This window comes from Lysinibacillus sp. HST-98 (assembly GCF_016757845.1).
In the GTDB taxonomy this organism is placed as follows: domain Bacteria; phylum Bacillota; class Bacilli; order Bacillales_A; family Planococcaceae; genus Lysinibacillus; species Lysinibacillus capsici.
In genome coordinates this window covers 690,988-921,673 of record NZ_JAENHX010000001.1, presented here as the reverse complement: position 1 = coordinate 921,673, position 230,686 = coordinate 690,988, and the positions used below count along the sequence as shown (strand labels likewise).

Below are 230,686 nucleotides of genomic sequence, written 5' to 3'. Positions count from 1 at the left end.
CGAATTAGCAGAAAAAGAATTTGCTGATCAAACTTTCACTTGGAACCAATACGATGCAATCAAAGAAGAGCAAGGTGAAGAAGCAGCAAACAAAGCTCAATCTGATGCTTTAGCAGCTGGCAAAATCTTAGTGAAAGATTCTATCGCTGATATCTTCTTACAACAAATCTTAACTCGTCCAACTGAGTTCGATGTAGTAGCTACAATGAACTTAAATGGTGACTATATTTCTGATGCTTTAGCTGCACAAGTTGGTGGTATCGGTATCGCTCCAGGAGCTAACATTAACTATGTTACTGGCCATGCGATCTTCGAAGCTACTCACGGTACAGCTCCAAAATATGCTGGTTTAGATAAAGTAAACCCATCTTCAGTATTACTTTCAGGTGTATTAATGCTTGAGCACTTAGGATGGCAAGAAGCTGCTGACATGATCACTCAATCTGTTGAGAAAACAATTTCTTCTAAAGTTGTTACTTATGACTTCGCACGTTTAATGGACGGCGCTACAGAAGTGAAATGTTCAGAATTCGCTAATGAGTTAATCAAAAACCTATAATTTTCTATTCTACAATAGAATTTATCGCTAAAGCGGATGCTTTTTTCTGCCGATATAATTAGGGTGACAGTAAATTTTAATTGAATATTTACGATAAACTTGTTTAATTGAGGGAGTGAGATGGATGTCTCCTCCCTCTTTTAAAATATATAACCTAATTTTAAAGGAGCGTATTCAAATGTCTCTGAAACGAAAAAAAATCTCAGTTATCGGTGGCGGTTTTACAGGCGCTACTGCAGCATTTTTAGCAGCTCAGAAAGAACTTGGTGACGTCGTATTAGTGGATATTCCACAAGCAGAAAACCCGACAAAGGGTAAGGCGCTAGATATGTGGGAGGCAGCACCAATACAAGGGTTTGACTCTTATGTGCAAGGTACTTCCAATTATGCAGATACGGCGAATTCTGACGTAGTGATCATTACCGCTGGTGTTGCACGTAAACCAGGTATGAGCCGTGATGACCTTGTTCAAATCAATCAGAGTGTTATGAAAACTGTTTCAAAAGAGATTGCTACGCATTCACCAAATGCTACAATCCTTGTACTGACAAACCCAGTTGATGCCATGACATACACAGTATACAAAGAAACTGGCTTCCCTAAAAACCGTGTTATTGGTCAATCGGGTGTTCTTGATACGGCCCGTTTCTGTGCATTTGTGGCAGAAGAACTTAAGATTTCAGTGAAAGATATTACTGGTTTTGTATTAGGTGGTCATGGTGACACAATGGTACCGTTAACACGTTATTCATTTGCTGGTGGTATTCCGTTAGAAACACTTATTTCTGCTGAACGTTTAGAAGAAATTGTTGACCGAACGCGTAATGGTGGAGCAGAAATTGTCAACTTACTTGGTAACGGCTCTGCCTATTATGCGCCTGCTGCGGCACTAATAGAGATGGCTGAAGCTATTGTAAAAGATCAAAAACGTATTTTACCATCTATTGCTTATTTAGAAGGCGAGTACGGCTATCATGATTTATACTTAGGTGTTCCAACATTACTTGGCGAAAACGGTATTGAAAAAATCTTTGAGCTAGAATTAACTGACAAAGAAAAAGCAGCTTTAGATCAATCGGCAGAAGCAGTTCGTAATGTGATGAAAATTTTAGTGTAAAATATCAGTCTAAATCTTAAAACGAGTAGGGAATGTTCCTGCTCGTTTTTTTATGTTTCCAGGGCCGAGAAAGGTAAGAATCTTCTGCTTTTTATTGTACTTTTAGCATAAAATTGATACTATGAAGGTAGTATGATAGAAAAGGGGTTGGCGTATCTTTGCTTCAAAAAAATAGTAAACTTGGTCTCACAATCGATGAAATTACAGTTGGCGAAAAAATCCATATCACTGAAAAAATTGAAGATAGGGATTTATTGCTTTATTTAGGGCTGACAAACGATAGTAATCCGCTTTATATTCAACATGATTATGCGGCTATTACACCTTTTCAAAAGCCAATTGTGCCGACAATTATGTTAAATGGTATTATTACATCAGCTGTGTCAAAGTATATTCCGGGACCAGGTGCACGAATTATTGAGCAACATTTAAAATATTTAGGACCTCTCTATCATTATGAATTGTTCGATACGCTATTAGAGGTTACAGCAATCAATAAATATGACAATACCATCACTGTATCTGTCCACTCATATAATGAGCAGAAGCAGCTTGTAATTGAAGGTTTATTGCTTGTGACTCCACCACTTGCGCTATAGACGTCTTGAGATTTGAAATGGGGGTTTCAAATCACGAACGGAGGCATTAGACATGACAAAAACGATTTTAGTAATTGAAGATGAATTTTCGATTGCAACATTATTGAAATATAATTTAGAACAGGCAGGCTATGTAGTGGAAACTGCTGCTGATGGTCAGGAAGGGCTTGAAAAAGCAATCGACTTACAGCCAAATTTAATTCTTTTAGATTTGATGCTTCCAAAACTAGATGGCATGGAGGTCTGTAAACAAATACGACAGCAACGTATGAATACGCCAATTATTATGCTAACTGCTAAGGATGACGAATTTGATAAAGTTCTTGGTCTTGAGTTGGGAGCAGATGACTACATGACAAAGCCTTTTAGTCCTCGTGAAGTTTTAGCGCGTGTCAAGGCTGTATTAAGACGTTTCACGCAAAACGTTGTGGCAGATGATAAGGATGTTGCGCAGGAAAAAATGTATGAGTTTGGACAACTGCGCGTGTACCCAGAGCGATTTGAAGTATTTTTACAGGATGAGGCACTGGAATTTACACCAAAAGAGTTTGAGCTACTCATCTATTTACTTGAAAATAAAAATCGTGTATTAACACGTGATCAGCTATTAAGTGCTGTATGGAAATATGATTTTGCTGGCGATACTCGAATTGTGGATGTACACATTAGCCACCTTCGCGATAAAATTGAAGAAAATAGCCGTAAGCCGATGTTTATTAAAACAATTAGAGGCCTTGGTTATAAATTTGAGGAGCCGAAAACGACATGAAATCGATGAGCAACCGCTTATTCTTGACATTCATGCTTTTACTTGGAACGATACTAGCTGTCCTAATGATTGTTATAGGTCAGCTTTTTCCTGTTTATATCAAGCAATATAACGAGCAAGCAACCACTGAGATAAGGACATCAATGGACCAAGTAATCGATGAACGCAAAATGGATTTAACGAAGGAAGATCAGGAAGCCTTGTACGCAGCTCAGGCTATGGAACGAGACGAATCCTTATTGAACTATGTGCGTGCTCGCCTTTATGGAGTACTGGCTATTCTCTTTACCATCACGTTGATATTAATAGGAATTATAAGTCGTTATATGATACGTAACTTTACTGCACCGATTGATAATGTGACAGACACTGCCCTTGAGCTTGCAAAGGGTAACTATCGTGCGCGTGCTCAAGAAAATGAACATGAACGGATGATCCCACTGAGTCATTCTATAAACATATTGGCACGGAATTTGCAAGATATTACAACGATACGTGAAGTAGAGGAAGAAAGACTGAAAACCTTAATTGAAAATATGGGGAGCTCCCTTATGATGATTGGTCGTGAGGGAAATATTTCGATTGTAAATCGAGTATTTCTAGAGCGCTTTGGAATGCAGCTTGATGATGTCCAAGGAAAGGTTTTTCGTACAATAGGCTTACCTAAATCATTAGAACAATTTATCGATCATGTCTTTCTGACAGAAATGCCTTATCGACAACAAATTAAAATGGAAGTACAGCAAGAGCTTTATAACAAAGAAGTTTATGGGGCACCGGTCATCGGAGATCATGGACGATGGCTAGGCGTTGTTATCGTTATGCATGATATCACGGAACTAGTTCGATTAGAACAAATTCGGAAAGACTTTGTTGCGAATGTATCACATGAATTACGCACACCTATTACATCTATTAAAGGCTTTTCAGAAACTTTATTGGATGGGGCCTATAAAGACGAAAAAATGCTGATTTCCTTTTTGGAGATTATATATAAAGAAAGTAATCGACTTCAAATGCTGATTCAAGATTTACTAGAGCTCTCAAAGATTGAGCAGCATGGTTTTACTGTCAATATTATGCCGATGGGCTTACAGGATGTTCTAATTCGCGGAGCAGAATTGACAGCTCCACGATTGGATGAAAAAAATATGAGCTTCCAGGTGGATATCGAACGAGATGTCCAGGTTATGGGGGATGCCAATCGTATCATTCAGATCGTGACGAATTTAATTACCAATGCGATTACATATTCTCCTGAAAACACGACTGTTTCTATTCGATTAAAGGAAAATGAAACACATGGCATTATCGAAATAGAGGATCAAGGGATTGGCATTGAAAAACATGAAATCGCCCGCGTTTTTGAAAGATTTTATCGAGTGGATCGAGCGAGAAGTCGTAATTCTGGTGGAACAGGTTTAGGGTTAGCGATTGTTAAGCATTTAGTAGAGGCGCATCATGGCCGAATCCAAGTAGAGAGTGAAGTCGGCATAGGAACTAAAATGATTGTCATGATTCCGAAAAATTAACAAATCCTTTACATGAACAACACGTTACATTCATATTTGGGCACTATACTTATCACTAGAAACCCCCAATATGATTGTTAAGACGATGACTATAAAAATCTAATAGAAGATTTTTAACTGCTTTATATTCGCCCAGAAAGAATTTAGTGTTTTTAAACACTAGGTTCTTTTTCTGTTTTACAGGGAACGTAAATAGGTGTAAAGTATAGTAGCATAAAGTTTAACAACCATCTTATCCGCGATTGTCTGTTAGACGAACGCTTTGACAGTCAGTGAATCAACCTTCTTATCATTCGAATCGTGTTTTCCTGACTGTTGAGGCAGAGAAAAAAATGAGAGAAGGATGACCATGAAAATCGTCAAAAGTATCGTGCAAATCGGCTATCTTTATATCCTATTATTAATCGGAAATACTATTGCACGCCTACTTCATTTGCCGATTCCAGGGAGTATAATAGGACTTGTCCTATTATTTTTGCTGTTACAGTTTCATATAATCAAGCTTAAATGGATTGAATTAGGAGCAGCCGTACTATTAAGTGAACTCTTATTATTCTTTATTCCATCTGCCATCGGTGTTATTGATTATCATGCCTTATTCGGTGTGCAAGGAATGAAGGTTGTGCTGGTCATTGTTGCGAGTGCTATTGTGGTAATGTTTGTAACGGGATATACAGCACAATGGCTTGAGCAGCGAAAGAAGGGTGATGCGGTATGACTTTATTAATCGCCATTGTCAGTTTACTAGGGACAGTTGCTATTTTTTATATTTGTAAAATGTTTTATAAGAAATATAAAAAAGAATGGCTGACACCTATGCTGATTACACCTTTAGTCATTATAGGTATTTTACTATTGACAGGAATTTCTTATAAATCCTACAATTCTGGAGCTAGTGTCTTAACAAATTTGCTAGGACCAGCAACCGTTGCGTTTGCCGTTCCTATATATAAAAATGTCAACCTATTAAAAAAACACGCATTTGAAATTTTCATCAGCATTGCTGTTGGTTCTGCGGTTGCTATTGTGTCATCCTTTATGATGGCTCTATTGGTGGGCTTAAATGATGAGTTGGTGCATAGTTTAGTGCCACGTTCTGTAACAACTCCTATTGCGATGGATATTTCTAATATGATTGGTGGTTCTCCTACCCTTACAGCTGTTTTCGTTATGACGACTGGTATTTTAGGGAGCTTGTTAGCGCCAATCGTTATCAAAGTATGTCGTTTTCACAGACCTTCATCTAGAGGATTAATGCTTGGTATGGGTGCTCATGGAACGGGTACATCAAAAGCATTTGAATTTGGAGAGTTAGAAGGCACATTTGCTAGTCTAGCGATGATCGTTGCTGCATTAATTAGTATTGTATTATCCACAACCATTTTCCCAGTATTTGAACATCTGGTTATCAATATCCTGTTACCATAAAAGGTAACAGGATTTTTTTTGCAATAATAAGCTTTTGTTAAGCATGAGATACAGAGGATTCTCTCCTTTACAAGCATTATATGAAAATATTTTGAAACTTTTTATAAAGGTTCACCGTAAACAATAGTACTAAGCAAAAGGAGGAACATACATGAGTGTGAAAAGGACACTAATGATTGTTGGACTTGGAATATTTGGAATTATTGCACTTATTACAGTTTTTACTTCATGGTACACGGTAGATGAATCAGAGCAAGCTGTGGTTATTACATTTGGTCGTGCCGATGATACAGTAACAAATCCAGGTCTTCATTTTAAATTACCTTGGCCCGTCCAATCCGTAGAAATTTTGTCAAAAGAAACATTTAGTCTGCAATTTGGTTATAAGCAAAATAAAGCAGGTGAGTTAGAGGCATACGACGCCGAAACAAAAATGATTACAGGGGATGAAAATATTGTCTTAACAGACCTTGTTGTTCAATGGAAAATTACAGAGCCTAATAAGTTTTTATTTAATTCGCAAGATCCAGAAAGAATATTACATAGCGCGACATCGAGTGCCATTCGTTCTATCATCGGAAGCTCTTCTATTGATGCAGCGTTAACGGAAGGTAAAGCTGACATCGAAGCAAATACTCGCCAATTATTAGTTTCTCTTATTGAAAAATACGATATTGGAATAAGCGTTTTAGGTGTGAAATTGCAAGATGTAGAATTGCCAAATAAAGATGTGCGTGCAGCATTCACTGCTGTAACAGATGCACGTGAAATGAAAAATACAAAAATAAATGAAGCTGAAAAATATGAAAACCAACGCATTAATGAGGCTCAGGGTGAACGCGATGCTATTATGTCCAAAGCTAAAGGTACTAAAACAGCCCGTATCGAGCAAGCTCAAGGAGATGTAGCCGTCTTTAATAAAATGTATGAACAATACAAGGGAAATCAGCAAATTACAAGAGAGCGATTAATATTAGAGACGCTTGAAAATGTCTTACCAAAAGCCCAAATTTACATTATGAATGATGATGGTAGTACGATGAAGTATTTACCACTTCAGCAACTACAGCCTCAACAGACACAAACAGAGAAAAAAGAGGGGAGTGGTAACTAATGGACCAAAAAAATAAGGATCTAGAAAAATTCCTCAATTTCTTATCTGGCAAAAGTAAAAAAGCTGCTCCTTCAGAAGGTGATTCGGGAGACAATGTAGTGAAAATGTCGAAGAAAGGACCGAAGAATCCTAAAAAATATATCTCTCTAGCTGTAACCTTAACGGTCATATTCGCTCTAGTGATTACTTTATTAGCGAATATTTATATAGTTAAAGAATCAGAGTATGCAGTTGTTCGGCAGTTTGGAGAGGTTGTTAAGTTTGAGCGTGAACCAGGTTTAAATATGAAAATTCCTTTTATTCAAAGTGTCACGAAGTTACCAAAAAACCAAATGACATATGAGATTTCGGAAGAAGAGATTAATACAAAGGATAAAAAACGAATTATTATTGATAATTATGCTGTATGGCGTATTACAGACCCTAAGTTATTAATTTCGAATGCTGGTACGATAGAAAAAGTTGAATCACGTATGGAAGAGTTTATTTATTCTGTTATTCGCTCTGAACTTGGCCGAATTAACTATACTGAGATTATAAATGATGAGGATTCTTCGCGAGGCAGCATCAACGATCAAGTAACTGAACGTGTTAATGAACTTCTTTCCAACGATAACTATGGTATTGAAGTAGTAGATGTACGTATTCGTCGCATTGATTTACCAACTGAAAATGAACAATCCGTTTTTACGAATATGATTTCAGATCGTGAATCAATTGCACAAAAGTATCTTTCAGAGGGAGATGCACAGAAACGTCGTATTGAGGCACAAACGGATCAACAAGTACAAGAAATGCTTGCTAAAGCAAGTAAAGAAGCTGCTTTAATTCAAGCTGAAGGAGAAGCAGAGGCTGCAAAGATTTACAATAAATCTTTCTCACAAGATCCTGAATTTTATTCTTTATACCGCACACTAGAATCCTATAAGAAAACGGTTGGTGAAGATACGGTTATTATCTTGCCAGCTACTTCACCATATGCCAACATCTTGTCTGGTTATATAAAATAAACGCAGTTTAAAGTCGTCTCTGTCTTGAAGGAGACGACTTTTTTGTTGTACTAGAATTATAACTATCCGTGAAATCTAATTATTATAGTATGAAAATAATAGAAATTTATAAGTTTGTATTCCCCAATCAACAATAATCTGATAGAATGATAATGTTTAAAAAAGAATAGTTGGGGGTAAGGGCTTTGAAATTACAAATTAGCAAATGGCTCCAAAATTTAGGAATTGCTTGTAGTATAGCTTCGATATTAACACTTATCTTCCGTCTATCCGATTTTTCTTGGGTGACGAAGAGTGTTTATCATATACCAGTATTTTTTGTGTTTATCTTTTTAGTCAGTATCATTATTGCAGATGATGTAAGAAACCTTTTTAAGAAGTTATTTTGGTATGAAAAAAGAAAGGTCAAGCGTCCTATTTGGCAGGTTGGAATTGGCTTAATCTTCTTTTTAGCACAAATTAGTACAGTAATGGTATTTAATCAAGAGCTAACACATCTACAATTAGGCGGCATGCCGTTATTCCTTGTGATTGCTTTTATGAATGCATTTATACTAACTGTCATCTATGAAGAAGTTTTTTATCGTACTTCAAATCAATAACAACTATTAGGAACTTTCATTCGCAGGAGACTTGTCCTTGAATGAAAGTTTTTGCTTTTTATGCCTTGTTAACACGTAAATTATTAACATTTGTCAGTATTGCCCTTATTTAATCGGTAGGGCAGTCAAAATATTGGAAATAGTCAATGACTAAACTTGATAGGCGGATACATACATACCATATTGAAAATTATTTTTTTAACCTAGTTTTAACCTTTAGTATGTATGATAAGCAAAGATTCATTTCAATAGGAGGAGGTTCAAGATGAAGAAGGTATTGTTTGGAAGTGCTTTAGCAGTGGGATTATTATTTAGTGGGGCAGGGCAATCCTCTGCTAATAGCCAAATTCAACCAATTGATATTCAAGGCATGGATCTAGAATCGGCATTACAGGCAGTTCAATCGCAGCGAGCACAGCTGTTAGAAAATCAGATTAAGGATCAACTAGAAGGTGTTCAACAACGAAATCAGCAGCTAGCTGATTTGAATGCACAGCAAGGTCAAATGGATGCTTTAAGTAATTCTCAGCAAATGGATATGCTCCGTTTACAAAGCATGAATAGTAAACGGAATGAGGCTTTTGATTTAATGACTAATTTTGTGAAAAAAATGCAGGATAGTCGTTCGTCTATTATAGGTAATATGCGTTAAGGATGTTAAAATATTTTAAGCAAGTCAACCGCTGTGCGCGCGGTTGGCTTTTTTGAATGAAATAGGAATGCTAAAGTAGCGGATAGAGCCTTAAAAGTGGTCGATAAACCATTAAAAATAATGGATAACCTTGAGGATGGACGCCTGCTTTTTTTACTTGAAATGTATTGTTATGATAAAGTAGAAGTAGAAGACAACGCAGGAGGATAAAATCATGACCAAGGAAAAATTACTATTATTGGACGGTAATAGTTTAGCGTATCGCGCGTTTTTTGCGTTGCCATTGCTAACAAATGATAGTGGCATTCATACTAATGCTGTATACGGCTTTACAACAATGCTACAAAGAATATTAGAGGAAGAACAGCCAACGAAAATATTGGTTGCTTTTGATGCGGGGAAAACAACATTCCGCCATGAAACCTTTACAGAATATAAAGGAGGACGTCAAAAGACACCACCAGAATTATCAGAGCAATTTCCATATTTACGAAAGCTCATTGATGCGTATGGCATTAAGCGATATGAGCAGGAATTATATGAAGCAGATGATATTATCGGAACGCTTGCAAAAGAGGCTTCATCGCAGGATATGGATGTTATCATCGTTTCTGGAGACCGTGATTTAACACAGCTGGCGACAGAGCAAGTAACCGTTTATATAACGAAAAAGGGTATTACGGAAATAGAGAAAAATACACCAGCTTTTATTGCGGAAAAGTACGGGTTAACGCCGCTCCAAATTATTGATATGAAAGGCTTGATGGGGGATTCCTCCGATAATATTCCTGGTGTACCAGGCGTCGGGGAAAAAACGGCTGTAAAATTATTAAAAGAGCATGGCTCCGTTGAAGCACTTTATGAAGCAATGGATACGTTGAAAGCTTCTAAAATGAAGGAAAAGCTTGTAGCTAATGAAGAGCAGGCTATCATGAGTAAGAAGCTGGCAACGATTTATACGGATGCTCCAATCACCATTTCACTGGCTGATCTTGCCTATAATGGGCCAAAAGAAGATGAATTAATCAATGTGTGGCGTGAGCTTGGCTTTAAATCGCTGCTTGATAAAAGTGACTTTACAGTGCAGGAAAAAGAGCAAGCTCCTTTCGATTATGACCTTGTTCAGGAAGTTCGACCTGAGGATTTACAAGATGTGATGGCTGTGCATGTAGAGCTTGAAAACGAGCACTATCATACTTGTCAGCAGCTAGGAATTGCATTATCAGATGGCATAAAGACGCAATATATTCCATTTGATAATGCAGCAAAATCAGATACTCTCCGTCGTTGGCTAGAAGATGCCACAAAAATAAAATATATGTCCGATTCTAAGGCAGCTCAAGCATCATTAAAGCGAGCTGGGATTCAATTAGCTGGTGTTGACTTTGATTTGCTACTTGCCTCTTATATTAATAATCCAGCATTAAGTGGCGATGATATCGCAACACTTGCAAGGGAATTAGGCTACTATGATGTCCAAGCAGATGAAGCGGTTTATGGAAAAGGTGCTAAGCGTGCAATTCCTGATTTGGATCAACTTGCACAGCATGTTAGCCGTAAAGCTTTTGCAGTATGGTCATTACAGCCGAAACTGGAAGCCTTATTAAAGGACAATGAACAATTCGATCTTTATAAAAACCTAGAGCTACCATTAGCAGGGATTTTAGGTGAAATGGAAAGCGAAGGGATTACGGTTAACCGTGCTACGTTAGAGAAAATGGGGCAAGAGCTTAATGATAAGCTTGTGGTAATTGAGCAAGAAATTTATGCAGAAGCTGGAGAAACCTTTAATATTAATTCGCCAAAACAATTAGGTGTGATTCTATTCGATAAGCTAGGGCTACCTGTGATTAAAAAGACGAAGACAGGCTATTCAACTGCTGCAGATGTTCTAGAAAAATTACAGTCAGAGCATGCTATCATCGAACATATTCTGTTGTATCGCCAACTTGGAAAATTACAATCCACATATATTGAAGGCTTACTAAAGGAGATTCATGAATCAGATAGTAAAGTGCATACACGCTTCCAGCAAGCTTTAACTGCAACAGGGCGTTTAAGCTCAACAGACCCGAATTTACAAAACATCCCAATTCGTTTGGAGGAGGGCCGCAAAATTCGTCAAGCCTTTGTACCTTCAAAAGAGGATTGGATATTATTTTCTGCTGACTATTCGCAAATTGAATTACGCGTTCTTGCGCATATGTCAGAAGATCAAAACCTTGTTGAGGCTTTCCGTGAAGGAATGGACGTTCATACACGTACAGCTATGGATGTATTTCATGTGTCAGAAGATGAGGTTGATAGTAATATGCGTCGCGCAGCGAAAGCTGTTAACTTTGGCATAGTCTACGGTATTAGTGATTATGGTCTATCACAAAACTTAGATATTACGCGTAAGGAAGCGGCTAATTTTATTGAAAAGTATTTCGCGAGTTTCCCTGGTGTAAAACAGTACATGGATGACATTGTACAAAATGCGAAATTTAATGGTTATGTTACAACAATATTAAATAGACGCCGTTATTTACCGGACATTACAAGCTCAAATTTTAATTTAAGAAGCTTTGCTGAGCGTACGGCGATGAATACGCCAATTCAAGGTAGTGCAGCTGATATCATTAAAAAGGCAATGATTGATATGGATGCTCGATTGAAAAAAGAAAAGATGCAGGCAAAACTGCTGCTTCAAGTGCATGATGAGCTGATCTTTGAGGCACCAAAGGAAGAGATTGCCTTACTAGAAAAAATTGTACCAGAAGTCATGGAAAACGCTATTGAGCTTGCTGTACCGCTTAAAGTAGATTTTAATCATGGCTCAACATGGTACGAGGCAAAATAAGGAGGGATTCAAATGCCTGAATTACCAGAGGTAGAGGGTGTCGTCCAGGCATTGAAGCCAACAGTTGAAGGACGTACCATTCAACAGGTTAAGCTTTCTGAACGAGTGCATTTCTCTTTTAGTGAGGGTAAACAATGTATTGTCAAACAAGCAGAGCCTGATGCTTTTGAAAGTACTTTGTCCCAGATGACCATTACCAGAATTGAACGAAGAGCCAAATATATTTTCTTTCATTTGCTGAAGGATGATGTTCCATACGTACTTGTTAGTCACTTAGGTATGACAGGTGCTTGGTTTGTTGTGAATTCACCCGAAGAAATCAATGAGGCGAAATTTCAAAAGCATATCCATGCGACATTTGAAATGGCAGATGGGGGATACTTGATTTATTCAGATATTCGCCGCTTCGGTGAACTACGTTTTCTGACAACAATTGAAGATCATGCGCCATTGACAAAAATGGCACCAGAGCCATTTGATGAGCATGCATGTGATTTTTTTATAACAAAATCTAAGCTACCGAAATATGAAAATAAAGCCGTAAAAGAAGTAATTATGGATGGGCAAGTCATTTCGGGTTGTGGCAATATTTATGCAACAGAGGCATTGTTTGCTCAGAAAATTCACCCTGCACGCAAAATGAGCCGCCTTAGTGAAAAGCGGAAGCGAGCATTATTTGAGGAGATTGTTACTGTCCTACGTCAAAGCATTGAAGCGGGTGGTTCAACTATTTCTGATTATCGGAATATTAATGGGGAAGCCGGGAGTATGCAGAATCGATTAAAAATGTATGGTAAAAAGGTATGTCCAGCATGTGAAACGGCTACAAGTCAAATGACAATTGGAGGGCGTACCTCTGTCTATTGCCCAAATTGTCAACATTAAAGGGGATTTAGCAATGATTATCGGACTTACAGGAAGTATTGCAAGTGGAAAAAGTACAGTAGCTAAAATGATGAGCGAACTGGGTTTACCGATTGTTGATGCAGATGTTGTAGCACGAGATGTCGTAGAACCTGGAACAGAGACATTAGCATTGATTGCTGAAAGCTTCGGACAAGTTATCTTGCTTGAGGACGGCAATTTAAATCGAACTATGCTGGGAGATATCATATTCCATGAGCCTGCAAAACGCAAAACGTTAAATGATATCATGCATCCAGCAATCAGAAAAGAAATGTTACGTCAGCGTGATGCCTATTTAGAAGCAGGACATGAACATGTTGTGATGGACATTCCTTTGTTATTTGAGAGTAAGCTTCAACATTTTGTGGAACGTATCATTGTGGTATCGGTCAGTGAAGAAGTTCAGCTTCGACGTCTAATGGAACGAAATAATTTATCTAAAGAAGATGCCTTGGCACGTATGCACTCTCAACTGCCGATGTCTGTCAAAGAAAAGGGTGCACATGCGGTCATTTATAATAATGAAAATATAGAAAGTACTGAAGAACAATTAAAAAAAATCCTGCATTATTGGGATGTTATTTAATGCGTTCTTTTATGATGCGTAGCAAGGCACCTTGCTACGCATTTTTTTATGGGGAAACGCCATAATAAAGAATAAATTTTTCAGAAAATAAGAACTTTTATATTCTCAATATATAATGTTCATCTTTTTTAAAATTGTGTTATACTAATCACCATAAAGTATATAATTAATTAATCTGAGTATGTACTCACAGGAGGATATTATAAATGACAGTATCAATTGCTATTAATGGTTTCGGGCGTATCGGACGTATGGTTTTCCGCCAGGCTATCGTACAACAAGATTTAAACATCGTTGCGATTAACGCAAGCTATCCTGCAGAAACGTTAGCACATTTGATTAAGTATGACACAAATCACGGAACTTTTGAAGGTACGGTAGAACCAGCAGGCGATGCTTTAGTTGTAAATGGTAAACGTGTTCAAATTATTAGTGAACGTGATCCATTAAAATTACCTTGGTCTACAATGGGTGTAGATATCGTGATTGAAGCTACAGGAAAATTTAATGAACGTGATAAAGCAGCCATGCACTTAGCAGCTGGCGCGAAAAAAGTAATCTTAACAGCACCAGGTAAAAACGAGGATGTAACAATTGTTTTAGGTGTAAATGATGACAAATTGGATATTGCTAAACATGATGTTATTTCAAATGCTTCTTGTACAACAAACTGCTTAGCGCCAGTAGCAAAAGTATTGAATGACACATTTGGTATTGAGAATGGTTTAATGACAACAGTTCATGCTTATACAAATGACCAAAAGAACTTAGACAATCCGCATAAAGATTTACGTCGGGCACGTGGATGCGCCCAATCCATTATCCCGACATCTACAGGTGCAGCGAAAGCATTAAAATTAGTTTTACCTGAATTAGAAGGTAAAATTCATGGTATGGCACTTCGTGTTCCTACACCAAACGTATCTTTAGTTGACCTTGTAGTAGATTTAAATACGGATGTAACAGTTGATGCAGTCAATGCAGCATTTGTAAAAGCGGCAACAGAAGGTCCAATGAAGGGGATCCTTAATTTCTCTGTTGAGCCATTAGTATCTTCTGATTACAATACAACAACTTATTCTTCAACAGTTGATGGGCTTTCTACAATGGTGTTAGGCAACCGCAAAGTAAAAGTACTTGCTTGGTATGATAACGAGTGGGGCTACTCTGCACGCGTTGTTGACCTTGTGAAAAAAGTGGCAAATGCTTTAGAAACGGTAAACGCGTAATAATTTCTATAGAGAGCACATTGAAATCGATAAGGTTTCAATGTGCTCTTTTTTTACAGAAACTGATCTTGTACTTCAGGTGCTTTAGATTTATCATGAGACCACAAACGTGAATGCACTTTTCTTACATGTAGGAAATTTGTTATAATAGATATATTAAATTGTTGTAAACCAGGAGAGTAATTATATGAGATGTCCATCTTGCCAATTTAACGGAACGCGTGTTGTGGATTCGAGGCCAGTAGATGATAATAAAGAAATACGTAGACGTCGTGAATGTGAGTCATGTGGCTTCCGTTTTACAACGTTTGAAAAAATTGAAGAGACGCCATTAGTCGTTGTGAAAAAGGAAGGTTCACGAGAAGAGTTTAGCCGTGAGAAGGTACTTCGTGGGCTTATTCGTGCTTGTGAAAAACGTCCAGTGGCACTTGATGTGCTGGAGGAACTTGTTCTGTCCATTGAAAAAGATCTTCGTCGTATTGGGAATTCGGAAGTACGCTCAGAAGATGTTGGCGAAATGGTCATGGACCGCTTAGCCAAAATTGATGAGGTTGCCTATGTGCGTTTTGCGTCGGTCTACCGTCAGTTTAAAGATATCAATGTCTTTATTGAGGAAATAAAGGACATTATTCAACGTCAAACGGAGAAGAAATCATAGCAAACAGAGAGGATGAATGACGTTGATTCATTTATATAAGGAATTGCAGCCTGGCGATCCTTTCGACATTTGTCTACCTCATGCATTTTCTACACAAGAGCGTCAATTAGTTACATTATTTTATCAACCATTAACGGGATCAGAGCCAGTTAGCCTCTATTTAACATTGTGGGCAGAAGCAGAGCAAATGCCAAAGCAGCAAATGACACATTATTATTTAATGAATGTGCTAGGGCTACCAATAGGTAAAGTGTTTGAGGCTCGTATTGCATTAGAAGCTATTGGTTTGCTGCGTACATGGAAAAAAGAAAATGCTGGTGAGCGTAGTTTTTTATATGAGCTACAGCGCCCATTAGATGCTGATAGCTTTATGAAAGACCCGCTGCTTTCGATGTTTTTGTTTAGTAAGATTGGAGAGCAGGCTTATCGCAACTTACGTCAGCGCTTTATGTCACCTGTAAAGGACTCGGCGTTTAAGGATGTATCTCGTGCTTTTATTGATGTCTATAAGCCTGTTCATGCCAATATTCCATCAGATTTACAAGTGGATACGAGTCATAAGGATAAACAGCAAAAAGTATATCCTTTTTATTTGGAGCAATTCGATTTTGATTTATTGCAAGCGGGTTTGTCTGAGCAATTGGTACCTTCCAATTTATTGACATTTGAAGTGCGTGAAGCTATAGCCAAGTTGGCATTTTTATATCATTTAACAGCTCTTGATATGCAAAAAGTAGTCATACTTGCTTTAGATGACGATTTAGGAATTTCTCAAGAACGTTTACGAAAGGCTGCTGCTGATTTTTATAAATTAACCGTATCCAAGGAGCCGCCAAAACTTGCGCGTGTCACCGAGCCTTTACCAGTAGCAGAAGCGGGACAAAAAACCAAGGATCAGGAGCTTCAACACTATTTAGAAACAACGGCACCTGTCCAAGTATTAAGAGATATAAATAATGGTAAAGAACCATTACAAACCTCTGTCCAGCTTGCAGAAAATTTAATCGTTCAACATGGCATGCCAATTGGAGTGGTCAATGCATTGTTAGAATACGTTATGCTAACAACAGATATGAAGCTCCCTAAAAAATATGTGGAAACGATTGCCGATCATTGGGTACGAAAAAATGTCCAAACAGCTAAGGAAGCAATGGAACTTGCACGCCAAGAGCATGATAAATATACAGCCTGGAAAAACAAGCCGCAAACTTCCAATAAAACGAGTCAACAGACTAAGGGACGTTCAAGATATCAACGTGAAGAAAAAGTGCCTGAATGGTTCTATAAACGAAATGAAAATCAAGAGGAATCTACCTCTAGTACTATAGATTTTGAAAAAGAGCGACAAAAAATATTAGAGATGCTAGGAAAAAGCGAATAGTAAAGAAGGTGAGCAGTAATCGAACCTATAAATGGACCACTAAAGCGAGCAATTAATGTACCCTCGTTTCAAGAACGCTATGAAGCCATGCGACGTGAAATTTTAGAGCATCCGCATGTGCAGGAATTTTTAGCACAGCATGCAGATGAATTAAGCTATGACAATGTTGAGCGAAATTTACCTAAACTGCATGAGTTTATTAGTCAATCTACTGAGTGCTGTGGGTGTGATAATACAGAACATTGTACAAACTATTTAAAAGGATTCCTCCCTACATTAAGAGTTGTTCGTAATTCTATTGAAATGGATTATGTGCGCTGTGAGCAAAAGATTAGGGAAGAAGAACGTCGAGATGTTGCGAATATGATTGCAAGTATGCATATGCCAAAAGATGTGCTACAAGCAACAATTCATGATTTAAGTATTGATGATGAATCACGTGTAGCGATTGCACAAAAAGCAGCTCAATTTGTTAAAATAACAAAAGAAACGGGTCAATTACCTGCAAAAGGATTTTACCTATATGGTAAGTTTGGTGTAGGGAAATCCTTTGTACTTGGTGCATTGGCCAATGAATTAGCATCTATTAAAATCCGCTCTGTGGTAGTTTTCGTTCCAGAGTTTTTACGAGAAATGAAAAATGCCATTGGTGATAATACATTGAATGAGAAAATTGATTATATTAAAAAGGCTCCTGTTTTAATGCTAGATGATTTAGGTGCGGAGACGATGACTGCTTGGACACGTGATGAAATTTTGGGGACTATTTTCCATTATCGGATGGCAGAGCAACTGCCAACTTTTATTACGTCTAATTTTAACTATGAAGAATTAGAGCATCACTTAGCACAGTCACAAAAAGGTGATATTGAGGTTGTCAAAGCAGGAAGAATTATGGAGCGTATTAAAGCCCTAACAGTGCCGATCGAAATGCGAGGCAAAAATCGTCGGATGTAACATTGATAGTTGCATTTTTCGACAATCGAGCGTATACTGACTCATATACTTAATATCAATATGCATTGATGAGGACATGAATTTTGTGTATCAGCTTTTAGAGAGGGAAGTCATTGGCTGAAAACTTCCTAGTATGGGCACATTATTTACTACCTACTGAGCAGCGAAAGGGATAATCTTTCGCCGGTCCCTAGCCCGTTAGCTAGCCTTGAGCTTCGTCTGACTTTATGTAAGTCGGAAGGAAGAAGGGTGGAACCACGAGCATACGCTTCGTCCCTTTTGTGAGGGATGGAGCTTTTTTTATTTTTCTCAGATTTCATTGAAATAGTGGTGGCTCCGCTCATATAGGGAGATAAGTCGCTCGCAAAAGTGGTAAATTCGCTCATAGAGAGTAAGAAACCGCTCAGAAACATGAAGATGCCGCTCTGATTGCACTGAGAAATGCTCAAAAAAGCAATGACTCCGCTCAAACCAAGCCGTAGAGTACACAAACATTGCTCCAGCCAATCATCAAGCATTATGTATTTATCAAAAACAAAGGAGTGCAAAGAATATGTCAGAAATGATTAAATTAACTTTCCCAGATGGCGCTGTAAAGGAATTTGCAAAAGGCACATCAACTGATGACGTAGCATTATCTATTAGCCCTGGCTTACGTAAAAAAGCGTATGCAGGTAAAATTAACGGTGTGTTAGTGGATTTAAAAACACCAATTGAAGAGGATGCAACAATTGCAATCATTACACAAGATGATGAGGAAGCACTTGAAATTTTACGTCATTCAACTGCCCATTTAACAGCGCAAGCTATTAAACGTCTATTCCCAGATGCAAAGCTTGGTATTGGTCCGGTAATTGAAGGTGGTTTCTACTATGATATCGACTCACCAACACCAATCACAGCTGAAGATCTACCAGCCATTGAAAAAGAAATGAAGAAAATTATTGCTGAAAACCTTGAGGTAGAACGCAAAAATGTAAGCCGTGCAGAAGCACAAGCCCTTTATGAAGAAATTGGTGATGAGTATAAATTAGAGTTACTTGAAGCCATTCCTGCAGATGAGCAAGTATCTATTTATTATCAAGGCGAGTTTTTTGATCTTTGCCGTGGTATCCACGTACCATCTACTGGTAAACTTCGTGAATTCAAGCTTTTATCATTAGCGGGTGCTTACTGGAGAGGGAACTCTGATAACAAAATGTTACAACGTATTTATGGTACAGCGTTCTTCAAAAAAGAGGAATTAAAACACCACCTCCAAATGCTAGAAGAAGCAAAAGAACGTGATCACCGTAAAATCGGAAAAGAGTTAGAACTGTTCACAACTTCTCAAAAAGTTGGCCAAGGTTTACCACTTTGGTTACCAAATGGTGCAACAATTCGTCGTGTTATTGAACGTTATATTGTCGATAAAGAATTATCACTTGGCTATAAGCACGTTTATACACCAGTATTAGGTTCTAAAGAGCTTTATCAAACTTCTGGTCACTGGGATCATTATCAAGATTCAATTTTTCCACCAATGGAAATGGATAATGAAACATTAATTATGCGTCCAATGAACTGTCCTCACCATATGATGGTGTACAAAAACAGCATGCATTCTTATCGTAACCTACCATTGCGTATTGCAGAACTTGGCACAATGCACCGTTACGAAATGTCAGGGGCTGTTTCAGGCTTACAACGTGTTCGTGGGATGACATTAAATGATGCCCATATTTTTGTTCGCCCAGATCAAATTAAAGCGGAATTCCAAAAAGTAGTACAGTTAATTTTAGAGGTTTATAAAGATTTCGATCTTAATGATTATTCATTCCGTTTATCTTATCGCGACCCAGCAGATACTGAGAAATACTTCGATGATGATGCAATGTGGGAAAAAGCACAAAGCATGCTAAAAGAAGCAATGGATGAACTTGGCTTAGACTACTTTGAAGCGGAAGGTGAGGCTGCATTCTATGGTCCTAAACTTGACGTTCAAGTAAAAACAGCAATTGGTAAAGAAGAGACTTTATCTACAGTTCAATTAGACTTCTTATTACCAGAACGCTTCGACCTAACTTATGTTGGGGAAGATGGTAAGCCTCATCGTCCAGTTGTTATCCACCGTGGTGTTGTATCAACAATGGAACGTTTTGTTGCCTTCTTAATTGAAGAATACAAAGGCGCATTCCCAACTTGGTTAGCACCAGTACAAGTTGAAGTTATTCCAGTATCGAATGAAGCTCACTTCGACTATGCAAAGCAAATTGAAGAGCAACTTACAGCGGCTGGTCTACGTGTGGAAATGGATGATCGTGAAGAGAAATTAGGCTATAAAATCCGTGAGGCACAAATGAAAAAGATTCCTTATATGCTTGTTATCGGGGATAAAGAGGTTGAGGCTAATGGCGTAAATGTTCGACGTTATGGCTCGAAAGATTCCGAAACAATTAGCTTTGAGGATTTCCTATCAACTATTAAAACAGAAATTACAAAATAAGCTTTAACTAGAAACCCTTGCTTGCCAAAGTGAGGGTTTCTGTATAAAATAAATCTTGCATTTGTATAGAATAGTTTCATTTTGGTTATGTTAGCACTGATAAGAAAATAAATATTTGACAGCTTATCATATACATGCTAATATAATTAAGGTTAATGAATACAAAGTTTGTGGTTGAAGTAGAGGCTGCCCGCTTCTCACCTGATACAACGCTTTAAAGGCTGTGAACAGGTATGACACGTTGAATTGTTTTGCGTAGACTTGCGCATGCACATATAGCGGGCGGACATCTTCAAAAATGTCCGTCCTTTTTTTATGGACATGACAAGAGGATGTACCGTTCAACCGGGCAAGGCTTTGCCCAAACCATGTATTCGCGACAACTACTTGGAGGTGGATTACTATTAGCAAAGACATGTATGTAAACGAAGGCATTCGCGCACGTGAACTTCGATTAATCGATCACAATGGTGACCAGCTTGGTGTAAAGACACGTAATGAAGCGCTAGAAATCGCCACTCGTGTAAACTTGGATCTTGTCCTTGTGGCCCCTCAAGCCAAGCCGCCAGTCGCTCGTATCATGGACTATGGTAAATTTAAGTTTGAACAGCAAAAGAAAGACCGTGAAATTCGTAAAAATCAAAAGGTCATCGTAATGAAAGAGGTTCGTTTGAGCCCAACAATCGATGAGCATGATTTCCAAACGAAGTTACGTAATGCGATTAAATTCCTTGAAAAAGGCGATAAAGTAAAATGTAGCCTACGTTTCAAAGGTCGTGCTATCACACATAAAGAGATTGGTCAACGTGTGTTAGATCGTTTTGCTGAAGCTTGTGCTGAAGTATCAACGGTAGAACAAAAACCGAAGATGGAAGGCCGAAGCATGTTCTTAGTTCTTCAACCAAAGAACGAGAAATAATATTAGACGAACAGTTTAGGAGGAATTCGACATGCCAAAAATGAAAACTCACCGTGGAGCTGCGAAACGTTTCAAAAAAACGGGTTCAGGTAAATTAAAATACGACCGTGCTTATGGAAGCCACTTATTCGCAAACAAATCTACGAAACAAAAACGTCACCTACGTAAAGCGAACATCGTATCATCTGGTGACTTCAAACGCATCAAATCTTTACTTGTATACATGAAATAATTGACTACAAAAAAATACTAACATTCATTTTTTAATGAAAAGCAGGAGGTAATTCATATGCCACGCGTAAAAGGCGGAACAGTGACGCGCAAACGTCGTAAAAAAGTATTGAAATTAGCTAAAGGTTACTATGGTTCAAAACATACATTATACAAAGTTGCTAACCAAGCAGTAATGAAATCAGGTCAATATGCATACCGTGACCGTCGTCAGAAAAAACGTGATTTCCGTAAATTATGGATCACGCGTATCAACGCAGCTGCTCGTATGAACGGTCTTTCTTATAGCCGTTTAATGCACGGTTTAAAAGTTGCAGGTATCGAAGTTAACCGTAAAATGTTAGCTGACCTTGCAGTAACTGATGCTGCAGCATTCACTCAATTAGCAGACGCTGCTAAAAAAGCAGTAGCTAAATAATAGCTGACAACATTAACTTATTTCTGCACCGAAAGCGCAGCGACAGGTGCAAAATGACACAAGTGCGATAAAAAGACTGATGGGTTTATCCATCAGTCTTTTTTGTGTTAGATTAATAGTATCACGGTTTTAAAGGAGTAAGAAATGGGACAAGCATTATTAGCTTATATGAGCATTGTATCAATTGTATTGCTCATTTTAATGGGGATGGATAAATCGCGCGCAAAGAATCATGAATGGCGTATAGCAGAGCGTACATTATTTACACTAGCCATAGCAGGAGGGGCAGTTGGGGGTGTATTGGGTATGTATTTATTCCGCCACAAAACACGTCATAACCGCTTTGCATTTGGTTTTCCCCTACTTGCAGCCATACAAATTTTTATCATTGTGCAGCTGTGGACATAAATGAGAATAATTAAAACACATCCTCATGATGGGGATGTGTTTCGCATAAGCTGTTCAATGGGTTGCTTCCAATTGATTTTGGCGCTTGGATAGTTCAATAATATTTCTTGCTGCAAATATTCAAAGTCGCTTTTGCTGAAGCCTTGTAATGTTGCAGCATCACGCGCACCGACGAAAATGGTTACAACCTCAAATGCATCCTCTGTTGTGCCTAGGTATTTTTCACCTTCAAATAGAGCACCCTTATAGGAAATAAAGAAATTTTTTCGGACATTTTTAACGTCATCATAGAAATAATACTGGCCTTTTTCATAGGCTTCATCAAGTTTGCGTTTAGGATCGGTTATATAACGAATCGCTTTGTAAAATACATAAATAATAAGCGCTATTACAGCAAGTCGAATTAGTAACGGCAACATGTTTAAATTTCCCCCTTGAAGAAAGGTTATTCTTTCCTATACGATTAGAAGGGTCAAATAGTTTCACTTTTTATAAAAAATCTTTTAGAAATTTAGGAGAAAAAAATGAATTTACAACAATTGTTTACCATGCAAAAAGAGCTTGACGATTTTATCGAGCAAACACAAAATATTCAGCAAGATGTGTTTCAGGAAAAGGGCTTAGCCTTATTAGTGGAGCTAGCTGAGCTTGCTAATGAAACACGTTGCTTTAAATTTTGGAGCACAAAGGGACCATCAGCACGTGAAGTCATTTTAGAAGAATATGTAGATTCGATTCATTTTATCTTATCTCTTGGCTTATTAAAGGGCTATACATCGATTGAAATGTGGCCTTTCGTAGAAGAGAACAAAGATTTAACTGCTACTTTTTTAGAAACACAAAGTGTGATTTTAGCATTTATTCATCAACCTACAGAGGAGCGTTATTTAGCTATTTGGCAATACTATGGGTTACTAGCGTATAATCTCGGTTTTACATTTGAGGATGTGGTTAGTGCTTATCTTGAAAAAAATCAAGAAAATTATCATCGGCAGCGCTCAGGTTATTAAATTAAGAAATACACCAATTTTCAGACGATTAAGCTAGGAATATTTCGGTAAACGAAGTATAATAAAATAGATACAAGAAGTAGGAGGCAAAAGGATGACACAACTAGATCCAACATTACAAATGTTTAAAGATTTAACAGATGCGAATGGTATCGCAGGTAATGAACGTGCACCGCGTGAAGTCATGAAAAAATACATTGCACCATATGCAGATACTGTAGAAACAGATAACTTAGGTAGTGTCATTGCTAAAAAAATTGGCGATGAAAACGGTCCTAAAATTGTTGTAGCAGGACATTTAGATGAAGTAGGCTTCATGGTTACACAAATTGATGACAAAGGCTTTATCAAATTCCAAACAGTAGGTGGCTGGTGGAGCCAAGTTATGCTTGCACAGCGTGTAACGATTACTACACGTAAGGGCGATGAAGTGATTGGGGTTATTGGTTCAAAGCCACCTCATATTTTACCTGCTGATGTACGTAATAAAGTAGTAGACATTAAAGATATGTTTATCGACATTGGTGCAGCTTCTAAAGATGAAGTTCTTGAGTGGGGCGTTCGTCCTGGCGATATGGTAACACCGTACTTTGAGTTTAATGTAATGAAAAATGATAAGTATCTATTAGCTAAAGCTTGGGATAACCGTATCGGCTGTGCAATTGCGATTGATGTTATGAAAGCGTTACAAAATGAAAAGCACCCTAATATTCTCTATTCTGTAGGGAATGTACAAGAAGAAGTTGGACTTCGCGGTGCTAAAACTGCTACACATAAAATCCAACCAGATATTGGATTTGCAGTAGACGTAGGTGTAGCAGGAGATACTCCAGGAGTTACAGCAAAAGAATCAACGAGTAAGATGGGTGCAGGCCCTCAAATCGTTGTGTATGATGCATCTATGGTTTCACATCGTGGCTTACGTGAATTCGTATTAGATGTAGCAGATGAGCACAATATTCCATATCAATTTGAAGCGATGGCTGGCGGTGGTACAGATGCTGGCTCCATCCACGTAACAGCAAATGGTGTACCAGCACTATCAATCGGTATTGCGACACGCTATATCCATTCACATGCAGGTATCCTACATCGTGATGATTATGAGAATGCCGTTAAATTAATGGTAGAAGTCATTAAAAAATTAGATCGTGATGCAGTCAATAAAATTACTTTTGACTAATTAGAAGAAATGGACTTGCCCTCTAACAAATATTGTTAGGGGGCTTTTCATTATTTTTAGTATTGAATTTTACCCCTCTTCTACCAATAGATGATAAAGCTCCAAACTATTTTTACACACTGTCCCTTTGATACATTTTAGTACCTTATCCATAAATAACTGATAATCTAAATAGGTTATATATGCATAAATATTCGTTTTGACGAATTTTTGTCACATTTAATAACAAATGAATAATAATAAAAAATAATTATAAAAATTCAGTTGATTTTATATTTATGCATGTTATACTAATTTCAACAGCAACGATATAAGGAGCGAAGGCTATGAAATTACTCGAAGAAGTACAGTTAAAGTTAGTGTCTAGTTTAAAAGGAAAAGATCTACTAACTTTGCTAGACTATACAAGTCAAGAGGTTCAAGATCTTATTGAATTAGCAACACAACTTAAAATGATTACAAAAGAGGGGAAATGTCCAAGATTACTAGAAGGTAAAACGCTTGGTATGATTTTTGAGAAACATTCAACTCGTACACGTATTTCGTTTGAAGTTGGTATGAATCAATTAGGCGGAAAAAGTATGTTTATGCATGCACGTGATTTGCAAATTGGTCGTGGCGAATCGATTTATGATACAGCCCATGTATTATCGGGCTATTTAGATGGTATTATGATTCGTGCAAACTCTCACGCAATGGTCAAAGAGCTGGCGGAGCATGCAGTAATCCCAGTTATTAATGGATTAACGGATATTTATCATCCTTGCCAGGCATTAGCTGATTTAGAGACGATTGCAGAAAATAAAGGCATGTTAAAAGGACTTAAAATTGCCTATGTAGGAGATGGCAACAATGTAGCACACTCACTTGTAGTAGCTTCAGCACATGTTGGCATGAATGTAGCTGTTGCGACTCCTGTAGGGTATGAATGTGATGGGGAAGTCATCGCTAAAGCACAGGCGATTGCGGCAGCAAATGGCAGTACGATTATGATCACGAATGATCCTGTTGAAGCAGTATTAAATGCAGATGTCGTCTATGCAGATGTTTGGACATCTATGGGTCAAGAGGAAGAAGCAGCAAAACGTTTACAAGACTTTGCTGGCTATCAAATTAATGATGAGCTAGTAGCCTATGCAAAACCAAATTATATGTTCTTGCATTGCTTACCAGCACATCGTGAGGAAGAGGTTGCAACCTCAGTCATTGATGGACCTAATTCTTACATCTTTGAGCAAGCAGAAAATAGATTGCATGCACAAAAAGCTGTATTAGCATCGATTTTAGCTTAAATTTAGACATATGCTTTCTCGAGTTGAGAAGTACGATAGATAGAGTTTACATGGCCAACAGAGGGTGTTCATGTGAATAACATAAAAGTGGTAGGCAGACAGAGGGATGTTCACCACGTGCGATGTTTGTTGTCAAGATGGATGGCTACATCGCTACATAGTAAAGTAACCTGGGAGACGCTGGGTTACTTTTTTTCTTTGTCAAAAAATATAAAACATAGTTTTCTTATAAGTTATAGAGAATATAAAGGATTATTTATATAATAGGTTAAATAATTAATGAAGGGGTGAACTTCTCGTGAATATAGACCATATCGAGGCATTTTTATATGTTGTCCATTACAAAAGTATCCATAAAGCAGCCAATGCATTATTTCTTTCACAGCCGACTGTAACTGCACGTATTAAGTCATTAGAACGAGAGCTAGGTGTGGAGTTATTTTACCGAGATGGAAGAAGTGTGAGCGTATCAGAGAAAGGGAAAGATTTTTTACCATTTGCCACGCAAATTGTGCAAACATTTCAGCAAGGAAAGAAGCAATTAGAAGAAACGCAGGAGACCGATGAGGTATGTATTGGTGCAAACGGTGTAACAGCTCAGTATTTTTTAGCCTATGCATTGCCTAAATGGAAAGAGCAATTCCCTTATTTGCGTTTTCAATTATTTACAGGTTCCACAGCAAACATTTTAGAAAAGCTACAAAGCCACCAAATTCATCTAGGCTTTATTCAATATGTACATGGGAATGACATTGAGAACGAGCTTTTATTGAACAATACAGTGAAACTTGTCAAACACCGTGATCATTCATTACAACTAGATGAACTCATTCAAGCAAAAGAATTAGCTCAACAGAAAATGGTATTTTTTGAATGTGGCGCGTTTGATTGGAATTATGTGCATAAAATGTTTGAGGTAGAGGGAGTAGCAGCCAATATTGAGGTACGAACAGATCATTTAGAAGTTGCCAAAGAATTTATTAGGACAAAAGAATATCTAAGCTTTTTACCACATCTTTGTATCAAAAAGGAGCTGGAAAACGGTGAATTTGTGGAGATAGACGTTAAGCATTTGCTGGATATGGACCAACATATATTTTTAACCTATAAAGAGAAGGAGACATTGCCATCAGCCTTTTGGCAGACAATTTGTGAAACAGCTAAGCATTTTGAAAGCATAGGAGACACGTATTGATAAAAAATTTTATCACCACATAAAATTTTTTCTATTACTATACCTATTGCATATCGTCTAAAGGAACGGTAATATCATTCTCAATCCAATAAAACATACTTAACCACTATGTTTAGTAAATTAAAAATTGAGGAGGAATTGACATGGCTAGACAGGATAAAATTCGATTTGGAGCAATTATTCATGGGGTAGGAGGAAATATTTCTGGTTGGCGTCATCCAAAGGTGGTGAGCAATCAAAGTGTAAGCTTACCTTTCTATATTCAACAGGCTCAGAAAGCAGAGCAGGGAAAATTTGATGTAGCATTTATTGCGGATGGTTTATATATTAACGAAAAATCCATTCCTCATTTTTTAAATCGATTTGAACCTCTTACAATTTTATCGGCTTTAGCAGTAGCGACGAAAAACATTGGGTTAGTTGGAACAGTCTCAACTTCCTATAGCGAACCGTTTACAGTAGCACGACAATTCGCTTCATTAGATCATATTAGTGCTGGGCGTGCTGGATGGAATGTTGTAACGACTCCATTAGAAAGTACTGCTTTGAACTATAACAAAACAATCGACCAACATCCTAGCCATGCAGAACGCTACCAAATTGCAGAAGAATACTTAGAGGTTGTCCAAGGCTTATGGGACTCGTGGGATGATGATGCGTTTATTGCAGATGTCAACAAAGATCAATTTTTTGATCCAGAAAAATTACACACATTACATCATAAAGGGCGATATTTTTCAGTCCAAGGACCACTCAATATTGGTCGAACAAAGCAAGGCCAGCCCGTTATTTTCCAGGCTGGGTCGTCTGATGCAGGCATTCGATTAGCTGCAAAAGATGCAGATGCCATTTTTACACATGGGGCATCTATTGAAGAGGCACGGAAGTTTTACTCGAGAGTAAAAAAAGAGGTGGCAACATTTGGACGAAATCCCGAAGAAGTAAAGATTTTTCCAGGTATATCACCAATTATTGGCGATACGGTGGAGGAAGCAGAGACGAAATATCAAGAAATTGTTGAGTTAGTTTCCATAGACCGCGCTCTTGCTTATCTTGGGCGTTACTTCGACCATCATGATTTTACCCAATACGATGTGGATGCACCGTTTCCTGATCTAGGGGATATTGGAGCGAATAGCTTTAGAAGCACAACCGATTATATTAAACGTTATGCTAAGCAGGAGGGTCTGACATTACGTCAAGTCGCTTTACGCGAGGCGACACCAAAAACAGCCTTTTTTGGGACAGCTGAGCAAGTAGCAGATCTTGTACAAGAATGGTTTGAAAAGGAAGCAGCAGATGGTTTTATTATTGGCGTGACAGTCCCTGGTGCTCTTGAAGATTTTGTTGATAAAGTAGTGCCAATTTTACAAGCAAGAGGGATATATCGTAAAGATTATGAGGCAGATACTTTGCGTGGGAATTTAGGTTTACCCTTCAAAGAAAGTCGCTATATCAAACAATCTGTCTAAAAACCAAGTAATTATATTTGAATAAAAGAAATTGGGAGGTATTGTATGAGTTATACATTAGGCATATTAGATCAAAGCCCTATCATTGAAGGAGCAACCAATGAACAAGCATTACAAAAAACGGTGGCTTTAGCAAAACGAGCTGAGCAGTTAGGCTATTCACGTTTTTGGGTATCGGAGCATCATCATACAGAGTCATTAGCAGGCTCTTCTCCAGAAATATTAGTTTCTTATTTACTTGCCAAAACCAAATCCATTCAAATTGGGTCAGGAGGGGTTATGCTACAGCATTATAGCCCCTATAAAGTAGCGGAAAATTTCCATGTTCTAGCATCATTGGAGCCAGGACGAGTAGATTTAGGCATCGGTAAAGCCCCTGGTGGCTTGCCACTTTCCACGAAGGCTTTACAATATGGCACACTCAATCAAGGGGAAGATTTTGAAGAGAGACTAATATTTTTACAGCAATTAATTGAGCAATCCATACCAAAAGAGCACGAATTATATGGTATACAAGCAACGCCAATTCCAAAGACAAAGCCAACATTATTTTTACTTGGCGCTAGCCCTGAAAGTGCTGCTCTTGCAGGAAAACTCGGCATTGCATTTGTCTTTGCTCGATTTATTAATAGTGATAATGATGTGTTGGTGCAAGCGGCTTCAACCTATCGCAGTCATCATCCAAACGGTACTTTTGCGCTTTCCATTGCTGCACTTGCTGCTCCAAGTAAAGAGGAAGCGAAAGAACTAATAGGAGATCAAAAAATTACAAAGGTGCATTTAGCAAGTGGCAGAAGCCTGACGCTACAATCAGTAGAGCTAGCTGAGAAATTTGGTCAGGAATCTAGAGAGGAATATACAGTGGAACAGTATGAGGCCGATATTTTATACGGTACAGCAGAGGAAATTAAAGCCATTTTAGATAACTACCATGTACGATTCCAAATTGATGAATTTATTTTGCATACGCCCATCTTAAAGGAATTTGAACGTCAACGTTCGTTTGAGCTTTTAAGTCCTGTCCATTTGCAGTTACAGCAAAAGGTGAAGGTAATCTAAGGGAGGTCATGATATGACAAAAAGTTTAGATATAATCATTTGGTCGAAGCAAGGTTGTAGTTATTGCGAGGAAATAAAAGCTTATCTACAAGAACGACATATTTCCTACAAAACAGTTGATGTCACGTCTAATGATAATTTTAGAGACATCCTTGATATAAAGTATGGTGTTCGACATGTACCCGTTGTAGAAATTGGTTCAAGTGAAACAGGTATCTATAGAGCCGTAACAGCAATTGGTTTAGAGCATCTACAGAAGGCACTTGCCGTGAATCTACCCTCATATGCATAACAGAAGGAGAGAGGAATCTTATGAAAAAAATATCATTTTATTTGCTACTTGTGCTAGCAGCACTATTAACTGCGTGTGCAAACTCAGAAAAAACAGTTGGTGACGCCAGTGCTCAAAAAACAGCACAGCGTGGCAAGGATGTTCAAAAAATTATAGTTGGTACGGGAACTCAGTTTCCAAACATCTGTTTTTTAGATGACAAGGGAAATTTAACTGGTTATGATGTAGAGCTTGTTCGTGCAATTGATGAGAAGCTACCCGAGTATGAGTTTGAATTTAAAACAATGGAATTCTCCAATTTATTACTAAGTTTAGAAACAAGAAAAATAGATTTTATTGCCCATCAAATGGAAGTTAATAGTGAGCGCGAGGAGAAGTTTTTATTTAATAAAGAACCGTATAATGTTTTCCCATTAAAGGTGACAGTCAACGAGAAAAATAATGCAATTCAATCCATTGAGGATTTAAAAGGGAAAAATGTGAGTGTCTCACCAACAAGTAACTCAGCTGTCTTTATTGAAAAATATAATAAAGAGCACAATTTAGGAGCAAATATCGTTTATTCTTCTGGCTCAGTTGATGTTAATAATCAACTTGCAACGGGACGAATTGATGCCATTATTACCACACCGTTTGCTGTTCGATACTATAACGAAAGCAATGAGGCACAGCAAAAGGTTGTAGGTGATGCATTATTAAATTCAAAGGTCTACTTTTTACTCAATAAAGATGAAGTGAAGTTACAGGAGCGCTTAGATGAAGCAATCGTTGAATTAAAGAATGAGGGGGTAGTGAGTGAGCTTAGTAAAAAGTGGTTGGGTGATGATTATACAGTAGACTTCTAATGAATAGGAAAGGAAGATGGCAGTATGGAAAATAACTTTGATGTCGTGCTAATTGCGGAAGTACTTCCAACATTGCTTAAGTATTTACCCATAACTTTCGAGATTCTAGTATTCTCCATACTTTTTGGTATGATGCTTGGGATTGTGCTAGCCATACCAAAGCTACTTCACATACCAATATTGAAGCAAATTATTACAATCTATATATCCTTTATTCGTGGTACACCCATTTTAGTGCAGTTGTTCTTAGTATTTTACGGTATACCCGCATTGTTAAAGCTCATTCATATTGATGTGACACGAATGGATGCAATGTATTTTGTTATTATTACGTACACATTCAGCAATGCGGCAGCCTTTGCCGAAATATTTCGTGCAGCAATTTTAACCGTTGATCGGGGTCAAATGGAGGCGGCCTATTCAGTAGGCTTAAGTGGATCACAGGCTTTTATGCGAATTGTTTTTCCACAGGCAATACGTGTTGCTTTTCCAAATATAGCAAATACAATGATTAGTTCATTAAAAGATACATCGTTAGCATTCTCCATCGGTGTAATGGATATGGTGGGGAGGGGAGAAACCTTGATTGCTTCTACGACACGAGCGTTTGAAATCTATGTAGCTTTGTCAATTGTTTACTATGTCATCGTGATAATCCTTGAAAAAGTATTTAAATTTAATGAACGCTATTTTAATCGCTATATGCCAAAGGTGCTTGCTTCACAATAGGGGGAATATGCTATGACCATTGATATCGCTTTTATAGTAGAAGCATTACGAGAAATTAGTAAAGTAATACCGTTAACCTTATTCATGACTATTACACCTGTTTTATTAGGAATCGTTATTGGCATAATTGTAGCTTTCGTGCGCATTCAACAGATAAAAATAGTCTCATCTGTACTTAATTTTTATGTTTCATTTTTCAGAGGAACACCTATCATTATGCATATCATGCTCGTTTATTTTGGCTTGCCAATGCTAGTTGATAGTGTGGCTAATTTGCTTCATTTAAAGATACAATCAAATTCTATTCCTATTTTATTTTTTGTCATACTAGCCTTAACACTTAGTGCAGGGGCTTATGCCTCAGAAATTATTCGTTCAGGGATATTAGCTGTACCTAAAGGACAATTAGAAGCAGCATATGCGATTGGATTAACATTTCCTCAAGCGATGCGACGTTATATTTTACCACAAGCATTTGGGCAATCTATTCCCAACTTGACGAATGTTTTTATTGGTTTTTTACATGCTACATCATTAGCATTTTTCCTATCCATTAAAGAATTGACCGGTGTGGCAAATATTATTGCGTCCATGAACTTAAAGTTTTTAGAGTCATTTATTGCTGTTGGTCTTATTTATTGGGGAATTTCAATCATCGTAGAATGGGTGTCACACCGAATTGAAAAAAGAGTAACAGCCTATAGTAAAGGCGGTTTTTCATCATAGAAAGGGGAAATTAGAATGACAGTAGCGAACATTGTGATTGAACATTTACAAGAGGAAGATTATGCAAGCTATCTTGAAGTTTTAGTTGAGAGCTATGCGCAATATGAAAAGGACTATGAAGACCCAGAGCGCTGGCAATCATATTTAAGTGATATCCGTGCTTCGGTTGGTAATCCGAATGCAGAAACAATTCTAATTGCAAAACGCGGAGATGACATATTAGGTGGATTACAACTATTTACGGATGCAGGGAAAGCGTATGGCTTGCCAGAGCTAAATATTCAATCGACGATTGTGCGCTTATTAGGTGTGCATCCAAAAGGCAGAGGGCAAGGGGTTGCTAAGAAATTATTAAATGAAAGTTTTGCCTTTGCTAGAAAGAGACAGGATCAGGCACTTTATTTACACTCAGGTGATATGATGCAGGCTGCCATAAATCTTTACTTATCATTAGGTTTTGTGCGAGATGAGTCGAAGGAATTTTACAAGGGAGATATATTAGTCAAGAGCTTCCGTTATGATTTATAATGATAAACCCGCTGATGCTCTAGTCAATCAGCGGGTTTAATGTTAATTATAGTGTGAAAATCTTTCCTGGATTCATAATGTTAAGTGGATCAAGCGCTGCTTTTATGCTTTTCATGACGACTAAAGAGGTACCATGCTCCGTGGCTTGGTATTTCATTTTGCCAATGCCAACACCATGCTCACCCGTACATGTGCCACCACGAAGTAATGCATATTGCACGATTTGTTCATTGAAGCGATCCGCTTTTGCCTGCTCCTCGGCGTCATTTGGATTTAACATTAAAAGTGCATGGAAATTTCCATCGCCCACGTGGCCCACAAGCCCACCTGCGAGTCCAACATGATCAAGCTGTTCTCGTGCATATAAAATGGTTTCGGCAAGCACAGAGATTGGTACACAGACATCCGTTGACATGAGCTTCTTACCAGGATAAGCATGAATATATGCATAGGCTAAAGAATGTCGTGCTTCCCAAAGCTTATTACGAGCAGCATTATCTTGTTCGAATTCGACGGATAGACAGCTGTAGTCCTCGAAAATTTCTGTAGCAAATGCGATATCCGCATGCATACCCGCTTCGTTTCCGTGGAATTCTAAAAACAATGTTGGTTTTTCGCTAAAGGATGTATCGTTATAGACATTGGCTTGCTTCATAGAGGATTCATCGACCAATTCCACTCGACCAATTGAACTACCAGCCTGTAATAAGGCGGCAACAGCACTCACAGCATCTCCAACTGTGTCAAAAACAGCTCGCCCCGCTGTCACAAATTCAGGTATACCATACACTTTTAACGTTAACTCCGTAAAGCAGCCAAGTGTTCCTTCTGAGCCGACAAATAGACCATTTAAATGATAACCAGAAGAGGATTTAGCGGCTAAATTACCTGTATGGATGACAGAGCCATCTGCAAGGACAACCTCTAAATCACGAACCTGATCACGCATAACACCGTAACGCACAGCAGTTGTACCACTAGCATTCGTCGCAGCCATGCCACCTAGTGTTGCATCTGCACCTGGATCCACTGTGAATTGTAGACCGTGTTTTTTTAACTCCTTATTCAGCTGAGAGCGTGTGACGCCAGGCTGAACTTTTACAAGAAGGTCGTCAGGTCGAACTTCTAAAATCGTATTCATTTCAGAGAAATCAATAGAAATACCATGTGCAATAGGAATCGCGTTTCCTTCTAAGCTGGAGCCAACACCGAATGGTACAACTGGTACACGTTGTGCATGTGCAATTTTTAAGATGGCACTGACATCAGCTGTGGAACGGGGAAAGACAACGATATCAGGTAATCTCATCATATGATGAGATTCATCCTTTCCATGTAGCTGTCGTACCGTTTCGTTTGTTGACACTTGTTCTTCTAATAAAACCTGTTTGAGTTGATTGACAAGTAATTCTACTGCAACAGTCATTCCAATCCCTCCAAATTTTCTGATAAGTAAAACTTTATCACGCATTTATTGGAAATGGAATGCACAGTTCATTAAAAATCAGTTAGCAAATACTTTTTCTAATTTTTGAACAAATTCATCTTGTTCTGATGGACTGGATTGCTTCCACCATTTTTCAAAAAACACCCCAAGCCCTGGTAGTAAATGCTCTTCTCCACGATTAATAGCATCTTCCACAATGTCTTTGAATTCTGCGGCAGATTGACCATGTACATTCGCTGTAATTGCATCTCTTATTTGAAAATTCATCTATATCGCCTCCTTAGTAGTAATTTGTCCAACTAACGTTTAAATATGTATGAAATACCAAAGAAAATAGATAATTTTTGCAATAACTTTGGGGAATTATGACTAAATATGCCAGGCATTTTATTCTTTCTGTGCGCTGAAATGTTGAAAATGGGCATTAGCTCTCAAGCAACATGACGGTCTAAGATTGTGCTACCTAGGAAAATTGAACTGTGCACAGTTGATAGGAAGTAGAATGTCTATTCGAAACGATCACAAGCTTTCATTAACACAATCTTTTGAAGAAATTTTAGAGGCAGTGCAACCAATGATTACAGCCATTTTCACGCAGCTCCATATTTACAAGGATTTTGATTACTATCGTCATATTGCTTCTATTGCTGTATGGAGGGCATGGCTAAAAGCAGATCCAGCAAAGGGACAATTTTCTGCTTATCTTTATTCTTCGATAAAAGGTGAGATTCTAAATGAATTATCAAAGGAAAAAAACTATTCAGAGCGAATAACGGTTGTTGATGGTGAAACACTCAATTTTATTCTTAATGACTTGGAGGGATGGGACAATCAAAAAAATCCTAGCTTACTTGAGATTAAGTTGTCTCAGCTTAAGCAGATAGAAAGAGAAATATTACTACTTTATTATGTAGAAGATTACAGTGATCCAGAAATAGCCAATACACTAGGTCTATCTGTTGCTGCTATCAAAAAAAGAAGGGTTAGAATCGTCCAGAGGCTGAAATCTCAACTTTTCAGAGTGGAATAATGCACTAAAAATATCAAAAGTATGCTAATATTGAAATAAAATGAATATTAGCATACTTCACATAGGTGCATACAAATTCCGATAAAAGTGTTATGATTTGTAAGAAGTCAAAGAAATATACAATTCAAATTTAAATAATCGATATAGATAGATAAAATTTCCTAGTGAATGTTTAGATAGTAGTATGGAGGGTTTGGAGTGGAGAGATGGTTTAATCCGATAGAGAAAAAAGAGATTTGGTACATGGTATTACCCTTATTACTTGTCATACCATTACTGAGCTTTAGCAATCAAATATATGGTGTTTTCCAAGGTAACATGTATCAAGATATAAAATTGGTGATACAAGTATTAATCATCGTTTTTACAATGGCAATTGCGATCCAATCCTATTTAGTATTTTCACACTTATTATCCAATCAAACTTTATACATAGGAAACATGTTTTTCATTATTGCCTTATTAGAATTAATTAGCTTGTTTTTTAGCCAATCTAGAGAATGGAACTTTATGAACGAGCCTCTACATATATTAATGCGTTTGTACTTAGCCATTGGATTTATACTTATTATTTTAAACCCTAAAAAGCGATTAACCATGAATCATCGGATACTGACATATGGTTGTTCGATGCTTTTCGTTCTAGGAAGCGTTTTTCTGGCTTATAATTCGCCCAAAATATTGCCTGAAAATTGGTTAGATACGATTGATAATATGGTACACCTAATTGCTATTATTCTTCAAATTTTAACCATTGCTATTGTTAGTACATATGTAAAAAAATTACCGAAGCGTTCCATGTGGCTCATTAGCGCAGCTATTTCTCTCATTGTGAGTGATATCTTCTTTATTGTTTGTCAAGATCAAAATGCAATATGGGATTTCTCAGCACTGATCTATCAGTTTTTAGCATTCTATTTTTTCCTAAAGGCGATTTATTATACATCTGTGGAAAAACCATTTCAGCAGCTATTGAAAATTAAAAAGGATCTTGAACAATCTCAACAGGAACTTCGATTCCAAGCTTATCATGATGATATTACATTGTTGCCAAATGAACATCTACTATTAAAGACGTTAAAAGAAAATTTACATCAACATAAAGCGCAAAAGGCTATTATTGCCATAGAAATTGATCGCTTTGCGGCAATTCGTTCGTCCATTGGTATAAGTAACTCTAATACAATGATGAAACTTGTTGCAGAACGAATTCAATCGATTGTACCTCCACATTATTTTGCAACTAAACTGCGTGAGGGACAATTTGTTATTTATATTGACCATGTAAAGACGATTGAGGAACTACTGCAATTTTGCTTAAATCTTAAAAGTGCCATGACAGATCCTTTACAGGTCCAATTATTTTCATTGAATGGCAGTCTAAATATTGGGATTGCTCTCTATGAGGAGCAATGGACTGGTGAAGAGCTATTAATGCATGCACAGTTAGCGATGCGAGAGGCTAGACAAATACCTCAAAGATTTCTTTTTTATAAACCGTATATGTCTAAAGGTATTGCAGATCGAATATTGTTAGAGCAAGACTTACATAATGCGTTAGCAAATAATGAATTTTACTTAGACTATCAACCACAGGTTAACTTAAAGACAGGCACCATCGAATCGGTCGAAGCTTTAGTACGCTGGCGTCATCCAACGCGTGGCTTTGTTCCACCTGATGTCTTTATTCCTATTGCTGAAGAATGTGGCCTTATTATCCCGCTAGGTAAATGGATTTTAGAAACCGCATGCACACAAGCGAAAGCATGGGAGAAACAAGGCTTACCTCCAATGAAAGTGGCAGTAAATTTATCACTTGGCCAGTTATTTCAACAGGATTTAGTAGAAATGGTACAAGATATTTTACAACGTACCAATTTAGATCCGTCATTTTTACAATTAGAAATTACAGAAAGTATGACCATGAATATTGATCAAATGACACAGCTATTACATGAGTTAAAGGCATTAGGTATCCAAATTGCTGTAGATGATTTTGGAACAGGTTATTCCTCTCTATCTTATTTAAAGGAATTCCCAATTGATTGTTTAAAAATTGACCGAACATTTGTGAGAAACGTGCCACATAATCCAAATGATGAAGCACTTGTTTCCATGATTATTTCGATGGCTAAACATTTACGTTTGAAGGTTGTGGCAGAGGGCATTGAAGAAGTGGAGCAATTATCTTTTCTAATAGATGGTGGCTGTGATTATATTCAGGGCTATCTATTCAGTAAGCCAATATCCCCTCAGCAAATGACCGAAACCTATAAAGATTTACATCATCGTGTGGAGGAAGTATTAACACAACTTCAATATATTGAAGATTATATTATTTAAAAAAGAACCTGCTTATTACTATTGAGTAAGCAGGTTCTTGCTGTTTAGTGAACGAGATATTCTTCTTTTAATTCGGATATAGCTACTTCAGATCGCTCTTCTAAAGAACGGCGTAGGTGAACTGTCGCTGTTTTTTCATCATCGTGGAGCTGATCGATCCAGATGGAAACGCCATTATAGCTCACTTCAAATTCTAAAGGTGAGGCGACAATTTCTTGTGCACGCTGAAAATCCAACTGAAGCCCCCCTTATTTTTTCTGCTTATTCTTATTTTGTGTGACTGTATTAATTAGCTCCATAAACTCTTGAGAAAATTCCTCACTCACCTTATTTGGTGCAATCTTTTGGTTTTTTGGCGTTTGAGGTAATGAGCCTTTATTATTGCTTTGACCTTGTTTATTGTCTCTTCCCATGTGAGTTGCTCCTTTCCTGTTGATATAAATTAATATGGCTTTGAAATGAACTTTTTATCCCGTCAGCACAGATCGCACTTCACAAGGAAAAATTCGCATAGCTCTTTGTTTATTGCGAACAATAATGAGTATTAAGATTTTTTAACAGAAAAATTATCGTTTAATAAAACCCAATTTTGAGGAAACGGGAATCCTAATGCCCAATAGCTAATGCCACGTAAGTTGTAATGTTTAGTCATGTCGAATTTGGCTTGTGCACTTCTTGCATCTTCAAACCATACCTCGTGCTGCCTTCCTTGCTCATCAACATATCGATAAAAAGGAGATTGTGCCGTTGGATCATACTGAATTGTTGCCCCGTACTTGATGGCCCTATTGAGCGCTTCCTGCGGGCTAAATGTTTCGGCTTCTTGGCCTTTGACATGAGGTAAGAGCCAATCACGCGCATACAACTCAAAACCCAATAAGATTTTATCAGCTGGTATTTCGGTTAAAGCATACTCCACGACTCTTCGCATTTCATTAATGGGGGAAATGGCTTGTGGAGGGCCAAGACGATAGCCCCATTCATATGTCATTAATACAACAAAATCTGCTATTCTCCCATGTGCTTCGTAATCATGCGCTTCATATAATGTCCCAGTTTGTGAAGCACTTGTTTTAGGTGCGAGCGCTGTTGAAACTAAATAGCCTTTTGGGTGAAGGGTATCCACAGCCAATTGAATAAAGGCATTGAAATTTTCTCGATCGGCAGGTAAAACATTTTCAAAATCAATATTTAATACTTGATAACCTTTATCTTGCATCACCTGTAACACATTATTCATGACCTTTTTACGTAATTCTGCATTGGACAAGACGACATGTGCTAAATTAGAGCCTTCTTCTGTAGAAGTAAAATTAGTGAGCGTTAACATAGGGATAATATGTTTAGCCTTTGCTGCCGCTATCATATTTTCATCAGTAATGGGCTGTAATGTCCCATCTTCCTTCATCTTATAAGCAAAAGGACTAAAATAAGTTAGTAGATGACCAATAGCATTAATGGAGTCTACAGCTTCATCTGAAGGTTGGTAGGAATAAGCATTGACTTCAATCGTTGGTAATTTTCTTAGAATCATCAATTGTGAACCAACATAAAGCATATTGGGATTGTTTAGTTTATTTTCTATAGCAATGGCTTGAACGGTCGTACCATAGCGCTGTGCTATTTGCCATAAAGTTTCTCCTGGCTGCACGATATGAACAATGGGTGGAATAATTAATTTCGTTCCTGGTGTTAATTGATCGGGATTCGTTAGATGATTTTCTAATATGATAGATTGCAAGGGAACGCTAAATTTCTGTGCGATTGACCATAACGTATCTCCTTTTTGAACGGTATAAATTGTATAAGGAGAAGGGATAACCAGTGATTGTCCGATGGCTAATTGATCAGGAGTAGCTAATGCATTTAATTGGCTAATAGATTGAACAGGTACGGCATAACGATTAGCGATTTGCCACAGTGTTTCGCCAGCACTTACCACATGGATAAGCATAGAACACCTCCAACACGTTGTTGTTATTAGTGCATCATATGTTTCAAGTGTGGAAAAGAGTATTTTAGTGTGATTCTAGAAAAAAGCTGAAATTTCAAATTCTTTCTCAATAAGTTGCATAGGATAAGTATCATTGTGAGAAAGGGGCTTGATGTTGAAAAAGGCGAAGCTCACAGGAAGAATCGTCACGCCTGAAGATTCGGATTATGAACAAGCGAGAACGAATAATAATTTAAATAATCCCAAATATCCGAGTGTCATTGTGTTTTGTCAAAAAACGAAAGATGTGGTTAATGCATTAAAATGGGCTAGAGAAAACAATGAGCCTTTCAGAATTCGAAGCGGTCGTCATAGCTATGAAAATTTTTCTTTAGTAAATAAAGGGCTTGTCATTGATGTAAGTGATATGAATGATATTTCGGTAAATCTCTCAGAAATGACGGCTAGGATTGATGCTGGAGCTAATATGGGAAACGTATACCGTACATTATGGGAGCATGGTGTTACCATTCCTGCTGGTACAGAAAGTAGTGTTGGGGTGGTCGGTTTGACCCTTGGTGGTGGGATTGGGATGCTATCACGACCATTTGGATTAACTTGTGACAATCTTATTGAAATCGAAACGGTGGTAGCTAGTGAACATGAGGGTGCTCAGGTAATTAGAGCGAATAAGCAACAACATCATGATTTGTTTTGGGCAAGTCGTGGTGGAGGAGGAGGCAATTTTGGTATAGTCACTTCTTTGACATTCAAGCTTCATGCGATTAATGAGGTATCACTGTTCTCTATTACATGGGGATGGGATGACTTTGAAGTGGCCTTTGATGCATGGCAAAAATGGGCTCCCTATACAGATAAGCGTCTAACCTCACAGATTGAGCTAAAAACAAAGGAAGTAGGTGAGATAGTCGCACAAGGTGAGTTTATAGGAACAGCAGCTGAATTAAAGAAATTGCTTCGCCCTCTTAGAAAAACAGGCTTGCCAACAAGTATTTGGATAAAGGAAGTGCCATATAGCAAGGCAATAGAATTTTTTGATTTACCAAGCGGTAATCAGCCTGCGTATCGAAAAAGATCAGGGTCATTTTTGGAGAGACCGTTTCCATATAAGGCGATTCAGAGGATGAAAGAATTTTTAGCCCATGCACCTAATTCAAATACAACAATATGGCAACAGTCTTTAAGAGGAGCAGTAGGTGAAATTGCTCCCCAGCATACAGCCTATTACTATCGCAATGCGATAATAGCTCAAGAATATAATACTTCCTGGAAAAAACCGAAAGAGGAAGAACAAAATATTAAGTGGGTAGAAAATTTACGTCAAGCTTTATCACCTTATACGTCTGGTGATTATGTGAATTTTCCAGATCGATATATTAAGGACTGGCATACAGCCTATTACGGACGTAATTTTAGAAGGCTTCGTGAAGTGAAAACAAAATATGATCCGTATAATGTATTTCAATTTCAGCAGAGTATCCCACCTATTAGGAAGTGGTTGTAGCTGGAGAATGGAGCAGGTGAAGCGGCACTCCTGCTCCTTTTTGATTTTCACGTTTTAGCTTGATAAATACTGTTTAAGGGGTCACAATAAAACTATTACATATATTTCTAAAAGGATTGATTGGAATGGAAAATATTGTTGTTCGTAATAATGTAACAATACTCGGACAAGGGGACCAACCGCTTATTTTTGCACATGGATTTGGCTGTGATCAAAATATGTGGCGTTTCATTACGCCTGCATTTATGGACAAATATAAGATTATATTATTCGATTATGTAGGCTCAGGTAACTCAGATATAAATGCCTATTCATCAGAGAAATATCAATCGTTACAGGGCTATGTACAAGATTTATTGGACATTATTGAAACGCTATCATTACAAAATAGTATTTTTGTCGGGCATTCCATTAGTGCCATGATAGGACTGCTCGCATCTATCCAGCACCCTGACTATTTTAAGAAATTGATTATGATTGGTCCTTCTCCCTGTTATTTAAATGATGATGGTTATCGAGGGGGTTTTGAGCGAAGTGATATAGCGGAGTTATTAGACATGATGGAAATGAACTTTACAGGTTGGGCTAGCTATATGGCACCAATTGCAATGAGTAATCCTGAACAGCCAGCATTAACACAGGAACTGAAGAAAACCTTTATAGCAGCAGACCCTATCATTGCAAAAGAATTTGCTGAGGTCACATTTTTATCTGATCATCGTTGTGAATTATCAAAGGTCTCCGTTCCTTCGTTAATTATCCAATGCTCGGAAGATAGTATTGTGCCAATTGGTGTTGGAGATTATTTGCATCAGCATCTCAAAAATAGTACGTTACAATTAATGGAAGCAAAAGGTCACTATCCACATATTAGTCACCCAAATGAAACGATACAATGTATTGCAGATTTTTTGTAGGGAAAAATGAAAGGATTATCAACAATGGAAAAACGACTCAACAATGCTCCATGTGGATTTCTTTCCATCACACATGAAGGGCTTATTTCAGAAATCAATCAAACCCTGCTAGATTGGATCGGCTATGAGCAAGAGGAATTATTGCATATGCATCTAGAAATTCTTCTATCTACGCCCAATAAGATGATTTTTCACTCTTATTTTTATCCTATGATTAATCTAGAGGGACAAGTAGAGGAATTATTCATTCATCTCAAACAGAAGGACGGGATGTCGGTTCCGTTTTTAATGAATGCTAAATTGTACAAAGAGGATTTGGTAGAGCGAATTGATTGCATTTTAGTAAAGATGAAAAAGCGCATAGATTATGAACAAGAATTACGATCAGCCAAAAAACTACTTGAGGCTGCCTATCAAGAAAAGGATCGTGCATTAGCTAATTTGGAGCAAATTCATGTAGAAATAGAACATCAGCAGGCGAAATTATTGGACATGAATGCTGCTTTAGTAGAATTATCAATGACTGATAAATTGACTGGCTTGAAAAACAGGAGATTTTTCCAGGAACAACTCGAACAACATTTTAATCGTTTTTATGAGACAGCAGAACCTTTTTCGTTATGCATTTTAGATATCGATCATTTCAAAAAGGTCAATGATACATATGGTCATCAAGTTGGAGATGATGTCCTCGTTCAATTGGCACAACTATTACAAATACAAGTACGTCTAGAAGATATCGTCGCTCGTTATGGTGGGGAGGAGTTTATGATCATCTTACCAGAGACCGAGATACCTGTGGCAAAAGAAATCGGTGAAAAAATTAGACACACTGTGGAGCAGGATGGTTGGCCAACAGGCAGTCTTACGATCAGTATGGGAATTGCCACAGTAACTTCAGAAGATACAGAGACGACATTGATAAAAAAAGCAGATAAAGCATTGTATGAATCGAAAGAGCATGGACGAAACAAAGTCACTCATTTTCATGAGATAAAGTGAATAGCCTTTACAATTCGGCCATTAATTTTTGAATAGAAGGAAGATCTGCTGGAGCAAATGGAAGGTCAAGCAATTGGTTGCGGGGAACCCATCTTGCTTCAGCATGTTCTAGAATTTGGGGTGTGCCTTTAATAACTGAAGCTTTGTATGTTTCTAAATGAACGAAAAATTGTTCGTATTCATGGAGTGTTACAGCCACTTGTTTCCCTACTTGAATCGTACAGTTAAATTCCTCAAGAATTTCTCGAGAAAGTGCCTGTTTTGGTGTTTCACCTTGCTCTATTTTACCGCCAGGGAATTCCCAATAATTTGCTAATATCATTTGGGGATTCCTTAAAGCACAGAAAATTTCTTGTTGCTCATTTTCAATTATAGCCCCTACTACATGTATTGTTTTTTTCATTTATATACCTCACTTTGTGTCTTCGTTAGATATGTATGATTATAGCATGTTTAAGTTGTACGCCACTTGCCACCACAGGAAAATAACAGTTTTCTTACTTAGCTATGAAATTTGCTATTTCGTAGGGTATAATAGTGGTCAATATATAGGAAAAAGGCGGTAAGAGGTAGCGATGAAGAGAATTGAATCTACGCAAAATGCGTTAGTGAAATATTGGAAAAAGTTAGCGACAACAAGAAAAGAGCGTGAACGTTCGGGTGAATTCCTAGTAGAGGGCTTTCATCTTGTTGAAGAAGCATTAAAAAATAAAAACCAAGTATTACAAATTATAGTGCGTGAAGGTATCGATTTGCCAATGTTATGGCCAATCGATGATATAGCTATTGTAGAGGTATCGACTGCGGTAGCGAAGGAATTTGCGGAGACAGAAACTTCCCAAGGTGTTTTTGCTGTATGTAAACAGCCCGTCTTAGTGGATAATGTGATGACTACTTGGCGAAAAGTGTTATTAATTGATGCTGTCCAAGATCCTGGTAACATTGGAACAATGATTCGTACAGCAGATGCTGCAGGTTTAGATGCTGTAATTTTAGGAAAAGGCTGTGCCGATCTTTATAATCCTAAAACACTACGTGCTGCTCAAGGTTCCCATTTCCATATTCCGGTAGTGCGTGGAGATTTAGCAGAATGGATAGATATATTACAGGATCAAGGTGTACCGGTATTTGGTACTGCATTAGATGAGGAAGCGGTGCCGTATAGTGATATTCAGCATACGGGTGCATTTGCGATTATTATGGGGAATGAAGGAAGTGGCATTCAGCCTCAGTTATTAGCGATGACAGATCAAAATATGATCATTCCTCTTTTTGGACAGGCTGAATCATTAAACGTCGCAGTAGCAACAGGTATTGTTTTATATGGCTTTGCCAAGTAATTAATTGCTCATTGTGGGATTGAGGCAGTTGTCTCTTGATTTGCTACAGTCCATTATTGTATAATTTATTCTAAAATGTAGGTTTAAATAATAAATGCTTTGACCGGGAAGTAGTAAAGATTGTGAATGGACGACAGGGAGCGTAGGCCAGAGATTGAGAGCCAACGCCGTTTCAATGCGGTTTTGAATTCAGCCTGCGAGCAGCTACCGGGACCAGTGTCATGCTGTAAAGGTAAGCCGGCTTTATCAAGTCGTTATGTCAATGAAGTGATTGTAAGGCTTTGCTTTGCAATAACTAGGGTGGTACCGCGAAAATGTCCTCGTCCCTTTTTAGGGGCGAGTTTTTTTATGTCTAAAAAGCAGGCATTTATTTTCTGAGGAGGGTTTAACATGGAAGAGCAATTAAAACAATTAGAGCAAGAAGCACTTGCTAAAATTGAAGCAGCTGCAAATTTAAAAGAATTGAATGAAGTACGTGTTGCGTATTTAGGGAAAAAAGGACCTATTACTGATTTACTAAAAGGGATGGGGAAATTATCAGCTGAAGAACGTCCGAAAATGGGTGCTTTAGTGAATAATGTCCGTGAAAATGTAACGGCAGTATTAGAAACAAAGATTACCGTGTTGGAAGAGGCAGCCATTGCTGAAAAATTAGCGAGTGAGTCGATTGATGTCACTTTACCAGGTCGTGAAATTAAAGTGGGGAACCGTCACCCTTTAACACGTGTCATTGAAGAAATTGAAGACTTATTTATAGGAATGGGCTATGAAATTGCTGAAGGTCCAGAAGTGGAGAAGGATTACTATAACTTTGAAGCACTAAATTTACCAAAAGGACATCCAGCTCGTGATATGCAAGATTCGTTCTATATTTCCGAGGAAATATTATTACGTACCCATACTTCACCAGTACAGGCTCGTACGATGGAAGCCAAAAAAGGTGAATCGATTCGCATAATTTGTCCTGGTAAAGTATTCCGACGTGATAATGATGATGCAACACATTCACATCAGTTTATGCAAATTGAAGGTTTAGTCATTGGCGAAAATATTCGCATGAGTGACCTAAAAGGAACATTAGATACGTTAGCGAAAAAAATGTTTGGTGCTGACCGCGAAATTCGACTACGTCCGAGCTTCTTCCCATTTACTGAGCCATCAGTAGAGATGGATATCTCTTGTTTCAAATGTGGTGGAGCAGGCTGTAACGTATGTAAGGGCACTGGCTGGATTGAGATTCTAGGAGCTGGTATGGTGCATCCAAACGTATTAGAAATGGCTGGCTATGATCCAAAGAAAGTTTCAGGATTTGCATTTGGTATTGGTGCAGAACGTATTGCAATGTTGAAATATGGTGTTGACGATATTCGTCATTTCTATACAAGTGACACTCGCTTCTTATCACAATTTGAGCGAACAGAAGCGTAAGGGGGATAAAACATGTTAGTATCATTAGAATGGTTAAAAAATTATATCAATACGCAGGACTTAGCACCTGAGCTATTAGCAGAAAAAATTACACGCTCTGGGATCGAAGTAGATGCAGTAATTGATCGTGCTAATGCTATGGATAAAGTTGTAGTTGGTTATGTAGTTTCTAAGGAGAAACATCCAGAGGCTGATAAGTTAAATATTTGCCAAGTTGACGTTGGCGAAGCAGAGCCTCAACAAATAATTTGTGGTGCTCCGAATGTTGATGCTGGTCAAAAAGTCATTGTTGCTCGTCCAGGTGCACATTTACCAGGTGGCATTAAAATCAAAAAAGCAAAACTTCGCGGTCATGAATCGAACGGAATGATTTGTTCCTTACAAGAGCTTGGAATCGAAGGAAAGCTTGTTCCTAAGGCGTATTCAGAAGGTATCTTTGTCCTACCAGCAGATGCAGAAGTAGGCACAGATGCACTGGCTATATTGGGCCTACGTGATACAGTGTTGGAACTAGGACTAACACCAAACCGCTCAGATGCCCTTTCAATGCTAGGTGTAGCGTATGAAGTAGGTGCCATTCTTTCAGAGGAAATTAAATATCCAGAAATTTCCTATCAAACTGCTAGTGAAAAAGCACAGGATTACCTGAAGCTTCATGTAGAAGATTTACAAGCAAATCCTATGTATGTAGCAAAAGTTGTGAAAAACGTAAAAATCGGTGAATCACCAATGTGGCTACAAAATCGTCTAATGGCTGCGGGAGTACGTCCTCACAATAATGTCGTAGATGTAACGAACTATGTATTAATGGAATATGGTCAACCTCTACATGCTTTTGACTATGATAGTCTAGCAACGGGTGAAATCGTTGTTCGTAAAGCAATAGAAGGTGAAAAAATTACAACATTAGATGACCAAGAACGTACATTAAAAGCTTCAGATTTAGTCATTACAAATGGCAAAGAGCCAGTAGCCATTGCTGGTGTAATGGGTGGTGCTAATTCAGAGGTAACAGATTCAACTACGACTGTTGTCATTGAGTCAGCCTATTTTGATGGTTTAACAGTGCGTCAAACGTCTCGTCATCTTGGCCTACGTTCAGATGCATCGGCTCGTTTCGAAAAAGGGGTAGATCCAAATCGTGTCTTACCAGCTGCTGAACGTGCTGCCGCTCTACTTGCTGAATTAGCAGGAGGCGAAGTATTAGAAGGTACATGTTTAGTAGATGAGTTGGATAAAACACCAGCGCGAGTAGTCGTTTCCCCAGATTTTATTAATGAACGTTTAGGTATGAAGATTGCATTAGAAGATATGCTTTCTATTTTAGAGCGTTTAAAATTTGGTGTAGAGGCAGCAAATGGTTTATTAATTATTGATGCACCCACACGTCGCCAAGATATTAAAATTGAAGAGGATATCGTGGAGGAAATTGCTCGTCTTTATGGTTATGATGAAATCCCAATGACATTACCAGAGGGTGCAACACAAGTAGGTAATTTATCACCTTATCAAGCAAATCGTCGTGTTGTTCGTCATTACATGGAAGGGGCTGGCCTATATCAAGCGGTAACTTATTCGTTAACGTCGGATGCATTGTCGCAACGTTTTGCTTTGAAAGCTGAGCCGGTAACTCGCTTGCTTATGCCAATGAGTGAGGAGCGTTCTACATTACGTCAAAGCCTTATTCCACATTTAATCGAAGCAGCTGCATATAATGTTGCACGTCAAGCTGACGGCGTGGCTTTATATGAAATTGGTTCCGTGTTCCTTGGTCAATCAGATGAGGGGCAACCTTATGAGGAAGAGCATGTGGCAGCAGTACTAACTGGCAAATGGCTAGACCATGCTTGGCAAGGTGAGAAAAAAGCTGTAGATTTCTTTGTGCTAAAAGGTATCGTCGAAGGTGTCATTGGCAAACTTGGCTTAGCAAATCGCATGACATTTGTGAAATCACAAGTGGATGGCTTACATCCAGGTCGTACGGCTAGCATTTTATTAGATGGCAAGCAAGTCGGCATTATCGGTGGACTTCACCCAGCAGAGCAAAAAGCATGGGGTGTAAAAGACACGTATGTAATGGAGATGAATTTAGTGGCGCTATTAAATGCAACAGCACAAGAAGCACCACTTGCCTACACACCAGTGCCTCGTTTCCCAGCTATGTCTCGTGATATCGCTCTTATTATGGACCGTACAACAACAGCGGGCGAAGTAATGGAAGCTATTGATGCAGCGGGTGTGAAACTATTAAAAGATATCCGCGTATTCGATGTTTACGAAGGGGAGAAAATGGAACCAGGTAAAAAATCGGTTGCCTTCTCTCTCACATACTTTGATCCAGAACGTACTTTAACAGACGAAGAGGTAGTGGCCGCACATAACAAAGTGTTAAAAGCGATTGCTACGATTGCAGGCACAGAAGTACGTTAATATATGAAAAAAAGACTGTCTTACGAGGCAGTCTTTTTTGTTTGAGAAGGGTGAAAATGATGATCTAAAAGGTGAAGAATCGGCTCAAAAGAAAGTGTGGAGTGATCCAAAAAGTGAGGCAAGCGCTCAAAAAGGTGCCTGAAGCGCTACCCCCAGGGAGGAAACCGCTCCAAAAAGATTCCTAATGCGCCTCACGCTCCTCAGAAACCCCAAAAAAGCATTTTTAAGCAACCAATAGTGCGATTTACTTCATCTTCCGTGCTTTATCAGTATTGGCGAAATGCCATTTTGTGATGGAGCGTAGAAATTCTTCGCCTTGATTACGCCAGATTCGGGCTGCTTGCACATCTACTTTGTTAGAGGCACCCTTCAGTAATGTAAGCCCTGTAATGTCACTCAAACGGTCCATTTCCTTTAAAAAGGCAGCACGAGCTAAAATAGATGCTGTAGCCACAGCTACATGTAATTGTTCTGCTTTAGTAGAAAAGTAGACATTTTCTTGTACAAGTTCACGTTCATTTTTTAAATAATTGTAATAGACACCACGTTCAGCAAATTGGTCGATTAAAATAAATTCAGGTTTTTCAGGTGCCATTTTTGATAGCGTGTTTTGTAGTGCCTTGTTATGCATCATGGCTTTCATTTTACCTTGGGAATAGCCTTTTCCTTGTAAGTTGTTATATTTCTCGTTACGTAAGACGAGAACACTATGGACACAGGCTGCACGCAAATCAGGTGCAATTTTCCTCATATAGTCATCTGTTAGCATTTTTGAATCTTTTACACCAAGCTCATTCATGAGTTCGATTTTGGAAGTAGGCACATACACTGCTGCTACTGTGATTGGACCAAAATAATCACCTGTGCCTGTTTCGTCTGAGCCTAAGACAGACATGGTTGCGAAATTGTTAGGCAGTACATCCCCTTTTGCCCCAATAGTGGAGACTGGAGTAGCAGTTTTTTCAACAGTTCCCCAACGTGCTGCCTCGCGTTCAGCACCGCCCCCCTGGAACATTAATTTTCCTGATTTATACATAGTTATGGCTGTATCTGGTAGTTTTGCAGCAAATATGACACCAGGAGCCTTTCGTTCTATAAAGTGCGTTGCATAGTAAGCCATCACCTCTTTTTGAATATTTGTTGAAATGGAAAGCACAATATTTGCCATTTAATCGTTCCTTTCTGTCCTCGTTGTTCACAATTTTATACCTTTCATGGTATGATAATAAATAGCTTTTTTGTGTGATGGTGCTCACAAGCCTCTAAAATCGTGTGTGCATCGAATTTATAGGAGGGTGCGACTATGGAAAAACAAGAAAAGAATAAAATTTCTGTTGAAATATATGGTCATGCATATAAAATGGTCGGCTCTGAATCCATTGGCCATATGCGACTTGTTGCTTCGATTGTTGATGACCGTATGCGCGAGATGAACGTACATAATCCCTCACTTGATAGCACAAAACTTGCTGTTCTGACAGCAGTAAATACAGTTCATGATTATTTACTATTAAAAGAACGAATGGAGCAATTAGAAGAAGAATTGAAAAAGTTAAAGGGTTGAAGAGAATGTTAGATTTAATCATATTAGTGGTACTGTTAGCTGGTATAGGCGTCGGTGCAAAACGAGGTTTTATTGTACAGATGATGCATATTGTCAGCTTTGTAGTAGCCCTAATTGTTGCGTATATTTATTATAAGCCATTAGCACAAAAATTTGTATTTTGGGTTCCGTATCCAGGTGTCACTGACACAGGTAGCCTTGGCGTTGTCATTGATAGTCTAGATTTAGACCGCACCTTTTATCGGGTAATTGCCTTTGCTGTTATTTTCTTTGCAGTAAAAATAACGTTGCAAATCGTGGCATCGATATTTGACTTTATCGCGTATTTGCCTGTGCTAAATACAGTGAATCGTTGGCTTGGGGCGTTACTTGGCATGATTGAAAACTATTTAATTATGTTTATTTTGCTATATGTGTGCGCTTTATTACCAGTAGATGCCATACAAAATTTAATGTCGAAGTCATTGTTAAGTGGTCTTATGTTGGAGCATACACCAATTATTACAAAGATGTTCCAAAACTGGTGGTATATTTATATGCAATAGTAACTGTGCACTTCTCTCTGTCTTGAGGGAAGTGTTTTTACGATAGGAGGAATTACCAATGAATAAAAAAACAATTATTCGCACACTCGAAAAAATTGCTTTATATATGGAACTACAGGGAGAAAATCCATTCAAGGTATCAGCCTTTCGAAAGGCTGCGGCAGCACTAGAGGGGGACGAACGTTCATTAAGCGAAATGGATGATGTAACAAAACTCAAAGGTATTGGCAAGGGTACTGCGGCTGTAATAGAGGACTTAATGTTAACAGGTGAATCGAGTTTGTTAAAGGAGTTAGAAGAGGTTGTACCTAAAGGGTTACTGCCATTGCTAAAATTACCTGGCTTGGGAGGAAAAAAAATTGCGAAACTTCACCAAGAGCTGGGTATTGACTCTGCCGAAAGCTTAAAGGCAGCTTGTGAAGCTGGGAAAGTACGTGAATTAGCTGGATTTGCTGTGAAATCTGAGGAGAAAATTTTAAAGGAGCTAGCCAATTTAGCAAATCGTTCAGAACGACTACCAATTTGGCAGCTTGAGCCTGTGGTTTTACAAATTGAGGCGCTTCTAGGTAGTATGAAGGAAGTAGACCGGTTTTCAGTTGCTGGCAGTTTCCGTCGAGCGTTAGAAACTAGCAAAGATATTGATTTTATTGTTGTGACAGAAGCAGTTGAGGAAGTACGTGAAAACTTGTTAAATAGCTTGGCCATTCAAGAAGTCGTGGCGGCAGGGGATACAAAAATTTCGGTGATTTTAGACTTAGATGAACCAGTTAGCGTTGATTTCCGTTTAGTGAAAGATAATGAATATGCGACTGCGTTGCATCATTTCACAGGTTCAAAAGATCATAATGTTCGTATGCGGCAAATTGCCAAAGCCCGTGGTGAAAAAATAAGTGAATATGGAGTGGAACAGGAAGATGGTACCGTTTTAACGTTCCAAGACGAGGCAGCATTCTTCGCTCATTTTGATCTACCTTGGATTCCACCGAGCTTACGGACAGGAACAGCAGAATTTGACAAAACAAACCTAATTCAAAACTTAGTTCGACTAGAGGATATTAAAGCTGATTTGCATATGCATACAACATGGTCAGATGGTGCATACTCTGTTGCAGAAATGGGCGAGGCGTTACTAGCACGGGGCTATCAATATAGCGTTATTACAGACCATTCGCAATTCCTAAAAGTAGCAAATGGATTAACACCGGAGCGTTTAGAAAAGCAGCGTGGAGAAATTGAGGCGTTTAATACAGCACATCCAGATTTTCATTTTTTTAAAGGGACGGAGATGGATATTTTACCAGACGGCTCCCTTGATTTCGAAGATCAGGTGTTAAAAGAGCTCGATTTTGTTATTGCTTCCATTCATTCTAGTTTTACACAATCACAAGATAAAATTATGGCACGTTTACTAACAGCTATGCAAAATCCCTATGTTCATATGATTGCCCATCCGACTGGTCGAATTATTGAAGATCGCGATGGTTATAATCCTGATATGAAACAGTTAATTGCCTGGGCAAAGGAATATGGTAAAATTTTAGAGTTAAATGCAAATCCGTATCGTCTCGATTTATGTGTAGAACATTTAGAAATGGCATGCGCTGCAGGTGTACCAGTAGCCATCAATACAGATGCGCATGATATTGCACATTTACGTTTTATGGATATTGGGGTTCGCTATGCAAATAGAGCATGGTTACCGAAAGATATGATTGTGAATACATGGACGCGTGAACAGTTTGAAGCGTTCATACAACGAAATAAATAGGCTGAGGAGGTGTTCTCAGTGATTGCTGAACGCGCATTGAAAACACTAGAATACGATAAAGTTAGGCAACAAGTGGCTTCCTATTGTACTTCCTCCATTGGTAAATCTGCCATTGAGGAGCTTGTGCCACAAACTGATTTTGCTAAAGTAGTACAATTATTAGAAGAAATGGATGAGGGACTATCCATTTTGCGTGTGAAGGGCAATGTACCTATGGGAGGAATTTTCGATGTCCGTCCCTCTGCCAGACGTGCTCAAATAGGAGGCATGTTAGCAGCAGTAGAACTAATGGAAATTTCGAGCACGATTCGAGCAAGCCGAATTTTACGCAATTTTATTGAAGATTTAGAAGCCGATGAAGTGATTGATATTCCCCATTTCATCTCCAAAAAGGAAGCAATGCCTGTCTTAACAGGATTGCAGCATGAGATCAATAACTGTATTGACGACAATGGTGCTGTCTTAGATTCTGCTAGTCAAACATTGCGCTCTATTCGCCAATCTTTGCGTGCTGAAGAAGGGAAAGTCCGCTCTAAGCTGGAAAGTTTAATTCGGGGAAGTAATGCGGCGAAAATGCTTTCTGATACACTTGTGACAATTCGTAATGATCGATTTGTTATTCCCGTAAAGCAAGAATATCGTCACCATTATGGTGGGATTGTTCATGATCAATCTTCTTCTGGTCAAACCTTATTTATTGAGCCAGATTCTGTTGTCCAAGCAAACAATGAAATTCATCGCTTGAAAATGAAAGAGCAGGCAGAAATTGAACGTATTTTACTAGCATTAAGTGCAATGGTGCAAGAAGTAGCATCAGATTTATTTAATTTAGTGAAGGTATTAGGCGATATCGATGTCATTTTAGCAAAGGGCAAATATGGCCAAGCCAATAAATGTACAATGCCGAAAATGAATCAGGATGGCTATATCCGACTAATACGTGCGCGTCATCCACTGCTACCAATAGATTCAGCTATTCCTAATGATATTGAATTTGGTAAAGACATTACAGCTATTGTCATTACAGGTCCAAATACAGGTGGTAAAACGGTGACATTAAAAACGGTTGGTCTGTGTACATTAATGGCGCAAGCGGGATTACCAGTACCAGCATTAGATGGCTCAGAACTTGCTGTATTTGAGCAATTATTTGCCGATATTGGTGATGAGCAATCAATTGAGCAATCACTTTCTACGTTCTCGTCCCATATGGTCAATATTGTAGACATCCTACAAAAATTTGATCACGAATCACTTGTTCTTTTTGATGAGTTAGGGGCAGGTACTGACCCACAGGAAGGGGCGGCTTTAGCCATCTCAATCTTAGACGAAGTACATGGACGCGGTGCTCGTGTAATGGCTACAACTCACTATCCTGAACTAAAAGCTTATGGCTATAATCGACCAGGTGTAGCCAATGCCAGTGTAGAGTTTGATATTGAAACTTTGAGCCCGACCTACCGTCTACTTATCGGTGTACCTGGACGATCAAATGCATTTGAAATCTCCAGTCGTCTTGGTTTACCTGAATCCATTATTGATCGTGCTAAAGGCTTTACTGGAACCGATCGACATGAGGTTGAATCGATGATTGCCTCATTGGAAGAAACACGTCGCCAATCCGAAGATGATGCAGAGCGTTCGCATGCATTACTATTAGAATCAGAGACATTACGTAAAGAGCTTCAAGATAAATTGCAAGCCTATGAGGAGCGCAAAGAAGCGCTTGATAAGAAGGCAAAGGAAAAGGCGCGCAAAATTGTTGATGAAGCGAAACGTGAAGCAGAAGCGATTATTGCAGAGCTGCGAGAAATGCGTAAAAATGCTGATCAAGTTGTCAAGGAGCATGAATTGATTGAAGCACGTAAACGCTTGGAAGAAGCAACACCACTTGAAGACAATAAAGTACTAAAAAAGGCGGCACAAGTAAAAGCTCGTGCACAAAACTTAGTTGTCGGAGACGAGGTAAAGGTGTTAAGCTATGGTCAACGAGGTACTTTGTTAGAAAAGGTGTCGAATACCGAATGGGTTGTCCAAATGGGGATTTTAAAAATGAAAATCTCAGATAGTGATTTGGAGTATATTAAACCTGAAAAAGAGCCTGTATTACGAACAGCTGGTGTGAAAAATCGAAATAGTCATGTGAAATTAGAATTAGATTTACGTGGTGAACGCTATGAGGATGCAATCTTAAGAACAGAGAAATATATTGATGATGCATTACTCTCTAATTATGGTCGTGTGTCCATTATTCATGGAGTTGGTACAGGGGCTTTACGTCAAGGTATTCAAAGCTATTTGAAAAAGCATAAGCGCGTAAAATCCTTCCGTTTTGGTGAAGCCGGTGAGGGGGGCTTAGGCGTCACAGTTGTTGAATTGAAATAAGCTATAAAGGGGACGGAGAAAAATGCTGAATTCTGGCTTTTGGCGATATCCAATTATCGAAACGGCAGGATATTTTAGTGTTGTAGTATTATGTTTAGTCGTCTCGATGGCATTGTTCGAAGTCGTTACGAAATATAAAAATTGGGAAGAAATTAAAAAAGGTAATGTCGCTGTGGCTCTTGCAACAGGTGGGAAAATACTAGGGATTTGTAATATCTTCCGCTTTTCCATTGCACGTCATAGCACGTTAAGTGAAATGATCGGTTGGGGCCTTTTTGGCTTTACATTATTGATTGTAGCGTATTTTTTATTTGAATTTATGACACCTCGTTTTAACGTTGATCAAGAGATTGCCAATGATAATCGCTCAGTTGGTTTCATTTCCTTTACCATTTCAGTCGGTCTTTCGTTTGTAATTGGGGCAAGTATTGCATAGGAGTGTCATGACATGGAAAAATTAGCAAAAGTACTAATCGTTGTCTGTATTGCATTTTTGGCAGTAGGTGTCTACTATATGTTAACGATTTAAATAAAAAACGCACTCTCTTTGTGAGGGTGCGTTTTTTGTTAATTGTACATAGCATAAATTTCTACTACAACCTATTAATTTTCTTTCATATAACTCTATTAAAGGGTAGAAAAATTATTTTTATAATATAGGAATATGCTGATTATTTTTTTATGGAGTAACTCGAGAATGAACGAGCATTCATAAGGTGTGTTGAAATAAATCCCGATAAATACCAATCATATTAATGTTGTTAATTGCATAATAATTAATCGAAAATGCATTTATTTTCTATTTTCTGTTTGAAACTGTATTTCTTTTTCATTATAATAAATATAAGAATTGACAAAGTTTGGGACAAAGGGGAGAGGACGTATGACAGCAAAACCATGGCTAGCAAATTATCCTGAAGAAGTACCATCGTCTTTAACGTTTGAGGAAATTCCAGTGCAAGAGTTTTTGACACGTGCCTATAAAAAGAATCCATCCAAAGTAGCGATTCATTTTATGGGAAAGGATTTGACGTACACCGAGCTATATGAGTCAGCTTTAAGGTTCGCAAACTATTTACAAACACTAGGTGTGGAAAAAGGAGATCGAGTAGCGATTATGCTGCCTAACACGCCACAAAGTGTAATCGCTTACTATGGTGCCATGTATGCAGGTGCTGTTGTAGTACAAACAAATCCACTTTATACTGAACGAGAGCTTCAATACCAAATGGCTGATTCAGGAGCAAAGGTTATTCTCGTAATGGATATTTTATATCCAAGAGTCATGAAAATTATGAAAGAGACGTCACTTGAAAATGTCATTGTAACAGCTATTAAGGACTATTTACCATTCCCAAAAAATTTAGTCTATCCATTTATTCAAAAGAAGCAGTATGGCTTTAGTGTCAAGGTTGAACATAGCGGTCAAAATCACCTATTTTCAGAAATAATGCGTTCTGCACCGATTAAGGTGATTGACAATATTCCATTTGATTTTGAAGAGGACCTAGCATTGCTTCAATATACGGGTGGGACAACAGGCTTCCCAAAAGGTGTAATGTTGACCCATAAAAATTTGATTGCCAATACGACAATGTGTGATGCTTGGATGTATAAATGTGTGCATGGTGAAGAAACCATTATGGGCATTCTACCATTCTTCCACGTCTATGGCATGACAACTGTTATGCTCTTATCTGTATTTACTCAAAATAGAATGGTGCTTTTACCGAAGTTTGATGCAGAAACGGCATTAAAAACGATTGATAAACAAAAACCAACCCTGTTCCCCGGCGCACCAACCTTATACATTGGCCTTTTAAATCACCCAGACATTTCGAATTATGATTTATCATCCATTAAGGCATGCCTAAGTGGCTCAGCTTCATTGCCAATTGAAGTGCAAGAGAAGTTTGAAGCCGTTACTGGTGGAAAGCTAGTAGAAGGATATGGGTTAACTGAAACCTCACCTGTAACACATGCTACGCCAATTTGGGGTAAGCGAGTGATTGGCTCAATTGGTTTACCTTGGCCAAATACAGAAGCGGTTATTTTACGTACAGGTGATACAGAAGAGCTACCTATCGGTGAAGTTGGTGAAATTGCTGTTAAAGGACCACAAGTAATGAAGGGCTACTGGAACCGTCCCGAGGATACAGCTGCGACATTTGCTGACGGTTGGTTTTTAACAGGTGATCTTGGTTATATGGATGAGCAAGGCTTCTTCTATGTGGTAGATCGTAAAAAAGATTTAATAATAGCAGGCGGCTTTAATATTTATCCACGTGAAGTAGAAGAAGTGTTATATGAACGCGAAGAGATCCAAGAGTGCGTAGTGGCAGGAATACCTGATCCGTATCGTGGTGAAACAGTTAAAGCTTATATTGTGTTAAAAGAAGGATATTCGATTACTGAGGACGAATTAAATAAATATTGCCGTCAGCATCTAGCGGCTTTTAAAGTTCCGCGTTATTATGAATTTAGAGAAGAGCTGCCAAAAACAGCTGTAGGAAAAATTTTACGCCGTACGTTAGTTGAAGAAGAAAAAACAAAATTAGCGAATAAAGAAGCGAAATAAATACGTGTGAAAGTATTGACAAGCAATGCTGTAAAATATAATATGAAAATATGAATGAATGACCATTCATATTTTCATATTTTTTTTAGGTTTACACGTCCTATCGACGTGTGCATGTTTTTTAGGTGGTGATATAAAAGTGAAACGAGATAAGCCAAAATATAAACAAATTATTGATGCAGCTGTCATCGTTATTGCGGAAAATGGGTATCACCAAGCGCAAGTATCGAAAATCGCCAAACAGGCAGGGGTGGCCGATGGAACAATCTATTTATATTTTAAAAATAAAGAAGATATATTAATTTCTGTCTTTAATGAAAAAATGGCTGTTTTTGTAGAGTCATTACAAGATATAATAGAAAATGGGAGTACGTCTAAAGACAAACTTTCACGAATGATTGAAAATCATTTTAATGTTCTAACGACAGATCGATACCTAGCAACTGTCACACAATTAGAGCTTCGCCAGTCAAACAAAGACTTACGATTAAAAATTAATTCAGTATTGCGCGAGTATTTACAGCTACTTGATCAAATTTTAATCGAGGGTATGCTTACAGGTGAGTTCAATCAGACGATGGATGTACGCTTGGCTCGACAAATGGTTTTTGGAACAATTGATGAAACTATTACGTCGTGGGTTATGAATGACTATCGATATGATTTGATGGAACAGGTTCCAAAGGTTCAGGCGTTAATCCTGAACGGCATTAAAGCTTAAAAGGATGTGGAGAAATGGAATTTCTAAGTTGGAAAGTAGAAGATGGAGTAGCGATTATTACAATTGCACGTCCACCAGCAAATGCATTATCTCGTGGTATTATTGCAGAAGTTAACGCTGTGCTAGATGCTGTAGAACACGATGATGCTGTAAGAGTCCTTGTACTTCATGGTGAAGGCCGTTTCTTCTCTGCAGGGGCAGACATTAAAGAATTTATTGGGGTAGAATCTGGTGAGGAATTTACAAAGCTAGCTAGCAACGGGCAGCAGGTTTTTGAGCGTGTTGAGTCGTTTTCTAAGCCTGTAATTGCAGCCATCCATGGTGCGGCATTAGGCGGAGGGCTTGAGTTAGCAATGAGCTGTCATATGCGATTTGTCACTGAATCAGCAAAATTAGGTTTACCTGAATTACAATTAGGGCTTATTCCTGGTTTTGGTGGTACACAGCGATTACCACGCTATGTTGGAGTAGCAAAGGCGGCTGAAATGATGTTTACAAGTGAACCAATCTCTGGTAACGAAGCTGTTCAGTGGGGCTTAGCAAATCGTTCATTCTCAGACGAAGCATTGCTAGAAGAGACGTTAAAGATTGCTAAGAGCATTGCTAAGAAAAGCCCAATTGCTTTAAAAGCAGCTATTCAAACATTGCAATATGCAAAGCATGCATCCTTCTATGAAGGCATTGAAGCAGAGGCTAAATCCTTTGGGACAGTGTTTGTCACAGAAGATGCCAAAGAAGGAATTCAAGCATTCATTGAAAAGCGTGAGCCTGTGTTTACTGGCAAATAATTTTCCAAATGTCGATAGCAACGTTCAGTATGTTATCGGCGTTATCGAAACTGAAAATATATAATATTTATAAGTTTACTTAGAATTATAAAACGTTCCAGGAGGTATGGATATATGAACATTTTTGCATTAATTAAACGTACGTTTGATACAGAAGAAAAAATCGTTGTGTCGGGTGGTAAAATCCAAGAGGACGGCGCAGAATTCATTATCAACCCTTATGATGAATATGCCATTGAAGAGGCAATCCAAGTTCGCGATGCTGCTGGTGGTAAAGTAACAGTGGTGACAATTGGTGGCGAGGATGCAGAGAAGCAATTACGTACAGCACTTGCTATGGGAGCAGACGAAGCAGTGCTTATTAATACAGAAGATGATCTAGATGAGCTGGACCAACATGCAGCAGCTTATCTACTAGCAGAATACTTAAAAGATAAAGATGCAGATTTAATTTTAACAGGAAATGTTGCGATTGATGGTGGTTCAGGGCAAGTTGGTCCACGTGTTGCTGATTTATTGGATATGAATTATGTAACTACGATTACAAAACTTGAAATTGACGGAACATCTGCGAAAATTGTTCGCGATATCGAAGGGGATTCAGAGGTAATTGAAACTTCTTTACCGTTATTAGTAACTGCTCAGCAAGGTTTAAATGAGCCTCGTTACCCATCTCTACCAGGTATTATGAAAGCGAAAAAGAAACCGCTTGCAGAGCTTGAGTTAGATGATTTAGATATCGATGAAGATGATGTAGAAGTGAAGATTGAAACAGTAGACATCTTCTTACCAGCTCAAAAAGCAGCAGGCCGTATTTTAGAAGGCGACCTTTCTGCACAAGCAAAAGAACTGGTAAATCTACTTCACACGGAAGCAAAAGTTGTTTAATTATTTGATGTCAATCGAATCTTAAAGGGTAACGGAGGGAATATGCTATGTCAAAAAAAGTATTAGTATTAAGTGAAGTTCGTGAAGGAAGCTTACGTAATGTTTCTTTCGAAGCAATTGCAGCTGCAAAACAAATCGCTGATGGTGGCGAAGTTGTTGGGGTACTTTTAGGGGATGCTGTAGCAGGTTTAACAGGTCCATTATTTGAATATGGTGCTGATCGGGTAGTAACAGTGGAACACCCACATTTAAAACAATATACATCTGATGGCTATAGTCAAGCGCTATTAGCTGTTATCGAGCAAGAACAACCAGCAGGTATTGTCTTTGGTCATACAGCAAATGGGAAGGATTTATCGCCAAAAATTGCAAGCAAATTACAAGCAGGTCTAGTATCTGATGTCACTGCTATTGAAGGTGCAGGCGATGATGTGGTATTCATCCGACCAATTTACTCTGGTAAAGCCTTTGAAAAAGTAAAAGTTAAAGAAGGCGTTGTCTTAGCTTCTATTCGTCCAAATAACATTACACCTTTAGAAAAAACAGAAGGTAAAACAGGTGATGTGTCTGCAATCTCTGTAGAAATTACAAATCTGCGCACAATTATTAAAGAAGTTGTTCGTAAATCTTCAGAAGGTGTAGATCTTTCAGAAGCGAAAGTAGTTGTTGCTGGTGGTCGTGGCGTGAAGTCAGAAGAAGGCTTCGAGCCATTAAAAGAGCTAGCTGATTTACTAGGCGGTGCAGTAGGTGCTTCACGTGGTGCATGTGACGCTGAATACTGTGATTACTCGCTTCAAATCGGACAAACAGGTAAGGTTGTCACACCAGATCTTTATATTGCAGCAGGTATTTCAGGCGCAATTCAGCATTTAGCTGGAATGTCCAATTCAAAAGTCATTGTTGCTATCAATAAAGATCCTGAAGCAAATATTTTCAAAGTAGCGGATTATGGTATCGTAGGAGATTTATTTGAAGTTATTCCGCTTCTAATTGAAGAATTTAAAGCATTAAAAGTGAACGCGTAATACAGATGCAGGAAGGGATAACCCTTCCTGCTTTTTTATATTGTTTTCCATTTCAAAAAATACTATTTGAAAATTATTGCAAAATAAAATATTGACATAATTAACGATAGACATTATAGTGATGGATACATTAATGATTTGAAACGCAAAGATTAGGAGTAGTAAAAGCTCGTTATTCGGTGAAGAGAGCTGCGGGTTGGTGCAACGCAGACCAATAAGACTTTGAACTTGCCTAGGAGTGGTAACACAAATAGAATTATTGGATTATTCTATTTGTTTGACGGTTAACCTTCGTTACAAGGTTTTTTAAGCTGGGTTCTCAAGAGCCAATTAGAGTGGTACCGCGGTTTGCTGATAGCATGTCGTCTCTTCTTTCATTTGATGATGAAGGAATAGACGATATGCTTTTTGATTTTTTAGGAGGTAAGAAAGTGGAAAAAAACAAGCAACAATTAACAAGAACAATGACCTCGCGTCATATTACGATGATGGCATTAGGTGGAGCCATTGGAGCGGGATTATTTAAAGGAAGTAGTGCAGCCATTGATATGGCAGGACCATCAGTGCTGATTGCGTATTTAATCGGCGGCATTATTTTATTATTTGTTATGCAAGGCTTAGCAGAAATGGCCGTGCGTAATAAAGAAGCAAGAACCTTTAGAGATTTAGTGCAGTCCGTGTTAGGCAAATATCCTGCTTATTTCCTAGATTGGATCTACTGGAAAATGTGGGTTTTAAATATTGCAGCAGAGTCTGTCGTGGCTGCTATCTTTATTCAATATTGGCTACCAGAATATCCAATTTGGATACTGGCACTATCTGTTTCTGTGTTAGTAACAGCGATTAATTTATTATCCGTAAAAATCTTTGCAGAAACAGAATATTGGCTAGCATTAATCAAAATTACTGTTATTATTGTCTTTATCATTGCAGGACTTATTTTATTGCTTGTGACGTTTGGAAATCATAGTGCTGTTGGTTTTGCTAACTTAACGGAGCATGGTGGGTTCTTCCCAAATGGTTCAACCGGATTAATTGCTGCCATGCTTGTAGTGATCTACTCTTATGGTGGGACAGAAATCATTGGGATTACATTAGCTGAAACGAAAAATCCTGAAAAAGTAGTACCAAAAGCTGTTCGCAGTACATTAGTGCGTATTGTTACTTTTTATTTACTGCCGTTCTTTATTATCGTAAGCTTAATTCCTTGGAATGAAGTAAATGGGGTTCCTGAAAGCCCATTTGTCATGGTTTTTAAAATGGTTGGTATTCCAGGGGCAGACCATATTATGAACGCTGTTGTGTTACTTGCCATTATTTCATCAATGAATTCAGGACTGTATGGTTCATCACGCGTACTATATAACCAGGCTGTAGATGGACGTGTGCCTAAAATCTTTGCTTATTTATCGAAACGAAAAGTACCAGTATATGCTATTTTAATGTGTACTTTAGCGATGTATTTAGGGGTCATTTTATCTTTATATGCGGGAAGCAAAACATTTGATTTTCTAATGGGATCACTTGGTTATACTGTGTTATTTATTTGGTTAATTATTGCGATTGCACATTTAAAATCACGTAAAAAACAAGCAGAACACACAAGTGCCTATGAAGTTAAATGGTTCCCTTATACTACTTGGGTAGCTATACTGGCGTTAAGTGCGATTCTAATCGGGATTATTTTTACCACATCTATAATCGTGACAGGCATTACGTTAGCTATTTACCTTTTTATTACGTTAACCTATGTATTGAAAGGTCGTTATCAAGCCAACTAATGACTGTGTATTGATTGTTCGACAGAGATTTGCATAAAAAATACATTGTAGGCAGATTGTTCGCTCAAGTGAATTTATCCATGCTATACTACAATCATAGTAAGCTTAAGGAGGATTTCAAATGGCAATTGTACATGCAACAGATGCTACGTTCCAGGATGATATTAAAGAAGGGTTAGTACTAGTAGACTTTTGGGCTGCTTGGTGCGGACCATGTAAAATGATTGGGCCAGTTCTTGAAGAAATGGACGCAGCAGGTAGTGCGGCTAAAATTGTAAAAGTTGACGTTGACAATAATCAAGGTACTGCAGCTCAGTATCAAATTATGTCAATCCCATCTTTACTATTATTTAAAGATGGAGAATTAGTTGACAAAACAGTAGGCTTCCAACCAAAAGAAGCTTTAGAAGCATTTATCGCAAAACATGCGTAATGAATGAAGTTCACAAAGCCGAACCATCAATTGATGTGTTCGGCTTTTTTTCGTTATATAATAAAGAAAATAACTAACATTATTCTAATGAGGGGAATTTTTACTTAGGGGGGCAGGTAGGTAATGAACGATTTAATAAAGCGGAAACTGGATATTTTACCAGATCAACCTGGCTGCTATTTGATGAAGGATCGACAAGGGACTATCATTTATGTCGGTAAAGCAAAAGTTCTGAAAAACCGTGTACGATCATATTTTACTGGAACACATGAAGGGAAAACGCAAAGGCTTGTAGGTGAAATAGAAGATTTTGAGTATATTGTGACGTCATCAAATATTGAAGCACTTATTTTAGAGCTGAATCTCATCAAATTACATGATCCAAAATATAATGTCATGTTAACGGATGATAAGACCTATCCATATTTAAAAATTACGAATGAAAAACATCCTCGTCTGATTACGACAAGGAAGGTAAAAAAGGATAAGGCTAAATATTTTGGCCCTTATCCGAATGCCTATGCAGCAAGTGAAACGAAAAAGCTATTGGATCGATTGTATCCGCTGCGCAAATGTGTTCAATTACCTTCCAAGGCTTGCTTGTACTATCACATGGGTCAATGCTTAGCACCTTGTGTGAAGGAAATTGATGGTCAGGTTTATCAAGAAATGATTGAGGATATGACGAAGTTTTTAAATGGTGGTGTGGAGACAGTCAAAAAAGAGCTTGAAGTTAAAATGCTAGCAGCTGCAGAAAACCTAGAATTTGAACGAGCGAAGGAATTCCGAGACCAAATTGCCCATATTGATACGGTTATGCAGAAACAAAAAATAGTTTCAAGTGATACAACAAATCGAGATGTTTTTGGCTATGCTGTTGAAAAAGGATGGATGTGTGTTCAGGTTTTCTTTGTGCGCCAAGGAAAGCTGATTGAGCGTGATGTCTCAATTTTCCCGATCTATCAAGATGCAGAGGAAGAATTTTTAACATTTGTTGGGCGCTTTTATGAAAAGCCAGAGCATATTAAGCCAAAAGAAATTTTTATTCCACAAGCCATTGATGCAGCTATCTTAACAGAATTATTAGAAATTAAAGTGCTCACACCGAAAAGAGGTCAAAAGAAGGAATTGGTTGAATTAGCTACCAAAAATGCTGAAATTGCTGTGGCAGCTAAATTCCAGCTAATAGAGCGTCAGGAAGAACGTACGATTGGTGCTTGTGAGGCACTTGGTGAAGCAATGGGTATTAGTGCACCTTTACGAATTGAAGCTTTTGATAATAGTCATATGCATGGAACGGATGCAGTGTCTGCTATGGTTGTTTTCATTGATGGGAAGCCTGCGAAAAAGGAGTACCGAAAATATAAAACGCGTACAGCAGCCAAACATGATGATTACGGTGCAATGCAGGAGGTTATACGTCGTCGCTATATTCGTGTTTTAAAGGAAGGTCTACCATTACCAGATTTAGTCTTAATTGATGGTGGTAAGGGACAAATGGAAGTAGCCCGTGAAGTACTAGAAGATGAGCTTGGTCTTGTTATACCGATTGCTGGTTTAGCCAAAGATGATAAGCATAATACATCTCAGCTATTGTTTGGTGATCCACCAGAAGTGATTAGCTTAAAACGTACAAGTGATGGCTTTTATTTATTACAACGAATTCAAGACGAAGTCCATCGCTTTGCTATTACCTTCTTGCGTCAACAGCATGAGAAACATGCCATTCAATCTGTATTAGATCAAATTGAAGGGGTAGGACCAAAACGAAAGCAACAGCTGCTTAAACATTTCGGTTCAGTCAAAAAAATTCGAGAGGCGAGCGAGCTAGCATTACAGGAGGCTGGGATGCCCGCTAATTTAGCAAGCCAAATTTTTAGCTATTTTCAGCAACAATCATTGTCAAAGGAATAGGCATGTGCTATGGTTATAAATAACATTGTTTTCAATGTTATGGAGAGCCAACTGTGTGACTAGTTTGTTTACGCTAAGGCTTAATGAATTGAATACATTCACTTTAAAGTGATGATAGAGGTGCAAGATTCAAGAGTAACACGATGGAGGATGGACAAGTCCAGAGATATTGTGTGAAAGGGGAGCTTGCCGAAGTACAGTATTGTTGTTCCTATGTTGTACTGGTTTTGCATTTAAGAAATGTAAGACTGTCGATTCTAAACGTTTCGGAGAGCTATCACACATGCGCAAGTTACGATTATTGTACATGTTATAGGCAGCTTTCACGTTATGTGGAGGCTGCCTTTTAGTTTTCTAGAAACGGTTTTACCCCCCTGTAATTTGGTAAAATACATGAAATGGAAGGGAGAACGAAAGAAATGGCTAAAATCGTGATGAAGTTTGGGGGAGCTGCATTAGCTTCTACTGAACAAATCCAAGAGGCTGCTAGGAAAGCGATTGCTGAAAAGGACAAAGGATTGGATGTAGTAGTGGTCGTTGCAGCAATGGGACACACTGCGAAAGAGATGAAATTGATGGTACACCAACTAACTGACGATGTGTCGAAAAGAGAATTAGATGCAGTGTTGTCAACTGGCTCTCAATTATCAAGTGCTTTATTTGCCATCGCCTTGCAGGAAGCAGGCTATGAGGCGGTGTCTCTAACTGGATGGCAAGCTGGTATACATACGGATGGTATGTATCGGCATGCTCGTATCGACTATATAGATATTAATCGAATGGAAGAACACTTTGCACAGGGACAAATTGTGGTTATTGCTGGAGAACAAGGGATTGACGAAGAGCACAATATCACCATGCTTGGGAAAGGTGGAGCTGAAACAGCTGCTGTTGCACTTGCCATAGCATTGGAAGCGGAGAGAGTAGATATGTATACAAATGTGGATGGTGTTTATACAGCAGATCCACGGTATGTTACAAATGCCCAAAAGCTACAGGAAATTTCCTATGATGAAATGTTGGAGTTATCGAATTTAGGGTCTCATATCATACATCCTCGTGCGGTGGAGTTAGCGAAAAAATTTCAAATGCCTGTTATTATACGCTCCAGTTTAATAGAATCAGTAGGCACTTTATTGAAGGAGGAAGTGGAAATGGAAAAAAATTTAGTCGTTCGTGGTGTTGCATTTGAATCAGATATTATTCGTTTAACAGTAGGGTATGATGCTTTTTCGAATGCTTCATTAGCAGATATATTTACGGTGCTTGCAGAGAACCGTATTAATGTTGATATTATTGTCCAAGCCATTATTGATGGGTTGAAGCCAACTGTATCGTTTTCCATTTTAAAAGAGGAATTTGCGGAAGCATTACGTGTTTTAGAGGATAGTAAATTATCACTCGGATTTAGTTTTGCCGACTTCGAAATTGGACTAGCAAAAGTTTCTATTATTGGTTCAGGCATGGCTTCCAATCCAGGCGTTGCCGCTCGTATGTTTGATCGGTTACGTCGTGAAAATATCCCTGTAAAAATGGTTAGTACTTCTGAAATAAAACTGTCCGTTGTTGTACCACAGGATGATATGATCCAAGCAGCTAATGCTCTCCATGATGAATTTAATTTAGAGCAAGCACTTTACATATAATAATAGAAGAAACAGCATTTTATGTAATTGACCGAAATAAAAGGAAGAAAAAAGAAGGATTGTCATCCCATTCTTTAATGGGAGACAATCCTTTTTAATTATTCTGAGGGAATGGTATTCATAATACGTTCTTTAACGTCCCATTTGACTGTAAACATGACGTATTGTTGCTTTTCCCGTTTTTCACTATAGCATTCTGTCAGGTAGCCTTTAGCTAGTTGAATTTGCTCTGCTATAAATCCTGCTTCAAGTTTAAAGCTACGCTGCTTTATTTGCAGAATTTCAGGGTCATTTGTCAACTGGAAAATACGTCCATCTTTTGATTCCTTTATGAGTTCTAATGTACCCCAGCAGGCATCTGCGAAAAATGCGATAAGTTCATCTTGACTTTTACATGGGAACTTGCGAGCAAGCTCTTTACCTGCCCAATAAAGGACATCATCTTCATGTTTACCGAGTATAGAAGATAGAATATGATCACGAATGATCTCATAGCCAAATGATGAGATTGTAGGAGATGGAGTGTTTAACATTGTTATCCTTCTTTCTTAGAATTTTCTTAAAATTTAACGGTAATAAAGTAATGATAGATTTTTCGAGAAAAAACGACGCATCATGTACTAGATTAGTTCTTTAATAAGCTCTATGAAAAACTCCGAGTTGCCTTGACGCTCGTAGCTCTTGAGAGTACAATAAACATGTCATAATATTGTACCATGATGAAATACACAGTCAATGAAGTATCATTTACAAAATGATGACTTCTTTTGTTGTGCTATTTTAAGTACTAAGGGGGGTAACAGTCTTGTCGAAAGATCGAGAGTTTTTATGGCGTCGCTTACATTCTCTACTTGGGATCATTCCAGTAGGTCTGTTTTTAACGATGCACCTGTTCATTAACTTTACAGCAACAGGCGGGGCAGAAAGTTACAATGATGCTACCGCAGTAATGGAAAAGATTCCATTCCTTATCCTAGTTGAATGGATTGTCATCTATATTCCATTAATGTTCCACGCATTCTATGGTGTCTACATTGCATTCACTGCTACACCAAACACAGGACGTTTCAGCACATACCGTAACTGGATGTTCTCTTTACAACGTTTTACGGGTGTATTCTTAGTGATATTCATTGCATGGCATATTTTCCAAACTCGTATTCAAAAAGCACTTGGCACACACGTTGATTACGACATGATGGCGAATATTGTTGCTAATCCATTCATGCTTGGATTCTACATTGTTGGTATTTTATCAGCAACTTTCCACTTATCTAACGGTTTATGGGCATTCCTAGTAAGCTGGGGTATTACACAATCTCCTCAGTCTCAAAAGATCGCTACTTACGTAACAAACATTCTTTTCGTAATTCTAAGTGTAGTTGGTGTGGCTGCTATTTTAGCTTTTGTATAATTCCATAGAAGCTACGATAGAGCACATGCAATCATTGCAATTTTTTAAGAGGAGTGAGAAATAATCATGGCGAAAAGCAAAATAATTGTTGTCGGCGGTGGTCTTGCCGGTCTGATGGCAACGATTAAAGCAGCTGAAGTTGGTACTGAAGTTGATTTATTCTCATTAGTTCCTGTAAAACGCTCACACTCTGTTTGTGCGCAAGGCGGAATTAATGGTGCGGTAAATACTAAAGGTGAAGGGGATTCTCCATGGATCCACTTTGATGATACAGTATATGGTGGGGACTTCCTAGCGAACCAACCACCAGTTAAAGGTATGTGTGATGCAGCACCTGGCATTATCCACTTAATGGACCGTATGGGTGTTATGTTCAACCGTACACCAGAAGGGCTTTTAGATTTCCGTCGTTTTGGTGGTACTTTAATGCACCGTACAGCTTTCTCTGGTGCAACAACTGGTCAACAATTACTATATGCGCTAGATGAGCAAGTTCGTTCTCATGAAGTAGCTGGTTTAGTAAATAAATATGAACACTGGGAATTCCTTGGTGTTATTATCGATGAAGACGGCGTTTGTCGTGGTATCGTAGCGCAAGATATGCGTACAGAAGAAATTAAATCATTCCGTGCAGACGCTGTTATTATGGCGACTGGTGGCCCTGGTATTATCTTCGGTAAAACAACAAACTCTGTTATTAACACAGGTTCTGCTGCTTCTATCGTTTATCAACAAGGTGCTTCATATGCGAATGGTGAATTCATTCAAATTCACCCAACAGCGATTCCTGGAGATGACAAAAACCGTCTAATGTCAGAATCAGCTCGTGGTGAAGGTGGTCGTATTTGGACTTATAAAGACGGTAAACCTTGGTACTTCTTAGAAGAGAAATACCCAGCTTATGGTAACTTAGTACCACGTGATATTGCGACACGTGAAATTTTCGACGTTTGTGTAAACCAAAAACTTGGTATCAATGGCGAAAACATGGTATACCTAGATCTTTCACATAAAGATCCACATGAATTGGACGTTAAACTTGGTGGTATCATCGAAATCTACGAAAAATTCGTAGGGGATGACCCACGTAAATTACCAATGAAAATTTTCCCAGCAGTTCACTATTCAATGGGTGGATTATGGGTTGACTACAATCAAATGACTGAAATTCCTGGTCTATTTGCAGCAGGTGAATGTGATTACTCTCAACATGGTGCAAACCGTCTTGGTGCAAACTCATTATTATCTGCTATCTACGGTGGTATGGTTGCAGGACCAAACGCAGTAGACTATGTAAAACACCTTAAAAAGCATGCTGAAGATCTTCCACAAGAGATTTACGATGCTCGTGTAAAAGAGGAACAAGCGAAATGGGATGCTATCATGAAAATGGAAGGCACAGAAAACGCTTACTTACTGCATAAAGAGCTTGGTGAAATGATGACTGCTACAATGACTGTAGTACGTTACAATGATCAGCTTGAAGATACATTGAAAAAACTTGATGAGCTTACTGAGCGTTGGAACAACATCAACATCAATGATACGCAAAAATGGAGCAATCAAGGCGCACACTTTACACGTCAGCTTAAAAATATGTTAGTGCTTGCAAAAGTAATGACAAAAGGTGCACTATTACGTAATGAATCTCGTGGTGCACACTATAAACCTGATTTCCCTAACCGTGATGATGAGAACTTCTTAAAAACAACAATGGCGAAGTTTGACCCAGCTACTGGTAATCCAATCATCACGTACCAAGAAGTCGACGTTTCATTAATCCCACCACGTAAACGCGACTACTCTGCGAAAGGAGACTAAAAGTTATGCAAATCGCAGCTAATACTGGAAGAATGGTCAAAGTGGAAATCTTACGTCAAGATACACAAGGCGGCAATAGCTACTGGCAAAAATTCCAAGTGCCTTACCGTCATGGTATGAACGTAATTTCAATTTTAATGGAAATTCAAAAAAATCCTGTTACTGAAGATGGTGTAAACACATCACCAGTATCATGGGATATGAACTGTTTAGAAGAAGTTTGTGGTGCATGTTCAATGGTGATCAATGGCCGTCCACGTCAATCATGTTCTACACTAGTAGACCAATTGACAGAGCCGATAAAATTGGAGCCAATGAAAACATTCCCTGTTATTCGTGACTTACAAGTTGACCGTGAACGTATGTTCAACGCTCTTAAAAAAGTTAAAGCATGGGTACCAATCGATGGTACGTATGATTTAGGTGAAGGTCCACGTATGCCAGAAGGTAAACGTCAATGGGCTTATGAACTATCTAAATGTATGACTTGTGGTGTATGTATGGAAGCATGTCCAAACGTGTCTGAAAAGGCTTCATTCATTGGACCAGCTCCATTATCACAAGTACGTCTTTTCAACACTCACCCAACTGGTGCTATGATTAAAGATGAACGTTTAAATGCGATTATGGGTGACGGTGGCCTTGCGAACTGTGGTAACTCTCAAAACTGTGTTGCTGCATGTCCAAAAGGTATTCCTTTAACAACTTCCATCGCTTCATTAAACCGTGCAACTACAGTGCAAATGTTCCGTAACTTCTTCGGTTCTGACCACTACGTAGACTAATATCGGACAAGCGGAACTCCCTTACACTTCGTGTGAGGGAGTTTTTTATAGTTATAGAAATGAAATTTATCAAGTTGTTTATTTACGTTTTTTCTATGATAATATAGCATTTTCTTTTATAATGAATATGTATTCATTTTGTTTGCCGTTGATTGATAAAAGACGGGCAATTACATGACAGGGGATGGTATATCATGAAGGCAAATTATATCGATAATTTTCAAGAGTGGGAAAAGGGTTTTTCATTTTTTAGTGAGGTACGAGTTCGATTTTCAGAAACAGACATGTATGGTCATATGAACAATACGATAAGCTTTACATATTTTGAGCAAGCAAGAATTGATTACTTCCGATATTTAGGAATTTCAATGCCCTCAGTTGGAGAAGAGAATGTGAAATCTATACCAATTGTAGCCGATTTACAATGTGATTATGTAAAGCAGGTTTTCTTTGATGACGTACTACGAATCTATACAAAAATTGCGCAAGTTGGGAATTCTTCGATGGACATTCACTATCTAGCAAAAAATCAAAAGGACGAAATCTGTTTCACTGGTCGTGGAACGATTGTGCAAATGGATCCTCGTACAGGTAAAAGTGTGCCGATTTCAGAGGAAGAAAAAACGAAATTCATTCAGTTGGCCATTCTGCCTCACTAGTTCAACATATAAGTATATGTAAATTCATTGAAATAGTAGGTTTTACTTTTTACGTAAAATTTATGAATGTAACAATGTAATTTTCGAAATTTTTAAGGAAACATGGAATAATCATGCAAATAGCCGTCACCGCTTCCTGCCCCTTAACATAAGTTACAATACGTGCGGGGGAGGAGGGTGTAACTGAATGAATGGCTCTCATCATCGTTCTCTTTTAACAAACCGAGAACGTGAAATATTTGCGCTTTTATTAGCTGAAAAAACAACGAGAGATATTGCAGAGCAGCTTGGTATTAGTGAAAAAACAGTGCGAAATCACATTTCCAATACAATTCAAAAGCTAGGTGTAACGAATCGATCTCAGGCGTTAATTGAGCTGTTACGCTTGGAAGAATTTAAATTAGACTAATGGACACTTGCTATTTCGTGAAAAAAACGACAAAATAGAACTATTCAACGTATTTTTAGGAGTGAAATAGTTATATGTCGGATGAAGTAACAAAGCACTCACCTGAAACCGTTGCAACGGTTGAAAAGGAATTACGCTATATAGCGGCCATCGTGAAGCAAAAGGGAAGAGAAATTGTTTCCGATTATGCGATTACGCCGCCACAATTTGTTGCATTACAGTGGTTAGAAGAGCTTGGTGATATTACAATTGGCGAATTATCAAACCGTTTATATTTAGCTTTTAGCACGACAACAGATTTAGTGGACCGAATGGAGAAAAATGAATTAGTCAAGCGTGTGCGTGATGAAAATGATCGCCGTGTCGTTGTCGTTCATCTTCTCGAAAAGGGCGAACGTATCATTCAAGAAGTTATTGAAAAAAGACAGCAATATTTGCAAGAGATGCTTGTTGGTTTTAATGATCAAGAAGTCGCGCAATTATCGAGCTACTTAGAAAAACTACATGTACACATGAAACAGGATTGAGGCGGAAAGTATGAATGCCCCGATAGGCGTTATTGACTCAGGAGTAGGCGGTTTAACCGTAGCAAAAGAAATCATGAAGCGATTGCCAAACGAAACGATTTATTATATTGGCGATACAGCAAGGTGTCCGTATGGTCCAAGAAGTCGTCAGGAAGTACGGAATTTTACTTGGCAAATGGCAAAAGCACTCGAAAAAATGAATGTTAAGATGCTCGTTATAGCTTGTAATACAGCGACTGCAGTAGCACTCGAAAGTTTACAAAGAAATATGCCTTTTCCAGTACTAGGTGTTATCAATGCTGGCGCACGTGCAGCTGTAAAAAAAACGAAGCGACATGAAGTCGTTGTGCTTGCAACAGAAGGAACAATTAAAAGTGGGGCGTATGAAGAAGCCTTATTGTCACTCAATACGTCAACACATATTATTCCACTAGCTTGTCCCACATTCGTACCACTTGTAGAAAGTGGCGAATATAAAGGTGACTTTGCAAATAATTTAATAGCAGAAGGCTTAAAGCCGTTGAAAAATCGACAATTTGATACGGTTATTTTAGGGTGTACACATTATCCTATTTTACAAAAACAAATTGAAGCTGTTGTCGGAGAAGATGTGAATGTTTTATCTTCTGCGGAGGAAACGGCAAAGGATGTACAGGAAATGTTAGCGTATAATGGCACTTTAGCAAATGCAAATGCGGTGCCTGCTCATAGATTTTTTGCAACTGGTTCTGTTCCAATTTTCCGTTCGATTGCTGAGAATTGGTTAGAGCAAGGTACTCTCGACATAAAACGTATCACATTAAAATAAAAAATCAGCTTAGCAACAGGCTAGGCTGATTTTTGCCGTTTTCAGCATTGTACATAAGCCACCGAGTACTTTTTTGATGGCACAAATTATGATAAGATGAGGGCGCGAAAGTTTTTAGGAGGAGCGAAATATATGACAAGATTTGATGGTAGAAATGCAGATGGGCTACGACCTGTGAAAATAGATAGTGAGTATCTATTACACCCTGAAGGCTCCGTATTAATTCAAGTAGGTAATACAAAAGTAATTTGCACCGCAACGATTGAAGACAAGGTACCTGGTTTTTTACGTGGGCAAGGGAAAGGGTGGATCACTGCCGAGTATTCCATGTTGCCCCGTGCAACCGCTCAACGTACACCACGTGAATCCTCTCGTGGGAAAGTCAATGGTCGTACAATGGAGATTCAGCGCTTGATTGGGCGTGCATTGCGTGCTGTAGTCGATTTAGAGGCGCTAGGCGAACGTACTGTATGGATTGACTGTGATGTCATTCAAGCGGATGGCGGTACTCGTACAGCTTCCATTACGGGAGCATTTGTTGCCATGACACAGGCCATTGCTAAATTTGCTGAAGAAAAGCCATTTGAAAAATTCCCGGTAACAGACTTTTTGGCAGCAACAAGTGTTGGGATCGTCGAAGAACAAGGTGCTATTCTTGATTTAAATTATGTAGAAGATGTGGCTGCAGCTGTTGATATGAACATTGTGATGACAGGCGCAGGACGATTTGTTGAATTACAAGGTACTGGTGAGGAAGCTACTTTTTCTCGTGAAGAACTAAATGAATTGTTAGCATTAGGTGAAAAAGGCATACAACAATTAGTTGAGCTTCAAAAAATAACGCTTGGTGAACTGGCACACAAAGTTGGAGGGAATCAATAATATGAAACAAGTAGTCATCGCCACAAAAAATAAAGGAAAAGCAAAAGATTTTGAAGCATTATTTGGACCACTTGGTTATGAAGTCGTAACAATGTTTGAAGTGGCACCAGATATGGAAATAGAAGAAACAGGAACAACATTCGAAGAAAATGCCATCTTAAAAGCAGAAGCATTGGCGAAGGAGCTTAATACCATTGTTATTGCAGATGACAGTGGTTTAGCAGTAGATGCATTAAATGGTGAGCCAGGTGTGTACTCCGCTCGCTATGCTGGTGACCATGACGATGAAGCAAACATGATTAAACTGTTAGAAAATTTACAAGGTGTCGAAGATGACAAACGTACAGCACGTTTTTGCTGCTGTATTGCAATTGCAGGACCTGAATTCGCAACAACAACGGTATTTGGTACATGTGAAGGCGTCATTGCCCATGAAAAGCGTGGAACGAACGGCTTTGGCTATGATCCAATCTTTTTCGTGCCAAGCTTAGATCGAATGATGGCTGAGCTTTCACCAGAGGAAAAGGGTTCTATTTCTCACCGAGGCAATGCAATTCGCAAGTTAAAGGAGCAATTACCGAATCTTATCAAATAAGAGGTGATATCCATGAAAATGCTTGTTATGAGTGATACACATGGCGATAGCCATGTCATCGAAAAGGTTAAAGGTTTTTATCCTGAAATAGATATTGTGGTTCATTGTGGAGATAGTGAACTCCCCTATTCACATGAGGCATTAGAAGGATTGAAAAAAGTACGTGGAAACTGTGATCGTGAGAAAGCTTTCCCTGAAGAAGAAATTTTCACTGTCCATGATGTAAAGGTTTTTGTGACACACGGTCATTTATTCAATGTGAAAAATTCCATCTTATCATTATCCTATCGGGCTAAAGAAGTAGGTGCACAGATCGTTTGCTTTGGTCATTCACATATTCTTGGTGCCGAAATGATGGATGATATCCTATTTTTAAATCCAGGCAGCTTATTAAAACCACGTGGTCGTAAAGAGAAAAGCTTTGCTGTTGTGGAAATCAATGCGACATCTTTTAAAGTTGATTGCATGACAGATGATAATCAATGTATGGCTACATATACATTTGACCGACAATAATAGAGAAAATCCGCATAACTAGTAAAGTATGCGGATTTTTAGTTGGGCTACTGATAATGGTAAAATTGCCTATGAATGATTCATGCTGAAATAGCAAAAATAAATCGTAAAGGCAATAAAGGAGAGAACATGAAAAAAACAATTGGCTGGCATTTTGATAATAGTTACGTTCAACTACCAAGTATTTTTTATTCCGACATATCGTTAAATCCTGTTTGTTCACCAAAATTGATCTTATTAAATGAGTCAGTTGCAGCCTCACTTGGGTTAGACATTCAGGCTTTAAAGAGTGAGGAAGCATTAGCCGTTTTAGCTGGTAATACAATCCCAGAAGGAGGCGAACCGATTGCACAGGCTTACGCAGGGCATCAATTTGGTCATTTTAATATGCTAGGTGATGGTAGAGCTCTATTATATGGGGAGCAAATTACACCTCAAAATGATCGGTATGATATTGCTCTAAAAGGATCAGGTAGAACACCTTATTCTCGGGGTGGAGATGGGAGAGCTGCATTCGGTCCAATGCTAAGGGAATATATTATTAGTGAAGCGATGTTTGCACTAGGGATCCCCACCTCACGTAGTCTAGCAGTAGTCACTACAGGTGAAATGATTATTCGAGAAACGGAACTACCAGGCGCTATTGTCACAAGAGTTGCAAGTAGTCATTTGCGGGTAGGGACATTTCAATATGCTGCGCAATGGGGGACAGAGGAGGAGCTACAGCTCTTAGCTGATTATGCAATAGAAAGACATTACTCAGCTAATATGGGCAATCAAAATCGTTATCTTTATTTGTTAAATGAAGTCATAAAGAAACAAGCTTCCCTTATAGCAAAGTGGCAGTTAGTGGGCTTTATTCATGGCGTCATGAACACTGATAATATGACCATTAGCGGTGAAACCATTGATTATGGTCCTTGTGCATTCATGGACATCTATGATCCAGCGACTGTGTTTAGCTCGATTGATCGCCAAGGACGTTATGCTTATGGAAATCAGCCTAATATCGGTGGCTGGAATCTAACGCGCTTAGCAGAGTCTTTACTACCTTTAATTGATGATGATCAAGAAAAAGCCATTCAACTGGCACAAGAAACGCTACAACAGTATCCGAAATTATATATAGAAAATTGGTTGGAAGGAATGCGTGCAAAGCTAGGCATTTTTAATGAGGAGCAAGAAGACATCCAGCTTGTTGAAGAGCTTCTTCAGCTTATGCAGCAATATCAAGCTGATTATACGAATACATTTATCACCTTAACGTTTGAGCAATTGGAGGATTCCCCATTATTTAATGCATCAGCTTTTAAAGACTGGCATCACAAATGGCAAGCTCGATTAGCGAGACAGCAGCAAACAAAAGACATGTCACAACAATTAATGCGCCAACATAATCCAGCTGTTATTCCGCGTAACCACAGGGTAGAAGAAGCTTTGGAAGCGGCTGTAGAAAGAGGCGATTATAGTGTGATGAACAACTTACTAAAAGTCCTAGCTCAGCCTTATGCTCATACGAAAGAGCAACAAGAATACGCTTCATTACCGGAACCGACTAATCAACCTTATCGTACGTTTTGTGGCACATAAGTAAAAACGAGAGCTATTTATTCTCTCGTTTTTTATTTGTATAAAGGCACTCTACCGTATTCAAACGCATATTCTATGTATGAATAAAAATAAAGGAGAATAGGGTCGGTGCATAAGTATTCAAAGGGTTGGTTTGTCAAAGTATTACGTGCTCATGGCATAATGGTTCATCCTCAATTTAAAAGTCATTTAGGCTTATATAAAGAATCTGAATTACGAAACTTATATTATCGTTATGTCGAAATAGAGTCTGCTGAGCAAGATCAATAGACCGTTTGTTTGAAGAACTCCTTTCTAGGAAAAACTAGTGATTAGAAAGGAGTTTTACTATGTGGATGATGACTCAAACATGGCAAGATGTTCTATTTTTACATTGGCCAATAGCCCCTCAAGAACTCGAAAAACATGTACCTAAAGAACTGAAGCTCGATCTCTTTGAACAAAATGCTTGGCTTAGTGCTGTCCTTTTTAAAGTTTATCGACATCGGCTACGTTTTCTACCACCTCTTCCTGGGATGACTACCTATTTACAATTGAATGTCCGAACATATGTGGAGTATAACGGCATGAAAGGCATCTATTTTTTTCATTTAGATGTGACGAATTATTTCCTATCAAAAATCACGGCAATAGGTAGCTTGCCATATCGCCATTCCAACATCCTAGTAAAACAAAGAGGGAATCACTATTCATACACAAGCCATTACAAAGCATGCGACGAAAGATTGAGGGTTATTTATACAATAGGAGACAAGACCAATACTAGTTTTGACCGATGGATTGTAGAGCGCTACCATTCATGGGCGAAATGGAAGGATACACTTTTTCGCATTGATATTCACCACTCCCCATGGGAATTAAAAAGAGCCAACGTAACGATTCAAAGCAATACATTAGCCTCTTTTATGAAGGGGAAACTTCAGGGCATGCAGCCTCGTGCTCATTATGCCAAAAACAAAACGGCGAGAGTTTTTCCTCCAGCAGTTGAGCATAAAATGATCATAAATCCATCAAGATTTTTGCATTAAAAGAGGTAACAAAATTGCATAACGATGGCGCTGGCAATCATATCTGACATCGCAAGTGCCTCTGCTTCAATTTCATCAAATACCTCTACATCAGCCTGATAATCTTTTTGTATCATCGTGACAGCCTCATTTTTCGTTAAAGCTAAATGCGTATAAAACATTTTTTGTACGGCCTCTCGACTTAGGTATGGATTGATTGTATGCAAAAAGAAAGCAATATCATCTGCATTACGATACCATTCCCTCTCTTTAGCTTCCGCTGTGGTAGCGTCACCTTTCGCGGCAGCTGTCACTAATTGAGCCGCAATTACCAGATGCTCTTTAATTAAAGCTGCATAACGATTCGCCACGGAGTCACCATAAAAGGGGCGTAAACAATTCCCTAAATCGGTTGCATTGCGTAGTAAACGCTGCTGCACAAAGGGTAAATCAGGCAAATTAAACACAATGCTTATAATAGTCATCCGTGTCCAATTCACATGCTCCATCCAAAGTAAGCGGTTCATAGCCATAAAGTCTGCTTCGCCTTTACTAATACAGCGTCGGTAATCATTTGACTGTAAAAAGTGACGAATTGGAGCCGTATACTGCGTAAAGGGGGCATGATACAGCTGGCTTAATGAAAAACCATTTGAATAGGGGTACAAGGCTTCACTCCTTCTTGTTCTTTCTCCTACAGTAGCATACTCCAAGGAATCTCGGAGTATGAAGAACCAGAAAGAAAAGAAGAGACGACAAAATTACGCCTCATACATCATTTTCTTCGTCATGCCACCATCAACTGTAAGATTAATACCTGTCACAAAGTTATTCATAGGGTTTGTTAAATAGAGACAAGCCTGTGCAATATCTTCAGGCAGACCAACCCTTCCTGACAAATGCTGCGCATGATCGATTGGCCGCAGTGCCTCGTAATCACCTGTTTCAATCCACCCAGGTGAAATACAATTCACCGTAATTTGATCTGGCCCTAAAGATCGCGCTAAAGCATGTGTTAATGCGATGATCCCTCCCTTTGTAGCCGCATAAGCTTCTGTATGAGGCTCTGACATTTCAGCTCGCGTGGAGGCCAGCGAAACAATGGAACCACCCTTTGCATTATGCCGCATCACTTTTGCAGCCTCTCTGGCACAGAAAAAGGAACCCGTTAAATTCGTCTGCAACAAATCCTGCCACTCATCAAACGTCACCTCGTAAGGAGATTGATGCTGGAACTTTCCAGCATTATTAATTAAAATATGAATGGTCCCATATTGCTCAACAGCTCGCTGCATTAAATTGATGATATCCTGTTCCTTTGTCACATCCGTTGGAACAAATAATGCAGAGTAGCCTTGAGCAAGCATATCCTGTTCTAACTGTTGACCTAAGCCTGCATTCAAATCAGCAATCACCACTTTTGCACCTTGTTGTGCATATGCAAGCGTAATACCCTTACCAATCCCTTGTGCACCACCTGTGACCATAACGACTAAATCTTTAAACATCCGCAAACCTCCTACTTTTTTATCGCCAATAGTGTAGCAAATATTTTGCTATCCGTCCTGTTAAGAGGGTGAAGAAATGGTATAATGGATGCTGTAGCAACATATGATATAAAATATGAGGCAAACCTTGCCTACATAGTAAAATTAATGTTGACATTATGCTATAAAGTACATATAATAAATATTGTCCTTCCTATGGTATACATAAGAAACGACATCATGTCTCAGTAGCTCAGCTGGATAGAGCAACGGCCTTCTAAGCCGTCGGTCGGGGGTTCGAATCCCTCCTGGGACGTCAATAGCAAATTAAAGGTTAATTTTTAACCAAATTGAAAAGCGCTTGAAACCTTACGAATACTGGGTTTTGAGCGTTTTTTGTTTATATTGATTTCTTTAAGAATCGCATAGAATAACATAGAAAATTTAAATTAGGTAAACAAAATGTAAACATGATAAACAAAGAAATTAAGATGAATAAACATTAATCGCTATTTCTTCATCACGTTCTTCCATTTCTTTTAATACATGCGAATAGTGATCAAGTGTTGTTTGAATATCTGAATGTCCTAATCGTTTAGAAACAGAATGAATATTAGCTCCTTTATAGATTAAGACGCTTGTATGTGTATGACGTAAACCATGAATGGAAATATGTTCGATTTCTAATACATCTAGTGTTTTTCGTAATAATTTATTAGCACCTTCATTTGTTACTGTTTTAATGGACGATTGTCTATAAAAAACCAGGTTGTTTTCATTTTCAGGAACTGCTAAAATTAGCTTCTTAAATTCATTCATAACTTTCTTATCAATAGATATTTTTCTCTCCGATTGTTCATTTTTTATTGGTCCGAATCAGTTCCTCTTTTATAGTCCAATGCTCAATCAACTTTTATTTGATTTAGCTTAAAGACGATCTGGAGTTAGTCCAGTTAACTCGCCAAACCTTAATCCTCATACAAACCCAATAAAATTAAATGGTATGTGCTTGTGGAAGGCGATTAAATAATTCTTTGTATAATTTGACACTATCATTGTAGTTCAAATGTTGATCTTCACTCTTAGCATTATTAGAAGCGTTTAATTCCACTTTGCGAGTGAAGTCTATTGTTAATATATCCTTCCTCAATTGCGTCCTTTACACAGGCTCTTATATGTGTATTAAGCTTTCTAACAGTCTCTCTTGATTTACTTTCCCATACGCATTTAAAAATATTTGGTAATCGGCACGAGTAATTTTTTGTTGGTTTGTCTTTAAAATGTTTCTTGCCCCGTCCAACAGAATTTGAATACCTGTTAGTTATACGTATTAATGTGTTTGTTGGATAATCGGTTCAAAGATTGGGGTGATATGGACAAACTTGTAAAGTATATTGTAGAAGATGTACATAGATCAGATCAAGATAATGTGGTAAAATATGGTTTTAACTCAATAAAAACGTAACGGAAAAGGAGATAAAAAATTAGAAATTCGTTTCTTTATAGAGGATGGAAAATTATTAAGTTTCAATGCTTTTCCTGATCATTCAAATAAAGAAGCAGGTAATGTGATTTGGTTAATTCCACAATAATAATCTAAATTAGAGGTGTTATTATGGAAGAAATTAAGATAAATGATTATGCTGTAAAAGTAGATAAAGAGAAAACTTTAGAATTATACAAAACACTTCCGAAGGTTTCTGAAAAAGCTCATTGTGGTTGTGAAGATTGTCAACTTTTCGCGAAACAAATTCAGCTCACTAGTCCAGAAATTTTAAATTTCTTTAAACAATTTGGAGTAGATCCTACAAAAGAAGCCGAAGTTTGGAGAGCAATCCCCAATAAGGATGGATATGATACTTATAGTGCAGATTATCATTTTATAGGTTTTATAGAGGGTACGGATGATATAGATTGGATTCATATAGGAGAAGCATCTTTTGGACTTGCCAATCATGATGGAGATTTACCAAGTCCCATGATTCCAAGTACATTCTCAAAACCAATAGTAGAATTAGCTGTAAGGATAACAATGCCTAATTTGGAGATTTAATGTGAAAAAAATTTGTTTATAAATTAATCCATGAAAGCCCAAGTACTCAATTTTTATTTTGAGCCTGGGCATTTTTTAAAAGTAACAAATTTAAGCATGCGTTACTTTATTATGGAATTCAGATTGAAAAATGCACATACGAAGAGCATCTCTATAAGAACCACCGGTAAAAAACTCCTCCCGAAGTTCTCCTTCTATATTAAATCCTGCTTTTTTATAAATATGAATAGCTTTTTCGTTTTGTTTATCGACTAATAAATATAATTTGTGCAGATTTAAATTATTAAAAGCATATTTCATAGCGAGTGTAGTAACAATGTAGGCATAACCTTTTCCTTGACAGTTAGGATCAATAATAATCTGGAATTCTGCGTTACGATGAATTAGGTCAATTTCTACTAGTTCAACTAGTCCGATAATTATCTTTTCATCTTCCACAATAAAGCGTCTTTCACTTTGCTTATGAATATGTTTATCAAATAAATCTTGCAGCTCTACAAAAGATTCATACGGTTCTTCAAACCAATATGACATTATCATGGAATCATTGTTTAATTTATGAACGTATTTTAAATCTTCTCTTTCTAAGGGCCTTAACTTAATATTATCTAGCATTCTAAATATCTCCTAAAATAGATTTCATAAGAATTTTAAGCTGTATAGCAACTATATAGTCAAGTGATTATAAATAGTAATTATTTTCATAAAAAAAGCCACTCCAACGAGTGACTAGATTGATCTGACCCAAAAAAGTTAGACATATTTAGTTAAGCAACTGCTAAGACCTGAGTTCTGTACTCCACCCGGCTTAGGTCTTTTAATTTTTCTTTCATTCGTTTGTGATTGTAGTAGTGAATATAGTCTTTGAGTTCCTGTTCAAAATGTGCCATGTGAGCCTGGGCTTTTTTGTTTCAAGGTTAGTCATTGAGCCAATATTCCTTTTTCCTTTGCTTCTTGTAGCCAAGAAGGGAACTCATCTAATAGGTTTTCGTATAGCTGTTCATCGGATACTGTTTCGATGTCCTCGAAGTGGAAGAAGTTTGCGTTGTCGATGTAGCGTCCTTCCATAGTATCTAACTTACGTAATACATCAAAATTAGAATCGCCGATGCCCACAAATTGCCAGAATATTGGTTTCGTTGAGGATTCCACAATGAATTTTTTAATGCCAGCTTTACAACCGCCATCATTGATGAAAATTAGGAAGACAGGTACATCACTAGGTTCTTCAACGGTATACTTTTTGATTACATCAGCCATAACTTGAGGCTCATCGTTTCGACCGAATTTATGGACCTCATCATTATTAAGGATGTTTTTTTCAACATAGCCTAGTAAGTTGTACTCAGTTACTTCAGGTAGACGAGAGAATTCATTATCATAGACCCAGATATCTAAAGCGCCATCGTCATCAAATTGGGAAGCTACTGCTGCGATTCGCTCTACTGCTTCTTGAACCTCGCCAATTTTGTACAAGTGTCTCATTGAGCCTGAGATATCCAATACAAGACCAACTTTAGCACGAACCCCGGTTAATTTTTTCTTTGTGAGTACGATTTTTACTTTATCTTTTCTAAGTGAAATAGTAGACATTTTGCTCCTCCTATGTATTGTAATAAAAACCACTTTTATTTATATATACCATAACATAACTATATGAATTTTAACTATAATCGATTGACGATAAATATAGTAAATGATAAATGTCGACATTTTGAGTTACGAGATAAGTTTGAGAAATCTTATAGATTCGCGCTTTAGAGGGGGTTTTTAATGGTTGGGAAAATATAATAAAACACCAAAAATCGTTAGAATTAGGAGACAACTAAAGCAGCAATACGTGATTACGTTAGACATGCTGTAGATAAAGACAAGATTGAGAAATCGTGGCTTTGTAAATTTGATTCAGGGATCATGACAAGTGGGTTTGAAAAATCAGGAGTTTATTATTGGTTAACATTTATTGCCCCTCTATCATACAGAGCATCGAGATAAAAAGAGGTGCTAGATTAAAATATAAAGAATTGCATAATTAAGAATTTAAATGAATAAACAGGTGTGTAGTACTGAGGAGCACTTTCACACCTGTTTTATCTTTAGAGAAGCAATCTAATAAATAACTACTTTTTTTCTTAGAAAATAGGCATTGCTGAGGTGATACTTTATGATACATAGCGTAGACTGTCCAGAGACAGTCCTGCTAAGAATGTTTTTAAAATAAACTAGAAAAGAAATTTTTCGTAGTATTAACAATTGAATTAAAAGTAGTGGAAATGAAATTAATAGCAGCACTTATCGCATTTTTTACAGTTTCCACAACAGTAACAAAAACATTTAAAACTTTATCCATAATATCTTGTATAAAGGCACCGACTTTATCAGCAATAGTAAGGATTAGTGTTTGGGCTGAAGGATGCTCTTCACCAAAATCTATCAATGAATCGTAGTATTTATTGATCATGTCTTCCGATTTTTTTAAAGCTTCCTCTTTTTTCTTCCGCATATTTTCAAAGAAAGCTGTTTGATTTTTATCATTCTCTAACTGCTTAACATTCTCTTTTAAGTCTAATTCTTCTTGCACATAAAAATGATTAACGTTCTCCTGATATTCTTGTGTTAGTTTTTGTAATTCATCAGGTGCATCTGTTAATGAAGGGGCTTGAAGTCCAATGAACGCTGCTAAAGAAAATTCTTTTGTTTGCTCGCCCGTATAAGCATCTCTCATTTGATTCATAATACTACTAAAATTTTTTACTGCTACTGTCATAATTATTCCTCCTAGTAATTTAATTGTTGAAACAACTATAGATTATCAATAAAAGGTTAAAATTAGGTTAAAAAACATAAATTTACTTTTTTCTTTAAAATGAGATGATTTAATTAAAATAATCTGCATTTAATAAGAGTAGAAAGACCACTCCATGATGGGTGGTCTCAATCTTTATATAGGGTTACATGATGCGGAGAAAATTAAAAAAGACCACCTCTAATAGAGTGGTCAATATAGATAAAACGCTAATTTGTCTTACATTATAATGAAGTTGACTTACCTTTTTTCTCATCCATAATAAGGTCTTCTTCACGTTGTGGGAGTGGGGCTTCCGTATATTCTTTCCGTCCATTAGGTTTTTTTGTGTCTGCTCCACTAGCAAATGATTGTTTTGTTTGCTCGTCAGTTGCAAATTCTGTATTTTTTTTGTCTCGTTTCATGTCAACACCTCCTCAAGATATTATTTAACTTACCCTATAAAATATCCCTTGTTTATTTCTATTTCATATTTAAATATTTCAGATCACCCCAAGACTATGTAAGGTAAATTTGGTAGGAACTTTCTGATGTTTGATTTTTGCATAAAATAATTGATTTTTTAGAAATAATGAATTTTTATGTTAAAATAAACCAAAGACATTTTAGAAAAGTATCGGAGCTCTAATTGGAGGTTGAACAGATGGATGAGAAGAAGAAGGGGAAATTACAAATCCTCGTAATAATTTTAATGATATTCCTTTTGGTTGCAACGTTTGTTTTATTTTTCATAGGTAAATATATGGTGGCATTTATTTTATTTGGAATTTTTATGCTAATACTAAATTTTATTAGTAGCTGGAAAAACTTAGATAACGCAGATTACGTTTATAGAAAAATTCATAAGAGTAACCAGAAGTGGTGATTACTAGACTTTGACCTTAGAAATGTTGCTATACTTATGTTACTTTTAGTGCTTATTTGGATATGTGAAAAGAGCAGAGAAGGAATCCTCACTTTATATGAAGAAATTGTGAGTTATAATATTCAACAACTACGGAGGTGCTTTTTTGCAAACATTTTTTAAATATAATTGGCTAGTTAGGGAAGACTGGTTTCATTGGTGTGAAGAGTTGACTGATGAAGAACTTTTGCAAAACCGAACTGGTGGAATGGGCAGTATACTACACACACTTTTCCATATCATTGATGTTGAATGGAGTTGGATTCGTCTATTACAAGGGAAAACTGATTTTCAGGAGTGCTTTGATGAATATAGTAGCTTGGAAAAGGTTCGTAAATTGGAAGCTGCATTTTATTTAGAAGTAGAAAGCTTTGTAAACCAATGGGATGACAGTATGGAAGGGCGTATACTTCATATTTCATTAGACGATGGTAGTATGGAGTCACATACATGGGGGGAAATCATTCGTCATACCATTGCACATGAAATTCACCATATAGGACAATTATCAATTTGGGCAAGGGAGATGGGGAAAGCGCCTGTTTCTGCAAATTTAATCAGACGAGGTCTTTCTTCATCATTGAAAGATTCAGTAAGTGCTCAAATAAATATTAAAGCGTCTAAATAGAAAGAAAGATTCTATAGAAATGTATAAATGCTAGAAAACGATGTCATAGAATCTTGTTTTTTAGTCTAAATAGTGTTCCAGAAAATCTTCCAATTCATTTGAATGGGAGATTTTTTGATGCCCAAATGAGAAAAATTGCGAGGCAGATTTCATAAAGGTTAATTATGGCTTAAAGTACCCAGTAAAAGTTAGTTAAAAACTTATGCTTACTGGGTATTTTTTGAACAATATTTAGGTTAATTAGAAATATTTATATGAAGAATTGCTAACAACTTGACAGAAGTTTAAATGGGGAGTACTATACATTGGTCGCGAAAAAAGCTATTGTAACGTAACATTTTATAAAGTGCAATACAGTACTTATCAGTATATATATCTAGATTTTAATTTAATCAGTAAAAGGTAGGTGCAAAAATGAAAAATCTAGTAAATAAAAAAGATAACCTATTACAAAACTTTTTAGGAATTTATATAGTAGCAGTATTAATGTTATGGATTAAAACATACATCTCTCAACTATCACAATTTGACTTAGGTGTTGAAGGAATCATTCAACAATTCCTTTTACTAATAAATCCACTAGGCTCAGCAATGCTATTTCTAGGATTTTCATTTATATTTAAAGGAAAAAGAAAATACACATCACTCGTTGTAGTTTACACATTGATGTCTATTGTCTTATATGCCAACATTGTTTATTACCGATTCTTTAGTGATTTCATTACATTACCTACACTTTCCCAAACGCAGAACTTCGGGGATTTAGGCGGCAGTGTTCTTTCTTTGCTAAAACCTTATGATATCTTATTCTTTGTGGATGTTTTTGTTATGTTTTATCTACTATTCTCTAAAAAAATCCCAAAAGATTCGAAGCGTTTTGGCTATAAAAAGGGAATGGCAATCATTGCCTTTGCATTAGCGGTATCAGTCCTTAATTTAGGACTAGCTGAATCTAATCGTCCTCAACTTTTAACACGTGGTTTTGATAGAAACTATATTGTGAAATATCTAGGGATGTATAACTATACGATTTATGACTCAGTTGAAACGATGAAAGCATCTTCTCAGAGAGCTTTGGCTGATAGTAGTGATATTACAGAAGTAATTAACTATACAAAATCAAACTATGCCAAACCGAAAGCACAATATTTTGGTGCAGCTAAGGGAATGAATGTTATTTATTTACATTTAGAATCATTCCAAAACTTTTTAATCGACTATAAATTAAACGGTGAAGAAGTAACACCATTTTTAAATTCATTAGCAAAAGATAAGAATACATTGTATTTTGATAATTTCTTCCATCAAACAGGTCAAGGGAAAACGTCTGATGCAGAATTTATGCTTGAAAACTCTTTATTTGGGTTACCTCAAGGATCAGCTTATATTACAAAAGCACAAAATACGTATCAGGCAGCTCCAAGTATTTTAAAAGATTATGGTTATACATCAGCTGTATTCCATGGTAATAACGGAAGCTTTTGGAATAGAAATGTGATTTATAAATCATTTGGATTCGACAAATTCTTTGATGCTAGTTACTATAACACAGGTACTTCCGAGGACATGGCTGAATATGGTTTGTTAGATAAACCATTCTTTGAACAATCTCAAAATCTTTTAAGCTCCTTACCACAACCTTTTTATACAAAATTAATTACGGTAGGGAATCACTATCCATATAAAATGAATCAAGATTTAGTGACAATTGATAAAGCCAATACGGGAGATGCAAGCGTTGATAATTATTTCCAAACAGCGCGTTATGCAGACGAAGCAATTCAACAGGTATTCCAGCAATTAAAAGAATCAGGTTTATATGATCATTCAATGATTGTGCTTTATGGTGACCATTACGGTATTTCCGATAATCATAATAAAGCGATGGAACAAGTCATTGGAAAAGAGATTACACCATATGAAAGTGCTAATTTACAACGTGTACCATTATTTATACATGTTCCAGGCATACAAGGTGGTACCAACCATAGCTATGGTGGCCAAACAGACCTACTGCCAACGTTATTGCATTTACTAGGAATTGATTCACAACAATTTGTTCAATTTGGTTCAGACTTATTATCAGAAGAGCATGATGAAATTGTACCATTTAGAAATGGCGATTTTGTCAGCCCTACGATTTATTCAATTAATGAAAAATATTATGATAATAAAACAGGCTTACCATTAGACGACAGTCAATTGGAGGAAGCAAAGAAGATTAAAAATGAAGTAGATCATAAATTGGCGTTATCTGATAGAGTCGTAAATGGTGACTTATTGAGATTCTATACGCCAACAGGTTATACGCCAGTTGATCCTTCTCAATATAATTACTCTCCTGATGAAAATGTAGAGTCTAAATAATTTAAGGCAATTCAAGGGATTGTGTACGATATCAAAGTCTATAGGATATCATACCATGACCTTGAATTGCTTTTTTTATAGGTCCTTTTGTAATACTAGGATTTTATATTCTCTTTAAGATTCAAATTGAAAAGATGGACTAACTGAAAAAGCGATTCAAATCCTTTAATGGTAAGGGTTTGAATCGTTTTATTATTAGGAAAGGAAAGGACAAACATGATGGCGCTCATATCCTTACGTATTTCTTTTTAAAGAATAATTTAGATGAAAAAAGGAAAGAAATAGGTGTAAATTTGAGGAGTTGATCGGGATGGAGTTTTATAAAGACATAATCATTTACTGTTATAGTTGTCGTAAAAAGACTGTGTTTACATGTAAAGATACACATGAAAAAAAGGGTGTCGATAGTCACTGCAGTGAATGTACAGGTATTTGGTTTGAATGGCAAAACCGAGCTGTCGAGAGAGAAATGGAGAAGTGGATTGCATATAATAAAGATTTAGTAAATAATATGCACCACTGATCTATATTTTTACACAAGAGTTAAGTTGAGTACACCTAAAAAGCGTATTATCAAGTAAGTACGATGAGGCGTTGGAAGTGCCATTTTCTTTTAAGAGAGTGGTTCTTTTTCTTTTGTTTAGACAAAAGCTCTGAATGAACAAAATTACTATTCCTTTATCTCATTTGATTCAGAGACGTGAATAATAGAATTAATGAATCCAAACCATGATTTGCCCGTATACATATTATTATGATAATCAGGGGGCATCATGGACGTTTATAAAAAGATTGCAATTATTGGGGGAACAGGTAAAGCGGGGCGTTACATGGCTTCTAAAGCATTAGGGAAAGGATATCACGTACGTATGCTTGTTAGAAACCCAGAAAAGTTAGTTTTCAGAGACAGTAGGATTGAGGTAATAGAAGGAAATGTACAAAATATCGAAGATCTTCAAAAGCTATTAAAAGATTGTCAAATCGTTATCAATACTTTTGGTCAACCAATGAAAGAAAAACCAATTTATAGTAAAGTAACGGAAAATATATTGGGAGTCATGTCTGATTTACATGTGGATCGTTATATTGGGGTAACGGGTGGATCTCTAACCATTGCTGGAGATACAAAGAGTATGATAAATAGAATAGGTGCAAAGATATTTAAAATTATTTATTCAAAAATGATGATGGATAAGAAAAAAGAATGGCATCTACTTAGCCATAATCAAGTAATCAAATGGACCCTAATTAGACTTCCATTTATAGTAGAGGGAAAAGAAGTAGGGTTCATAAAGGAAAATCTTAGAGATATGCCAGGGACAAAGATAACAAATAGGGATATAGCTACATTCACCATTAACCAAATAGAAAATCAAAAATATGTACAAAAAGCACCGTTTATATCCAATTAATCCAATTTAAAGGGGGATGCCACTTGGAAAGGGATAGGGTCAGCGCATCAACTAAATGACGTTATCCCTTTTGAATGCTCCACAAAATTTTCCCTTGCCTCAATCGTATTGGTTCAAAAACTCAAATGATTTCCTTTAGAATAGCTTTTAATTAAAACCTTCTCCAATAAACCTTCCAACCCCTCTTAACAACCAATAAATGATTCTAAATGGGAGGAAAAGCAATTCTGGTATCCAAACAAGTACGTCAAGAAATAAGTCAATTAAAGAATATTGATCATTACGTCTCTTCTCTCTTCTCCTTGTGTTTTTCCTTTCTTGCAACCATTTCTTCACATTACTCGACCCCTTTTACAAAAAAGTGCTGGCTTTCTTAAATAAGTTTACGATTCATGGCTTTAGATGGTTTCATTTTTAAAAAACTTTATGATGTAAAAGTAGATATTGGGGATGAATGGGTGTAAAAATGGGGCTTATTATATTTCTTTAGCGATGTGTATTACCGAAAATGTGGGAAATGGAAAATATAAAATTGAATAAGGCAAAGGGTATACAGATTTAAAAAGGGCCACTAGACGGGGAGTGACCCTTTTTGCTATGATGTATCGACATTATTATTGGCTCCCAATAATGAAGATCATCCCTTTTTCATGTTTTATCAATAAATATTAATATTCTTTTTGGACGAAAGCTGCTCCAACTATAATGAGAAGAATGAATAGCACAACGATTAAAACGAATGTTGAACTATTATTTTTACCGCCATAGTCCATACCACAACTCATGTTATAACCCCCGCTATAGTCATTACCATAGCCTCCATAACAACAATTGAAATTACCCATATTTCCAAAGTATCCCATCAAGATCTCTCCTTTCTTTCAGTTTATTGTATGAATGCCGTTGAAAGAGAAAAGGGTATTCGTCTAATGAATCGTATTTACGTAATTTTAAAAGGGATCTTAGGTAAAGGATGCGTATCACTAAACATTTGATATGAATGAAACTAAAGATTAGTTGTCAATCCACTCCATCATTATTGTCAATTTTTTGATGAATGATGGTGGAACAGGTTTGAAACAGTAAGTCTATGTTAATCCGTTTCTATTTTTCTTCAATCTGTTGTGGAAAGGAATCATTTATTTTTTTATTAAATATTGTGAGAGTTTTTTTTCATTCGCTCGTTATTACTTGTAGAGAAGAAAGGAGGTTTTCTAACATCGTGTATTCATTAATTAATCAGCTACAAAAAAAGGAAGAACAAGCTTTAAGAGAAGTGATTAACAAATATGGAGGTTATGTGAAAGCCATAGTAGTGAAAGTGTTACAGCCCAATCAAACAGCTATTGAAGAATGTATCAACGATGTATTTCTAACCATTTGGCAAAAGAGTATTCAATTTTCTGGCGATGAGATTGATTTTAAAAAATGGATTGGTGTTATCGCAAAATATAAAGCGATTGATACATATAGAAGTCTTCAAAATAAGCCTAAAACAGTCGAGTTACTTTCATCAATTACAAATAGCAAGGATCTTCCAGAAAGAATTGTTGAACAAAGAGTACAAAAAGAGCAACTGTTTATCAGTATTTTAAATTTAAGTAAAAACGATCAGGAAATTTTTCTATTGAAATACTACTTAGGATATTCCAACGGAGAAATCGCAGAGATATTTGCTCTATCTAAATCAGCTGTTGAAAATCGTTTATATCGAGGTAAGTTAAAGTTAACAGAAGAGCTGGGAGGTATCTAAATGAACGAAAAAGACTTTATCGGAATAGATGTTGAAGAGATTGAACCAGTTGAATTATCTGATTGGGAAAAGTTTAATATTGAAAAAAGTGTTTTACGGTCATCTTCAACCAAGAAGTATGTTTTTAAAAAATGGAAATGGGTTAGTATAGTCGCCATGCTCACATTCATTTTTACTAGTAGTAGCATTTGGCTACCTGTAGTGGCTAATCGAGTACCAATTGTACAGCAACTATTAAATAGCAATGATAGTCCCCAATTACAAGTATTTAGTGATCATGCATCAATCATCAATCAAAAAGACGAAAGTAACGGAACCTCCATTGAATTAGCTGAGGCTTTTTTCGATGGAACTGTTGTATCGGTTAGTTATGAAATGAAACATGAAGAATCGATAGATGATCCCCCTCTATTTTGGAAGGGTGATTTAGAAGTCAACGGAAACAAGTTAGACGTACTTAGTCATCAAATCATTAAAAAGAATGATGTTACTTGGATTGGTATGTTTACGGCGAGAGTTTCAGACAAAGTAATAGATGAAACGATAAATGTACATTGGCGTCCTAAAGATTTTATAGGTATGAAAAATACAACTCTTGTAGAAGGAGCTTGGGACTTTCAATTAGAACTTACACCAACCCGAGCGTATTCAAGAAAAGTAAATATACCATTTGGTAATGATCAATACCAGCTATTATATAATCAAATAACAGAGGGAAAATATATAACCACTCTTTATTTTGAGGGAAATCTTGACTGGGAGACAGAATTTTTAATGGTAGACATAGAAGATAATCTTGGAAATGTATATGAAAAGGTAGGAGCAACAACTATTAAAAGCGGTTCTGGGCGAGTAAATGGTTATGTTGAGGTTTTTATACCTGATTCTGATATTCGAACGCTAATCATTACGCCAACTATAAGAATTGTTGACGAAAAAACATTAGAGCGGAAAGAGCTTGTTCCGCTCCCAAGTATTAATATTTCTCTAAAATGATATGGTCTGTTCCTACAACTTCTTTCCAAAGGCTGAAGAAAATCAAATCATTGAAGTTGTTTCAATGAATTATACAGGTTAGTATCTTTACCATTAGCTCATCAAGCTATTAAATTTTTAATTCTTCCTTTTAGTACCAATAATCATAAAGCCTAATAATAAATATAGAAAACTGGCCGAAATGGAGCTATACAACAGGAATGTAATTGAAGTTGGTGCCCACACTTTAATAAATGTCCAATTTAAGCCGCCAAGTACTGTGTTAGGTGTGATAAATATTGCTGTCAGCATTGTCGCCACAAGTATAGTATGGGTAAATAAGAACAATATTTTTTTGTAATTTAGCTTTGCCATACTACATTGTTTTTTATAAAGGCTGCGAATATTCTTAACGAATAGATAACAGAAAATAATGCTGATTGCGATGATGATAGCACAGATGATTGTCACAATTTTATCTAGCTTTTGATAGCTGCTGATATGTTGCATGTCAATCGTTTTGCCCTCCCATATATCCATAACACCTTGTCCAATCGCTGTGGTAGAGCTTGTATTCATATTGGCTAAAATAGCAACCCCGAATTGTTCGTCAGGTTGCATAATGAAATACGAGGAAAAGGTTGGATTCTCACCAGCATGGTAGATATATGACTTTGTGTCCTTTTTCACAACGGCCCAACCGTTTGCATAGTAAGTATTCGTATCAAAAGGCTCCACTGTTAGATCTGGAGTATGGGATTCTTGAATTAAATTGTTACTGATTGAATAGATATCACTGTTTCCTAACTGTAATTTTAACCATCTGGCTATATCATTAGCGTTACTGATGATATAACCAGCAGGGATATTGCCACGATAGATAGGTGGTATGAATGGCTGCTCTCTCATTAGACCTATTTTATAGCCAGAAGCCATATGTGTGGACTGTACTTGGTGAATCCCTACAAAAGATTGATGCATACCAACAGGTTGTAAAATTTTCTGTTGAATATACTGATCGAATGGCTGTTTTGCCACTTGTTCAATGACGAGTCCTAAGACATCATAGTTGATGGTTGCATATTCAAAAGAACTACCTGGTTGACGATTTGGAGATTGATACAGTAGTGTTTTAACTGTTAATTCAAGGGCATTATCCGCTGTGCTTTCTGGCATTCGAGTAATGGAATTTGAGGGAATTCCGCTAGTATGAGACAATAGCTGCTGTATTGTCACAGCCTGATCCTCGCCTTTATAGGTTAATGATAACCAAGGGATATACTTTCTGACATCATCGGATCGTTTTAACAAACCTTGCTTTTCTAATTGAAAAATAGCAAGACCTGTAAATGCTTTAGACGTGGAGCCTAGCTCAAAAAGAGTATCAGAGGTAACAGGCGTTTTTGTTTTCGTATCTGCAAAGCCAAAGCCCCGTTGATAGACGGTTTTCCCTTTATCAACAATAATTACTGAAATTCCTGGGATTTTACTAATGGTTTGCTGCTCCTTAATAAACTGATCAATTTTACTAATTGCATCATTTGATGCTGCGTGTCCAAATCCGGGTGTGAACGAAAAGAACAGTAACATTACTGTCATCATCACCGATTTCTTCATGAATAATGTCATGTTGTTTTTCTCCTTAGAACGTAATGTGCTTGTGACAACATGGTTTACTGTAACAAGAAAAATAAGGGTAAACCATCGATTAACATGACTATTTCCGGGATAACATGACAAAATTGTCACTCCAAAAAGGGCCACTCCTAAAACCAATAGGAGGGCCCTTGAAATTTTATTTAATTTGTTTCTGGCTCTGGCGTAAAATCTTGACCGTTAAATGTTAATTTAGATGGTGAGATAAGAATTTCTCTGTTCGCTTCGTAGTAAGGGTCTAAAACTTTATAAAAGGCTTCCCATTGCTCACCAGCTTTTTCATCTTCACCCTTTTGTTCAAGGGCAACTGCTTCTTCATAGTGTTGTTTTAATTTTGCGTAATCCGCATTACTAATGCTGAATTCGATATCTGCCATATATTCCTCGAAGGGAACTGGTTTAAAGTGTGGGCGAAGTATTTCATAGAATTCATCCCATTTCTTCATGGCCAATTCTTCGTCTTTATCTTTTTCAGCTTTTTGTGCCTCTTCATAGAGCGTTTTAAGTTTTGCAAGTTCCTCTTTTGTTAAATCGACGTTCATATCCGCCATATACTCTTCAAAAGTTAAAGGTGGATATAATTCTTGGTAATAAGGTTCAAGAATAGTGAAAATTTTATCAATGTTTTCTGATGCCTCATCCGCTTTATTTTCTTTTACATACTTAATCCAGTTACTATAAAGTGTTTTTAGCTGTTCTTTATCTTGAGCTTTGATAACAATATTTTTTTCAGCGAATGCAGCTTCATTAATAAATTCTTCAAAAGGCTCAGGTTGCCAAATTGCTAATTCGTAAGGTCTTGTGATGTTATCCATCGCCTCATAGATTCGTTCCATTTCCTCATAATTCTCTTCTTTTTCAGCCTTTTTCATGTCAGAAAAGAGTTTCTCTAGTTGGACTAATTCTTCTTTTGTTACTTCTTTAGGTAAGCTTTTTTTATAGACGGCAAAGGTAAAGAAATCTGAGTAATCTTTCACAATACTACCCTCAACTAAAATTTCTTGCCCCTCTGCTAGCTTTAACTGCTCAATTTGTTTATCTGAGAAATTGTGTAAACCGATGTAGTAGTTTTTTCCATCTGTTCCTTTAAGGGTAATGCTGCCACCATCAAAATATTTAATGGTACCTGTTATTTTTTGTTCTATTTGAATCGTTACATTATTTGTTGTATCAACAGCTGTTGCACCGGCTTGAAGCGGTGTTAATACAGCCATCCCGAGTGTTAATGCTGAAGCTAATAGCCATGTTTTTTTAGCAGGTTTTTTCATATTTATCAATTCTCCTTTAGGTTAACTTCTGTTACCAATTATTAGACGTTTTACCAACTGAAAAAGTTTTAGCTTTTTGAAAAAAATTTCAAAAAATTAAAGAGTGGAGGATTCATGATAAGGACCACTGTTTTAGTATCTGAAGTCTTTGGAAAATAGCTATTATTTACAGTTCACACCATGTAAAGGGTTAATTATCGAAGCAAAGATTTACAAGGATTACAGTGCTTCTAGAGAAATTTCATGGGCACGAACTAAGGCGTTATTGCAGCTTATACTATTTTAAGCTCTTTACTCCTAATTGAAGATTTTAGGAGAGACGCTGTCATTCTAATGATTAATCTTATAAGATAATTTGCAGACACTTCCGTTTAATCCAAGCTCTTCTACTGCTCATCCTGAAAATAGATTTTATAGAATTTGCGATTTGTTGCCTCATCATAGCCAACTTCAATTAATTCATCTATTTGGTCGATATGTTGAATATTTACTTGGATTTCAATATTGGAATCCAGTTTGATTTTACGTTTGTATTTCTTTTCAGCCTTTTCTAGCGCACTATCAGAAATGACAGTCTCATAGGGTTTGACCGAATTAATGATGATATCTTTTTGAGTAGTGTCCGCTTGCTCAAAAACAGTTTCAATATAATGATTTACCTGAAACTCCTCTTCATTTCTAAAGTAATCCAGTGTTTTATTCAAGAGCCCAAGTTTTTCTGTGCTAGTATAATTTTCTTCCTTTAAAATGAATTTTTTGCATTCTGTTAATGCTAAATTGGTTTTATAATAATGCTCATCCGCTGCCTTAATTTTTAAAAATCGTTCTTGCCAATAAACAATATCTTCTTTACGTTTTGTTTTAATATAAACAGCAGGAGATTGATCCTGTCCCATATCAACAATAATAGCCATATTATTAATTTTCTTAACGTTAATGCCATCCACGCCGTTCACGATCATTTGATTGTGTTCATTTTTCACATCTAAAAACATTTCTTTTTCATCGATTTTGACAATAGCGAGAATCTTTTTTGCCTCATCTAATAGTAAACAATTTTCAAAAAGGCCAATAAACAGTTCTCCGCTTTTAATATTAGGATGCTGTGACACACTATGTAAGTGCTTGGCAATATTTTGTGAATGTTCTTGGAAGTTACTTTCCTGTTCGAAAATGGCGCTCGAATACGTAAAAACTTCATTGAGTGCAATAGAGCTTTCATGGAAAAATGCATATTGCTGTTCCAAATCAATTTTACTAAAAGCGAGCTGTGTAAAGGCTGCTTCTAACATGACCTCAGGTTGTGTAAAAACTTCTTCTCCTAAAATAAGCGTCTCACTCAAAAAATGCAGACTATATTGTGCTAATTTACTTTCACTGACTTCTAGCATAAATTTCACCTTCTAATTTTTCATAGTAGCTAGTATACCATAAGCTAAAGATTGCTTTTATAAGTACCAGTACTCATTTGAGGCTGGTTTTTTTATGGTCACCGAATGTTAGTGTCTTGTTATGAAAGAATGTTGAGGATTGGAAGTTTAAAATACTGCTGCTTAGATAAAGATAAAAACATGTAGAGATACTCTGTACAAGAGTACTAAAGAGGGTGATCAATATGTGGGAAAAGGTGATTTCCTACATGCCACATTGGCAAGTTTTTTTACAAGGTTTTTTAGCTTTTTTTATTCCATATTTAATTTATAAATTGTTTCATGTTTTTTTATTTGTTAATAAGAGCAATGGCAAAATTGAGATGAAAGAAAAAAGTGAACAAGGTGAGAGTGTACACATCCCTGTTCAAAAAACGTTAGAACAATTTACAGGGGATTATAATAAAGATCTTTTACAAATGAGGAAAGAACTTGGCCATAATTGGGATATTCATTTTAGAGAATTTCAAATAGGAAATACGGATAATCGTGCAGCAATCGTTTTTCTAAAAGGATTATGCGATAAAGAATTAATTGACAAACATATTTTGAAATCATTAATGAATGGACATACAGAAAAGTCGTCTGTTTTAAGAGGTCATGAACTACAACATTCAATTAGAAATGAAATCCTACCAGTGAGTGATCTGCTAGAGGAATCGAAAGTCATGAAAGCTGTTGGCAAAGTATTAACTGGTTCCACTGTATTAATTGTGGATGGCATACAGAATGTATTTATCATTGGCACGGCACATGGCAAAACTCGAAATCTTGAGGAGCCTGTTTCTGAAGCAATGGTACGTGGACCAAGAGTGGGCTTCACAGAAAAATTAAGTGTGAATACCTCTTTATTAAGGCAGCATGGTGAGAATCGAAATTTGTCGATTATTGAGATGGAAGTAGGCGAACGTACGAAAAAAGAGTTGGTTTTAGCCTATATAGATGAAATTGTACAGCCTAATCTCGTCAAAGAGGTGAAGGAACGAATTGAAACAATCCATTTGGATGATGTTGCTGAATCGGGATATATTGAGCAATTGATGGAGGATAATTACCTCAGTCCATTTTCGCAAGTGCAGAGTACCGAACGTCCTGATCGGGTTATTGCTGCTTTATTAGAGGGACGAGTCGCAATTCTTTTAGATGGAACTCCCTTTGTATTAATTGTGCCAGTCACGTTTAATATGCTACTGCAATCACCAGAAGATTACTATGAACGTTGGTTGTCGAGCTCTCTTATTCGCTTGCTTCGCTATTTTGCTGCAGGCATCTCTTTATTTGGCCCATCCCTGTATATTGCTTTTGTATCTTTTCATCAAGGTTTAATCCCCACTAAACTAGCGCTGTCCATGATGGCAACAAGGCAGGGAGTACCGTTCCCAGCATTGATTGAAGCCCTCATTATGGAAGTCGCTATTGAGATATTACGAGAAGCAGGACTTCGTCTACCGAAGCCGATTGGTCCGACAATGGGGATCGTTGGGGGACTTGTTATTGGAGAAGCCGCCGTACAGGCAGGAATTGTTAGTCCAATCATGGTCATTGTGGTGGCATTAACAGCAATTTCCTCTTTTGCTATCCCTCAATATAATGCTGGTATCACGCTAAGAATGCTACGTTTTGTCGCGATGTTTTCCGCAGCTTTATTTGGACTATATGGCATCATTCTATTTTTCTTATTCCTTTGCAGTCATTTAGTAAAGCTAAAGAGCTTCGGTGTATCATATTTGAGCCCAACTATTCCGTATCGAGCAGGTGATTGGAAAGATTTTATGGTACGAATGCCGTTAAAGATGATGAAGCATCGTCCTAAATTGTTAAAGCCACAAGATTCGGTCCGCAAAGGGGAATAAGAGAAAGGGAGCAAAACAGCCATGAACAGCAGTATGAAAGATAAAATAACGACATCACAAGCAGTTGTTATTATTATTAACTATATTCTTGCCACTGGGATTCTTACTTTACCTCGTGCATCTGTTGAAAAGGTAAAAACGCCAGATGTTTGGATTAGTGTATTTTTAGGTGGTGTCGTTGCAATGATTGCAGGTGTAATCATTGTGAAGCTAAGCCAACAATACCCTGACAAAACATTTTATCAATATAATCAAGATATCATAGGAAAGTGGTTAGGGTGGTTTATAAGTGCGTGTGTAATTGCCTACTTTTTTACCATTTCTGCCTTTGAAGTTCGCATCATGGCTGAAGTAACCTCTCTCTTCTTATTAGAAGGGACCCCCACTTGGGCGATTATTTTGCCCTTTTTATGGGTTGGGCTTTACTTAATAAGCGGTGGCATCAATACAATTGCTCGCTTATTTGAAATCATTTTTCCTATTACCTTTGTTATTTTTTTACTTGTGGCTTTTTTAAGCTTAGGGATTTTTGAAATCGATAATTTGAGACCAGTACTCGGTCTGGGCGTTGTTCCGATGTTAAAGGGAATAAAAACAGCGACCCTGGCATTTTTAGGGCCTGAAATTATGCTACTACTTGTGGCATTTATGTACCCATCAGATAAATCAAAAGCCGTAAAGGTTGTACTGGCGGGTATTGCCATACCTTTGCTCTTTTATGTCATCACGGTTGTGATGGTCATTGGTGCTCTATCTATTGAAGGTGTTATGACAAGGACTTGGCCAACGATTGAATTAATGCGAAGTTTTGAAATCCCTGGTTTAATTTTTGAACGCTTTGAGTCATTTCTTCTTGTAATTTGGATTATGCAAATCTTTGCTACCTTTACGATTACTTATTATGCGGCCACTTTAGGTTTAGCCCAACTGTTTAAGAAAAATATGCATCCTTTCTTATATGGATTACTGCCAATTATCTACATTATTGCGATGACACCTAAAAATATTAATGATCTTTTTACATTTGGCGATAAGATTGGTCATGCTGCATTAATTTTATTTGGTTTAGTACCGATAACCTTACTCCTTATTTCGAAATTGAAAGGAAAGAAAGCATGAAGCGAATACAATGCTGTGTACGTTTACTTCTAGTTGCGACGGTAACCTTACTTCTTACTGGATGTTGGAGTAGTAAAGAGATAGAGGATTTAGGCCTTATTGTAGGTACATCATTGGATTTAGAGACGGGTGATGTTTCCTCTGAAGAGCAACAAGATGCTAGGTATGCAAACAGACAGTTGCTAACAATTACCAATCAATTTGTTACGTCAGAGACAACGGTTTCTGGAACAAAAGAGGGAGCATTGCCAGGAAAAGCGTATAAAAATGTTTCTGAGACAGGTGATGCGGTGTTACCAACTTTACGAAATATGCTGTTAAAGGTGGATAAACGTTCCTTTGCTGAACATTCCAAAGTAATTATTATTGGTGAGGAATTGGCTAGTACTATCAATCTCCAGCAAACGTTGGATTTTTTTCTAAGAGAATTAGAAATACGGCCAAGTGGACTGCTCTTTATTGCTCGGGATCAGGCAAGTCAGGCACTGGAAACAAATGAACCAACTAAAATTCCTGCCTTTCAATTAGTAGAAATGATGGAGGGACATGAAAGGACGACTAAAATTTTGCCTCCGATGACCGTAGCCAAACTAGAGGGGAAGCTGTATTCAGACTCTAGCTTTTTATTGCAAAATGTGAGTACGGAAAATGGAGAAGTAAAATTTGCAGGCGCTGCTATCATTGAAGGAAAAACCAAAAAGCTACGAGGATTTTTAAATGAGAGTGACCTAGAAGGAATTGCATGGATGTCTGGTGATGCGAAAGGTGGTCTTGTCAAAGGCTTTGATGAGGAGTCAGGAGCACCCATTGTGTATGAAATTATTTCAGCTAAAAGTAAAATTATTCCACATGTAAAAGGCGATCAAATCTCCTTTACGATAAAAATTCAATCAGAGGGAAGAATTGCTGAACATTGGGTTCTCTCCGATAAAGCATTTGACAATCAATTTTTGAAAAAAGCAGAGAAATTATTTGAAAAAGAGATAGAACAATTAGTGAGGAAAGCACTAGATAAAACGCAACATGAATTTCAAACAGATGTTTCTGGATTTGACAATAAACTAAGAATCGATTACCCGAAAGTATGGCAAAAAAGAAAAAAAGAATGGGATCAAACGTTTAGTGAGGTTCCTATTACATGTGAAGTGAATGTTTCCATTAAGGATTATGGCACGTCAGGTGATTAACATCGTTAATCATCTTTTTTTCTGTCCAGTTAGTCTATTCTGGAATGAAAGGACATATAGTAGATATTCGAAAAGATGGGGGATAAAAGACATGCAATATACTATTCAATCAATCGCTACCGTTCGTAACAATCGGCAAATGATAAAAGATGATCATTGGGGAGAGATTATTTCAACTATTGAACTTGCTGATCATATCCAAGAGGCGTCCTTAAAAGGAATAGAAGATTTTTCTCATCTAGAAGTTATTTTTTATTTTGATAAGGTTACAGACGATCAGATTCAATATGAGGCAAGACATCCGAGAAATAATGATGATTATCCTGAGGTCGGCATTTTTGCACAAAGAGGTAAGAATAGACCTAATAAATTAGGAAGTACAATTGTTGCCTTGTTAGAGGTCAAATCAAGAGGATTAATCGTTCAAGGGCTAGACGCTATAGATGGCACACCTATACTAGATATAAAGCCTGTAATGAAAGAATTTTTGCCTAAAGAGGATGTTAAACAGCCAGCGTGGTCAATAGATTTAATGAAGGCCTACTGGGGGTAAGGAAGTTGTTAAAGCGCAGACAATTGTGGGTTACTAAAAAAGGGGAGTAGCGTGCTCCCCTGATTTTTTAAAGAATGATTCCTTTTTGATAAAGAATGCTAATGGCATGAGAGCGATTTTTGGCACGCAATTTTTAGATAGCAGATTTTACATATTGTGTAATGGTTAATTCACTTAATTTCATAACATCTACTATTTCCTTTGTACTATCTCCCTGCGCTACCTGTCTCATTACCTCTAATTCACGCTTGCTCAGAAAGCCCTCTTTTTTGCTATTTCTAGCTTGCATGATAAGCAGTCCAATCATATTTCCAAAGGTGGTCATGTCATCTAACAGCTTATCATTTATATCGATTTCCTCTTCTAGAGGTTGCTAATGCAACACTCTACGTCAAAGGTGATTCCTGGTATACGGGGGCCAACCTCGAAGTTTTTTAATGTATCTAGGAGGATTTGATTATTACACAAAACATTGAAATGAGGTAGCTCAAAACAACAATTATGAAGGCTTTAAGTTAATGAAATTAAAATACTATCATAGTTTGTAAGAGGGGAGCATATATCAATATGGGGCAACAAGTAGTCATTATTACAGGTGCTGGAAGTGGTATTGGACAAGAGACTGCAAAATTGCTTGCCACTAAGGGAAGCTGCTAAATATGTGTTACATCGAAATATTTCAGTGCCTTTATAAAAAATTTAAGAAAATCCCGAAACCATAATTTACTCAGGTTTCGGGATTTTTTTTAAGCAAAATGATCTTTTTGCTAGTTTGTAATATCGTCTTTTAGGTTAAACTTTTATCGAGTGAAAGGAGGAGAATGTAAAATGTTACAATTTGAATCAAAAATTGTTGGAAAAGAGATAGGGTTTGGCTATTTACGAGATAAAATTGCCGATCGGGGTTTCACGATCGGCGGGAATTGGGAGTACTATAAAGGTAGCTTTGACTCGGTATTATGGAAAGAGGCAGGAGAAACTATTTATTTACGTGTCCCTTTTATCGTCACATCAGGAGAGCTTGATAATGAAGATGCTCAAATTCGTTTTCAAAAGCCATTTGTCATTAAGCATGTTGAGAATATTGGTCTAGATTATGATGAGGGCTCCTTACTAGATGCAACTGGTGTTAGCCAATTTCAAACCCCGCTTGATAAAGATGGATACATTCATGATAAAAGTAGATGGATTCAAGCAGGTGAACAAGCTGTGGAAGAAAAAGTACTTCCATTTTTCATTCATTAGCTAGATAAATTTAAATAGCTGCTACAAGAAATTATATGTCTTTTCTCCTTGTTGTTTTGGGAACATGTAATCAAAAATACAAATAGAATTGTCGTAAAAATTTTCCAACATTATAATGGTATTAGCATGTACTACTATATGAGGTGAGTTTATGGATAAAATAGCTATAGATGATTTTCAGCATTCCTATCAGAAATTGCACCAAGAACGACTCATCCATCGTAAAGAAGCCTTTCTAGAGGTGTTAGAAAAAACAAGAACATTTGGTGAAATAATCCTGCTTGAAAGTATAAAAAGTAAGAGAGGCGTCTAGGTGGCGTCTCTTTCTATTTTTCACAAATGAGAGGATGAATAATCATGGGACGTTACATGCCTTTATTACTGCTAACAATGATTCTATGTGTTGCTTGTACGTCAACGAAGGATAATACCAATAAAAGGTTAGAGAGTGAGGGAAATCACGCGATAGATGCTATGACTTCCTCTGTTGAAATAATAGCAGATCAATTGCAGACACCATGGTCGATTCAAAAAAGTGGAGATGTCTTTTATATAGCAGAAAGGCCAGGCAATATTGTAAAAATTGCGGAAGGGAGCGTTGATAGGCAGCAGATTATCCTGAAAAAGGAGCTATCAACTGCGCCAGAAGCGGGTATGTTGGGATTTGTATTAGCGCCTAATTTTCCTACCAGTCAAGTTGCCTATGCGTATTATACGTATGTCGAGGGAGAGGAACAATTTAATCGAATTGTTACGTTAACGTTTAGCGATAATAAATGGGTCGAACAGGATCTTATTATGGATCGAATAAAGAGTGGTACATATCATCATGGTGGACGATTGAAAATAGGTCCTGACGGAAAGCTGTATGCAACGGTAGGAGATGCAACACAACCTTCTTTAGCACAGGACGTGGAAGCTTTAGAAGGAAAAATTTTGCGCATCAATTTGGATGGCTCCATACCGAATGATAATCCTTTTCCTCAATCCTATATCTACAGCTATGGACACCGAAATCCACAAGGCTTAACATGGTCTACTGATGGGACGATGTATGCCAGTGAACATGGCAATGCAGCAAATGATGAAATTAATATCATTGAGAAGGGGAAGAATTATGGCTGGCCTCTTATTGAAGGAATGGAGAAAGAGCAGGGGATGATAACACCTCTTTTTACATCCGGTGCTTCTACCACATGGGCTCCATCAGGCATTGCTATTGTAAATGATCAATTATATGTCGCTGCCCTAAGAGGTACAGCAGTCCTAGCTTTTGATATAAATAAGAACAAACACAATGAATTACTATCAGAATTTGGTAGAATTCGTGATGTCTTTGTGGATGAAAAGTTTCTTTATTTTATTAGCAATAATACAGATGGTCGTGGAAATCCACAACCTCAGGATGATAAACTATATCGAACGCCATTGTGATATAATATTTGAGAAAACATGGAATGGTAGGAAGAATGGGGAGGACAAACATGGCAAACTATCTTAAGATTGCAGTAGCAATTGATTTCTCAGAACAATCATTAAAAGCATTGGATAGAGCGAGTCAATTAGCAAAGGAATACAATGCTATTTTACAATTGGTGAATGTCATTGATACAAAATCGTTTGGAGCAGTTTCAGCATATGACTTAAAATATGCCGAGGAATTGAAGAAGGAAAACATTCTTAAAATGGAAAAGCTAGAAAAAGAGGCGTTACAGACAGGAGTCAAAGAGGTCGAATCCATTGTAGAAACAGGTTCACCAAAAGGTATTTTAACACAATTACCTCAGGTTGATTTAATTGTTTGTGGTGCAACTGGGTTAAATCGTATGGAGAAAATGATGTTAGGCTCTGTGGCAGAGAAAGTCGTACGTCATGCGCTTTGTGATGTGTTGATTGTTCGTTAGTGGTTAAATAGTTTAGAGTTAAAGAACCTGCTTGTGCTAGTCGACAAGCAGGTTTTTTTATTATTGGATTGTTTGAGCGTTATCAATAATGCTTTGAGGTATATCAATTGTTTTTAGATGATTAAATTCCGTATACGTAACGACTGATTTTGTATTCATTAACAATTCGTCACCTTCTACGGCCATTTTTAAGTCAAAATTCATATCCATTTTGTTCGTATCGAAAGTCTCTTTATCGATGTGTAGCACGTAGTTAATTTTTTCAATTGATAGTTGATCCATTGGGTTTTCTTCTAGACCCATTTCTTGGATAGACTTATTAATCTCAGAATCGATTAGCTCTTTGAATTTATCGCCTTTTGCATTTAATGTAAGGACATATTCATCATCCGTTTGTTCAAATGTAAAGTCCTTAATGAATTTTTTCAATTGTTCTAGCTGTTCTTTCGCATCAGCAGAAGCCGCCGTTTGATCTAATATAGCATCAAAGTTTTCATTAGGAAGCTTTAACCAGCTGTCTGTTGTCGAATCCTTCATAAATAAGCCTGCATCTTTTTTCATATACATTTCAATTGGCATGTCCATTGTTTCTTCACCTTCATTCATCATATCAGGCATTGTCATAGATCCTGATAAATGCATTGCAAGTGGATCAACGATGATATCCATCTCCATTTTGGAGTCGATTGAAAACTCCATTGCTTCTTCACCAGACCCAACCTTTGTCACCTGTGTCATATCCATTTTAGCACTTGCACTTTGAATATCAGCCTGGCGTTCTACTGCCTTGTCATACACTTGTTCTAAAGTGAGCTTGCTTTTATTAGTTGTGTCTTTCGTAGGCGTAGCGCTTGAATTACAAGCGGCAAGTGTCAACGCTAGTGTTCCGACTGCTAATACTTTAAAAATTTTCTTCATTACTTTCATCTCCTATTCTTGGTAAAAAACACTATCTACTACTATACGCACTAGAAAAGGAAAAGTTTCATAAATTGTTAGAAAAGAACTACTTTTTTATTAAAAAAATAACATTATTCCTACTTTTGTAAGTGGTAAACGTGATAATTACCAAATGAATAGGGATAAAACAAAAAAGCTGTCACGAACTTATCATACAAGGATGATAAGTTCAGACAGCCTTTTGCTTACACCGTAGTGTAATGGATCAATTATAGCCCCAGATCATAGCAAATAATGTACCAATGATTGTCACAACACCTACGAATACTGAGTATAAAATTGTTGTATATAACGTTTTTTTATCTTCAGATTCACCGATGTGCATGAATAATACTAATTGTACAGTTGCCTGTGCAAGAGCCGTTACTAGTAAAATTCCAAATGCCATATTAAGAGACATATCAAATTTAACAACTGCTAAAGCTACGATTGTTAGTAGTAGTGAGAAGCCGAAGCCCATCACATGTTGTTTTGGGAATAATTCCTTCATCAGCTAATCAGTCCTTTCAAGTAGACGAAGCTGAAGATGAAAATCCAAACAACGTCTAGGAAATGCCAGTACAGTGAGAAGATAAACGCTTTATTAGCCGTTTGTGGGTTTAAGCCACGTTTCGCTACTTGGATTAAAATAGCTACGCCCCAGAAGAAACCGAATGTTACGTGGGCACCGTGCGTTCCAAGTAAAGTCATTAAGGAAGATAAGAATGCGCTTGTTTGAATCGTCGCACCTTCGTGTACATATGTGACAAATTCATCAATCTCAATAGCTAAGAAGCCAAGGCCTAGTAATAGAGTGATGATAAAGAATGTCATCATCGCTTTTTTACGACCGATACGCATTGCATGAACACCAAGACCAATTGTGAAACTACTTGTTAATAATAAGAATGTTTCCCATAGAACTGGAGTTAATTCGAAAATTTCGGCACCATTTGGTCCACTACCTGTACGTGTATGAAGTGTGAAATACACAGTAAATAATGTGGCAAATAACACGATTTCGGCGCCAAGGAAAATCCAAAAACCAAAGATTTTTAGACGGTTTTCCTCTGTACTATATTCTAATGGAAGTGAAGAATCGATTTTCATATTATTTATCACCTCTCAAGCTTTTCTCAGTTGCCATTACTTCTTCAACTGAAATGTAACGACCATGATCTTTTTCAAATGAACGATGGATCATGAAGCCAAATACACCAAGCATACTGATGATGGCTGGAATCCATAGATTAAATACAGCGAAGAATGCTGCAAGGAAGAAGAATCCACTCATCCAGAATGGTGTGCCTGTATTATTTGGCATGTGAATTTTTTCGATTGTACCTGCCGTAATATCGCGACCTTCTTTTTTCGCGAACCAGAACTCATCTAAGCGAGTAACGGTAGGCACTACGGCAAAGTTATATTCTGGTACTGGGGAATGAGTAGCCCACTCAAGTGTACGACCATCCCAAACATCTGCCTTTTCATTACGAGGCATATGCTTCCAGCTATAGTAAATATTGTAGACGATTAATGCAAAGCCGACTGCAAGTCCTAGAGCACCGACGAACGATAACATGTTCAATGGACCATAACCAGTAGACTCAGAATAAGTGTACATACGACGAGCATAGCCATCTAAACCTAAAATGAATAGCGGGAAGAATGTTACGTTGAAGCTGATGGCAATGAACCAGAAACCAGCTTTCCCTAATTTTTCATTTAGACGGAAACCGAACATTTTAGGCCACCAGTAGTGGTAACCTGCAAGGACACCAAATACTGTACCTGGAATTAAAACATAGTGGAAGTGGGCAACTAAGAACATCGTATTATGATATTGGTAGTCAGCACTTGCCATCGCTAGCATTACCCCTGTAACCCCACCAATTGTGAAGATAGGAATGAAGCCAAGTGCATAAAGCATTGGTGTTGTAAATTGAATTTTCCCGTGCCTCATTGTGAGTAGCCAGTTAAATATTTTAACCCCAGTAGGAACTGCGATTGCCATTGTTGTAATAGAGAAAACACTGTTTACCATTACACCATGACCCATTGTATAGAAGTGGTGGGCCCAAACTACAAATGATAGTAGGGAAATGACCACCATACTCATTACCATTGATTTGTAACCGTATAAGTTTTTACGTGCGAATGTTGCAATGATTTCTGAGAAAATACCGAAAGCAGGTAGGATAACGATATAAACCTCAGGATGTCCCCAAACCCAGAAAAGGTTGGCCCAAAGCATATCCATACCACCGTCTTGCATTGCAAAGAATTTTGTGCCGAATTGACGGTCAAACATCATCAGAGCAAGCGCTACAGTTAATACTGGGAACGCGAATACGATAATAATGTTTGTAATTAAAATAGACCAAGAAAACATTGGCATTTTCATTAATGTCATACCAGGGGCACGCATTTTAATGATCGTCGTGATAAAGTTAACACCAGTCATTAAAGTACCAATACCTGATAATTGAAGGGCTAAAGAATAATAGTTATTCCCTACAGTCGGACTAAATTCCGTACTTGCAAGAGGGAAGTAGGCTGTCCAACCAGCGTCTGGTGAACCACCGATAATGAATGATAAGTTTAATAAACCAGCACCTGCTGCAAATAACCAGAAACTGACAGCATTTAGACGTGGGAAAGCAACGTCACGTGCACCGATTTGAAGTGGAATGACAATGTTCATTAAGCCGATAACAAATGGCATTGCCATAAATAGAATCATTAATAAACCGTGTGTTGTGAAAATTTCATTATAGTGTTGTGCATCAAGAAGTCCGTTATCTGGAACGGCTGTTTGTGCACGCATTAATAGTGCATCGATACCACCGCGGAATAGCATTAATAATGCTACTGCGATATACATAATCCCGATTTTTTTATGGTCAACAGTTGATAGCCAGTTTTTGTAGAAATAGCCCCATTTTTTGAAATAAGTAAGGCCTGCTACGATAACCACTGCACCAACTACGATACTAATAGCTGCCGCTAAAATCATCGGTTCTTGCATTGGATGGAATAATTCTTCCATACTCATTGGATGCGCTCCTTTCAGAATTAAAAATTAATGTCTCGATTCGTTCAACGATAAAATCAAATTAATGACCAGAATGTTCATTATTCATGTCTTCTTCAGACATATCCCCATGATCCATTTCATCCATATTCATGTGTTTACCATGTTCCATTGGAGCTGGTCTAAAGTCTAAGTGTGTAGATGAGAAGCTTTGGCGACCAACATGTTCTGCCTCTAAAAGCTCATCAAATTTTTCTTCTGTTAATGGTGCCTCTTTCGCTTTAACATCAGCAACCCATTTATCGAAGTCTTCTTGTGTCATAGATTGTGCTTCAAATTCCATTTCTGCAAAGCCACGTCCATTAAAGTTAGAGTTACGTCCCATAAATGAACCAACTTCATCTGCTGCAAGGTGAATTGTTGTTAACATATCACTCATAGCATATTTTTGACCTGCTAATTGAGGAATCCAGAAACTTGTAATTGGACCAAATGAGTAAAGCTTAAATTCGATTGGACGATCCACCGGAAGGTTTACATAGTTAACTGTTTCAACACCTTCTTCTGGATAACTAAAGTGCCATTTCCAGTTTGATGATGATGCATAAATCACTAAAGGCTCCTTATCGTCATAACCTGCTGGTTGAGCTTCTACTGTAGATGTTGTTCTTACTGTCACAACAGCTAAAAATGCTACGATAATAATTGGAATTACTGTCCATGTAATTTCAAGCAGATGGCTTCCTTCTTCATGAGGAGGCTCATAATCTGCAGCTGCTTTTGATGCACGATATTTTGTAAGCATAAAAGCCAAAAGCACATACACGACTAGCAATATAAAGGCCATCGTAATAATGGATAAGATAATTGTGTTTGATAATGTTTCAGCATTAGGTCCCTTTGGATTGAACACTGTTAATGGTTCACATCCAGCAAGAAGAGCAATCGCACTCAATGCTACTAACATTAAACTTAATTTTTTCTTCATGTTTGACTCCTTTCTATAGAACGGCTATTCATAAAATTCATGTGTTTTTTGTCAGTGTCACATTTACAAATAGTTGATACTGAGGTCACCTCTTTTATCTTGGCGTATCAATCAACAACATAAGAAATTACAATGGCATGGTTCAATATGAAACATAAAATCTAGTGTTGATTGATCTGATGCAAGCGTTAGCAAAATCAATGATGTGCACAATCGTTTAAATACGTACTTGGTTAACTACGATTGCCACATTCTCTCGTTGTTTGCACATTGGATTATACGCCCTGTTTTTAAGAAAAAACATAATTTTGTTATGAAAATGATAGTATAGAGGTATTGAATTTGAACATTTTTTGAACAAAAATCGTTATTTTAGTATTGGTATTTATAGGGTTTATTTATTAAACACTGTGTAAACGTTGAAAATACTACATTCCTGATGTTTACCTAAGTAAATAATTTAAAATGTGAAAAATGGTATTTCACATTTTAGACGCTGTTTTGTAATAAAATCATTGTCATAACAGTCCTGTCGGGATTTTTTATTTGCCTTTTATTCAAAAAAGGAGTAGATGCAATGACGTTTTGTGGAAACAATAGGTTGAATTTTCAATGAAAGGAATGAGTAAGGAGGGAATAAATGGAGTGAAATATTAATTATGTTAATATAATAACTGTTTTTCTTTAATACCCTTATTTTTACTTATTTTGTTTTATCTGAAAAGTAAAAAGCAAACTAAGAGCGTTCTTAGTTTGCTAGTATTTTAGAAAAAAATTATGTTATCAAGAATTAAGCGGTGTAATTCAGCATTTTTAAAATTACCTGTCAATCACCAAGCTTCAGCCATTTGGCTACTTGTGCATAAATCGTATTTTGAAGCTGTGGAGCTTTATTATTCATTTTCAAAGAAAAATACAGTGTTTTCATAAAGTTTAAGGTACAAGTTCTTCCGCTAAAGAAGAGCTCATTATAACCTTGTGTCATTAAATGCATCTCGAACTTATCAAAAGCCTGCTCAACAAATTCGATCAGTGCTTCCTCTGAGTAATTCTGAAGCAATAACGCATCCACTATATTAATTAAACGTTCCTCTTCATCGTTAATAAAGACTGTTTCTTTCCAAGTGACAAGTTTTAATGCATGTAAAATGGATGGCGCATGCTGTAAATCGAATTTTGGATGTTTTATTGTTGTTGTAGCTAAATCTGCACCATGTGCAATACTGTGTGCCCATCCTTTTTCCTGAACATATCCTCTCGTATCCTGTTCTAATAACAAATAACGGCCAATTTTTTTAAAGAACACTTGTAGGTTTTCCTCTCTTAAAACGAGTAATTCAGCGTCCTTTGCAAGAAGACCTGCAACTAGTAAAGCGGAAAACGAACGTGTAAAGACACTATCCTCTGTTTTATCTCCGATATGTAAATATAAAAAATCCTCACCCGTAACTGTATCAAACAAATATTGAAGTTGTTGAGAATTCAATAAATTATCACTTAGTAAATCAACAAAGGTGCGATAAATGAGGTGGTCTCGTAACTCGGCATCAACTGAGCCAATATGGGCTAACATCTCCTGTAATAGCCAATCACTATGCTGGAACATAAATGTCTGACGCTCAGACAGTGTCATTGTTGAAAAAGACTGTAATGTTTCTTTAATATCCACGTTAAAAAAGCCCCCAAAATATTTTTGTACTATATATTATAGCGCCATTTCATTTCGAAGGGGTAAATTTGAAACCTTCATTTTAAATAAGCACAGTTAGAATGTCCTCTTTAAAACATAATTTTTACAATATTATTTCCAGAAACTATAGAAAGTTGTTATGATAGAAACGCAATTAAATGGTAAAACTAAAATGTGAACAATAAAAAGACATACCTATTTAAGTATGTCTTTGTCTAGCTAAATAATGACTGCTGATTTAATGCCAATTGGCCATTCAGTGAGCGTGTGTTGATTTGTCTTTAACTCGACAAGAATATTGGCATTTTTGATTGTATCAATAAGCCATTCACTATAGTGACGATTTGGTTCAGGATGCTGTAAAATCTGCTGCATATCTTTTTTATCAACATGTAACAGCTTGTAGTTACATTCAATGTTTACTTTTTGAGGAATAATGGAAAGAGACTCATTTTGATGACCAAGTGCAATAGATCCAGGAATACACCCTTGGATTTTTAAAATATAGGTGCTGGCTTCTTGTGTGTAGACATCAATTTTGGTGCGTGTTAAAAGTTCAAATTCTATCGGCTTATCTTGAAAAGGGCCATCCGTTGTAGAAATTGAAATGACTTTAATCGATAATGCCTCGAATGCAGATGAGATACAATGATCAAATTCTGTAATTGTATCAAGTAATTGCATGGATTCCACTCCTTGTGTAAGAACTTGATTTTCTTGATGCAGACAACAAAGGGGGAGTGTCTGCGAATTGTGATAAATTTTAGACTATTCTAATTATAATACAATTTATTACAAAATATGAATGCAAAAGCAATAATTTTTTGTTAAAAACAAGAAAATTGTGGATTTTTTAGTAAATAGCAGAAATGAAAAATTAGAACAAAGAGGTGAGAAAAATGACAAAAAGAAAGCGTCATGTCATTAAACATGACAATGTTGTTGTTTTTCCGGGCGCTGTCCAAACTTTAATACGTGAAGGACATATGTTTGCTGAAAATTTTCAGTATGAAAAAGCGGTGGCGAGTTTTGAAAAGGCATTTGTGTACGAAGCTGGAGATGAACTTGCTCTTAGTGCGTATGCTTTTGCCTTGTATGAATTAAAGGACTATAGCAAGACTAAGAATGTTTGTGAGCAATTATTTTCAATGGGTACGTCATTTTATGTAGAAATCATGGAATTGTACATTACCGTATGCATGCAGTTAAAAGAATACCATCAAGTAGAGTCATTAATTACAACCCTACTTGAAGAAAATGTTTTGCCTCAGGATCAAATTGAAAAATTTGAACGTTTAAAAAATTTGAATAGTGAAGTGTCTAAGAATCTAGAAAAAAAAGAAAATGCACAGCGGTTAATAGAAGAACAGGAATATGACCTTGAGAAATTTGGGGCACTTAGTCCAAATGAGCAATCCATTCGCTTACATCGACTGATGGATACAAATGTAAGACAACTAAAAGAGCCATTGAAAGAGATTATTGAATGTTCAACGATCCATCCGTTTGTCCAAAGTCTAGCACTCATATTATTAGTAGAACAAGAAGTAGCTATCAATGTTACAGTGGCCAAATTTAATCAAACAAAAATTGTTAATCCTACTAAATTAGTATTACCTAACCAGCTACCACAGTATGGAGAAATAAAAAATATACTAGAAGTGAAGCTAGAACAAGACCCTTCAACGTTAGAAATGGTACAATATTTAATGGCAAAGCATGCGATTGTAACGTATCCATTTGAATGGCACCCGTTCGAAGCAGATGATGTTGCCTATAGTTATATTGATTTTGTCTTAGCGATGCTTGGAAATGTACAAGAAATGGACTATGAAATCATTGACTTTTTACAAATGTTAGAAAAGCTAACAGAACTACATTAGGTATGAAATAAGTTGAAACTATACACATCTATGTTATACTAAAATGGTTGTCAAAATCGTAGTTACGAATGAATTGTCTAACATCTAAACTTGATTATTTATTTGGAGGTATTTATACATGTCAGCAAAATGGGAAAAACAAGAAGGTAATATCGGTACTCTTACAATCGAAGTACCTGCTGCAGAAATCGACGCAGCAATGGACCAAGCGTTCAAAAAAGTTGTAAAACAAATTAACGTACCAGGTTTCCGTAAAGGTAAAATGCCTCGTAAAATGTTTGAACAACGTTTTGGTATCGAATCTCTATACCAAGATGCATTAGAAATCATTGTTCCTGAATCTTATGCAAAAGCAATTGATGAAGCTGGGATTATGCCAGTTGATTACCCAGAAATCGCTGGTACAGAAAACTTTGTACATGGCCAAGATTTCACATTCACTGCACAAGTTACAGTGAAACCGGAACCAAAGCTAGGAGACTATAAAGGTCTAGAAGTATCTAAACTTCCAGTAGAAGTAACAGATGAAGAAGTAGATGCACAAATTCAAGATCAATTAGCTCGTAAAGCAGAGCTTGAAATCAAAGAAGACGAAGCAATCGTAGAAGGTGATACAGCTGTGATCGACTTTGAAGGTTTCGTTGGTGAAGAAGCTTTTGAAGGTGGTAAAGGTGAAGACTATCCACTAGAAATCGGTTCAGGTTCATTCATTCCAGGTTTTGAAGAGCAACTAGTTGGTGTTAAAGCTGGCGAATCTAAAGATGTTGTTGTTACATTCCCAGAAGAATATCATGCAGCTGAATTAGCTGGTAAAGAAGCTACTTTCAAAGTAACAGTGAAAGAAGTTAAAACAAAAGTTCTTCCTGAGTTAAATGATGAATTTGCAAAAGAATTAGATCCAGAAGTTGAAAGCGTTGAAGCTTTACGCGCTAAAATTAAAGAACAAACTGCAGCTCAAAAGGAAACAGAATCAGATGCAGCTCTTCGTGATGAGCTTGTAGAAAAAGCAGCTGAAAATGCTGATTTTGAAGTACCAGCAGGTATGATCAACTCTGAAACTGATCGTATGTTACAAGAATTTGGTCAACGTTTACAAACGCAAGGTATGAACCTAGACCTTTACTACCAATTCTCTGGTCAATCAGAAGAAGACTTACGTGGCCAAATGAAAGAAGAAGCTGAAAGCCGTGTGCGTGTATCATTAACACTTGAAGCAATTGCTGAAGCAGAAAAAATTGAAGCATCTGAAGCTGATATTGAAGCAGAATTAGAAAAAATGGCTGCTCAATTTAACATGACTAAAGATCAAATCACTAGTGCTTTAGGTGGAACAGCAGTACTTGAAAACGATATCAAAATCCAAAAAACAGTTGAATTTTTAGTAGAAAACGCTAAAATTACTGAATAAGATTTTGTGTAATTAGATAGCCCAAAAAAACAAGGTACGGCATTCATCCGTGCCTTGTTTTATCACATAAACTCTTAGAAATCAGTCCCCTTAACATTAATTCACTTTATACTTCACTTATACATAGTATTGTTTTAGTTTTTATCTTCATTCAGCAGATGTTTTTGTATCCAAAGTATAATGTCAGGTACAAAAAACTCCCATCTCACATAGATGGCGAGCTGTAAACTTTTTAACCTTTTTAGTGTGTGTTTAAACCACGACTGGATGAAGATAGTGCCTGCTGGCAGGCGTCAAGGATTTTGATTGAAGTCCTAGCGCTATTAGAGTCAAGGCGAAATTGATACGATGCTAAACTTAACTTCATTCAGAAAGGTTCTAACTAAATAAAATTTATTTTTTGAGTGATATACCCTTGGTTGATGAATGTAGTAGATTTATAAATAGAGATCAGTAGTTTGTAGTGTGTCGGAAGTGAATAAATGTAACTTTATAGCAGTATAAGGTGGCGAAGTAAGCAGGTTCCTATAGCATGCTTCGAAAGACAAATGAAGTAAAGTACATGTCGATGCGTTATAATCTACACATGCATAATTACTGAGGCGTAAATGATGCAGACAATTTATTTGATAAAGGTTCAATAATCTTGTAAGATTGTTGCTTGAATAGGGGTGAAACATATTGTTCAAATTTAATGATGAAAAAGGCAATTTAAAATGCTCATTTTGTGGAAAACCACAAGAACAAGTGCGTAAATTAGTTGCAGGTCCAGGTGTTTATATTTGTGATGAATGTATCGAGCTTTGTTCAGAGATCGTTGTAGAGGAACTAGGTGTAGAAGAGGAAATTGAATTCCAAGATATTCCAAAACCAAAAGAAATCTTAACGATTTTAGATGAGTATGTAATTGGACAAGAGCGTGCTAAAAAAGCATTGGCAGTCGCAGTTTACAATCACTATAAACGTATCAATACGAATAGTAAAATTGATGATATTGAATTAGCAAAATCGAACATTGTGTTAATCGGCCCAACTGGTAGCGGTAAAACTTTATTAGCTCAAACGTTAGCACGTATTTTAAATGTTCCATTCGCTATTGCGGATGCTACCTCTTTAACTGAAGCAGGTTATGTTGGTGAGGACGTTGAAAATATTTTATTAAAGTTAATCCAATCAGCTGATTATGATATCGAACGCGCTGAAAAAGGGATTATCTATATTGATGAAATTGACAAGGTTGCACGTAAGTCGGAAAATCCATCTATTACACGAGATGTTTCCGGCGAAGGTGTTCAGCAGGCACTCCTAAAAATTCTTGAAGGAACAGTTGCAAGTGTTCCACCACAAGGAGGACGAAAACATCCACATCAAGAATTCTTACAGATCGATACAACCAATATTCTTTTCATTGTTGGCGGTGCATTTGATGGTATTGAAACCATTATTAAACGACGTCAGGGTGAAAAAGTAATAGGATTCGGTTCAGATCCTAATATAGTAGATGTAGATGAAGGTTCTATCATGTCCAAGCTGATTCCGGAGGATTTATTGAAATTTGGTTTAATACCAGAGTTCATTGGTCGATTACCTGTACTTGCGAGTCTGGAGCAATTAAACGAAGCAGCACTAGTACAAATTTTAACAGAGCCGAAAAATGCACTAGCCAAGCAATATCAAAAAATGCTTGAATTAGATGGCGTTGAGCTTGAATTTGATGAAGATGCTCTTGTGGCAATTGCTAAGGAAGCAATTGAACGTAAAACAGGTGCGCGTGGTCTTCGTTCAATTATTGAGTCAACAATGCTTGATGTAATGTACGAATTACCTTCACGTGAAGACGTAAAAAAATGTATCATTACAGCAAAAACAATTACGGATAAAGAAAAACCGAAATTGCTTCTTGAAGATGGCACTGAACTCGATGAAGGTAGCGACACTAAAACTTCAGCATAATGAATAGATGTGGCTGTCTACCGTTGTGAGATAGAGAGTAATTAGCTGACTTCGATTGTGCAATATTCGCACATATCGACAGTCAGCTTTTTATTCATTCCTACATAAAGCAGCTGTAACTTGAAGAAATTTTTGGCTCGCTTCAATATCTAGTGTGAATCAACTTTTTAAACACATACTAGTAGCGCGGGATGTTAACATGAAAATTTTGACGGAGGTGAATGCCCGCATGGTGACAATACAAAAAACAACAAATGTACCATTATTGCCTTTGCGTGGACTTTTAGTATTCCCATCGATGGTGTTACATATTGATGTGGGTAGAAATCGTTCTGTAGCGGCCCTTGAGCAGGCAATGTTAGAGGACCAAATGATTTTATTGGTAACACAAAAAGAAATGCACGATGAACAACCTGAAGAGCAAGATTTGTATTCAGTTGGTACAATTGCTTATGTCAAACAAATGCTTAAATTACCAAATGGCACATTACGTATCCTTGTAGAAGGAGTTGCTCGTGCAACGTGGAAAAACTATCGTGCGTTAGAGAAGTATACGGTTGTCGATATCGAGATTAAAGAGGAGTCAACTGAAAAAGATGTAGAAACACAAGCATTAATGCGGACATTGTTGACGTATTTTGAAAAATATGCAAAATCATCCAATAAAATCACGACTGAGACGATCAATACTGTAACGGATATTGAAGAGCCTGGCCGTTTAGCAGATATTATTGCTTCTCATTTGCCCTTTAAAATTGCCGACAAGCAAGAAGTATTAGAAATGCTAAGCGTTAAAAAACGACTAGATCATTTAATTATTCGCTTGCATGATGAACAGGAAGTATTGGATCTAGAAAAGAAGATTAATTCCAAAGTAAAGCAGTCAATGGAGCGTACGCAAAAAGAATATTATTTACGTGAGCAAATGAAAGCTATCCAAACGGAGCTGGGAGATCGCGAAGGGAAAACTGGAGAAGTTGCAGAATTACGGAAGCGTATCGACGAAGCTGGTATGCCAGAAACAACAAAGGAAGCAGCACTGAAAGAATTGGATCGCTATGAAAAAATACCTGGAGCTAGTGCAGAGAGCGGTGTTATTCGCAATTATATTGATTGGCTTATTTCATTACCGTGGACAAATGCTACAGAGGATCGCATGAATATTACCCATGCTGAAAATATTTTAAACCGTGATCATGATGGATTAGAAAAAGTCAAAGAACGTGTTCTAGAATATTTAGCAGTACGTCAGCTGAAAAATTCACTTCGAGGGCCAATTTTATGTTTATCAGGGCCTCCGGGTGTTGGTAAAACATCATTAGCTCGCTCCATTGCCGAAAGTTTAGATCGTAAGTTTATTCGTATTTCTTTAGGTGGTGTTCGAGATGAATCGGAAATTCGCGGACATCGACGTACGTATGTTGGTGCAATGCCAGGACGTATTATTCAAGGAATGAAAAAAGCAGGTACCATTAATCCGGTATTTTTATTAGATGAAATCGATAAAATGTCGAATGATTTTAGAGGTGACCCAGCAGCAGCCATGCTTGAAGTTTTAGATCCTGCACAAAATAATACATTTAGTGATCATTATATTGAGGAACCATATGATCTATCTAATGTGTTATTTATTGCAACTGCCAATGATTTAAGTAGCATCCCAGGACCATTATTGGATCGTATGGAAGTAATTTCTATAGCAGGCTATACTGAAATCGAAAAAGCTCAAATTACAAAAAATCATCTCATACCAAAGCAGCTTAAAGAACATGGTTTGAAAAAAACACAAGTGGTAATCAAAGATGAAGCAGTTACTGATATTATACGTTACTATACTCGGGAAGCAGGAGTGCGCGGTTTAGAACGACAAATCGCTACGCTTTGCCGTAAAATTGCCAAAGTAATTGTATCTGGTGAGAAAAAACGCGTAACGGTTAGCTCAAAATCATTACAAGATTTGCTCGGTAAACATCGTTTCCGCTATGGACAGGCTGAAAAGGAAAATCAAGTGGGTGTCGCAACTGGACTTGCATATACAACAGTTGGTGGAGATACATTACAAATTGAAGTTTCTTTAACACCAGGTAAAGGGAAGTTACAACTTACTGGTAAGCTTGGTGAAGTAATGAAGGAATCTGCTCAAACAGCATTATCCTTTGTACGCACGAAGATGGAACACCTTAATGTGGATGCAGAATTTTTTGATACACATGATATTCATATCCATGTGCCAGAGGGTGCTGTACCTAAAGATGGACCTTCAGCTGGTATTACAATGGCAACAGCTATCGTTTCGGCTATTCTACATCGCCCGATTCGCCGCGAGGTAGGTATGACAGGTGAGATTACCCTGCGTGGCCGTGTATTGCCAATCGGCGGCTTAAAAGAAAAAACTTTAAGCGCTCACCGTGCAGGATTAACGACAATCATTTGTCCTAAGGATAATGAACGTGATATAGAGGATATTCCAGATAGTGTACGTGAGCAACTAACATTTAAACTAGTGTCATCGGCTGATGAAGTATTAGCCTATGCGCTGGACGGAGGTTTTTAAAAAAATGAAAGTCCATAATGTCGAAATGGTCATTAGTGCGGTACGACCAGACCAATATCCAGAAGATGGACTGCCAGAATTTGCATTAGCAGGTCGTTCGAATGTAGGAAAGTCTTCCTTCATAAATCGAATGATCGGACGTAAAGCTTTAGCACGTATTTCATCTAAGCCTGGTAAAACACAAACCCTTAACTTTTATAAGATTGAAGAGCAGCTGTTTTTTGTAGATGTTCCAGGGTATGGTTATGCAAAGGTTTCTAAAACAGAGCGTGAGGCATGGGGAAAAATGATCGAGCGCTATTTTACAGGACGCCAGGAGTTAAAAGCAGTCGTACAAATTATAGATTTGCGACATCCTCCAACAGCTGATGATCGTATGATGTATGATTTTTTAAAGCATTACAATATTCCTTGCATTGTCATTGCAACGAAGGCAGATAAAATTCCAAAAGGTAAGTGGGATAAACATAAGAAAATTGTCAAAGAGACATTGGAGTTGGAAAAAAGTGATCCTCTTATTGTCTTCTCTTCAGAAACGGGACTTGGCTTTGAGGAAGCATGGAAAACAATCGAAAATAAAATGTAGTAAAAAGCATCTATTGTATCTAAAGTGTTAGGACAATAGATGTTTTTGTATTTTCAATCGAGTGGTGTAGAAAATTAGGGAAAATACTTGATGATGTAACTATTTGTCCGATAAATTAGATAGGAGGTGGACTAGATGGATATCGCAGCTTTATCGATGGCAATGAACCAAACAACACTTATGCAAAATGTATCTTTAGCTGTTACGAAACAGGCAATGGAAATGCAACAGCAAAATACAGAACAGTTAGTTGAAATGTTAGATGCTCCACATCCAACAGCCGGACATACAATTGATATTCAGGTATGAAGTAGGCAAGGTAGCTTGATGTTAAAAGCTACCTCAACTTTTGTTTTTAGAAATAAATTCAAGAAGGCCTAAAATGTAACTTTTCGAATAAGAAAAACTACCAATAATACGATATACTAATAATTAGTAAGGAGGCAGGTTTTTTGAAAAAATATTTATACATACTGATGATTACTTTATTGATGATAGTTGGTTTTTCCTTTAATCAATCTGCTAAAGCTGCCCAACTAGTGACAGGGACATTTGTTGATGTAACTTTTTCAGAATATACGAAACCAGATGGTACGATAGAAAAGCAACTTAGTAAAATAACTTTGGAAAATGATCGTGGGCGAACTGTAACGTTTAATATTAATAAAAATACTAGATTATATATTAATAATACGTCTACAACGATTGAGGGTTTTAAGATGGGGATGGAAGTCGAGGCTGAAATTTCTCTTAGAAGTGTTGTTGAACTTCGCGGTACCTCCCATACACCAACAGAAACAAATGTACCTTCAACAGAAAGCAGTAATGGTAAAACAACTGCTGGTGTCGTAACGAGTATTGATCCAAATGGTTTATTTATCATGGTAAAACCAGATGTTGGCGCAGAAACGACATACTATTTAAATAAAGAAACCAATTATCAAAAAGGTTCTTCTGCAACAGATATTAGTGCTTTATACGTTGGGGATAGAGTTAAATTAAGTTTCAAAAATAAAACTTCCTCAGTCATATCAAAGGTAGCTATCAGTGAAACAGGTACGCTCGTTGAAAACTTATATAAAGGCGAGATACAAGCAGTCAATCCTAATGCCAACAAGCTTACCGTGAAAAATCAGCATGCCTTTGTTAACTGGCAATTTGGCTCTCAAACAACAAATGATCTTTCAACTATGCCTTTTACATCCAAAGTACCAATATATGTTGGGAATACGAAAGTCGAGAAAGGTCAACTGAAAAATTATATAGGTAGCGAAGCATACTATGCGACCGTTAAACAATTTGGTAAGGAAGTAATAGAGAAAATTGTTGTATTGAAAAATAATGAAAGAACATATTACGAACCAATGCTGTCTGTTGATACAGATTACCAACTACTGAAATTGAAAACAGCAGGAACAATGTATTTCCATAATGGAACTATTTTAATTCGAAATGGACGATTAATTGAACCTACTGGTCTTATGGCATATGGTACTGCATTTGTTGTGGCTGATGGGGCTACTCGTGATCACTATGCCCAAGTAATACAAGTTACAAGTGATAGCTTCATGTCACCTAATCTTGCAGGTCATGAATTATATTATGGACGCTTATCTCAAGCAGATGGATATGTAATTGAAATTGACGATGCGATGAAGATTGAATCGAATGTTTTCAAGAAAGCAGATCGTACGGTACTGTCGGTTAGTAATTCAACGAAAGCTATGGTAGATGACGGCAATAAAACGTATAGTGTCATGCCAGATATTGAACTTTACTTATCTGAGGGAGATTATGGTTATTTCTATGTGAAGGAAGGCCATGTACAAGCTCTTCATATTTTAGACAAGGCTAAACCTGTTGCCCCTCTAATGCTCGCAGGGAAACTACAGTCTGTGAAATCTACGTATCCTGCAGTCATTAATGTCAAGAGTGTTAGTCAATGGCAAAATGGTCGTTGGTATGAAGCGGGTGAAATGGTTAATATGAATATTGACCAAGCGACACTGATTAAAGCAGGTAAGGTGATTCAAGCTTCTGACTTACAGCCATCTGATCGTTTAGTTGTATTATCAGATCGATTTGTTAAAGCTCATTTTATTTTGGTAGATTAGCAATATTAAACTAAAAAAATCTGCGAGTCTTATGCGAATATGTTTCATAAGCTAAAGATGAGGAAGTTACTTTGAATAGGCTAAATTGTGTATACATTCGCAAGACAAGCAGTTTTTTTAGTGGTATTAGAAACAAGCTTCATTATGCACGCAAATGCACAGTGAAAGAGAGGAAAAGCGAATGCAAAAAAAATTATCTAAAATCATGTTTCTAGTCCTTGCTGTTTTTTTGATTGGAACAACTATTCCGTTCAATGCATCAGCCGCTTCATTAGAAACAACAGGTGCAGTAAAAAATGAATATACATATGAAGAAGCTGTGTTCCTTTCAGGGACACCTGTTATTTTTAAAGGGACAAGCAAAGATATTAAAATTGCACAAAAAGAATCCAAAGGTAAATTAACTGAAACGTATAGCATGAAGTTAACAGCAAGCAATGGCGCTACATTGACAAGAAATATTGCCTATGAATCGGATGTAGTGGATTATGCAGTTCTTGGTCAAAAAACATCCAATGGTGAAGTGAAGAAATACACGGAAAAAATTACAATTGGCGCCATTACTTATTCCTTAGTCGATTATCAATTTTCACAAGGAACAGTTACTGATAATCGTGCAGCCTCTGATTATTACTCAGGAAATATTATTTCTAGAAAAACCTATGCTTTTGAAACAGGAAAAGGAAAAAATGCTGTTCAAAACACAGTAACGATTGAAACAGATAGTCGACATGCAGGCTATGAGAACTTCTGGGGTGCGACAGAAACTCAAATCACGGAGTCTGTTTATTCCTATAGTGATGGTAAAACAAGTCATGTGAAAAATCGTTTATCTACAAGTAAATCACGTGTGTTAAATTATGAGGAAAATCTCGGTAGCTTAGGGAGTTTTGAAGGTGGATATGCAGTCGTAAGTGAAAAGGATGTTATTTCTGAATATACATACGACCTATCTTCAGGACAAAAAGGTACACTTGATTTAGATACAGAGTACATGCCGACAATTGAACGTCTTATCATTCCTAAATTCAGAGATTTAACAACCCATTATGCGAAAGAAGCAATTGAAAAACTTTATTCTTTAGGTATTTACTCAGATTCAAGTAACTTCTTTTCTCCTAATACACCAATGAAACGTATTGATTTTACGACGGCTATTGGTAAAGCGGTTGATTTACGTGTGTTTGAAGAAAAAAAATCAAAAAAGACACCTACTACAAGTGTTTTTAAAGACTTGAAGCGTTCTATTAAAGATTACGGCTATATTGAATCAGCCTTAAATAAAGGGATAATTAAAGGTGTATCAGCTGACTACTTTAAGCCAGATAATGCGATTAATCGAGCGCAGGCTGCAACTATCTTTGTCCGTGCTTTAGGACTAGAAAATAGAGCACCTGATCCTGGATACTTAACTAAATTTACAGATGACAAACAGATTCCAAATTATGCGAGAGATGGCATCTATATAGCGAATGAACTTGGCTTAATGATTGGTGATGCTGCTGGTCGTTTTAATCCAAATAAACCGCTAACGCGTGCAGAGGCATCAGTTGTTCTAGAACGATTCTTGAAATATTTAGAGGATGACTTAAAACAAAACTATCGTGATGACATATTGTTCTTTAACTAAAGAAAGGATGGAACAAAAATGACCTATGTAAAAAAAGCATTGCTTGCTATGCTTTGCTTCATGCTTCTACTGATGACAGCTACACCTACTGTTACGCAAGCAGCTCCAACAATTAGAGATGTTCCAACAAATAGCAATAATTATAAAGCTATTTCATGGGCGGTCGATAATGACCTGATGTCCTTAAATAGTGCAAGTAATTTTTTACCAAATGATCAAGTGACAGATCGCGATCTTGTTCTGATGTTTGCCAAACTAGATCGGAACTATGCTTTATCTTATATAGATAGTGTTGCTTATAATTTCTATAGTGATTTTTATTTACCATTTAACGGTACACATGTTAATACGAATCGAACAAAAGCTGTAACACGTGGCCAATTTGCCCAAATCTACGCGGCTTTTAAAGGCTTAGATTTAGATGAGCCACAGGCAGTTCAATATTTATATTCAAATGATTTATCTACAAGTTCTACAGGCAAAAACACATTTGCTAGCTTTAATCCTTCCACAAAATTAACACGGGGTGATGTTGCTGTATTTTTCTATCGTGCTGTTCAAAATAGCACTTTCGCAGTACAAGGATTAAAACGTAGTCCAGCTGGTCGTGATAATGATAGTATTACGTTACCTCCTGGTTTTATGGGATCTAGTAGTGCTGATTTTGAAGAGCCAAAGGATAATTCAAATGATTTTACTGGACCAAATAATGTTAATAATGCATTGCAGAGTATCGTGGTGGAAAAGCCTGATTTAATTGCAAATAATGTGGATACAACACTAGTTACGGTGTCTTTAAAGGCTTGTAATGGTGATCCTATCGCTGATGATAAATCCTATTCATTCCGCGTGAAGGCATCCTACGGAAATATTGTTGATACCTCAGGTGAAGCAGTTGACATTGTCCAATCGGATGGTTCAACTGTATCTGCTATAGTGGTAGCACCAAAACTAACTAAATCAGTACGTGATACAATAACTTTTGAACTGATTAATAATACGGACCCAGCATTGAAGTGTCTTGTTGGAGAGAAACTAAACGCAGAAGTGCGTTATGCACCACAGCCTGAATTACGTATTGATTACCAAGTATACGACCCAGCAAATACAGATGATAATGGGAGCGTGATTCCTGAATTTCCAAAAAGTGAAGATATTCCAGAGTTCTTTACGCAAAACTTAATTGATGTTTATAGTCCAGTTCCTCTCAATGCTAATTCAGATAAAAAATTATTTAGTATTGGGCAGCAAACAAATGTGACGGACGTTTTAGGGAATGTGCAAAACATCTATTTGCGTTACGGTGGATCTGATCCTAAATATCCGGCATTAGGTTATGAAAATGCTATTCTTCAATTTGAAAACTATAATATTTCTGTTTACTTATTTGAGGAACTTTTAAAGACACGTTTTGAGAACTCTGTTACAATGCCAGCTAAAACGGAAATAATGTATTTAATTGCTGACGATGGTCGTCCTATTTATCGCGTTCAGGGCATTGACGATGATATTGCCTCACAGGTAGAGAATATTAATCCAGTCGGCGCCATTATTCAGCTTATGAAAGAAATGCCAGACGAAAAAGATTTAACATTAGAACATTATGATAGTGTTATGAAGATTTATTCGATCTTCACAAACTTAAGTAACTATGACCGTACAGTATTATTAAAATACCAAGGCGGTAAATTACTTGGACAAGTAGAGGCCTTTAAAAAACGAGTAGAGGCACTAAAGGAAAGTGCGGATGCGGCATCAAGACCATCAGGAAAAGATCGTTATACAAAAGTAATGGTGACTTTAGTGCGTCCTGGTGGAGAACCTATTACAGATTATCAAGGGACTGTTAAAATTAAGTATGACGGAGTAGAAAAAACAGCTTCATTCATTACGAACACTTCTGATCCATTAAATAATACAGGAAATCCAGGTACTGCTGTAGCCTACTTTGATTCAGTTATATATGGTAAATCTAAAGTGGAAGCAAGACTTGTCAATCCAATAGACCCTCGCTATGCAACGTCCTTGAAGGGTTTAAAAGATAAAACAGTGACGAAAGATATTTTCACGAATCCATACTTCAGTAAAAATTCTTGTTCTTTAGCAACAGAAATTGCCTATGTAGTGGATTATTCTTCTTCCATGAAAGCTGTTGATCCAACAAATTATCGTGGGAAGAAAATGATTGAACTAATCAATCAATTAAAGGCTAAAAATAACATAGTCATTGAAACCAATACAAAAGCAACAGTACTTGGAGAAGGTACAACAGAAAATGTGTTGAAAAAAGACCTTTATAAAGCATCGAAAGAAAAGGGTGCAACCGATATTTTTGCAGGCATCGATATTGCTTTAACAAAATTCTCGAATGATTCGAAAACATCCAAAGCGATTGTTGTTGTATCTGATGGTAAAACAAGTAAATCAAAAATGACAAAAGTTATAAATGAAGCGAAAAAGCAAGGGGTCAAAGTATACACAGTAAGTATGGGCAAAAAATCACAAGTAAATGACGCCACTTTAATGCAATTATCTTCAGAAACGAGCGGAGCATACTTCCATGCAATTGATAATATGCAATTGCACCAAGTCTTCCAGAAGTTAATTGATACAATTTTATGTAAAACGCAAACTTCGAGCTGTATCAATCCAGAAGATTTATTTGAAGAGACAAGTGTTTCGCTACGAAAAGGTTATATTACAATGAGTGCTCGAGTTGATGGTAACTGTCAAAATGTTGCGAAGATGAATGTACGTTTTAATTCAATCAGTGGAGATGTCCAATTTGATTTGCAAAAGCGTAGTGATCAAGTTTATATGTTAACAAAAACTGTTCAAACGATGCAGGACTTTAAAGTCAATGATGAGATTGAGTTTATAGCATACGATAAAGATGGAAATATGATTGCAATAAAGACTGTTACAATAACAAATTAATGAGAAAACTGCCTCCGATGATGGGGGCAGTTTTTTAATTTGAAACAACACGTATAATTTGTTACACTTAGTTTATAATAATTCTAATGTGGATGACGAATTGCAGTTCTTCATGACATGTTCACAAATTATTGATGAACTCTTGTCGAACTGTGCTATAATGAGATTTGTGAATTAGAACGTGTGAGGTGTTATTCATGCATACCATCGTAGTAGGCTTGAATTATAAAACAGCGCCTGTTGAAATACGTGAGAAGTTATCATTCATTGAGAGTGAACTGCCACAAGCAATGGAAGCGCTGCAAAAGCAAAAAAGTATATTAGAGAACGTAATTGTTTCGACATGTAATCGTACAGAAATATATGCTGTTGTGGATCAATTGCATACTGGACGTCATTTTGTGAAACAATTTTTAGCCAACTGGTTTGATTTGCCTGTGGAGACATTTTCTTCGTATTTAACGATTCGTGAAGAAGATGAGGCAATCGAACATTTATTTAAAGTGACAGCTGGAATCGATTCAATGGTTCTAGGTGAAACACAAATTTTAGGGCAAGTAAAAAAAAGCTTTTTAAGTGGACAAGAGATTGGCACAACAGGAACGGTATACAATCAGCTATTTAAACAAGCAGTAACATTTGCAAAGCGTGCTCATAATGAAACAGCGATTGGTGAGAATGCGGTATCCGTTTCCTATGCTGCTGTAGAATTAGCAAAGAAAATTTTTGGCTCATTACAACGCAAGCATGTAGCTATTTTAGGTGCAGGTAAAATGGGGGAACTTGCAATTGAGAACCTTTACGGTAGTGGTGTAGGGAAAGTTACTGTCATTAACCGTACATTTGAAAAAGCAGAAAGTTTAGCAGCTAAATTCCATGGTGAAGCTAAATCAATGAAGGAATTACAATGTTCTTTGTTAGAAGCGGATATTTTAATTACTTCAACAGGTGCTACTGATTATGTTATTGATTACGAGCTAATGCAATTCGTGGAACGTTTACGTAAAGGAAAACCATTATTCATGGTAGATATAGCGGTTCCTCGTGATATTGACCCACGAGTTGGCGACCTACCAAATGTATTCCTATATGATATTGATGATTTACAAGGTATTGTCGAAGCGAACTTAGCAGAGCGTGAACGTGCTGCTGCTGATATTACTAATATGATTGGCGAAGAAGTTGTGCAATTTAAAGACTGGGTAGCAACGCTTGGGGTAGTGCCAGTCATCTCAGCATTACGTAAAAAAGCAAATCGTATTCAACAAGAGACTATGACAAGTATCGAAAATAAAATGCCAGATTTAACGGAACGTGAACGTAAAATTTTAAGCAAACATACAAAATCTATTATCAATCAATTGTTAAAAGAGCCAATCTTGCAAGCTAAAGAAATGGCTAATTCTCCAAAAGCAAATGAACAGTTACGTTTATTCCAACAAATTTTTGGTATAGAGGATGCTGTGGAAGCTGAAGTTCATGAGATGACAAAGCAAGAGCTTGAGCGCAAAGAACGCGCACAGGTATCTCAGACTTCTACTGAACCAAAGTACTCTTTCTAAATTATCTATTGCGCTCACATAGAAAGCTGTGATTGTATATGGGTGTTACGCGCAATTGGATTTTCTACTGATATTACATGAGGCGTTTTCGTATCTGTATGGTAAACTAAGGATACGAAAACGTTTTTTTTGTTTTCTATGCTAGAATAGTTTATTAATTTCACGACAAAGAAGGGATGTCTATTGGCTGATTTGACCATGACGAGGCTGTATGAAGTGATGATCGTCTTGTATGCGATCAGTCTAGTTTTTTACTTTACTGATTATTTTTATAAGCAAGTACGTGCAAGACGAATTGCTTTTTGGCTTGTTTCATTTGTATGGATGATTCAAAGTGCCATTATCATTTTAACGTTTGTGGAAACGAAGCGTTTTCCGATTTTATCCTTGTCTGAGGGAATACTTTTTTATTCCTGGTTACTCGTGACGTTATCCATTATCCTTCATTGCATAGCAAGGGTGGATTTACCTGTGTTTATTATTAATATACTAGGATTCTTATTCGCTAGTATATTTACTTTTATGCCGAAACGTCCTACAGGAGCTGTCGGGGATACTTTAATTTCGGAGATGCTTTTTATTCATATATCATTTGCAATATTGTCTTATGCAGCGTTTACATTAACATTTGTGTTTGCCATTTTGTATCTCGTTCTATATCGATTGTTGAAAAAGAAAAAGTGGTCGCATTTATGGACTAGATTGCCTTCCTTGCAGCAGACAAGCAGCTGGATGAATATTTCATTTTTTATTGGAATTCCGATGTTATTTATAAGTTTAATATTAGGGTTTGAATGGGCACTATTAACATTAGAGAGTCTTTCGATTTTCGATGCGAAAATCATAGGGTCCTTCATTATTTTAATTTTGTATTGTTTTATCCTATATGTGAATCGCAAAAGCAAGTTGACAGGTACAACTTATGCATGGGTACATATTTATGCCTATCTATTAGTTGTTGTAAACTTCTTCTTAGGGAGTAGTTTATCGCGATTCCATTTATGGTATTAGAAGAAAGGTTGGAGACTGTTGAGAAAAATTATTGTAGGTTCTAGGAGAAGTAAACTAGCGCTAACGCAAACAAATTGGTTCATTAATGAATTAAAAGCGGCTGGTGTACCATTCGAATTTGAAGTAAAAGAGATTGTAACAAAAGGTGACCAAATTTTAGATGTACAGCTTTCAAAAGTAGGCGGGAAAGGGTTGTTTGTAAAAGAAATTGAACAAGCCCTTTACGATAAAGAAATTGACTTTGCCGTTCATTCTATGAAAGATATGCCTGCTGTATTGCCAGATGGGCTAGTAATTGGTTGTATTCCACCACGTGAAGATGCTCGTGATGCATTTATTTCGAAAGGGCATGTTAAATTTGCTGACCTTCCTGCGGGAGCAGTCGTTGGGACAAGTTCTTTACGTCGTAGTGCACAGCTTTTAACAGTACGTCCTGATATCGAAATTAAATGGATTCGTGGAAATGTTGATACACGTTTAGCTAAGCTTGAAACAGAAGAATATGATGCCATTATTTTAGCAGCGGCTGGTTTGAAACGCCTTGGGTGGAGTGATGATGTAGTCACTGAGTTTTTACCTGTAGAACAATGTCTACCAGCTGTAGCGCAAGGTTCTCTAGGCATTGAATGTCGTGCAGATGATGCGGAGCTTTTAGCCGAATTAGGTAAACTGACGGATTCATTTACATGGCAAGAAGCACATGCAGAACGTGCATTTTTGGCGGCAATGGATGGTGGTTGTCAAGTACCGATTGCTGGGTATGCCACTTCAATTGGGGAAGAAATTACATTAACAGGCCTTGTTGCTGCTCCAGACGCATCTGTTGTCTATAAAGAAACAGTAGTCGGTACAGATGCACAAAAAATTGGAGAAGAGCTAGCTGCTATTTTAACAGAACAAGGTGCTTTCGATTTAATTCAGCGTGTAAAGGCAGAGCAAGATGCCGAGTAATTTACCTCTCAAGGGTAAAACCATACTTTTAACAGGCACATCTAAGACAACAACCATTGTCGAAAATATAACAGCTTTAGGTGGACAGGCCATCGTAGCCCCATTAATTGAAACTTGTGAAAGATTAGATAGCAAGGATTCTGAACTATTGAATCGCGTAAAGCAATATGATTGGTTGATTTTTACTAGTCAAAATGCTGTAGAAGCTTTTGCTAGTAAAATGCATCGACATCAATTTAATGCGAATCACTTCCAAGGAAAAATAGCTTCTATTGGAACTAAAACAACAACAGCACTAGAAAATTTAGGATTTCAAGTGAGCTTTATGCCTTCCATATTTAGTGCTGATATTTTCGTTAAAGAGTTTCCGAGTGTAGCGGGTAATCATCCGAGATGTCTGTTTATTCGAGGAGAAAAGGCGAAAAGTACGCTGAAGGATGGATTGCCTTTTGAATTAAAAGAATGGACAGTCTATGAAACGATAGAACGACATGATCAAACATCTGTTATTGTCAATTGCATCCAGCAACATCAAGATGTTACAGTGATTTTTGCTAGTCCTTCAGCAGTTGACGTTTATGCAATGGAGGTTGTGCCACATATTGGCTGGGAAGCAGTTCACATTGCAGCCATCGGCCATATTACGGAAGCAGCTCTTGAACAATACGGTGCTACTGTGGATATTATGCCAAGTGTTTATACAATGCAAGCAGTCATCGAAGAAATTATGAAAGTAGGGGACAAATCATGACAAAACTACAATTTCAAAGACACCGTCGTTTGCGTACCAATGCAACGATGCGATCAATGGTAAAAGAAACATACTTACATAAAGAGGACCTGATCTATCCTATTTTTGTAATAGAAGGCGAAAATATTAAAAATGAAGTACATTCAATGCCTGGCGTTTTTCAATTTTCATTGGATAAATTAGAGGCAGAAGTGGATGAGGTTGTAGCATTAGGTATTCCTGCGGTTATTTTATTTGGCTTGCCAGCTGAAAAGGATGCAGTTGGAACAGGCGCATTTCATGATCATGGCATTGTGCAGGAAGCGACTCGTCTCATTAAAACCCGTCATCCTGAGTTATTAGTCATCGCGGATACATGCTTATGTGAATTTACAGATCATGGACATTGTGGCTTAATTGAGGGTGATCAAATTTTGAATGATCCTTCATTAGACGTTTTAGCCCGCACGGCGATATCACAAGCAAAAGCTGGCGCTGATATCATTGCTCCATCTAATATGATGGATGGCTTTGTAACGGCAATTCGCGCTGGTCTGGACGAAGCTGGTTTTGAACATATCCCGATTATGTCCTATGCAGTCAAATATGCATCCAGTTACTATGGACCTTTCCGTGATGCTGCAGATGGTGCTCCGCAATTTGGTGATCGTAAATCCTACCAAATGGATCCATCAAATCGTCTAGAGGCATTCCGTGAGGCAGAGTCAGATATCGAAGAGGGCGCAGATTTCCTAATTGTCAAGCCTGCCCTTAGCTATTTAGATATTATTCGAGACATGAAAAATAACTATCCATTACCGCTTGTTGCGTATAATGTTTCAGGTGAATATGCAATGATTAAAGCGGCTGCTATAAATGGTTGGATTGAAGAGAAAAAAGTTGTGCTTGAAACATTATTAGGCATGAAACGTGCAGGCTCTGATTTAATCATTACGTATCATGCAAAAGATGTTGCACGTTGGTTGGAGGAGAAATAAATGACACGTTCTTACGAAAAATCAAAACAAGCCTATGCTGAAGCTGTTCAATTAATGCCGGGTGGTGTAAGTAGCCCAGTACGCGCATTCAAATCAGTAAATATGGACCCGATTTTCATGGAATCTGGCCATGGGGCAATCATTAAAGACATTGATGGCAATGAATATATTGATTATGTATTGTCTTGGGGTCCGCTAATTTTAGGACATACACATCCCGAGGTAGTGAAAGCAATTGCAGATACAGCTGCGAAGGGTTCTTCCTTCGGTGCTCCAAGCTATACAGAAAATCGCTTAGCTCAATTAGTATTAGACCGTCTACCAGGAATGGAAATGATTCGCTTCGTTTCTTCAGGAACAGAGGCTACTATGTCTGCATTACGTGTAGCGCGTGGTGTTACAGGACGTGATAAGATCTTAAAGTTTGAAGGGTCTTATCATGGTCACGGTGACTCCTTATTGATTAAAGCTGGTTCTGGTGTTGCCACATTAGGCCTACCTGATAGCCCTGGCGTACCTGCAGATATCGCCCGCAATACGTTGACAGTTGCCTATAATGATTTAGAAGGGGCAAAAGTGATTTTCGAGAAATTTGGCGCAGAGTTAGCTGCAGTAATTGTGGAGCCAGTCGCAGGAAATATGGGTGTTGTGCCTCCACAACCAGGTTTCCTAGAAGGTTTGCGTGCCCTTACTTCAGAGCACGGTGCATTATTAATCTTTGACGAAGTCATGACAGGTTTCCGCGTAGATTATGGCTGTGCACAAGGGTATTTTGGGGTAACGCCTGATATGACTACTTTAGGTAAAGTAATCGGAGGTGGTCTCCCTGTAGGTGCATTCGCTGGGAAAAAAGAAATTATGGAGCAAGTAGCACCAGCTGGACCAATTTATCAAGCAGGAACATTATCGGGGAATCCGTTAGCGATGACAGCCGGTTATGAAACGTTATCACGTTTAGATCATGGTACGTATGATTATTTTAAAAAATTAGGAGATCAGCTTGAGGCTGGTTTCCGTGAAGCAGCAACTAAATATAATATCCCGCACACTGTTAATCGTGCAGGCTCTATGATTGGCTTCTTCTTCACGAATGAAGATGTCATTGATTTTGCTTCTGCTAAAACATCAGATTTACAATTATTTGCTGAATATTTCCGTCTAATGGCAGAGGAAGGTATTTTCTTACCTCCTTCTCAATTCGAGGGACTATTCATTTCAACAGCTCATACGGAAGAGCACATTGCGACAACGGTGGCAGCATTCCATAAAGTATTTGAGAAATTAGCGCAATAAGATTTGATAGAGCATGCTAGAATTATTTCTAGCATGCTCTTCTGCTGTTAAAAAACAAAACCATTACTAGAATTTTTGCGAAAGGTGAAAATGCTTTCCGTTGTAGGCTACTTGCTTTCCTGTGGCCTCAGCTCTTTAGCTATCCCATGGGAGTCAAGCATCCTCCACTCCAACCCATAAAAATGTTTCTTTATAGCAAAGGTTTTCAAATAAAGCGAATATGTTCACTATTCATTGTATGGAGAGGTGCAAGAACGCAGTGAGTGCTGGTGGAACAGAAATCAACCTCGCCTTGCAAAATTGCTTTTTCTACCCTTGATATTACCTTTTTTAATGGATTAAGCTGAAAGCATTATAGTGCTTGAGGAATACATGAGCAAAAAGGAATAATAGCATATATTTACTAGTAAGTAAGCTCAACTATACTGGATGAAGGACCTGCTTTTGTCAAAATTACATCTTTCAGCATAGCCAAATTGTGGGCGATATCGTTTATAATATAGCTATTCATAAAAGAAAGTAGTGAATTGATATGGCAACAGGCACACACACGGTCGAAGTACCCGTAGGGATTGAACATGTATGGGATTTCGTTAGTGATATGGAAAAATGGGCAAAGCTTGTCCCTGGTTATAATGCACATGAAATGATTGATGAGAAACACTCCAATTGGACTTTTAAAGGCAATGTTGGCGTTTTGAAAAAAACAGTTGAAGTAGAAATTACAATCTTAGAATGGTTAGCACCATCAAAAGTTACATTTGAATTAAAGGGGCTTTCTGATAACTTCACAGGAAATGGCTATTTCCTCGCAGAAAGTATCGACGCTGAAAATACTAAAATGACAGGATTCTTAGAAGTCGTTGCGGGCGGGTTAGCTGGCCCTGTTCTAAATCCGATTTTTAAACCGATTGTACCAAAGGCAACACAAATGCTAACAGATCGTGTGGCTAATAAAATTAAATTAGTAAATGTTTAATGATACGAACATCCATGGGAATGGCATGCTAGACTATTACTTCTAGCATGCCATTTTTTTAGTAGTATCTATTTTTAACTATGTTCAAATGGCAACACCCTAGCATACTATCCTTCAAATCGTCATATGATGCAAAGGGAGGGATTATTATCGAACACAAAACTTGGAATATGCGCGAAACATTTTGTTTTCCTGGATATGGCTGCCCAACTGAAATAGCAGCTGTTCAAATTAAGCCACAGTGGCAGGCAATGCAGTTAGAGGATTCTTTGCGACTTATGGGCATCTATCATATCACCGCACACGTTCGCTTTGATTTTCAAGATATGCAAGCATTTGCAGAAAATGAAGATTTAATTACAATTGATGCCCTTGATATTCAAGGAGATACTGGTTATTTTGAGTATGCCGTTCCTTTACATGTGGATTTACCAAAAGAATCCGATGTCAAAGATTTAATGGTCAAGGATATTCGCCCTAGTCTGACAAATCAGGTGTGTCAGCTTGAGTGGACAGTTACAAGTGCTTTCAATGAATATGAACCTGTTGTTGAAAAAGATGAGTTAGACAATCCGCACCTATCAACACATGCTTTCGAACAAGAGGAGACAATGGTTGTAATTGAAGAAAGTGTTCAAGTGAAACAACCTGCCGCAGTAGCAGCAGCTTCACGCCAAGAGAATTCTACAACAGTTGACCAAAAAGCTATATTAAGAGAATCCTCAAGCCATATTGTTGTACGTGAATCCAGTACTTGGCATGAAGTGCCTTCTATGATTTGGGATCTAACAGAAGAATATACACCGCTTAAAGTTCGTGTTTCAAATGATATCTTTCAAAAGTAAATAGCAGAGAAGTAGCAGGAGTAATAAGAAGACTAAATCACCTGATGTTGGCACAATAATGACACGGATAAACTGAAAAGCACAAATCGGCACGATAATGGTTCTGCAATAAAAACGAACTTGTCGTAGCCAGGGTGGTAAAAGCCAAGGGTTATACTTGCGTCGTCGCATTTGAATTGTCACTTCCTTTTCTCTTTACTTTCCTCTTACTAAAAGATGACTAAATCACTTGAAAAATGACACGATCCTGCGGTACAATAAGGAAAATCAAATACAGATGCTATGATAGGGAAGAGTAAATTTTGACTACATTTTCAGAGAGGAAACGGTAGCTGAGAAGTTTCTATTTGTACGGAATTGAAGGTAGCCCTTGAGCAGCTTTAGTGAACTAATAGTAGTTAAAGCCGGTTAAACACCGTTACCGAATTGAGAGCCAGTAGAATAGGCTGAGAAAATATGTCATTTAACATTTATCTTAACCCTGCTGGAATTAAAGGTGGTACCGCGAACTAAAACTCCTTCGTCCTTTTAGACGAGAGGAGTTTTTTTTATTGGGTAAAAAAATAAATAGTATTTCTTTACCAACAGTTTTCAAACAATAGGAGGAGTCAATATGACAGAAAACATTTCAATGCCAACTAAATATGACCCACAGTCCATTGAAGCTGGTCGCTATGAATGGTGGTTACAAGGGAAGTTTTTCGAGGCACAGCCTGAAAGTGGGAAAAAACCCTATTCAATCGTTATTCCACCACCGAACGTAACAGGTAAATTACACCTAGGTCATGCTTGGGATACAACATTACAAGATATCCTCATTCGTATGAAACGCATGCAAGGCTATGATGCCCTATGGTTGCCAGGTATGGACCATGCGGGTATTGCAACACAGGCAAAAGTAGAAGCCAAGCTGCGTGAGGATAATATTACACGTTATGATTTAGGACGTGAAAAATTCCTTGAAAAAACATGGGAATGGAAAGAAGAGTATGCTGGACATATTCGTGATCAGTGGGCAAAGCTTGGTCTTGGATTAGATTATACACGTGAACGTTTTACATTAGACAAAGGTCTTTCAGATGCGGTAAAAACAGTTTTTGTTCAATTATATGAAAAAGGCTTAATTTATCGTGGTGAACGTATTATCAACTGGGACCCAGCAGCAAAAACAGCGTTGTCTGATATTGAAGTAATTTATCAGGATGTGCAAGGTGCCTTCTATCATATGAAATATCCATTAGCTAATGGCTCAGGCTATGTAGAAGTTGCTACAACACGTCCCGAAACAATGCTTGGTGACTCTGGAGTAGCTGTTCACCCGAACGATGAGCGTTACCAGCACTTAATTGGTAAAAATGTTATTTTACCGATTGTAGGTCGCGAAATTCCAATTGTTGCTGATGAGTACGTTGATATGGAATTTGGTACTGGGGTTGTAAAAATGACACCAGCCCATGATCCGAACGACTTTGAAGTTGGTAATCGTCACAATCTAGAGCGCATTCTAGTAATGAATGAAGACGGCACTATGAATGATCTTGCGGGCAAATATAAAGGAATGGATCGCTTCGAATGCCGTAAGCAAATTGTTGCTGATTTACAAGAAGCAGGTGTGTTAATTCGCATTGAAGAGCATATGCATTCAGTAGGACACTCTGAACGTTCTGGTGCTGTTGTTGAGCCATATCTTTCAGCACAATGGTTCGTTAAAATGCAACCACTTGCTGATGCTTCCCTAGAGCTACAAAAGGACGAAGAAGGGAAAGTAAACTTTGTTCCTGCTCGATTTGAAAACACATATTCTCGCTGGATGGAGAATATTCGCGATTGGTGTATTTCTCGTCAATTATGGTGGGGCCATCAAATCCCAGCCTGGTACCATAATGAAACAGGCGAAATATACGTAGGTAAAGAAGCCCCAGCAGATGCAGAAAACTGGACGCAAGATGAAGATGTACTAGATACATGGTTCTCTTCCGCACTATGGCCGTTTTCTACTATGGGTTGGCCAGATGAAGCAAATGAAGAATATAAACGTTACTATCCAACAAATACATTAGTAACAGGCTATGATATTATTTTCTTCTGGGTTTCTCGAATGATTTTCCAAGGCCTTGAGTTTACAGATCAACGTCCATTTAAAGATGTGCTAATTCATGGTTTAGTACGTGATGGTGAAGGGCGTAAAATGAGTAAATCACTTGGCAATGGTGTTGATCCAATGGATGTCATTGAACAATACGGTGCAGATTCATTACGCTACTTCTTAGCTACTGGTTCATCACCTGGTCAAGATTTACGCTATACAACTGAAAAAGTTGAAGCAGTATGGAACTTTGCCAATAAGATTTGGAATGCATCACGTTTTGCGCTTATGAATATGGATGGTATGACATATGATGAGATCGATTTAACGGGTGAAAAATCAGTAGCTGACAAATGGATTTTAACGCGCTTAAATGAAACGATTGAACGCGTAACCTCTCTTGCAGAGCGTTATGAATTCGGTGAAGTTGGCCGTGAATTATACAATTTCATTTGGGATGATTTCTGTTCTTGGTATATTGAAATGGCAAAATTACCACTTTACGGTGAGGATGAAGTAGCTAAAAAGACAACTCGATCTATTTTAGCTTACGTACTAGATCAAACAATGCGTCTATTACATCCATTTATGCCTTTCATTACAGAAGAAATCTGGCAGCACTTACCACACGAAGGTGAATCTATTACAGTGGCAGCATGGCCAACAGTACGCACAGATCTTCATTTTGCTGATGAAGCAGATAATATGAAGCTCCTAATGGATATTATACGTTCAGTACGTAATATTCGTGCGGAAGTAAATACACCAATGAGCAAAAAAGTACCGTTGTTTATTTCAGCGAAAGATGCAGCAACAGCAGCTGTACTTGAAGAGAATCAAGCATATTTAGAAAAATTCTGTAATCCTGACACTTTAACAATTGGTGAAGGTTTAGAGGCTCCAGGACAATCAATGACGGCTGTTGTGACAGGAGCACAAGTTTTCCTACCTCTTGTTGGACTAATCAATCTAGAGGAAGAAATTGCCCGTCTTGAAAAAGAATTAGAGAAATGGGCAAAAGAAGTAAAGCTTGTTACAGGTAAATTATCGAATGAGAAGTTTGTATCAAAAGCACCGGAAGCGTTAGTCAACGCAGAACGTGAGAAATTAGCAGATTACGAAAGCAAGCATGCAGTTGTTTTAAAACGTTTAGAAGAATTAAAAAATATGTAAAGATGAAGCAGTGGATGACGAAAAAGTCATCCATTGCTTTTTTTTATATAGAGCTAAAGATATGCATTGAATTAGGTAAAAATATATAGTATTATTTTAAATAAATTGGTCTAATAGATGATGTTCGACACTGAACTAATAGGAAACACAACCTAATTTCATGTTATTTAGCCGTGAAAAACCAAATCTGAAATTGAGAATGAATGGTTTTTTAGATAGACAGTCTTTGTTAGTAAAGAAAATAAGAGCCCATGAGGTGTTGAGAATGTCAGGAAATATTGCAACCATTATTACAAAAGTCAACAAAGCATGTGATGAATTAGACTTTGTAAGCGCGAGAGTATTGATCGAAACGAATCTCTTAAAATTATCCGAAGCAAAGTATTATCGTTTATTGAATACAAGTGGCCGTGTCCTTATTAAGCATATATTAGCAAACAGTAACCCCCAACAGGATAGCTCTAAATTATCACGAACAGATTTATTAACGATTCAAAAAATTAATGAGTATTGCTCAGATTTTGATATATCGATGTTAAAAAGAACATTAAAAAACGCTTTTGAATTAGTGCAACGCCCAGATGTTCATCCTTTATTAAATAGTGATGCAAAAACTATTTTAAATAATATGGGTGCTTTATTAGGTGCTCATAAAGTATACTAAAATAATATTAATACGAACACGCAGTTGCTAGCTGCGTGTTTTTTGTATTTTGTCATTTTGCTATGTTATTAAACGTTACTTGTACTAAAATAAAGATATTGCAGTAAGAAGGAGTGTTTCTTTTGTTTAACACAATGAACGAATGTACAAAATTTATTTTTACATTAAAAGCAGTTGATTATAAACGTGCGCCACTTGTCCTTATGCGAGAAGTACTAGGGCATTTAGATGAACCTCACAACAAGCTAAGAGTAATCCATGTAGCAGGTTCAAATGGTAAAGGTTCTACGGTGAACGCATTAAGAGAAATGCTTCAACATGCAGGCTACACTGTAGGGGCATTTACGTCTCCACATTTAGAGCGAGTTAATGAACGTATGACCATTAACAGCCACCAAATTTCGGATGAGCAATTTCTCTACTATTTCAATAAACTCGCGAACATTATAGAAGAACACTACAATGGCGAATTTCCTAGCTTTTTTGAAGTAGTTACACTCATTATGTTTCAGTATTTTGCACATGAAGGTGTAGATATAGCGCTTATTGAGACAGGGCTTGGAGGACGTTTGGATGCGACAAATGTCGTAACGCCGCTTTTAGCTATTATTACAACGATTTCGTTAGAGCATACAGCCTTTTTAGGCGACACCTTCGCAAAGGTTGCCGCTGAAAAAGCTGGTATCATCAAAGAAGGCATACCAGTTGTTGTAGGTGTTCAAAATGAGGAGGCATTGGCTGTCATTAAAGCCACGGCAGAGGAACGACATGCGACATGCTATGTTTTAGGGCAAGACTTCACGGTGAAAAATAGTTGGCAAAGTGCTGACTATCAGCACTTTACATATGAAAAGGACCCTGTCTTGATGAAGGATATACCATTAAAAATGGCTGGTCAACATCAAATAAATAATGCAAGTTTGGCAATCACAGCCATGCTAACATTACGTGAGCAGGGGGCAATTGGCATTGCTGATGATTCTATTTGTCAAGGTCTACAATGGGCGCAATGGGCAGGCCGCTTTGAGCAATGGCCAAATCAAATTGTGCTAGATGGTGCTCATAATTCAGAGGGGACAATTGCTCTGATCCAAACACTAAAAAATGTCTATCCAAGAAACCATTATCACTTTATTTATGCGGCTTTAGCAGATAAAGATCATGCAAACAGTATAGAACTAATGGATGCTGTTGCTACCTCCATCACTTTTACACAAATAGACCTACCGAATGCAATGCCTGCTGAAAGCTTAGCGATGTTGTCGACTCATACAAATAAAACGTTTCATACAGAATGGCTAAAAAGCATTCAAACAGTAGTGCAAAAACGCCATAAAGAGGATATTGTTGTCATTACAGGCTCATTATACTTTATAGCACAAGTTCGACAGTGGCTACAGGAGGAAGGACAATGATCCCAAGCTTTGATCATTATAAAGAGAAATGGCAGGTTAAAAGTGATGATATCATTAAACCAGGTCTTACAGCGATTGAAGAGGCTTTATCATATTTAGGGAATCCTGAGCAAACTTTGCGTGTTGTCCATTTAGCAGGCACAAATGGCAAAGGCTCTACGTTAACATTTCTAGAGGCAATTGCACAAGAACATGGCTTACGCGTGGGCAAATTTATGTCACCGTGTATCGTTGATGTTCATGACCAAATTCAAATAGCTGGTCAACCTATAACAGAGGCTGAAATGGATCAAGTTTTCCAACAGATGCATGAGGCTGGGCTGAGTGGCAAACTAACCGATTTTGAATTGCTGACGGTGGCGGCATTTTTACATTTTGTCAATGGGCAGGTGGATATTGCGCTGATTGAAGCAGGAATGGGTGGTTTATTGGATAGCACAAATGTGGTAATACCCATTGTCTCTATTATCCCAAGTATTGCTTTAGAACACACAAAGTTTTTAGGGGATACGCTTGAAAGCATTGCACACCATAAATCAGGTATTATTAAACAACAACGTCCAGTTATTATTGGTGATTTGCCGGGTGAGGCGAAGCGAGTTGTGGATGCAGTAGCCAATCAAAAAAAAGCCACTCTATTTTCATTAGGTAAGCATTTTTCCATTAAGCCGACAACTGATGGAGAAAGCTATATAAATGACGTACAGCAGATCCAAATAGCGAACCTGAAACGTACTATGAAGGGGGCACATCAGGGAAAGAATATGGCTCTCGCCATTACAGCATTTTTTGAAGTGGCGTCAGTATTAGGCGTGTCTATTGATCAAACAGCTATTCGTCAGGCTGTGCAAAAGGCCTCTATTTTGGGACGCTTTGAAGAAATAATGCCTTTCGTTATATTGGATGGTGCACATAATCCTGCAAGTGCTGAAAAATTAGTAGAAACGATTCAGTGTGAATATCCAAATGAGCACATAACCTTTGTCGTTGGCATACTAGCAGATAAAGATGTTCAGCAGATTCTCGGACTTCTAGAGCAGGTGAGTGATGACTTTTATTTCGTTGATTTTGCTAATTCACGAGCAATGCCAGCCCATCAAATGGTCAAACTTTCTCATGCAACATCGAAAACAACCTTGGTTGACTATGCATCCTTTATACAGGCACAATCACATAGACAGCAGAGAACCATTGTATCAGGTTCGTTATATTTATTAACAGAGGTTCGTCATAGATTAAAACAATGAAATAACTAGGGCTCTTGATAGTGAGTCCTAGTTTTTTTATGGCTGCAAATTTAGGATTGCAATGAGTTCCGTATCAAAAAATAATAAATTCGCATTTACCCTTTGGAATGTACATATAATATCATATGATGTTGGCATAGACAGGTGGAAGGATGAGGTGATAGTTAAATGAAAATTGTAAGTCATGTGATGAAAAAACAAATATTTCGAGCAATGATTATTGGTGGATTTGTTGGTCTATTAGGTGTAGCAATTTTTCTGGGCGTTTTACAAGCCAGCACACAATTACCTTTAAAGAAAAATGGTAGTGAAGTGGCAAATAATCAATCACAAACAGAAACGATTCCAACTGCCGGGGAGACAACCAATACATCTAACGCATCGATGTTTTATGCAAGCCAAGCTGGCGTGTATTCAAACTATGAGAGCGCAAGTTCATTTGTTGCTGAGTATCCTGCCTTAAAAGAGAGCGCGATTGTTCAAGTTGATGACAAGTTTTATGTGTGGACAAGCATGGTGACGGAGGAAAGTCAGCTAAAATTTTTACAGGACCCCGCTACCTTTAAAAAGGCATTTAGCGTCAGTGGTGAAAGCTGTAAAGAACCGACCTTGGCAGAACTACCAACTGCTTTAGCAGATAAAAATGCCGCAAAATTAAATTTTAAGGAAAATGGCAAGGACTCAACGCTACCTGAGGATTGGCAGTCCATTGGTGCAGCGGCCTCTACTATTTCCAACGATATCAACATCATTCGTCTGCATGTTTTTGCACATTACCAATCTAAAAATACGTGTCTTCAAGTGAAGTTTTAACAATAAATAATAATGAAATCTTCATTATCTTGTTTTTTTGAAAATTTTCAAATTGTGCATTCTTCTGTATCATAAGGATAAGGAGGAATGATCAGATAATGTTAAAAACAAATCATAAGCTTGTCCTTGCTTCTGCTTCCCCTAGGCGCAAGGAATTGCTTAACATGCTAGCACTCCCGTTTGAAGTCTTGACAAGTGAAGTGGAAGAAACAAGTGTACAAGCTCATACAATGCAGGATTATGTAAAAGGAGTAGCTTTATTGAAGACGCGTGATGTAGCCAAAAAAGCAGCTAATGCCACGATTATTGGTGCAGATACAATCGTTGTTTACAATCAAGAGCTACTACATAAACCTAAAACGCGTGAGGAAGCTATTTCTCACTTATTACGTTTGTCAAATAACAAGCATAGTGTGATGACTGCGGTCGCTATAATCGAACCGAATGGAAAGGAAACGACCTTTGTGGAAGAGACAACAGTTGTTTTCCACCGTCTATCGCAGGAATTAATCGAAGCTTATGTAGATTCAGGAGATCCTTTTGATAAAGCAGGTGGTTATGGCATTCAAACGATTGGTACATTATTAGTTAAACGTATTGAAGGAGATTATAACAATGTTGTAGGTCTACCACTTGCAGCTTTGTTTTCGCAATTGGTGGATCTACAGATAGTCCAGTTTGCGAAGGAGTGAATATTTTTGCTAGAAGACGCTTTACCAACTTTGATGATACGTGATGTTAATATAGAGGATCGCCCTCGTGAACGGCTATTACGACAAGGGGCTGAAAGTTTATCGAATCAAGAGCTACTCGCTATTTTATTGAGGACAGGCACAAAGGAAGAATCTGTGCTTGTTCTTGCAAATAGGGTATTAAATGTTTTTGAACGACTCCATCATTTGAAGCACGCAACCATCGAAGAAATGATGGCTATTAAAGGAATAGGTGAGGTGAAAGCCATTCAATTAATGGCTGCCATTGAACTGGGTAGAAGACTGGCTCAAAAACATAATGATGAGAAATTCACGATACGTTCTCCGCAAGATGCAGCAACTTACTTAATGCCTGATATGACGTCGCTTAATCAGGAGCATTTTGTAGTGCTTTTTTTAAATATAAAAAATCAAATTATTCATAAGCAGACGATTTTCATTGGCAGTTTAAATGCCTCCATCGTTCATCCTAGAGAAATATTTCGAGAAGCTGTCAAAAGGTCTGCCGCCTCTATTATATGTGCCCACAACCATCCAAGTGGGGTGCCAACACCGAGCTCGGAGGACATTGAAGTAACAAAGCGAATTGTTGAAGCAGGCTATATTATAGGGATAGAGTTGATAGATCACGTCATCATCGGCGACCATCAATATATTAGTTTAAAGGAAAAAGGATATTTTTAACTCTGCATACAATATGCAGAGTTTTTTATGATGAAACCATTTCGTTGTATAGAAAATTCTTTTACAAATGGCCTTAATTATAACCAAGCCTAAAAATTTTTTGTATTTTTTTGTGGTATATTGGCGAACCTTTTTTCTTACATAACGTTAATGTATTCATAGAAAAGCAATTATCTTCACAAAAATTGGTAGCCTGATACACATTGTCTTATGGGAATAAAAATTATATGCTAATCTATACGTACTATTTTTAGTTTAAGAGGGAATTAAAATAGTATCTTTTCTGTGAGATGAAGTATGTGATACTACAAATTCTTGCGTTTTTCCGTTATAATGAACGGTATGAATTTTATCTTTATTCAGGGAGGACTCCCATCAAAATTGGTGGTGAGATGAATGAGTGTGTAGTTTTTTCATAGGTGTAAACTACCAGCTGATGGAGATAAAAAACTTTGACAGGTGTTATGGACTTTGACAGGAGTCAATTGTGTATTTACACAATTCAATTTCCTATACATTGTCGTCAAATATATTGGATGTCAACGAAAGTATGGCTTATATAGAAAGGGAGTACACAATTTGTTTGGACTAGGAAGCAAAGATGTCGGGATTGACCTCGGCACAGCGAATACATTAGTGTTTATTAAAGGAAAGGGGATCGTATTACGTGAACCTTCAGTTGTAGCAAAAAATACAAAAACAGGGGATATTGTTGCCGTTGGTAATGATGCGAAAAATATGATTGGTCGAACACCTGGCTCAATCGTAGCGATTCGTCCAATGAAAGATGGCGTTATTGCTGACTTCGATATTACAACAGCAATGATCGAGTATTATTTAAAAGAAGCATGTAAAAACTCTGGAGGCAACTGGAAAAAACCAAATGTTATGATTTGTGTACCTTATGGTATTACTTCAGTGGAGCAGCGTGCTGTTATTGATGCTGCACGACAAGCAGGTGCAAAAGAGGCGTTCACAATCGAAGAGCCATTTGCAGCAGCAATCGGTTCAAATCTTCCTGTATGGGATCCTACAGGGTCAATGGTTGTTGATATCGGTGGAGGTACAACAGAAGTTGCCGTTATTTCTTTAGGTGGTATTGTGACGAGTGAATCTGTACGTGTTGGTGGTGATGCGATGGATCAATCCATCATTTCGTATATCCGTAAAACGTATAATTTAACAATTGGTGAACGTACAGCGGAAGCCGTAAAAATGGAAATTGGTACTGCATTGGCAGAAGGACCAGAAGCGCGAATGGATATTAGAGGACGTGACCTGTTAACAGGATTACCGAAAACAATCGAAATTTCTTCACAGGAAATTTCTGAATCATTACGTGAAGCGGTTGCCTCTATTATTGACGGTGTTCGTAAAACATTAGAACAAACACCTCCAGAATTATCTGCTGATGTAATGGAGCGCGGTATTGTATTAACTGGTGGTGGGGCACTGCTAACAAACTTAGATAAAGTAATCAGCCAAGAGACAAATATGCCAGTATTCATTGCAGAAGATCCTTTAGACTGTGTAGCGATTGGTACAGGTAAGGCATTAGATCATATCGACTTAATTCGTCAACAACAAGTTAAAGGGTAAGGAGGTTTAGGCAATGCCACACTTTTTTTTCAATAAGAAAGTAATTTTGCTGCTCATAGGCATGGTTTTTCTTGTGGCATTGATTAGCTTCTCATTACGTGATCGGACGAATGCAACTTTACCAGAGCAAATTATTAAAGATACTGTCGGTTTCGCACAATCGCTTGTTGCGAAGCCGGCGAATTATATTAATGGTGTTTTTAATAGTATTGACTCCCTCTTAAACACGTACGAAGAAAATAAACGTTTAAAAGCACGCTTAGAAGATTTTGCTGTTGTACAAGCTGAGGCTACGGATTTAAAATCAGAGAATAACAAGCTTCGAGAGCTTTTGGATAAAACTGAGAGCTTAAAGGCATTTAATCCAATTCAAGCAACAGTGATTGCTAGAAATCCTGACCAGTGGGAAGAGAAAATTATTTTAGATAAAGGGTCTTCTCATGGAGTCAAAAAAAATATGGCAGTTATGACGGCGAAAGGGTTAGTGGGGAAAATTACCCTAGTTACACCTTTCACATCTGAAGTAGAGCTTTTAAATACAAATAATCCAAACTATCGTGTTTCCGCGATGGTGCTAGGAGAAAAAGAAGCATACGGTTTAATCGAGGGCTTTGATGAAGAACGTAATGAACTCATTATGAAGCGAATCGATTCTAGCATGAAGGTGAAAGAAGGCGAGCAAGTAGTTTCTTCAGGTCTTGGTGGTATTTTCCCTAAGGGAGTGCCGATAGGAGAAATTATGGAAGTTAGTACAGATGATCATGGTTTAACAAAAATGGCGTATGTCAAACCATCTGCTGATTTTTCAATTTTAGAGCATGTTGTGATTGCCAAGCGAACATCCACAAGTATTGATGGTTCAGATGGCAATGCAACGAATGAGGATTTATCGAATCCGCAAGAGGCGAGTGAAGAGGAGGCGGAGTGATGGTTCGATTTCTCATTCCCTCTGTAGCGGTTTTACTATTCCTGTTAGAACCAGAATTTGCTATGCTTTCCCCGATTGAAATTAAAGGGGAAGTCTATTTTCTGGTACCGCGTTTTTTAATCTTATACCTTATTTTTATATCCATCTATTACAGCCGTCAACGAGCGGTAATGTATGGACTTTTTTTTGGTGTCTTGTATGATGTGTTTTACATTGATATTATTGGATTATATTCAGTACTTTATCCACTTATATGTTTTTTGGCAGGGTCTATCGTGAAAGTTATACACCAGCACTTAGTTGTAACAACTACAATTTCAGTTGTACTAGTAGCGATTTTAGAATTTATTCTCTATCAATTCTTTTTCCTAATCGATTTTACAGCAATTCCTTTAGCGGATTTCTTACGTTCACGACTACTACCAACAATCATTGCGAATGCTTTATTTTTAATGATTCTTGGGTGGGCCTTCAAGTATCTAATTAATGCGCGTGTCTTACAGAGAGCACGTGAGGTTTCTTAACAAAGAACAACGTGAGGTGAGGCATTCATGAAAAAACAGTTAGTTAATATGAAGGGAACGAAGGACGGTTTTGTACTACGCCTAGACGACCAATGTGCGTATGGTGAACTAGTGGAAGAATTAAAGAATAAAGTTTTAGAGGGCGGTATCGATGGTAAAGTTGATGTACAATTATACTTAGGCTATCGATACTGTACTGAAGAACAATTAAATGAACTTATAAAAATTATAGAAGAAACAGAGCAGCTTATTGTATCGAAGGTGCAAAGTGAAGTACTGACTGTCCACGAAAGCAACCAGAAGATGTTTGAAAGCCAACAAGATACATATATAGGAGTGGTCAGATCTGGACAAATTCTGCGTTCATCCGGGGATATTACCATCATAGGAAATGTCAATCCAAACGGTCGTGTTGAGGCTGGAGGTAATGTATATGTCCTAGGTAGACTTAAAGGGATTGCACATGCTGGTATGCAAGGTAATAAAGAAGCAATCATTGCAGCATCTCGATTTGAAGCCACGCATATCATGATTGCCGATCAAGTTCAGGTAATGTCAGATGAACATGTAAAAGCGATAAATCAAGTAGAAATGACTTGTGCATTTATTGGCTACGATGGACGCATTACGTACGATCAAATTCATGCCTTAAAAAATATTCGACCATTGTTAAATGTGTCTAAGGGAGGAAGCTAGTGTGGGAGAAGCGATCGTCATAACTTCAGGTAAAGGCGGTGTCGGTAAAACAACGACAACGGCTAACCTTGGGACTGCATTGGCTCTACAAGGTAAAAAAGTATGTTTAGTGGATACAGATATTGGCCTACGTAATTTAGATGTGATTTTAGGCCTTGAAAATCGTATTATTTATGACCTAGTTGATGTGGTGGAAGGACGCTGTAAAATTCATCAAGCATTGATTAAGGATAAACGCGTAGATGAGAAACTATTTTTATTACCTGCTGCTCAAACAACAGATAAAAATGCTGTTACCCCTGAGCAAATGAAGAGCTTAGTAGAGGAATTGAAAAGAGACTATGATTATGTATTAATCGATTGCCCAGCGGGAATTGAGCAAGGCTACCGTAACGCTGTTGCTGGTGCAGATCATGCGATTGTTGTCACAACACCTGAAATTTCTGCTGTTCGTGATGCAGATCGTATTATTGGTTTACTGGAGCAGGAAGAGATCACAGCACCTAAACTCATCATTAATCGTATTCGACAACATATGATGAAGAGCGGTGATACACTGGATGTCAATGAAATTACAACTCATTTATCTATTGATTTATTAGGCATTATTATAGACAGTGAAGGCGTCATCTCATCTTCTAATAAAGGCGAACCAATTGTAATGGACCCCTCAAATAAAGCGTCATTAGGCTATCGAAATATTGCCCGTCGTATTCTTGGTGAATCAGTGCCATTAATGGCTATACAAGATGAGCAAAGAGGGATGTTTTCAAAACTTAAAGCCCTTTTCTCAAAATAAATTAAAACCTTTTCGTGCAATAGTACGGGAAGGTTTTTTCTTGTGCATGTTTGGACATGCAATCACATATAGTGAGGAAAAAAGGATGAGGGCTTGTTTAAAAAATGGAAATGGTTTGTCACAATACTTCTTGTGGCGACGATCATGCTTGTAATTCGATTAGAGGATCAGGGTGTAGTGGATACACCTGTTCGGAAGCTTGTTACAACCTCTGCTGATTTAACGTATTTAAGTGAGCTCGGACAAAGCTGGTTCGAAAAAGAAAAAGAGACCATCATGGTTTCTAGTGATGTAGGGCAAGCAGATCTTTTAACATTTGCGAATGCCCAAGTATTTAAAGAAGGCTATCTATTGCAGTATGATGTTGGCTTACCTATCTATGCTGGTCAGAATGGATTAGTCGTTTTTACTGGCCATACAAAATACACAGGTAAGACCATGACCATCAGCTATGAGGATGGTACAACCGTTTCCTATGGTATGTTAGATAGTTTAGCTCAACTACCATACACATCTATTCAAGCAAATGATTTAATTGGCATGAAAGAAGCGGGTCAACTTTATGTGTCCATCGAAAAGGGAGATGCCCATTATGATTTAGAGCAAATAGTACAATGGCTTGAAACGACAGAGACAAATGAGGATTAAATTACATCTTCTGTGTATCCCTCTCGTATTTGTCATGATTTTTAGTGGCCAGTTAGCCTATTACGCGATCATTCTGTTTTCATTACTGTGGCATGAGGCTGGTCACTTAGTTGCGGCAGTAATGTGTGGAGTGAAGGTGAAATCCTGCGTAATCACACCATACGGGGGAGAGATTCAATTTGAAAATCCAGCGGTTGTGCAAGCTTCGTCACTCCTATGGATTGCATTAGGAGGGCCAATCGCTACGATTATTGGGATTGGCCTCGCTTTTTTTATGCCTGATTTACTCGCTACTAAGCTTATAAATGTACATCTCGTGTTATTGGCTGTAAATATTGTACCCATCATACCGTTAGATGGTGGAAGGATATTGTTAGCCTGGCTATTTTTAAAATATCCAAGAGCTCACGTGATAGAGCTATATTATTGGTTATCATTCATCGTAGCTACTATACTATTACTTGTCACTTTCAAGTTCTTGCCACAATCTATTTTTTTAGCCATCATAAATTTATTCATTTGGTTGCAAGTGTTGAAAGAATGGCGTTATCGAAAATATCGAGTTGCTTTTGAAAAATATGTTATGAATAGATTGACTTGAAAAAAATCGTGTGGTAATATTTTAATGTTATTGTTTGTAGCACCCGTGCTACTACAACCGCTCTGTAAAGGTTTAAGTATCTAGTAAGATCACCTTATGAAACAGGCGAGTCTGAGTCTAAGAGGAGGTGCAGTAAAATGTACGCAATTATTGAAACTGGTGGTAAACAAGTCAAAGTAGAAGCTGGTCAAGAAATCTATGTTGAAAAATTAGGCGTAGAAGCTGATGAGGTTGTAACTTTTGATAAAGTTTTATTCGTAGGTGGCGAAAACGTAAAAGTTGGCGCTCCATTCGTAGAAGGCGCTACTGTAACAGCTAAAGTTGTTAAAGAAGGCCGTGCGAAAAAAATCGTTGTTTTCAAATTGAAAGCTAAAAAGAACTACCGTCGTAAACAAGGTCACCGTCAACCTTACACAAAATTAGTTGTTGAAGCAATCAACGCTTAATTGTGAGGTATAGAGAATGATACAAGTTACGATTCATCACGATGAAAATAGACATGTGTCAGCATTCGAATTTTCAGGACATGCTGGTTATGATGAATCTGGTAAGGATTTAGTATGTGCAGGAGCATCAACTATAGCGATTGGTACAGTTAATGCTATTTATGCATTATTACAAATTCAGCCAGAAATCGAACAAGCTGCTGAAGGTGGAGGCTATCTCAAGGTAGATTTACCATCAGACTTAGAGCCTGAAGTAGATGCAAAACTACAGTTAATTGTTCAAGTAATGACTGCCCAAGTATATTCTATGGTGCAAAATTACGGACAATACATCCAAATCAACTACAACCAAGTAGGAGGTGGAACTCGATGAAATTATTATTAGCTTTAGACCTTCAACTTTTCGCATCGAAAAAAGGGGTAGGTTCTACTAAAAACGGACGTGACTCTGAGTCTAAACGACTTGGTGCTAAACGTGCTGATGGCCAATTCGTAACTGGTGGTTCAATTCTTTACCGTCAACGCGGTACAAAAATTTACCCAGGTACAAACGTAGGTCGTGGTGGTGACGATACACTATTTGCTAAAGTTGACGGCGTTGTTAAATTCGAACGTTTAGGTCGCGATCGCAAACAAGTATCTGTATACCCAGCACCACAAGAAGCTTAATCTTTTATAAGATATCATAAAGCGGAGGACTGCATTTATTGCAGTCCTTTTTTTGGCTAAATTTCAAAAAAGCCGATTTTGGACGCAATGACACCAGGGTATAATTGATTAAAGAATTAAGGGAAAAATACAGCAAAACTTGTTATACTAGTAAGGATAACTTTATTGGAGTGAATGGGATGAACAATCAATCACTAACCATTAGTGAAGTATTACGTTTTGCAAATCATGATTATGTGAATCAACTGCAACTGATTCGCATGAATTTAGATTTAGGTAGAATCGAGGAATCGAAAAAACTTATTCAACATTATTCAGAACAATTACGAGTGTTTTCTATCCTCAATCGACTACAATTACCACAAACAATTGAATGGCTTCAAACAGCAGGATGGCGATACCCATCATTAGCATGGAAGCTAAGCGGTGAGATAAAAAAGCCTGTGACCAATGATATTGATCAGGAAGTTGTAGATTATTTAAACAAAACAGTTATGCATGTTTATGATACATTAGATCCATTTACAGAGCAGATCCTAACGCTTGATGTACGTGTTGACGATCATACATTTGCCGTGACATTCACGCTAAATGGGTTATGGAGTGCTGATGCATTCACCGAAAAAGGTTTGAAACAATTCGACATTCAAACAATTGAGCAGACAAATACGCGCTGGCAATATGTCTTGAGTGCAAATAGGGAGTGAACTAAATGTTTGTCGATCACGTAAAGATTTATGTTAAAGGTGGCGATGGCGGAGACGGTATGGTAGCCTTTCGCCGTGAAAAATATGTACCAAATGGTGGTCCAGCAGGTGGAGATGGTGGACATGGCGGTAATGTCGTATTTGAAGTAGAGGAAGGCTTACGTACATTAATGGATTTCCGCTATAAACGTCATTTTAAAGCACCGCGTGGCGAGCATGGTATGAGTAAAGGCATGCACGGTAAAAATGCGGAAGATTTAATTGTTAAAGTTCCACCAGGTACAGTGGTTATGAATGAAGAAACAAATGCCGTTATTGCTGACTTAGTTGAGCATGGGCAAAGAGCTGTTATTGCGAAAGCAGGCCGAGGTGGACGTGGTAATTCTCGATTTGCTACTCCTGCCAACCCAGCGCCAGAACTTTCTGAAAAAGGTGAGCCAGGACAAGAATTAAATGTTATATTAGAGTTAAAAGTTTTAGCAGATGTAGGGTTAGTTGGTTTCCCAAGTGTTGGTAAATCAACACTTTTATCTGTTGTTTCCGCTGCTAAGCCAAAAATTGGTGCTTATCATTTCACAACAATTGTACCGAACTTAGGCATGATTGAAACGGATGACCATCGAAGCTTTGCGATGGCTGATTTACCAGGGCTGATTGAAGGAGCCCATCAAGGAGTTGGATTAGGTCACCAATTTTTACGACATATCGAACGTACACGCGTTATCGTTCATGTCATTGATATGTCAGGGATGGAAGGTCGCGATCCATATGAAGATTATTTAACAATTAATGAAGAGCTAAAACAATATAATCTTCGTTTAACAGAGCGTCCGCAAATTATTGTAGCCAATAAAATGGATATGCCAGATGCAGAAGAAAATTTAACAGCATTCCGTCAGAAGGTTGGAGAAGACGTTCAAATTTTCCCAATTTCTGCTGTCTCACGTCAAGGGTTAAAAGAACTGTTGTTTGCTATAGCGGATCTCTTAGAAGTTACGCCTGAATTCCCACTGTATGAAGAAGTAGAAGAACAATCAGACGCAACTGTCATGTACAAGCATGAGGCGAAAGGTGAAGATTTCGAAATCACACGTGATGATGATGGTACATTTATTATTAGTGGCTATGCAATTGAGCGTTTATTTAAAATGACAGACTTTAGCCGTGAGGATGGGATACGTCGTTTCGCTCGTCAATTGCGTGCTATGGGTGTGGACGAGGCTCTGCGTGAGCGTGGAGCACAGGATGGCGATACAGTACGCCTACAAGAGTTTGAATTTGAATTTGTCGATTAAGACATGAGTTTTAGGGGGAAGCGTATGAAGAATGTTGCGAATCAGCGATATTATTTAGTTCGTGAGGATGTTTTAACGGATGCAATGCAAAAAACTTTGGAGGCGAAACACTTACTGTCAAGTGGTTCAGTATCTTCCATTTGGGATGCGGTAAAGCAGGTGGATTTATCGCGAAGTGCGTTTTACAAATATCGTGATGCGGTTTTTCCTTTTCATTCAATTGTGCAGGAACGCATTTTAACAGTCTTTTTACAGCTTCAAGATAGAAAAGGAACACTTGCCAAGCTTTTAGAAACGGTGACAATTACACATTGTAATGTCTTAACGATTCATCAAACAATCCCTATTCAGGGACGTGCTAATGTTACATTGTCATTAGATGTAACAAGCATGACCTGTGATCTTGATGATCTTATCCAGCAATTAAAACGCTTAGATTTTGTGGAATCAGCGGAAGTGATTAGCTCTGGAGCATTATAATCACAGAGAGTGTTCAATCCTTTAATTTTTGACAAAATGACAAACATCGTGTTGAATAACCCCAATGGGTAAAGATACGATAACAAAGCTCAAATAAGGAGCTGTCCCTAGCGTTATTCATCACGAGGGACTGCTCCTTATTGTGCCATAAAGGAGGTAATTGCAATGACAAAGCAACAATGGGAAAATCGAATCGCCTATCTAGGACCAGAAGCATCATTTACATACTTAGCAACAAAGGCTACTTTTCCAAATGAGTGGCTTGTACCGTGTGCCACGATTCCAGAATGTATAGAGGCTGTTGCAGAGGGAAAGGTAGATTTAGCTGTCGTGCCGCTAGAAAATGCGCTAGAGGGCTCTGTATCATTAACATTAGATTACTTATTCCATGAGGCAACACTATATGTAACTGGAGAGTTATTGCTGAAAATTCAGCAGCATTTAATGGTCAATAAAGCGCAGAAGGATGATTGGCAGTCAATCGAAGGTGTTTTTTCTCATCCGCATGCACTAGCTCAATGTCATAAATATTTATTTTATCGTTTTAGTCATGTACCATTACATCAAACAACTTCAACTGCAGCAGCAGCGAAATATGTATCAGAGAATCCACAAGAGTGTATAGCGGCAGTCGGTAATGCAGCCGCGGCGGAAAAGTATGGTCTTGAAATAGTGGAGCAGAATATCCATGATTTTCATTTTAATCATACACGATTCTATGTACTGTCTAAGCAAAATAAACGATTGCCACAAGAGCTATCAGATGGGCAAGCAAAAACAACATTTATGATTACTTTACCAACAGATCGTTCAGGTGCATTACATCAGGTGCTTTCTGTTTTTGCATGGCGTCAGCTAAATTTAAGTAAAATTGAATCACGTCCATTAAAAACAGGATTAGGTGATTATTTCTTTATGATTGATGTATTAGCAGATGAAAAGGAACCGATGATGCGTGGGGCAATGGAAGAATTAGCTGCGCTAGGTTGCAAAGTAAAATCTCTGGGTACCTATTTTACTTATGTAACATCAGACGAAGCATAGTAATGTGAAGGAGGAGGAAAGAAGATGGGTGGGATTATTTTATTCGATGGTGTATGTAATTTTTGTGATAGCACTGTTCAATTTATCATCAAACATGATCAAGCTGGCTATTTTCAATTTGCATCGCTGCAAAGCGAGGTTGGTCAATCGCTTCTCACTCAATATCATATACCAAAGAATATTGATAGTGTAATTCTTATTGAGCAAGGGAAAGTGTCTGTTGAATCTACCGCTGCGTTAAACATTTGCCGTAAATTTGATGGATTGTGGCCTTGTTTCTATGCCTTCATCCTTGTCCCACCATTTATTCGCAATGCATTATATCGATTATTTGCAAAGCAACGCTATCGTTTGTTTGGAAAAAAAAGTGAATGCTTATTGCCTACGCCTGCTCAACGACAAAGATTTCTTTCCTGATAGGGCCTAAGGGAACGATAGTTACTGACAGAAGCCCACGCTTGATGAGACAATACTTGCATTAAAAAACAGAAAGCACCGTTTGAAATCAATTTTTCAGACGGTGCTTTTGCTATTCATTGATCTGACACTAAGTAGCCCTTTTTCTGTAAAGCTTGCTCAATTAATGTTAAAACTTCTACAGAGGGTGCTGTGATGACATGTAGATGGATGCCACCAGTGAGAGCAGATAAATAGTTGGCCTGTGTTGCATTCACACGTTCGATAAATTGTTTCACCTCATGGCGGTTGGATACCATGATAGAGGCTGTCAGTTCACCATATATTGGATGTTCGACAATGACATTTTTGACGGTTCCGCCACAGTCAACAATCGTCATTAATTCATCTTCCGTTTGCTCTGATGTATGCAAGCAAGGGAATGTTCGTTCAACGGTTTGCTGTATTTGTTCCTGATGCATATAAAGATAACCTTGGCTTGTGGCAATAATAGGCTCATTTCTTGCCTTTAATAAAGTCATATCATTGACGATTACTTGTCTAGAAACATTGGCGAACTTTGCTAAGTCTGTCCCAGTTATAGGTGCTTTATTTTTTTTTAATTGCGCTAATAGTTGCAGTCGGCGTTCTTCGCCTAACATTTTTTTCATAAGAGATCACCCCTGCTCGTAATAAAGGAATCCGCGTTCCTTATGAATTAGTGTACCATGAAGCTTTTCTAACTTGCTGAAATTTTTGTATCCAAATGAAACATTGAACATATGATACGTAGAGAGGAAGGGAGGAAAAAATTGCGTATTCATATTGTTCAAAAGGGAGATACATTGTGGAAGATTGCAAAAGAGTACGGCATTTCGTTTGAAGATTTGAAGCGGCTCAATGTCCATCTTGCCAACCCAGATTATATTGTTCCAGGCATGGAAATTATATTGCCTGAAAAAATAAACAAAGAGCCGCATAGAGATTCACATAAAGAAATGCCGAAAAAGGAAACACAAGTGCATAAGGAGACACCAAAGGAAAGTCCTAAAAAAGAGGTACAGCGACCAATGCCACCACCACCGCCAATTGTACCGCCACCACCAGCACCTATGCCAATGCCAGAACCACAAATGATACCGATACCAATACCGATGCCAATGCCAATGCAGATGCCACAACAGCCGATGTGGGTACCGCAGCCTGTGGAAATGAATTGGCACCAGCAATTGGTGATGCCACAAATGGAGCAAAATGTTACAATACCACCTGTACAAATACAGCCACCACCGCCGCCAGCACCTACACCGCCACCACCACCTGTAGCTAAACCGAAGCCAATGCCACAACCAGCACCACATCCACCAATGCATATCATGCCACAAATGCCTGCCGTACCACATTGTTCAAGTTGCCATCAGCCGATCTATCATCAGATGTGGTGGCCGATGCCAATGCAGCCGCAGGTCGAGCATTATACGATGCCACAGCAGCAAATGTCCTATGACATGCCAGATCATAAAGTTGGTGGAATGGAAGACTTTTTAGAGTCCACATCACCATTCTTCCATACGCAAGATCACCAAATGAAGCCGCAAATGGATATGATGCCTGATATGAATATGGGGCAATCCTGTGGTTGTGGCACACAACCAATGATGATGCCTGATATGAATATGGGTCAATCTTGTGGCTGTGGCACACAACCAATGATGATGCCAAATTGGCAAATGGACCCTTGTCATTGCCCGCCACCACCATGTCCGACACATTGTCCACCACCGTGCCCATCAGCAACAGGTCCTTGGATGTCACCACATTATTTCCCAGGCGGGATGACGCCTTATCGATGGTGAAAAAGCATATATTGTAGAAGAAGTAAAGCCAAATATTTGGAAATATAAGTATCGATCGAAAAATTATTTTGTCAAACGTGCAAAGCAAGTGGAAATTGCAGAGAAGGTAAGAACCATTCATCGCCAATTAGGACGTATGGAACCTTCTTTGATCCTACCATTAGTTCAGAGCGATGATGAGCAGTTAATTGTGCAAATGTGGCAAGAAGGAAGCCACGGTGCTAACTTTGCGCATAAAAAAGATCGTAAGGAATCTCTTAGACTATTAATCGCTTTACATGATACACATAAAAAGATTGCGTGGCAGCGCATGCCAGGCTTGCATACCTACTCACAGCTTTTAAAATGGCAAATGCGTTATATGCGTTTTAAAAGTAGAAGAAATGAGTTTCGAACATTTTTAACGAAAGAAGAAATTGATCAAATACTGCATTATAGTGATAAGTCATTACAATTGATTGCATTGGAAGATGCACCTGAAAAAGAGATTACGCTATTGCATGGGGATGTAGTTCATCATAATTTTTTATGGTGCTCCGATGGACAATTACGTTTAATTGATTTTGATTTAGCACACCTTGGTGAAGCGGATGACGAGTATATTTTATGGTTACATCGTGTGTTACCTGCTGTAGATTATGATCTTGGAAAGATTTTTGCAGAGTTACCTGAGCTAAAACGACTGGATAAAAGAAAGCTTCATCGTTTGAAATACCCGAATGAGTTATTACGAGAATGGCTGTTTGCTATAGATTTACCACTAGAGCAACAGCTAGTATTTTTAGATTATTTAGTACCGTTTACAAAACGAGCCCTCACCTATTGGCCAAAACTGTGGTACGATATTGATAGATTTGTCAAGAAATGACCGTCAATTGGCGGTCATTTTTGTCTGCGAACGGCGTTTCGACGCTACTTTTTGTCGAGCATTCGTTCGCTATATGCTATAATCGAAGACGACGATTGTGAGGGATTATAGATGTATGATTATTTAAAAGGACAAATTACTCGTATTACACCTGAATTTATTGTGCTGGAACAACAGGGGATTGGGTGGCAACTTAATACGCCCAATCCATTTGCTTTTCGAACATCTGCCCTTGAACAACAGATATATGTTCATTTGCATGTACGAGAGGATGCACAAGTTTTATATGGCTTCCCTAATCTAGATCAGCGTGAGTTATTCCGTAAGCTTATTTTAGTGTCAGGAATAGGACCAAAGGGCGCTTTAGCGATTTTAGCTACAGGTAATCCACAACAGGTTATTAGCGCAATTGAACGAGAGGATGAAGCGTTTTTAGTGAAATTCCCTGGAGTTGGTAAAAAAACAGCACGTCAAATGATCCTCGACTTGAAGGGCAAACTTGGTTCATTATTAGATACACTGGAGTTACCTAGTGCAGAAGATGAGTTACCTTTGTTTGGTGTGAATGCGTATAAACACGAATTAGAAGAGGCCTTACTTGCCTTAATGGCACTTGGCTATTCTGAAAAAGAGCTAGAAAAAATTAAACCACAGCTAGAGGATAACGATAAACTTGAAACGACAGATGCCTTTATGAAACAAGCATTGCAACTACTGCTAAAATTAAAATAAGGAAAGGAGGAAAGGTGCATGTCTGAACGTATGATGGCAAGTGAAGCAGGGAGCTATGATGAGCAGTTTGAGTTATCTTTACGCCCTCAAAAATTAGCCCAGTACATTGGGCAACATAAAGTAAAGGAAAACTTACAAATATTCATTGAAGCGGCAAAGCTTCGCCAAGAAAGTTTAGATCATGTGTTGCTATATGGACCTCCAGGACTTGGTAAAACGACCTTAGCGGCTGTTATCGCAAATGAGATGAATGTTAACGTACGCATGACAAGTGGCCCTGCGATTGAGCGTCCAGGAGATTTGGCAGCTATTTTAAGTTCACTAGAGCCTGGGGACGTTTTATTTATTGATGAAATTCATCGCCTGCCTCGTGCTATTGAAGAAGTATTATATCCAGCAATGGAAGACTTCTGCTTAGATATTGTGGTAGGAAAAGGTCCTGAAGCACGTTCTGTACGACTTGATTTACCTCCCTTTACCCTTGTAGGTGCAACAACAAGAGCGGGTGCCCTATCAGCACCTCTAAGAGATCGCTTTGGTGTGTTGCTGCGCCTAGAATATTATGATGACCGATCGCTTGCAGAAATTGTTGTGAGAAGTGCACATTTATTTGAGGTAGAAATAGAGCAAGTAGCAGCAATGGAAATGGCGAGACGCTCACGTGGAACACCTCGAATTGCCAATCGTTTATTGAAACGAGTGCGAGATTATGCACAAGTGCTTGGAGATGGTATGATTACGGAGGGTCTTGCACAGCAAGCACTAGAGCTGTTACAAGTAGATCCTAGAGGGCTTGATCATATTGACCATAAACTTGTAACTAATATGATTGAGCGATTCCGAGGAGGACCAGTAGGCTTAGATACTCTTGCTGCATCAATTGGTGAGGAACGGGTTACGATAGAAGATGTATACGAGCCTTATTTGATGCAAATTGGCCTTATTCAACGTACCCCGAGAGGAAGAGTAGCCACACATTTAGCCTACGAACATTTTGGATATGAGTATCCCCAACAAACATAAAGAAGGAAGTTATTTTCATGCGTGTAGAAGATTTTGATTTTGAATTACCAGAGGAGCTTATTGCCCAAACACCATTAGTCGATCGTACAGCGAGTCGATTAATGGTCGTGACACCGGGCTCAAATAATGTGGAGCACCACCATTTTGCCCATGTATTAGACGAGCTACATGCTGGAGACTGTCTTGTACTAAATGATACAAGAGTTTTACCTGCTCGTTTAATGGGTGTAAAAGAAGAAACAGGTGCCCATATAGAAGTATTGCTACTGAAGCAAATGGCTGGTACAGATGAGTGGGAAACACTTGTAAAACCAGCAAAGCGTGTAAAGGTAGGAACAGTCATCACATTTGGAGACGGTTTATTAACAGCTACATGTACAGGTGAGCTTGAACATGGCGGACGTACATTTGAATTTCAGTATGATGGTATTTTTTATGAAATATTAGAGCAACTTGGTGAAATGCCGTTACCTCCCTATATTCGTGAAAAACTAGAGGATAAAGATCGTTATCAAACCGTTTATGCCAAAGAGCGTGGTTCTGCTGCAGCGCCTACAGCTGGGTTGCATTTTACAGAGGAGCTATTAGCTCAAGTGAAGGCTAAAGGCGTAGAGGTTGTCTTTATTACGCTACATGTCGGTCTTGGCACTTTCCGTCCCGTTAGTGTAGACTCGATTGAGAACCATGAAATGCATGCGGAATTCTATAGTGTTTCAGAACAAGCAGCACATACAATTAATCGCGTAAAGCGTAACGGTGGCAAGGTAATAGCTGTTGGGACAACCTCTACTCGTACATTAGAGACAATTGGTTCTAAATATGAGGGAGAAGTGCGAGCAGAACAAGGTTGGACGTCTATTTTCATCTATCCAGGCTACAATTTTACGGTGGTGGATGGGTTAATCACAAACTTCCATTTACCAAAATCAACACTAGTCATGCTTGTTAGTACGCTAGCCACTCGTGAGACCATTTTAAGTGCTTATCAGCAAGCTGTAGAAGAAAGATATCGCTTCTTTAGTTTTGGTGATGCAATGTTTATACGTCCCAAAAAATAATAGTGGATAAAATCGGAGTACTGTTTTTACTTCAGATAAGAAAGGATTATTTATTTTATGACACAACCAGCAATTCGATATGAACTACTTCATACATGTAAACAAACAGGAGCACGTCTTGGCATCGTTCATACACCACACGGCTCCTTTGAAACACCAGCATTTATGCCGGTGGGCACACAAGCAACGGTGAAGACCATGTCACCAGAAGAATTAAAAGAGATGAATGCCGGTATTATTCTGTCCAATACGTACCATTTATGGCTTCGTCCAGGTAATGATATTGTCAAAGAAGCAGGCGGACTCCATAAATTTATGAACTGGGATCGTCCAATTTTAACGGATTCAGGTGGTTTCCAAGTATTTTCACTTAGTCAATTCCGAAAAATTGAGGAGGAAGGCGTTCATTTCCGTAATCACCTCAATGGAGATAAATTATTTTTGAGCCCAGAAAAGGCAATGGAAATTCAAAATGATCTAGGTTCTGATATTATGATGGCCTTTGATGAATGTCCACCATATCCTGCGACACATGACTATATGCTGAAATCAGTTGATCGTACAACGCGTTGGGCAAAACGCTGTAAGGAAGCACATCAGCGTCCAGAGGAGCAAGGTTTATTTGGCATTATTCAAGGTGGAGAGTACGAAGATTTACGTCGCCGCTCAGCAGAAGCGTTAGTAGAACTAGATTTCCCAGGCTATGCAATTGGTGGATTATCCGTTGGAGAACCGAAAGATGTGATGAACCGCGTTTTAGAATTTACTACGCCAATGATGCCTGAAAATAAACCTCGTTATTTAATGGGTGTTGGCTCACCAGATTCTTTAATTGATGGGGCAATTCGCGGTATTGATATGTTTGACTGTGTACTGCCAACACGTATTGCACGTAATGGAACACTGATGACATCAGAAGGACGTCTGGTAGTGAAAAATGCAAAATATGCACGTGACTTTGGGCCGATTGATCCGAACTGTGACTGCTATACATGTAAAAATTATTCTCGTGCCTATGTTCGTCACCTTATTCGCACGGAAGAAACGTTCGGTATTCGTTTAACATCCTATCATAATCTACACTTCCTATTAAAATTGATGGAGCAAGTGCGTGAGGCAATTCGTCAAGATCGTCTTGGTGATTTCCGTGAAGAGTTCTTTGAAAAATACGGCTTTAATGGGCCAAATGCAAAAAACTTTTAAACTAGACGAATAGGATCATTACATGCGCTAAATTAAAAAAGGACATTAGGCATCCCCTAATGTCCATCATCCATAGCAATAGTTTTGCAAATCATTCAAAACTTTGTAAAAAGTGAATATTTCTAGCAAAATATTGTCAATCATAGAAAAAATATTAGTAATTGAGAAAATTTTTGGGCTTGTCCATCGCTTTTTAATGGTGGAATAGTCTATACTAAAAAAGTGAGATTTGGAAAGGGGGCAAGATGCTATTATGGATCAATTATTAGGATTAGCACCAATATTATTAATGTTCGTTGCAATGTGGTTTATCTTAATCCGTCCAGCTAAAAAAAGACAGCAGGAAACACAAAATATGCAAAGTAGTTTGCAACGTGGAGATAAAGTCATTACAATTGGTGGTTTACACGGTGTTATTGATGCAATTGAAGACACAGCAGTGACATTAAAAATTGCTGACAATGTACGAGTGAAATTTGACCGTCAAGCAATTGGACGAATTGTCAATGACAATCAGTAACAAAGAAGAAAAGGCTTACAATAGGCGATAGCTATATTGTAAGTCTTTTTTATACAATATTGGATGGCTGTGTTTAAGTGTTTTTTGCAGTTGCAGTTTTTAATTTATGAATGAATGCCTCACCAGTATCATTGCCATTTATCGTTATTCTGCTTAATGTAAATAGGGAATCGCCTTTTTTTACACGTTTATTTTGTATGACAAAGGCCATCTTAAAGCCAGCTTCCTTGGCTAATTTGATGGTGGAGGGTGAATAAATCCCATAAGGATAGCTTATTGCAATTGGTTCATATCCTAGCTTTTCTTTGATTATTTTTCTTGAATGAATAAAATCATTTCTTACCCTTTCTTCATATTCAGCCTGACTCTCTAGTTGCCCATTCACAATACTAGGACCATATACTGCGCCATTAGGCTTACCATTTTTTGAAGGTAATTTATAATGTAAGTCCCAAGTATGACTCTGAATTGTAATATAATCCTTCATTTCCATTAATTGATCCCAATTCATCTTTGCAGTTTCATTTGGATAGTGATTGTTTCCATTCATCTCTAGGATTCTGCTTGCAATCACAAAAATTTCTGCATGCATACCATATTTTTTCAATATCGGGTAAGCTTTTTCATAATTACTAAAATACCCATCGTCAAAAGTAATTAACACAGGCTTTTGAGGTAACGGCGCTTGGTCGTTTAAGTAATCATATAATTGCTGAGCAGAAATGGCCTGATAGCCTTCCATTTTAAGCAATTTCATTTGATTTTCAAAGTTCTTGGGTGAAATAACTGTAGTATTGTTTATATTGTCCTCTAAATGATGGTACATAAGAATAGGTATTTCCTGTTCTTGATACCCGTAAATAAGATGAGGTCTAATAAGAAAAAGGATATAAACAAAAACGAAAACAATTATTTTTTTTGTCATGTCCTCACCTTGTTTGCATGTTTATTGTGATAAGCATTTAAGCTCTATGTTAGTATGTACGAACAAGTAGGGACTATTCCTTGAAAACTGTATAAAAAACAATAAGTAAGGTCACCTTGATAGTATGGGGGTGTTTATATGGAAGAATATTACCATATTATTTTTAGAACTTGCTTTTTGTATGTGTTTATCATCATCGTTTTCCGTTTAATGGGTAAACGAGAAGTAGGTGAATTATCAGTCATCGATTTGGTCGTATTTGTATTAATTGCAGAAGTAGCAGCCTTTGCGCTAGACGATTATAAAAATCCTCTCTTTAATGCGATACTACCTATCATTATTTTGCTCTTTATTCAAATATTAAGTGCCTTTTTGTCATTAAAGTTCAAAAAAATACGTGACCTAGTGGATGGTGACCCTGCTTTATTAGTAAAAGACGGTGTTATTTTAGAGAGTGAGATGAGAAAACACCGCTATAATTTAGATGATTTATGTCAGCAATTACGAGAAAACGGAATTGCATCTGTGACAGATGTAGCGTTTGCGTATTTAGAGCCTTCAGGCAATCTTTCTGTCTATAAAAAAGATGAAAAAGCCTTTGTGTATCCATTGATTATCGACGGTGATATCCAAGAAAGACATTTATTTACTATGCATAAAGATGTGGAATGGCTAATGGGTGAGCTAGCAAAAAATAATATTACTGACAGTGAAACGGTATTTTTTTGTATTTGGGAAGACAATAAGCTGCATATCCAATTAAAGGAATCCTAGACTTTCTTCGCTAATTTTTTAATGTAACGGAAATCGGTAATACGCAACTGATTGGTAAATAATAAAAAGGTGAATAGCAAAAATAATGTGACACCACTACTTAAAATAAATGGTAGGGATAGTATCGGAATAAGGAAATACTGGGCGACGCAAACAGCAATAAAACAACTATAAGGCACAACAAACATTCTGAAGCCAGCGCGCAGGTTTTTACGTTGTCTAACTGTTGCAATATGCAAGAATGACGTTAGTAAAACCCCAAAGCCAATAGCTACAACGGCTCCTTTTTCCTGGATACCTGGTTGAGAGGCAAGTACAAACATTACAAATAGTTTACCTAGCCCACCATAGATGGAATTCATCATGGCAGCTCTTGCCTCACCAATTGCTTGTAAGATGGAGTGTAGAGGACTTTGAATATAATAAAAATAAAAAATAGGTGCTAAAATTTTAACGTACCCACGATTTTCTTCTAAATGAAAAAGCTTCATAGCTAATTCATCTCCATGCACAAAGAAATACGTAGCAGCAAAGCAACCCACTAGCGAAGACAATCTTAGGGACACCGAAATTCGTTCCTGTAATAGTGGGATGTGCTGACGAGCGACGGCATCACTAACAGCTGGAATGAGCACAATCGATAAGGCTGTTGATACAAACGCAGGAAATAACAGTAATGGCACCAAAACACCGGAGATGACACCATATAAAATAGTGGCAGCAGAGGCGGTTAAACCGGCCACAGTTAATGCTTTTAAAAAGATAATCGGCTCTAAAAACCAAGTGAAAGAACCAAAAAGCTTACTGCCTGCAGAGGGAAGGGCAATACGCAACATTGGTGATGCAGGATACCCTTCAATTTTAGTTTTTCGTGTCAGTAATTTCTTTTTGGAAACGATATAGTGTAGCCATAAGTACAAGAATGCTACAACTTCGGCTAGCAGTGTAATGCCCATTGCCGCCGCAGCTGTGACAGCAGCATTATTGTAATTAGCCACATAGGGTAGCATTAAAGTAATAAAGCTAATACGTACAATTTGTTCGATCATTTGTGCCCATGCTGTCGGTGTTATCTTAGCAACACCTTGTAAATAGGCACGTAATAAACCAGATCCAACTGATACTGGTACAGCAAAGAGTGCAATCCATAGTGTAAATGTTGTCTGTTCATTATGTAATAGAGTTGTTGAAATATATGGTATTGTTAGTGCAACGAGTGGCATAAAAATGATCATGCCAATGAATGACCAAAGAATGGCTGTACGCATGACACCAAAGATGTTCTCACGTTTATTTTTTGCTAGTAGTTCAGCCACTATTTTAGCAACAGCGATAGGTAGTCCTAGTTGAATGAGTGAGATGAAGAAAATAAACGCTGGATAGACGGTCATATAAATACCGACAGCCTCTTCACCAGCAATCCGCATAAATTGCATTCTATAAAAGAAGCCAAAAAGTTTAGATAAAAAAATCACAAACATTAAAAATAATGTACCTCGTACAAAAGAACTCATGCCATCCGTCCCTTCTCAAGCCGCAAAAATTCATTTACACTATTTGTATGCAAGCATGTCTTACGTTACGACTTTGATTGGAGATGATTCAAAATGAGTATGCAATATGAGCAACTATTTGAAAAGATTCGTCCGGCAATTGATAGTAAGATAGCAGAGTTCCAGCATTATCAATATAATGCTATTACAGCCGAAGAACTCTGGCGCTACTGTATTGAAAAAAAATGGCGTAAAAAGAAAGTTGAGCAACTACGTTTACATGAAGTTGTTTCTACCATTTTTTCGGTATCACCATCTGATATCGTCTCATTTAATCAAGTAGAGTTTTTACAAAGTAATAATTGGTTTGAAGAAGTGAATACAGACGAGTTACAATTACTGCTTGGTCCAGTCAGAACGTAATCAATGATGTGTCAAATTTTACAATAATTCTAAGAATCCTATACGTGTTGAATTGACACCAAGCGCAACCTGTTTCATAATAAGTGTGTTGCGCTTTTTTTATTTTGAATAAGTTCTTACTTACATAAGTCTTCATTGCTTTTATTGACATTTAGAAGGCTAGTACCTAATAATACTAAGATAAACTTGCGCGTTATGAACGATTGAAATAAGTAAAGCAACCTTTTTGAAGCACAGGTAACACGATTCTAGATGAAAAGGAGGATTAAACGTTTCAAAAGGTATTGCTAGTTACTTGTTTGGCGTGTAAGGACAGCCCTTACACCAATTCGAGGAGGATTTATTAATGAAACTAAAAAGTCGTATAGTTGCATTCCTACTGATTATCGTGCTATTGGCAGCAGGTATTAGTACGACTGTAAACGGCGTCTTAAAGGACATCAAGCTTGGTCTTGACTTACAGGGCGGGTTTGAAGTGCTTTACGAGGTAAATGAATTAAAAGAAGGACAAAAAATTACACCAGAAATTGTCACAGCAACATCCACTGCACTTGGTGAACGTGTAAATACGATGGGGGTTAGTGAACCGAGTATTCAGGTTGAGGACAAAAATCGTATTCGCGTGCAATTAGCTGGTGTTGAGGATCAGGAATCGGCACGTAAGTTATTGTCTACTTCTGCGAATTTAACATTCCGTGATGTTGATGATAATTTATTATTAGATGGAGACGATTTGAAAGCTAACGGTGCTAAAGACTCTTTTGACCAACAAAATCGTCCGATTGTATCCTTAACTTTAAAAGATGCGAAAAAATTTGCTGATATAACAAGTAAAATTGCGGCAAAACCCGCAGGTCAAAATTTACTGGTTGTATGGTTAGACTTTGAAGAGGGTGTCGATTCCTATAAAGCGGAATCACAAAAGGCAAAGCCTCGCTATGCATCTGCAGCAACTGTTAGTCAAACATTAAATACAACAGATGTTATGATTAGTGGTAATTTCTCTGTTGAAGAAACAAAAAATTTAGCAGATATTTTAAATGCAGGGGCATTGCCTGTAAAACTAGATGAAATTTATTCAACTTCTGTTGGTGCTCAGTTTGGTGATGCAGCACTGAAAAGTACGATTTTTGCTGGTATTGTAGGCGTAGTAGTTATTTTCTTATTTATGCTATTCTACTATCGTTTACCAGGCTTTATTTCTATTATTACATTGGCTGTGTTCACCTTCCTAGTATTAGTTGTCTTTGACTGGATTAATGCGGTATTAACACTCCCAGGTATTGCGGCCATTGTCCTGGGTATAGGAATGGCAGTAGATGCCAATATTCTAGCGGCTGAACGTATTCGTGAAGAGCTGCGAGTAGGCTATTCCGTTAAACAAGCCTTCCAAATTGGGTCTAAACAATCTTTATCAGCCATTATTGATGCGCAGTTGACAACTTTATTAGCTGCAGCAGTATTGTTCCAATGGGGAACAAGCTCTGTTAAAGGATTTGCTACCACATTAATTATTAGTATTTTATTGAGCTTCTTAACAGCAGTTTGGGGCTCACGTGTCCTATTAGGACTACTTGTTAACAGTGGCTATTTCAACAGTCCAGCGTGGTTTGGTATTGCAAAATCCAAACAGCATAGTCTAGATGAAAATATTGGTACATTAGATTTATCAACGAAATTTGATCGATTTGACTTTGTGCATAACCGTAAGAAATTCTATACGTTCTCATTAGCCATTTTAGTGGCTGGTTTAGTGGTTCTTGGCATTTTCCGCCTTAACCTAGGTATTGATTTCTCAAGCGGTACGCGTGTCCAAATTGAATCTGACCAAACATTAACAAAAGAAGAAGTATCCAAATATCTAGATAGCATTGATTTTTCTTCAGAGGATATCATACTCTCTGGTGAGAAAAGTAATACAGCAGTCATTCGCTATAAAGATGACCTTACACAAGCAGAAATTATAGAAATTAAAAAAGAAGCTGGCGAAAAATATGGTCATGAACCAGCGGTAAGTACCGTATCGCCTACAGTTGGTAAGGAACTTGTAAAAAATGCGATTAAGGCTTTATCTCTTGCAGCAATAGGGATCATCATTTATGTGGCAATTCGTTTTGAATGGCGCATGGGTATTGGTGCAATTGTTTCATTATTGCATGATGTATTCTTAATCGTTGCCGTCTTTAGCTTCATGCGTTTAGAAGTAGATATTACGTTCATTGCAGCTGTATTAACAATTGTTGGATATTCCATCAATGATACGATTGTTACCTTTGACCGTATGCGGGAAAACTTAAATCGCTATGATACCATTAATGACCGTGAAGTATTGGCGAATATCGTGAATAAATCGCTACGTCAAACAATGGGTCGTTCGGTTAATACAGTATTAACTGTAATTATCGTTGTTGTAGCCCTATTAATTTTTGGTGCACCATCTATTCAAAACTTCTCTATTGCGTTATTGATTGGTTTGATTACAGGTATGTATTCTTCAATCTGTATCGCAGCTCAAATCTGGTATTCATTAAAAATTCGTGAAATGAAAAAAACAGATGGAAAGCTACACAAAAAAGAGAAAAAACAATGGGGTACAGACGAACCTACTGTATAAGATAGTTAGCAGGGAATGGGAAACGAATGGTTTTCTATTCTCTGCTTTTTTCATGCAAAAAATGCTGCCTTTTAAAAAAGCAGCAGATTTTTCATATAGTATTTACAGTTTAAATTGCTGGATTAAGCCTTGTAGCTGTTGTGCATTTTCACTTAATTCTTCTGCGACAGTATTTACCTGCTGCATGGTCGCAACTTGCTCGTCAACAGATTCTGCAATCATATGAGAATTCGTTGCTGATTGGTTAGAAACATTGGCAATTTCCGTAACAGAAGCTGCAACCTGCTCTGCACTAGCAGAGATCTCTTCAGATGTGGCAGAAATTTCTTCAATTTGCTCTGTGAATGCAGCAACAGCAGAAGTGATGGAATAGAAAGCATCTCCAGCCTCATGAATTTTGGCTACGCCGTCCTTTACAGAAGCTAAACCATTGTCTACTGATGCTGCTACATTTTGCGTATCTGTTAGAATTTCTTTTGTAATAGCAACGATTTGGCTAGCAGATTGATTCGATTCCTCAGCAAGTTTTCGTACCTCATCCGCTACGACTGCAAAGCCTTTTCCATGTTCTCCTGCTCTTGCTGCTTCAATAGCTGCATTTAGTGCCAGTAAATTTGTTTGTGCTGAGATTGCTGTAATCACTGTTGTAATTTGTCCAATTTCTTCTGATTGCTTACTTAGTTTTTGCGTTAATGTTGCAATATCAGAAGTTGCTAGTGCGATCATATTCATCTGTTCTTTTGCTGTTGCAATCGTTGCACCACCTGTATGGGCAAGCTGAGTCAGATTTTCTGCATTATGATGAAGACTTTGAGTCGCCTCCGCAATGCGTTGGACACCTGAAGCAGTTTCATCCATTGCCACAGCACTTTGCTGAGAGGCACTAGCAGAAGAAGTGATATGTGTTACATTATCTTGAATTCGTTGAGCAATATTATCAGAAGTTGCGGTTACTTCCTCTGTACTAGCAGAAAGCTCTTCTGAAACAGCCGATAAATGGGATGCGCTATCTTGAATGTTAGTCATTAAACCAGCTAGATTTTGTTTTAATGTATTGACTGCATTTGCAAGTGTACCGATCTCATCTTTTGATTGATGGTCAAGCTCCGCAATTGTTAAATCACCTTGTGCTAATGTATCTGCTGCTCCAATTACCTTGCGTAGGGGCAGGACAATGGAGGCTTTGACCATATGCATAAAATATAAACCAATAATAATACTTGCAAGGAGAAGGCTAATAGCAATGATAATAGCGCGTGAAACGGTTTGATTAACAGATTGGTCAACATTTTGAAGCTGTTCATCGTGATAAGCTAATAATTCAGTTGTTAACTTAAAAATGTCCTTATTGTATTTTGTAACATCATTATTGATGATAGAGAGTGCTAGATCCATGTTGCCACTATTAAACGCTTGTAAAGCTTTCTGTGAATTTGATAGTAACTCTTTTTGCAATTCCGTAATTTGCTGCATAATATTTTTTGTATAATCTGTTCGAACAATAGTAGAAAGTTCATGAACTGTTTCAGGTAACAACTTTTCATAGCGCTCTAAATTGGCCTTAGCTGTTTCGTCCTTCTTATTTAAAATATAGGAGCGTAAAAATAAACCTTGAGATGCAAGTTGTTGTTGGATTTTATCTGTTAATTGGATTTGTACCATCCGATGCTTCAATACTTCTTCTAAATCATTCTGTGTTGTTTTAAATTGAATAAATGATACGATGCTTGAGATAAAAAGTAAACATGTTAAGGAAATGAATCCTATATTTAATTTTTTTCGAACGGACATAAACTTCCTACTTTCTTTTATTATATGGAAAAAATTGATGTTCTGAAATTACTATAACTTGATATATTTACATGGTCAATAGTCAAGAGATTTTCAATCGTAGGAAATCTTATTCTCCAATAAGTTTTTATAGAAGGATAATATACCTACTTTTGATTCTGCTGATAAAATAGGAATTTTAACTGTTTTCGTCAGAATTGATTGACAATAGTATTGGATTGGCATAAAATTAAGGCTAACTTTTTGTTCGGTAAAGGTAGAAGGTCTCGGGAGCGAGGTCAGCCGCAGAACAGATGAGCTGAGTTTAGATGAGAATAGCTGAGAAATTGTTGAATAAGAGTAGTAGCCTAAGTGTGTAATAAAGAGAGTCAGTGGCTGGTGTAAACTGATTTACAGCTTATGTGAATGGACTTATGAGAGTCGCTTATAAAAAAGCGAACGTGATTCCCCACGTTATAGGGGTGCTTTCAAGGTGTGGTTTACCATACCCATAAAGCACAAAAGTGAGAGCATATGCTCTAATATGAGGTGGCAACGCGGTCATAATCGTCCTCTGCAATTAGGAATAATCCTTTTTGCAGAGGGCTTTTTTATTTTCATTCAGCATTCGTCTAGACATTAGCTAAAGGAATCTTTGAAAAAGGAGCAAAATAGCTATGCAAACAACGAGTTCAAGAACAAAAATGAAAACGATCAATGGCGATTCTTTAACACCTATTTTGATTTTTAGGCGTTTACAGGGAAAACATAAATTTTTATTGGAAAGTTCTGCCCAACACGAAGGAGCTGGAAGGTTTTCCTTTATTGGGGCTAATCCACGAAAAACATATAAAGGTGTGGGCCAAGAAATCCAAGAGGTTTCCTATAAAACAGGAAAAACATATGTGCATCAAGGGGAACTTTTTGTCCTTCTGAAACGCCTCATGCCACGTATTTCCCATACGACACAATTTCCATTTTCAGGTGGTGCCGTTGGATATATAGGCTTTGGCGGTACAACGATGTTCGTAGATAAAAAAATAGAACTGCCTGATGCTCATTTTCATGTTTATGAAACGATTATTGTATTCGATCATCAAACAGATGAAGTGACATTGATTCATACAACTATAGATGCAGAAAAGCAAGAACCTGATTTGGAAGATTTGGCTCAACAAATAGTAAACGGGCATATCAGTGACGAAGCATCTTATCGTTATCAACCGCTTGATACTGCAACAAATGAATCATTTGCAACGGTTTTACAGACAATGCAAGCCAATTTACAAGATAACATAACAAGGGTCGTTTTGCCGAACCGCAATGTAGCCAACTTTCAAGGTGATACGTTGGCTTTGTATCGACAGCTACGTAAAAAAAAGCCTGCAGCCTTTATGTATTATATAGAGTTTGAGGATCATGTTGTGTTAGGTACTTCTCCTGAAAGTCTAATCCGAGTAAAAGGTGAAAGCGTTATTGCGACTCCTACAGAAGGAACATATCCGCGAGGGGAAACAAAAAATGAAGAACTAGAAAATGAACGCAAATTATACAACCATGAAAGCATTAGGCAATCACATGCACTTCTTGTTAGGGCTATTCAGCAAGAATTACAGTCGGTTTGTTTTCGAGATTCTGTTCAGGTCATGGAGGCTATGCGTATTCAGCGGTCCAAAAAGGCACTGCACATGACGACTAGGGTGGAAGGAAAGCTTTTACCAATGCTTCATGCCCTGGATGTTTTAGCAGCAACCATATCCCCACTTTCAGCAACGGAGCTTCCGCATGCAGCTGGTTATTTTGGTGCTCTCGGCTTTATTGGATTTAATGGTCATTTGGATTTTGCCTTAGCAGGTCAATCGATTGTAGTTAAACAGGATACCATGCATTTGCAAGCAACAATAACTGTTACCAAATATACAAATGTGCAAAACGTTTTACATCAAGTGCAAGAGGAAGAACAGACATTTTTACAGTTACTGGTGAACAATGGGGGGCAAAACTAATGGAACAATTACAAAGGAAAGTACTGCAGGGAACACATCTCATGTATGAAGAAATGTTACAGGCAGCGCAATGGTTATTTCAAGATGATACTCCTAAGGAAGAAATAGCAAGCTTTTTAACAGCTTTAGCTGCAAAGGGAGAAACTGCACATGAAGTAGCTGCATTAGCAACTATTATGCGATCTTTTGCTCTTGATATAGTCGTAAAAGAAGGTAGCTATATGGATAATTGCGGTACAGGTGGAGATGGTCTTCATACTTTTAATATCAGTACAGCTTCTGCTTTCGTGTTAGCTGGAGCGGGTGTCAAAATTGCCAAGCATGGGAACCGTAAAATCTCTTCCTCCTCTGGTAGCTCAGATGTGCTAGAGGCACTAGGTATTCATACAGCTATTTCCATCCCTCAAACAGCCCATTTGCTAGAGAGAGAGGGAATCGCTTTTATTTATGCACCGAATGTTCATCCGAAATTAAAGAGAATTGGTGAAGTTCGCCGTTCATTAGGAAAACCGACAATCTTTAATCTTGTTGGTCCTTTAACAAATCCGGTCCCATTATCCACACAATTTACAGGCATTAATCGACCGAATTTTGTCATGGAATATGCCTCAGTCTTACAAATGCTTGGACGTGAGCGGGCCATTGTCGTCTCAGGGCCACAAGGCTTAGACGAGGCTTCATTAGCAGGTCAAAATACATTGGTTTTAGTAGATAAAGGAGATCTAATTCCCTTTTCCCTAACCGCAGAAGATGTCGGTCTTCAAATGGCCCCTTTAGAGGCCATCCGTGGTGGCACTGCAGATGAAAATGCGGTGATTATGCAAAAAATATTGGCTGGGGAACGGAGTCCTTATTTAGATACAGTAGTATTAAATGCTGGCATCGGCTTATTTGGCTATGGTCAAGCGGAAACCATCAAAGAGGGTGTAGCTATGGCAAAGGAAAGTATTTTTAGCGGGAGAGCACAACAGAAATTAGAGGCGGTTGTAACATATAGCATGCAAATTAAAGAAGTGGAGGTAGGGTAATGAATATACTCAATAAAATATTACTGCAAAAAAAGATTGAGGTAGGTGCTTTATTAGAGCAGCCAGATCCTTTAGCAAACTTTACAGAAACGCCACGTCGCTCGTTATTTGAATCATTGTGTCAAGCTCAAACACTGCAAGTCATCGCAGAAATGAAGCGTGCTTCCCCTTCCAAAGGGTTAATAGCTGGTGGAGCAGATCCAGTTGCTCAAGCAAAAGTCTATGCACTAGCAGGAGCAGCAGCTATTTCGGTCTTAACAGACAAGGAATTTTTTAAAGGCTCCTTTGAAGATTTAGCAGCAGTTGCTGGTGCTGTAGATACGCCACTTCTTTGTAAGGATTTTATGATTGATCGAGTGCAGATTCGATTTGCCAAGGCAGCAGGTGCATCTATTATTTTATTAATTGTGGCAGCCTTAACTGATGATGCATTACGTGATTTATATAGCTATGCCACGGGCTTAGGCCTAGAAGTTTTAGTGGAGGTACACGATTGTGAGGAGCTTGAACGCGCTCTTGCTGTAAATGCAAAGTTAATTGGCGTTAATAATCGAGATTTACGTACCTTTGAAGTAAGCCTAGAGCGCACAAGAGAAATTGCTAATGCGTTTCCATTTGATGAGAATCGAGTATTAATTAGTGAGAGCGGCATATGGACGCGGGACGATGCGAAGCTAGTAGCCTCGATGGGGGCTAGCGGTGTCCTGGTAGGTGAAGCTTTAATGAGGAGTGGAGATGCGGGGCAAGCACTACGGGATTTGCAAGTAAGTAAAGAGGGGGCATCGGTATGACAAAGGTCAAAATTTGTGGTCTACAGGAGCAAGAACATGTCAAAACAGCTGTTCATGCTGGTGCAGATGCTATAGGGTTTGTTTTTGCACCGAGTAAACGCCGTGTATCCATTGAGCAAGCCCAACAGTTAGCAAAGCATGTACCACAAGGCGTTTTAAAAATAGGTGTCTTTGTTAATCCAACGCCAGCTGAATTAAAAGAAGCCGTAGAGCAAGTACCCTTAGATTATGTGCAATATCATGGAGAGGAATCGCCAGCATTTATTCAGGAGCAAGGTTATCCCGCCATAAAGGCATTATCAATACGAGATAAAGAGGATGTTCAAGCGGCAGCTAACTACCAAGTAGATTATTATTTATTTGACGCGCCTGGTACAGAGTTTAAAGGTGGGAGTGGTCACACTTTTGATTGGACACTCCTTGAGCAAGTAGGGATTCCCAAAGAAAAATTATTATTAGCGGGTGGTCTCAATGTAGACAATATTGAAGCGGCCATTACGGATGTAGAGCCTTTTATGGTGGATGTTTCAAGTGGTGTAGAAACACATGGAAGAAAGGATTCTACCAAAATACAAGCTTTTTTACAGGCAGTAAAGAGGGGGAGCAAATGATGGGAATATCAATAGCAAATAGTGTACCGACAAAAGAAGGGCGTTTTGGACAATTTGGTGGTCGGTTTGTGCCAGAAACATTAATGACAGCCTTGCTTGAATTAGAAGCTGCTTATGAGCAAGCATTACTAGACCCTGCCTTTACAGAGGAGCTGTCCTATTATTTAGAAGACTATGTTGGCCGCGAAACACCGCTCTATTACGCAGAAAATTTAACGAAGGCGCTAGATGGAGCAAAGATTTATTTAAAGCGTGAAGATTTAAACCATACAGGTGCACATAAAATTAATAATGCGATTGGGCAAGCACTTCTAGCCAAACGCATGGGTAAAAAGAAAATCGTTGCTGAAACAGGTGCTGGTCAGCATGGTGTGGCAACAGCTACTGCATGTGCATTATTAAATCTAGAATGTGTTGTTTTTATGGGAGCAGAAGATATAAAACGTCAGCAGTTAAATGTCTTTCGTATGGAGTTGCTTGGCACAAAGGTTCAATCGGTGGAAAGTGGTTCTAAAACATTAAAGGATGCTGTGAACGCTGCCCTACGTTACTGGGTGACAAATGTTGAGGATACCCACTATATTTTAGGCTCTGCCTTAGGTCCTCACCCATTCCCCAAAATTGTTCGGGACTTTCAGCGTGTCATTGGAGTAGAAACAAGAAGGCAAATCGTGCAAAAAGAGGGGCGTTTACCTGATGCGGTTGTTGCCTGTATTGGAGGTGGCAGTAATGCAATCGGTATGTTTCACCCATTCGTTGATGATGAATCAGTTGCCTTATACGGTGTTGAAGCAGCAGGAAGTGGTCTTGAAACTGGGAAGCATGCTGCGGCCATCGCAGGTGGACAATTAGGGGTATTACATGGCGCCTACATGTATTTATTACAGGACGAAAACGGCTTTGTCCAAGAAGCACATTCTATTTCAGCTGGGTTAGATTATCCAGGGAAAGGACCAGAGCATTGTTATTTACATGATATTGGTCGAGCGCAATTTGACTCCATCACAGATGCTGAAGCACTGGAGGCACTACAATTATTAAGCCGAACGGAAGGGATACTGCCTGCACTTGAAAGTTCTCATGCCATTGCTTATACGGCAAAACTTGCAAAGACCATGGCAAAAGATCAAATCATTGTTGTGTGCTTATCTGGTCGAGGAGATAAAGATGTTCACACAGTTCGAGCTGCACTAGGAGGGGATGTTAAATGACAACTTTACAGCAAGCGATCGAACAGGCAAAAGCTGAAGGTCATAAAGCTTTTATACCTTATATCATGGCAGGTGACGGAGGGCTAGAGACCATTAAGCCAACTATTTTAAAACTGCAGCAATTAGAGGTAACAGCTATTGAAGTAGGGATTCCTTTTACAGATCCTGTTGCTGATGGTCCAACAATCGAACGAGCAGGAGAACGTGCACTCAAAGCTGGTGTGACATTAAGAAACGTGTTGCAAACACTCGCGTCATTTAGAGATGAAATAACAGTGCCTCTCGTAGTCATGACTTATTTCAATCCAGTATTAGCATATGGCTTAAAGCCTTTTGCGCAAGCCTGTGTAGCTGGGGGAGTTAAGGGATTAATTGTACCAGATGTCCCGTTGGAAGAGAGTGAGTTGTTACGTGATGCATTAAATCCATATGGCATTGATGTGGTACAGCTTATCTCATTAACAAGCCCTCCAGAGCGTATAGCACGCATCGCAGCAGCTAGTCAGGGCTTTGTTTATGCAGTGACCGTTAATGGGATCACAGGAGCAAGATCGCGTTTTGCCAATAATTTAGAACAGCATTTTGCAAACTTACGTCAAGCAAGTCCAATCCCTGTGCTTGCAGGCTTTGGTATTTCAACACCTGAGCAAGTGAAAAAGATGGGGGCTTTGGGAGATGGTGTAATTGTCGGTAGTGCCATTGTTACAGCATTACACGAAGGAGATTTGGCAACGGTGGCAGCCTTAGTAGCCGCCTCGAAAGGTAAGTTAGAGAAGTCTACTCTTTAGAAGAGTAGGCTTTTTAAATGATGAAAGAAATGAGAAAGTGACAGATAGAAATTAAAAAGCGATGGATAAAACTATCAATCTAACGGATAGTGCGCAACCCATAGAAATTCGGTATAATAGCTTTCGTAAGGAAGTGAGCAGATGATTCTATCGAAAAAAAGATGGCAGGTGGAGCGTCCTGACGCAACACTTGTACAAGCATTACAAAATGACTTACAACTTTCTGCGATTGCAGCAAAAATTTTAGCAGCACGAGGTTGCGAAACAACGGCTGACGCAGAAAGCTTATTAAATATGACTGAGGCAAATATTCATGACCCATTTCTTATGCATGGTATGGCTGAAGCGGTAGCACGAATTGAACAAGCACTAGAAAATGGTGAGAAAATTTTAGTGTATGGTGATTATGATGCCGATGGTGTGACAAGCACAACCGTTATGTTACATGTTTTACTAGATCTTGGAGCAGACGTCTCCTTTAAAATTCCGAATCGTTTTATCCATGGCTATGGTCCGCATGAAGCCCTATTTCGGGAGGCCTATGAAGAGGGTGTACAGTTAATCATTACAGTGGATAATGGTATATCTGGTATTGAGCCTATTCGAGTAGCGAAGGAGCTTGGTATGGATGTCATTGTGACAGATCACCATGAGCCAGGTGAGGAGCTACCACCAGCAGATATTATTCTTCATCCCCGAATACCAGAAGGGCAATATCCATTTGGCGAGCTAGCAGGAGTAGGGGTTGCCTTTAAGCTGGCACATGCTCTTTATGGGGAACTACCAAGCCATCTAATAGAATTTGTGGCGATTGGCACTGTTGCAGATTTGGTTCCGTTGGTGGACGAAAATCGCTATCTCGTGAAACGGGGCATACAAGAAATGCGTCGTTCTCTTAGCCCATGGGTGCAAGCGTTGTGTGACATAGCCAGTACAGAGCAGACGAAAATTACAGAAGAAACGATTGGCTTTTATTTTGGTCCACGATTGAATGCTGTTGGTCGACTAGGTGAAGCAGCTCCTGGCGTGGAATTATTAATGGCAGAGGATAATGCTAAAGCAACCGCATTGGCAAAAAAGCTAAATGCCTGCAATACCGAGCGCAAAGATATTGTGAAAAGTATTACAGATGAAGCCATCGCACTGATTGAAGCAGATGAAAAAATCGGCCATTCCTTAGTTCTTGTTGTTGCTGGCGAGGGCTGGAACGCAGGTGTTGTAGGAATTGTAGCATCACGTCTCGTTGAACTATATTACCGTCCAACGATTGTGCTGTCGCTTGATCCCGAAAAGGGCATGGCAAAAGGATCTGCTCGAAGTATTGAAGGTTTTCATCTATATAATGAACTAGCTAAAAATCGAGATATTTTACCGCATTTTGGTGGACATCCTATGGCTGCAGGTATGACCTTATCATTAGAGCATGTGGATGAACTACGTACTCGCCTAGATGCTCAGGCAAGAGCCTGTTTAACAGAGGAGCAATTAACACCTGTATTGCATATTGATATACCGCTCAGCATAGACGAAATTTCAGCGGATGCGATTGAGGAAATTTCAACACTAGGACCATTTGGCACAGATTTCCCTAAGCCTGTGTATGTGCTAGAGGATGTAGAAATCGCCTCCATGCGTAAAATTGGAGCGGGCGAGAATCATATTAAAATGGAAATAACAAACGGCTATGACAAATTGGATAGTGTTGGTTTTAACAAAGGGCATTTACATGATGAATTAACGTATGGCATCAAAGTTTCCTTTATAGGCGATTTGCAAATTAACGAATGGCAGGGACGTAAAAAAGCCCAATTTATGATCGAGGATGTCCAAACTACAGAATGGCAGTTATTTGATATTCGTGGTATCCGTCAAACAGCTCGATGGCTGAATACGGTACCGAAGGACGTGGCTCGGTTTATCGCCTTTCGTCCAGAAACGATGACCTATTATCAATCATTAATCGGTGCACCTATTACATTGGTTGACCCAGTCCTTTCAAATATTGAACAAAGTGATTACATCGTGCTCTTAGACTTGCCACACAATGTTCAAAAGCTAGAGGACGTTTTACAGAAGACAGCACCTTCACGTATTTATGCTCATTTTTATATGCCTGACTCGCAATACTTCAGTGGTCTACCTACTCGTGAGCAATTTACTTGGTATTATAAGTTCTTGAAAAATCGACCAGCCTTTCCGCTTGATATGCATATCGCAGATTTAGCGAAGCATACGGGGTGGCCATTAGATACATTAAAATTTATGACACAGGTGTTTTTTGAGCTTGATTTTGTTAAAATGGAGGGTGGACTGACGACTGTCAACGTGAATGCTCCAAAACAAGCACTAACAGAGGCACCGTCTTACAAACAACGTTCAGAACAGATTGAAATGGAGCAAAAGCTTGTTTATGCTCCTTATATAGAATTAAAACAATGGTTTGATGAACGTTTAACATCAGCGGACGAATAACGTTTCGTAGGAGGAGCAATAACATGGATTTAAAGCAATACGTTACAACGGTTGAAAATTGGCCGAAAGAGGGCATTACCTTCAGAGATATTACAACAATTATGGATAATGGTCCTGCATACAAATATGCAACAGACCAAATCGTAGAATATGCAAAAGAAGTGGGCGCTGAAATTATTGTTGGCCCTGAGGCACGTGGTTTTATTATCGGTTGTCCAGTTGCCTATGCACTTGAAATAGGCTTTGCCCCTGTTCGTAAACCTGGTAAATTACCACGTGAGGTAATTAGTGCAGACTACGGTCTTGAATATGGTAAAGATACGTTAACAATGCATCATGATGCAATTAAGCCTGGTCAAAAAGTTTTAATCTGTGATGATTTACTAGCAACTGGTGGAACAGTTGAAGCAACAGTGCGTTTAGTGGAACAATTAGGTGGTCAGGTAGTAGGCTGTGCATTCCTAATTGAACTTTTAGAATTAAATGGTCGCGAAAAGCTTGGCGATTTAAATATTAAAACACTTATTCAATATTAAAAGCATTGAAAAAGCGCCCTACACTGTAGGCGCTTTTTTTATACTTCGTCATAGGCTTGAATAATTTTTTGCATTGTTCGCAATGTATCGTAGAAATCTGCGTATTTTTCGGTTCCAATATCCTCGATAATTCTATCTTGAATGCCTTGCCAAATAGGTGCGGCTTCATGCAACTTTTCTAATCCTTTTTCAGTGAGCGTAATTTTTTTTGTGCGAGCATCCTTTGTATCTCGTTTTAATTCAACATAGCCATGTTGCTTTAATAGATTAATATTACGTGTTACAGTGGTTTGATCGAGTTGTAAAATTTCACCTAAACGGCTGATTGAGACAGCTTGTTGAAGGTCGATATGTGCAAGCATCGAATATTGTGTAACTTTTAAACCTGTAGGCTGTAGCAGCTTATCATATAATTGTGTGACAACCCTTGTTTTTTTTCTAAGGTTTGCACAAACACAAATTTGTGTATAATCAATATTTTTAAGTTGATTCTTCATCGACAGTACTCCTTTAAGGGGATTCTACTCATTATAAGTATACACCCAATAACTAGAATTTCCTTCTTGACAGCTTTATGAACGATTACTATGATTATACATGTATATACATATAAATGAAATAAGCAGACTAAAACATGTATATACATGTTTTATAGTCTATCAAAGAAAAGAAGGTGTTGAGGTGAAGCGTGTTCATTATAGTTGGTTTATTTTAATCGTCACATTTTTCTCGATAATTGTCGCAGGAATTACAATGTCATCATCTGGCGTGTTTATCGATCCTCTTGAAAAAGAATTTCACTGGGATCGTTCAACCATTGCTTTAGCTTTTGCTGTAAGTTTGTTTTTATATGGCATATCTGGACCATTTATGGCTGCGTTGCTTGAAGTCATAGGCCTAAAGAAAATGATGCTAGGTGCTATGGCAACTTTAGTATTAGGAATGACTTTAACATTTTTGATGAGTGAATCCTGGCAGCTAATCATTATTTGGGGGGGCATTATTGGTCTTGGAGCAAGTCTCTTTTTAACTGTCCTTAGCCCATATGTGGCGAATCATTGGTTTGTAAAACGCAGAGGATTAGCGGTTGGTATTTTAACGGCAAGTACAGCCACGGGTCAGTTAATTTTATTACCAGTTCTAGCTATCATTATTGAACACTATTCTTGGCGATGGGCTATCACATTAATGCTACTCCTTAGTATCATAATGTTTTTCATGATTGCGCTTTTTATAAAAAATAGACCTCAGGATATGGGGTTAACTCCTTATGGACAAGAGGAGGCTATAGAGGAACAACCAATACAGCAAAAGAAGAATCCAATAGCGATGGCTTTTAAAGGTTTACTTGAGGCGATTAAGGTTAAAGCATTTTGGCTCTTAGCAGGTAGCTTTTTTATTTGTGGGCTATCGACAAGCGGATTAATTGGTACTCATTTTGTTTCTTATTGTATTAGCTTTGGCGTTCCTTTAGTCACTGCCGCATCATTTCTTTCTTTTATGGGCATTTTTAATTTATTAGGTACAACTGCGTCTGGCTGGTTATCTGATCGCTTCGATAATCGGTGGTTATTGTTTTGGTATTACCTGTTAAGAGGCGCATCTCTATTATTGCTCCCTTATGCACTCGCACAAGGATCATTTGTTTTATTAACGATTTTCACGATTTTTTACGGACTAGATTGGATTGCTACAGTGCCGCCAACCATCAGTATGACACGACAAATTTTTGGTACGCAAAAAAGCAGTATTATCTACGGCTGGATATTTGCTTCACATCAAGCAGGAGCAGCGGTTGCTGCGTATGGTGGCGGGTTAATTTATAAATTTTTTAATTCTTATACATGGGCTTTTTTCCTTGCAGGAATGTTTTGTGCAATGGCCAGCTTATTCGTTATCATTGTTAAAAAACAAACACCTCAGCAAGCATAAACAAATATAAGTTGAACCTTCGTAAGATGAGGTTCAACTTTTTTAATAAAGAATCTTTTGACATAACACAAACAAAAGTTTATAATATAAACAAATATAATAAAAGGTGATGCTATGAATGAAAGAGAACAGGCGGTGCTTGCTTTAATTCGCCAGAATCCGTTTATGTCTCAGCAAGAAATGGCAGATGCAATGAATCTGTCGCGTCCTGTGCTTGCTAATTTAGTGTCTAGTTTAACGAAGCAAGGAAAAATTGTAGGTCGTGCTTATATATTACCCGAAGAAAATGAAATTATTTGCATCGGTGGAGCTAATTTAGACCGAAAATTCCATGTCAAGGGCAATGTTCAATTTGGAACATCTAACCCTGCCAGTTCTTCCTTTAGTGTAGGTGGCGTTGGTCGAAATATTGCTGAAAACTTAGGCAGATTAAACCACCAAGTGACGTTACTGACAACGGCAGGTAAGGATGCTGATTGGCAAGTGATCCAAGAGGCTTCGGAATCCTTTATGAATCTACGTTATGTAGAGCAGCTTGCAGATGCTACTACAGGCTCTTATACTGCCATCATGGATGAACAAGGTGAGCTAGCACTAGCTGTAGCAAATATGGAGGTTTACGACCTTCTGTTACCTAGCTTGTTGAAAAAACATGAAACAATGCTTGTAAACGCGGGCTGTTTTATTTTGGATTTAAACTGCCCAAAAGAAACCGTAGCGTATATTCAGCAAGTAGCCATTGCTCGTGATATTCCACTTGTCATTGTGCCAGTATCTTCGCCCAAAATGAATCGACTACCTGAAACATTACAAGGCGTAACTTGGTTTATTTGTAACACAGATGAAGCAGAAACGATTGTTGGACATAAAATTGAAAACGCTACCCATTATGAAAAAGCTTTACAACAGCTCCTACAATTAGGTGCGGAGCATGTCATTATCACGGCTGGCAGCAAGGGCGTTTATGCAGCGTCTACAACGATTGCCCCTCGTCATTTTGCCGCTAAAGTAATTGACAAAATTGAAGATGTGACAGGAGCAGGAGATGCCTTTGTCAGCGCTGTCATACACAGTTGGCTGACTGGACAATCTTTTGAGACATGTATTGATGCTGGATTAACCAATGCAAAAAATACATTGGCATCTCCTTATACAGTAAGACCTGAATTATCAGTAGATTTGTTGAAAAATGAAATGGAGGAATAACAACATGAAAGATTTCATCGTATTATCAGAAGAAGTAAAAGCAGGACAAGCAAAAGGTCTACCAATCGTTGCATTAGAATCAACAATTATTTCACACGGTATGCCATACCCACAAAACGTGCAAACTGCGCGTGAAGTTGAGCAAATTATTCGCGATAATGGTGCAGTCCCAGCAACAATTGCATTAATTGATGGAAAAATTAAAATAGGTCTATCAGATGAAGAGCTTGAAATGTTCGGTAATGCTCAAGGTGTTGCAAAAGCTTCACGTCGTGACTTAGGCTACTTACTAGCAACGAAAAAATTAGGTGCTACAACAGTTGCAGCGACAATGATCTGTGCAGAGCTTGCTGGTATTGAAATCTTTGTTACAGGTGGTATTGGTGGTGTACACCGTGGTGCGGAAACAACAATGGATGTCTCTGCTGATTTAGAAGAATTAGCACAAACAAATGTTGCCGTTATCTGTGCGGGTGCAAAATCTATTTTAGACATCGGTCTTACATTAGAATATCTTGAAACAAAAGGTGTGCCAGTGGTTGGTTATGGTACGGATGAATTACCTGCATTCTACACACGTCAAAGTGGATTTGATGTAAACTTCCAATTAGATACGCCAGAAGAAATTGCAGCAATGCTATCTGCGAAATGGCAATTAGGCTTAAAAGGTGGCGCTGTCATCGCAAATCCAATTCCTGAGGCGGAAGCATTAGAGCATGCATTTATTACAAACATTATTGAAAAAGCTTTAGTTGAAGCAGAAGAGAATGGCATTCAAGGTAAAAACGTTACACCATTCTTACTTGGCAAAGTTAAAGAATTAACAGAAGGTAAAAGTCTTGATGCTAACATTGCATTAGTGAAAAACAATGCAGTAGTCGGCGCGAAAATTGCTGTAGCTTACAATCAATTACATTAATCAATTTGTCGAAACAAGGACTCTTTGTGACGTGAAGTCGCAGAGGGTCTTTTTTATTAAAAAGAAGAATATTTTTTCCATTTTTCGAACTGTTCACGAGATTAACTAAACTAAATGATACAGTCTCTTTACAATAGACCACTATATTTTATACAATTAAGTTTATATCTAATCTGAAAAATTTGACGAGCAAGGTGGACATGTTATGGCGAAAGAGCAAATTTTGACTCCTGAGGACGTTTTTGAGTTAGTCAAATCCTACATGAATGATGAAAATGTCGCATTCGTGAAAAAAGCATATGAATTAGCAAGGGATGCCCATATTGAGCAATTCCGTAGCTCAGGTGAACCGTATATTATTCACCCAGTACAAGTAGCAGGTATTCTAGCTGAATTACAAATGGACCCAGAAACTGTAGCGGCAGGTTTTTTACATGATGTTGTCGAAGATACGGATTTTACACGGGATGATTTGGTACGTGAATTTGGCGAAGAGGTGGCCGTGCTTGTTGATGGTGTTACCAAGCTAGGGAAAATTAAATATTTATCAAAAGAGGCGCAGCAGGCAGAAAATCATCGGAAAATGTTTGTGGCTATGGCGCAAGATATTCGTGTCATCCTCATTAAGCTAGCAGACCGTCTTCATAATATGCGTACGTTAAAGCATTTACCTGCTGAAAAACAACGACGCATTTCAAAAGAGACGCTCGAGATTTTTGCACCACTTGCTCATCGTCTTGGAATTTCGACTGTAAAATGGGAGCTTGAAGATACAGCACTGCGCTATTTAAACCCACAACAATATTATCGTATTGTCAGTCTGATGAAGAAAAAACGTGATGAACGTGAAGCTTATTTAGAAAATGTGATGGCTGAGATGAAATCACAACTGAACGAGGTTGAAATTGACGCAGATATCTATGGTCGACCAAAACATATTTACAGTATCTATCGAAAAATGGTGTTACAAAAGAAACAGTTTAATGAAATTTATGATTTATTAGCCATTCGTGTTCTTGTCGATAGTATTAAAGATTGCTATGCCGTATTAGGGATTGTGCATACACTTTGGAAACCAATGCCAGGACGCTTTAAAGACTATATTGCTATGCCAAAACAAAACCTGTACCAGTCTCTACACACGACTGTTATTGGACCTTATGGTGATCCGTTGGAGGTACAGATTCGTACAAAGGAAATGCACAAAATTGCAGAGTACGGGATTGCGGCGCACTGGGCATATAAAGAAGGCAAAAACGTAGATCATCAAAAGCAGAATGTCGACCAAAAATTAACGTGGTTCCGTGAAATTTTAGAGTTCCAAAATGAATCTTCCAACGCAGAAGAATTTATGGAATCCTTAAAATTTGATTTATTTTCTGATATGGTTTATGTCTTTACACCTGAAGGCGATGTCATTGAATTGCCAGCAGGTTCTGTTCCTATTGATTTTGCCTACCGTGTTCATTCCGAAGTGGGAAATCGTACGATTGGAGCGAAAATCAATGGGAAGATGGTACCGCTTGATACACCATTAAAAACAGGCGATATCATTGAAATTTTAACTTCTAAACAATCCTTTGGTCCGAGTCGCGATTGGCTAAAAATAGCTCAATCCTCGCAGGCGAAGAATAAGATAAAGCAATTCTTTAAACGACACCTGCGTGAAGAGAATATTGTCAAAGGTAAAGAAATGATTGAAAAAGAAATCCGTGCTCAGGATTTCGATTTAAAGGAAACGATGTCCTCCGAAAACCTAAAACGGGTATGCGACAAATTTAACTATACAAATGAAGAAGATCTGTATGCTGCAGTTGGTGTGAATGGTATTACTGCGCAACAGGTCGTAAATCGTTTAGCTGAAAAACGTCGTAAAGAACGTGAGCAGGAAGAAGCACTAGAGAAAATTGAACAAAAAATGAAAAATCCAATTCCACAAAAACGTACGGAATCGGGTGTTATTGTAAAGGGTATTGATAATATGCTCATTCGACTTTCTCGCTGCTGTACGCCCGTTCCTGGTGATGATATTGTAGGTTTTATTACGAAGGGTAGAGGTGTTTCTGTCCATCGTGAGGACTGTCCAAATATTCAAATTGAGGATGAGCAGGAGCGCTTAATTGAAGTGGAATGGGAGCATGGTGTCATTCCTGAGAAAAAGGAATACCCTGTTGATATTGAAGTTTCAGCTTTTGATAGACCTGGCATTTTAAATGAAATCATGCAAATTGTTAGTGAAACGAAAACGAATATTTTAGCAGTAAGTGGTCGTGCTGACCGTGATAAAATGGCAACAATTCATTTAACTATTTCTATTTCAAATATTTCACATTTGCATAAAGTAGTTGAGCGAATTAAACAAACACCTGATATTTATTCGGTGCAACGTGTCATTAACTAATGGATAGGCAATATAGAATTGGGGTTTAGTACATGAAAGTAGTATTACAGCGCAGTAAAGCTGCCTCTGTAACAGTTGACGGAACTGTTACAGGAGCAATTGATCATGGCTATGTTCTTTTAGTGGGAATCACACATGAAGACACACAAGAGGATGTTGCCTATTTAGCAAAAAAAGTAGCCAATTTACGACTCTGGGAAGATACAGATGGAAAAATGAATCATTCGATCTTAGAGCATGGGGGCGCTATTTTATCCGTCTCACAATTTACATTGTATGGGGATGCAAAAAAAGGGAATCGTCCAAGTTTTATCAATGCAGCTAGACCAGAAGTAGCTGAGCCACTGTGGGAGGCTTTTAATCAAGCTTTACGCCAGCATGGCCTACATGTGGAAACAGGTATTTTTGGTGCCATGATGGATGTAGCACTAATTAATGATGGTCCAGTCACAATTCTTCTAGAGTCAAAATAATGGAACATTTCCTATAATTCCTTCATATACTAAAGAGTATGGTTAGTTTTATAGGAAGGAGTGTCTTAAACATGACGCAGACGAGAAGTATAACAAATCCATATTTATACGAAACTCTTAACATGATGATTGGCCAGGCAGTAGTTGTGCAAACAGAAAAAAATATTCAACAAGGTATTTTATTATCCATACTACCTGACCATATGGTTCTTGAGATAAATCGTACGCCTTTCTTCATTCGGATGGAGGAAATTGTATGGGTTACATTGGAAACTACAAAAAAATGAGAAAGTATGAACCTTCAAATCATAATAAATGATAGAAGGTTCTTTTTTATTTGTTTAGGGCAAATAAAAATACCTGAATAGCAAATTTATTTCGAAGAGATAAAAACTATTAAAACAGTTGCTACTCTTTGAATATTATTTTTTTAATAAAATATAAATGATATGTAAGTAAGTCCATTTGATTCCTCATGGATAGCTAACCACTGTGATTTTCCATTCTACTTACAAACTTTGATGTCTTTCATCTTAGGTTTATCCCACTAATAATGGGAGTGCTTTATGAAGTTCATGAATAAAAAGCATCTAAGGACAATCCATACAACTTTATCATTTCTAACACCGCCGCATATTGCTCCCGCCTTAATAAAAAACAATTTGTCATATAAGATGAAATTATTATTTTGGAAAACAAAAAATAACGTTGGAAATGCCCATTATTATTTAAGTATGTGTCCGTGTTTATAGGAGAGGAATAAGAGGTTTAATTAGGAAAGGTAGCGTGTGCTTTCAGAAATAATAGAAAATTAATACTTTACAATAAATTTAAACTCATGTATATTTATTTTCAATTAGCGACAAATAGCGACAATATACTGCTAATGTCTAATCAGAAAAAGGAGCGTGATTTAATGGAAAATGAACAGGGGATAAAGAAGAAAAGCTGGTTGAAAGTACCTCATACATATACGATTATTTTTGCTATTATTTTTTTAGCAGGTATTGCAAGCTATATCATACCAGCGGGTGAGTTTGAACGTGTAGAGGATGAAGAAGGGCGAATGCTCGTTGTAGATGGAAGCTATCATCATATTGAGAGAGAACCAGTTTCTTTTTTTGAAATGTTTACAGCGGTTCCAATGGGTCTCGAAAAAGGGGCTCAAATTATTTTCTACATTTTTTTAGTCAGTGGTGTATTTGGTATTATTCGTTCTACAGGTGCTATTGAGGCTGGTGTTTATAAAGGAGTAAAAGCTTTAGAGGGCAGAGAAAAACTACTGATTCCTTTATCGATGATTTTATTCTCTGTTGGTGGTTTTACAATGGGGATGGCGGAAGAAACTATTATTTTTGTACCAATTGGTGTGGCCATTGCACGCGCGATGGGCTTTGATGCTGTAACAGGAACAGCTATGATTACACTTGGTGCCGCTAGTGGATTTTTTGGAGGAATGCTTAATCCCTTTACGGTAGGTGTAGCGCAATCATTAGCGGACGTACCATTATTCTCAGGGATTGGCTTCCGTGCTGTAGTCTATGTTTTTGTATTAGGTTTTGCTATTTTCTATGTCTCTCGCTATGCTTTTAAGGTGAAAAAGAATCCTCAAGCAAGTGTTATTTACGATATTGAGCAAAAAGCTAAATCTAATGTTTCTGCGATTGACATCCCTGCATTAACAGGCAAGCATAAATTCGTATTTATTGTCATGGCTTGTGGGATTGGCTTTAATATTTATGGTGTCTTTAACTGGGGCTGGTTCTTAACGCAGCTAACTGCATCCTTTTTAATTATGGGGTTAGTTGCAGGATTAATTGGTGGTTTAAAACCTGCTACTATCTTTGATTCCTTTATTGAGGGAGCCAAGGCTGTAACATTTGGTGCTTTAATTGTAGGTTTTGCCCGTGCTATTACGGTTGTTTTAGAGCAGGGGAAAATTATTGATACAATCGTTTATGCAGCATCAGAAACAATTGGACATTTGCCACATGCTATCAGTGCAATCGGCATGTTATTTATACAAGCTCTTTTGAATTTATTTATTTCATCTGGTAGTGGACAGGCAGCTGCAACAATGCCGATTATGATTCCAATCACTGATTTATTAGGATTAGAGCGACAAGTGGCTGTTTTAGCCTTCCAATATGGGGATTCCTTAACGAATTCTATTATTCCTACTTCGTCTGCATTAATGGCGTATTTAGCTGTTGCAGGTATCCCATATGAAAAGTGGATTAAGTTTATCTGGAAGATGATTCTTGGGTGGGCATTGATCGCCTGTCTGGCGCTAATTGCTGCGGTAGCCTTAGGAATATCTTAAATATGAAAAAAGCTGTGGATGTATCATCCACAGCTTTTTTGCTTAGTCATCTTGTTCATTAAAGTAGTTGAGAATTCCCTGATAAATACCAAGAGTTGCTTGTTCACGGAATTTAGCTGTTGTAATGACGCGCTCCTCACTTGAATTACTTAAAAAGCCTAACTCAATAAGGACGGCCTTTTGACGATTCTCTCGTAATACCAAATAATTCCCTTGTTGTGTACCACGGTCTCTTAAATCTAGTTTATTGGAAAGACCATCATGAATTGCTTCAGCAAGCCCTTTTTGATTGCTATTCATATAGTAGGATGTGTAGCCGTTAATGGAGCTATCATCTGTGGCATCATAATGAAGGCTAATAAAGGCGTCTGCCTCATATTGATGGGCAATCGATACACGCTTACGTAATGCCACATATTCATCCGATTCTCTCGTCATGACAACGTTTGCGCCAGCAGCACTTAGTTTAGAAGCAAGCAGAGTGGCCGTTTTTAAAGTAATGCCCTTTTCCTCTGTACCTCGTTGACCAGTTGTGCCATGGTCATTTCCACCGTGACCAGCATCAACAACTATCGTTAATCCAGTTAAAGTCCCTTTTTTACGAGGCTCTTCCTTTTCTTTCTGTGGACTTATCGCTTTATTGGAACTTGTTGTGACCACCCAGTTCGCGACAAAAGCTGTTTTTTCGTCGTCTAGTTGTATTTCATAAAAATCATTTTTAACGCCTACAATCGGGTAATTTACACCAGCATCTACACGTTCAACCACTTCTGCTGCTGTTGAGGCATCCGTTCGTAGGTTTGTCCCATTATAGATAATCGTAACAGACTCTAACTCTTTGGAAGTTGATGTTTTTGAGGTACTTTTTACTTTATTAGAGAATGTACCGTAAAAACTATAGACCCAACCTACTTTTTTATCATTGTACTGAATTTGTACCCAATTATGCTCATGTGCGAGTACTTTAAAGGCTTGTCCTTTTGTTACTGTGCCGATTTTTTTAGCGTTCAAATCTGGCTTCTTACGAACATTAAGGGTGTCCACTAAAATGGTGAAGGTTGTATCTTTGTTAGCGGGTGCCGTGGTTGTAGTAGTTACTTCTACAGCATTTTCTTTGGGTTCCGTTTCTTTTTTAGGGTTATCGTTGATCGTGACATAATCCTTCGACACCCATCCTGTTAGTCCATTCCAATCGATTTTTGCCCATTCTCCATTTTCTTCAACGAGATTTGCTTGGTTACCAGTAGAAAGTTGACCAAGAACAGCTGAAGAGATATCTGGTTCTGTTCGAATATTTAAACGGTCAACTTGTGAAATGACGGTTTTGTCGATCGCTTGTTTAGCATTAGTAGGTGCTGTCAGCCAAGAGGCAACCCATCCCTCATAATTACCTGCTTTGACTTGGTACCAATCACCTTCTCGACCGATTGAGGTTAAAGGGTCACCTTCTTCTAAAGTCGTAATAATGGGATAAGACAATCCAGGACCCTCTCGCAAATGAAGAATCGTTCCAGCGACTTTTAGATCACTGGTGTCAGCGGAAGCTCTTTGAACAAAGTTCTTATTTGGAATCGCCATCGTTACCATTAGTACGAAGATGATTATACTATGTAAAATTTTTGTCCTCATCAGATTCCTCCTATTCCTTGTGCTATTTTACCATGCTTTTATCATAAAATTCGTGGTAAAATGGTAACAGAATTAGTTATTTTCAACATAGACTGATGAAAAATACAAAAATAGTTGACATTGCTTTGGCTAGTGACTAACATAAAGGGTAATCGAAAAATGATTAATCGCTTATGACCAAGCAAGTAGCGTATACCACTATTGGAAAAGAGAGGGAAAGACTTAGGCTGCAATCTTTCCTACAAAAATGTATTACGTGAATAACACTTGAGAGGCTTTTTTCTGAAAAGCAGTGCCTAGTAGGAAAAAACGGAATCGGCCGTTATCCGATTAAGAGGAGGACACATGTAATTATTTGTGTCAACTAGGGTGGAACCGCGGAAGCTTATACAGCTCTCGTCCCTTGCTATTGCAAGGGACGAGGGCTTTTTTGTTGTTCAAAACAGTAATGAGTTTTTTAGAGGGATTGTTGTTTTTGCTCATAAAAGAGGGGAAGGCGCTCCAATTAGTATGAAAAGCGCTCGTCAAAGGCTCATTCGCTCAAAGTGGGACTACAGCTGCTCTATCATAAGCAATCAATATAGGAGGGAATTACATGAGTTTTAAAGTGCCACGAGGGACACAAGATATTTTGCCAGGTCAATCTGAAAAATGGCAAAAAGTTGAAGCGATTATTCGTGATATTTGTCGTGTTTATCGCTATAACGAAATTCGCACACCAATTTTCGAGCAAACGGATCTATTTGCACGTGGTGTTGGGGAAACAACTGATGTTGTACAAAAAGAAATGTATACATTTGAAGATCGTGGAGGGCGTTCCTTAACACTACGTCCAGAAAATACGGCTGGTGTCGTACGTGCCTATGTGGAGCATAAAATGTTTGGTGCTCCTGATCAGCCAGTTAAGCTTTCTTATTTAGGACCAATGTTCCGCTATGAGCGCCAACAGGCTGGTCGTTATCGTCAATTTGTACAGTTTGGGGTAGAAGCAATCGGTTCAGCAGATCCTGCGATTGATGCAGAAGTCATTGCTCTTGCTATGGACGTCTACGAATCAGCGGGTTTAAAGGATTTAAAATTAGTGATTAATTCTCTTGGTGATAAAGAAACACGTGATACACATCGTACTGCTTTATTACAGCATTTTGAGCCACATATTCATGAATTTTGCTCAGACTGTCAAAATCGTTTACAAAAGAATCCATTGCGAATTTTAGATTGTAAGGTAGATCGTGAGCATCCATTAATGCAAACGGCTCCAGCGTTAACTGATTTCTTAACAGAAGAGTCAGCTGGTTATTTCACTCAAGTGAAATCGTACTTAGACACATTGGGTATTTCATATGAGGTCGATCCAAATCTTGTACGAGGACTGGATTATTATAATCACACAACTTTTGAAATTATGTCCACAGCATCAGGCTTTGGTGCTATTACAACATTATGTGGTGGTGGACGCTACAATGGATTAGTGCAAGAAATTGGCGGTCCAGATGTACCAGGTATAGGTTTTGCATTAAGTATTGAGCGTTTGTTGCTGGCACTTGAAGCGGAGGGTGTTGAATTAGACACAGCTTCAGGGCTAGATGTTTACATTATTGCAATGGGCGATGAAGCGAAGCAAAAGGCTGTTGAGCTGACAAGCACTTTCCGAGCGAAGGGACTTGCGACAGAGATGGATTATTTAGACCGTAAAATGAAAGCTCAAATGAAATCAGCTGATCGACTAGGTGCAAAATATACACTTGTTCTTGGTGAAACAGAACTTGAAGAGCAAGCAGCGGCTGTAAAACATATGGAATCTGGGGAGCAGCACAAAGTGGCGTTCTCAGAGCTAGTGAACTATTTAACACACAAAGCTTAAAAATAGACAGAGAGCATTTCTAGGAAATGCTACATAAATTGAAGATATTTTGGAGGAATTTAACAATGGCTACAAGAACACATGCTAGTAACGAGCTGTCAGAAGCGTTACAAGGCGAAAAAGTCGTATTAAAAGGTTGGGTACAGCGTCGTCGTGACCTTGGTGGTTTAATTTTTATTGATTTGCGTGACCGTACAGGTATTACGCAAGTTGTGTTTAGTCCAGATGTTGCAGAAGCACACGCATTAGCGGATAAAGTGCGTAGTGAATATGTGATCGAAGTGGAAGGCACAGTCATCCTTCGTACAGAGGATCAAATCAACCCGAATGTACCAAACGGTAAAATTGAAGTGGAAGCAACAAAATTAGTCGTAATTAATACGGCAAAAACAACGCCATTCCAAATCGAAGATCGTACAGATGTATCAGAAGATTTACGTTTAAAATATCGTTATCTAGACTTACGTCGTCCTGTAATGTTCGATACTTTCAAAATGCGTTCTGATGTGACACGTACAATTCGTAACTTCCTACAAAATGAAGGATTCTTAGAAGTTGAAACACCAATTTTAACAAAATCAACGCCAGAGGGTGCTCGAGACTATTTAGTTCCTTCACGTGTACATGAAGGTGAATTTTATGCCTTACCACAATCACCTCAATTATTTAAGCAATTATTAATGGTTGCTGGTTTTGAAAAGTACTTCCAAATTGCGCGTTGCTTCCGTGACGAAGATTTACGTGCTGACCGTCAACCAGAGTTTACACAGGTGGACATTGAAACGAGCTTCTTAACACAACAAGAAGTATTAGAAATGAACGAGCGCTTAATTCAAGCGGTTATGAAAGAAGTAAAAGGAATTGACATTCCTGCACCATTCCAGCGCATGAAATACCAAGAAGCAATGGATCGTTATGGTTCAGATAAGCCAGATGTACGTTTTGGCTTAGAGCTTGTGGCGTTAAATGATATTTTTGAAGGCTGTAATTTCAAAGTATTTGCTGATACGGTTGCACAAGGAAAACAAGTGAAAAGTATCAATATTAAAGGTGCAGCTGACAAATATTCTCGTAAAGACATGGATGAGTTAACAAAATTCGTTGGGATATACGGAGCAAAAGGTCTTGCCTGGTTAAAGGTAACAGAAGAAGGCTTAAACGGACCAATTGCGAAATTCTTTGACGAGGCATTAGCAGCAGCCTTAATCGAGCGTATGGGAGCAGAAGTTGGCGATATTCTAGTATTTGTAGCAGATAAAGCCGCTGTTGTAGCAGCTTCATTAGGTGCTCTTCGTACAAAATTAGGACAAGATTTAAATCTGATTGATGAATCACAATTTGCTTTCCTTTGGATTACTGATTGGCCATTATTCGAATACTCGGAGGAAGATGGACGCTACTATGCAGCACACCATCCATTCACACGCCCGTTTGATGAAGATATAGCGTTAATGGACACAGACCCTGCAGCAGTACGTGCACAAGCATATGATATCGTTTTAAACGGCTATGAACTTGGTGGTGGTTCATTACGTATTTACGAACGTGACCTACAAGAAAAAATGTTTGAATTACTTGGCTTCTCAGAAGAAGAAGCACAAGCACAATTTGGCTTCCTATTAGAAGCGTTTGAATACGGGGTACCACCACATGCAGGTCTTGCCTTTGGTCTTGATCGCTTCGTTATGCTATTAGCAGGCCGTACTAATTTACGCGATACAATCGCATTCCCTAAAACAGCTAGCGCAAGCTGCTTGATGACAGAAGCACCAAGCGAAGTATCTCCTGAGCAACTAAGTGAACTAAGCCTGGCTATCAAACCATTTAGAAAATAATGTATAATTCAAAATACCTGGATTACCTAGCAAATACTGTTGGGAATCTAGGTATTTTTTGCGTTTTCTTAAGAAATTATAGATTATTAGAGAAAATCGTTTGAATTATCAGAAAAGTGGTGTTATGATAACTGTAATACGAATCCTGATGTGTTTGTCTAACTGCTAACTCTACTTCACAGTTTTGACCGAACATTATAGAATCGGGAGCCTTCATTTTGTAGTCGCAAACATGCCCCTAACAAAGCGGGACGTTTAAAGTTGCAAAGCGGGCACCCACCTGCAAATTGCGGGTTCAAAACGAATGTTTCTTGGCATTACGGCACAATTGGGATTCGTCCTATACATAGGATTGAGAGGAGCTTATCGATAGCTCCTTTTTTTACATCAAATTAAACAGGTACATGGTAGCAAAGAACTAGTAGAGTGTTTTGAGCGAATGTTTAGAAAATAGGAAAGATTACTTTTTATTTCTGATGAAGCAGCATATAATTGGTATAGACAACTATACCTTTTTGAAAAGCTATATCCGCATTAATCCTTTAGGCAGATAATACGAGGATAAACACTTTATGGAAAGGATTTTTGAAAGCGTTTTAATTGTGGCTAATACTAAACACAGTGAGGGAGAAGCCTATTGAAAAGAAGGCAAATTGCATCAAATTACGAGACAGTGATTAGTAAGTTGAGAATATAATGGTACAACGATTGAGCGCAGATGCTACAATGATAGTGAGAAAGTCACCACTTCAAGCGACTGTGTCAATATGTCGTTTTCACACTGTTGTCAGTGGATATCATTTAGCTTTGTTTAATCATGCGAAATACAAAAAACGTGATCTGACGAGGTCAAGTTGTATGGAGAAATCATAAAGGCGATAAGGAAGGTGCAAGAATTGTTAGAGAAAAATTCTCATATACCTATTTATATACAAATAGAAGAGATTATTAAACAACGAATTTATTTAGAAGAATACAGAATTGGTGAGACCATCCCATCAGAACGAGAGCTTTCTGCACAATTTGATGTAAGTAGAATGACTGTTCGTCAATCCATTACCAATCTAGTAAATAGTGGTCTATTATATCGAGAAAAAGGGAGAGGAACGTATGTTGCAAATCCAAAATTAGAGCAACCGTTAAAAGGCTTAACGAGTTTCACGGAAGATATGCGAGCAAGAGGAATGGAACCAAGCAGTAAGGTATTACGATTTGAGAAAATCATACCACCTGTGGATATCGCAAGAGATTTAATGATAGAGTCTGGCGAAGAAGTGTTTTTTGTAGTGCGTATAAGAAATGCAGATGCGCAACCAATGGCAATCGAAAGAACATATATCCCAGTTAAAATCTATCCGGAGTTGGATGAGAAGCAAATAATGGGCTCGCTTTATGCCTTAATCGAAGCAAAGTTCCATCAAAAAATTGGGAATGCGGTACAACAGATGGAGGCAGCCATCGTATCGAAAGAGGATAGTAAGTTTCTACAAATTAATCAAACAGCACCAGTTTTAATTATCAAACGTACAAGTTATTTATCAGATGGTAAGCCCTTTGAGCTTGTACGCAGTACGTATCGAGCTGATCGTTATAAATTCATAAGTGAAATTAAAAGGTGATTTTATGCATGCATATTTTTCTGAAATCGAAAAGCTTATCCAGGTTGTGAAGGAACAGGAGGCATCACATATAAGTGATGTGGCTCAAATCATTGTCCAACGTCTCCAAAAAGGTGGGATAATTCAATTATTTGGTTGTGGTCATTCACAGCTATTGGCACAGGAGGCATTTTATCGAGCAGGTGGTTTAGTACCCGTCCGTCCTATATTTATTGAACCATTAGCTTTACATGCTGGAGCATTAGCTTCTTCAATCAATGAGAAAGACTCAACTATTATTGAACAGCATAAGGAACAGTTTGACTTTCGTGAAAATGATGTTTGCATCGTCATTTCAACCTCAGGGAGAAATGCAGCACCTATTGACGCCGCTTTATTAGCAAAGGATTCAGGGATATTTGTGCTATCCCTCCAATCGCTCCACTATAAGGAACAGACTACACGTCATCACAGTGGGCTGCGGCTAGAAGATGTGGTAGATTTTGTAATTAATACCCATATACCGATTGGTGATGGTGTACTAACTATACATGACATACAGTATGCGCCAGCATCTACTGTTATTGGTTCATTACTATTAAATGCTTTGTTCAGTGAAATCATAGAAACACTAGCAAAGTCCTCAATAGAGTTACCGATTTTTGTCAGCAATAATGTTGATTCGGATTGGTCACATAATGAGAAAATGATTGCCAACTATCAACATCGGATTAATTTTACGTGAAAGAGTGGAGGTATGTAAATGAAGAAAATGTATAAAATTACATCTACTGAAGGTATTCATGCCAGACCGGCTGCATTACTCGTAACTGCAGTGACACCATTCCAAAGTGATATTAAATTAATATACGAAGAAAGATCCGTTAATTTAAAGTCTATTATGGGCGTAATGTCACTAGGTGTAAAACCAAGAAGTATAGTGGAAATTTCAGCAGATGGGCCAGATGTAGCAACATTATTTCAAACTATTACTGAAGTCATGTTGTCTAAAGCAATAGGAGAAGTATGGCAAGAGGAATAAAAGATTCGTGCAGTGGTTGTAATCACGCCACTGTAAAAGAATCTTATCATTAATTATCTGAATATTAAGAATTTTGGAGGTGGTTAAATGGACATTCGCATCGTCTCGCCTAATGATTATGGGCAGATTCATCGATTGAGAGACTATTGCTTTCCAAATAAGTACTCAGGGGCTCGTCGAGAGGATTTTCATTATTGGATTGAGCAAAGCACGACCTTAGGTGCTTATGATGACAAAAAAATTGTTGGGCAGCTATTAATATTACCGCTAAATATTACAGTGTATGGAGTTTCATTTAAAATGGGAGGCATCGGCTTTGTTGCAACGTATCCTGAGTATCGACAACAGGGTATTATCAAAAGGCTTATAACAGAAGCGCTGCAAAAAATGAGAGACAATGGACAAACGATTTCAGTATTAGCGCCATTTTCTGTGTCCTTCTATCGTTATTTTGGTTGGGAATTATTTTTTGAGAAGCTCCATTATACAATCCCTCAAACTATGTTTCCCTCTTTAGGGAAACAAGTAGACGTCATAAAAAGGATGAGCTTTGAGTGGTTAGATCCGGCGCTCTTTCAGATGGTTAAGGATTTTCATAATGCACAGGCAATCGTTCAACATGGTGGCATGGTAAGGGATGATGCGTGGTGGAAAAGACTTGAAAGAAGGAGCCCAGATAGTCACTTTGCTGTCTATTTTCAAGGCAATAACTTAGAAGGCTATATTCGTTATACGATTCGAGATGGGACATTTACTATCCAAGACTTTATTGTAGCAAATCTCTTAGCTGAACAAGCTATGTGGCGTTATATGACATCTCATGCAGCGAGTGTCAGCAGCATAACGGGAGTTACTAGTAATCATTATCCTTTTGGCTTTTATTTCAAGGAGCCACAATTCAAAAGGGAAGTCATACAGGATGTGATGATTAGAGTAGTAGATGTTTATGCATTTATGCAGCAGTATCCGTGGAAGGATATTCAAGAAACATTAACGATTCGTATTGAAGATCCATTTTGTCTCTGGAATGAGCATGTTTATCAAATAAATAAAAATGGTCAGGTCGCAATAATTGAGACAAGTTCAGTTTCTGATAAGCATATGTTAACACTACCAATTAATCTTTTTTCTGCGATGATGGTAGGTTATCTTTCTGTCAAAGAAACAGTTGTCTATGCTAATCAACCTACGGTAGAAAAGGTGATCGAACAGTGGGAATGGGCAATCCCTACTGAAAAGCCAGCATTTTATGAGTATTTCTAGGTATTGAATAATAAGAAAATTTTAAAAATTTTTGGCTTTTTTTCTGGACTATACCAGTTGATTATAATCATTAATTTCACGACAAAATTGATATAGCCCAATTTTGTAAATAACTTGATATAAATAAATTTAATGTAAAATTTATATTGTGGTATATACCAATAGGTGCTATTCTCAAAATAAGTAAGCGATTACACAATCGAAGAAAATAAAAGGAGTGTATCGAATGAAAAACATCATGTTAGTGTGTGTAGCAGGTATGAGTACTAGTTTATTAGTGTCGAAGATGCAAAAAGCAGCGCAAGAGCAAAATATTGACGCCGATATTTACGCCATTGCTGAAGGAGAGGTGGAAAAGATCTTAGCGACAAAGAAGGCTGATGTTCTTTTATTAGGCCCACAGGTTCGTTATTTGAAAGGTTCATTTGAAACAAAATATAAGGATAAAGGCTTTCCAATCGATGTGATCAATATGGCGGATTACGGCATGATGAACGGTGAAAATGTCCTGAAACAGGCTCTACAACTAATTGGATGAAAGAAGGGGCAATGGGGAATGGAAGATACAGCATTAATGGCATCCATTATGGGACTGATTGTGCATAGTGGAAATACGAAAAGTGAGTGTATGGAAGCTATTCAGCTAGCAAAAAAGGGGCAAATTGAGGCAGCAAAAGAAAAAATCAAATTAGCGAATGAGTCATTAATTGAAGCGCATCATGCTCAAACGGGGTTACTGTCTCAAGAAGCAAGGGGAGAAAAGGTAGAGGTTTCGATGTTATTAATTCATGCCCAGGATCATTTAATGAATGCTATTACTTTTCGAGATTTAGCACAGGAAATGATTGAGCTATATGAACGAATCCAAGGGGAGTAACATCTAATTTTGATGTTATCAATAAAAAGCAAAGGGAGTGTATGTGAGTGTTCCATTTTTTAGAAGAAAAGTTTGTACCGGTTGCTGCTAGGGTTGGGAATCAGCGTCATTTAGTTGCCATTCGTGACGGATTTATTACGATTATGCCTTTAACGATTGTGGGATCTTTGGCTGTACTTTTTAACAATTTGCCTATTAAATTTTATCAAAACACACTCGATGCCATTTGGAAACATGAGACATGGACTCAATTCGGCGGTAATATTTGGAGTGCTACATTTAATATCATTTCACTGCTACTTGCCTTTACTATTGCTTATCATCTTGCTAAAAGTTATCAAAAAGATGGTCTGTCTGCTGGAGTAATTAGTTTATCAAGCTACATGACGTTTGGGACTTTCGGGGAAGGCGGATTAACCGGCTTAACAACAGGCACGGGTGGTATATTTATTGCTCTGATTGTAGCACTACTTTCTACAGAATTGTTTTGTAGATTGTCTGGCAATCCTAAACTACTAATTAAAATGCCAACTGGTGTACCACCAGCTGTTTCCAAATCATTTGCTGCGTTACTTCCTGCCATTATTACGATTGGAATATTTGCTTTAGTACGCACCATTATTTCAGCAGGTTTTGATATACCAGATATTGTCGGGTCCTTCTACTCTGCGATTCAAGAGCCATTTATGGGTCTTACAAATACATGGATTGCTGCTTTAATTTTGGCATTTATACCTACATTTTTATGGACACTTGGCGTACATGGAGCAAATATCATCGAGCCATTCATGCAAACGATTAATTTACCAGCTATTAACGAAAATGTTGCAGCTATCTCTGCTGGTAAAGTTGCGCCTTACATTGTCAATAAACCATTCTTTGATGCTTTTATTAATATGGGAGGCTCTGGCACGACAATAGCACTTATTATTGCGATTTTCATATTTGCGAGAAAGAATAAGCAATATAATACAGTTGGGAAATTATCCGCAGCACCTGGAATTTTCAATATTAATGAGCCATTACTTTTTGGGTTACCAATTGTATTAAATCCGGTTTTATTTGTACCGTTCATTTTGACACCAATGATCAACGTAACCATTGCATTCTTTGCAACGAAGTGGGGCTGGGTGCCAGCCGCTACCGTTTCACCGCCTTGGACAACACCGCCAATTATTAATGGTTTTTTAGCAACTCAATCTTGGCGTGGTGCTGTTTTGAGTATGGTCTTAATTGTCATCGCTGTTTGTATTTATCTGCCATTTATCTCGATGGCGAACCGTATGGCAAGGCAGAATGAGCAAAAAGCTGCTTTAGCGGCACAGAGTGAGGAATCTGTAGTGGAATCCAGAGGACAAAAAGTGGAAGTATAGCGTCAATTAACGGAGGGTTTGAAGTGAAAAGATTAGGAATCTCGCTATATCCGCAGCATAGTACGCTAGAGGAGATGAAACGCTATGTTCAGCTGGCTTATGACAATGGCTTTGATCGTATATTCACATGCCTAATGTCATTAAAACAGGATGAGGAGCGTCAAAAATTACAACAAATCAACGAATTTGCGCAACGCCTCGGCTTTGACATATCCGCTGATATTGCACCAGATGTTTTTGATGATTTAGGCTTAACCTATAGGGATATTGGCTATTTAAAAGAACATTATTATTTGGCAGCTATACGTTTAGACATGGGATTTTCAGGTCAAGAAGAAGCGTTAATGTCACTTGATGGAAGTCATCTAAAAATAGAATTAAACATTAGTAATGGTACGAAGTATGTAGATAATATTATCTCTTATCAGCCTAATAAGGAGAACATTATCGGCTGTCATAATTTTTATCCAAAACGCTTTACGGGGCTATCTCGTCAGCATTTTTTACAAACGTCACAACACTTTAAAGCGCACAATGTGAGAACGGCAGCGATGATCTCCTCACAACATGGTCAATATGGACCTTGGGAGCAAACAGAGCACGGATTGCCTACATTAGAGGAACACCGTCATCTCCCAATCACTGTACAGGCGAAAGATTTATGGCATACGGGGTTAATTGACGATTGTATTATTGGCAATATGTTTGCTTCTGAGGAAGAACTACGTGCATTAGGACAATTAAATCGTAATAAGCTTGAGTTAAGGGTTGTCCAGTCTGGAGACACGAGCATTTTAGAGGAGACGATTCTTTATAAAGAGCCTCATTTTAATCGAGGTGATGTGTCTGAATACGTGATTCGGAGCACCCAATCCCGTGTGAAATATAAAAATGGAGATTTTCCTGTGCATGATATACGGCCATTAAAAAGAGGAGATGTCACGATTGATAATAATTTAGATGTTCGTTATAAGGGAGAGCTACAGATTGTACAAAAGGACATTCCGAATACGGGATCGAGTAATGTCGTAGCTAGCATTGTAGAAGAAGAACTATTTTTATTAACATGCATTCAACCATGGGCATCATTTGGTTTTACAAAGTAAAAAAGAGTGAGAAAGAGATTGAGTCATCAATCTCTTTTTCTTTATGTGGTTGAACATAATGTTATATAAGATTTACCTGATTCATGAACTAATTTTTAATGTGCCATTTTACCTTATATATTGCAAAATGGGATGAAATCTTTTATGGATGATTATCTCAAAGGATTTAAGTAGACAATTTTGACTTTTTCTTTATATTTTTATCTTGAACAATAACATGATAAAATGTAAGATAGGTTTTGATTTTATCTTAGTATATAACTAGGTTTACTAATAAAAATTCATAGATGGAGAGTGTCAGGATGTTACATCAATTTTCACGTAACGAGCTCGCAATAGGAACAGAGGGTCTCGAGAAATTAAAAAATACAACGGTTGCCATTCTTGGTGTGGGTGGTGTCGGTTCATTTGCTGCTGAGGCATGTGCGCGAAGCGGAATCGGCCGTATTATTCTAGTCGATAAGGACAATGTAGATATTACAAATGTCAACAGACAACTTGTGGCATACCTATCAACAGTTGGTCAATCAAAATCAGCTGTCATGAAAGAGCGTATTACAGATATTAACCCAGCATGTGAAGTGATTGACATGCACATGTTTTATACGGAAGAAACCTATGAAGAGTTTTTTGCGCAAGGCATTGATTATGTGATCGATGCAAGTGATACAGTGATGTATAAAATTCATATAATGAAGGAATGTTTAAAGCGTAATATTCCTATTATTTCAAGCATGGGTGCAGCAAATAAAATGGACCCTACTCGCTTCCAAATTGCAGATATTTCAAAAACACATACAGACCCATTGGCTAAAATCATTCGTACTAAGCTACGTAAAGAAGGAATTCATAAGGGTGTTACGGTTGTATTTTCAGATGAAAGTCCAATTGTTGTACGTCCAGATGTTGTCGAACATGTAGGTAAGCCTGATGCAGCAATTCGCAAAGCAAAGATGCCACCTTCATCTAACGCTTTTGTACCGTCTGTAGCAGGTTTAATTGCAGCAAGCTGGGTAGTCAATACCATCCTAAAAGATGTAAAAATTACGCGCGTACAAGGTTAATATCAAATACGATGCTTTGGTAATAGTCAAAAAACAGCACAAATGTTCATTTTCGTAGAAGTAGCTGCCTTAATTGTATTTAGAGGTAGCTACTTTTTCTGTGTTACAATTATACCGTTATAAAAAAGGAGGCGTATACAAATGGAAAAAATTTATCAAATGGAGTATAGAGGTTTAAATCTTTTCGACGAGATTAGCACAGTAGAGTTAGCTATAGATGAAGAAAACCAAACTATACATATTTTTGATGTTGGACAGGTTGTCAGCCCCATTTTTAATTTTGATGTATCAGCCTACGAATTGTCAGAAGGTTTTTATAAAATGGCTGATGTTCTGAGACATAAAAAAATCTTAACGAATCAACAAGCAGGTAGTGATTTAACATTAAGTGAATGGTTAATTATGAACAATGCTTATTTTTATATACCTCAAAAGCGCATTAAAAAATATGTGCATGGAAGTATTATTGAAATTATCGATCGAGCAAATGAACAATGCTTATTTGATGATTATGTACAAAGGGTATAATTTTACCAAAATAGTTCCTCTTATGTACATAAAATGCTATTAATTCACGAAATTGTCTTATTTTTTTCATGTCCACACTACTTCAGATGGTTTATTGATATAATTTGAATCATCCATTAGATAATCGATCTGTTTGTTTGGGATGCTTGGTGCTACTCAGTGAATAGCCAGGAAGCTAAACAGCAAATGACATATGGGAGAGTGGGAAAATGGAAATTCAAGTAATTCGTGATCATTTAGATATTGTGAAACTTCAAGAGAAAATGAATGCCATTGTATTTGACTATTTGGATACATCCAACAACTATCCGAAAGCCATGAGAGAATTGAATCCTTTATATATACAAGTCACTACCTATTATAAGGAATATGTTAATCAGCGGGCAGGGGAATTACCAAAAGCAAATACGTATTGGCATTTATTTATCGATTGTTGTGCAAAATTATGCTACTTTTTAGCTGCATCGACCTATTATTCTTCGAATGCTTTGCAAGAAACACCTGAAAAAGTAGAGCATTTATTAACAATAGCAGCCTATTCCTTACCGAGTATTGAGCAGGAAGAGAATGAGCAATTATTAGAAGATATCATGGCTCTTTTAACTGAAGTGCTAGAGGATGAAGAAAAAGCAACAAACATACGCAACGAAGTGCTGTCACAAAAAGGGGAAGTGAAGCAATGTCTTCAACAGTTTAAATTATTTGTGGATCAAGAACTTCCGGCATAGACCTTAGACAATAATAGACTATCTATTTTCTGAAAATAGCCTATACGTCAAGAATCTACGTAACTAATTGGAATTAAATCAGTTTTTCCTACAATGTTCGATGTGGAAAGAAAGTGATTTACTTGCCTTTTTTAGTAGCGTGGGTTCTTTTTTATTGTGGGGAAAGTAAAAAGGCATATTTTTTTGAAAGGTATTTATGTTTTTTTGTCGAATTATAGTTAGGAAATTGGTAATATATGTGCTCACACTGTAAGAACTTATTGGAAGGGGGCTAAGCAATGATTGTAAATGGAATAGAAATAGATTTGGCGAATTTGGAAAAGCCGCTTTTATTAGTTAGTGAGGAAGATGAACTTTTATTTCTACAGCTTATCCAACCAACAATTGAACAGGAGCTTATTCAGTGTCAATTAGCGCTCTCCACAAGGAAATCTATTTCATTGGTCAAAGATATTTGGTTGGCTATGTATAGAGATCGAGAAAAGCTGTACATCAATAGCGGTCATGCCATGCTTTATCCAATACGTTTAATTCTGTTTGAACTAGTCACACAAGCAGAATATTTCCAGCGCTTAGCAAAAAAATCACGAGGCGATGAATGTCTTTCTCTTATCTATGCAGTCATTCTTTTGCAATTCGTCTTGCAATGGTTAAAAGATCGATTTAGTGGAAATAAAGAAGTATATGGCGCATTAAAACGGTTATACAGAGTGTCGGATGATGAATTAAGTAAGGAGCCTTCCTGTGAAACAAGAGAACAAAAAATTGCACAAGCAATTGCTGTAAAAGCAATTCGCTTTGAGGTAAGAGAAAACAATCAAGAGTTCGCGAGCTTGTTGTATCAGTCGTATAATCTGATTGTTTTTTTGCATAGTAAGGCAAATGAAGGAGATGTGAAAGAATCCATTTTGTCATTACTTCGACATTTGGCAGAACCATTAAATTTGTTTTACCAAGAACGATATACAACAAATAACCCGAGCTTTACAGGATGATTGCTAGAGTAGCCTATCCTGTTGGTATATAAAAAGCAAAGTCCTATCAATTACTTAAGATAGTGACTTTGCTTTTGTTTTATTATCTCTTATCTTGAAATGATTTTAGTTTGTCGTAGATGCCAGCCATGCGCTTTTCCTCACCAGCAATAACAGGTTTGTAGAATTCAGTTCCTACAAGTTCGTCTGGCAAATATTGCTGGTCTACCCAGCCACCAAAAGTACCGATCGGAGTGTTATGAGGATATTGATAGCCAACGTGTCCTAAATCTTTTGCACCCTCGTAATGAGCATCTCGCAAATGATGAGGGATATCACCTGTTTTACCTCCATGAATAGCCTTAATGGCAGCATCAATTGCCATAATGGCTGAGTTGGATTTTGAGGCAAGGCACATTTCAATGACAGCACTGGCAAGTGGGATACGTGCCTCTGGTAATCCTAGTCGTTCGGCTGCTTGAATAGCAGCTAATATATGAGGTCCGACTTCGGGATTAGCTAGACCAATATCCTCATAGGCCATAACAAGTAGGCGTCTGCTGACAGCCACTAAATCGCCTGTTTCCAATAAATGCGCTAGATAATACAGAGCAGCATTGGTATCACTACCACGCACAGACTTTTGCAGGGCTGATAGTAAATTATAAAAATGTGATCCTTTTTTATCGCCATACACACCAATTCGACTAATGAGATGTTCAATAACATGGTCGGCAGCAACCGTTTGTCCATCCACCTCGTCACTGGCATAGTAAATAGATTCTAGCAAAGTTAATGCCTTTCGTGCATCTCCATTTGCTGCGGCTGCAATTTGTTCAATTTGTGATGGTGTTAAGGCAAAATGATACTTACCTAGTCCCCGTCTTTCATCAGCAAGTGCTTTTTCAACTAGTTCGATTAAATTTTCCTTCGTTAAGCGTTTTAGCTGGTAAATTTCTCCACAGCGTGAACGAATCGCTGGATTAACATCATGATAGGGATTTTCTGTCGTGGCACCAATTAATACAATTGATCCATTTTCTACATGTGGTAATAGCGTATCCTGCTGTAATTTATTGAAACGGTGAATTTCGTCTAAGAAAAGTATTACTTTCCCTGAAATTCTGGCTTCTTGTACAATATCTTCCACATCTTTTTTGCCAGCTCGTGTGGCATTAAGTGCGAAGAAAGGGAGCTTGGAGCTTCCTGCAATGGCATTGGCAATGGATGTTTTACCGATTCCAGGTTCTCCATATAACAACATGGAAGGGACATGTTCATTTTGAATCATTTTATAAAGGGCTGTGTTGGGACCAATGAAATCCTGATGACCAACAATCTCATCAAGGGTTAAAGGTCGCATTCGAAAAGCGAGTGGTTCATTGTGCAAAATAACTTCCCCTTTCTGTCGTTGTCATTTTTTGCTTCATACATTTTTTTACGCTAAAATAAAGCACTCATATGGATTTTGAACGATTTTGAATCGCTGTAATTAGTATATCATATCCTTCTAGGTGTATTTCCGAGTTCATCAAGAGGAGATTATGATATACTGTTGGTAGTATTTTGACTAGACTAATTGAGGGTGATAAAATGAAAATTTCAACAAAGGGCCGTTACGGGCTTACAATTATGATTGAATTAGCAAAGCATTATGGGGAAGGGCCAATTCCTTTGCGTAAAATTGCGGCGGAAAAGGAACTTTCAGAGGCATATTTAGAGCAATTAGTATCTCCGCTTCGTAATTCAGGCTTAGTAAAAAGTGTACGTGGTGCTTATGGTGGTTATATGCTAGCAAATCCACCTAGCGAAATTTCAGCAGCCCATGTTATTAGTGTGCTAGAAGGGCCGATTCAACCAGTAGAAGGTATTGAAAATGAAGAAGCACCGCAACGTGAATTATGGCTACGTATTCGGGATGCAGTAAAAAATGTGTTAGATACAACAACAATTGAAGATTTAGCACAATATACAGAAGAAAATGTAGTGGAAGGCTATATGTTCTATATTTAAAATAGTTTAAGCTAAAGCGCTATTCCTGCATTCACATCATCTTTTTGGGAGATTGTGAACTATTCACATCCCAATGACTATTTTACGATGAGTGATGTGGGTTTTGTGCTTTTATCTCGATTCAGCAAATGTTTTTGTACTAAAATGAACCACCAAGTATGGAAGATTCCCCTCTCATAGAGGAGTGAAGAATACTTGTATTGATTTTGCAAGCATTAACTGAATCAAGCGAAAGCCTCTGGCGGATGTCACAGAGTTTAAAAAGGAGTTTTTCAACATGAATTCATATATCTATCTCGATCATGCGGCCACATCTCCAATGAATGGCCAAGTAATAGAAGCAATGACAACTGCTATGCAGCAGGTATTTGGCAATGCATCGAGTATTCATAAAGCAGGTCGAGAAGCAAGGAAATATCTAGATGATGCACGTGAGCTATTGGCGAAATCAATTGGTGCGCAAGCAGGGGAAATTATTTTCACAAGTGGTGGCACAGAAGCTGATAATATGGCAATTTTAGGAACTGTCTATGCCCGTGCAAATGAAGGAAAACACATCATTACAACGCAAGTAGAGCATCATGCAGTATTACATACTTGTGAAAAACTTGAACGTGATGGGTTTGAGGTGACCTATTTACCTGTCGATCAAAGAGGGCGTGTCGCGGTTGAGGATGTCCAAAAAGCCCTTCGTGATGATACCATTTTAGTAACAATTATGTATGGAAATAATGAAGTAGGAACGATTCAGCCAATTGCTGAAATTGGCGCGTTATTGCGTGAGCATAGTGCCATATTCCATACAGATGCGGTTCAGGCTTATGGCTTAGAGTACATTGATGTAAATGAATTACAGGTGGATTTATTAAGTGTATCTGCTCATAAAATCAACGGTCCAAAAGGTGTTGGATTCCTTTATCAAAAAGCAGGAACACCGTTAGCAAGTTACGCTCTTGGGGGCGCACAAGAGAAAAAACGTCGTGCAGGTACTGAAAATATACCTGCCATTATAGCTTTTGCGACTGCCGTGCAAGTTGCAAATGAGTTGCGTGAAGAAAAGCGTTCACTATACAATCACTTTAAGCAAATTATGCTTGCTGTTTTTTCACAGGAAATGCTAGCATTCCATGTTAATGGTGATGAAGGGCAGTCATTGCCACATGTTTTAAATATTAGCTTTGAGGGCATGGAAGTAGAATCATTTTTAGTGAATCTTGATATGGCAGGAATCTGTGTATCTAGTGGTTCTGCATGTACCGCTGGGTCGATTGATCCATCACATGTGTTAGTAGCAATGTTTGGACAAAGTGCAGAGGAGCTACGAAATTCCATCCGATTCAGCTTTGGGCAGGGTTTAACGGAAAAGGATATTCAAGATGCAGCAGAAAAAACGGCTCAAATCGTGAAAAAACTAGCTAAAAAATAATTTGCAAGATACTTATGTTATGTTTCGTTAAAGTATTGAAACATAAACTGTAATTAGATAAAAGAAAAGGTGACCACAATGAAAGAAACACGTGACCCCTCTCAAATTCGAGTTGTTGTCGGCATGTCAGGTGGGGTAGATTCATCGGTGGCGGCATACTTGTTAAAACAACAAGGGTATGAAGTAATCGGAATCTTTATGAAAAACTGGGATGATACGGACGAAAACGGTGTTTGTACAGCAACGGAAGATTATGACGATGTGATAAAAGTATGTAATCAAATTGGTATCCCATACTATGCTGTCAATTTCGAGAAACAATATTGGGATAAAGTTTTCACTTACTTTTTAGAAGAATATAAAGCAGGGCGTACACCAAATCCTGATGTTATGTGCAATAAAGAAATTAAATTTAAAGCATTTTTAGAGCATGCCATGAACCTTGGTGCTGATTATTTAGCGACAGGTCACTATGCACGAATTGATCGTAATGGTGATGGTGAAGTTAGAATGTTACGTGGCGTTGATGATAATAAAGATCAAACATACTTTTTAAATCAATTATCGCAAGAGCAATTGGCGCATGTAATGTTCCCAATTGGTGATATAGAGAAAAAAGAAGTACGAAAAATTGCAGAAGAAGCTGGCCTTGCTACGGCAAAGAAAAAAGATTCAACAGGCATTTGCTTTATCGGTGAACGTAATTTCAAGGAGTTCTTGAGTCAATATTTACCAGCACAACCTGGGAAAATGGAAACAATGGATGGCGTTGTAATGGGCCAACACGATGGTTTAATGTACTATACACTTGGTCAACGACACGGGCTTGGTATTGGTGGAGACGGCGAGCCTTGGTTTGTTCTAGGGAAAGATTTAGCACGTAATGTTTTACTTGTCGGACAAGGCTTTGACAATGAATACTCGTATTCAACATCATTAACAGCTGTGAAAATGAACTATACTTCGACAAAAAAATTGCCTGGGAAATTTTCTTGCACAGCAAAATTCCGTTATCGTCAAACCGATACACCAGTAGAAGTTGAAATTTTACCAGATGGGCGTGCACACATTACATTTGCAGAACCTGTACGTGCAATTACACCTGGCCAAGCTGTAGTGCTATACAACGGAGAAGAATGTATGGGTGGCGGAACGATTGATGAAGTCTTTAAAAGTAATGAAAAACTAACATATGTTGGATAAATTGCGTTAAGACTGCTTTTACGGCCTCTTGGCTTCCTAAAAGCAGTCTTTCGCTACATAGAGGTGAAGAACAAATGAACTATAATGAACAGGGCATCCAAGCATTTCAAGAAAAACGTTATGAGGATGCTGCTCAACTATTTACAAAAGCAATTGAGGCAGAGCCTGAAAATGCTATTGGGTATGTAAATTTCGGCAATTTATTAGCCGTATTAGAGGATACTGAGCGTGCAGAACGTTTCTTCCAAAAGGCAATCACTGTGGATGAATCAGCAGCTACAGCCTATTACGGTCTAGCCAATTTATATTACAATGCTGAACGCTATGCCGAGGCTGTGAAGCTATATGAGCAAGCGCTAAAACATCATATTGAAGGTGCCGATGTCTATTATATGATGGGGAAATGCTTTGAACGTATGGATAACTCTAAATTGGCATTACCTTATTTACAACGTGCAGTAGAAATTGCTCCAGAAGATACACAGATTCGTTTAGCCTATGCGATAGTACTATGTGCATTAGAAATGTTTGAGGAAGGGAAGAAGGAACTGGATCTCTTGATTGAACAGGATTGGAATAATGCAGATGCACATTATAATTTAGGCGTACTATATGCCGTGTCCACTGAACAAACAGAAGATGCCATGTATCATTTGAAACAAGCCTTTACCTTACAACCTGAATATGACCAAGCACGTTATATTTACGATATGATTGCTCAACGATTTAACTGATAGATAATAAGCAGCGAGTGAATGTTGATTAACATTCCTGCTGCTTTTTTATTGATTTTATCTAGTAAAACAGAAAAACATCGTTTATTTTTTTATAAATTAAATCCCTTTCTCTTTTAATTCTAGTTCAAACTTGGTAATGTATGTCATGCAGGAAAGGAAAAGGTGACAGAATGAATAAAGTATTTATAGCACTATTACTTGTAACAGCACTCGCTGCAATTGAGGGAACTATTGTTAGTACTGCTATTCCGAGTATTACGGCTGATTTATTAGGTGTAGACTTAATAAGCTGGATTTATTCTGCTTATTTACTAGCTTCAGCCATAGCGGCGATTATTTTTGGTAAATTAGCTGATTTATTTGGCCGTAAACGGATGATTATTACAGGTATCATTATTTTTTTAGTAGGTTCTATGTTATGTGGTTTAGCTCAATCCATGGAGCAATTAATTGTTTTTCGAGCAATTCAAGGTATTGGTGCAGGTTCAATTTTGCCCATCACATTAACAATGGTTGGTGAGTTGTTTAAAACTGAAAAAGAACGTGCCAAAGGACAAAGCTATTTAAGTATGGTATGGGGCGTTTCTGGTGTAGTAGGTCCATTATTTGGCGGCTTTATTGTTGACCAAGTATCTTGGCACTTTATTTTCTTCATTAATGTACCGTTTGGTTTAGCCTCTATTTACTTAATTGCTAAACATTATAAAGAACAACTAGAGGCAGTGAAGCGTAAAATTGACTACTTAGGTGCAGTATTTTTTACAATTGGCATGGTTGCGTTACTGTTTGTTATTATCGAAAACAGTAAAACACAAACTTGGTTATCAGGCCAATCTCTTCTAATATATGGTGTTGCTCTTGTATTCCTAAGTATTTTTATCTGGGTGGAGTTGCGAGCAGAGGAGCCAATTATTCCGTTATCACTGTTTAAAAATGGACGACTAATGGTCATTAATGCATTAACTTTAAGTGGCATGTCTATTGTCATTGGTGTGACCGTTTATATTCCCATATTTGCCCAAAGTGTTTTAGGCAAAAATGCAACGCAGGCTGGTTTATTATTAACACCAATGTCTATTTTTTGGACGGTGAACTCGATTATGGCAGGTTATTTAATCGGTCGTTTAACAAATAAATGTATTATCCAAATGGGTACGATTTTACTTGTTACGGGTACACTATTGTTGGCAAGACTATCTTCAGGTTCTAATGATTTCAGCGTTTATTTCGCATCATCGTTAATAGGGCTAGGGATGGGCTTTATTATGCCGATGTTGATGATTTCCATACAAAAGGTGGCAGATCCAAAGCAACTTGGTATTTCAATTGGTTTGAACTCTTTTACAAATACATTTAGCCAAGCGATTGGTGCAGCGCTATTTGGTATGATTTTCAACCTGGCAACGAGTGAAAAAATGGCTTCATTAGGAAAAGGTGAAATTCAATTAAATGGTGAATTTGCAAAAGGTGGGTTTAATTTAGAAGAAGTAAGCTTTTTAAAGGACACTATTGCGAATGGCGTCAGTTATGTATATATAGCTACCTTTATTTTTGCTATTGGTGCACTTATTTTCTCCTTTTTTGTAGTAACGAAATCCACAAAGAAGGCGCAATAGCAAATAACTAGTAAAATCCACCTCACACTCTGTGGTCAAGCAGCGTGTGAGGTGGTTTTTCATTTGATGACTAAACCATAGAATAAATTTACTTTTTGAATAGAGTGTCATCAATTATTTGATTGCCAGGTAGTTCCGTTAAGTATTTCGCTAAATGTGCGATGGGGGTACTGTCTAGCAATGAAGGCTCGGCTTCATTTTCTTTTAAAATATTGATTTCCTTATTCAGTCGCTCCATTTTTCGATCTAATTCAGCTGCTTGTAGTGCGGCTTCCTTTAATTCATGACGAATATGCTCAGGTACTTCTTTGTTATACTTATAATAAATTTTGTGTTCTAAGCTTGCCCAGAAATCCATTGCAATTGTACGAATTTGGATCTCTGTATAGACCTTTTCCATATGGTCTGACATAAAGATAGGAATTTTAATAATGAGATGTAAGCTTTGGTAGCCATTTTCTTTTGGATTGGCTATATAATCCTTCATCTCAACAACTTCCATGTCATGCTGTGCTTGTAACATGGCACTTACCTTGTAAATATCCTCCACGAAGGAACAGGTGATGCGAGCACCAGCTATATCGCGGATATTTTCACGCACAGCCTCTATTGATGGAGGAAGCTCTTTTTTCATCATCTTCGTTAAAATACTTTTAGGTGATTTTATACGTGTAGATACATGCTCAATTGGATTATATTCATGAATTAACTTAAATTCTTCTTGTAATATATTAATTTTCGTTTCCACTTCCTGTAGAGCAAATTTGTAAGCTAAAAAGAAGCGTGTTAATTCAGTTTGAAATGATTTTAAAGTGTTTACTTCTAGTTCAGTTTTCATCGTTTGTAAATCCTTTCTTTTACGGTTTGTTCGATTTTTAATTTTTGTATAGCTGTGATGGCAATGAGATAGCCGATCATTGGTGAAATTCATAGCCCATAATAGGCATAGGAAAATGACCCACGAACGTGACAAGGTATCTTTTTTCCATGGGACAAAGAATGGATAAATTAACAATAGGAGTGCTAAAACACCTAAAAAAAGCAAAATACTGCCCATGTCAGCCACTAAAAAATAATTTGCTCCACATATGGGACTGGAGCTAAATGATCAAGAAAAATCCATGATGCGATGACAAAAAAAGCGAATAAGAGCAGTGAAAAGTACTTCCAAATCGAATTTTCTACAACTCTCCATAAAATGATGGTGGATGCACAAGCAAACGTAGTGATTTGCCCTGCATCTGGTTGCATTAATAATATACCTTTTATGAGGAACTTGAATCCTATCGTAAATGATAAATGTTTATTTATTGAAAGCTTCCATAAATAAACAATTAATATAGGCAAACTAATACTAGCTATATAAAAATTAAACGGGCCAAAAGTTATCCATTGATGGACACCCTCTATACCATTAAACTAAAAGGGCATAACGAGTAAAACGATTAAAACAGTTGTAATAGAAAGAGGGCTAATATCTAAAAATTTTAGGGTAGTTTTTGTTGACATTCCATAGCAAAAACTAATGCCAACAACCCAGATGAACAAGTTCTGTATCCAAATATGAAAGCCTACGCCATAGGAGATCATGGTGATCATCCCTATTAGAAGAGCAGGGAGCATAAAAAATAAGGAAGGACATATTGAGTATGTAGTTTTGTCATGTAAACCCCCTATGGTTATGCTATACAATATATAACTCACATGACAATGAAAAGGTTTCAGAAATAGGGGCAAGGAAGAATGCAGAAGAGGATTTGAGGTTAAAACAAAGGGAACCATCTGTCCCCATGTTTTAACTAATAATTTCAGCATTTAAGTTATAACGCTTATTAAACTCATCAACGAAAACTTGTAAATCAATATAGGTTCCGATATAAGGCTCTGTTTCTTGATCGCGTAAAAAGCCACAAGTTGCCTTTAACGATTTTGAAAATTCCAGTAACATTTGCTCGTTGTCAAGTTGTACTTGAATTGCAAGAGAATTATCTTTTTTATTCACTTTAAAATATTTACCATCTATAATTCTCTCTAAATTAGTTTCTTGAAATGGAAAAACATAATCTTTATAAATAAGCTTCACAAAATCCCGCCTTTTTTACAATATTCTACTACTTCTGTATAAGGTAAATCGCCACCAAAAATAGAGAGCGCGCTCCCAATGGTTACATGAAGTTTTCCATTGGCTAATTGGTTAAATCTTTCTAAGTCTCCGATTGAACGAACGCCGCCTGCATAAGTAGTTGGGATAGATGTCCAAGCAGCTAAGTCCTGTACCAAGCTTTCCTGCATGCCACCCTTTTTTCCTTCAACATCGACAGCATGTATTAACAGCTCATCACAAAAATCTTCAATATAGGCAATCGACGCAGCATTGACTTCGAAGTGACTAAATGTAGTCCATTTATCGGTCATGACAAACCACTTCCCGTCACGCATCTTACAACTGAGATCGATGACAAGGTGTTCTTTACCAATTAATTGATTTAAACGCTTTAAACGTGCTAAATCGAGCTGACCATCATGAAAAATATAGGATGTGACAATGACATGCGAAGCACCTGCATCAATATACTTTTGAGCATTGTCAGCCGTAATGCCACCACCTATTTGCAAGCCTTGAGGATAGGCTGTCAGAGCGGATAGGGCAGCTTCTTCATTACCAGAGCCTAGCATAATAACGTGTCCACCTGTTAAACGATCTTGGGCAAACATTTGTGCATAGTAGCTAGCGTCATGTTGAGAAATAAAGTTTTCAACAACTGCTTGATTTGTATATCCCAAAGTGCTGCCTACAATTTGCTTTACTTTGCCATCGTGTAAATCGATGCAAGGTCTAAATTCCAATAATTTCACAATCCTTCCGTGCAAATAATTCATATTAATCATAGCATGGAACAGAGGATAAAGGCAGAGAATTGTCATTTGTCAAAATAATGTAAAAATAACGAAGCGAATCTATTTTTGTCTGCGATATTTTCATGTGGCTATGGTAAAATAAAAAGATTGAAAACTATAAGAAAGGACGGACCGAACATGACAGATCATTTAGATTTATTTGAACTCAATAAATTTTTTATACTCGGACGTCCGATCGTCTCTATCTTTCATAATGCGCAAAATATGTATTCGATTGTACGTGTGAAAATTCAAGAGACGAATTTGCAATATGAAGATAAAGAAATTATTGTTGTTGGTTATTTTCCCCCACTACAAATGGACGAACAATATCGATTTACTGGTATTTTAAAACAACATCCTAAATACGGTGCTCAATTTCAAATTGAGACATTTACGAAAGAAGTGCCTGCAACTGAGCAAGGAATTATTCATTATTTATCTAGTGACCTCTTCGTAGGGGTCGGGAAAAAAACAGCTGAAACGATTGTTGAAAAACTAGGTGCGAATGCACTCCGTGTTATTTTAGAAGATCCTAATGCCCTCGATGCTGTTCCGCGCCTATCTGCTGAAAAAAAAGAAGTCATTCACCGCACCATTGAGCAAAACTTAGGTTTAGAGCGGATCATGATTCAATTGAATGAGTGGGGATTTGGTCCACAGCTTGGCATGAAAATTTATCAAACCTATCGAACAGAAGCCATTGAATTACTGACAGAAAATCCATACCGCTTAATTGAAGATGTGGAAGGAGTGGGTTTCTTTCGAGCTGATGAGCTAGGTGCAAAATTAGGTATAACTGGTAAACATCCTGATCGTGTCAAAGCAGCGATTTTACATATTTTAAATACAGCAGCTTTATCAGATGGACATGTCTATCTAGATGCAGAACATGTTTTACCGCTCGTTAAGGAAATGCTTGAACAAAGCCAACGACAGGAGATACCATTCGAAGATATTTCTCAAGCCTGCATCGGACTCCGTGAAGAAGGCAAAATTTGTGGGGAAGAGACAAGGTTATATTTACCGTCACTGTATTTTTCAGAGGTAGGGATTGCATCGAAAATCTTATCGCTTATCGAACGGAATAATAAGGCTGAACATTTTAGTAAAGATGAAATTCGAAAAGCCATTGGAGAAACAGAGGAGCTACTTAATGTTACCTATGCAGAAACACAAGCGAATGCCATTGAGCAGGCTTTAAATTCAGCCGTTATGATATTAACGGGTGGTCCTGGTACGGGGAAAACCACTGTTGTACGGGGAGTCGTAGAAGTGTATGCAAAGCTTCATGGCCTATCCTTAAATCCAAAAGAGTATGCTCGAAAAGAGGAGCCTTTTCCGATTATTCTTTGTGCGCCGACTGGACGTGCTGCTAAACGATTAGCCGAATCAACAGAGCTGCCTGCGATGACCATTCATCGACTGCTCGGTTTTACAGGGCAAGAAAAAGAGGAAGAAACAGAGCGTGAAGTGACAGGTAAGCTGATTATCGTGGATGAAATGTCCATGGTTGATACATGGCTTGCCCATCAATTATTAAAAGCTTTACATGAAGATGTTCAAGTTGTCTTTGTAGGAGATCAGGATCAGCTTCCACCAGTAGGTCCAGGACAGGTGTTAAAAGATTTATTAGCATCCAAGCAGCTACCAACCGTCGAGCTAACAGATGTTTACCGACAAGCAGAAGGCTCAACGATTATTGAACTTGCCCATCAAATAAAAAAAGGAACGATTCCAAAAGAGTTAACAGCTAAAACCTCTGATCGTTCGTTTATTAAGGCTTCAGCCGATCAAGTTGCCAACGTTGTAACACAGGTTGTCAAAAGTGCTGTCGCAAAAGGTCAGGAAATCCGTAATATCCAAGTGTTGGCACCCATGTATAAAGGACCAGCTGGGATAGATAATTTAAATAAAATGATTCAAGAGCTTATTAATCCAAACGATACTGGAACACGAAAAGAGCTAGTCTTTGGGGATGTAACCTATCGGATAAAGGATAAAGTTCTTCAGCTTGTCAATCAACCAGAAAGCAATGTCTTTAATGGAGATATGGGTGAGGTCATTAGTATTATTAAGGCGAAAGAGACGGTCGAAAAACAAGATTTATTGATCGTATCCTTTGATGGCATTGAAGTGACCTATCAACGAAGCGATCTCAATCAATTGACACTAGCTTATTGTTGCTCCATCCATAAATCACAGGGCTCTGAGTTTCAAACGGTCATTATGCCAGTGGTTAGAGGGTATTCCAAAATGTTACGGCGTAATCTTTTATACACAGGTATTACACGTGCTAAAAACTTTTTGATTTTATGTGGTGAACCAGATGTACTTGCAGATGGTTTACAACGTACAGATGACCTACAGCGTTTCACCTCTTTACGTGCAAGACTTAACCCAATGGAAATTGAGGAAGAACTTGTGGAAGTCGAGGCAGTGTCAGTTGAAAATGAAGGGATGCAGGAGCCTGTTTCCATTGAACAAAAGCTAACAGTAGAAACAGCCCCTTACATTCATCCAATGATTGGTATGAATGATGTCTCTCCTTATGATTTTTTGGATGACTAAAATAAATATACCCGATTAGACTGTCTAATCGGGTTTTTCTAATTGATGTATCGTCACCTAATATTTGGACATTTCATATACTAGATAAGTACAAAAACATAGGGAATGTATAGGGGTGACAGCATGCCGATAATGACAGGGCAGCAGTATATTGAACGAATTGATGCTTTAAAAACGTATATTTCGATAGATGGGAAAATCGTGACAGGGAAGGTGTCAGAACATCCTGCCTTTAAAGGAATTATTCAGAGTCAAGCGAAACTTTTTGATTTACAACATCAAGAGGCACTTCTTGAAAAAATGACCTATGAATCGCCAACTAGCAAACAGAAAGTTGGCATGTCCTTTCTTCAAGTATTGACGCCAGAAGATCTTGTGAAAAGGCGCCATGCGGCAAGAGAGTGGGCATTATCTTCACAAGGCTTTATGGGGAGAAGCCCTGATTATATGAATACAACATTAATGGCCCTTGCATCAGCGTCAGACTTTTTAAAAGAGAAGCCAAATTGTTTCCCAGAGCACTTGCTAAAGTTCTATGAGTATGCTCGCGAGAATGATATTACGATGACACATACCTTTATCGAACCACAGGTAAATCGCAAACGCTATTACTATGAGGATGAAGAAGTAACCATTGCTGCTAAAATCATTGGGAAGACAAGTGAGGGCTTAGTCATTAAAGGGGCAAGATTACTAGCAACACAGGGTGGCATAACAGATGAGCTTCTTGTTTTATCGACAAATGGCTATGATGAAGGAAAAGGTTTCGGTTTTTCTATTCCAAGTAATACTAAAGGCTTAAAGTTTTTATGTCGGCAATCGTTTGTAGGGGGAGATTCTACCTTTGATTATCCGTTAAGTGCTCGTTTTGAAGAAATGGATGCAATCGTTGTGTTTGATGATGTAGTTGTCCCATGGGAACGTGTTTTTTACTATGAAAATATAGAAGTGGCCAATCAATTTATGAATGTCAGTGGCTTCCAAGCTTACACATTACATCAAGTGTTATCTCGCCAAATTGCCAAGACCGAATTTGTACTTGGGGTTGTGCAATCGATAGTGGACACTATTAACATCGGAGACTATCAACATGTACAACAAAAAGTGGTGGATGTGATTGTGCCATTAGAAACGATGAAAGCACTGTTAATCAAATCAGAAGTGGATGCACAAAGAGATAATTTTGGCTTTATTCGACCTGACCTTGCAACCCTCCAAGTAGCTATTCAAATTTTCCCGAAAGTATATCCAACTTTTACGGAAATTATCCAGCAACTAGGAGCAAGTGGCTTGATGTCTATACCGACTGAACATGCATTTTCAGTAGATGATGGTGATCTTGAACATTATTTGCAATCATTCAAAGACAAAGGAGAAGAGCGAGTAAAGAAATTCCGTTTAGCTTGGGATTTAACGATGAGTAGTTTTGGCACAAGACAGACATTGTACGAACGCTTTTTCTTTGGTGATCCTGTACGTTTATCTAGCTTGCTCTATCAATCTTATCAACGAGAGCATTTAGTGCAAAGAGTAGAAGACTTTCTGAAAAATGATTGATAGAAAGTTTGACAGTTGTGAAACTATCCGTTATCATTTACAGGAATAAAAAAATAAGACTCCCTTCGTTAGGTGAGGCTCCTATGCTGGAGATACGCTACTACCCAAAAATGTCGAGAGACGCCAATGGGTCAACAGAAATCATCGAAATAAGGTGTTTTTTAACGTAGCTGGACATATTCCTATGCCGCATAGTGCTAAAACTCAACGTTTGAAGGTAACAAGCATGCAATGTATTTTATTGCTATTTTTTGATATGTGTATTCAACACGCCTTCATTCGTAGAAGGCGTGTTTTTGTTATGGAAGGAAGGTGATGAGAAATGGATAGTAGTCCTGAACCGAATAAGTATCATTTAGGCAAACGGAAACATATAAAAAGTCATCGATTTCTGATCACCGATGCAGACAAAAGGTGATAAGGATGACCTTTTGTTTCCCTCAATAACAAACATGAGGTGAAATGCAATGATTAAAATCCACTATTATAATAGCAGCAGCAAGACAGTCCAACATGATTTCAATATGATTGATTTACAACTCCCTATTCATAACGAAGATTTATTATGGGTAGATTTATATGCCTATAGTTATAATGAATTGAATAATATAGCAGATGTATTTGGCTTTCATCCACTAGCAGTTGAAGATTGCTTACATGAAGGCTCACGTCCAAAAATGGATAGTTATGGTGATTATAAATTTTTTGTGCTCCATGCACCAATCTATAATGAGAAAAGTAACAATGAAATTACAACAGTTGAGTTAAATATTTTTATGGGACCAAACTATATTGTGACTGTGCATAAACAAAAGTTGCAATGGCTAGGGAAAATGGAGAATGTTTGTGTCAATAGCCCAAGATATTTAGAAAAGGGTACTGATTTTTTATTGCATACTATTATTGACGGTATTACAGACGAATACTTCCCAGTATTAGAACGAATTCGCGCACGTATAGATGAACTAGAAGAAGAAATTTATGATTATCAACCAAAAGTGGTGACAGAGGAATTTCTTGCATTGAAGCGGACAATTATTTTAATTCGTCAGGCCATTATGCCACAAAGAAGAATTTTTTCTACAATCAATGGTCAGTGGAAATTTGACATTCAAGAAGAAAATATTCCATTCTATAAAGATTTGAATGACCATCTAGAACGTATTGTCGACTCCACAGAGACATATCGCGATTTAGTGAACAGCACGCTTGATACGTATTTTTCAATTATCAGTGGGAAATCCATTGAAAAGCTGAATTTATTAACGGTCATTTCGACAATTATGTTACCACTATCAGTAATTACTAGTTTTTTTGGAATGAATGTACCTTTACCTTATCAAGATACCCCTTATACAACGATTGCAATTAGCGCCTTCTTAGTTATTTTTACATGGGGTATGTGGATATATTTCAAAAAAATGATTGCTTAGTTAGTGTTAGTCATACTAGTACTAATTGACAGCGCAATAGATTTTTTTTATAATTTTCGATAGAAAAAGTAAAAACGATGATGGAAAAAGTACGTATTTGTGTGTGCACAAGAAAGGGATTTCTAGGCTGAAAAAATCCTCACAACAGCAAATGCCGAAAGCTACTCCAGAGTGCAGCTAATCCCTGCCGTTCACTGACGTTACAAGTGCTAAAGAGGTAAGTAAGATTTTTACTTACAACTAGGGTGGTACCGCGAGACTAATGACAAGTCCTCGTCCCTTTTTGGGGATGAGGGCTTTTTTTATTTTCTTCGGTAGATCGCAGGACTCGTATCGTGATTTTACAATATAAAATAGGAGGAATTTATCCAATGAAAGCAGTAGATATTCGCCGTATGTATTTGGAATTTTTTAAAGAAAAGGGGCATCATCATGAGCCCTCAGCACCACTTGTGCCAATAAATGATCCATCACTTCTTTGGATCAACTCAGGTGTTGCAACTTTGAAACCATATTTTGATGGCCGTATTATCCCTGATAATCCACGTATTACAAATGCACAAAAATCGATTCGTACCAACGATATTGAAAACGTTGGGAAAACAGCTCGACACCATACATTCTTTGAAATGTTAGGAAACTTCTCTATTGGTGACTACTTTAAAAAAGAAGCAATTCATTACGCTTGGGAGTTTTTAACAGATAAAAAATGGATGGGCTTTGATCCAGCATTATTATCTATCACGATTCACCCTGAAGACCAGGAAGCTTATGATGTTTGGCATCAGGAAATCGGTATTCCAGAAGAACGTTTAATTCGTTTAGAAGGGAACTTCTGGGATATCGGAGAAGGTCCATCTGGTCCGAACTCAGAGATTTTTTATGATCGCGGCGTAGAATACGGCTCAGATGAAAATGATCCTGAAATGTATCCAGGAGGAGAAAATGAGCGTTACCTTGAAATTTGGAACCTTGTGTTCTCTCAATTTAACCATAATCCTGATGGCACTTACACGCCACTACCAAAGCAAAATATTGATACAGGTATGGGCTTAGAACGTATTGTGTCCGTCGTGCAAAATGTACCAACAAACTTTGATACTGATTTATTTATGCCAATCATTGAAAAAATCGAGGAATTTGCCAACCGTAAATATAAACGACCTGGCGAAGTAGACTTAAATGAAATCTTTGGCTCAGAAGAAGATATTAATACACCATTTAAAGTGATTGCAGACCATATCCGTACAGTAGCATTTGCTATAGGTGATGGTGCCCTGCCGTCAAACGAAGGCCGTGGCTATGTATTACGTCGTTTACTACGTCGTGCGGTTCGCTATGCTAAACAAATTGGCATTGAAAAACCATTTATGTTTGAACTTGTACCAACTGTGGGTAAAATTATGGAAGACTTCTATCCAGAAGTGACAGAGAAATGCGAATTTATTCAACGTGTCATTAAAAATGAAGAGATTCGTTTCCATGAAACATTAGATGGTGGTTTAGCTATCTTTAATGAAGTAGTGGAATCTCAAAAAGCAGCCGGTCATGATTACATCCCAGGAGCAGATGCTTTCCGCTTATATGATACTTATGGTTTCCCAATCGAGCTAACGGAAGAATATGCAGAGGAAGTAGGCATGAAAGTAGATCATGAAGGTTTTGAGGAAGCGATGGAAGAGCAACGTGAACGCGCGCGTGCTGCACGACAAGATGTTGATTCGATGCAAGTACAGAATGAGGTATTAGCAAACTTAACGGTTGCAAGTGAATTTGTTGGCTATGATACGTTAACTGTTAATACTGAAATCGCTGCAATGATCGTCAATGGTCAAGTTGCGAAAGTCGCTTCGGAAGGTCAGGAAGCTTTGGTTATTTTAGCAAAGACACCATTCTACGCTGAAATGGGAGGCCAAATTGCCGATAGTGGTACTATTTCAAATGATAGCTTTACGGCTGTCGTAAAAGATGTTCAAAAAGCACCGAATGGTCAACCGCTTCATACAGTAGTAGTTGAATCTGGGGAAATGCATGTGGAAGATGCAGTGCAAGCAGTGGTCAATCGTGATGACCGCAATTTAATCATTAAAAACCATACGGCAACACATATTATGCAACGTGCATTAAAAGATGTGCTAGGTGATCATGTAAACCAAGCTGGATCATATGTAGGACCTGACCGTTTACGTTTTGATTTCTCTCACTTTGGTCAAGTTACAAAAGAAGAATTACAACAAATTGAACGTATTGTAAATGAAAAAGTGTGGGATGATATAGAGGTCGTTATTGAAGAAAAAGGCATTGATGAAGCAAAAGCAATGGGTGCTATGGCATTATTCGGTGAAAAATATGGAGATGTTGTACGTGTAGTATCCATCGGAGATTATTCGATTGAGCTATGTGGTGGTATCCATGTTAAACGCTCTTCTGAAATTGGCTTCTTTAAAATTGTTTCAGAAGGTGGTATCGGTGCAGGTACTCGTCGTATAGAAGCTGTTACAGGAAAAGTTGCTTATGAAGCAGTAAAAGAAGAAGAAGCATTATTAAATGATGCAGCAGCATTATTAAAAGCAAATGCTAAAGATATTGTCACAAAAGTACAGGCTTTACAAGCAGACTACAAAGAATTACAACGTGAAAACGAAGCATTATCTCAAAAAATTGCCAATGCTCAGGCTGGGGCAATTGTTGATGCAGCACAAACAATTGGAGATGTCACAGTTCTTTCTACAAAGGTAGAAGCAAAAGACAATAACCAACTGCGTCAGATGATGGATGATTTGAAAGCGAAAATGCCAAAGGCTGTTATCGTTCTTGGAGCAGTGGATGGCGATAAGGTTATGCTATGTGCTGGTGTTTCAAAAGAATTAGTTGGTGGCAATTACCATGCAGGGAATATTGTGAAAATGGTTGCGGAAGCATGTGGTGGTAAAGGTGGCGGTCGTCCAGATATGGCGATGGCAGGTGCAAAAGATGCATCAAAACTTGATGAAGCACTACTTTCTGTGTATGATTATGTTAAATCCATTTAATTAATTCACCAAAACATGTTATAATAAAGAGAAATTGGAGATGAGCTTGTTTGCACATCTCCTTATTTCTGAAAGCGAGGTGCTGGTCATGAGTTCATTTGATCAAACGATGAAATTTAATTTTCCAGAAGAATCAATGGAACAGGAAGTCAAGCAGGTAATGTTGAAAGTTCATTCTTCATTAGAGGAAAAGGGATATAACCCTATCAATCAGATTGTTGGTTACTTACTTTCTGGTGATCCGGCGTATATTCCTCGCCATCAGGATGCTCGTAATTTAATTCGCAAGCTTGAGCGTGACGAAATTCTAGAGGAGCTTGTTAAATTTTATATCAAAAAGAATAACGAGGACTAGAAATGAGAATTATGGGATTAGACGTTGGGTCAAAAACTGTGGGTGTTGCTGTAAGTGATGCACTTGGTTGGACCGCCCAAGGTATTGAAACCGTAAAAATTGATGAGGCTAATGGTGAGTTCGGTATTGACCGTATCGCTGAGCTAGTAAAGGAATATACTATAACAGAATTTGTTGTAGGTTTTCCAAAAAACATGAATAATACGGTTGGACCGCGTGGAGAGGCTTCTGAGAACTATAAAAAGCTTTTAGAAGAGCATTTCTCACTACCGGTCAAATTATGGGATGAACGTTTAACGACGATGGCTGCTGAACGTATGCTGATCGAAGCGGACGTGAGTCGCAAAAAGCGCAAGCAGGTCATTGATAAAATGGCAGCTGTGATGATTTTACAAGGCTACTTAGATAGCAAAAATTAATTGATGAGGTGACTATGCATGGCACACGAGCATAACCATGAAGAAGAACTACATGTTCAACACATTACAGTGATTGACGAAAACGGAAACGAGCAGCTTTGTGAAGTGATTCACGTTCATGAATCTCCAGAGTTTGGCAAATCATATGTGTTTTACTCAATGGTAGGCGCAGAGGAAGATGAAGATGGCTCAGTTGAAATCTTTGTATCTTCATTTGTACCATCTGAAAATGGTGAAGATGGTGAATTAACACCAATCGAAACTGAAGCAGAGTGGGATATGGTAGAGGACGTTTTAAACGCTTTAGAGGATGAAAACGAAGACTAATCTTCTAACTCAAAGCTTGGAACAAGGATCGCAGCTTGCAGTCCTTGTTCCTTTTTTATTGAAGCTTTTCTACTGTAGAAGGATTGTTAAATGGAGGAATGAATGCATTGTAGATGTGTGAAATTGATCCACAATTGTTGGGAAACGTTCATAAAGTTAGAGGATTCGCTTAGAATTAGAGTGGCACCGCTCCAAGAATGGAGGCTCCGCTCAAAGCCACGCTCGAAAATTTCGAGAGCCTGCCCAAATGTAGAGAAGAAAAGCTCCTAAACAGGGAAAACTTGCTCAAAAATAGGAGAAGCTATTCTAAAGTGTCTAGCCTCAAAAGCGATTTAATAAATGACATCAAATTGTCATAAAGGAGGAAACAGGATGAATGAAGAAACGCAAGAATTTATGATCATCGGGAAAGATGGTAAGGAACAGCAGTGTCGTGTGGTCATTACCTTTGATGCGGAGGACAAGTCCTATGTGTTATTTTCCCTTCTAGATGAAACCGGTCAAGAAATTCCAGGAGACCTTTCGGCGATGACTTTTGATTATGATGACAATACAGGTGAGATGACAAATTTACAGCCTGTTGAAACAGATGCAGAATGGGAAATGATTAATGAAGTGGTGTTAACATTACTAGATGAATTTGAAGAAGAACCACAGCTAATTACTGTGACAGACGAAGAAGGAAAAGATCAAGTGTGCGAAGTCATTCATACGTTTTCATCTGAGCAATTCGGTAAATCGTATGTATTATATGTGCCAGCAACAGATGAACCGATTGATGAGCGTGATATTTTTGCTGCCCAATATATAGCTGGAAATGAAGGCCAGATTGAAGAATTATACCCGATTGAGTCAGATGAAGAATGGGAATTTGTAGAAGAAGTATTAAACACTTTATAGGATAAACTATTTCTAGAATGCTCAAAAATCTGCTAACGAAAGTTGTTGGCAGATTTTTTACATATGTAATTTCTCCTGAATTGTCGATTTCTGTTTGTCGTGAAAGTTGATTTCTAGTATGATATTGAATAGTGATAGGGGGGAAACCCGTGGATAACGGTTCTAAAAAACAAGAAATGTTTTCAAAAATGCAAGAAAGAAAATCTGAGGTAAAAATCGTGAGAAAAATCGTCGCAATTATTGCCATTGTTTTCGTACTAATAATTGGCGTTGTTGGTTTATTTGGGTACAATTATGTAAAAGGTGCTTTAAAACCACTAGACCCTAATGCAACGAAAACGATTGCGGTAGAAGTACCAATTGGCTCTAGTTTGTCCTCCATTTCAACACTACTAGAGAAAAAAGGTGTCATAAAAGATGCACGTGTTTTTAAGTACTATGCAAAATTTAAAAATGAATCACAATTTCAAGCGGGAAATTATGATTTAACACAGGCAATGACTTTTGATGAACTTATTGAAAGCTTGAAAACAGGGAAGGTATATCGTAAGCCTCTCTTTACGATGACGGTCCCAGAAGGCTTAACACTTGAACAAATTGGGAAAGTGATTGAAAAGAAAACACCGTACACACAAAAAGAATTTATGGATCTTGTGACGAGTGACACATTTGTTCAACAAATGATGGCTAATTATCCCGAGCTAGTTACAGAGGCGGTTTTAGCTGACAATATTCGCTATGACTTAGAGGGCTATTTATATCCAGCTACGTATTCTTATTATGAGGAAAAACCATCCTTACAAGCGATTGTAGAAGAGATGATAGCAGCGATGAACAATGTGGTGAAGAACTATAGTGATGTATTAGCTGAAAAACAAATGTCCGTACATCAGCTGTTAACATTTGCTTCATTATTGGAAGAAGAAGCGACTGCTCAAACGGATCGAGAGACTATTGCAAGTGTCTTCTATAATCGAATCAATGAAGGGATGCCACTACAAACAGACCCAACCGTGCTCTATGCACTGGGTGATCACAAGGATCGTGTTTTATATGAGGATTTAGAAGTGGATAATGCCTATAACACATACAAAAATAAAGGTCTACCACCTGGTCCAATAGCGGGTGTAGGTAAAACTTCGATTGAGGCATCATTAAATCCAAGTCAAACAGATTATTTCTACTTCCTAGCAGATAAAGAGGGTGTCAACCACTTCTCAAAAACCTATGATGAGCATTTGCAGAAGGTAGAAAAATATTTACGAAAAGAAGAGTAAACGTATAGGAAGAACAAAATCGTATAGCAAACAGATGGATAGAAGGAAAGAAAAATAGCTTTCCTTCTATTTTCATGCTATTATAAAGTGTGATTTTTGATCAATCCGTTCATTTATGCGGGACAAATATGCGTGGTGGCAATTGTTTAAGCATATCGAAGCAATTGCTCATTTTTGTATGGCAAAGTACCAAGACATCACGTTTGGTCTTTTTCTTTTTGTTGATAAATGATGAAGTACAGACAACGGCAAACGCTCGTTGCCTTTTAAATGAGGGTGGAAACGATGGAATTATCAGATGCATATATACAATCATTTATACAGCCACGTAATGAATTGCTTTTAGAAATGGAAGCATATGCGGAGGAGCATCACGTACCGATCATGCAGCTAGCAGGTATTGATGCATTAAATCAACTGTTGCGTATTCAAAATCCGTCAAAAATTTTAGAGATAGGTACAGCAATTGGTTACTCTGCTATTCGTATGGCAGAGGCATTGCCTCATGTCCAAATTGTTACAATTGAACGTGATCAAGATCGTGTAGCAAGGGCAAAAGCCTATATTAAACGTTCGACTGTATCAGATCGAATTACGGTCATTGAGGGTGACGCTTTAGAAGTGGATGACGAGGCCATTAACACAACATTCGATGCGGTCTTTATTGATGCTGCGAAGGGACAATACCAACGATTTTTTGAAAAGTATGCACCTTTAGTAAAATCAGGTGGGGTATTGTATATCGATAATATGTACATGCATGGTTTGTCTGATTTAGAGTTGAAGGATGTTCCACGTCGTAAGCGAACAATGATTCGCAATTTAAAAAACTTTACGGATTGGATTATGCAGCACCCAGATTATACAAGTGCTTTTTTACCAGTCGGTGATGGTTTATTACTATGTTTGAAGAGGTGACTACTATGAAAAAACCAGAATTGCTTGTGACACCACAATCATTAGAACATATAAAAGCACTTTTAGCCGCTGGAGCAGATGCTTTTGTTATTGGTGAACAACAATTTGGTCTACGTCTAGCAGGAGAGTTCTCAGTTGAAGAAGTAGAAGAAGCGACAAAGCTTATTCATGAAGCGGGTAAAAAGGTATATGTTGCAGTCAATGCACTTTTCCATAATGAGAAACTAGAGGCACTTGCAGATTATTTAAAAGAAATGCAACGTATCGGTGTGGACCGTTTAATTTACGGTGATCCAGCAGTACTCATTATTCGCAGAGAGCAAGGTGTTACGATTCCGTTACATTGGAATCCAGAAACGACAGCTACAAACTGGTTTACAGCTAATTACTGGGGGAAACGTGGTGCAACGCGTGCCGTATTAGCGCGTGAGCTTTCTCTTGATGAAGTATTAGAGATTAAAGAAAATACTGAGATGGAAATTGAAGTACAAGTACATGGCATGACATGTATGTTCCAATCAAAACGCCCATTACTCGGCCATTATTTCTTATATCAAGATAAAGTAATGGCTATTGAAAACCGCCAAGAAAATCGTAATATGTTCCTACATGATGATGAACGAAATAATAAATATCCAATATATGAAGATGTGAATGGTACACATATTTTCAGTCCAAATGATATGTGTATGATTGATGAACTAGGCGAATTATTTGAGGGTGGCATCGATGCGCTGAAAATTGAAGGTGTACTTCAAACACCAGACTATGTAGTCGCGGTAACAGAAGCTTATCGAAAAGCGATCGATACGTATTTTGACGAATCAGAAGACGCATATGAAGAAATAAAAGACGATTTATTAGCAAAAATTGAAGATATTCAACCAGCTATTAGACCATTAGATACAGGCTTTATCTTCAAGGAAACAGTTTACTAGGAGGGGACAATAACATGGCATTAGCGTTAGAGCAAAATGACAAAATCCGTGAGATTGTCAACGGTAAACGTGTCATTACTAAAAAACCAGAACTACTTGCGCCAGCGGGTAGTTTAGAGAAATTAAAAATAGCTGTCCATTACGGAGCAGATGCTGTATTTATCGGTGGGCGAGAGTTTGGCCTACGTTCGAATGCGGATAACTTTTCAATTGAAGAGATGCGTGAAGGTGTAGAATTTGCCAATCAATATGGTGCGAAAATATATGTAACAACAAATATTTTTGCCCACAATGAAAATATGGATGGCTTAGAGCGTTACTTAAAGGATATTGAATCAGTGGGCGTAACTGGTATTATTGTAGCAGACCCGCTCATTATTGAAACATGTCGTACAGCAGCACCTAAGCTTGAAATTCACCTTTCTACTCAGCAATCATTGTCCAACTGGAAGGCCGTCCAGTACTGGAAAGAGGAAGGTTTACATCGTGTTGTATTAGCACGTGAAGTCGGCGGAGAAGAAATGAAGCTGATGAAAGAAAAGGTCGACATTGAAATTGAGGCCTTTGTGCATGGAGCAATGTGTATTGCCTACTCTGGTCGTTGCGTTCTTTCTAATCATATGACGGCTCGTGACTCAAACCGAGGGGGATGCTGCCAATCATGCCGTTGGGACTATGATCTATATGAATTAGAAGATGGTGAAGAAAAAGCACTTTTCGATGAGAGCCATGCACCATTTGCGATGAGTCCAAAAGATTTAAAATTAATTGAAGCGATTCCTCATATGATTGAGCTAGGTATCGACTCGTTAAAAGTTGAAGGTCGTATGAAATCCATTCACTATGTAGCGACAGTAGTTTCTGTGTACCGTAAAGTGATTGATGCTTATTGTGCAGATCCAGATAACTTTAACATTAAACGTGAATGGCTAGAGGAATTAGACAAATGTGCTAACCGTGATACGGCTGAAGCATTCTTCCATGATGCACCTGGCTTTGAGGAGCAGATGTTTGGTGTGCATGGTCGTAAAACAACCTATGAATTTGCTGGACTTATTTTAGAACATGATCCGGAGACAAAAATAGTGACAATGCAACAGCGTAATTATTTTAAACCTGGTGATGAAGTAGAATTCTTTGGTCCTGAAATTGAGAATTTCCGTTTAACAATGGGTGAAATTTGGGACGAGGATGGCAATAGCCTAGATGCAGCACGTCATCCATTACAAATTGTTAAATTTAAATGCGATACACCATTGAAGCCGCATAACATGATGCGAAAGGAGAATAACTAATGGCAGTGAAGCGCCCTGTTGTCATCGGAATCGCAGGTGGCTCATGCTCCGGAAAAACGAGCGTGACGCGCGCCATTTATGATGTTTTCCGTGAGCATTCTGTTGTGGTAATTGAACAAGATTTTTATTATAAGGATCAAAGTCATTTAACATTTGAAGAACGCTTAGGAACTAACTATGATCATCCGTTAGCTTTCGATAATGATTTATTAATTGAACACATAAAAAAGTTGTTAGTTCGTCAACCAATTGAAAAACCTGTGTATGATTACGTCCAGCATACAAGGGCAGAAGAAGTTATACATGTTGAACCAGTAGATGTTATTATACTAGAAGGTATTCTAGTTCTAGAGGATGCTGATTTACGTGATTTAATGGATATTAAATTATTTGTGGATACAGATTCAGATTTACGTATTATTCGCCGCATTATGCGTGATATTAAAGAGCGTGGACGTACAACAGATTCGGTGATTGAGCAGTATTTATCAGCGGTTCGACCAATGCATAATTTATTTATTGAACCAACGAAACGTTATGCTGATATCATTATTCCAGAAGGTGGGGATAATGAGGTCGCGATTGATTTAATGGTAACGAAAATTAAAACTATTCTTGAAACCGACAACGTATTGTAATAAGATAGAGTGGTATTGACAATATTTACATGCATATTTTGAAAAAGCATGCATACTATTAGGTCAAAGCGTAATTTGAAAACGTTTAAAAATAATAAAATTCGATTAAGTGCATCTCACATGCATTTAGTCGAGTTTTATGTTTTTATATTGAAGAAACAAGGAGTGAAGGACTTTGGCAAATGAAAAACAGTACCCTATGACAGCTGAGGGAAAACGTAAATTAGAAGAAGAATTAGTAAAATTAGAAACTGAAACACGTAAAGAAATCGTTGAACGTATTAAAATAGCACGTGATTTTGGAGATCTTTCTGAAAACGCTGAGTACGATTCTGCAAAAGAAGAACAAGCCTTTTTAGAAGGTCGTATTTCAACATTAAAATCAATGATTCGTAATGCAGTGATTATTTCTGAAGACGAGACAGATAACAGTGTAGTATCACTAGGGAAAACGGTTACATTTGTAGAAATCATCAATGGTAAGCCATCAACAGATGAAGAATCTTATACAATTGTTGGTTCTGCTGAGGCAGATCCTATGGAATTCCGTATTTCGAATGAATCACCAATTGCAAAAGGTCTACTTGGTCGTGCTGAAGGGGAAGAGGTTGTTGTTCAAACACCTGGCGGCGAAATGAAAGTGAAAATTCTCTCAATTAAATAATATGTATATGTACAAGCAGTTGGCCTTTGGCTGACTGCTTGTACCATTTTTAGCGTGAAAACTATGTAGCAAAATAATGAGTAGAATTATTTTGCAAGTGCTGTCGAACTTGATAGAATATTGCCTAGAGAGGGGGAGACATTATGAGTGAACGACAAACTCGAAGTGGTCGTCATTTGCAGCCATCTCGTAATAAAAAGCTAGATAAACTATTGAATGTTTTAATTGGTGTTGTGGTTGTACTCATTATTATCACAGCAACCTATGTGTTTAAATGGCAAGATGATGCAGATCAAGCAGTGAAAGAGAAACCAGCTCAAGAAGAACAGAGCGGTGATGATGAAAAAGAAGTAGAGAAAGAACCGACGGATGAAGAAAAAGAAGATCTCGCTGTAGAAGAAGATAAACCTTCAGAGGAAGAATCGGAACCTGAGACATCCCAGAAAGAACAAGGCACAGCAGAAGAATCAGCATCAGATAATCCTATTGTTGAGAAGGTCATCACGAATAAAAATTGGCAGCCAACACCTACAACTCAAACAGGTCAGCATGTGTCTTCATATGACGACAAGTCTGTAGACTGGGCTGAGAAAGTAGCAACAGTATCTACTGTGACAGGTATTGACCAAAGCAATATGATCATCTGGCGTATGCAAAATAATGGTGGTCCTAATTCATCCATTGCTACTGTTTCTACAAATGATAAATCTCAAATGTATCGTGTAAGCATGGAATGGGTTGATAATGAAGGTTGGAAGCCTGTGAAGCTAGAGCAACTAAATACATTAGAAGGCGCCTATTGACGAAAATTACTCTTTTGATTATTTTTAATAGAGTTGATAAAAGAAGGGAAGTAACAGTACATGAAAATTGCAGTAATTGGCGCAATGGAAGAGGAAGTGGAGCTTCTAAGAGCAGCATTAGACGATGCACACAGCACAACGATTGCAGGTAGTGAGTATACAACAGGAACTTTTGAAGGGAAGGAAGTCGTATTATTAAAAAGCGGTATTGGTAAAGTAAATGCTGCTATGTCTACGACAATTCTTTTACATGAGTTTAAACCAGATGTTGTCATTAATACAGGCTCTGCAGGTGGATATGATGAAGCTCTTGAGGTAGGCGCTGTCGTTATTTCTGATG

The 230,686-nt window shown here is 37.8% G+C and carries 222 protein-coding genes, 1 tRNA gene, 1 other RNA gene, 1 pseudogene, 2 riboswitches and 6 other annotated features (2 of these 233 running past the window's edge); of the genes and pseudogenes, 185 read left to right on the top strand and 40 right to left on the bottom strand.

The window, feature by feature from the left end:
- The 23 genes from icd to JIN86_RS04515 all read left to right on the top strand — a co-directional run.
- Window positions 1–559 carry the end of an NADP-dependent isocitrate dehydrogenase gene (gene icd / locus JIN86_RS04625; protein WP_004226242.1) on the top strand. It extends 704 nt beyond the left edge of the window, so the window shows 559 of its 1,263 coding nt (coding positions 705–1,263); its start codon lies beyond the left edge, outside the window; the stop codon is at window positions 557–559.
- Window positions 560–737: 178 nt separating this feature from the next.
- Window positions 738–1,676, top strand: a complete 939-nt coding sequence (mdh, locus tag JIN86_RS04620) for a malate dehydrogenase (RefSeq protein WP_004226243.1) — start codon at window positions 738–740, stop codon at window positions 1,674–1,676.
- Between the two features lie 158 nt (window positions 1,677–1,834).
- Window positions 1,835–2,275, top strand: a complete 441-nt coding sequence (locus JIN86_RS04615) for a MaoC/PaaZ C-terminal domain-containing protein (protein ID WP_202341331.1) — start codon at window positions 1,835–1,837, stop codon at window positions 2,273–2,275.
- A gap of 52 nt (window positions 2,276–2,327) precedes the next feature.
- Complete coding sequence (locus tag JIN86_RS04610) at window positions 2,328–3,044, top strand: response regulator transcription factor (RefSeq protein WP_004226247.1); 717 nt, start codon at window positions 2,328–2,330, stop codon at window positions 3,042–3,044.
- The gene (gene pnpS / locus JIN86_RS04605; protein WP_004226249.1) at window positions 3,041–4,576 is read left to right on the top strand and encodes a two-component system histidine kinase PnpS; all 1,536 of its coding nucleotides are present in this window, start codon (window positions 3,041–3,043) and stop codon (window positions 4,574–4,576) included. The genes JIN86_RS04610 and pnpS overlap by 4 nt, the downstream gene beginning before the upstream one ends.
- A gap of 349 nt (window positions 4,577–4,925) precedes the next feature.
- Window positions 4,926–5,294: a CidA/LrgA family holin-like protein gene (locus JIN86_RS04600; protein ID WP_202341330.1), complete on the top strand. Its 369-nt coding sequence runs from the start codon at window positions 4,926–4,928 to the stop codon at window positions 5,292–5,294.
- The gene (locus tag JIN86_RS04595) at window positions 5,291–6,004 is read left to right on the top strand and encodes an LrgB family protein (protein ID WP_004226253.1); all 714 of its coding nucleotides are present in this window, start codon (window positions 5,291–5,293) and stop codon (window positions 6,002–6,004) included. Before JIN86_RS04600 ends, JIN86_RS04595 begins: the two co-directional genes overlap by 4 nt.
- Before the next feature lie 151 nt (window positions 6,005–6,155).
- Window positions 6,156–7,118 (top strand): FtsH protease activity modulator HflK, encoded by a 963-nt coding sequence (gene hflK / locus JIN86_RS04590; protein ID WP_004226256.1) that lies wholly within the window; start codon window positions 6,156–6,158, stop codon window positions 7,116–7,118.
- On the top strand, window positions 7,118–8,128 hold the full coding sequence (gene hflC, locus JIN86_RS04585) for a protease modulator HflC (RefSeq protein WP_202341329.1): 1,011 nt from the start codon (window positions 7,118–7,120) through the stop codon (window positions 8,126–8,128). The genes hflK and hflC overlap by 1 nt, the downstream gene beginning before the upstream one ends.
- Window positions 8,129–8,313: 185 nt before the next feature.
- Window positions 8,314–8,730 carry a hypothetical protein gene (locus JIN86_RS04580; protein ID WP_004226260.1) on the top strand — a complete coding sequence of 139 codons (417 nt, stop codon included), beginning with the start codon at window positions 8,314–8,316 and terminating at the stop codon, window positions 8,728–8,730.
- A gap of 265 nt (window positions 8,731–8,995) precedes the next feature.
- Window positions 8,996–9,382, top strand: a complete 387-nt coding sequence (locus JIN86_RS04575; protein WP_237497114.1) for a hypothetical protein — start codon at window positions 8,996–8,998, stop codon at window positions 9,380–9,382.
- A 214-nt stretch (window positions 9,383–9,596) separates the two neighbouring features.
- On the top strand, window positions 9,597–12,224 hold the full coding sequence (gene polA / locus JIN86_RS04570) for a DNA polymerase I (protein WP_009371387.1): 2,628 nt from the start codon (window positions 9,597–9,599) through the stop codon (window positions 12,222–12,224).
- 12 nt (window positions 12,225–12,236) lie between these two features.
- Complete coding sequence (gene mutM, locus JIN86_RS04565) at window positions 12,237–13,109, top strand: bifunctional DNA-formamidopyrimidine glycosylase/DNA-(apurinic or apyrimidinic site) lyase (protein WP_202341328.1); 873 nt, start codon at window positions 12,237–12,239, stop codon at window positions 13,107–13,109.
- A 13-nt stretch (window positions 13,110–13,122) separates the two neighbouring features.
- Window positions 13,123–13,716 (top strand): dephospho-CoA kinase, encoded by a 594-nt coding sequence (coaE, locus tag JIN86_RS04560; RefSeq protein WP_202341327.1) that lies wholly within the window; start codon window positions 13,123–13,125, stop codon window positions 13,714–13,716.
- A gap of 206 nt (window positions 13,717–13,922) precedes the next feature.
- Window positions 13,923–14,945, top strand: coding sequence for a glyceraldehyde-3-phosphate dehydrogenase (locus JIN86_RS04555; protein ID WP_004226274.1), 1,023 nt, complete (start codon window positions 13,923–13,925; stop codon window positions 14,943–14,945).
- A 187-nt stretch (window positions 14,946–15,132) separates the two neighbouring features.
- A complete protein-coding gene (gene nrdR, locus JIN86_RS04550; RefSeq protein ID WP_004226277.1) occupies window positions 15,133–15,603 on the top strand; it encodes a transcriptional regulator NrdR in 471 nt (156 codons plus the stop codon).
- A 16-nt stretch (window positions 15,604–15,619) separates the two neighbouring features.
- Window positions 15,620–16,984 carry a replication initiation and membrane attachment family protein gene (locus JIN86_RS04545; RefSeq protein WP_036219198.1) on the top strand — a complete coding sequence of 455 codons (1,365 nt, stop codon included), beginning with the start codon at window positions 15,620–15,622 and terminating at the stop codon, window positions 16,982–16,984.
- A gap of 27 nt (window positions 16,985–17,011) precedes the next feature.
- Complete coding sequence (gene dnaI / locus JIN86_RS04540; RefSeq protein WP_225341047.1) at window positions 17,012–17,941, top strand: primosomal protein DnaI; 930 nt, start codon at window positions 17,012–17,014, stop codon at window positions 17,939–17,941.
- Window positions 17,942–18,494: 553 nt separating this feature from the next.
- Window positions 18,495–20,426, top strand: a complete 1,932-nt coding sequence (thrS, locus tag JIN86_RS04535) for a threonine--tRNA ligase (RefSeq protein WP_202341326.1) — start codon at window positions 18,495–18,497, stop codon at window positions 20,424–20,426.
- Between the two features lie 415 nt (window positions 20,427–20,841).
- A complete protein-coding gene (gene infC, locus JIN86_RS04530) occupies window positions 20,842–21,345 on the top strand; it encodes a translation initiation factor IF-3 (RefSeq protein ID WP_004226290.1) in 504 nt (167 codons plus the stop codon).
- A 31-nt stretch (window positions 21,346–21,376) separates the two neighbouring features.
- Window positions 21,377–21,577, top strand: a complete 201-nt coding sequence (gene rpmI / locus JIN86_RS04525; RefSeq protein WP_004226312.1) for a 50S ribosomal protein L35 — start codon at window positions 21,377–21,379, stop codon at window positions 21,575–21,577.
- A gap of 57 nt (window positions 21,578–21,634) precedes the next feature.
- Window positions 21,635–21,994 (top strand): 50S ribosomal protein L20, encoded by a 360-nt coding sequence (gene rplT, locus JIN86_RS04520; RefSeq protein ID WP_004226314.1) that lies wholly within the window; start codon window positions 21,635–21,637, stop codon window positions 21,992–21,994.
- Window positions 21,995–22,138: 144 nt separating this feature from the next.
- Entirely contained in the window at window positions 22,139–22,402 is a 264-nt protein-coding gene (locus JIN86_RS04515) for a DUF1294 domain-containing protein (protein ID WP_004226333.1), read from the top strand.
- Window positions 22,403–22,425: 23 nt separating this feature from the next.
- Here the strand turns inward: JIN86_RS04515 and JIN86_RS04510 are convergent, their stop codons facing one another.
- The gene (locus JIN86_RS04510) at window positions 22,426–22,821 is read right to left on the bottom strand and encodes a hypothetical protein (RefSeq protein ID WP_004226335.1); all 396 of its coding nucleotides are present in this window, start codon (window positions 22,819–22,821) and stop codon (window positions 22,426–22,428) included.
- A 105-nt stretch (window positions 22,822–22,926) separates the two neighbouring features.
- Between JIN86_RS04510 and JIN86_RS04505 the strand changes: the two genes are divergently transcribed.
- From JIN86_RS04505 to JIN86_RS04455, 11 genes are all read left to right on the top strand, one after another.
- The gene (locus JIN86_RS04505; protein ID WP_004226337.1) at window positions 22,927–23,412 is read left to right on the top strand and encodes a dUTP diphosphatase; all 486 of its coding nucleotides are present in this window, start codon (window positions 22,927–22,929) and stop codon (window positions 23,410–23,412) included.
- A gap of 94 nt (window positions 23,413–23,506) precedes the next feature.
- A complete protein-coding gene (locus JIN86_RS04500; RefSeq protein ID WP_004226340.1) occupies window positions 23,507–24,595 on the top strand; it encodes a M42 family metallopeptidase in 1,089 nt (362 codons plus the stop codon).
- Between the two features lie 326 nt (window positions 24,596–24,921).
- Entirely contained in the window at window positions 24,922–25,887 is a 966-nt protein-coding gene (argF, locus tag JIN86_RS04495) for an ornithine carbamoyltransferase (RefSeq protein ID WP_004226343.1), read from the top strand.
- A gap of 298 nt (window positions 25,888–26,185) precedes the next feature.
- Window positions 26,186–27,082 (top strand): LysR substrate-binding domain-containing protein, encoded by an 897-nt coding sequence (locus JIN86_RS04490; protein ID WP_202341325.1) that lies wholly within the window; start codon window positions 26,186–26,188, stop codon window positions 27,080–27,082.
- 143 nt (window positions 27,083–27,225) lie between these two features.
- The gene (locus tag JIN86_RS04485; RefSeq protein ID WP_202341324.1) at window positions 27,226–28,554 is read left to right on the top strand and encodes an LLM class flavin-dependent oxidoreductase; all 1,329 of its coding nucleotides are present in this window, start codon (window positions 27,226–27,228) and stop codon (window positions 28,552–28,554) included.
- A gap of 45 nt (window positions 28,555–28,599) precedes the next feature.
- Window positions 28,600–29,613 (top strand): LLM class flavin-dependent oxidoreductase, encoded by a 1,014-nt coding sequence (locus tag JIN86_RS04480; RefSeq protein ID WP_009373860.1) that lies wholly within the window; start codon window positions 28,600–28,602, stop codon window positions 29,611–29,613.
- A gap of 13 nt (window positions 29,614–29,626) precedes the next feature.
- On the top strand, window positions 29,627–29,905 hold the full coding sequence (locus tag JIN86_RS04475) for a glutaredoxin family protein (protein ID WP_004226351.1): 279 nt from the start codon (window positions 29,627–29,629) through the stop codon (window positions 29,903–29,905).
- Window positions 29,906–29,925: 20 nt separating this feature from the next.
- On the top strand, window positions 29,926–30,750 hold the full coding sequence (locus tag JIN86_RS04470) for a transporter substrate-binding domain-containing protein (RefSeq protein WP_004226352.1): 825 nt from the start codon (window positions 29,926–29,928) through the stop codon (window positions 30,748–30,750).
- Window positions 30,751–30,774: 24 nt separating this feature from the next.
- Window positions 30,775–31,479: an amino acid ABC transporter permease gene (locus JIN86_RS04465; RefSeq protein ID WP_202341323.1), complete on the top strand. Its 705-nt coding sequence runs from the start codon at window positions 30,775–30,777 to the stop codon at window positions 31,477–31,479.
- Window positions 31,480–31,491: 12 nt separating this feature from the next.
- Window positions 31,492–32,205: an amino acid ABC transporter permease gene (locus JIN86_RS04460; RefSeq protein ID WP_066037537.1), complete on the top strand. Its 714-nt coding sequence runs from the start codon at window positions 31,492–31,494 to the stop codon at window positions 32,203–32,205.
- Window positions 32,206–32,220: 15 nt separating this feature from the next.
- Window positions 32,221–32,733 (top strand): GNAT family N-acetyltransferase, encoded by a 513-nt coding sequence (locus JIN86_RS04455; protein WP_009373866.1) that lies wholly within the window; start codon window positions 32,221–32,223, stop codon window positions 32,731–32,733.
- 46 nt (window positions 32,734–32,779) lie between these two features.
- Here JIN86_RS04455 and JIN86_RS04450 read toward each other — a convergent pair whose 3' ends face one another.
- Both JIN86_RS04450 and sspI read right to left on the bottom strand, forming a co-directional pair.
- On the bottom strand, window positions 32,780–34,159 hold the full coding sequence (locus JIN86_RS04450) for an FAD-binding oxidoreductase (RefSeq protein WP_202341322.1): 1,380 nt from the start codon (window positions 34,157–34,159) through the stop codon (window positions 32,780–32,782).
- Between the two features lie 78 nt (window positions 34,160–34,237).
- Complete coding sequence (gene sspI, locus JIN86_RS04445; protein ID WP_004226361.1) at window positions 34,238–34,447, bottom strand: small acid-soluble spore protein SspI; 210 nt, start codon at window positions 34,445–34,447, stop codon at window positions 34,238–34,240.
- A 235-nt stretch (window positions 34,448–34,682) separates the two neighbouring features.
- Here sspI and JIN86_RS04440 point away from each other — a divergent pair, with 235 nt between their 5' ends.
- A complete protein-coding gene (locus JIN86_RS04440; protein WP_004226364.1) occupies window positions 34,683–35,210 on the top strand; it encodes an RNA polymerase sigma factor in 528 nt (175 codons plus the stop codon).
- Between the two features lie 198 nt (window positions 35,211–35,408).
- Window positions 35,409–37,553, top strand: a complete 2,145-nt coding sequence (locus tag JIN86_RS04435; protein WP_370568636.1) for a bifunctional diguanylate cyclase/phosphodiesterase — start codon at window positions 35,409–35,411, stop codon at window positions 37,551–37,553.
- Window positions 37,554–37,597: 44 nt separating this feature from the next.
- On the opposite strand, the gene JIN86_RS04430 is transcribed toward JIN86_RS04435, so the two are convergent.
- The 3 genes from JIN86_RS04430 to JIN86_RS04420 form a co-directional block, all read right to left on the bottom strand.
- Window positions 37,598–37,789 (bottom strand): H-type small acid-soluble spore protein, encoded by a 192-nt coding sequence (locus JIN86_RS04430; protein WP_004226369.1) that lies wholly within the window; start codon window positions 37,787–37,789, stop codon window positions 37,598–37,600.
- Between the two features lie 12 nt (window positions 37,790–37,801).
- On the bottom strand, window positions 37,802–37,966 hold the full coding sequence (locus JIN86_RS04425) for a YfhD family protein (protein ID WP_004226371.1): 165 nt from the start codon (window positions 37,964–37,966) through the stop codon (window positions 37,802–37,804).
- 131 nt (window positions 37,967–38,097) lie between these two features.
- Complete coding sequence (locus tag JIN86_RS04420; protein ID WP_202341321.1) at window positions 38,098–39,507, bottom strand: LysM peptidoglycan-binding domain-containing protein; 1,410 nt, start codon at window positions 39,505–39,507, stop codon at window positions 38,098–38,100.
- Between the two features lie 154 nt (window positions 39,508–39,661).
- Here JIN86_RS04420 and JIN86_RS04415 point away from each other — a divergent pair, with 154 nt between their 5' ends.
- The 3 genes from JIN86_RS04415 (at window position 39,662) to JIN86_RS04405 (ending at window position 42,930) form a co-directional block, all read left to right on the top strand.
- Window positions 39,662–41,011 (top strand): FAD-binding oxidoreductase, encoded by a 1,350-nt coding sequence (locus JIN86_RS04415; RefSeq protein ID WP_054549973.1) that lies wholly within the window; start codon window positions 39,662–39,664, stop codon window positions 41,009–41,011.
- Between the two features lie 125 nt (window positions 41,012–41,136).
- Entirely contained in the window at window positions 41,137–41,928 is a 792-nt protein-coding gene (locus JIN86_RS04410) for an alpha/beta fold hydrolase (protein ID WP_004226375.1), read from the top strand.
- A gap of 24 nt (window positions 41,929–41,952) precedes the next feature.
- Window positions 41,953–42,930, top strand: a complete 978-nt coding sequence (locus JIN86_RS04405; RefSeq protein ID WP_004226379.1) for a sensor domain-containing diguanylate cyclase — start codon at window positions 41,953–41,955, stop codon at window positions 42,928–42,930.
- A gap of 7 nt (window positions 42,931–42,937) precedes the next feature.
- Here the strand turns inward: JIN86_RS04405 and JIN86_RS04400 are convergent, their stop codons facing one another.
- Window positions 42,938–43,333, bottom strand: coding sequence for a (deoxy)nucleoside triphosphate pyrophosphohydrolase (locus JIN86_RS04400; protein ID WP_202341320.1), 396 nt, complete (start codon window positions 43,331–43,333; stop codon window positions 42,938–42,940).
- A gap of 172 nt (window positions 43,334–43,505) precedes the next feature.
- Here JIN86_RS04400 and JIN86_RS04395 point away from each other — a divergent pair, with 172 nt between their 5' ends.
- The 3 genes from JIN86_RS04395 to pheT all read left to right on the top strand — a co-directional run bounded on the left by JIN86_RS04395 (window position 43,506) and on the right by pheT (window position 48,128).
- Window positions 43,506–44,270, top strand: coding sequence for a TrmH family RNA methyltransferase (locus tag JIN86_RS04395; protein ID WP_009373879.1), 765 nt, complete (start codon window positions 43,506–43,508; stop codon window positions 44,268–44,270).
- 390 nt (window positions 44,271–44,660) lie between these two features.
- Entirely contained in the window at window positions 44,661–45,698 is a 1,038-nt protein-coding gene (gene pheS / locus JIN86_RS04390) for a phenylalanine--tRNA ligase subunit alpha (RefSeq protein WP_004226385.1), read from the top strand.
- Window positions 45,699–45,710: 12 nt separating this feature from the next.
- On the top strand, window positions 45,711–48,128 hold the full coding sequence (gene pheT, locus JIN86_RS04385) for a phenylalanine--tRNA ligase subunit beta (protein WP_202341319.1): 2,418 nt from the start codon (window positions 45,711–45,713) through the stop codon (window positions 48,126–48,128).
- 244 nt (window positions 48,129–48,372) lie between these two features.
- Here the strand turns inward: pheT and rnhC are convergent, their stop codons facing one another.
- Window positions 48,373–49,296, bottom strand: coding sequence for a ribonuclease HIII (rnhC, locus tag JIN86_RS04380; RefSeq protein WP_004226390.1), 924 nt, complete (start codon window positions 49,294–49,296; stop codon window positions 48,373–48,375).
- A 135-nt stretch (window positions 49,297–49,431) separates the two neighbouring features.
- On the opposite strand from rnhC, the gene zapA reads away from it, so the two are divergent.
- From zapA to JIN86_RS04310, 14 genes are all read left to right on the top strand, one after another.
- The gene (gene zapA / locus JIN86_RS04375; RefSeq protein WP_004226393.1) at window positions 49,432–49,692 is read left to right on the top strand and encodes a cell division protein ZapA; all 261 of its coding nucleotides are present in this window, start codon (window positions 49,432–49,434) and stop codon (window positions 49,690–49,692) included.
- A gap of 5 nt (window positions 49,693–49,697) precedes the next feature.
- Window positions 49,698–50,237 (top strand): CvpA family protein, encoded by a 540-nt coding sequence (locus JIN86_RS04370; protein WP_004226395.1) that lies wholly within the window; start codon window positions 49,698–49,700, stop codon window positions 50,235–50,237.
- 58 nt (window positions 50,238–50,295) lie between these two features.
- Window positions 50,296–52,005 carry a DNA polymerase/3'-5' exonuclease PolX gene (gene polX / locus JIN86_RS04365; protein WP_004226402.1) on the top strand — a complete coding sequence of 570 codons (1,710 nt, stop codon included), beginning with the start codon at window positions 50,296–50,298 and terminating at the stop codon, window positions 52,003–52,005.
- An 18-nt stretch (window positions 52,006–52,023) separates the two neighbouring features.
- Window positions 52,024–54,390 carry an endonuclease MutS2 gene (locus tag JIN86_RS04360; RefSeq protein WP_202341318.1) on the top strand — a complete coding sequence of 789 codons (2,367 nt, stop codon included), beginning with the start codon at window positions 52,024–52,026 and terminating at the stop codon, window positions 54,388–54,390.
- Between the two features lie 22 nt (window positions 54,391–54,412).
- Entirely contained in the window at window positions 54,413–54,826 is a 414-nt protein-coding gene (locus JIN86_RS04355) for a DUF350 domain-containing protein (RefSeq protein WP_008179180.1), read from the top strand.
- 447 nt (window positions 54,827–55,273) lie between these two features.
- A complete protein-coding gene (locus tag JIN86_RS04350) occupies window positions 55,274–56,968 on the top strand; it encodes an AMP-binding protein (RefSeq protein ID WP_004226408.1) in 1,695 nt (564 codons plus the stop codon).
- Between the two features lie 139 nt (window positions 56,969–57,107).
- Window positions 57,108–57,689 carry a fatty acid metabolism transcriptional regulator FadR gene (locus JIN86_RS04345; RefSeq protein WP_004226411.1) on the top strand — a complete coding sequence of 194 codons (582 nt, stop codon included), beginning with the start codon at window positions 57,108–57,110 and terminating at the stop codon, window positions 57,687–57,689.
- 14 nt (window positions 57,690–57,703) lie between these two features.
- A complete protein-coding gene (locus tag JIN86_RS04340) occupies window positions 57,704–58,477 on the top strand; it encodes an enoyl-CoA hydratase (protein ID WP_004226413.1) in 774 nt (257 codons plus the stop codon).
- A 114-nt stretch (window positions 58,478–58,591) separates the two neighbouring features.
- Window positions 58,592–59,365 (top strand): electron transfer flavoprotein subunit beta/FixA family protein, encoded by a 774-nt coding sequence (locus JIN86_RS04335; RefSeq protein WP_004226415.1) that lies wholly within the window; start codon window positions 58,592–58,594, stop codon window positions 59,363–59,365.
- A gap of 47 nt (window positions 59,366–59,412) precedes the next feature.
- Window positions 59,413–60,390: an electron transfer flavoprotein subunit alpha/FixB family protein gene (locus JIN86_RS04330; protein ID WP_202341317.1), complete on the top strand. Its 978-nt coding sequence runs from the start codon at window positions 59,413–59,415 to the stop codon at window positions 60,388–60,390.
- Window positions 60,391–60,529: 139 nt separating this feature from the next.
- Window positions 60,530–60,763: a binding site (T-box leader), on the top strand.
- Window positions 60,764–60,791: 28 nt separating this feature from the next.
- Window positions 60,792–62,171, top strand: coding sequence for an amino acid permease (locus JIN86_RS04325; RefSeq protein ID WP_004226418.1), 1,380 nt, complete (start codon window positions 60,792–60,794; stop codon window positions 62,169–62,171).
- Window positions 62,172–62,292: 121 nt separating this feature from the next.
- Entirely contained in the window at window positions 62,293–62,604 is a 312-nt protein-coding gene (gene trxA, locus JIN86_RS04320; protein WP_004226420.1) for a thioredoxin, read from the top strand.
- 123 nt (window positions 62,605–62,727) lie between these two features.
- Complete coding sequence (gene uvrC, locus JIN86_RS04315) at window positions 62,728–64,518, top strand: excinuclease ABC subunit UvrC (RefSeq protein ID WP_004226422.1); 1,791 nt, start codon at window positions 62,728–62,730, stop codon at window positions 64,516–64,518.
- Between the two features lie 107 nt (window positions 64,519–64,625).
- Window positions 64,626–64,803: riboswitch (Lysine riboswitch) on the top strand.
- Window positions 64,804–64,937: 134 nt separating this feature from the next.
- Entirely contained in the window at window positions 64,938–66,164 is a 1,227-nt protein-coding gene (locus JIN86_RS04310; RefSeq protein WP_202341316.1) for an aspartate kinase, read from the top strand.
- Window positions 66,165–66,262: 98 nt separating this feature from the next.
- Here the strand turns inward: JIN86_RS04310 and JIN86_RS04305 are convergent, their stop codons facing one another.
- Window positions 66,263–66,697, bottom strand: a complete 435-nt coding sequence (locus JIN86_RS04305) for a YslB family protein (protein WP_004226426.1) — start codon at window positions 66,695–66,697, stop codon at window positions 66,263–66,265.
- A gap of 272 nt (window positions 66,698–66,969) precedes the next feature.
- Here JIN86_RS04305 and JIN86_RS04300 point away from each other — a divergent pair, with 272 nt between their 5' ends.
- The 13 genes from JIN86_RS04300 (at window position 66,970) to JIN86_RS04240 (ending at window position 77,198) form a co-directional block, all read left to right on the top strand.
- The gene (locus JIN86_RS04300; protein ID WP_004226428.1) at window positions 66,970–67,578 is read left to right on the top strand and encodes a succinate dehydrogenase cytochrome b558 subunit; all 609 of its coding nucleotides are present in this window, start codon (window positions 66,970–66,972) and stop codon (window positions 67,576–67,578) included.
- 66 nt (window positions 67,579–67,644) lie between these two features.
- Window positions 67,645–69,399 (top strand): succinate dehydrogenase flavoprotein subunit, encoded by a 1,755-nt coding sequence (sdhA, locus tag JIN86_RS04295; RefSeq protein WP_004226429.1) that lies wholly within the window; start codon window positions 67,645–67,647, stop codon window positions 69,397–69,399.
- 5 nt (window positions 69,400–69,404) lie between these two features.
- The gene (gene sdhB, locus JIN86_RS04290; protein WP_004226431.1) at window positions 69,405–70,184 is read left to right on the top strand and encodes a succinate dehydrogenase iron-sulfur subunit; all 780 of its coding nucleotides are present in this window, start codon (window positions 69,405–69,407) and stop codon (window positions 70,182–70,184) included.
- 194 nt (window positions 70,185–70,378) lie between these two features.
- Entirely contained in the window at window positions 70,379–70,843 is a 465-nt protein-coding gene (locus tag JIN86_RS04285; RefSeq protein ID WP_004226433.1) for an acyl-CoA thioesterase, read from the top strand.
- 187 nt (window positions 70,844–71,030) lie between these two features.
- Entirely contained in the window at window positions 71,031–71,252 is a 222-nt protein-coding gene (locus JIN86_RS04280) for a helix-turn-helix domain-containing protein (protein ID WP_004226437.1), read from the top strand.
- Between the two features lie 74 nt (window positions 71,253–71,326).
- Window positions 71,327–71,779, top strand: coding sequence for a MarR family winged helix-turn-helix transcriptional regulator (locus JIN86_RS04275; protein ID WP_004226439.1), 453 nt, complete (start codon window positions 71,327–71,329; stop codon window positions 71,777–71,779).
- Between the two features lie 10 nt (window positions 71,780–71,789).
- Window positions 71,790–72,587 (top strand): glutamate racemase, encoded by a 798-nt coding sequence (gene racE / locus JIN86_RS04270; RefSeq protein WP_004226440.1) that lies wholly within the window; start codon window positions 71,790–71,792, stop codon window positions 72,585–72,587.
- A 132-nt stretch (window positions 72,588–72,719) separates the two neighbouring features.
- Window positions 72,720–73,469, top strand: coding sequence for a ribonuclease PH (gene rph / locus JIN86_RS04265; RefSeq protein WP_004226442.1), 750 nt, complete (start codon window positions 72,720–72,722; stop codon window positions 73,467–73,469).
- Between the two features lies 1 nt (window position 73,470).
- Window positions 73,471–74,064 carry an XTP/dITP diphosphatase gene (locus JIN86_RS04260; protein ID WP_202341315.1) on the top strand — a complete coding sequence of 198 codons (594 nt, stop codon included), beginning with the start codon at window positions 73,471–73,473 and terminating at the stop codon, window positions 74,062–74,064.
- 12 nt (window positions 74,065–74,076) lie between these two features.
- Complete coding sequence (locus JIN86_RS04255) at window positions 74,077–74,580, top strand: metallophosphoesterase (RefSeq protein ID WP_202341314.1); 504 nt, start codon at window positions 74,077–74,079, stop codon at window positions 74,578–74,580.
- Between the two features lie 129 nt (window positions 74,581–74,709).
- Window positions 74,710–76,170 carry a protein adenylyltransferase SelO gene (locus tag JIN86_RS04250; protein WP_202341313.1) on the top strand — a complete coding sequence of 487 codons (1,461 nt, stop codon included), beginning with the start codon at window positions 74,710–74,712 and terminating at the stop codon, window positions 76,168–76,170.
- 108 nt (window positions 76,171–76,278) lie between these two features.
- On the top strand, window positions 76,279–76,440 hold the full coding sequence (locus JIN86_RS04245) for a DUF2639 domain-containing protein (protein ID WP_004226448.1): 162 nt from the start codon (window positions 76,279–76,281) through the stop codon (window positions 76,438–76,440).
- 59 nt (window positions 76,441–76,499) lie between these two features.
- The gene (locus JIN86_RS04240) at window positions 76,500–77,198 is read left to right on the top strand and encodes a YqjF family protein (protein WP_004226450.1); all 699 of its coding nucleotides are present in this window, start codon (window positions 76,500–76,502) and stop codon (window positions 77,196–77,198) included.
- Here JIN86_RS04240 and JIN86_RS04235 read toward each other — a convergent pair.
- Window positions 77,195–77,845 (bottom strand): hypothetical protein, encoded by a 651-nt coding sequence (locus tag JIN86_RS04235; RefSeq protein WP_202341312.1) that lies wholly within the window; start codon window positions 77,843–77,845, stop codon window positions 77,195–77,197. The genes JIN86_RS04240 and JIN86_RS04235 overlap by 4 nt on opposite strands.
- Window positions 77,846–77,938: 93 nt before the next feature.
- Complete coding sequence (locus JIN86_RS04230) at window positions 77,939–78,685, bottom strand: SDR family NAD(P)-dependent oxidoreductase (protein ID WP_202341311.1); 747 nt, start codon at window positions 78,683–78,685, stop codon at window positions 77,939–77,941.
- Between the two features lie 221 nt (window positions 78,686–78,906).
- On the opposite strand from JIN86_RS04230, the gene JIN86_RS04225 reads away from it, so the two are divergent.
- Window positions 78,907–78,980, top strand: a tRNA-Arg gene (locus JIN86_RS04225).
- Window positions 78,981–79,150: 170 nt separating this feature from the next.
- On the opposite strand, the gene JIN86_RS04220 is transcribed toward JIN86_RS04225, so the two are convergent.
- On the bottom strand, window positions 79,151–79,531 hold the full coding sequence (locus JIN86_RS04220) for a tyrosine-type recombinase/integrase (protein WP_269799486.1): 381 nt from the start codon (window positions 79,529–79,531) through the stop codon (window positions 79,151–79,153).
- Window positions 79,532–80,279: 748 nt separating this feature from the next.
- Between JIN86_RS04220 and JIN86_RS04215 the strand changes: the two genes are divergently transcribed.
- Window positions 80,280–80,717: a hypothetical protein gene (locus JIN86_RS04215; protein ID WP_202341310.1), complete on the top strand. Its 438-nt coding sequence runs from the start codon at window positions 80,280–80,282 to the stop codon at window positions 80,715–80,717.
- A 90-nt stretch (window positions 80,718–80,807) separates the two neighbouring features.
- Here the strand turns inward: JIN86_RS04215 and speG are convergent, their stop codons facing one another.
- The 5 genes and pseudogenes from speG to JIN86_RS04190 form a co-directional block, all read right to left on the bottom strand.
- Window positions 80,808–81,332, bottom strand: a complete 525-nt coding sequence (speG, locus tag JIN86_RS04210; RefSeq protein ID WP_004226515.1) for a spermidine N1-acetyltransferase — start codon at window positions 81,330–81,332, stop codon at window positions 80,808–80,810.
- A 152-nt stretch (window positions 81,333–81,484) separates the two neighbouring features.
- Window positions 81,485–81,607, bottom strand: a pseudogene (locus JIN86_RS04205) (IS3 family transposase); the annotation flags it as partial.
- A 31-nt stretch (window positions 81,608–81,638) separates the two neighbouring features.
- A complete protein-coding gene (locus JIN86_RS04200; protein WP_004226517.1) occupies window positions 81,639–82,310 on the bottom strand; it encodes a vWA domain-containing protein in 672 nt (223 codons plus the stop codon).
- A 619-nt stretch (window positions 82,311–82,929) separates the two neighbouring features.
- Window positions 82,930–83,484 (bottom strand): hypothetical protein, encoded by a 555-nt coding sequence (locus JIN86_RS04195; RefSeq protein WP_004226519.1) that lies wholly within the window; start codon window positions 83,482–83,484, stop codon window positions 82,930–82,932.
- A 263-nt stretch (window positions 83,485–83,747) separates the two neighbouring features.
- Entirely contained in the window at window positions 83,748–83,927 is a 180-nt protein-coding gene (locus JIN86_RS04190) for a hypothetical protein (RefSeq protein WP_202341309.1), read from the bottom strand.
- 239 nt (window positions 83,928–84,166) lie between these two features.
- On the opposite strand from JIN86_RS04190, the gene JIN86_RS04185 reads away from it, so the two are divergent.
- The 4 genes from JIN86_RS04185 (at window position 84,167) to JIN86_RS04170 (ending at window position 88,834) form a co-directional block, all read left to right on the top strand.
- Complete coding sequence (locus JIN86_RS04185; RefSeq protein WP_004226531.1) at window positions 84,167–84,388, top strand: hypothetical protein; 222 nt, start codon at window positions 84,167–84,169, stop codon at window positions 84,386–84,388.
- A gap of 145 nt (window positions 84,389–84,533) precedes the next feature.
- Window positions 84,534–85,055: a DinB family protein gene (locus JIN86_RS04180; protein ID WP_004226534.1), complete on the top strand. Its 522-nt coding sequence runs from the start codon at window positions 84,534–84,536 to the stop codon at window positions 85,053–85,055.
- A gap of 414 nt (window positions 85,056–85,469) precedes the next feature.
- Window positions 85,470–87,422, top strand: a complete 1,953-nt coding sequence (gene ltaS, locus JIN86_RS04175; RefSeq protein WP_004226535.1) for a lipoteichoic acid synthase — start codon at window positions 85,470–85,472, stop codon at window positions 87,420–87,422.
- Between the two features lie 773 nt (window positions 87,423–88,195).
- A complete protein-coding gene (locus JIN86_RS04170) occupies window positions 88,196–88,834 on the top strand; it encodes an NAD(P)H-binding protein (RefSeq protein WP_202341308.1) in 639 nt (212 codons plus the stop codon).
- 668 nt (window positions 88,835–89,502) lie between these two features.
- Here JIN86_RS04170 and JIN86_RS23930 read toward each other — a convergent pair.
- Window positions 89,503–89,697 carry a YjcZ family sporulation protein gene (locus JIN86_RS23930; protein WP_004226543.1) on the bottom strand — a complete coding sequence of 65 codons (195 nt, stop codon included), beginning with the start codon at window positions 89,695–89,697 and terminating at the stop codon, window positions 89,503–89,505.
- Between the two features lie 359 nt (window positions 89,698–90,056).
- Here JIN86_RS23930 and JIN86_RS04160 point away from each other — a divergent pair, with 359 nt between their 5' ends.
- Together JIN86_RS04160 and JIN86_RS04155 are read left to right on the top strand one after the other, a co-directional pair.
- Window positions 90,057–90,587, top strand: coding sequence for a sigma-70 family RNA polymerase sigma factor (locus JIN86_RS04160; RefSeq protein WP_009373927.1), 531 nt, complete (start codon window positions 90,057–90,059; stop codon window positions 90,585–90,587).
- Window positions 90,588–91,583 (top strand): DUF4179 domain-containing protein, encoded by a 996-nt coding sequence (locus tag JIN86_RS04155; RefSeq protein WP_004226547.1) that lies wholly within the window; start codon window positions 90,588–90,590, stop codon window positions 91,581–91,583.
- Window positions 91,584–91,700: 117 nt separating this feature from the next.
- On the opposite strand, the gene JIN86_RS04150 is transcribed toward JIN86_RS04155, so the two are convergent.
- From JIN86_RS04150 to JIN86_RS04140, 3 genes are all read right to left on the bottom strand, one after another.
- Entirely contained in the window at window positions 91,701–93,191 is a 1,491-nt protein-coding gene (locus JIN86_RS04150; protein WP_202341307.1) for a serine hydrolase domain-containing protein, read from the bottom strand.
- A 170-nt stretch (window positions 93,192–93,361) separates the two neighbouring features.
- On the bottom strand, window positions 93,362–94,486 hold the full coding sequence (locus JIN86_RS04145; protein ID WP_202341306.1) for a hypothetical protein: 1,125 nt from the start codon (window positions 94,484–94,486) through the stop codon (window positions 93,362–93,364).
- Between the two features lie 386 nt (window positions 94,487–94,872).
- Complete coding sequence (locus tag JIN86_RS04140; protein WP_004226553.1) at window positions 94,873–95,877, bottom strand: nucleoid-associated protein; 1,005 nt, start codon at window positions 95,875–95,877, stop codon at window positions 94,873–94,875.
- 224 nt (window positions 95,878–96,101) lie between these two features.
- On the opposite strand from JIN86_RS04140, the gene JIN86_RS04135 reads away from it, so the two are divergent.
- The 4 genes from JIN86_RS04135 to JIN86_RS04120 all read left to right on the top strand — a co-directional run bounded on the left by JIN86_RS04135 (window position 96,102) and on the right by JIN86_RS04120 (window position 100,628).
- Window positions 96,102–97,769: a spore germination protein gene (locus JIN86_RS04135; RefSeq protein ID WP_004226556.1), complete on the top strand. Its 1,668-nt coding sequence runs from the start codon at window positions 96,102–96,104 to the stop codon at window positions 97,767–97,769.
- A gap of 21 nt (window positions 97,770–97,790) precedes the next feature.
- Entirely contained in the window at window positions 97,791–98,888 is a 1,098-nt protein-coding gene (locus tag JIN86_RS04130) for a spore germination protein (RefSeq protein WP_004226558.1), read from the top strand.
- A complete protein-coding gene (locus JIN86_RS04125) occupies window positions 98,885–100,075 on the top strand; it encodes a Ger(x)C family spore germination protein (protein WP_004226561.1) in 1,191 nt (396 codons plus the stop codon). The genes JIN86_RS04130 and JIN86_RS04125 overlap by 4 nt, the downstream gene beginning before the upstream one ends.
- 91 nt (window positions 100,076–100,166) lie before the next feature.
- The gene (locus JIN86_RS04120) at window positions 100,167–100,628 is read left to right on the top strand and encodes an SAM-dependent methyltransferase (RefSeq protein WP_004226563.1); all 462 of its coding nucleotides are present in this window, start codon (window positions 100,167–100,169) and stop codon (window positions 100,626–100,628) included.
- 133 nt (window positions 100,629–100,761) lie between these two features.
- Here the strand turns inward: JIN86_RS04120 and JIN86_RS04115 are convergent, their stop codons facing one another.
- Complete coding sequence (locus JIN86_RS04115) at window positions 100,762–100,953, bottom strand: LuxR C-terminal-related transcriptional regulator (protein WP_202341305.1); 192 nt, start codon at window positions 100,951–100,953, stop codon at window positions 100,762–100,764.
- 503 nt (window positions 100,954–101,456) lie between these two features.
- Here JIN86_RS04115 and JIN86_RS04110 point away from each other — a divergent pair.
- The 4 genes from JIN86_RS04110 (at window position 101,457) to JIN86_RS04095 (ending at window position 103,777) form a co-directional block, all read left to right on the top strand.
- Window positions 101,457–101,873, top strand: coding sequence for a YugN family protein (locus JIN86_RS04110; protein WP_202341304.1), 417 nt, complete (start codon window positions 101,457–101,459; stop codon window positions 101,871–101,873).
- 151 nt (window positions 101,874–102,024) lie between these two features.
- Window positions 102,025–102,186, top strand: coding sequence for a hypothetical protein (locus tag JIN86_RS04105; RefSeq protein WP_004226572.1), 162 nt, complete (start codon window positions 102,025–102,027; stop codon window positions 102,184–102,186).
- Between the two features lie 44 nt (window positions 102,187–102,230).
- On the top strand, window positions 102,231–103,307 hold the full coding sequence (locus tag JIN86_RS04100; RefSeq protein ID WP_202341303.1) for a PQQ-dependent sugar dehydrogenase: 1,077 nt from the start codon (window positions 102,231–102,233) through the stop codon (window positions 103,305–103,307).
- 50 nt (window positions 103,308–103,357) lie between these two features.
- The gene (locus JIN86_RS04095; protein WP_202341302.1) at window positions 103,358–103,777 is read left to right on the top strand and encodes a universal stress protein; all 420 of its coding nucleotides are present in this window, start codon (window positions 103,358–103,360) and stop codon (window positions 103,775–103,777) included.
- 60 nt (window positions 103,778–103,837) lie between these two features.
- On the opposite strand, the gene JIN86_RS04090 is transcribed toward JIN86_RS04095, so the two are convergent.
- The 7 genes from JIN86_RS04090 to JIN86_RS04060 form a co-directional block, all read right to left on the bottom strand.
- Window positions 103,838–104,695, bottom strand: a complete 858-nt coding sequence (locus JIN86_RS04090; RefSeq protein ID WP_004226582.1) for a DUF6612 family protein — start codon at window positions 104,693–104,695, stop codon at window positions 103,838–103,840.
- Window positions 104,696–104,942: 247 nt separating this feature from the next.
- Window positions 104,943–105,227 carry a cytochrome aa3 quinol oxidase subunit IV gene (qoxD, locus tag JIN86_RS04085; protein ID WP_004226585.1) on the bottom strand — a complete coding sequence of 95 codons (285 nt, stop codon included), beginning with the start codon at window positions 105,225–105,227 and terminating at the stop codon, window positions 104,943–104,945.
- Complete coding sequence (qoxC, locus tag JIN86_RS04080) at window positions 105,227–105,826, bottom strand: cytochrome aa3 quinol oxidase subunit III (protein WP_004226587.1); 600 nt, start codon at window positions 105,824–105,826, stop codon at window positions 105,227–105,229. Before qoxC ends, qoxD begins: the two co-directional genes overlap by 1 nt.
- 1 nt (window position 105,827) lies before the next feature.
- A complete protein-coding gene (gene qoxB / locus JIN86_RS04075; RefSeq protein ID WP_004226589.1) occupies window positions 105,828–107,771 on the bottom strand; it encodes a cytochrome aa3 quinol oxidase subunit I in 1,944 nt (647 codons plus the stop codon).
- Between the two features lie 61 nt (window positions 107,772–107,832).
- Entirely contained in the window at window positions 107,833–108,738 is a 906-nt protein-coding gene (qoxA, locus tag JIN86_RS04070) for a cytochrome aa3 quinol oxidase subunit II (RefSeq protein WP_004226591.1), read from the bottom strand.
- An 826-nt stretch (window positions 108,739–109,564) separates the two neighbouring features.
- A complete protein-coding gene (locus tag JIN86_RS04065) occupies window positions 109,565–110,407 on the bottom strand; it encodes a DUF2785 domain-containing protein (protein ID WP_004226593.1) in 843 nt (280 codons plus the stop codon).
- A gap of 240 nt (window positions 110,408–110,647) precedes the next feature.
- Window positions 110,648–111,112 (bottom strand): hypothetical protein, encoded by a 465-nt coding sequence (locus JIN86_RS04060; RefSeq protein WP_004226605.1) that lies wholly within the window; start codon window positions 111,110–111,112, stop codon window positions 110,648–110,650.
- Between the two features lie 215 nt (window positions 111,113–111,327).
- Here JIN86_RS04060 and JIN86_RS04055 point away from each other — a divergent pair, with 215 nt between their 5' ends.
- The 17 genes from JIN86_RS04055 (at window position 111,328) to JIN86_RS03975 (ending at window position 133,862) form a co-directional block, all read left to right on the top strand.
- The gene (locus tag JIN86_RS04055; RefSeq protein WP_004226606.1) at window positions 111,328–112,311 is read left to right on the top strand and encodes a hypothetical protein; all 984 of its coding nucleotides are present in this window, start codon (window positions 111,328–111,330) and stop codon (window positions 112,309–112,311) included.
- Window positions 112,312–112,429: 118 nt separating this feature from the next.
- Window positions 112,430–113,719, top strand: a complete 1,290-nt coding sequence (tig, locus tag JIN86_RS04050) for a trigger factor (RefSeq protein WP_004226607.1) — start codon at window positions 112,430–112,432, stop codon at window positions 113,717–113,719.
- A 681-nt stretch (window positions 113,720–114,400) separates the two neighbouring features.
- Window positions 114,401–115,672 (top strand): ATP-dependent protease ATP-binding subunit ClpX, encoded by a 1,272-nt coding sequence (gene clpX / locus JIN86_RS04045; RefSeq protein ID WP_004226608.1) that lies wholly within the window; start codon window positions 114,401–114,403, stop codon window positions 115,670–115,672.
- Window positions 115,673–115,901: 229 nt separating this feature from the next.
- The gene (gene lon, locus JIN86_RS04040; protein WP_004226610.1) at window positions 115,902–118,226 is read left to right on the top strand and encodes an endopeptidase La; all 2,325 of its coding nucleotides are present in this window, start codon (window positions 115,902–115,904) and stop codon (window positions 118,224–118,226) included.
- 4 nt (window positions 118,227–118,230) lie between these two features.
- Window positions 118,231–118,812: a ribosome biogenesis GTP-binding protein YihA/YsxC gene (gene yihA / locus JIN86_RS04035; protein WP_004226613.1), complete on the top strand. Its 582-nt coding sequence runs from the start codon at window positions 118,231–118,233 to the stop codon at window positions 118,810–118,812.
- A gap of 135 nt (window positions 118,813–118,947) precedes the next feature.
- The gene (locus JIN86_RS04030; protein ID WP_004226614.1) at window positions 118,948–119,121 is read left to right on the top strand and encodes a YjfB family protein; all 174 of its coding nucleotides are present in this window, start codon (window positions 118,948–118,950) and stop codon (window positions 119,119–119,121) included.
- Between the two features lie 143 nt (window positions 119,122–119,264).
- A complete protein-coding gene (locus tag JIN86_RS04025) occupies window positions 119,265–120,926 on the top strand; it encodes a hypothetical protein (protein WP_004226616.1) in 1,662 nt (553 codons plus the stop codon).
- Window positions 120,927–121,107: 181 nt separating this feature from the next.
- Entirely contained in the window at window positions 121,108–122,556 is a 1,449-nt protein-coding gene (locus JIN86_RS04020) for an S-layer homology domain-containing protein (protein ID WP_004226619.1), read from the top strand.
- A gap of 18 nt (window positions 122,557–122,574) precedes the next feature.
- On the top strand, window positions 122,575–125,493 hold the full coding sequence (locus JIN86_RS04015; protein ID WP_202341301.1) for a vWA domain-containing protein: 2,919 nt from the start codon (window positions 122,575–122,577) through the stop codon (window positions 125,491–125,493).
- Window positions 125,494–125,690: 197 nt separating this feature from the next.
- Window positions 125,691–127,055, top strand: a complete 1,365-nt coding sequence (gene hemA / locus JIN86_RS04010; protein WP_004226621.1) for a glutamyl-tRNA reductase — start codon at window positions 125,691–125,693, stop codon at window positions 127,053–127,055.
- A 183-nt stretch (window positions 127,056–127,238) separates the two neighbouring features.
- Window positions 127,239–128,066, top strand: coding sequence for a cytochrome C assembly family protein (locus JIN86_RS04005; RefSeq protein WP_004226624.1), 828 nt, complete (start codon window positions 127,239–127,241; stop codon window positions 128,064–128,066).
- Window positions 128,067–128,084: 18 nt separating this feature from the next.
- Complete coding sequence (hemC, locus tag JIN86_RS04000) at window positions 128,085–129,017, top strand: hydroxymethylbilane synthase (RefSeq protein WP_202341300.1); 933 nt, start codon at window positions 128,085–128,087, stop codon at window positions 129,015–129,017.
- Complete coding sequence (locus tag JIN86_RS03995) at window positions 129,007–129,768, top strand: uroporphyrinogen-III synthase (RefSeq protein WP_004226630.1); 762 nt, start codon at window positions 129,007–129,009, stop codon at window positions 129,766–129,768. The genes hemC and JIN86_RS03995 overlap by 11 nt, the downstream gene beginning before the upstream one ends.
- A complete protein-coding gene (gene hemB / locus JIN86_RS03990) occupies window positions 129,765–130,745 on the top strand; it encodes a porphobilinogen synthase (RefSeq protein WP_004226631.1) in 981 nt (326 codons plus the stop codon). Before JIN86_RS03995 ends, hemB begins: the two co-directional genes overlap by 4 nt.
- Window positions 130,746–132,038 (top strand): glutamate-1-semialdehyde 2,1-aminomutase, encoded by a 1,293-nt coding sequence (gene hemL / locus JIN86_RS03985; RefSeq protein WP_202341299.1) that lies wholly within the window; start codon window positions 130,746–130,748, stop codon window positions 132,036–132,038. It begins immediately after the preceding gene.
- A 532-nt stretch (window positions 132,039–132,570) separates the two neighbouring features.
- A complete protein-coding gene (locus tag JIN86_RS03980) occupies window positions 132,571–133,017 on the top strand; it encodes an SRPBCC family protein (protein WP_004226635.1) in 447 nt (148 codons plus the stop codon).
- 80 nt (window positions 133,018–133,097) lie between these two features.
- Window positions 133,098–133,862, top strand: coding sequence for a valyl-tRNA synthetase (locus JIN86_RS03975; RefSeq protein WP_237497113.1), 765 nt, complete (start codon window positions 133,098–133,100; stop codon window positions 133,860–133,862).
- Here JIN86_RS03975 and JIN86_RS03970 read toward each other — a convergent pair.
- A complete protein-coding gene (locus tag JIN86_RS03970; RefSeq protein ID WP_225340386.1) occupies window positions 133,839–134,045 on the bottom strand; it encodes a hypothetical protein in 207 nt (68 codons plus the stop codon). The two genes, JIN86_RS03975 and JIN86_RS03970, sit on opposite strands and share 24 nt — an antisense overlap.
- A gap of 90 nt (window positions 134,046–134,135) precedes the next feature.
- Window positions 134,136–134,393 (top strand) — a binding site (T-box leader).
- A gap of 82 nt (window positions 134,394–134,475) precedes the next feature.
- Between JIN86_RS03970 and JIN86_RS03965 the strand changes: the two genes are divergently transcribed.
- From JIN86_RS03965 to JIN86_RS03860, 22 genes are all read left to right on the top strand, one after another.
- Window positions 134,476–137,121, top strand: coding sequence for a valine--tRNA ligase (locus tag JIN86_RS03965; RefSeq protein WP_202341298.1), 2,646 nt, complete (start codon window positions 134,476–134,478; stop codon window positions 137,119–137,121).
- 265 nt (window positions 137,122–137,386) lie between these two features.
- The gene (locus tag JIN86_RS03960; protein WP_009373683.1) at window positions 137,387–137,785 is read left to right on the top strand and encodes a hypothetical protein; all 399 of its coding nucleotides are present in this window, start codon (window positions 137,387–137,389) and stop codon (window positions 137,783–137,785) included.
- Between the two features lie 134 nt (window positions 137,786–137,919).
- Window positions 137,920–139,200 (top strand): bifunctional folylpolyglutamate synthase/dihydrofolate synthase, encoded by a 1,281-nt coding sequence (locus JIN86_RS03955; RefSeq protein ID WP_202341411.1) that lies wholly within the window; start codon window positions 137,920–137,922, stop codon window positions 139,198–139,200.
- Window positions 139,197–140,447, top strand: coding sequence for a bifunctional folylpolyglutamate synthase/dihydrofolate synthase (locus tag JIN86_RS03950; RefSeq protein ID WP_202341297.1), 1,251 nt, complete (start codon window positions 139,197–139,199; stop codon window positions 140,445–140,447). The genes JIN86_RS03955 and JIN86_RS03950 overlap by 4 nt, the downstream gene beginning before the upstream one ends.
- Before the next feature lie 168 nt (window positions 140,448–140,615).
- Window positions 140,616–141,260, top strand: coding sequence for a hypothetical protein (locus JIN86_RS03945; RefSeq protein ID WP_004226648.1), 645 nt, complete (start codon window positions 140,616–140,618; stop codon window positions 141,258–141,260).
- A 98-nt stretch (window positions 141,261–141,358) separates the two neighbouring features.
- The gene (locus tag JIN86_RS03940) at window positions 141,359–141,952 is read left to right on the top strand and encodes a Maf family protein (RefSeq protein ID WP_004226650.1); all 594 of its coding nucleotides are present in this window, start codon (window positions 141,359–141,361) and stop codon (window positions 141,950–141,952) included.
- Between the two features lie 33 nt (window positions 141,953–141,985).
- Complete coding sequence (radC, locus tag JIN86_RS03935; protein ID WP_192807141.1) at window positions 141,986–142,657, top strand: RadC family protein; 672 nt, start codon at window positions 141,986–141,988, stop codon at window positions 142,655–142,657.
- A 579-nt stretch (window positions 142,658–143,236) separates the two neighbouring features.
- Window positions 143,237–144,256 carry a rod shape-determining protein gene (locus tag JIN86_RS03930; protein WP_004226654.1) on the top strand — a complete coding sequence of 340 codons (1,020 nt, stop codon included), beginning with the start codon at window positions 143,237–143,239 and terminating at the stop codon, window positions 144,254–144,256.
- Between the two features lie 13 nt (window positions 144,257–144,269).
- Complete coding sequence (gene mreC / locus JIN86_RS03925; RefSeq protein WP_004226655.1) at window positions 144,270–145,184, top strand: rod shape-determining protein MreC; 915 nt, start codon at window positions 144,270–144,272, stop codon at window positions 145,182–145,184.
- Window positions 145,184–145,708, top strand: a complete 525-nt coding sequence (mreD, locus tag JIN86_RS03920; protein WP_004226656.1) for a rod shape-determining protein MreD — start codon at window positions 145,184–145,186, stop codon at window positions 145,706–145,708. The genes mreC and mreD overlap by 1 nt, the downstream gene beginning before the upstream one ends.
- Before the next feature lie 27 nt (window positions 145,709–145,735).
- Window positions 145,736–146,404 (top strand): septum site-determining protein MinC, encoded by a 669-nt coding sequence (gene minC, locus JIN86_RS03915; RefSeq protein WP_004226657.1) that lies wholly within the window; start codon window positions 145,736–145,738, stop codon window positions 146,402–146,404.
- A gap of 1 nt (window position 146,405) precedes the next feature.
- Complete coding sequence (gene minD / locus JIN86_RS03910; RefSeq protein ID WP_004226660.1) at window positions 146,406–147,203, top strand: septum site-determining protein MinD; 798 nt, start codon at window positions 146,406–146,408, stop codon at window positions 147,201–147,203.
- A gap of 93 nt (window positions 147,204–147,296) precedes the next feature.
- Entirely contained in the window at window positions 147,297–147,851 is a 555-nt protein-coding gene (locus JIN86_RS03905; RefSeq protein WP_004226663.1) for a peptidoglycan DD-metalloendopeptidase family protein, read from the top strand.
- Window positions 147,841–148,452: a zinc metalloprotease gene (locus tag JIN86_RS03900; protein WP_004226666.1), complete on the top strand. Its 612-nt coding sequence runs from the start codon at window positions 147,841–147,843 to the stop codon at window positions 148,450–148,452. The genes JIN86_RS03905 and JIN86_RS03900 overlap by 11 nt, the downstream gene beginning before the upstream one ends.
- 45 nt (window positions 148,453–148,497) lie before the next feature.
- Window positions 148,498–148,575 (top strand) — a sequence feature (ribosomal protein L21 leader region).
- Between the two features lie 14 nt (window positions 148,576–148,589).
- The gene (rplU, locus tag JIN86_RS03895) at window positions 148,590–148,898 is read left to right on the top strand and encodes a 50S ribosomal protein L21 (protein WP_004226667.1); all 309 of its coding nucleotides are present in this window, start codon (window positions 148,590–148,592) and stop codon (window positions 148,896–148,898) included.
- Window positions 148,899–148,914: 16 nt separating this feature from the next.
- A complete protein-coding gene (locus JIN86_RS03890) occupies window positions 148,915–149,271 on the top strand; it encodes a ribosomal-processing cysteine protease Prp (protein WP_004226670.1) in 357 nt (118 codons plus the stop codon).
- Window positions 149,268–149,567, top strand: a complete 300-nt coding sequence (gene rpmA, locus JIN86_RS03885) for a 50S ribosomal protein L27 (RefSeq protein ID WP_004226673.1) — start codon at window positions 149,268–149,270, stop codon at window positions 149,565–149,567. The genes JIN86_RS03890 and rpmA overlap by 4 nt, the downstream gene beginning before the upstream one ends.
- Window positions 149,568–149,746: 179 nt before the next feature.
- Window positions 149,747–150,274 (top strand): Spo0B domain-containing protein, encoded by a 528-nt coding sequence (locus JIN86_RS03880; protein ID WP_004226675.1) that lies wholly within the window; start codon window positions 149,747–149,749, stop codon window positions 150,272–150,274.
- A 5-nt stretch (window positions 150,275–150,279) separates the two neighbouring features.
- Window positions 150,280–151,569: a GTPase ObgE gene (gene obgE / locus JIN86_RS03875; RefSeq protein WP_004226677.1), complete on the top strand. Its 1,290-nt coding sequence runs from the start codon at window positions 150,280–150,282 to the stop codon at window positions 151,567–151,569.
- A 24-nt stretch (window positions 151,570–151,593) separates the two neighbouring features.
- Window positions 151,594–152,049, top strand: a complete 456-nt coding sequence (locus tag JIN86_RS03870; protein ID WP_004226679.1) for an ACT domain-containing protein — start codon at window positions 151,594–151,596, stop codon at window positions 152,047–152,049.
- 165 nt (window positions 152,050–152,214) lie between these two features.
- Window positions 152,215–153,093 carry a prephenate dehydratase gene (gene pheA / locus JIN86_RS03865; RefSeq protein WP_004226680.1) on the top strand — a complete coding sequence of 293 codons (879 nt, stop codon included), beginning with the start codon at window positions 152,215–152,217 and terminating at the stop codon, window positions 153,091–153,093.
- 24 nt (window positions 153,094–153,117) lie between these two features.
- Complete coding sequence (locus JIN86_RS03860; RefSeq protein WP_004226682.1) at window positions 153,118–153,510, top strand: thiol-disulfide oxidoreductase DCC family protein; 393 nt, start codon at window positions 153,118–153,120, stop codon at window positions 153,508–153,510.
- Between the two features lie 116 nt (window positions 153,511–153,626).
- Here the strand turns inward: JIN86_RS03860 and JIN86_RS03855 are convergent, their stop codons facing one another.
- Window positions 153,627–154,160, bottom strand: coding sequence for a transcription repressor NadR (locus JIN86_RS03855; protein ID WP_009373670.1), 534 nt, complete (start codon window positions 154,158–154,160; stop codon window positions 153,627–153,629).
- A 141-nt stretch (window positions 154,161–154,301) separates the two neighbouring features.
- Here JIN86_RS03855 and JIN86_RS23870 point away from each other — a divergent pair, with 141 nt between their 5' ends.
- The 7 genes from JIN86_RS23870 to yajC all read left to right on the top strand — a co-directional run bounded on the left by JIN86_RS23870 (window position 154,302) and on the right by yajC (window position 160,749).
- The gene (locus JIN86_RS23870; RefSeq protein ID WP_009373668.1) at window positions 154,302–155,345 is read left to right on the top strand and encodes a LysM peptidoglycan-binding domain-containing protein; all 1,044 of its coding nucleotides are present in this window, start codon (window positions 154,302–154,304) and stop codon (window positions 155,343–155,345) included.
- On the top strand, window positions 155,335–156,213 hold the full coding sequence (locus tag JIN86_RS03845; protein WP_366511095.1) for a phosphotransferase: 879 nt from the start codon (window positions 155,335–155,337) through the stop codon (window positions 156,211–156,213). The genes JIN86_RS23870 and JIN86_RS03845 overlap by 11 nt, the downstream gene beginning before the upstream one ends.
- A 111-nt stretch (window positions 156,214–156,324) precedes the next feature.
- Window positions 156,325–156,945 carry a Holliday junction branch migration protein RuvA gene (gene ruvA / locus JIN86_RS03840; protein WP_004226690.1) on the top strand — a complete coding sequence of 207 codons (621 nt, stop codon included), beginning with the start codon at window positions 156,325–156,327 and terminating at the stop codon, window positions 156,943–156,945.
- 18 nt (window positions 156,946–156,963) lie between these two features.
- A complete protein-coding gene (gene ruvB / locus JIN86_RS03835) occupies window positions 156,964–157,968 on the top strand; it encodes a Holliday junction branch migration DNA helicase RuvB (protein WP_004226692.1) in 1,005 nt (334 codons plus the stop codon).
- A gap of 17 nt (window positions 157,969–157,985) precedes the next feature.
- Window positions 157,986–159,026 (top strand): tRNA preQ1(34) S-adenosylmethionine ribosyltransferase-isomerase QueA, encoded by a 1,041-nt coding sequence (gene queA, locus JIN86_RS03830; protein WP_202341296.1) that lies wholly within the window; start codon window positions 157,986–157,988, stop codon window positions 159,024–159,026.
- 57 nt (window positions 159,027–159,083) lie between these two features.
- Window positions 159,084–160,229: a tRNA guanosine(34) transglycosylase Tgt gene (gene tgt, locus JIN86_RS03825; protein WP_004226695.1), complete on the top strand. Its 1,146-nt coding sequence runs from the start codon at window positions 159,084–159,086 to the stop codon at window positions 160,227–160,229.
- 253 nt (window positions 160,230–160,482) lie between these two features.
- Window positions 160,483–160,749 (top strand): preprotein translocase subunit YajC, encoded by a 267-nt coding sequence (yajC, locus tag JIN86_RS03820; RefSeq protein ID WP_004226696.1) that lies wholly within the window; start codon window positions 160,483–160,485, stop codon window positions 160,747–160,749.
- A gap of 73 nt (window positions 160,750–160,822) precedes the next feature.
- Here yajC and JIN86_RS03815 read toward each other — a convergent pair whose 3' ends face one another.
- A complete protein-coding gene (locus JIN86_RS03815) occupies window positions 160,823–161,674 on the bottom strand; it encodes a polysaccharide deacetylase family protein (RefSeq protein WP_202341295.1) in 852 nt (283 codons plus the stop codon).
- A 138-nt stretch (window positions 161,675–161,812) separates the two neighbouring features.
- Between JIN86_RS03815 and JIN86_RS03810 the strand changes: the two genes are divergently transcribed.
- Window positions 161,813–162,448 carry a DUF421 domain-containing protein gene (locus JIN86_RS03810; protein ID WP_004226699.1) on the top strand — a complete coding sequence of 212 codons (636 nt, stop codon included), beginning with the start codon at window positions 161,813–161,815 and terminating at the stop codon, window positions 162,446–162,448.
- Here the strand turns inward: JIN86_RS03810 and JIN86_RS03805 are convergent.
- The gene (locus JIN86_RS03805; RefSeq protein ID WP_004226701.1) at window positions 162,445–163,962 is read right to left on the bottom strand and encodes a putative polysaccharide biosynthesis protein; all 1,518 of its coding nucleotides are present in this window, start codon (window positions 163,960–163,962) and stop codon (window positions 162,445–162,447) included. The genes JIN86_RS03810 and JIN86_RS03805 overlap by 4 nt on opposite strands.
- Before the next feature lie 93 nt (window positions 163,963–164,055).
- On the opposite strand from JIN86_RS03805, the gene JIN86_RS03800 reads away from it, so the two are divergent.
- Together JIN86_RS03800 and secDF are read left to right on the top strand one after the other, a co-directional pair.
- Entirely contained in the window at window positions 164,056–164,364 is a 309-nt protein-coding gene (locus JIN86_RS03800; protein WP_202341294.1) for a post-transcriptional regulator, read from the top strand.
- Window positions 164,365–164,710: 346 nt separating this feature from the next.
- The gene (gene secDF, locus JIN86_RS03795) at window positions 164,711–166,978 is read left to right on the top strand and encodes a protein translocase subunit SecDF (protein ID WP_009373660.1); all 2,268 of its coding nucleotides are present in this window, start codon (window positions 164,711–164,713) and stop codon (window positions 166,976–166,978) included.
- A 102-nt stretch (window positions 166,979–167,080) separates the two neighbouring features.
- Here secDF and JIN86_RS03790 read toward each other — a convergent pair whose 3' ends face one another.
- A complete protein-coding gene (locus JIN86_RS03790; protein WP_202341293.1) occupies window positions 167,081–168,769 on the bottom strand; it encodes a methyl-accepting chemotaxis protein in 1,689 nt (562 codons plus the stop codon).
- 320 nt (window positions 168,770–169,089) lie between these two features.
- Window positions 169,090–169,326, top strand: a binding site (T-box leader).
- Between the two features lie 99 nt (window positions 169,327–169,425).
- Here JIN86_RS03790 and JIN86_RS03785 point away from each other — a divergent pair.
- The 8 genes from JIN86_RS03785 (at window position 169,426) to JIN86_RS03750 (ending at window position 178,191) form a co-directional block, all read left to right on the top strand.
- Window positions 169,426–170,754 carry a chorismate-binding protein gene (locus JIN86_RS03785; protein ID WP_202341292.1) on the top strand — a complete coding sequence of 443 codons (1,329 nt, stop codon included), beginning with the start codon at window positions 169,426–169,428 and terminating at the stop codon, window positions 170,752–170,754.
- Entirely contained in the window at window positions 170,754–171,782 is a 1,029-nt protein-coding gene (gene trpD / locus JIN86_RS03780; RefSeq protein WP_004226710.1) for an anthranilate phosphoribosyltransferase, read from the top strand. The genes JIN86_RS03785 and trpD overlap by 1 nt, the downstream gene beginning before the upstream one ends.
- Entirely contained in the window at window positions 171,782–172,573 is a 792-nt protein-coding gene (gene trpC / locus JIN86_RS03775; RefSeq protein WP_202341291.1) for an indole-3-glycerol phosphate synthase TrpC, read from the top strand. Before trpD ends, trpC begins: the two co-directional genes overlap by 1 nt.
- Window positions 172,570–173,184 carry a phosphoribosylanthranilate isomerase gene (locus JIN86_RS03770; RefSeq protein WP_202341290.1) on the top strand — a complete coding sequence of 205 codons (615 nt, stop codon included), beginning with the start codon at window positions 172,570–172,572 and terminating at the stop codon, window positions 173,182–173,184. The genes trpC and JIN86_RS03770 overlap by 4 nt, the downstream gene beginning before the upstream one ends.
- Complete coding sequence (trpB, locus tag JIN86_RS03765) at window positions 173,184–174,395, top strand: tryptophan synthase subunit beta (protein ID WP_004226717.1); 1,212 nt, start codon at window positions 173,184–173,186, stop codon at window positions 174,393–174,395. The genes JIN86_RS03770 and trpB overlap by 1 nt, the downstream gene beginning before the upstream one ends.
- Window positions 174,392–175,183: a tryptophan synthase subunit alpha gene (gene trpA, locus JIN86_RS03760; RefSeq protein WP_004226718.1), complete on the top strand. Its 792-nt coding sequence runs from the start codon at window positions 174,392–174,394 to the stop codon at window positions 175,181–175,183. Before trpB ends, trpA begins: the two co-directional genes overlap by 4 nt.
- Window positions 175,184–175,324: 141 nt before the next feature.
- Complete coding sequence (gene recJ, locus JIN86_RS03755) at window positions 175,325–177,655, top strand: single-stranded-DNA-specific exonuclease RecJ (protein ID WP_202341289.1); 2,331 nt, start codon at window positions 175,325–175,327, stop codon at window positions 177,653–177,655.
- Between the two features lie 23 nt (window positions 177,656–177,678).
- On the top strand, window positions 177,679–178,191 hold the full coding sequence (locus tag JIN86_RS03750; RefSeq protein WP_004226730.1) for an adenine phosphoribosyltransferase: 513 nt from the start codon (window positions 177,679–177,681) through the stop codon (window positions 178,189–178,191).
- Between the two features lie 38 nt (window positions 178,192–178,229).
- Here the strand turns inward: JIN86_RS03750 and JIN86_RS03745 are convergent, their stop codons facing one another.
- Window positions 178,230–178,688: a MarR family winged helix-turn-helix transcriptional regulator gene (locus JIN86_RS03745; RefSeq protein WP_202341288.1), complete on the bottom strand. Its 459-nt coding sequence runs from the start codon at window positions 178,686–178,688 to the stop codon at window positions 178,230–178,232.
- A 184-nt stretch (window positions 178,689–178,872) separates the two neighbouring features.
- Here JIN86_RS03745 and JIN86_RS03740 point away from each other — a divergent pair, with 184 nt between their 5' ends.
- From JIN86_RS03740 to JIN86_RS03710, 7 genes are all read left to right on the top strand, one after another.
- Window positions 178,873–180,123 carry an MFS transporter gene (locus JIN86_RS03740; RefSeq protein ID WP_202341287.1) on the top strand — a complete coding sequence of 417 codons (1,251 nt, stop codon included), beginning with the start codon at window positions 178,873–178,875 and terminating at the stop codon, window positions 180,121–180,123.
- Window positions 180,124–180,237: 114 nt separating this feature from the next.
- Complete coding sequence (locus tag JIN86_RS03735; RefSeq protein ID WP_202341286.1) at window positions 180,238–181,329, top strand: carbohydrate kinase; 1,092 nt, start codon at window positions 180,238–180,240, stop codon at window positions 181,327–181,329.
- Window positions 181,330–181,333: 4 nt separating this feature from the next.
- Window positions 181,334–182,248 carry a pseudouridine-5'-phosphate glycosidase gene (locus tag JIN86_RS03730; RefSeq protein ID WP_004226737.1) on the top strand — a complete coding sequence of 305 codons (915 nt, stop codon included), beginning with the start codon at window positions 181,334–181,336 and terminating at the stop codon, window positions 182,246–182,248.
- A 205-nt stretch (window positions 182,249–182,453) separates the two neighbouring features.
- Window positions 182,454–184,649, top strand: coding sequence for a RelA/SpoT family protein (locus JIN86_RS03725; RefSeq protein WP_004226739.1), 2,196 nt, complete (start codon window positions 182,454–182,456; stop codon window positions 184,647–184,649).
- A gap of 32 nt (window positions 184,650–184,681) precedes the next feature.
- Window positions 184,682–185,122, top strand: coding sequence for a D-aminoacyl-tRNA deacylase (gene dtd, locus JIN86_RS03720; protein WP_004226741.1), 441 nt, complete (start codon window positions 184,682–184,684; stop codon window positions 185,120–185,122).
- A gap of 71 nt (window positions 185,123–185,193) precedes the next feature.
- Complete coding sequence (locus JIN86_RS03715; protein WP_004226745.1) at window positions 185,194–185,409, top strand: DUF2642 domain-containing protein; 216 nt, start codon at window positions 185,194–185,196, stop codon at window positions 185,407–185,409.
- A gap of 629 nt (window positions 185,410–186,038) precedes the next feature.
- Entirely contained in the window at window positions 186,039–187,445 is a 1,407-nt protein-coding gene (locus JIN86_RS03710) for a YfcC family protein (RefSeq protein ID WP_009373754.1), read from the top strand.
- Between the two features lie 42 nt (window positions 187,446–187,487).
- On the opposite strand, the gene JIN86_RS03705 is transcribed toward JIN86_RS03710, so the two are convergent.
- A complete protein-coding gene (locus JIN86_RS03705; protein ID WP_202341285.1) occupies window positions 187,488–189,074 on the bottom strand; it encodes an N-acetylmuramoyl-L-alanine amidase family protein in 1,587 nt (528 codons plus the stop codon).
- A gap of 164 nt (window positions 189,075–189,238) precedes the next feature.
- Window positions 189,239–189,481: a binding site (T-box leader), on the top strand.
- Between the two features lie 188 nt (window positions 189,482–189,669).
- On the opposite strand from JIN86_RS03705, the gene hisS reads away from it, so the two are divergent.
- The 15 genes from hisS (at window position 189,670) to JIN86_RS03630 (ending at window position 203,347) form a co-directional block, all read left to right on the top strand.
- Window positions 189,670–190,938 carry a histidine--tRNA ligase gene (gene hisS, locus JIN86_RS03700; protein ID WP_004226766.1) on the top strand — a complete coding sequence of 423 codons (1,269 nt, stop codon included), beginning with the start codon at window positions 189,670–189,672 and terminating at the stop codon, window positions 190,936–190,938.
- A gap of 65 nt (window positions 190,939–191,003) precedes the next feature.
- Window positions 191,004–192,773 carry an aspartate--tRNA ligase gene (aspS, locus tag JIN86_RS03695; protein WP_202341284.1) on the top strand — a complete coding sequence of 590 codons (1,770 nt, stop codon included), beginning with the start codon at window positions 191,004–191,006 and terminating at the stop codon, window positions 192,771–192,773.
- A gap of 139 nt (window positions 192,774–192,912) precedes the next feature.
- Window positions 192,913–193,112, top strand: a non-coding RNA gene (gene ssrS / locus JIN86_RS03690) — 6S RNA.
- 557 nt (window positions 193,113–193,669) lie between these two features.
- Complete coding sequence (locus tag JIN86_RS03685) at window positions 193,670–194,392, top strand: GntR family transcriptional regulator (protein ID WP_004226770.1); 723 nt, start codon at window positions 193,670–193,672, stop codon at window positions 194,390–194,392.
- A gap of 4 nt (window positions 194,393–194,396) precedes the next feature.
- Window positions 194,397–195,116, top strand: coding sequence for a sugar isomerase domain-containing protein (locus JIN86_RS03680; protein ID WP_004226771.1), 720 nt, complete (start codon window positions 194,397–194,399; stop codon window positions 195,114–195,116).
- A gap of 18 nt (window positions 195,117–195,134) precedes the next feature.
- On the top strand, window positions 195,135–195,413 hold the full coding sequence (locus tag JIN86_RS03675) for an HPr family phosphocarrier protein (protein WP_202341283.1): 279 nt from the start codon (window positions 195,135–195,137) through the stop codon (window positions 195,411–195,413).
- An 87-nt stretch (window positions 195,414–195,500) separates the two neighbouring features.
- Window positions 195,501–196,676, top strand: a complete 1,176-nt coding sequence (locus JIN86_RS03670; RefSeq protein WP_202341282.1) for a GNAT family N-acetyltransferase — start codon at window positions 195,501–195,503, stop codon at window positions 196,674–196,676.
- A 226-nt stretch (window positions 196,677–196,902) separates the two neighbouring features.
- Window positions 196,903–197,214: a PTS sugar transporter subunit IIB gene (locus JIN86_RS03665; protein WP_004226780.1), complete on the top strand. Its 312-nt coding sequence runs from the start codon at window positions 196,903–196,905 to the stop codon at window positions 197,212–197,214.
- An 18-nt stretch (window positions 197,215–197,232) separates the two neighbouring features.
- Window positions 197,233–197,553: a PTS lactose/cellobiose transporter subunit IIA gene (locus JIN86_RS03660; protein ID WP_004226783.1), complete on the top strand. Its 321-nt coding sequence runs from the start codon at window positions 197,233–197,235 to the stop codon at window positions 197,551–197,553.
- Between the two features lie 47 nt (window positions 197,554–197,600).
- Window positions 197,601–198,926 (top strand): PTS sugar transporter subunit IIC, encoded by a 1,326-nt coding sequence (locus tag JIN86_RS03655; RefSeq protein ID WP_004226788.1) that lies wholly within the window; start codon window positions 197,601–197,603, stop codon window positions 198,924–198,926.
- A 23-nt stretch (window positions 198,927–198,949) separates the two neighbouring features.
- Window positions 198,950–200,032, top strand: a complete 1,083-nt coding sequence (locus JIN86_RS03650) for a DUF871 domain-containing protein (RefSeq protein ID WP_202341281.1) — start codon at window positions 198,950–198,952, stop codon at window positions 200,030–200,032.
- A 302-nt stretch (window positions 200,033–200,334) separates the two neighbouring features.
- The gene (locus tag JIN86_RS03645) at window positions 200,335–201,096 is read left to right on the top strand and encodes a tRNA threonylcarbamoyladenosine dehydratase (RefSeq protein ID WP_004226795.1); all 762 of its coding nucleotides are present in this window, start codon (window positions 200,335–200,337) and stop codon (window positions 201,094–201,096) included.
- Window positions 201,097–201,237: 141 nt separating this feature from the next.
- The gene (locus tag JIN86_RS03640; protein ID WP_004226797.1) at window positions 201,238–201,624 is read left to right on the top strand and encodes a hypothetical protein; all 387 of its coding nucleotides are present in this window, start codon (window positions 201,238–201,240) and stop codon (window positions 201,622–201,624) included.
- Window positions 201,625–201,833: 209 nt separating this feature from the next.
- A complete protein-coding gene (locus JIN86_RS03635) occupies window positions 201,834–202,352 on the top strand; it encodes a hypothetical protein (protein ID WP_004226800.1) in 519 nt (172 codons plus the stop codon).
- A 278-nt stretch (window positions 202,353–202,630) separates the two neighbouring features.
- Window positions 202,631–203,347 (top strand): hypothetical protein, encoded by a 717-nt coding sequence (locus JIN86_RS03630; protein WP_004226804.1) that lies wholly within the window; start codon window positions 202,631–202,633, stop codon window positions 203,345–203,347.
- An 82-nt stretch (window positions 203,348–203,429) separates the two neighbouring features.
- On the opposite strand, the gene JIN86_RS03625 is transcribed toward JIN86_RS03630, so the two are convergent.
- Entirely contained in the window at window positions 203,430–204,716 is a 1,287-nt protein-coding gene (locus JIN86_RS03625; protein WP_202341280.1) for a replication-associated recombination protein A, read from the bottom strand.
- Between the two features lie 203 nt (window positions 204,717–204,919).
- Here JIN86_RS03625 and cymR point away from each other — a divergent pair, with 203 nt between their 5' ends.
- The 5 genes from cymR (at window position 204,920) to JIN86_RS03600 (ending at window position 210,321) form a co-directional block, all read left to right on the top strand.
- The gene (cymR, locus tag JIN86_RS03620; RefSeq protein WP_004226809.1) at window positions 204,920–205,339 is read left to right on the top strand and encodes a cysteine metabolism transcriptional regulator CymR; all 420 of its coding nucleotides are present in this window, start codon (window positions 204,920–204,922) and stop codon (window positions 205,337–205,339) included.
- A 277-nt stretch (window positions 205,340–205,616) separates the two neighbouring features.
- Complete coding sequence (locus JIN86_RS03615; protein ID WP_202341279.1) at window positions 205,617–206,765, top strand: cysteine desulfurase family protein; 1,149 nt, start codon at window positions 205,617–205,619, stop codon at window positions 206,763–206,765.
- A 78-nt stretch (window positions 206,766–206,843) separates the two neighbouring features.
- Window positions 206,844–207,968 carry a tRNA 2-thiouridine(34) synthase MnmA gene (gene mnmA / locus JIN86_RS03610; RefSeq protein WP_004226816.1) on the top strand — a complete coding sequence of 375 codons (1,125 nt, stop codon included), beginning with the start codon at window positions 206,844–206,846 and terminating at the stop codon, window positions 207,966–207,968.
- Window positions 207,969–208,042: 74 nt separating this feature from the next.
- Window positions 208,043–208,702 carry a tetratricopeptide repeat protein gene (locus JIN86_RS03605; RefSeq protein WP_004226819.1) on the top strand — a complete coding sequence of 220 codons (660 nt, stop codon included), beginning with the start codon at window positions 208,043–208,045 and terminating at the stop codon, window positions 208,700–208,702.
- 173 nt (window positions 208,703–208,875) lie between these two features.
- Window positions 208,876–210,321 (top strand): MDR family MFS transporter, encoded by a 1,446-nt coding sequence (locus JIN86_RS03600; RefSeq protein ID WP_202341278.1) that lies wholly within the window; start codon window positions 208,876–208,878, stop codon window positions 210,319–210,321.
- An 88-nt stretch (window positions 210,322–210,409) separates the two neighbouring features.
- Here JIN86_RS03600 and JIN86_RS03595 read toward each other — a convergent pair whose 3' ends face one another.
- The 3 genes from JIN86_RS03595 to hisA form a co-directional block, all read right to left on the bottom strand.
- A complete protein-coding gene (locus JIN86_RS03595; RefSeq protein WP_202341277.1) occupies window positions 210,410–211,159 on the bottom strand; it encodes a GTP pyrophosphokinase in 750 nt (249 codons plus the stop codon).
- A gap of 957 nt (window positions 211,160–212,116) precedes the next feature.
- Window positions 212,117–212,404, bottom strand: a complete 288-nt coding sequence (locus tag JIN86_RS03590; protein ID WP_202341276.1) for a hypothetical protein — start codon at window positions 212,402–212,404, stop codon at window positions 212,117–212,119.
- The gene (gene hisA / locus JIN86_RS03585) at window positions 212,401–213,168 is read right to left on the bottom strand and encodes a phosphoribosylformimino-5-aminoimidazole carboxamide ribotide isomerase (RefSeq protein ID WP_202341275.1); all 768 of its coding nucleotides are present in this window, start codon (window positions 213,166–213,168) and stop codon (window positions 212,401–212,403) included. Before hisA ends, JIN86_RS03590 begins: the two co-directional genes overlap by 4 nt.
- 189 nt (window positions 213,169–213,357) lie before the next feature.
- On the opposite strand from hisA, the gene recD2 reads away from it, so the two are divergent.
- The 16 genes from recD2 to mtnN form a co-directional block, all read left to right on the top strand.
- On the top strand, window positions 213,358–215,790 hold the full coding sequence (gene recD2, locus JIN86_RS03580; RefSeq protein ID WP_202341274.1) for an SF1B family DNA helicase RecD2: 2,433 nt from the start codon (window positions 213,358–213,360) through the stop codon (window positions 215,788–215,790).
- A gap of 123 nt (window positions 215,791–215,913) precedes the next feature.
- On the top strand, window positions 215,914–217,347 hold the full coding sequence (hpaB, locus tag JIN86_RS03575; protein ID WP_004226827.1) for a 4-hydroxyphenylacetate 3-monooxygenase, oxygenase component: 1,434 nt from the start codon (window positions 215,914–215,916) through the stop codon (window positions 217,345–217,347).
- A gap of 57 nt (window positions 217,348–217,404) precedes the next feature.
- Window positions 217,405–217,570, top strand: a riboswitch (M-box (ykoK) riboswitch).
- Between the two features lie 244 nt (window positions 217,571–217,814).
- Window positions 217,815–218,780, top strand: coding sequence for a magnesium/cobalt transporter CorA (gene corA, locus JIN86_RS03570; protein WP_004226828.1), 966 nt, complete (start codon window positions 217,815–217,817; stop codon window positions 218,778–218,780).
- Window positions 218,781–218,848: 68 nt separating this feature from the next.
- Window positions 218,849–219,064: a binding site (T-box leader), on the top strand.
- Between the two features lie 87 nt (window positions 219,065–219,151).
- The gene (gene alaS, locus JIN86_RS03565) at window positions 219,152–221,812 is read left to right on the top strand and encodes an alanine--tRNA ligase (protein ID WP_004226835.1); all 2,661 of its coding nucleotides are present in this window, start codon (window positions 219,152–219,154) and stop codon (window positions 221,810–221,812) included.
- An 88-nt stretch (window positions 221,813–221,900) separates the two neighbouring features.
- A complete protein-coding gene (locus tag JIN86_RS03560; RefSeq protein WP_004226839.1) occupies window positions 221,901–222,167 on the top strand; it encodes an IreB family regulatory phosphoprotein in 267 nt (88 codons plus the stop codon).
- A gap of 2 nt (window positions 222,168–222,169) precedes the next feature.
- Window positions 222,170–222,586, top strand: coding sequence for a Holliday junction resolvase RuvX (gene ruvX / locus JIN86_RS03555; protein ID WP_004226840.1), 417 nt, complete (start codon window positions 222,170–222,172; stop codon window positions 222,584–222,586).
- Between the two features lie 18 nt (window positions 222,587–222,604).
- The gene (locus JIN86_RS03550) at window positions 222,605–222,913 is read left to right on the top strand and encodes a DUF1292 domain-containing protein (RefSeq protein ID WP_004226842.1); all 309 of its coding nucleotides are present in this window, start codon (window positions 222,605–222,607) and stop codon (window positions 222,911–222,913) included.
- A 372-nt stretch (window positions 222,914–223,285) separates the two neighbouring features.
- Window positions 223,286–223,813, top strand: a complete 528-nt coding sequence (locus tag JIN86_RS03545) for a DUF1292 domain-containing protein (protein WP_004226844.1) — start codon at window positions 223,286–223,288, stop codon at window positions 223,811–223,813.
- 149 nt (window positions 223,814–223,962) lie between these two features.
- Window positions 223,963–225,090 (top strand): endolytic transglycosylase MltG, encoded by a 1,128-nt coding sequence (gene mltG / locus JIN86_RS03540; protein ID WP_202341273.1) that lies wholly within the window; start codon window positions 223,963–223,965, stop codon window positions 225,088–225,090.
- 285 nt (window positions 225,091–225,375) lie between these two features.
- The gene (locus JIN86_RS03535; RefSeq protein WP_004226849.1) at window positions 225,376–226,008 is read left to right on the top strand and encodes an O-methyltransferase; all 633 of its coding nucleotides are present in this window, start codon (window positions 225,376–225,378) and stop codon (window positions 226,006–226,008) included.
- A gap of 5 nt (window positions 226,009–226,013) precedes the next feature.
- Complete coding sequence (locus tag JIN86_RS03530) at window positions 226,014–226,946, top strand: peptidase U32 family protein (protein ID WP_009373774.1); 933 nt, start codon at window positions 226,014–226,016, stop codon at window positions 226,944–226,946.
- A gap of 14 nt (window positions 226,947–226,960) precedes the next feature.
- Window positions 226,961–228,241, top strand: a complete 1,281-nt coding sequence (locus tag JIN86_RS03525; protein ID WP_004226855.1) for a peptidase U32 family protein — start codon at window positions 226,961–226,963, stop codon at window positions 228,239–228,241.
- A complete protein-coding gene (gene udk / locus JIN86_RS03520) occupies window positions 228,241–228,879 on the top strand; it encodes a uridine kinase (RefSeq protein WP_004226858.1) in 639 nt (212 codons plus the stop codon). The genes JIN86_RS03525 and udk overlap by 1 nt, the downstream gene beginning before the upstream one ends.
- 175 nt (window positions 228,880–229,054) lie before the next feature.
- A complete protein-coding gene (gene greA / locus JIN86_RS03515; protein ID WP_004226860.1) occupies window positions 229,055–229,543 on the top strand; it encodes a transcription elongation factor GreA in 489 nt (162 codons plus the stop codon).
- A gap of 143 nt (window positions 229,544–229,686) precedes the next feature.
- Window positions 229,687–230,346 carry a YrrS family protein gene (locus JIN86_RS03510; protein WP_004226862.1) on the top strand — a complete coding sequence of 220 codons (660 nt, stop codon included), beginning with the start codon at window positions 229,687–229,689 and terminating at the stop codon, window positions 230,344–230,346.
- A 60-nt stretch (window positions 230,347–230,406) separates the two neighbouring features.
- Window positions 230,407–230,686, top strand: partial view of a 5'-methylthioadenosine/S-adenosylhomocysteine nucleosidase gene (mtnN, locus tag JIN86_RS03505; protein ID WP_016994157.1) — the 5' end (the start) only. Its footprint extends 413 nt past the window's final position; the window shows 280 of its 693 coding nt (coding positions 1–280); the start codon lies at window positions 230,407–230,409; the stop codon falls past the right edge of the window.

Excerpts from the sequence above, each read along its gene's own strand:
- sspI (WP_004226361.1), bottom strand. The coding sequence starts at position 34,447 with ATGAATTTTCAAATAAGAGATGCAATTACAGCGAATGTACATGGTCAA.
- yajC (WP_004226696.1), top strand. The coding sequence starts at position 160,483 with ATGGATCAATTATTAGGATTAGCACCAATATTATTAATGTTCGTTGCA.
- JIN86_RS03945 (WP_004226648.1), top strand. The coding sequence starts at position 140,616 with ATGAAAATTGTAAGTCATGTGATGAAAAAACAAATATTTCGAGCAATG.
- JIN86_RS03615 (WP_202341279.1), top strand. The coding sequence starts at position 205,617 with ATGAATTCATATATCTATCTCGATCATGCGGCCACATCTCCAATGAAT.
- JIN86_RS04305 (WP_004226426.1), bottom strand. The coding sequence starts at position 66,697 with ATGTTAAACACTCCATCTCCTACAATCTCATCATTTGGCTATGAGATC.
- JIN86_RS04060 (WP_004226605.1), bottom strand. The coding sequence starts at position 111,112 with ATGCAATTACTTGATACAATTACAGAATTTGATCATTGTATCTCATCT.
- JIN86_RS04285 (WP_004226433.1), top strand. The coding sequence starts at position 70,379 with ATGAAGGCAAATTATATCGATAATTTTCAAGAGTGGGAAAAGGGTTTT.
- pheA (WP_004226680.1), top strand. The coding sequence starts at position 152,215 with ATGACAAAGCAACAATGGGAAAATCGAATCGCCTATCTAGGACCAGAA.
- pheT (WP_202341319.1), top strand. The coding sequence starts at position 45,711 with ATGTTAGTATCATTAGAATGGTTAAAAAATTATATCAATACGCAGGAC.
- argF (WP_004226343.1), top strand. The coding sequence starts at position 24,922 with ATGAAATTACTCGAAGAAGTACAGTTAAAGTTAGTGTCTAGTTTAAAA.
- JIN86_RS04505 (WP_004226337.1), top strand. The coding sequence starts at position 22,927 with ATGAATTTACAACAATTGTTTACCATGCAAAAAGAGCTTGACGATTTT.
- polA (WP_009371387.1), top strand. The coding sequence starts at position 9,597 with ATGACCAAGGAAAAATTACTATTATTGGACGGTAATAGTTTAGCGTAT.
- JIN86_RS04015 (WP_202341301.1), top strand. The coding sequence starts at position 122,575 with ATGACCTATGTAAAAAAAGCATTGCTTGCTATGCTTTGCTTCATGCTT.
- JIN86_RS03595 (WP_202341277.1), bottom strand. The coding sequence starts at position 211,159 with ATGAAAACTGAACTAGAAGTAAACACTTTAAAATCATTTCAAACTGAA.
- JIN86_RS04090 (WP_004226582.1), bottom strand. The coding sequence starts at position 104,695 with ATGAAGAAAATTTTTAAAGTATTAGCAGTCGGAACACTAGCGTTGACA.
- JIN86_RS03530 (WP_009373774.1), top strand. The coding sequence starts at position 226,014 with ATGAAAAAACCAGAATTGCTTGTGACACCACAATCATTAGAACATATA.
- JIN86_RS04215 (WP_202341310.1), top strand. The coding sequence starts at position 80,280 with ATGGAAGAAATTAAGATAAATGATTATGCTGTAAAAGTAGATAAAGAG.
- JIN86_RS03545 (WP_004226844.1), top strand. The coding sequence starts at position 223,286 with ATGAATGAAGAAACGCAAGAATTTATGATCATCGGGAAAGATGGTAAG.
- JIN86_RS03890 (WP_004226670.1), top strand. The coding sequence starts at position 148,915 with ATGATACAAGTTACGATTCATCACGATGAAAATAGACATGTGTCAGCA.
- JIN86_RS04610 (WP_004226247.1), top strand. The coding sequence starts at position 2,328 with ATGACAAAAACGATTTTAGTAATTGAAGATGAATTTTCGATTGCAACA.
- JIN86_RS04150 (WP_202341307.1), bottom strand. The coding sequence starts at position 93,191 with ATGACATTATTCATGAAGAAATCGGTGATGATGACAGTAATGTTACTG.
- JIN86_RS04260 (WP_202341315.1), top strand. The coding sequence starts at position 73,471 with ATGAAACAAGTAGTCATCGCCACAAAAAATAAAGGAAAAGCAAAAGAT.
- alaS (WP_004226835.1), top strand. The coding sequence starts at position 219,152 with ATGAAAGCAGTAGATATTCGCCGTATGTATTTGGAATTTTTTAAAGAA.
- JIN86_RS04200 (WP_004226517.1), bottom strand. The coding sequence starts at position 82,310 with ATGTCTACTATTTCACTTAGAAAAGATAAAGTAAAAATCGTACTCACA.
- JIN86_RS04405 (WP_004226379.1), top strand. The coding sequence starts at position 41,953 with ATGGAAAAACGACTCAACAATGCTCCATGTGGATTTCTTTCCATCACA.
- JIN86_RS04500 (WP_004226340.1), top strand. The coding sequence starts at position 23,507 with ATGACACAACTAGATCCAACATTACAAATGTTTAAAGATTTAACAGAT.
- JIN86_RS04475 (WP_004226351.1), top strand. The coding sequence starts at position 29,627 with ATGACAAAAAGTTTAGATATAATCATTTGGTCGAAGCAAGGTTGTAGT.
- JIN86_RS03510 (WP_004226862.1), top strand. The coding sequence starts at position 229,687 with ATGAGTGAACGACAAACTCGAAGTGGTCGTCATTTGCAGCCATCTCGT.
- mreD (WP_004226656.1), top strand. The coding sequence starts at position 145,184 with ATGGTTCGATTTCTCATTCCCTCTGTAGCGGTTTTACTATTCCTGTTA.
- JIN86_RS04170 (WP_202341308.1), top strand. The coding sequence starts at position 88,196 with ATGGACGTTTATAAAAAGATTGCAATTATTGGGGGAACAGGTAAAGCG.
- JIN86_RS23930 (WP_004226543.1), bottom strand. The coding sequence starts at position 89,697 with ATGGGATACTTTGGAAATATGGGTAATTTCAATTGTTGTTATGGAGGC.
- qoxD (WP_004226585.1), bottom strand. The coding sequence starts at position 105,227 with ATGAAGGAATTATTCCCAAAACAACATGTGATGGGCTTCGGCTTCTCA.
- JIN86_RS04410 (WP_004226375.1), top strand. The coding sequence starts at position 41,137 with ATGGAAAATATTGTTGTTCGTAATAATGTAACAATACTCGGACAAGGG.
- JIN86_RS03965 (WP_202341298.1), top strand. The coding sequence starts at position 134,476 with ATGACAGAAAACATTTCAATGCCAACTAAATATGACCCACAGTCCATT.
- hpaB (WP_004226827.1), top strand. The coding sequence starts at position 215,914 with ATGCCGATAATGACAGGGCAGCAGTATATTGAACGAATTGATGCTTTA.
- JIN86_RS04280 (WP_004226437.1), top strand. The coding sequence starts at position 71,031 with ATGAATGGCTCTCATCATCGTTCTCTTTTAACAAACCGAGAACGTGAA.
- tig (WP_004226607.1), top strand. The coding sequence starts at position 112,430 with ATGTCAGCAAAATGGGAAAAACAAGAAGGTAATATCGGTACTCTTACA.
- rplT (WP_004226314.1), top strand. The coding sequence starts at position 21,635 with ATGCCACGCGTAAAAGGCGGAACAGTGACGCGCAAACGTCGTAAAAAA.
- uvrC (WP_004226422.1), top strand. The coding sequence starts at position 62,728 with ATGAACGATTTAATAAAGCGGAAACTGGATATTTTACCAGATCAACCT.
- qoxC (WP_004226587.1), bottom strand. The coding sequence starts at position 105,826 with ATGAAAATCGATTCTTCACTTCCATTAGAATATAGTACAGAGGAAAAC.
- thrS (WP_202341326.1), top strand. The coding sequence starts at position 18,495 with ATGTCAGAAATGATTAAATTAACTTTCCCAGATGGCGCTGTAAAGGAA.
- JIN86_RS04420 (WP_202341321.1), bottom strand. The coding sequence starts at position 39,507 with ATGCTTATCCATGTGGTAAGTGCTGGCGAAACACTGTGGCAAATCGCT.
- JIN86_RS03645 (WP_004226795.1), top strand. The coding sequence starts at position 200,335 with ATGTTACATCAATTTTCACGTAACGAGCTCGCAATAGGAACAGAGGGT.
- hemB (WP_004226631.1), top strand. The coding sequence starts at position 129,765 with ATGACAAAACTACAATTTCAAAGACACCGTCGTTTGCGTACCAATGCA.
- trpB (WP_004226717.1), top strand. The coding sequence starts at position 173,184 with ATGGGAATATCAATAGCAAATAGTGTACCGACAAAAGAAGGGCGTTTT.
- aspS (WP_202341284.1), top strand. The coding sequence starts at position 191,004 with ATGGCTACAAGAACACATGCTAGTAACGAGCTGTCAGAAGCGTTACAA.
- recD2 (WP_202341274.1), top strand. The coding sequence starts at position 213,358 with ATGACAGATCATTTAGATTTATTTGAACTCAATAAATTTTTTATACTC.
- JIN86_RS04340 (WP_004226413.1), top strand. The coding sequence starts at position 57,704 with ATGGAATTTCTAAGTTGGAAAGTAGAAGATGGAGTAGCGATTATTACA.
- JIN86_RS04275 (WP_004226439.1), top strand. The coding sequence starts at position 71,327 with ATGTCGGATGAAGTAACAAAGCACTCACCTGAAACCGTTGCAACGGTT.
- rplU (WP_004226667.1), top strand. The coding sequence starts at position 148,590 with ATGTACGCAATTATTGAAACTGGTGGTAAACAAGTCAAAGTAGAAGCT.
- JIN86_RS04140 (WP_004226553.1), bottom strand. The coding sequence starts at position 95,877 with ATGCTAGAAGTCAGTGAAAGTAAATTAGCACAATATAGTCTGCATTTT.
- hemL (WP_202341299.1), top strand. The coding sequence starts at position 130,746 with ATGACACGTTCTTACGAAAAATCAAAACAAGCCTATGCTGAAGCTGTT.
- JIN86_RS03805 (WP_004226701.1), bottom strand. The coding sequence starts at position 163,962 with ATGAGTTCTTTTGTACGAGGTACATTATTTTTAATGTTTGTGATTTTT.
- JIN86_RS03870 (WP_004226679.1), top strand. The coding sequence starts at position 151,594 with ATGAAGAATGTTGCGAATCAGCGATATTATTTAGTTCGTGAGGATGTT.
- rpmI (WP_004226312.1), top strand. The coding sequence starts at position 21,377 with ATGCCAAAAATGAAAACTCACCGTGGAGCTGCGAAACGTTTCAAAAAA.
- mdh (WP_004226243.1), top strand. The coding sequence starts at position 738 with ATGTCTCTGAAACGAAAAAAAATCTCAGTTATCGGTGGCGGTTTTACA.
- JIN86_RS03995 (WP_004226630.1), top strand. The coding sequence starts at position 129,007 with ATGCCGAGTAATTTACCTCTCAAGGGTAAAACCATACTTTTAACAGGC.
- trxA (WP_004226420.1), top strand. The coding sequence starts at position 62,293 with ATGGCAATTGTACATGCAACAGATGCTACGTTCCAGGATGATATTAAA.
- rnhC (WP_004226390.1), bottom strand. The coding sequence starts at position 49,296 with ATGGCAAATATTGTGCTTTCCATTTCAACAAATATTCAAAAAGAGGTG.
- racE (WP_004226440.1), top strand. The coding sequence starts at position 71,790 with ATGAATGCCCCGATAGGCGTTATTGACTCAGGAGTAGGCGGTTTAACC.
- JIN86_RS04110 (WP_202341304.1), top strand. The coding sequence starts at position 101,457 with ATGTTACAATTTGAATCAAAAATTGTTGGAAAAGAGATAGGGTTTGGC.
- ruvA (WP_004226690.1), top strand. The coding sequence starts at position 156,325 with ATGTATGATTATTTAAAAGGACAAATTACTCGTATTACACCTGAATTT.
- coaE (WP_202341327.1), top strand. The coding sequence starts at position 13,123 with ATGATTATCGGACTTACAGGAAGTATTGCAAGTGGAAAAAGTACAGTA.
- sdhB (WP_004226431.1), top strand. The coding sequence starts at position 69,405 with ATGCAAATCGCAGCTAATACTGGAAGAATGGTCAAAGTGGAAATCTTA.
- rpmA (WP_004226673.1), top strand. The coding sequence starts at position 149,268 with ATGAAATTATTATTAGCTTTAGACCTTCAACTTTTCGCATCGAAAAAA.
- ruvB (WP_004226692.1), top strand. The coding sequence starts at position 156,964 with ATGTCTGAACGTATGATGGCAAGTGAAGCAGGGAGCTATGATGAGCAG.
- JIN86_RS04250 (WP_202341313.1), top strand. The coding sequence starts at position 74,710 with ATGAAAAAAACAATTGGCTGGCATTTTGATAATAGTTACGTTCAACTA.
- JIN86_RS04100 (WP_202341303.1), top strand. The coding sequence starts at position 102,231 with ATGGGACGTTACATGCCTTTATTACTGCTAACAATGATTCTATGTGTT.
- JIN86_RS03605 (WP_004226819.1), top strand. The coding sequence starts at position 208,043 with ATGAACTATAATGAACAGGGCATCCAAGCATTTCAAGAAAAACGTTAT.
- JIN86_RS04325 (WP_004226418.1), top strand. The coding sequence starts at position 60,792 with ATGCTTTTTGATTTTTTAGGAGGTAAGAAAGTGGAAAAAAACAAGCAA.
- JIN86_RS04555 (WP_004226274.1), top strand. The coding sequence starts at position 13,923 with ATGACAGTATCAATTGCTATTAATGGTTTCGGGCGTATCGGACGTATG.
- JIN86_RS03960 (WP_009373683.1), top strand. The coding sequence starts at position 137,387 with ATGTCAGGAAATATTGCAACCATTATTACAAAAGTCAACAAAGCATGT.
- JIN86_RS03900 (WP_004226666.1), top strand. The coding sequence starts at position 147,841 with ATGAGGATTAAATTACATCTTCTGTGTATCCCTCTCGTATTTGTCATG.
- trpC (WP_202341291.1), top strand. The coding sequence starts at position 171,782 with ATGAATATACTCAATAAAATATTACTGCAAAAAAAGATTGAGGTAGGT.
- mreC (WP_004226655.1), top strand. The coding sequence starts at position 144,270 with ATGCCACACTTTTTTTTCAATAAGAAAGTAATTTTGCTGCTCATAGGC.
- JIN86_RS03600 (WP_202341278.1), top strand. The coding sequence starts at position 208,876 with ATGAATAAAGTATTTATAGCACTATTACTTGTAACAGCACTCGCTGCA.
- JIN86_RS04190 (WP_202341309.1), bottom strand. The coding sequence starts at position 83,927 with ATGAAACGAGACAAAAAAAATACAGAATTTGCAACTGACGAGCAAACA.
- JIN86_RS04330 (WP_202341317.1), top strand. The coding sequence starts at position 59,413 with ATGTCAAAAAAAGTATTAGTATTAAGTGAAGTTCGTGAAGGAAGCTTA.
- JIN86_RS03860 (WP_004226682.1), top strand. The coding sequence starts at position 153,118 with ATGGGTGGGATTATTTTATTCGATGGTGTATGTAATTTTTGTGATAGC.
- minC (WP_004226657.1), top strand. The coding sequence starts at position 145,736 with ATGAAAAAACAGTTAGTTAATATGAAGGGAACGAAGGACGGTTTTGTA.
- ruvX (WP_004226840.1), top strand. The coding sequence starts at position 222,170 with ATGAGAATTATGGGATTAGACGTTGGGTCAAAAACTGTGGGTGTTGCT.
- speG (WP_004226515.1), bottom strand. The coding sequence starts at position 81,332 with ATGCTAGATAATATTAAGTTAAGGCCCTTAGAAAGAGAAGATTTAAAA.
- JIN86_RS03725 (WP_004226739.1), top strand. The coding sequence starts at position 182,454 with ATGGCGAAAGAGCAAATTTTGACTCCTGAGGACGTTTTTGAGTTAGTC.
- obgE (WP_004226677.1), top strand. The coding sequence starts at position 150,280 with ATGTTTGTCGATCACGTAAAGATTTATGTTAAAGGTGGCGATGGCGGA.
- JIN86_RS03810 (WP_004226699.1), top strand. The coding sequence starts at position 161,813 with ATGGAAGAATATTACCATATTATTTTTAGAACTTGCTTTTTGTATGTG.
- JIN86_RS03535 (WP_004226849.1), top strand. The coding sequence starts at position 225,376 with ATGGAATTATCAGATGCATATATACAATCATTTATACAGCCACGTAAT.
- pheS (WP_004226385.1), top strand. The coding sequence starts at position 44,661 with ATGGAAGAGCAATTAAAACAATTAGAGCAAGAAGCACTTGCTAAAATT.
- JIN86_RS04130 (WP_004226558.1), top strand. The coding sequence starts at position 97,791 with ATGAACAGCAGTATGAAAGATAAAATAACGACATCACAAGCAGTTGTT.
- qoxA (WP_004226591.1), bottom strand. The coding sequence starts at position 108,738 with ATGAAGAAAAAATTAAGTTTAATGTTAGTAGCATTGAGTGCGATTGCT.
- JIN86_RS04470 (WP_004226352.1), top strand. The coding sequence starts at position 29,926 with ATGAAAAAAATATCATTTTATTTGCTACTTGTGCTAGCAGCACTATTA.
- ltaS (WP_004226535.1), top strand. The coding sequence starts at position 85,470 with ATGAAAAATCTAGTAAATAAAAAAGATAACCTATTACAAAACTTTTTA.
- JIN86_RS04395 (WP_009373879.1), top strand. The coding sequence starts at position 43,506 with ATGAAGAGAATTGAATCTACGCAAAATGCGTTAGTGAAATATTGGAAA.
- JIN86_RS04115 (WP_202341305.1), bottom strand. The coding sequence starts at position 100,953 with ATGACCACCTTTGGAAATATGATTGGACTGCTTATCATGCAAGCTAGA.
- JIN86_RS03800 (WP_202341294.1), top strand. The coding sequence starts at position 164,056 with ATGAGTATGCAATATGAGCAACTATTTGAAAAGATTCGTCCGGCAATT.
- JIN86_RS04485 (WP_202341324.1), top strand. The coding sequence starts at position 27,226 with ATGGCTAGACAGGATAAAATTCGATTTGGAGCAATTATTCATGGGGTA.
- mutM (WP_202341328.1), top strand. The coding sequence starts at position 12,237 with ATGCCTGAATTACCAGAGGTAGAGGGTGTCGTCCAGGCATTGAAGCCA.
- JIN86_RS03790 (WP_202341293.1), bottom strand. The coding sequence starts at position 168,769 with ATGTCCGTTCGAAAAAAATTAAATATAGGATTCATTTCCTTAACATGT.
- JIN86_RS04480 (WP_009373860.1), top strand. The coding sequence starts at position 28,600 with ATGAGTTATACATTAGGCATATTAGATCAAAGCCCTATCATTGAAGGA.
- JIN86_RS03630 (WP_004226804.1), top strand. The coding sequence starts at position 202,631 with ATGATTGTAAATGGAATAGAAATAGATTTGGCGAATTTGGAAAAGCCG.
- JIN86_RS03770 (WP_202341290.1), top strand. The coding sequence starts at position 172,570 with ATGACAAAGGTCAAAATTTGTGGTCTACAGGAGCAAGAACATGTCAAA.
- JIN86_RS04095 (WP_202341302.1), top strand. The coding sequence starts at position 103,358 with ATGGCAAACTATCTTAAGATTGCAGTAGCAATTGATTTCTCAGAACAA.
- JIN86_RS04465 (WP_202341323.1), top strand. The coding sequence starts at position 30,775 with ATGGAAAATAACTTTGATGTCGTGCTAATTGCGGAAGTACTTCCAACA.
- JIN86_RS03815 (WP_202341295.1), bottom strand. The coding sequence starts at position 161,674 with ATGACAAAAAAAATAATTGTTTTCGTTTTTGTTTATATCCTTTTTCTT.
- JIN86_RS03785 (WP_202341292.1), top strand. The coding sequence starts at position 169,426 with ATGCAAACAACGAGTTCAAGAACAAAAATGAAAACGATCAATGGCGAT.
- JIN86_RS04545 (WP_036219198.1), top strand. The coding sequence starts at position 15,620 with ATGACGTTGATTCATTTATATAAGGAATTGCAGCCTGGCGATCCTTTC.
- JIN86_RS03670 (WP_202341282.1), top strand. The coding sequence starts at position 195,501 with ATGGACATTCGCATCGTCTCGCCTAATGATTATGGGCAGATTCATCGA.
- polX (WP_004226402.1), top strand. The coding sequence starts at position 50,296 with ATGAATAAAAAAACAATTATTCGCACACTCGAAAAAATTGCTTTATAT.
- JIN86_RS03710 (WP_009373754.1), top strand. The coding sequence starts at position 186,039 with ATGGAAAATGAACAGGGGATAAAGAAGAAAAGCTGGTTGAAAGTACCT.
- JIN86_RS04440 (WP_004226364.1), top strand. The coding sequence starts at position 34,683 with ATGTCTATTCGAAACGATCACAAGCTTTCATTAACACAATCTTTTGAA.
- dtd (WP_004226741.1), top strand. The coding sequence starts at position 184,682 with ATGAAAGTAGTATTACAGCGCAGTAAAGCTGCCTCTGTAACAGTTGAC.
- JIN86_RS03730 (WP_004226737.1), top strand. The coding sequence starts at position 181,334 with ATGAAAGATTTCATCGTATTATCAGAAGAAGTAAAAGCAGGACAAGCA.
- JIN86_RS03705 (WP_202341285.1), bottom strand. The coding sequence starts at position 189,074 with ATGAGGACAAAAATTTTACATAGTATAATCATCTTCGTACTAATGGTA.
- JIN86_RS04600 (WP_202341330.1), top strand. The coding sequence starts at position 4,926 with ATGAAAATCGTCAAAAGTATCGTGCAAATCGGCTATCTTTATATCCTA.
- yihA (WP_004226613.1), top strand. The coding sequence starts at position 118,231 with ATGAAAGTCCATAATGTCGAAATGGTCATTAGTGCGGTACGACCAGAC.
- JIN86_RS04230 (WP_202341311.1), bottom strand. The coding sequence starts at position 78,685 with ATGTTTAAAGATTTAGTCGTTATGGTCACAGGTGGTGCACAAGGGATT.
- JIN86_RS04510 (WP_004226335.1), bottom strand. The coding sequence starts at position 22,821 with ATGTTGCCGTTACTAATTCGACTTGCTGTAATAGCGCTTATTATTTAT.
- qoxB (WP_004226589.1), bottom strand. The coding sequence starts at position 107,771 with ATGAGTATGGAAGAATTATTCCATCCAATGCAAGAACCGATGATTTTA.
- udk (WP_004226858.1), top strand. The coding sequence starts at position 228,241 with ATGGCAGTGAAGCGCCCTGTTGTCATCGGAATCGCAGGTGGCTCATGC.
- nrdR (WP_004226277.1), top strand. The coding sequence starts at position 15,133 with ATGAGATGTCCATCTTGCCAATTTAACGGAACGCGTGTTGTGGATTCG.
- JIN86_RS03975 (WP_237497113.1), top strand. The coding sequence starts at position 133,098 with ATGTTCAAATGGCAACACCCTAGCATACTATCCTTCAAATCGTCATAT.
- JIN86_RS03660 (WP_004226783.1), top strand. The coding sequence starts at position 197,233 with ATGGAAGATACAGCATTAATGGCATCCATTATGGGACTGATTGTGCAT.
- trpD (WP_004226710.1), top strand. The coding sequence starts at position 170,754 with ATGGAACAATTACAAAGGAAAGTACTGCAGGGAACACATCTCATGTAT.
- hflK (WP_004226256.1), top strand. The coding sequence starts at position 6,156 with ATGAGTGTGAAAAGGACACTAATGATTGTTGGACTTGGAATATTTGGA.
- JIN86_RS03715 (WP_004226745.1), top strand. The coding sequence starts at position 185,194 with ATGACGCAGACGAGAAGTATAACAAATCCATATTTATACGAAACTCTT.
- hflC (WP_202341329.1), top strand. The coding sequence starts at position 7,118 with ATGGACCAAAAAAATAAGGATCTAGAAAAATTCCTCAATTTCTTATCT.
- JIN86_RS04055 (WP_004226606.1), top strand. The coding sequence starts at position 111,328 with ATGACAAAAAGAAAGCGTCATGTCATTAAACATGACAATGTTGTTGTT.
- hemA (WP_004226621.1), top strand. The coding sequence starts at position 125,691 with ATGCATACCATCGTAGTAGGCTTGAATTATAAAACAGCGCCTGTTGAA.
- JIN86_RS04135 (WP_004226556.1), top strand. The coding sequence starts at position 96,102 with ATGTGGGAAAAGGTGATTTCCTACATGCCACATTGGCAAGTTTTTTTA.
- JIN86_RS03680 (WP_004226771.1), top strand. The coding sequence starts at position 194,397 with ATGCATGCATATTTTTCTGAAATCGAAAAGCTTATCCAGGTTGTGAAG.
- JIN86_RS04515 (WP_004226333.1), top strand. The coding sequence starts at position 22,139 with ATGGGACAAGCATTATTAGCTTATATGAGCATTGTATCAATTGTATTG.
- secDF (WP_009373660.1), top strand. The coding sequence starts at position 164,711 with ATGAAACTAAAAAGTCGTATAGTTGCATTCCTACTGATTATCGTGCTA.
- JIN86_RS04120 (WP_004226563.1), top strand. The coding sequence starts at position 100,167 with ATGCAATATACTATTCAATCAATCGCTACCGTTCGTAACAATCGGCAA.
- JIN86_RS04350 (WP_004226408.1), top strand. The coding sequence starts at position 55,274 with ATGACAGCAAAACCATGGCTAGCAAATTATCCTGAAGAAGTACCATCG.
- JIN86_RS04020 (WP_004226619.1), top strand. The coding sequence starts at position 121,108 with ATGCAAAAAAAATTATCTAAAATCATGTTTCTAGTCCTTGCTGTTTTT.
- JIN86_RS04425 (WP_004226371.1), bottom strand. The coding sequence starts at position 37,966 with ATGGGAAGAGACAATAAACAAGGTCAAAGCAATAATAAAGGCTCATTA.
- JIN86_RS03750 (WP_004226730.1), top strand. The coding sequence starts at position 177,679 with ATGGATTTAAAGCAATACGTTACAACGGTTGAAAATTGGCCGAAAGAG.
- JIN86_RS04370 (WP_004226395.1), top strand. The coding sequence starts at position 49,698 with ATGTTAGATTTAATCATATTAGTGGTACTGTTAGCTGGTATAGGCGTC.
- trpA (WP_004226718.1), top strand. The coding sequence starts at position 174,392 with ATGACAACTTTACAGCAAGCGATCGAACAGGCAAAAGCTGAAGGTCAT.
- JIN86_RS04460 (WP_066037537.1), top strand. The coding sequence starts at position 31,492 with ATGACCATTGATATCGCTTTTATAGTAGAAGCATTACGAGAAATTAGT.
- JIN86_RS03855 (WP_009373670.1), bottom strand. The coding sequence starts at position 154,160 with ATGAAAAAAATGTTAGGCGAAGAACGCCGACTGCAACTATTAGCGCAA.
- JIN86_RS04400 (WP_202341320.1), bottom strand. The coding sequence starts at position 43,333 with ATGAAAAAAACAATACATGTAGTAGGGGCTATAATTGAAAATGAGCAA.
- JIN86_RS03525 (WP_004226855.1), top strand. The coding sequence starts at position 226,961 with ATGGCATTAGCGTTAGAGCAAAATGACAAAATCCGTGAGATTGTCAAC.
- JIN86_RS04595 (WP_004226253.1), top strand. The coding sequence starts at position 5,291 with ATGACTTTATTAATCGCCATTGTCAGTTTACTAGGGACAGTTGCTATT.
- mnmA (WP_004226816.1), top strand. The coding sequence starts at position 206,844 with ATGAAAGAAACACGTGACCCCTCTCAAATTCGAGTTGTTGTCGGCATG.
- hisS (WP_004226766.1), top strand. The coding sequence starts at position 189,670 with ATGAGTTTTAAAGTGCCACGAGGGACACAAGATATTTTGCCAGGTCAA.
- JIN86_RS03665 (WP_004226780.1), top strand. The coding sequence starts at position 196,903 with ATGAAAAACATCATGTTAGTGTGTGTAGCAGGTATGAGTACTAGTTTA.
- radC (WP_192807141.1), top strand. The coding sequence starts at position 141,986 with ATGATACGTGATGTTAATATAGAGGATCGCCCTCGTGAACGGCTATTA.
- JIN86_RS04155 (WP_004226547.1), top strand. The coding sequence starts at position 90,588 with ATGAACGAAAAAGACTTTATCGGAATAGATGTTGAAGAGATTGAACCA.
- JIN86_RS04240 (WP_004226450.1), top strand. The coding sequence starts at position 76,500 with ATGTGGATGATGACTCAAACATGGCAAGATGTTCTATTTTTACATTGG.
- JIN86_RS03880 (WP_004226675.1), top strand. The coding sequence starts at position 149,747 with ATGAACAATCAATCACTAACCATTAGTGAAGTATTACGTTTTGCAAAT.
- JIN86_RS03635 (WP_004226800.1), top strand. The coding sequence starts at position 201,834 with ATGGAAATTCAAGTAATTCGTGATCATTTAGATATTGTGAAACTTCAA.
- recJ (WP_202341289.1), top strand. The coding sequence starts at position 175,325 with ATGATTCTATCGAAAAAAAGATGGCAGGTGGAGCGTCCTGACGCAACA.
- zapA (WP_004226393.1), top strand. The coding sequence starts at position 49,432 with ATGGAAAAACAAGAAAAGAATAAAATTTCTGTTGAAATATATGGTCAT.
- JIN86_RS04455 (WP_009373866.1), top strand. The coding sequence starts at position 32,221 with ATGACAGTAGCGAACATTGTGATTGAACATTTACAAGAGGAAGATTAT.
- infC (WP_004226290.1), top strand. The coding sequence starts at position 20,842 with ATGTATGTAAACGAAGGCATTCGCGCACGTGAACTTCGATTAATCGAT.
- JIN86_RS04450 (WP_202341322.1), bottom strand. The coding sequence starts at position 34,159 with ATGACTGTTGCAGTAGAATTACTTGTCAATCAACTCAAACAGGTTTTA.
- JIN86_RS04030 (WP_004226614.1), top strand. The coding sequence starts at position 118,948 with ATGGATATCGCAGCTTTATCGATGGCAATGAACCAAACAACACTTATG.
- JIN86_RS03745 (WP_202341288.1), bottom strand. The coding sequence starts at position 178,688 with ATGAAGAATCAACTTAAAAATATTGATTATACACAAATTTGTGTTTGT.
- JIN86_RS04105 (WP_004226572.1), top strand. The coding sequence starts at position 102,025 with ATGGATAAAATAGCTATAGATGATTTTCAGCATTCCTATCAGAAATTG.
- JIN86_RS03560 (WP_004226839.1), top strand. The coding sequence starts at position 221,901 with ATGAGTTCATTTGATCAAACGATGAAATTTAATTTTCCAGAAGAATCA.
- pnpS (WP_004226249.1), top strand. The coding sequence starts at position 3,041 with ATGAAATCGATGAGCAACCGCTTATTCTTGACATTCATGCTTTTACTT.
- JIN86_RS03955 (WP_202341411.1), top strand. The coding sequence starts at position 137,920 with ATGAACGAATGTACAAAATTTATTTTTACATTAAAAGCAGTTGATTAT.
- JIN86_RS04145 (WP_202341306.1), bottom strand. The coding sequence starts at position 94,486 with ATGAAAAAACCTGCTAAAAAAACATGGCTATTAGCTTCAGCATTAACA.
- corA (WP_004226828.1), top strand. The coding sequence starts at position 217,815 with ATGATTAAAATCCACTATTATAATAGCAGCAGCAAGACAGTCCAACAT.
- JIN86_RS04195 (WP_004226519.1), bottom strand. The coding sequence starts at position 83,484 with ATGACAGTAGCAGTAAAAAATTTTAGTAGTATTATGAATCAAATGAGA.
- tgt (WP_004226695.1), top strand. The coding sequence starts at position 159,084 with ATGACACAACCAGCAATTCGATATGAACTACTTCATACATGTAAACAA.
- JIN86_RS03950 (WP_202341297.1), top strand. The coding sequence starts at position 139,197 with ATGATCCCAAGCTTTGATCATTATAAAGAGAAATGGCAGGTTAAAAGT.
- queA (WP_202341296.1), top strand. The coding sequence starts at position 157,986 with ATGCGTGTAGAAGATTTTGATTTTGAATTACCAGAGGAGCTTATTGCC.
- rph (WP_004226442.1), top strand. The coding sequence starts at position 72,720 with ATGACAAGATTTGATGGTAGAAATGCAGATGGGCTACGACCTGTGAAA.
- JIN86_RS04255 (WP_202341314.1), top strand. The coding sequence starts at position 74,077 with ATGAAAATGCTTGTTATGAGTGATACACATGGCGATAGCCATGTCATC.
- cymR (WP_004226809.1), top strand. The coding sequence starts at position 204,920 with ATGAAAATTTCAACAAAGGGCCGTTACGGGCTTACAATTATGATTGAA.
- JIN86_RS03675 (WP_202341283.1), top strand. The coding sequence starts at position 195,135 with ATGAAGAAAATGTATAAAATTACATCTACTGAAGGTATTCATGCCAGA.
- JIN86_RS03735 (WP_202341286.1), top strand. The coding sequence starts at position 180,238 with ATGAATGAAAGAGAACAGGCGGTGCTTGCTTTAATTCGCCAGAATCCG.
- JIN86_RS03940 (WP_004226650.1), top strand. The coding sequence starts at position 141,359 with ATGTTAAAAACAAATCATAAGCTTGTCCTTGCTTCTGCTTCCCCTAGG.
- JIN86_RS04310 (WP_202341316.1), top strand. The coding sequence starts at position 64,938 with ATGGCTAAAATCGTGATGAAGTTTGGGGGAGCTGCATTAGCTTCTACT.
- JIN86_RS03980 (WP_004226635.1), top strand. The coding sequence starts at position 132,571 with ATGGCAACAGGCACACACACGGTCGAAGTACCCGTAGGGATTGAACAT.
- JIN86_RS04335 (WP_004226415.1), top strand. The coding sequence starts at position 58,592 with ATGAACATTTTTGCATTAATTAAACGTACGTTTGATACAGAAGAAAAA.
- JIN86_RS04185 (WP_004226531.1), top strand. The coding sequence starts at position 84,167 with ATGGATGAGAAGAAGAAGGGGAAATTACAAATCCTCGTAATAATTTTA.
- JIN86_RS04575 (WP_237497114.1), top strand. The coding sequence starts at position 8,996 with ATGAAGAAGGTATTGTTTGGAAGTGCTTTAGCAGTGGGATTATTATTT.
- JIN86_RS03640 (WP_004226797.1), top strand. The coding sequence starts at position 201,238 with ATGGAAAAAATTTATCAAATGGAGTATAGAGGTTTAAATCTTTTCGAC.
- lon (WP_004226610.1), top strand. The coding sequence starts at position 115,902 with ATGGTGACAATACAAAAAACAACAAATGTACCATTATTGCCTTTGCGT.
- JIN86_RS03550 (WP_004226842.1), top strand. The coding sequence starts at position 222,605 with ATGGCACACGAGCATAACCATGAAGAAGAACTACATGTTCAACACATT.
- JIN86_RS04355 (WP_008179180.1), top strand. The coding sequence starts at position 54,413 with ATGCTGAATTCTGGCTTTTGGCGATATCCAATTATCGAAACGGCAGGA.
- sdhA (WP_004226429.1), top strand. The coding sequence starts at position 67,645 with ATGGCGAAAAGCAAAATAATTGTTGTCGGCGGTGGTCTTGCCGGTCTG.
- JIN86_RS04125 (WP_004226561.1), top strand. The coding sequence starts at position 98,885 with ATGAAGCGAATACAATGCTGTGTACGTTTACTTCTAGTTGCGACGGTA.